Raw genomic sequence first — 230,686 nt, 5'->3', positions numbered from 1 at the left:
CCTTCTGCCTCATCGACCACCAGAGCCAGAGCAGCATGCAGCCTTTTGATCCGCTCAAGCACCGCGAGCGGATCCTCGACCTTGCGACGGATTTCTCCTGAGGATGGAAACGCACCAATGCGCTCAATCAGCAATGCTGGCTGCTCTTTATTGCGAGAATAGCCATCCTCCGAAGCGTACAGCCATGACATCAAACCGCTACCGCCATATCCAGAAGCTTGGGGCTCATTACCGAGGGCTAATGTGCCTGGCTTGAACCTGGCGGCATTCGCGTGAACAGCGCGGCAAACTCTCCCTTTCGTCAGTTCAGCACCTGACCGATTCTGGGCCAGATCTACCTTAAACTCCGGATTACTCATCCTGGCCTCGCCCATACAGAAAAACAGTCCCGGTACTGCTTCGGTCAGCGCATTCGGATAGCGCTTTCTTGCAACATCTTTGGGTACGCATTATCAAAGCCCGGCGTAATGGAGGAGCCGCTTGTTTACCGTTGATAGTGCTTCCCTGAGCATGACCTTAGTGGATGGCGAGAAGTCGGCACCATAACCAACAGCTGGAAAAAGGAATGGGGAAATCACGAAAGCTTGTCCTTTAAAAACATGTGACACTTATAATCAATGAGCGAACGCTAGAGAAGCCATCACGCAAGGAAACATCCTTCACTCCCGGCATGAAACTAAACACCTCCGTTAATTAACACACTCCCTACTCGACAGCACAAGAAAAGTCGAAAACGTTATATTTCGTCTGAGAAAAATCAAAAATGTTATTTTATATCTGGCTTTATACGTGGATAAATTTTTCGCGGCGTGGCAGCCAGTAAGTGCGCGATATTTAATGGTTGATGTTGTCATGGATTCGCAGTTATGATTTTTAGCATAGCAACTGTTAAGCAGGCTCACCGTCCGGATTCCAGCGGGCCGCCAGAGCCTTCACAATGGAAAGGCTCATTCAGCACGGTAATGCCTCACGGAAAGAATAGGCACACGCCAAAATAGCTGCAAGCAGTCAAAGAAGTGCCGTTGAGTTGAAGAGCGCCGTTGAAACAAAGTTTCAGGCTTTCCAATTGCACCATCATCACAAATGTGGCATGTCCAAGGAGGTTGCCTTGTTTAAGAAGATTTTAATCGTTTGTATTGGCAACATTTGCCGAAGTCCCACTGCAGAAAATTTGTTGCGAGAAGCACTGGACCGGACCGACATCGAAGTCAGCTCCGCAGGTCTTGGTGCGCTTGAAGACCACCCTATCGAACCCACCGCCCGGATCGTACTGGAAGAGCATGGCCATCTGCCAAAAGAGCACAAAGCCAATCAACTGACCCCGGCGGCCATCAGCGAATCGGATCTGATCCTGGTGATGGAGCAGCAGCACATAGAACGTGTTCTCAAGATTGCGCCTGAAGCGCGCGGAAAGGTCTTCTTGCTGGGCAAGTGGCAGAACGACCGCGAAATCAGCGACCCCTACCGTCAAGGCAAACCTGCTTTTGTGCATACATACGCATTGATTGAAGAAGCAGTAAACGCTTGGGCCAGGCGTCTCGCACGCTAAACCATTCCTCGAATACCTGTTAAAAAAGAACCCACTTATGCAGCAAACTCCAGCATTAACCTCACATGACGATGATGATGATGAAATCGACTTCATGGGCCTACTCGGGACACTGGTCGATCATAAATGGTTGATTGCCGGGGTCACCGCTGCCTCTATGGCCGTTGGAGCGGCCTATGCGGTGTTAGCCCCCCCTGTTTACCAGGCGACTGCCTTGATACAGGTTGAGGCAAAAAAAAATGACATGCTCGGTTTCTCCGATATCGGCAGCATGCTGGGTAAAGAGTCGCCTTCCGCCACAGAAATTGAATTAATCAAGTCGCGCGCAATCATCGGCAAGGTTGTCGACAATCTAGGGCTCGATCTTACCGTCGAGCCGAACCGTTTTCCGGTGATCGGTGACTTTATTGCTCGTCGGTTCAAACCAGACGCTATGAATACGGTCGCGACGCCATGGCTTGGCATGAGCAGCTTTGCTTGGGGTGGCGAAACCCTGAAAGTATTTCAGCTCGAGCTCCCACAACAGCTCATGAGTAAACAACTCACTTTGGTCAGCGGTGAAAGCGGCCACTTCACTTTGCTGGATGAAGACGACAATGTCTTGGTCCAGAGCCAAGTGGGCCAAGCCTATGACCAGGATGGCATCAAACTGCAGGTCGAAGTGTTGCAGGCTAATCCCGGCACAAGGTTCAACATTGTGCGCGACCCACGCATGACCAGTATCTTGCAGTACCAAAAGGTGCTCGATGTAACAGAACGTGGTAAAGAATCCGGCATGATTGGGCTTGCTCTTGAGAGCACGGTCCCGGCTGAAGCCATTCAAATCCTGAATGAAATCGCCAAGCTCTATGTACGGCAAAATGTTGAGCGGACGTCGGCCGAAGCCGCTCAAAGCCTGGAGTTTCTCAAAGATCAGCTGCCTCAGGTCCGTAAAGACCTGGAAAAAGCCGAAAACGCCCTGAACAAGTATCAAATTCGTAGTAAATCCATCGATATCAGCCTGGAAGCCAAAGCCATTCTCGATCAGATTGTGGCGCTTGATACCAGCATCTCCGCACTGAAAATGCAGCAAGCGGAAATGGATCGCAAGTTTACCCCTCAGCATCCGGCCTATCGGGCCTTGCTCAGCCAATTAGCCGAGCTGACAGGCAAGCAGAATGGCTTGGCCAAAAAAGTCGAGGGCCTGCCTTCAACGCAGCAAGAACTCCTTAGCCTCACCCGCGATGTAAAAGTCAGCACCGAAATTTATACCCAGCTCCTGAACAAATCCCAGGAACTGGATGTGATGCGTGCCGGCACCGTGGGCAACGTACGCCTGATCGATACCGCCGATGTAGATCTGCGCAAGCCCGTTAAACCCAAGAAAGCCCTGATTGTACTCATCGCCACCCTACTCGGGACTTTCCTGGCGATTGCAGTGGTGCTTTTTCGCAAAGCCCTTAACCGCGGCGTGGAAAACCCGGATCAAATTGAAAAGTTGGGATTGCCGGTGTATGCATCCATTCCTTTCAGCACACTGCAGAAAGGTGAAGAAAGCAAACTCCCCCGTAGCCGGGGCCACGCCAACAAGGTCGCCCCCATACTGGCCAGCAGTCACCCCACCGATCTGGCCATAGAAGGATTGCGCAGCCTGCGCACCAGCCTGCACTTCGCCATGCTCGAAGCCAGCAATAATCGCCTGATGATCTCCGGCCCGAGCCCCAAGGTAGGTAAAACGTTCATTTCCGCCAACCTCGCCGCAGTCGTCGCTCAAACCGGCCAGCGTGTATTGCTTATCGACGTGGATATGCGCAAAGGGTATCTGCATAAAGTATTCGGAGTCCCCGCTGAAAACGGGCTTTCTGATTTGCTGATTAAGCGTTGCGACCTCGCAACCGCGATTAATAGAACTGAATTCGAGAACCTTGACGTTATCGGCCGCGGCCAAATACCGCCCAATCCGTCAGAACTGCTAATGCACGCAAACTTCAGTGCCTTTCTGGAACAAGTCAGCGCCCAGTACGACCTGGTGATTCTCGATACCCCGCCGTTGCTGGCGGTAACGGATGCGGCCATTGTCGGCCGTCAGTCGGGCACCAGCTTGATTGTGACGCGTTTTGCACTTAACCCGGTTCGTGAAATCGAATTGACCATGCGACGCTTTGCTCAAAATGGCATTGATTTGAAAGGCGCCATTTTCAATGGTGTTGAAAAACGCGCCTCGGCCAAATATGGCTATGCCGATTATGGTTATTACAACTACGAATATAAGTCAGAGAGCGTTTAAGCTACACCGCAGCCCTGATGATAGTCGCGTACATTTACTCACAGCACCCATAGCACCGCATTTTCTGCATCTGTAACATACGATGCAGAATCATTGATAATTCAAGCCGCTCTCAGGGACTAGCGTCTAATCCTGGGGCGGTAGCGTGTCAAAACCATAGTTCTTGCTGCTACCGATTGATTGTCGAAAAACGCCCGATGGCTAGCCTTATAAATTCCGTTAAGCCTGGCCATAGCGCCCCGCTCGCCAATTATAAAAGACACCACAACCAATGCCGAAACAAAGCCTCATACGCTTTATTAATATCGCACTGCGCGGCATAACACTCGCCAGTAAGTTCCTGTTGATTTTTTTCCTTGCGAAGTTTCTCGATCCAGCGGCACTAGGTCTGTACGGCTTGCTCACTGCCACTATCGGCTACGCACTTTATCTGCTGGGGTTCGACTTCTACACGTTCACCACACGGGAAATCCTCAAACGGGAACGCCACGAATGGGGTGGGCTGCTGAAGGACCAAGGCGCACTTTCGCTGGTACTTTACGTCGTTGTGCTACCGCTACTGAGTTTGATTTTTTTAGAGGGGCTCCTGCCTTGGAGTGTCGCAGGCTGGTTCTTTATATTGCTGGTATTAGAGCATTTGACGCAGGAGTTGGGCCGCCTGCTGATAGCGATCTCGGAGCAATTGCTCGCTAGCGTGGTGTTGTTTCTCCGCTCTGGTATTTGGGCCGTGATCGTTACGTCAGTCATGTTTGTTCGGACTGATACTCGCGATCTAAACGTTGTGCTTGGCGGCTGGACGCTCGGCAGCTTTGCAGCGCTCTTGCTGGGTATTTATCGCTTAAAGCAGTTAAATATTTCCGGTTGGCATAAGCAGGTTGATTGGCATTGGATTGGCAAAGGCCTGAAAGTCGCCATTCCCTTGTTGGTCGCCACTCTGGCTATCCGCGGCGTGTTTACAGTGGATCGCTACTGGTTTGCGAACCTGATGAACCTGGAAACCCTAGGCGCTTATGTGCTGTTTATGGGAATCAGCAGTGCGCTTCTGTCATTTCTCGACGCAGGCGTATTTGCCTTTATCTACCCTGGCCTGATCAGTGCGCATCACAACAAGGACGCTGCTTTTTTTCGTCTTAAGCTGCGTGCATTGCTGTTCCAGACACTGATGTTTTCAGGTGCGTTTGCGATAATTGCGCTATTGATCATTGATCCACTTTTGATCTGGCTTAATAAGCCGTTATACCTTGAAAACCAAAGTTTGTTTCCTTGGACCTTGCTAATCACGCTGCTCTATTCGCTGGGCATGGTTCCGCATTATGCGCTGTATGCACAAGGGCTCGACCGGCCGATCATTCATAGCCATATAGCAAGCCTGCTGATCTTCATTCCAACAACCTGGCTCTTTTCCCACTACTGGCCCTTACAGGCGGTGCCATTGGGGCTGTGTGTGGCGTTCTTCCTGATCCTGTTGTGGAAGTGCGTGGCGTTTATCCGTTTGACCCCGGCGCAGTACCGATCAATTTCATCTAAACCTATACCGTTTCTCAAAGGAACCCGTTGAATGCTCACTAACAAAACTATTCTTGTCACTGGCGGCACTGGCTCTTTCGGCAACACGTTCGTGCCCATGACACTGGAAAAATACAACCCGAAAAAAATAATCATCTTCTCCCGTGACGAGATGAAACAGTGGGACATGGCCAAGAAGTTCGAAGGCGATTCGCGGGTGCGTTTTTTCATCGGCGATGTGCGTGATAAGGACCGCCTGTACCGTGCACTGGACGGTGTCGACTATGTTGTGCATGCCGCCGCGACCAAAATTGTACCGACTGCCGAATACAACCCGTTTGAATGTGTGAAAACCAACATCAATGGGGCGATGAACCTCATCGACGCGTGCATTGATAAAGGCGTCCGTCGCACTGTTGCCCTGTCCACCGATAAAGCCAGCAGCCCAATCAATTTGTACGGCGCGACCAAACTGGCGTCAGACAAAATGTTTGTCGCAGGTAACTCCTATTCGGGCGCTCATGACTCACGCTTCGCCGTGGTCCGCTATGGCAACGTCATGGGGTCGCGTGGTTCGGTAATCCCGTTCTTCATGTCGATCAAAAACAAAGGCGTACTGCCAATTACTGACGAGCGCATGACGCGCTTCATGATCTCTCTCGAGGAAGCAGTAAAACTGGTCTGGCACGCCTTTGAAGACATGGAAGGCGGCGAGATTTATGTCAAAAAAATCCCTTCCATGAAAGTGACAGATCTCGCTCGAGTGGTTGCCCCAGAGGCAGAGCAGCAAGTCGTTGGTATCCGTCCCGGTGAGAAACTGCACGAGCAAATGATCAGCGCCGAAGACGCCTATTACACCTACGAATACCCTCAGCATTTCAAGATTCTGCCGACGATCAATGGCTGGGCCACCTGTGCCAAGCGCATCAAGGATGGTACTCGAGTGCCCGAAAACTTCGTCTACGCCAGCGATAACAACAGCGAGTGGATGAGCGACGCCGATCTGGAAAACTGGATCGACATCAACCGCGAAAAGATTGGGAGCATCTGATACATGATTCCCTACGGCCGCCAAGAAATCACCCAAACCGATATCGATGCGGTCGTGGGTGTACTGCAATCCGATTTCCTGACCCAAGGACCGATGGTTCCTCGCTTCGAGCAAAATGTCGCGCAGCACGTCGGTGCCAGCCATGCGTTGGCAGTGAACAGTGCCACCTCGGCATTGCACATTGCCTGCCTGGCCCTTGGGCTTGGCCCGGGCGATCGGTTGTGGACAACACCAGTCACCTTCGTAGCCTCGGCCAACTGTGCGTTGTACTGCGGCGCCGAGGTCGATTTTGTCGATATCGACCCGCGTACCTACAACCTCTGCCCGCAAGCGCTCGCGCTCAAGCTTGAACAGGCCGCACTCGAGGGCACGCTACCCAAAGTGCTGGTGCCGGTGCATTTGTGTGGCCAGCCGTGCGACATGCAGGCCATTCATGCACTGTCCCAACGCTATGGCTTCAAGATCATCGAAGATGCCTCCCACGCCATTGGTGGCAAGTACCAAGGCGAGTTCATCGGCAACTGCCGTTACAGCGATATCACCGTATTCAGTTTCCATCCCGTGAAGATCATTACCACCGCCGAAGGCGGCATGGCACTGACCAACGATGGCGAACTGGCGAACAAAATGGCCCTGCTGCGCAGCCACGGCATCACTCGTGATCCGGCGCAGATGACTCATGAGGCCGATGGTCCCTGGTATTACCAGCAGATTGATCTGGGCTTCAACTACCGCATGACCGAACTGCAGGCTGCATTGGGGGTTACCCAGATGGAGCGCCTGGATCAGTATGTGGCTCGCCGCCACCAACTGGCCCGTCGCTACGACGACCTGCTGGCCAGCCTGCCGGTCACCACACCCTGGCAGCACCCGGACAGCTATTCCGGCCTGCACCTATACGTTATCCGCCTGCAACTGGATCAAATCCAGAAGACTCACCGCCAGGTCTTTGAATCTCTGCGTGAGCTGGGTATCGGCGTCAATCTTCACTACATCCCGGTGCACACCCAGCCTTACTATGAACGCATGGGCTTCCAGCCTGATGACTTCCCGCAGGCGCAAATCTACTACCGGGAAGCCATCAGCATCCCGATGTTCCAGACCATGAGTGATGCTCAGCAAGATGAAGTGTTCCAGGCGCTTAAATACTCTTTAGAGGCATAAGATGATCATTTCGCCATCGCTCAAAGTCCTGGACAGATTGATCCGACATCAGATTCATAATTTGTTTCTACTAGATGAAGCCGAGGACGAGTCTCTATCTAGATGTCTAGCCGAAACCCTGAGCAAAACTGAGAAGTGTTTTAGTCAGTCCTCAAACAAATACTACATGAAAGACGGAAGGGTTTTTTTTTCCCTCTATCATTCCGGACAATACTGTATTTTCTTGTACTTCCTCTCCCGCCAGGTATTTTTGGACAATCCAGAGAACCCTGTGCTGGCCGACAAGATTTATTATTTAAACAAAACCCTTAATGGGTTGGACCTGTTTTATGAGGTCTTGATGCCGGAAGCTTTCCATTTAGACCACCCGGTGGGTAGTGTGATGGGGCGGGCAAGCTATGGAAATAACTTCACTTTCGCTCAGCTGTGTACGGTGGGCAACAACCAAGGAGTGTTCCCGGAGATCGGCAAAAATGTCCAAATGCTTTCGGGATCGAAAATTTTGGGGAAATGCTTGATCGGCGACAATGTCGTGGTCTCCGCCAATACTTATATAAAAGATACCGACATACCCTCAAACTCCTTGGTCTTCGGAAGTTCACCCAATCTCGTCATCAAGCCGAGGAACAATAATTGACCACGAAAATTGCAATAGTTCCTGCTCGAGGCGGCAGTAAGCGTATCCCTCGCAAGAACATAAAGAACTTCTGTGGCAAGCCAATGATTGCCTGGTCCATTGAGGCGGCACTGCAAAGCGAATGCTTTGATCAGGTGATTGTTTCCACCGACGATGTAGAGATAGCCGAGGTGGCTCGTCACTACGGGGCTACTGTGCCCTTTATGCGCCCCGCGGAACTGTCCGACGACCATACCGGCACCATTCCGGTCATTCAACACGCCATTGAATGGTTCAATGCCCAAGGTCAACCCGTCGAGCACGCTTGCTGCCTGTATGCCACCGCCCCTTTCGTCAGTCCTGAAGATATCCGCCGCGGTTTTGGCACCCTCAAGGACGCCGGCTGCGATTACGCCTTTTCGGTAACCAGCTACGCCTTCCCGATCCAGCGAGCGATTCGCCTCAACGCTGAGGGCCGGGTCGAAATGTTCAATCCGGAGCATTTCAACACCCGCTCCCAGGACCTTGAGGAGGCCTGGCACGACGCAGGGCAGTTCTACTGGGGCCAAGCCGATGCCTGGCTGCAAGGCCGGATGATCTTTAGCCCGGGCTCGATGCCCGTGGCGCTGTCGCGGCACCGCGTACAGGACATCGATACGCCGGAAGACTGGGTGCGAGCCGAGTGGTTGTTCAAGGCCATGCAGGCTGAAACGCAGTGAAGATGCAGCCAATAAAGGTCGCCTTCCGTGTCGACGCCTCACTGCAAATGGGCACGGGGCACGTCATGCGTTGCCTGACCCTGGCCGATGCGCTCACGTTCCAAGGCAGCGAATGCCAGTTTATTTGCCGCGAACATCCCGGCAACTTGATCGAGCATATCCGCAGCAAAGGCTTCCAGGTCCATGTCTTGCCTCTCTCGGACTCGCTAGAGGCGAACTTGATCGCCGTCAATGTGCCGACCACTGAGCTGCAACTGGCACATGCCACCTGGCTTGGCTCCACTCAGGAAAAAGACGCCGCCGAATGCACCGCCATTCTCAGTGAGCTGATACCTGACTGGCTGATCGTCGACCACTATGCGCTCGATGCTCGTTGGGAAACTGCGCTAAAGCCGCATTACCGCAAACTGATGGTGATCGACGATCTAGCTGACCGCACACATCAGTGCAATCTCCTGCTGGATCAGACCTTCGGTCGCGATGCCGAGGACTACGCACCTTGGCTCCCTGACGCTTGCACCCTGCTCTGCGGCTCGCAGTATTCCCTGCTACGACCTGAGTTCGCGGCCTTACGCGCCTACAGCCTGGAGCGTCGGAAAAAACCGCAACTCAAGCACCTGCTCATCACCATGGGCGGCGTCGACCAGCTCAACGCCACTGGACAACTGCTGCAGGCTCTCAAATCCACTGAGCTTCCAGCCAATTGCCAGATTACCGTGGTCATGGGGACAACTGCTCCCTGGCTTGCCGAAGTTCGCCAACTGGCCGAGCAGATGCCGTGGCCCACAACGGTCAGGGTAGGCATCAGCGATATGGCGCAACTGATGGCCGACAGCGACTTGGCAATCGGCGCTGCAGGGGCAACCTCTTGGGAACGCTGCTGCCTGGGTCTGCCGACCGCGTTGGTCGTTCTAGCGGATAACCAGAAGATGGCCGCAGAAATTCTGGACAAAGCACAGGCAGTCATAACACTAAGTCTTGGAAAGGATCTGATAGCAGAGTTGGCACAGATAATCGGTGTACTTCGGCATGACAAGCATCGCATGAAGAACATCACCGAGCACGCCAAGAACATTACAGACGGCACAGGCTGTCAATTTGTCGCAAGCACGCTCAACAAGCTGAATATTGAAAAATGGAGCAGGTAATGCAGCTACTTGGAAAACTGCGCGGTATTAAACAGCAAGAGCTTGAGCTAATGCTCGGCTGGCGTAATGCTCCCAACGTGCGGGCCAATATGTATACCCGCCACGAAATCAGTATGGACGAACACCTTGCTTGGTGGGCACGAACTCAGCAGCGCGACGACCAGCGATATTTCATGTACGAGGCAGATGAGATTCCGCTCGGTATTGTCGGTTTTAACGGGATCGACAGAACCGGCGAAAACTCATCCTGGGCGTTCTATGCGTCTCCCGAGGCACCGAAAGGCACCGGCAGTAAAATGGAATTTCTTGCTCTGGACTGTGCGTTTAATGAGCTTGGCCTTCATAAACTTCATTGTGAAGTGCTCGCCTTCAATGCCCCGGTCATCAAATTGCACCAAAAATTTGGCTTCAGCGTAGAAGGCATACTTCGCGAACACCACAAAATCAATGAAGACTTTGTCGATATATACCGGCTGGGCCTGCTTGCATCTGAGTGGACTGAGAAGCGTGCCGACATGTTGGATAAATTAGTAAAACTCTCCGGGAGAAGCGCATGAATCCGAACATTTCAATCGCAGGGCGCAAAATTGGCCCCGATTACGCTCCTTACATCATCGCCGAGCTTTCCGCTAATCATAACGGCAAGCTTGAAACCGCGCTAAAGATCATCGAAGAAGCGAAGAAAGCCGGTGCTGATGCGATCAAGCTCCAGACCTATACTGCCGACACTATCACCCTTGATTGCGACTCTGAAGACTTCCAGATCCACGGTGGCCTATGGGATGGCAAGACGCTCTATCAGCTTTACAAGGAAGCCCAGATGCCTTGGGACTGGCATGCGATTCTGTTCGAGCATGCTCGCAAGCTGGGGATCACCATTTTCAGTTCCCCCTTCGACAATACTGCTGTCGACCTGCTGGAAAGCCTCAACGCACCGGCCTACAAAATCGCTTCCTTTGAGGCAGTTGACCTGCCCTTGATCAAGTACGTTGCCAGTACTGGCAAGCCGATGATTATCTCCACTGGTATGGCCGATGCCGAAGAAATCCAGGAAGCCATCGACGCCGCTCACGAAGGTGGCTGTAAGGAACTGGCCATTCTTCACTGCGTAAGTGGTTACCCCGCGCCTGCCGCTGATTACAACCTGCGTACCATTCCCGACATGATGCGCCGCTTCGGCTTGGTCACAGGCTTGTCCGACCACACGCTGGACAACACTACCGCCATCGCCAGTGTAGTGATGGGCGCGTCCATCATTGAAAAACACTTCACTCTCAACCGCAGTGGCGGTGGTCCGGATGACAGCTTCTCGCTCGAACCGGCGGAGTTGGCGGCTCTTTGCCGCGATAGCAAAACCGCTTGGGCGGCCTTGGGTGAAGTCGATTACGGGCGCAAATCCAGCGAACTGGGAAATGTGAAGTTCCGACGGTCACTGTATTTCGTGAAGGATTTGAAACCTGGGGATGTGATTACTCCGGAGGCAGTGCGAAGCGTTCGTCCAGGCTTTGGTGCTTCGCCAAAGCAAATAGAAAATGTGCTTGGGAAGCGGGTAAATGTAGCAGTTAGCATAAATTCACCAGTACGTCTGGAGGACGTAGAGTAATACGCGCCCAAGCTGTCGTGTTCGTAATGGGGAGATTGATTTAATATTTTTTTCCGCAGTAAATTAAATAGATATCCCCTCTTGTATCGCCGCTTGGCACTGTACCTATTCTGCATTCCCAACAACGAACTCGGACAACAGACAAAAAAGGCTGATCACGGACAATGAAATTCGCCTTCATCGAAAATCGCTACAAAACAGTATTTTGGATCGCGCTGGCTCATGAACTACGCTCGCTTGGGCACAGTGTCGTTTGGCTGGTACAAAACCCAGTATTTACGCCTCCCGGAGATTCCACACTCACAATACCCTTTCCTCGCCGTACCGACTTGAGCGATGGTGGACAGATAAATGGTTTAGATCGGGTCCGGCGCGCCGATCGCTATATCAACTACTTTGGCGGCGACGACAGGCACTATCGTTACTACAAGACAGTCATTGATCAATGGCTTGATCACGAGCGACCGGAGGTGGTGATCGGTGAGAGCACTCTATTTCATGAGTTGATTGTTATTGACGCGTGTCGCCGCCAAAATATTCTTTATTTTCATCCCTGCATGCTAGGCTATCCAAGTGGTCGTTACTCAGTCTACTCCTATGACAGTAAAGTACCGCTTGAGCATAACAATGAATTGCCCAGCGAAGCCGATTGTCTTGTACTTGCTGAGGCCATTCGTAAGCGCGAACGCGTGCCCGATTACATGATTCCACCTTCCGGTCTAGAACCTGAACGGACTCACCCCTTGCCTCGTTCAGCGAGAGATCGTTTGACTATATTGCGTGGCTATCTGTCTGGCGAGCGTTTCAATACACCGGCCCCATGGCGAAAATGGGCGCTTGACCGGCAGATACAGCAACGATTAAAAACCTGGCAGCAGATTGCTACCGCCAAGTCGAAGGAGAGCAAGGGACAACGTCTTGCACTCTATCCCTTGCAAATGCAGCCAGAAGCGAACATCGACGTCTGGGGACAAGAATTCCGTGATCAAACCAAACTCATTGCTCAGCTTGCAGACGCTTTGCCCATCGGCTGGCACCTATGGGTAAAGGTCAATCCTAAGGCCAAATACGAACTCAGTGACGAGTTGCTCGAAGTACTGCGCACCCATCCCCAAATATCGCCAATCCCCCTTCATGAGACCATGGCAGTTGTATTCGATAAAGTGGACCTCATATGCACCGTCACAGGTACTGTTGCTGTGGAGTGTGTGTTATCCGGAAAACCACTAGTCCAAATTGGTCCCAGCATTGTAGAAGAAGGGCCGGGTTGTGCACGGATCGGCACACCCTCAGAAATCACCGAAGTAGTTCGGCGAATCGAAATGAATCAATTTACTATTGCCAATGATGAAGAGCGTGTGCGATTGATCCAGCGACTTTATGCGACGAGCTTCCCGGGCATGATATCGGACCCATTAAACATGCCTGCAGTTATGGCGGCAGATAACGTCCGCTCAGTTGCAAATACCCTCTTGGAGGCAGCTAAAATATGCGTATAAATTTAAGATGCGCAGACTCTATCAATGCTATTGACAATACCGCGAAAGCAAAATAACAAAATACTACACTTGTTGGCTTGAGATGTGGCGCCGCAGACACGTTGCAACAACAATGTCTGAGTAGAAATTCCACACCAACAATAATCGCCCCGTCTCCAGCCCGACATTTTTCTCCAGTTTTCAACCTCGAGAAGCCTGACTATTGTGTGCCTAAAAAGAAAACAGCAGATCGCGTAAATCCTTAAGTCATTCCAAGCGAAAAAAACATGAACGATTTTCCGGCAAAACTCAGAATTATTCATCCATTAAAGATCTACTTCATAGGTCTATCAACTTATCTATTTCTTTGGATTGTCGCCCCAATTGATTTTAATTTTCAAGGGGATGATCAATCAATAATTATTTTCCTGCTATACAACGCATTATTTATACTCGGCTTAATAGTTGGATATAGAAAGAAAAGCGAGTCTTTTTGTTATATCTCGATCGACAAAAACAACATGCACAGCCTGGTCAAAACAATTTCCGCTCTAGGTATTTTTGGATTATTGGTGCGGTGCTTTGAGAGAGTTTTTATTCGATCCGGTGGAGCAATTAGTACAGACTTCATGGCTAATAGGGAGGCGATCTCATCTGGTGGTGGTTCAGGCAGTGTGGCACTAATCGGCGCATTATTATCTTCATTTCTTTTTTTCTTACCATTTTTTATTTTTTTGTCCCGTTCAGCGGGACTTCGTCACCGCATCCACTTTCCGCTGATATTCATCTCCCTACTCTATCCGTTATTTGACGTCGCCTTCCAAGGGTCGAGAAGTAGCTTAGTGATGTATCTGAGCATATTTACGATATCAATAATAACAACCGGAACGCTAAATATTAACTTAAAGAAAATAATAGTAGGCGTCGTGCTTTCAGTAGCATTGGTTTGGTTTGGCGGGTCTATATTTTGGGAAAGAACAATTCAAATTGGACTTGATCCCGTCCAGTCAATGAAAACATCAGGTTACGCTATGTTCGCGCCAGCAAGCGACTCAGTAGTGAACTACCTAACCAACAAAGACACAGACATACTGTCAGGCCTTTTATTTTCAGCTGTTAACTTCTGCCAATACATACTGCATGGATCATACGAGTTTTTTTATCTAGCAGCACGCACGGATACTATGACAACATTTGGACTTCAAACTCTATATATACCCGCCAAAATAATCTCAACCATATTTGGAGGAGCTGATATTGAATCAATGAATATGCAATCCGTACTGAGATCCGGCGTATATACAACATTTTTCGGGCCGATACTGTATGATTTTGGACCATCGGGCGGCGCGTTAGCAAGTTTGTTTTTCGGAGGACTCACAGGTCTTCTGCATCGACTAGTTCATAGAAATAAAATAATGTGGATACCGCTCTACCTTATCTTTAGTGCCTTCCTTCCGTTTGTATTTGTCGTAAACCTATTCACCACTGGCGGTGGGCAATACGCAATAATTTCAGCTCTGCCATTAGCTTTTTTGATAAAAACAAAACGTATAAATAAAAAAGCCATAATAGCCCAGCATTAAATCAGGCTTGCTTCTATCGCGGAATACTAAAAATGAAAATTGCAATTATTCACTATTGGTGGCTTAGCAATCGTGGCGGTGAAGCAGTATGCTCTGCGCTAGCTGAGTTATACCCAAAAGCCGACTTTTTTTTGCACGTTTGCAATGAAGATGTTGTTCGGAAAGCATTGCCTTCAGCCTTCGAAGGGCAAATTAAAACCTCTTTCATTTCGCGCCTCCCGGGTGCGAAGAAGCACTATCAGAAATACCTCCCGCTCATGCCTCTCGCGCTAGAGCAACTAGATCTTACAGAATATGACCTGATCATCAGCAGCGAATCCGGACCAGCCAAAGGTGTAATCACGCGCCCCGATGCTGTACATATTTGTTACTGCCATTCTCCAATGCGCTATGTATGGGACATGTACCACGAGTACCGTGCCACGGCCGGGCGCTTTGTAAGAACTATTTTCCCGCTTGTCGCGCATTGGCTCCGTATATGGGACCGTCTTTCTGCAGACCGTGTCGACCACTTTATCGCGAACTCTAGCTTTATCGCCTCGCGGATCAGGAAATTCTATCGCCGCGACTCTGAGGTAATCTTTCCGCCTGTTAACACAAGCGAGTTTTCCCAAGAGCAAGAGCGCGGAGACTTCTACCTTTGTCTCGGCCAGCTGGTTTCCTATAAAAAAGCCGACCTGGCTGTCGATGCTTTCAATAAATTAGGACTTCCCTTGGTAGTCGTTGGCGAGGGCGAGTTATATGAAGCTTTGAAAGCACGCGCAGGCACCAACGTAACCTTGATGGGACGACAGCCATTTCCTGTGATCAAGGACTTGCTGGAGCGCTGCCGCGGTCTGATTTTCCCCGGTGTCGAGGACTTCGGCATCGTTCCTGTCGAAGCCATGGCTGCTGGTGCCCCTGTCATTGCCTTCGCCAAGGGCGGCGCACTGGAAACGGTGATACATGGCCGTACAGGCATTCATTTCCATGAGCAGTCTGTTGATGCCTTGATCACCGCGGTTCAACAACTTGAATCTGGCGAGTTTGTTTTTTCACCGTCGGAACTGCACGAACATGCAGCAGGTTTCGACAAATCTGTTTTCAAGCAGAAAATCAAAGCGTTTGTCGATCAGGCCTTGGCTCAAGCTTGATCCTTCTTCTCCTGACACCTTCGCAAGCAAACAGCCAGTACCTACTGGTTTCTGAATAAAGGGATGATCCAGATGATTTTTCCAGTAATCATTGCTGGCGGCAACGGCTCGCGCCTATGGCCACTGTCTCGCCAGCTCAATCCAAAGCAGTTCCTGCCTCTGGCCGATACCGAGCTGTCCATGCTGCAGGCCACCATCCTACGCCTGCGCGGCCTGGATGCGGCCTTGCCGCGACTGATCTGCAACGAGCAGCACCGCTTCCTCGCCGCTGAGCAACTGCGCCAGCTGGACATGGAACAGGCCAGCATCCTGCTGGAGCCGGTCGGTCGCAATACCGCACCGGCGATTGCCTTGGCAGCGCTGCAAGCCTGCAGCGAGGCGCAAGACCCGATCCTGCTGGTACTGGCCGCCGACCATCTGATCCAGGATGTACCCGCGTTCCATGCCAGCATCCAGGCCGCCCGTCCCCTCGCTGCAGATGGCAAACTGGTGACCTTCGGCATCGTCCCCAACGGTCCGGAAACCGGATACGGCTATATCGAAAAAGGTGAGGCAGTCGGTACCGGCGGCTTCGCCGTCAATCGCTTCGTCGAGAAGCCCGATCTGGCTACCGCCCGCGACTATCTGGCCAGCGGCAATTTCTTCTGGAACAGCGGCATGTTCATGTTCCGCGCCAGCCGCTATCTGCAAGAATTGGAGCGCTTCCAGCCGAAAATTCTCGCGGCATGCCGCGCAGCACTGGAAGGTGGGGCGCAGGACATGCATTTCACCCGGGTCGACCATAATGCCTTCGCCGCGTGCCCTGAAGACTCCATCGACTATGCGGTGATGGAAAAAACCGCCGACGCAGTGATGGTGCCGCTGGATGCGGGCTGGAGCGATATCGGTTCCTGGTCGGCACTGTGGGATGTCAGCCCCAAGGATGCGGAAGGTAACGTGTTCAAGGGCGATGTGCTTAGCCAGGCTACCCGCAACTCTTATGTGCATGCGGACAGCCGCCTGGTGACCACCGTGGGCGTCGAGGATCTGGTGATCGTCGAAACCAAGGACGCCATTCTGGTAGCGCACAAGGACAGGGTTCAGGACGTGAAGAAGCTCGTCGAGCAGATCAAAGGCGACGGCCGTCACGAACACATCAATCACCGCGAGGTGTACCGCCCCTGGGGGATGTACGACTCTATCGACAATGGCCACCGCTACCAGGTCAAGCGCATTACGGTACGTCCCGGCGCCAAGCTTTCGGTACAGATGCACCACCACCGTGCCGAACACTGGATCGTGGTCAGCGGTACTGCCCAGGTTACCAATGGTGAGCGGACCTATCTTGTCAGCGAGAACGAGTCCACCTATATCCCGATTGGCCAGATCCATGCTCTGGAAAATCCAGGTGTCATTCCGCTGGAGCTGATCGAGGTGCAGTCCGGCTCCTATCTGGGCGAAGACGATATTGTGCGCTTTGAGGACAAGTACGGGCGGGCGTGAGCTGCGGACCTATAACGGTTCTATTTTGGCCACTGATGACTGAACTCGAGTCGAAAGACTCCATTTACTGTTGAAGGATTCACATGAGCAGCGCTGTCATTTTTGGAGGTTCCGGCTTCATTGGCGTCTTCTTTGCCAAACAATTACTCACTTCAGGTAACTTTGAAAAAATCTACCTGTACGACAAAGAGCACGTTGCCGATAAACCCTTCCCCTATCGCACTAAACTGGTTCGAGAAGATGCCAGGATCGTTGAGCTCAAGGGCGATGTTCGCCAGGAGATCACCTGGCAGCCGCAGGATAAGGTCACGCTGATCGTCAACTTTGCAGCGATCCACCGCGAGCCTGGGCATGAGGATTTCGAGTACTACGAAACCAACTTGCTCGGTGCCGAAAATATCTGCGCCTGGGCCGAGCGTGTGGGCTGCAACGAGATCGTTTTCACCAGTTCCATATCCCCCTATGGACCAAGCGAACAGCAGAAGAAGGAGCTATCCCTGCCGGTACCTTTGACGGCCTACGGCGGCTCCAAGCTGGTCGCAGAAAAGATCCACCAGATCTGGCTGGCCGCCGATGAGGCTCAGCGTCATCTGGTTATCGTTCGCCCTGGGGTTGTCTTCGGTCCTGGCGAAGGCGGCAATGTTTCTCGTCTGATCAAGGCGGTGATCAAGCGGTACTTCTTCTACATGGGCAATCGCGACACCCGCAAGGCTGGCACCTATGTGAAGGAGCTGTGCGGCGCCATTTGGTGGGTACTGCAGCGGCAGAAGGAGCAAGGCGAACATTTCACGTTGTTCAACATGTCCATGAACCCTGGCCCTTCGATTCAGGAGTATGTGGAAACGGTCTGCAAGGTGGCAGGTATTCAGCGCAAAGTACCGGCCATTCCGTACCCTATGATTCTGAGCGTCGCCTATGTCATCGAGCTAATTGCTCGCCCGTTCGGTATCAAGCATCCCTTCAGCCCGGTACGGATTCGCAAGCTGGTACGATCGAACAATATTCATCCAGGCTTCCTGGTGGAAAACGGCTATTCGTATCGATACACCCTGGAGTCGGCATTCGCTGATTGGAAAGTTGACAGTCCCGAAGAGTGGCGTTGACCCCATCTTTGTACTTGGTATGGAGATGCAAACTTCATCGGCAGTAATTCGGGCCGTCGAGCAGGCCGGAAATGATGGCTAATACCTGGCGCGAACCACGACATCTGCACCGCATGCCCGATAACAAACGTTAGAATCCGCGAGCACGTTAAAAAACGTCAGACTTGTTAGGTGCCCCGCGCAGGTATTCTAAAGGTGATATTGCAAAGATGAATGCAGGTGAAGAAGTCATTCGAGTGCCACGCTCGTAGCGCCCTGCTCCACCACGATGCTTCAAACATGCCGAATGCTCAACGTTCGTAACCTTGCACTTACGTGCCCAAGTTTTACCGCCAATACAGACGATCTATCAAAAGGAATTTCCCATGACCAAATTATTTGTTTCTGCGCTAATGCTTGCCTTAAGTGCCTCTGCCTTGGCCGCTGAGCCTCCCGCAGCATCTTCTGCTTCGAGCACACCGGCAAAGCCCGCATCAAGCACTTCTTTGACCGATTCCACCGCTGTCTTGGGCAGCGTAAACACAACGGATGTCGTCGCCATTGGCCTCGCCGTTGTAGGCGGGGCCGCTGCGCTGTCATCCAGTGGTGGTAGCGGAAACAACAATGGCGGCGGCACTACTGGCACTACCGGGACCACCGGTACCACCCGCTAAGCCCATAGTCAGGTCGACCGCCCTCAACCCCCCTGAGCAATCCGGGGGGGTTGGTTTTGATGTGTTTCCTCCACAAGTGCCCCCATTATGATTCGTAGTTTGTCGCTCGCTGTGCTTGTAGGCGTTGCCCTGCAAGGCTGTATGTTCGCACCCGGTCAACACCTGGATACCAGTAAGATCGGTCGCGATGGCTCACCAGAAAGCAGTCGGGTCGAGTTGATTCCGATAACGCCCAAACTGATTGCCCAGAACGCGGCGACAAAAGTGCAAGCCTCGGTGCCGACCGAGTTGTTGGCGTTCAAACCGGATGCTTATCGGATTGGTGCCAACGATGTGTTGTATATCACCGTGTGGGACCATCCGGAGTTGACCGCGCCGTCGGGTGCACAACAGCAAATTGATGCCAACGGCCGTCTGGTACGCCCGGACGGCACTCTGTTTTACCCTTATGTCGGCAATGTTCAAGCAGCGGGTAAAACCATCGAAGAGCTGCGCGCTTTTATTGCTGAGCGCCTGACACAATTTATCGACAGCCCTCAGGTTGACTTGAGTGTTTTACGGTTTGCCAGTCAAAAAATAGTTATTTCCGGTGCTGTTTTAAAAGCGGGCCCACACCCCATTACTACTTCGCCGCTCAGTGTCGTTGAAGCTATCAGCACCGCCGATGTCGACCCATTGAATGCCGACCTTGCCGGCCTGACGCTGAACCGGGACGGACGTGAATATCGGCTGGACCTGGATACGCTTAACAGCAAAGGCTCGCAGTTGCAAAACGTCTATTTGAAAGACGGCGATCAGTTGTACCTTCCCTACAATGACCGGAAGAAGATCTACGTCATGGGTGAGGTCAACCAGCCGCGGGCGCTCACGTTTAAAATCAATCGGATGAATCTGGCTGATGTAATCGGATCGGTCGGTGGACTGAACCAGACCACGTCCAATGGCAATGCGCTTTATGTCATTCGGGGAGCCGAGAACCTTGAAACCGAACCGGCAAAAGTCTTTCAGCTGGACGCCGAATCACCGATCGCCTTCGCCCTCGCAAGCCGCTTCGATCTGCAACCCCAGGATATCGTCTATGTCGGCCCGGCAGAGGTGACCCGCTGGAACCGCTTGATCAGTCAGTTGGTACCCTCGGCCACTATCCTGAGTGCCGGAGCATCAGCTCAAAACGATATCAGTTCATCTAAGTAGCCGATAAGGTTTGAGACGTTTTGAAAACTTTGCGTAACAGCTCATGCCTGGCGGTGAGTTTACTGCTCTGTGGCTGCAACCCCTTGATGCAGGCGTCCCTTGATACGTTTAAAGCCTCCGCGTTGGGCGTCCAGCCACTGGCAGTGACTCCGGCGCAAGTGGCGGCAGTGCCCTATGCGCAGATCAAGGTCACCACGAACGCCAGCGAAGGTGTGATGGCAAAGCTTCGCCAGCAGGGCGACCTGGAGTTCTGGGTCGCCTCCGGCAAGCAAGTGTTGTTGATGCGCGACGGTTTGGCTGTGCGCAGCGTCGGCCTGGGCGTCAATCTCGATGGCACGCGCTTCGACGGTGAGTCGCCGTTCAAGCTTGGCTTGCAACGATTGCCCGACGGTTACACCAGTACCCGCTGGATAGATCTCTATAAGGGCCCTCGGGTCGGACTGGCTGTCAACAGTCGTTTCAGTCGACAGGCCATCGAAACCGTCACCATCCTGGACAAAGACTATGCGCTGCAGCGCATAGACGAACGCATCGACATACCCGAGCTGGGATTCCACGCTACCAACCGTTTCTGGGTCAGGCCTGACGATGGCTTGATCCTGCAGAGCGAACAACATCTCACGCCGGAGCTTTTCTTGAAGATTGTGCAATTGCGCCCCGACTGGGAGACGGCCCGTTGAGGTATTCGAAAACGCTGTCGGCTTGCCTGTTGCTGGCAAGTTCTGCGATGAGTCAGGCCGCGGTCACGGTGACTGGCGATGTACTAAACGCCGGATCCTTCACGATTGAGCCGGGCGCGCACTTGCTCGATGTCGTCAGCCAGGCACGCCCGAACGCGGAAAGTTACTGGCTGGCCGCCGCCTGGTTACACCAGCCGATGGTCGAGCAGCAAAGGCGCCTTAAAGCCGGCGTGCTGTTCGATTTGAAAATGGTGCAACGTGGCGCCTTGCTGGAAGAAAAAAGCAGCCTTGCAGCCTTGGCTGCGCGCCTGTTTGAAGAGGTCAGCCGACTGCCCGTCACCGGCCGAAAAGTCGCAGTGCTCGACCCCGTGGCGCTGGAGGTAGCGTTCGCCCGCAATTACCCGCTCAATGACGGCGACCAGCTGATTTACCCCCTACGCCCGACTACGGTCACTGTACTGGGCGCGGTGGAAAAGCCCTGCACGCTGCCTTATCACGCCCTGCAGCCAGCCCATGAATACCTCGACAGCTGTCTGCCTGTGGCCGACGCAGATGCCGATTACCTTTGGCTGATTCATCCCGATGGCCAGGTCAAGCGGGTCGGCATCGCCGGCTGGAACCGTGAGGATGGGGTGCTTGCCGCCGCAGGCAGCACGATTCTGGTGCCCGTACGAAACGACGATATTGATCTACCCACACCCGATTTGAACGAGCAGCTGGCCCAGTTTCTCGCCACCCAACCGTTGCCCGAGGTGGCCCCTTGAAGTTACGTTTTGCCGCCGTAGTGTTATTGCCCTACAGCTTGGCCCATGGTGACCCGCGTTTTACCCAGAATGATTTCGGTGGTGTGGGTTTGTTGCAAACCCCTACCGCACGGATGGCACCAGCCGGCGAATTCAGCTTAAACGCCAACCGCACAGACCCTTATTCTCGCTATAGCATTTCATTACAGCCTCTTGATTGGCTGGAAGGTAGTTTCCGTTATACCTCCATCAGCAACCGTAAATACGGGGCTGAGTCACTCAGTGGCGACCAGAGCTATAAAGACAAGGCGGTCGATGCCAAAGCCCGCCTCTGGCAAGAAAGTCATTGGTTGCCCGAGGTCGCGCTCGGTTTTCGCGATATCGGTGGTACCGGCCTGTTTTCCAGCGAATACTTTGTGGCGAACAAGCGTTACTACAATCTGGATTTCAGCCTGGGTATTGCCTGGGGTTACATTGGTAACCGGGGGGACTTCGAAAACCCGTTGGGGTACCTCGATGAGCGCTTTGATACACGCCCGGTCAGCACGACCGCGGGAGACATCAATACCAACTCGTATTTTCGAGGCTCGCCCGCGTTGTTTGGCGGTGTGGCCTATCAGACGCCTTGGTCGCCCTTGAGCTTGAAACTCGAGTTCGACGGTAACGACTACAAGCATGAACCGAAAAACAATAACCAGGAGCAGGACTCGCCCATTAACCTAGGGGCGGTCTACAAGCTCAGTGACTCTGTCGATTTGACCGCAGGTTGGGAGCGCGGCAATACCGCGTTGTTCGGTATCACTGTTCATACCAATTTCGCCAGCCGCAAGGCGCCGGTCAAGCGCTACGACCCCGCTGTCGAAGCGCTTCCGGCACACGCACCCACTACGCCGCTCAATCAGGTCGACTGGGCCAACGTTTCCAAACGATTGGAAAACAACGCCGGATATAAGGTCGAACGCATTGCTCAGCGTGATTCCGAGCTGATTGTGTATGGCGAGCAGTCGCGCTATTTCTACTCCGCCAAAGGCGTAGGCCGGGCCAGCCGGATTCTGGACAACAGCGCGAATGACGAAATCGACTGGTTCACCGTGGTGAACAAGCGTTACGACATGCCGGTGGAAGAAACCAGTGTGCCGCGCGAAACCTTCCGGGCCGTGGCGAACAACCAACAAGACCTTACAGACCTGCACCGTACCACCGAATTAAACCGGGCCACCCCACACACTGAAAACACTCTGTACACCCAGGCACCAGAGCGGTTTACCTATGGTTTGGGCTTGGGTTACAAGCAAAACGTTGGTGGTCCTGACGGCTTGCTGTACCAGCTGAGCGCCGATGTGGACGCAGAATACCGCTTTACCCGCAACACGTGGACAAGCGGGGTCATCAGCACCAATCTCATAAACAACTTCGATAAGTTCAAGTACGACGCACCGAGCAACCTGCCCCGAGTGCGGAGTGATTTGCGCAAATACATCACGACCTCTGATGTAACGATGCCGACATTTCAGCTCAACCATGCCAAGCAACTGGATCAAGACTTGTATGGCATGGTGTATGGCGGTTATCTGGAGTCAATGTTCGCCGGAGTCGGTGGTGAATTGCTGTACCGCCCCATGGGCGAGCGCTGGTCCTTGGGTGGTGATTTGAACTATGTACGCCAGCGTGAGTTTGACCAAGGCTTTGGCCTGCGCGGATACAAGACCGTGACCGGTCACATCACCGCTTATACCGAGCTGCCGTTCGATTTGCAGGCGGCGGTCAGTGTCGGGCGTTACCTGGCACGCGATTGGGGTACCACGATCGATCTGTCGCGTGAGTTCAGTAACGGCGTGAAGTTCGGTGGCTGGGTCACCCGTACCACGGCGTCGGCAGCAGAATACGGCGAGGGTAGCTTCGACAAAGGCATCTATATCTCGGTCCCTTTCGACGAGTTGATGAGCGTTTCCACGATGCGTCGCGCCAATTTGGTCTGGGCTCCGCTGACCCGCGATGGTGGCGCGCGTCTTAACCGCCAGTACTCACTGCACACCATGACCGATGGCCGCAACATCGATGCGTTCTATAAAAACTTTGAGAAAATCACCGAATGAGTCCGTTGTTCCTGCGTGCTACACAACTTCCGCTCTGGGTACGCGCTCTGTTTTTCATCGGCATTGGTGTGGTCTTGCTGACAGCCGGGTTGCGAGCGCAACCCATTCCCGAAGCCTTTGCCCAGGAAGACAAGCTGCATCATTTGGTTGGTTTTCTCGCGTTGTCTTTTAGTTGCCGGCTGGCCTTCCTACGGGTCAAGCTGCGCTGGATCGCCTTGGGTTGTCTACTGACAGGGATCCTGATCGAATATGCACAAGGGCTGATGCCACTGCGCACGGCATCACCTTACGATGCCTTGGCAAATGGTTTCGGTGTGTTGATCGGTTTGATGATTGCATGGCGCTGGATGCGCCATTAATCGTACACCTATATGGTTCACCATCGAATCAAGCCTGGAATAACTGGACTTGTTCAGATAAGCGGTTGCCGGTTTAGAGTTATATTGGCGGCAGCCGAAAAGCCGAATGAACTTGCCCTATAAAACCGCCCCCCTCCCCGTTAAATTGATGCCTCTGCCAATCGCTTAAACTCCGTTGGCATACGGTATTTCAGTGCACTGCGGGGATAGTGTTCGTTGTGATACGGTCTTCGTGGCGAGATCGCACTGATGCAGATGAAAACTGCAGAGCTGCTGGATCAGATTAATGAGAAGCCTGTAAGTGAGCCCTGGTGCCGTCACTTCACCAGGACTCCCAATCAAGCCAACCTCTATAATCGCAACGATTCGCCAGAAGTGCGCCAGTGAGGCTGCCTAAAAGCCTTTTCTGCGCCCGAAAGAGACACCGCGAAAGTGTTCAATAACCCCTCAGCGGTATATTTCGGAATGCTCGCACACAACATGATAACCACAAGCCCTAGAGCCACGGCCGGCAGGGGGATTTTGCCGATTTCCTTGTTTTCCAACCTGTAAAGGAACACACAGGCCGCCGCAGATCCCACAAGCGCCCCGGCAATGGCTTCTGACAGAGGATGGATAGTGGTTCCGACATAATGGACGCTGAACCACCAGGTCGACAGCAGCCCTGCGCCCAGCGCGAGCCATCGGAGGCGGTGGTCTATCTGTCGGAACAGTAAGCTCATCACCACGGTCGACACCAGGCAAGCGTTCATCGCATGGCCGCTGATAACTGCGATATCCAGGCTTTCCAGGCCGATTCCCCAGCCCTTGAACAGCACTTTGCTCAGGCCCACGACGAAATAGGCGACGAGCAACACGCCTAGCCATAAAAAGGCGACTTTTTTTGAGGCTGTGCTCCACAACCAACCAGCGACGACCAGGGCTGCCGGGAGCATGACGGTGATGCCGGCGTATTGCGCGATGTACAGTTTTGAATCCAATCTACCTCCTCGAATACGCCTTGCTGCGCAGCAAGGTAAATATAGCCTTCAGCGATCCAATAAGCACTTCAAACGGCCCTCTACAATCGCCGTCGAATAATTCGCCACATCCATCGCCAGCTCTGCCTCCACCAGCGCCTCCAGCAAGGCAGCTTGGGCCTCGAAGCGCAGGCCGCGCTTAAGCTTTCGCGCAGCGTGCATCTGATCAAGTAACACATGGGTCACTTGATAAGGCGTACTGATTTTCAGGCGCCGTAGCCAGACGGGAAGTTTCTTTACGATTTTACCTTGCCTGACACCCTCGATACCCGTCGTATTATCCGAAAAAGTACTTTTTGAAACCGCCACTATTTCTTCAAATACATCGGTCAACTTCTTTAATACATAGCCCAGCATCAAATCATCGAAGGCGTCCAACACTCACACTCCATCGCGTCGGAAAATTATTTCTCCCGATAAATACACCCATTACTGATGATCACATTACACCTCATTTGATAGTCACTATTTGACGCATTCTAACATTCGCACTTTCTACGAATAACATAATGCCTTGATAAGGCTCGGTTGAACGCTAACAACTATTACCGACCTTTTATAACAATCGTTGACACCCAGACGCAGACGCCGGAAATTAGTACCACTCTGCCAACGCCAAGACGACGCACGAACGTTGTTAAGTTAATGGAATGCTGAGTTTCCGAGTTAGTTCATTCCTGGTACAGCGTATGAAATATGTAGACGATATTACGAAACTCTTTACACGTTTTGGCGCCAATGCGGAAAGCTACCAGGAAATACAACCGAACTATAAAGATTTCAAAGATGACCCGGTGACACCTGCGGTACCCGTGACTGAGCCAGAGCAGTTGGTGGAGTTGTCTCCCCCAGCACCCACTCCCCCTGTGTTTCTACTGGACGAACCACAGCCTCCTTTATTGATTGGCGCGCCGGTCGAGCCTGCGAAGCACGTTGTCCTCTCGCTACCTTTGCCGAACTCCCTCCTCCCGACCAAGCCACCTGCGGGTGCTGCAACGGGTGACCGTCAGCGATTGAGCGACCTGTTGCATGAACTCAATCAGGTTCGTAGAGACGGCCTGCCTGAAATTGCTCGCAAGCTGACCAAGGCGAAGGTCATCGCTATCGTTTCGGCGAACGGTGGGGTGGGTAAAAGCACCATGGTCGCCGGCCTTGCGAAAACACTTCGGCGCCCTGGCGGGCGAACCATCGCGATTGATCTGGACCCGCAGAACGCCCTGTCCAGCCACTTGGGCCTCACCCAACAGGTTCCTGGGCTGATCCAGTTGAAACCGCAGGACGCAGACTGGGTTGCCCATTGCCTACCGGGCTATGGCGGCAGTGAGTGCCTGCCTTTCGGCGCGGGTGATGTGAACGCTAGCCGATCGCTCAAGCAGCTGATGTTCGAAGATTCTGGCTGGTTGAATCAGCACCTTGCGTCGATGAACCTCGGCGAAAACGATACCGTGATCCTGGACACCCCTTCGGGCGCGACCGTTTTTTCGCAACAGGCACTCGACGCCGCCGATCTTGTGCTGGTGATAACGGTAGCCGACGCGGCTTCCTACCTGGCACTGGAGACCATGACACAGTGGCTGGATACCAGCCGACGACGCGCGCAACGGCACCGGTATGTACTCAACCAACAGGATGAGTCACGGTCGTTCAGCAGGGATATGGCCGTGCTGTTTCAGCGGCGGCTCGGTGCTGACCTGATCAGGACGATTCACCTCGATCACCAGCTCAACGAATCGCTGGCCTATGGTCGGGACCCACTGCAGTACTCACCTGACAGCATTGGCTGTCTGGACATTCTTTCGTTGTCACGCGTGGTCCATGACCTGCTTTTCCCGCAGGCCGCCGGCCAGCAGGTTATGCCTTGACCGCCCAGCAGAGTGAGGCATCTGCGAAGACCTGGTGGTTGGAGGGGCTACTGGATGCTGCCCAGGCTCGCGTCAGTCGATGGCCCCTGCCTTGGCGCCAAGGCCTGAAGATCTCAGCCGGGCTGATCGCAGCGTTGTTGGTGCTGGGTATCCTCACCGCGCCGCTGAATCTGTATTCCCAGGCAGTGTTCGCCACCGTCTGTTTCGCCACCAGCCTGATCATCCGCAGGCGAGCCGGGCGTCTGGCGATCCTGACGCTGATCACCCTCTCGCTGGTCGCTTCGTTGCGCTACATGTACTGGCGCCTGTCCGACACCCTGGACTTCGACAACTGGCAGGATGCTGTATTTGGCTACGGGTTAGTGCTGGCCGAGCTTTATGCCTTGCTCGTCCTTGTGTTCGGCTACGTACAGACCGCCTGGCCGCTGCACCGCCAACCACTGTTTCTGCAACAGCCGCTCGCTGAATGGCCGACGGTAGACGTCTTCATTCCCACCTATAACGAATCGCTGGGTATCGTCAAACTGGTGGTGCTCGCCGCTCAGGCCATCGACTGGCCCGAGGGCAAACTGCGTGTGCACATGCTCGATGACGGAAGTCGGGAGGAATTCAAGGATTTCTGCCAGCAGATTGGTGTCAACTACATCACCCGCGACAACAATCAGCATGCCAAGGCCGGCAACCTCAACGAGGCGCTCAAAGTCACCGATGGCGAGTTCATCGCCATATTCGACGCCGACCACGTGCCCACCCGCTCCTTCCTGCAGATCACCATGGGCTGGTTTTTAAAGGACCCTAACCTGGCGTTGCTGCAAACGCCGCACTTCTTCTACTCACCCGATCCGTTCGAAAAAAACCTCGATACCTTTCGCTCGGTACCCAATGAAGGTGAGCTGTTCTACGGCCTGGTGCAGGACGGCAACGACCTGTGGAACGCGACATTCTTCTGTGGCTCTTGCGCGGTCATCCGGCGGACTCACTTGCTGGAAGTCGGCGGCATCGCCACCGAAACCGTGACGGAGGATGCGCACACGGCACTCAAGCTCAATCGCCGTGGTTACAACACCGCCTACCTCGCCATTCCACAGGCGGCGGGACTGGCCACCGAAAGTCTTTCCCGTCACATCAGTCAGCGCATACGCTGGGCGCGGGGCATGGCGCAGATTTTTCGGACCGACAATCCGCTGTTTGGCAAAGGACTGAATCTGGGGCAGCGCATCTGCTACCTCAACGCCATGATGCACTTTTTCTACAGCCTGCCTCGCCTGGTGTTCTTGACCGCGCCCTTGGCCTACCTGATTTTCGATGCGCAGATTTTTCACGCCTCGGCGTTGATGGTCACGGTCTATGTTCTGCCGCACATCTTCCATTCCAGCCTGACCAACTCCAGCATCCAGGGCCGTTTCCGCCATTCCTTCTGGAACGAAGTGTATGAGTCGGTTTTGGCCTGGTACATCATGCGGCCGGTACTGTTCGCCCTGATCAGCCCTTCGCTGGGAAAATTCAACGTGACCGACAAGGGCGGCACCATTGAAGATGACTATTTCGACTGGAAGCTCGCGCGGCCCTACATCGTCCTGCTGACCTTGAACATGATCGGTCTGGTGACCGGCGTGGTGAAATTGATAGGGAGTGATTCAGCCGAGGCTACTACCCTGCTGATCAACCTGGCCTGGACTGTGTACAACATCATCATCGTCAGCACCGCCGTGGCGGTGGCCAGTGAATCCTCTCAGGTGCGCACCGAACCCAGGGTGCCCGCGGATCTGCCTGTGCGCGTCTTTCGCGAGGACGGCAGCTCGTTTGAATGCAAAACCCAGGACTTCTCACAGAACGGCGTGGGCCTGGCACTGCCACCGCAGGTTCAGCTCAGCGTCAATGAGAAGCTGCGGTTCTGCATTCTGCGCTCGCCCCCTTCAAGCCTCTTTACCGCAACAACGATCTTCAGCAACGACAACGTGGCGGGCGTGCAATTCGAGGGTTTGACCCTGCGTCAGCAAAGTGAACTAGTGCGACTGACATTTTCACGGGCCGACACCTGGGCCAACACCTGGGGTAACGGTCGCCTCGACGCCCCTATGTCGGCGTTGCGGGAGGTCAGCAGCATTGGCTTACGCGCCATCCTGCACTTGTTCGTTGCAACCCTAAGGGACGGCCGGGCGCTGCTGCGCAAACGCTCGGACGCTCCATCACCTATCGACTCCACCGCGGACACGCAACGATCTTGAAGTCTTCCTCTCGCCCGACCTTTCTTCCTCGTCGCTCACTCCTGCTGATCGCCTGCTCTCTGCTGAGCTGGAGCGGCTGGGCCTTGAGTGCTGCCGCCCAAATCAGCGCCACAGACCCGGCGGTGATGCCGGTCGCCCCCTTGCCCGGGACCGATGCCCCGAGCAACAGCTATACCCGCACCCTCAAGGAGTTGGGCAAAAGCTACTCGATGAACCTCAAGGGCGTGGAGGCTACCGACAGTGTGAATTTCGATGTGCGCGCCGATGAAGTCGTCACGGCGGCGCACGTCACGCTGCAGTACAGCTACTCACCGGCACTGCTGGCCGATCTTTCGCAAATCAACGTGCTGATCAACGATCAAGTGGCCGCCAGCCTGCCCCTGCCGAAGGAAGAGGCCGGTAAATTGCAGACCCGGACCGTGCAGATTCCGCCGCAGACCATCACCGAATTCAACCGGCTCAGCCTGCAGTTCATCGGTCACTACACGATGCAATGTGAAGACCCTTTGCACTCCAGCCTTTGGGCCAGGATCGGCAACGAGAGCCAGCTGAGCCTCCAGGTGTCCTCGATTAGACAACCCAACGATCTGTCCGCTCTGCCGCTGCCCTTGTTCGATCCTCGAGACGCCTTGCCCCTGAAGCTGCCCTTCGTGTTCGCCTCTCGCCCCGACGGTTCCGGGCTTGAGGCCGCCGGCATCCTGTCATCCTGGTTTGGCGCCCTGGCCAGCTACCGCGGCGCAACCTTCCCCGCCAGCCTCACCAGCCTGCCGGCCAAAGGCAACGCCGTGGTGTTTGTCAGCGGTAGCGAATCAACAACGTTGAGTGGCTTACCGATCAAAGAGGCCACGGGGCCGACACTGACACTCGTGAGCAACCCGAATGATCCTCAGGGCAAACTGTTGATCGTCTCCGGGCGCGATGGCGCCGATCTCAAAATCGCCGCGACAGCGCTGGCGCTCGGCGGCTCGGCCTTTTCCGGGCAGAGCGTGGTGATCGACCGGATCGACTCGCTCAAGCCACGCCAGCCGTACGACGCGCCAAACTGGCTGCCCTCCGATCGCCCGGTTCGTCTGGGTGAACTGGCGAAGCCTGTGGAACTCAATGTGTCGGGTTATAACCCAGGACAAATGACGGTTGCGCTGCGCTTGCCACCCGACCTGTTCAACTGGCGTGAGCCCGGCGCGCAACTTGACCTGAAATACCGCTATACGCCCCAACCGGTCTCCACCAATTCCTCGTTGCTGATCAGCTTCAACGACACCTTTATCAAGTCGATCGACCTGCCTTCGATCGAGAAACTCGGCAACAGCGACAGCCTGCTGGCGATGCTCAAAACCGACGACAGCCTGGCCCGCACATCGCGCATGCTGTTGCCGCTCAATTCAGTCGCGCTGCAATCGCGCCTGCAATTTCGTTTCATGTATGACTACATCAAACAGGGCGAATGCCGCGACGTCATCATCGACAACATGCGCGGTGTGATCGACCCGGACTCGACCCTGGACCTCAGCCAATACGACCACTTTATGGCCATGCCCAACCTCGGGGTGTTCAAGGACAGTGGCTTCCCCTTTACCCGCATGGCCGACCTGTCTGAAACATCGGTGATCCTGCCCAATGATCCAGGCGCGGCCGATCTGAGCGCCTATCTGACCCTGCTGGGCCGCTTCGGCGACTCCACCGGCTATCCAGCCACCGGCGTGAAGGTGGTCAACGCCGACCAGGTCGCCGCGCAACGCGACAGGGATTTGCTGGTGCTCTCCTCGGGCAACAATCAGCCTCTGCTGGAGCAATGGCAAAGCCTTCTGCCGGCCAAGGGCGAAGACGCTGCGCAGTACTTTGAACTGTCTGACCTGCCCTTGCGTCTGCGCAACTGGATCAGCCCGGATGCGAAAACCAATCTGCGTGAAGCGCGCAACAGCTTCAGGTTTTCCGCTGAGGACGGCGGTGCTTATCTGACCGGATTCGAATCGCCACTCAAGAGTGGCCGCAGTGTGGTGTTTATCGCCAGCGCAAGGCCCAGTGGCCTGGCCGACGTGACCAACGCCCTGCTCAGCAGCGAAGAAAACGCCCACGAGTTGCAAGGCAGTCTGGTGGTGGTCAGGGGCAAGCATGTTGAATCGCTGGTTGCCGAGCAGGATTACTACGTCGGGCACTTGGGCCCATTGCGCTATCTGCAGTGGTACCTCTCGCAAAACGTAGTGGCGCTGATGCTGTTCACCCTCCTCGGGGTCCTGCTGCTTGCCTCGATGGCCTACCTGGCCCTGCGCTTACGGGCCAAACGTCGTCTTGGCCAATGAACCGCGGCGGTGCCCCTGCTCAAACGGCTGGTCACTACAACTTCATGCTCAGCCTGTTCGCGCTCGGCTGGGCAGATAAACATTATCGATTCCGGGAAGACGGAACGCTGAAACTCTCCTGGGAGATCGCATGCACGCGCACCACCGCACGCTAGCCCTCGCCGTCATGAGCGCCTGGACGGCCGCTGCTGCCCACGCTCAAAGTCCGACGCCACAGACCTTACTCGTCGAGCAAGGGCAGTACTGGCAGTTGCACAACAACCCGCAACGCGCTGCGGAAGTCTGGCTGAAAGTCCTGCTGCTGGACCCGGCCCAGGTTGATGCACTGTATGGCCTGGGCTTGATTGGCGTGCAACAGGGCAAGCCACAACAGGCGCAGCAATACCTCGACCGTTTGCAGGCCATCCAGCCACCGCCTCGACAGGCACTGCAATTGGCGCAGGACATCGGCGTGGCCCAACCGCAGAACCAGCAGCGTCTGGAAGAGGCTCGGCGCCTCGTCGATGCCGGTGAGCGCGACAAAGCGACCGCCGTGTTTCGCTCACTGTTCGATGGCCGTCCACCTCAAGGCACGATTGGCCGTGAGTATTACAACAACCTTGCCTTCAATCAGGCTGACTGGGCTGAAGCACGCAGCGGGCTTCAGCGCTTGCAACGTGAGATGCCCAACGACTCGATCGTCGCGCTGTTTTACGCCAAGCATCTGGTCCGCCATGAAGACAGCCGTGCCGAGGGCATCCGCGCCCTGGCCGCGCTGACCCAGCGTACCGACATTGCCGGTGATGCCGACGAAAGCTGGCGCCTGGCGTTGACCTGGATCGGCCCGCCCAATCCCGCACAAGTGCCGTTGTTCGAGGCGTACCTCAAGACACATCCGGATGATGCCGAGATCCGGGCGCAGATGAACAAGGGCAAGCAACAGGTGGCAACGACGGCCAGCAAGGAATGGCAACCGCCCGCCGACGTCGCACGCGGCCTGAAGGCGCTGAAAGAAGGCGATCAGGCCACCGCCGAACAGGCGTTTCAAGCGCGCTTGAAGACCCAGCCCGATGATGCTGACGCATTGGGTGGCCTCGGCGTTATTCGCCAGCAGCAACACCGACTGGCCGAAGCGGAAAAGCTCCTGGTTCAGGCCACACGACAACGTGACGGCAGCCACTGGCAAGCCGCGCTGAACGAAGTGCGCTACTGGTCTGCCTTGCAGCAAGCCCGCGACGCCCAGGCCAAAGGCCAGACAGCCCAGGCACAGGCCTTGGTAAACCAGGCGCTGCGTCTGACCCCAAACGGGGTCGACGCTCGCCTCGCCCTGGCCGATATTCAGGCCAGCGGCGGCCAGCTCGATGACGCCCAGCGCAACTATCGCCAGGTGCTGAGCCTGCGCCGTGACGACCCTCAAGCCCAGGAAGGGCTGGTCAACGTGCTGCTCAAGAGCGGCAAGAACGATGAAGCCCTGCAACTGATCAACACCCTGCCAGCCGCCGGCCAGGCAAAGATCGGCCAATCCGCACGCCTGCAAGCCTTGCGTGCGACGCAACTGGCCGCCCTTGCCGAACAACGCAACGACCTGCCCGCTGCGCGCAACGCCTTGCAAGACGCGCTGCGCTTTGAGCCGGACAACATCTGGACACGTTTCGCCCTGGCCCGCCTGAACCTGGCGATGGGCGAACCGCAAAAGGCTCGGGACCTGATCAACGCCATGCTCCAGGCCCATCCCGATAATGCCGATGCGCTTTACGTCAGCGCCTTGCTGTCGGTGCAGATGGGCGAGTGGAAAGCCGCCCAGGCAACCTTGGGACGCTTGCGCCCCGACCAGCGCACCCCGGACATGGAAGCGCTGGCCGCTGATGTCAATCTCAACCTGCAACTCAGCCAGGCGATCGAGTTGGGCAAGCGCGGACAGCGCCAGGAAGCCCTGACCTTGCTCGAGCGCATTCAGCCGTTGGCCAACAACAGTCCAGACCGCACGGCGAGCCTGGCCGCAGCCTATGTCGACATCGGCGACCCGACCCGTGCACTGGCCCTCATGCGCGGCCAGTTGCAACACACCACGGCGCCCTCGGCGGACTTCATCCTGCAATACGCCGCGGTCCTGCTTAAAACCGGAGACGACGCACAGGTCAACGAGATTCTGCGCGACCTTCAGGGCAGGCCCTTGAACGCGCCGGCTCGCAAGCGTTTCGACGATCTGCTCTATCTCTATCGCATCCGTCAGGCTGACCAGCTGCGTGAACGCGGCGACCTGGCCAGCGCCTATGACACGCTGGCGCCCGCACTCGCGCAACGTCCCGGTGACAGCGCTGCCGTCGCGGCCCTGGCGCGGATGTACTCGGCCAACGGCGACACGGCAAAAGCCTTCGAACTCTACAAACCGCTGTTACAGCGCCAGCCAAACGACCCACAACTGCTGCTGGGTGCTGCCGACGCGGCGGTGTTGGCACATGACCCTGCATTTGCCGAACAGGCACTGCAACAGCTGCTCAAGACTGAATCCGGTAACCCTCAAACGCTGACGGAGGCCGCACGCCTCTACCAGAACATGGGCAAGACCGGCACAGCGGCCGATCTGCTGCGCAAAGCCGTGGCCATCGAACAGAGCGAAAAACGCAGAAACCAGAGCGGCCAACTGGCTGGTTCGACAGTGGCGCCCAACCCTTTTGCCGGGGTGACAGGTCAACGTGGCGAGGTCAGTCGCGACACCTTGCTGGCAGCGATCCCGCCACCGGCTCAGGAGATGCCGGGCCCTGGGAAGTCTCACACACCCTTTGGCATCGATGCCCCGCCAAGGCCGCAGCAGGCGAGCAATCCATTCGAGGCGCAGCTGCCGCGCGCAGCACTGTTGAGCGAGGACATCAGCCCCGCGCAACTGGCGCTGAATAAAATCCTCCAGGAGCGCAGTGCCTACGTCACCCAGGGCGTGAGCATTCGCAGCAACAACAGTGAGTCGGGACTGAGCAAACTGACCGATATTGAAACACCGCTGGAGATCAATATTCCGCTGGATGAGAGCCGCATCGCCCTGCGCGTGACGCCGGTCTCGCTGAACGCCGGCAGTGCCAGCGGCGAGGCGCTGTCGCGTTTTGGCAACGGTGCGCAGAGCGGCAGCGCCGGTTCGCAAAAAGCCGAGGGTGTCGGCCTTTCCGTCGCCATTCAACGGCCCGCGGATGGGCTCAAAGCCGATCTCGGCACCACCCCGCTCGGCTTCAAATACACCACCGCCACCGGGGGCATCAGCGTTGATCGCCCCGTGAGCGACACCTCTAATGTCCGTTACGGCGTGAGCGTTTCCCGGCGTCCGGTGACTGACAGCGTCACCTCGTTTGCCGGCACCACGGACAAACGCAGTGGGCAGTCCTGGGGCGGTGTGACCGCCAACGGTGGGCGTGGCCAGTTGAGCTTTGACGACAACGAAGTCGGCGCCTATGGCTACGCCTCCTGGCACCAGCTATTGGGCAATCATGTCGAGTCCAACAGCCGCAGTGAACTGGGCAGCGGCGTGTACTGGTACCTACAAAATACAACGGACAGCAAGCTGACCGCCGGCCTGAGCATGACCGGCATGAGCTACGCCAATAACCAGGACTATTTCACCTACGGCCACGGCGGCTATTTCAGCCCACAGACGTTCTTCGCCCTGGGCGTGCCGGTGATCTGGGCACAACGCTCCGGACGCTTGAGCTATCAAGTCAAGGGCTCAGTCGGCGTGCAGCATTTCGAGCAAGACAGCGTCGACTATTTCCCGACCGACAAAGCCCTGCAGGCGGCCTCGGGCCTGCGCTACGCCGGGCAAAACAAAACCGGGATTGGCTACAGCGTCGGTGCGGCGGCTGAATACAAGGTCGCTTCGAACTTCCTGCTGGGCGCCAATCTGGGCCTGGACAACGCCCACGACTACCAACAACTCAGCGGTGCCCTGTCTTTGCGCTACCAGTTCGAGGAGATCAGCGGCCCCCTAAGCCTGCCGGTCAGCCCGTACACCTCGCCTTATTCCAACTGATCATTCTGGAGCTTTCGATGCCCACTTCTGCCCTTGCCGGTCTGACTCTCCTTGTACTTGGGGAGAGCCACATGAGCCTCGCGGACCATTTGCTGGAGCCGCTGCACGACAACCTAACGCGCCAAGGCGCCCAGGTTCACTCCATTGGTGCCTGCGGCGCCAGCGCCGGCGACTGGCTGATCAGCAAAAAGGTCGACTGCGGTGCCGAGCGCAAAGGCAACGACAAGATCGTGATCAAGGGGCGCGAGGCAACCACCACGCCGATCCAGGACCTGATCGCCGCCGACAAGCCCGACCTGGTGGTACTGGTCATCGGCGACACCATGGCGTCCTATGACAAGCCGGTGTTTCCAAAGGCCTGGGCATGGCAAAGCGTCACCAGCCTGACCAAGGCCATCGCCGCCACCGGGACCCGTTGCGCCTGGGTAGGCCCGGCCTGGGGCAAAGCCGGTGGCATGTACCAGAAGAATGATGCCCGCACCCAGTTGATGTCGCAGTTTCTGGCCGCGAACGTGGCGCCTTGTACCTACATCGATTCGCTGACGCTCTCCAAACCCGGGCAGTGGATCACCACTGATGGGCAGCACTTCACCGTCGCCGGTTATCAAGCATGGGGCGCAGCGATCGGTGGTGCATTGGCCAAACTGCCCGCCGACAGCCTCAGCAGCACAGGCGCCGCCAAATGAGCCGATCAGCACGTGGCTGGGCGCTGTTCGCGCCCTTGATGCTGTGCCTGCACGCCCAGGCCGCCGACATTGCCCTGTACCCGACGGGCCCGGATCAGGACTCAGCCTTCCTGCGCTTTATCAACGCCGCTGACCAACCGTTGCAACTGCTGGCCGAAGGCTCTCGGGCAAGCCTCAAACTCGAAGGCTCGAATGCCGTGTCCGACTACCTGCCAGTGCCCGCCAACCAGCCGATCAAGGGCACCCTGGAACGCAACGGCAAAAGCCAGCCGCTGGACATCCAGGTGGCGGCAGGTGAATTCGCCAGCGTGATCGCATTACCAGACAGCGCTCAAGGTATCCGCCAAGTCGTCATCCGTGAGCAACCCGACGACTTCAATAGCCTGAGGGCCTCGCTGGCGTTTATCAGCGCCGATCCAGCGTGCACCCAGGCCGGTTTGCGCGCTGCGGGGAAAAACGCCGACCTGTTCAAGGAGGTGGCCGACGGCAGCGTGCAACGCCGAGCGATCAACCCGGTCAGCCTGTCGGTTCAATTGGTCTGCGCCCAAACCAACGTCGGTGCCCCGCTGGACCTGGGCCAACTCAAAGCCGGTGAACGCTACAGCGTTGTGCTGCTGCCCGGCGCAAATGGCCCTTACCTGCTGCTCGCGACTGACGTCCTGGCCCACTGATCGGATCGTGCCACCACCATGGTTTTTGCCTCTCTCGAGTTTCTGACGTTGTTCCTGCCGCTGTTCCTGGGTGCCTATGCAGTGTGCCCAGCCGCCCGGCGCAACGTCACGTTACTGACCGGCAGCTGGCTGTTCTATGGCTGGTTGAGCCCACGGTTCCTCGCTGTGCATGTGGGGCTGACGATCACGGCGTGGGTTGGCGGCTTGCTGATTGACGCCTTACGGGAAGATAGGGGCCGCGTGCGGATACTCGCGACGCTGATCGTGCTCAACACGGCGGTGCTGTGCTGGTACAAGTACGCCAACATCGTTGCCGGCACGTTGATCGATACCATCACCGGGTACGGCGTCATGCCCCTGGACTGGCAGCGGGTCATCATGCCGGCCGGGCTGTCGTTTATCGTGTTGCAGGCGATTTCCTATCTGGTGGATGTGCATCGCCGCACCGTGCCGGTCGAACGCAGCTTCATCAACTACGCCACCTATATTTCGATGTTCGGCCATTCGGTCGCAGGCCCCATCATTCGCTATGACTGGGTTCGGCGTGAGCTGAATCAGCGTTACTTCAACCTGCAGAATTTCTCGCTGGGCGCACGCCGGTTTATGGTCGGGATGAGCATGAAGGTCTTGGTGGCCGACACCCTGTCGCCGGTGGTCGACGTGGCGTTCAATGTGCAGAACCCCAGTTTCTCTGACGCCTGGATCGGCTGCCTTGCCTACTCCTTGCAACTGTTCTTCGACTTCGCCGGCTACAGCGCCATGGCCATTGGTCTGGGACTGATGCTGGGCTTCCACTTTCCCGAGAACTTCAACCGTCCTTATCTTGCCAACAGCATCCAGGACTTCTGGCGCCGCTGGCATCTGTCGCTGTCCAGCTGGTTACGTGACTATCTGTATGTTCCGCTGGGCGGCAATCGCCACGGCACCTGGAAAACCTACCGCAACCTGTTCCTGATCATGGCCATCGCCGGCCTCTGGCACGGTGGCGACAGCTGGAATTATCTGCTGTGGGGCTGTGCCCATGGCCTCGCGTTATGCGTTGATCGTGCCTGGAACCGTTCTACCCTGCCGGCTGTACCGCCGGTGCTGTCCCATGGCCTTACATTGCTGTTTGTCTGCCTGGCCTGGACTCTGTTCCGCGCCCCCGACTTTCATAGCGCATTGAGTCTGTATGCCGGGCAGTTCGGCCTGCAGGGCATCGCCCTCGGTGACGAGCTGTCCGCGACCCTGCGCCCGATACATGGCCTTGCGGGCTTGCTGGGTGTGTTCGGTGTCATCGCACCGCTGCTGCACCCTTACTGTGAGAAACGACTGGGCAGCCTAGCGCTCTACCCCGCCGCCCTTTGGCCCATCGCCGGTTTCATGCTGTCGTTCGCACTGATCGCCAGTCGCGAAACCGTACCCTTCCTGTACTTCCAATTCTGATGACGACCCCAAAGCAGACCTCGCCCCCCACTCCGCCAGATGATCTGGCGACACGCAGCAGTCGGTTGGCAGGCGTGGCGCTGCTGATATTCCTGTTCGCCGGGCTGCTGTCCTCTGGCCGTCTGATCGGCTCAGGGCAGATCGAGCTGTTACCCGATACAGTGCTGACCGCGCAGATGCTTGACGGCGATATCACCCATCGGATCGCCAAGGAACTGTCGAAAGCTCACTTCCCCACCACCTTCGCCGAGCTGGAGCGCGGCGCCAGTTGGCTGCTCCTCGGCGACACGGGGCCGAGGGTTCGCTCGGGCTGTCCTGACTGGCTGTTTTTGGCCGATGAACTCAAGGTCAATCATCAAGCGCAACGCAATGCCGATGCCAAAATCCAGGCCGTGATTGATCTGAAACAGCAACTCTCCCAACGTGGCATCAGCCTGCTGGTGGTCATCGTTCCAGACAAGAGCCGCATCGCTTCTGAGCAACGTTGCTCACTGCACCGCCCAGCCGTTCTCGAAGGGCGCATCCGGGCCTGGACCTCGAAGCTGGATATGGGAGGTGTATCGAATCTGGACCTGACGGTTGCGCTGTCACCACTGGGGGCCAGTGCCTATTTGCGCACCGATACGCACTGGAGCGAATCCGGCGCGAAGACTGCGGCCGATGCCATCGCGCAGCGCCTGAAGACCCTGGGCATCAGCGCAACGCCACGCAGGTCGTTCAACGAAAGTCATGCCGCGCTCGCGGTACGGCCTGGCGATCTGGTCCATCTGGCGGGCATCGACTGGCTCCCGCTCAAATGGCAACCCGCACCCGAAAGTGTCGCCCAAACCAGCACCCACGAACTTCCCGTTGCGTCAGCCGACAGCCCTGACACTGAGGCAGACCTCTTTGGCGATGCCGACCTGCCCAACACCGCGCTCATCGGCACCTCATTCTCGCGCAACTCCAACTTCGCGGGGTTTCTGCAGCAGGCACTGGGCGCCCCCGTGGGTAACTTCGCCAAAGACGGCGGAGCGTTCTCTGGCGCCGCAAACAGCTACCTCAACAAGCCGGCCTTCAAAGAAACGCCGCCAACACACATCATCTGGGAGATCCCGGAACGGGACCTGCAGTCGGCTTACAGCGACCCTATTGCCTATCGCTCATTGCGATAGGCCATTTGCATCCGGTCGAACCGCCGTCTGGAGCGAGAAGCCCAGCACAGATGCGGGGGCAAGCACGACATTCAGTTATCCCGTCGCCCAACCCCCTCTCCCTTCAACACCGGCAACACCACCCTCACCTCCAACCCTCCAAGTTTGCGATTGCTCACGGTCAATGCCCCCCCTTGCTCCAACACGATCGCTCTTGCCGCCGACAACCCCAACCCCACACCGCCGGTGCTTTTATTGCGCGACCTTTCCAGCCGGAAGAACGGTGCAAACACCTGCTCATGGCTTTCGACGGGGATCCCCGGCCCGCGGTCAAGTACGAGAATGGTCACCTGTTCATCGTCCCCGCGCAGTTCGACGGCCGGGTCGCAGGCGTATTTGATGGCGTTGTCCAGCAGGTTGGTGATGACGCGCTTGAGGCCCAGCGGGCGACCAAAGTAGACCAGGTGGGGGGGGCCGCTGAAGGTGATGTCGATGGACTGGTCGCGGTAGTCGTCGATGATGGTTTGCAGCAGTTCTGCCAGGTCGAACCGTGTGGTCTGTTCCAGTCGGGCATCGTCGCGAAAGAATTCCAGGCTGGAGTTAATCATGGCCTGCATCTCGTCGACGTCGCGAAACAGCCGTTGCTGTTGCTCAGGGTCTTCGATAAATTCGCCGCGCAGGCGCATGCGGGTCAGGGGCGTGCGTAGGTCGTGGGAGATGGCGGCGAGCATCTGGGTGCGGTCTTTGATGAAGTGTTGCAATTGGGCCTGCATGGCGTTGAACGCGAGGATCGCCTGGCGGATTTCCTGGGGGCCGAGCGGTTCGATGGGCGGGGCGCGGAAGTCGACACCAAAACGTCGGGCGCCCTGGGCGAATTGTTGCAGGGGCCTGGCCAAGCGGCGGGTGGCAATCAGTGCGACGAGGCCGGTGGACAACAGCACCAGAACGATCAAAATCAGGTTGCGCTGCCACTGCCCCAGTCCCCAACTGCGCGAGGAGATGCTGAACATGAGCCAGGAGCCATCGATCAGTTGCACCAGCAAGGTGTAGTGGCCGTTTTGCTGTGGCCAGTCGCTGGGTTGATAGGCTTCGAGCCGGCGCTGAGGGTCGTTGAACAGACGCTGCACTTGAGGTATGGCCGTGCGACGAGTCGCGTCGGGGACCGTCGGCAAATCCAGCTCTTCACGGCTGGCGTGCCAGCTAATGTTCCAGGTGCTGTCACTGACTGCGGCGCACAGACGTTCGCGCTGTGCGACTTGTGACGCCTCGATCAGCTTGCTCAGCAGGGAAACCTTCTCCAGCAACCCGGTCTCGGTCAACGGCGGATACGCCCAGACGCCCGCCAGCTGGGTGAACAGTGCGTTGAAGCCCAGCGAAGTGAGCATGGCGACAATGGTGGTCAGAGCGATCCAGCGGGCTATTGTATCGCGCGAGCGCAGACGCCAGCCTGCCTTGCCACCCTTCACTGGCGAGTCACACTGGGAGTGAACAGGTAACCGACGTTGCGCACAGTGCGAATCATCTCCACTCGCTTGCTGTCGAGATCCAACTTGCGCCGCAAGCGGCTGACCTGAACGTCGATGCTGCGATCGAATGCTTCATGGCTGCGACCTCGCGCCAGGTCCAGCAACAGTTCCCGGGTTAGAATGCGCTGCGGGTGCTCGACAAAGACCAGCAGCAAGTCAAACTCCCCGGCCGACAACGGAATCATCACCTGATCCGGCGAGCGTAGCTCTCGTCGGGTAAGGTCCAACTGCCAGTCGGCGAACTTGATCAGCGGGCGCTGCACCTGCCCGGTCAATGGTCGGTTCTCCCCGGCCCGGCGCAACACTGCGCGCACCCGAGCCAACAGCTCGCGGGCGTCGAAGGGTTTCCCGAGGTAATCGTCGGCCCCCATCTCCAGCCCCACCACCCGATCACTCAGCTCACTCATGGCGGTCAGCATGATCACAGGCGTGGGGTATTGCTGACGCAGACGCTGGCACAGCGTCAGCCCGTTCTCCCCCGGCAGCATCAGGTCGAGAATGATCAGATCCGGTGCCTGACGCTCCATGGCCGACCACAGTGAGGCACCATCGGTAGCCACCTCCACCGAATAGCCGTGCTGCACAAAAAATTTCTTCAGCAGAGCAAGGACTTCAAGGTCGTCGTCTACGATCAAAATACTGCTCACCGGTGCGTATCACTTATGTTCTGTAAGAACTCATATCTAAAACCATTCGATGCGATCCGTCATATATTTCAACTCGGTAACAAAGTGTCGGCACGGTAAAAAAGCAGACATTCTCAAGCAAGGACCGAATGCCAGTATCTGATTCCTTTCCTGCCAAGACTGTTTGCCATGCCTTCGCCCAAGCGCGCCCCTGCTCTCGTTCGTCAAGCGACCCTTCTAGTGAAGAGGCCACAACCCATGCCGTCTAACAATCAGCCACTGATACTGGAGCACCGGGTAGCGAAACACGCCAACGCCGTACTGCACGTTCGCGAAACCAGCCTGCAGCTGTCGGACGACCAGCGTGAGGTGATCCTCAGCCGCTATATCGAGCATTACAGCCATGACGGCGTGCAATGGGTGGAACGCAGCCACCGGGTGTCGGTGTCCGACATGCTGAACTGGCTGATCGCCCATGGCGAGCCGCAAACCCAAGTACAGGGTAACGATGCATCGCGCACCGATTGATGGGCCGGACAGCAGCACAGCAGCGGCACACCATGGCATTCGCCCGCCCGGAAATGCTGCATGCGTACCACTTGAAAGGCCTCCCTATCGAACAACTAAACGCAAAAGTGAGAAACACATGAACGTGGTCCATAAACTCTTATTAGGTGTCGCATTGGGTAGCTTGATGCTAGGTGGTTGCACCTCAAAAATCGCCAAGAAAGAGCAGTACTCCGGCTTCTTGCCCGACTACAACAACCTGCAAGAAGTCACCGCCACCAGCGGCCAGAAGGCGATGCGTTGGGCCACCCCGTCGTGGAACTCGAACGCCTACGACACGGTCGTTTTCAAGCAATTGGAACTCTACCCGGCACCTCGGCCTGACGATAGGGTCAACCTCAAGACCCTCGAAGAGCTGCAGGCGTACATGACCAGTAGCGCTAAAAACGTCCTCGGCCAGAGATACCTGATCGTATCGAACGCCCAATCTGCGCCTGCCGGTTCGCGCACGCTGATCATGCGCGCCGCCATCACAGGCGTTACGGCGTCGAACGAAGGCATGCACTGGTATGAAGTCGTCCCGGTCGCTGCCCTCGTCGGCAGCGTGACTGCTGCCACCGGCCACCGCGACCAGGACACCGAGCTTTATATCGAAGCCGAACTGATCGATGCGAGCAACGGCCAAACGGTGGCCAAAGTGGTGCGCAAAGTCTTCGGTGAAACCCTGAAAAATGCCAGCCAACCCGTTACCACCAATGACTTCAAAGTGGCGATCAAAACAGTAAGCAGCGATTTGCGGGCGTTTATCCGCTAACGCCAAACACCCCGCCCGGCCTTGGCTGTCGGGTGGAGTCCCAAGACCCTCCTCTCTCTCGCCTTGGGCGCTATTTACGACTTTTGGTTATTGCTGCTTATTCACAACAATTCACCGGTACTAAGTAACACCGTGTTGTAAGCACCCCATCCATGAGCATGAAGCCTTGTTGTATTGGTTCAGCCTCTGCTGCAACCAAATGCCCGGCATTGGGGCTTGCCCGCGAATCAGCGAGGATCCGTTCAACGGGAAAATGTCGTGGATATCAAGGTTAGGTTTAGGGCTGGCCAACGGAATGCCGGCAGCACTCAGAGGGTGCAGGTTTGTCGAGGATATTGGCTAAATGACCCTTGCCGCTATCCATGATCAGCATCCACTATCCTGCGCAGGAGCACTCAATGGTCATTGACTGGATCCATTTCACTCCCTGGAATTCATTGGCCGGAGGGTCTTTGATTGGCTTGGCTGCCGGGCTCTTTGTTGTACTCAACGGGAGAGTGGCCGGGATCAGCGGTTTACTGGGTAGCTTACTCAGTCGAGAGAGTGAAGGCCGTTTGGAAAAGGCTGCATTTCTACTCGGGTTGTTCATTGCCCCTCTGATTTGGCTGCTTTTCACCCCCCTCCCCATCATCGAGTTTCAGAATGGCTGGATCAGCCTGGTGCCGGCAGGGTTATTGGTAGGGCTCGGTGCCCGTTATGGATCAGGTTGTACCAGCGGACATGGCGTGTGCGGCATCTCCAGACTGTCGTTACGCTCCATGGTCGCGACACTGAGTTTCATGACGGCCGGACTCGTCACCGTTTTCGTCGTTCGCCATCTATTGGAGGGCTGACGATGCGTGTGCTGATTGCGTTGCTTGCAGGATTGATTTTCGGACTGGGCTTATTGCTCGCGGGTATGGCAAATCCTGCCAAGGTATTGGGATTTCTCGATCTGACCGGGACCTGGGATCCATCACTGGCTCTGGTGATGGTCAGCGCCATTGCCGTAGCGGTCTTGCCATTCGGTTGGGCAAAACGGCGGAAGCATTCTCTGCTGGGCGAAGCAATGCAACTGCCTCAGAAGCGAGCACTCGATCGACGCTTGATCGGAGGAAGCCTGACGTTCGGCACCGGATGGGGCATCGCCGGCATCTGCCCAGGACCGGCAATCGTTGGACTGGGTGCCGGATTCTGGCAAGCCGGTGTGTTTTTTGGAGCCATGTTGGCGGGGATGATCCTCTTCGATTTGCTTGAGCGCTTTACCGGGAAGGTAGGCTTGGGCAATGCAACCCCATAAGGATCCGCCGCCTCAATGTGACTTCATACAGCGTCGGCATGCCTGCAATAGAAATCAACGCAGCAATAGGTAAGGCAGCGATTGATTCGAGAGAAGCCATCATTAGCTGCCCCCTTCACTACCCGTCTATTTATCCGTTCTATTACCCATTCCTGGTAGGGAGGTCATCACCCTCGTACCACAGTGCATCCAGCTAGCACTAACGAACCTAATCGGTGACAAACAAAGCCACCGCCATTACAATTTGATTATCATCGATCGATTTAGGGTACCGGTAATACTATGGAAAACAAGACTGCACGACTGACTGTGCTCATAGATCCCGTCAAGAAAAAAGCCCTTGAGGAGCTCTGTGCGTCCCAGGACCTAACCCCTTCACAGGTCGTCCGTCAGCTTATTCGAGACTACTTGGATACGCATGGCGTGACCTACTCGACCTCAACCAAAAGCAGAATTGCGGCCAATGGTAAGTGATGCAATCGCCAATGAGCTGACACGATGGGAGTCAGCTAGCCTGGCAAGTTGTCGGTCCTGACATAACTGCCCAGTGCAGAACTGAAGTCAGCATGATAATGCTCTGAACCGAGTGCCTGGAGAATCCCCGCCTTACCGAGCTTGCCAAGGACTTTCTCGTTGGCCTCACACAGCTTTACGACAATGCTGCGCTTACGTAACTGCTCAATGACTTCGAGCAGTGTTTGTAAGCCCGTTATATCCATGAACGGAACTCGCTTCAGACGAATAATCAATGTACCTGGATCCGTGTGCGTTTGAGCCAGAACGCGCTCAAAGGTTTCTGCTGCGCCAAAGAAGAGCGGCCCCTCAATGGTATAAACCAAAACGCCAGGCGGCAGACGAACATGCCCATTGATCCGCAACTCAACCTCAAGCTCTTTATCGACCATCCGCTGCACCTCGACAGAAGAGGCCATCCGACGCATGAATTGCAGCATGGCGAGAATGACACCAATGTTCACCGCGATCGCTAAATCGCTGAAAATGGTCAGGCTGAAGGTGATTAGAAGTATGGCGACGTCAGCGTTGGGGGCTCGCTTGACCATGCGCTTGAAGTGCTTCAACTCGCTCATGTTATAAGCCACCACAAACAAGATCGCAGCCAACGCACACAGTGGAATATCCGAGGCTAACGGCGCCAGGAAAAAGATCAACAGGATCAATGTGAACGCGTGTGCAAGACCCGCGATCGGACCAGTCCCACCATTGCGGATATTGGTAGCTGTCCGAGCAATGGCGCCTGTCGCAGCAAAGCCACCAAACAAGGGAGTGACCAGGTTGGCGATGCCTTGGCCAATTAACTCCTGATTGGAGTCATGTTTGGTACCCGCCATACCATCGGCGACAACCGCAGACAGTAATGACTCGATGGCCCCCAGCATCGCGATCGCGAACGCCGGACCAATCAACTCAATCACCTGCGGCATTGTTATGTCAGGAAGGCCAATCGCAGGCAGTCCTTGAGGTATCCCCCCAAAAGCACTCCCAATCGTCGCAACGCCGCCGAACTGAAAATAAGACTGTATGGCCGTCACAACGGCCATGGCGATCAAGGGGCCTGGCACGCGTTTTACGCCAGGTATTTTGGGGGCCGTGATTACCAGCACCAGACTCAACAGCGCTAATAGTGTCGTCGGGACATGAAAACCGGGGAGCGCCTGGACCAAATGCCAAAGTCGCTGATGGAAATGTTCACCACTGATTTTCGGCAAGCCGAAAAAGTCTTTCCATTGCCCCACCCAAATGATCACACCAATACCGGCAGTGAAGCCGACAATCACGGGGTCGGGAATGAACTTGATGATGGCCCCAAGCTTAGTGATACCGAGCAACAACAAAATTGTCCCAGCCATCATCGTCGCTATCTGCAAGCCATCAACGCCGTATTTAGCGGTCACACCCGACAAAATGACGATGAATGCCCCTGTCGGGCCAGCTATCTGAAGACGGCTCCCTCCGAAGAGCGAAACCAAAAGACCACCGACAATGGCGGTGTAAATTCCTTGCTCAGGTTTGACGCCTGATGCGATCGCGAACGCCATGGCCAAGGGCAGTGCCACAACGCCCACAATGACCCCAGAGACGAGATTCCGAAGCCAGTGCTCGCGCCCTAACAGGCCCGCTTTCCAAGCTTCTCGTATCGCAATCATGACTAGCCTCTCTCTGGTGGCATGTGCATAATATTCACATGGAGTGATAATAGTAAAGCAAATGGCCTACCCTCGGTAAGGCATCGGGAACGCTGTAGATCCGGTGCTGTAAGAGCTAAAAAACACGCTCGGAGACCCGCATGAAACGCGAAGACGTCAAAACCAAACACGGTGAAGGCATTCACTTCGACACCCATGTGATAGCCAACCCGGCCAACACGAACGAGTGGATTATCCTTTTCAAAAAGGAGGCGGGAAGAAGTTACTTTCTGGTCAATGACAACGAGGAAATTGAGTCATTTGGGCATTTGGATGACTTGATCCATGAGCTTCGGATTATTGGCATCAAGTCTGCTGAAGTTCACTTCTGATTGTTCCTGCCATGGAGTTTGATCATGTCCGTAAAGGTTGAGTATCTGACCAGCCAAAGCGAGGAGCTTTGGTCTGTTTGTTTCGGTAGCCGGCGAGTGGAGTTTCGCAACGAACGAGGCGCCAGGGACTACGCAGCCACGCTTAAGGAAAGAATCGAAGCGCCGCATGTCTACCCACCCATACACCCCACCACTTCCAACCCAAGTCACTGATTCGCTCGTAGCTATGTTGCACTGCTGTACAGCGTCTGGTTGGAACTGTCGATAGTTCACTGGGTCAACGACGGCCTGATGACGCTCCCCCCGCCCCCACACCCATGATTTCGAACGCGCAAAAAAAATGGCCACACAAGGTGGCCTAAGACGGGTTCAAGCATAGGAGGTGTTCTATTGACCAAGAAAAACAGGCCCGCCCTGACGTCTCAGGGTCAATAGAGCTGGATGGCTAGCTGACAAACCCCTTCGTCAGTAGTGGTTCAAGCAAACAACTCGGAACCTGCCCTGGAGTTCAGGAGCCGGTTGCACCGCATTATAATAGTGTTAGCATATCATTGTAATCAATGTCTAATTAATGGGGATCGCATGACTACCGACTTCAAGCAGGCTGCACTGGATTACCACGAATTCCCGACACCCGGAAAAATCGGCATTGCGCTGACCAAGCCAGCCGACACTGCCGCTCAACTCGCACTGGCCTACAGCCCTGGAGTAGCCGAACCTGTCCGCGAGATTGCGAAAAATCCAGAGAGCGTTTATCGCTTCACCGGTAAGGGCAATCTTGTCGCGGTGATCACCAATGGCACCGCCATCCTGGGTCTGGGCAATCTGGGCCCGTTAGCCAGTAAGCCGGTCATGGAAGGCAAGGCGCTTTTGTTCAAGCGTTTCGCGGGTGTCGACTCGATCGATATCGAAGTCAACGCCGAGAGCTCACAAGCCTTTATCGATACGGTCGTGCGTATTGCCGACACCTTTGGTGGCATCAACCTGGAAGACATCAAAGCCCCCGAGTGCTTCGAAATCGAAGAAGCACTGATCAAGCAATGCAGCATCCCGGTCTTCCATGACGACCAGCACGGTACCGCCATCGTCACGGCCGCCGGCATGCTGAATGCGCTGGAGATTCAGGGCAAAACCCTTGGGAGCGCGAGGATTGTTTGCCTCGGTGCCGGTGCCGCAGCGACCGCATGCATGCGCTTGCTGCTCAGTCTCGGCGCTCAAAAAAGCAATCTGTATATGGTCGACCGCGTCGGTGTGATCCACTCCGCCCGAGAAGACCTTAATCAATACAAAGTACAGTTTGCTAACGACGGTGGCCCTCGCACACTGATGGACGCCATGCGCGGTGCCGATGTGTTTGTCGGTTTGTCTGGAGCCAATCTCCTGTCGGCGGAAGCACTGGCAGTAATGGCCCCTAATCCAATCGTGTTTGCCTGCTCAAACCCAGATCCTGAAATCAGCTACGAACTAGCCATGGCGACACGCGATGACCTGATCATGGCGACCGGTCGCTCCGACTATCCAAACCAGGTCAATAACGTTTTAGGCTTTCCGTTCATTTTCCGCGGGACCCTGGATGTCCGGGCAACACAGATCAATGAAGCGATGAAAATCGCAGCGGTGGAGGCTCTACGCCAATTGGCCAAAGAGCCGACTCCCGTGGAAGTCTTGCAAGCGTTCAATGTTGATAAGCTTGAGTTCGGGCGCGACTACATCCTCCCCAAAGCCCTCGATGCTCGCCTGCTCGGAGCAATAGCCGACGCAGTGGCCAAGGCAGCTATAGACACGGGCGTTGCACAATTGCCCTACCCGAAACACTACCCGCTTTAAGCTGACGCAGATCAAGCTGAGGTTGTTGATAATCGGGTCGAATCGCTTCGCGATGCTCGCCCAACATTGCATAGGTGCCGCAGCTGCATGACCTCTTTCGAGGTTTGCAGCTAACGCACTTGCAGACCTCCAGGTGTTGGCGCCGACGCCGATTGACCTAGTTGCCGAGATGTCACTGACCCAGTCTGATTCCTCGCAAACCATTGCCTGTTCTAGAGACGGCACCGCTGAGGTTTTATCCTATTTGTTAGATGCCCGATTCTGGCTCCGTATCTGGCTATTCGTTCTGCCTTATGCCATCCCCGCCTATTCGACCTGCTACTCTTTCACCCAATAGCAACTCAAGGGCTCGCGCCGTGAAAGGCATTCCCCTTCTTTGTGACCCACGCAGCTATTCGCGTGCTAAGGAGCCGGAAATGAAGCATGCGTTTTTTGCAATGATGACCCTATTCTTTTGCTCATCGACTATTGCCTCCTCCCCAGATGGGGAGGCGCTTTACCAAGAGAACTGTATCGTCTGCCATGGGCCTCAAGGCATTGGGGGGTCAGCACCTAAATTGGCTGGAGATGCCAGCGAGTGGAAGTCAAAGGTATTTGAGCGGGCCGTATTGAACGGTATTGATGACCATGGAAAGCCTCTAAAGGCGCCAATGCCGCACTGGAAGGGTGCCAGCTTCAAATCTGACAACAGTGCGACGCCAAACAAGCTTGAGGTTGATGCAATACAGCAATACCTGCATAAGCAGAAGTAGCGTATCCGTTTCGGCCAGACGATTAATCAGAGCCTGACTTTTTCATTCTGGCGCCTGCCAGAACCTCCAATATTGAAAAGTGCCGTTTGCGTTATGAATCCTTAAGTGGATCTCACCAGTGTCCATTAAGCTAGTCGTCATTCTTCTGATCTAAATCAATTCCCGGCAGGTCATTCACGTAGAAATTGAGAATCAGTGTTCGCTCCACCGCATTCGCGCCCTACCCTGCCCTGCCCAAACCCCGTATTCAGGATCAAACCCATGACGAGCTCCACGCCCATCAACGATCTGGAACGAATACATAACCGCTCCTTCGAGGAGATCGTCATCGGCGAGTCGGCCTCTCTGAAACGCACCCTGACGGCTCAGGACATTCAGCTGTTTGCGCTGGTCTCCGGCGATGTCAACCCGCTGTACGTCGATCCGGAGTTCGCCGCCACCACACACTTCAACACTGTTTTCGCCCATGGCATGTGGGGGGGCACGTTGATTTCGGCGTTGATCGGCACGCAGCTACCGGGGCCCGGTTCGGTGTCCCTGGGGCAAACCCTCAAGTTCCTCGCCCCGGTACGAATCGGCGACACCCTGACGGTCTCGGTGATTGTCACCGCTCGCGACGAAGCACGGCATCTGCTCACGTTGGCCTGCACCGGCACCAATCAGGAAGGTGTGGTGGTGCTGGAAGGTGAATCCCTGGTACACGCTGCCAGCGAACATATCGATGTGCATCGGGTCAGCCTGCCGGGCATAGAACTGCGCCACACCGCCGACGGTTTGAATCGCTTGTTGCAAGCCTGCCAGACGCTGGAACCGATCCGCGTTGCGGTGGTGCACCCTTGCGACGAAGTGAGTTTCGAGGCTGCCCTCGATGCCCGCGATGCAAGGTTGATCGATCCGATCCTGATTGGTCCAAGAGCCAAACTCGAAGCGTTGGCGGCCAAGGGCAATCACGACCTTTGCGGTCTCACCATCGAAGATGTGCCCCACAGCCACGCCGCCGCCCTGCGCGGCGCACAAATGGCTCGTGATGGTCTGGTCGAAGCCTTGATGAAAGGCAGCCTGCACACCGACGAATTGATGTCCGCCGTAGTGCCGACGGCGGCGCAACTGCGCACCAAGCGGCGGATCACCCACTGCTTCGTGATGCAGACGCCTTTTTATCCCCGCCCTTTCATCATCACCGATGCAGCGATCAACATCGTGCCGGCCCTGGTCGACAAAGTGGACATCGTGCGCAACGCCATCGATCTGGCGCATATCCTCGGCGTGAGCAATCCTCATGTGGCGATCCTCGCTGCAGTGGAAACGGTGAACGCCAACATGCCCGCCACCCTCGATGCAGCAGCGCTGTGCAAGATGGCCGATCGCGGCCAAATTACTGGCGCGGTGCTTGACGGGCCGCTGGCGTTCGACAATGCCATCTCCCTGGCAGCGGCGCGTATCAAGGGCATTCACTCACCGGTGTCTGGAAACGCCGATATTCTCGTCGTGCCCGATCTGGAAAGCGGCAATATGCTCGTCAAGCAACTGGAATACCTGGGCGGTGCCTCCAGCGCCGGTATCGTGCTCGGCGCCAGGGTGCCGATTGTCCTGACCAGCCGCGCCGACTCCCGGGAAGCGCGCATCGCGTCCTGTGCCATCGCCGCGCTGGTCGCCCATCACTATCGAGTAACACCGCCATGAACGACACGGATAACGGTGAAGTGATTCTGGTCCTCAATGCGGGGTCGTCGAGCATCAAGTTCGCCCTGTTCAATGCGACCTGCAGCCCTTTGGCTCGCACACCACTGTGGCGCGGCAAGGTCGACGGCATCACGGGGCCAAACCCGGTGGTCAGCGAAAACGGCGGCGACGATCAGCCACTGGCCCTCGATGAAAAGCAGCCCTATCACGATGCCCTTGGGCATATTCGTGAGCGGCTGCGAACTCAGCTGGGCGGCCACTCGATCAGGGCCATCGCCCACCGCGTCGTGCATGGAGGGATGAAATATTCAAAACCGATGTTGATCGACGCGCAGGTGCTGGCCGACCTTAAAAGCTACATACCCCTAGCCCCGCTGCATCAGCCCTTCGCCCTGGAAGCCATCGAAACCCTGCTACAAACCCGTCCCGACCTGCCACAAGTGGTGTGTTTTGATACCGCATTCCACCAGACCCTGCCGGACGTGGAGAAAATCCTGCCGCTGCCCTGGTCGGCCTGGGAAAACGGCCTGCGTCGTTATGGGTTTCACGGACTTTCCTATTGCTACCAATCCATTGCCCTGGCAGAACGTTATGGCGATCAGGCTCGTGGCCGGACACTGGTCGCGCACCTGGGCAGCGGCGCCAGCCTGTGCGGCATGCGGGATTTGAAAAGCGCCGCCACCACCATGGGTTTCTCAGCGCTGGATGGCTTGATGATGGGCACCCGCTGCGGGGCGATGGACCCTGGCGCGGTGATTTTCCTGATGGAAATCTGGAAACTGAGCCTGGAGCAGGTCAGCCGCATCCTGTATCACGAGTCAGGGCTGCTTGGGGTTTCCGGCATTTCCAGTGACCCGCGCGTATTGCTCGAAGTCGAAGCAGCCGAGCCGCGTGCGGCCATGGCCCTTGCGTTGTACCTGCGCCGCTTCATCCACGAAGCCGGTGCCCTTGTCGCGGCCCTGGGTGGCCTGGACATGCTGGTGTTCACGGCAGGTATTGGCGAACACAACGCGGCGATTCGCTCCAGAATGTGCTCGGGCCTGCAGTATCTGGGCATCGAACTAGACGAAACCGCCAACCAGGCCAATGCCACCGTGATCTCGACCCCGGCCAGCCGAGTCAAGGTGGTGGTCGAGCCCACCAACGAAGAATGGGTTACAGCGCTCGATGCCCACAAACTGACCGAGTAAGGATGAATTCGTTCGTATTCTATCTAGCGCTTGACCCGGTACAGCACGCTGCCTTTGCCGTGTGCTGGTCTCCTTAAGTAGATCAAATAGCGCATTTGAACACTCACTTGATATTTCAAATTTATCCAAGGGTGGCAAATTTCTTGGAGCGAGAATTTTGCGCCCGACTATACTAAAAAGTTAAATACGCGCTAGTGAGTGCTTTTAGGTGGAAGTATTAGAAGTTATGGGAATTGATAGGTGTGGCTATTCTTAATAGGTGGGTGGTTAATAATAGTTTTTCTGTGATGATTTGATGTAGTAGTGAGGATTTTATATGAACGTCTTGTTGAAAGAACTGCTCGCCTATCATCATGAGGTGGCTATCAAAATTACTCAGATCAAAGGATTGCTGGGGAAGGTGAGGCATGAATCCGCTGGTGCCGATGACTGCAAGCTGTTGTTTAAGGTGCTGGAAGCCTTGCATGGTGATGCAGAGCGACACCACCATGAAAATGAAGAGCTTATTCGGCGGGCCTTGCTAGCGACTGAGGCACCGATCCACCAACGGGTCAAGGATATCGAGCGAGATCATCAGGCATTTGAGCGCATTGCTGGACAGCTCAAGATGTTGAAGGACTCAACTCAGGAGACGAGAGTAATCGCTGACGCCATCGATGATTTCATCAAGAAATACTACGATCATATGGATGCTGAGGAGAACATTTTCTTTCCGGTGGCAAATAAGTGGCTGTCAGACATCCAGTGGCAGGAAATAAAGCGTCAGTGGCATTAATCGGAGATCTCACCGTCTTCCTTCAAGGTTGGGCTGCTACTTAATACTCGAGCACACAAAGTAATTGCGTGGATGCCGAGTGAATCATGGCGATGGGCCCGTTTGATATACATCAAACGGATCGATTGGCAGCACATCTAAAAACTTAATTAGTACCCAGGTGCCGGGCCCAGTTTGCTCAAGGCGGCCGAACGACTCTGCATATCACTGCAACGAATCGTTGTTCACCTGAATCGTTCACTCTCGAGCCCAGACCATAAAGAAGAGCGATCAATGCGGGCACTCATGTCCCTCAACCGGCAACCGCCGGGCCACGGCTGATGATTACTCAGCAATAGCGATGTTGGCCGATGAAGACGGCAAGATTGGTAACGGATCCTGGAGCGGTGTAGCAGTGAACTTCATGGCGCAATCCCGACTCAGTGGACGTCATAAAAACGCATTGCCTATCCCATCACCTTGTCGTTGATGTAGATCATAAAGACCGGTACACGCAACGTACTGTCGGGCTCATGACTGGCGCCATAGCGTCTATTGTTTAGGCAACCTGGCTACGCGGCCCATGCTGGCAGCGCGCGCCGGCCCCGCCACAATAGTTCCTGGACGTTCGAGGCGCCCTATGCTTTCGATTACGTTAATCAATACGCTGGTGGTGGTGATCGCGGTGATCATTCATTACGAATGCTTGATGCGCCTGAATGAATGGCTGCCCAAGCTGAAAGCCTGGAGCCGATTCAGAATGGTTGTGGGGGTATTCGGGGCACTGGTGGCCCATGCAGTCGAAGTCTGGTGTTTTGCGCTGGCCTATTACCTAATGATCCGCGCTGGCCAGTGGGGCAGTTTGCAGGGCAGCTTCGATGGCTCATTCATGGACTGCGTGTACTTTTCCTTTACCACCTATACGACCATCGGTTTCGGCGATATCTCGCCCATTGGCGACCTCAAGTACCTGACCGGACTGCAAGCGCTGACAGGTCTGGTGCTGATCTCCTGGACCGCGTCATTTCTATTCGTCGAAATGCAGAAGTACTGGAAAATCAAATAACATCTTTACTGATGGACGCTCAGGCAAGCTGGCGCGCTTTCCCGGTTTTGAATGTCACCGCGATCTCGGCAATGCAACCCAAGTCATTTACCGCCTCCAGCTTTGAGTGCCCGACGGTAAAAGCCCGCGTTTCAAAGGGCCTGAGTTAGGCCCTTTGCCTGCATCCATGCCGGCATTTAGCTGGCTACAAGTTGCTTGAATTCGGAGGCGGTTAGCTTGGCTTTGATAGCGGCAACGACCATTCACACCTTCTTTGCCTAAATAGAACAAGGCAGAAAGGGCTAGACCTACCTTCGTACCGGCATGCTGTAGTTTTTCGGGGGAGACGTGCAGCAAGCGAACAGTTGATTGACCAGTCTTCACCTCGCGGCTGGAACCGCTTGTGTAAAAAACTGGCTTGGTCTGCACTTGAGTACGCAAACTGAATGACCTAACGGCCTCTGCACCATGTACCTGGATAGTCTCGCGATTATGTTTGGCGATAACTCGGACAACTGATGCAGCGCTTGGCCGTACACGACCGGCGAATTGGCTAACCTTTGCGGACCTTAAGTAAGGACGCGCACCCAACCGGCATGACTTTTCACTAAGATTTAAATTTTGTTCACTTGAGTCTGAAATGGAGGGCTAAGGTCCGCACCTAGTTCACCTCGGATACCTACCAGCCTCAACCATTAACCAGCGCATTCAGCTGGCTATAAAGCTGTTTGGCCACCACGTAACCATTATTCTGATGTTGCGCACGACAGAATGTTTCGCTGCACCACCACCCCTCGTATCCAGTAGCTTTCACTGCCTGCGTCCATGCCTTCAGATCAAGTATTCCGCACCCAGTGATCACGTCACGTAGCGCTGTTTCATCAGGTACTCCTCCGGTAAATGGCAACGAATCGCATACATGAACCCCGTAAATATGGCGTTTGTCGATTTTGGCGAGGTCATCTGGGTTGGCACCGCTCGTGTAACAGTGCCAGTAATCGATCACAATTTTGAGGTTGTCTCGATCGGCCCGATCCAGAGTTCGGACCTGTTGCTCAAGTGTCGACACTGGGGTCCAGGACAAGGCTTCCACGTAAACGATGAGACCAGCCTCTTGAGCTCGAACCGCCAGGCGCTGCAAATTGATTGCAGTCTGTGCGATCTGCTCCTCATCGGTGCAGCCTAACAAGCCGCTGTAACGTGAAGTGCGACCATCACGTCGATACTCAACCACGGCGCGGTAATCTAAAGGGCCCGTGACTAACTGCACGCCTTTTGCGCCAACTGTGGACGCGAGCTCGTACAATTTTTCGGCTTGGTCCATCATTTCTCGCCCCTGCGCCCCCGTGCGCTCGATGTCAAATAGCGCTCCTATACCCTGAACGTGCAAACCATCCAACGACTCCTTGAGCTCCCTTTGGCTGTACCCGGCTTCCAGGTAAGCCCGTACCGGTCCACTGGTCAATTCGACCGAGTTAAATCCTGCACTGCGCGCAGTGTCCATCTGCATGATGAAGTTGCAGTGCTTGGCGGCTGTCGTATTGAAGGTCAGCATATTTTTTTGCGGCGCCATGGAGTTACGCCCTGATCAAAGTGGATGGAATTCTATCGCCAGCCAGATCGCATCCGAGTCGGACCAATAGCGGTGCCAGGGGTAGGTCGGATTGCCATCTTGATCAACATGAGTAAACGGATCGTGGGTGTAGCCGGGCGAGATATGGATCTGCTTGTAAAGCGTAGTGTCGTCACGGGCAGCAAAAAGCCCACCGAAGTGGGCCTTGCTGTGGGAACCGATTGAACGAAAACGCCGTTATGCGCAGCCGCTTAAGTGTGTTCCGGAACACTGGCCGGCTTCCCAAGACGTGCGTTGCACACGACAGGCACGTGGACGACGGATAGCGTCATAGACCTCGAGCACCGCTTGCGGCCGGCTCGCCAAAACCTGTGGATCGGCCAACAGTCGGGCCAAAAGCCAGGCGTCTTCCAGCCCCTGCCCTGCGCCAGCGCCCTGGTGCGGCAACATGGCGTGGGCCGCATCTCCGATCAGCCCTACGCGGCCGTGCACGTAGCCCGGCAACTCTTCGAGTTCATGCAATGCCCGAAGGGTCGGTGACGGAATGCAATCGAGCAGCACCCGCGCGGCATCGCCCCAGTCGGCGAAGGCGGCAAGCATTTCTTCCTGGCTGGCATTACGAACCCATGGGAATCGCTCGGCCAGGATGGATCAGGGCGACTGCGATCGGAAATAAAGGCCACTACGTTGATCAGCCGGCCTTGCTTAACCGGGAATGTGAGGATGTGTGCATCGAGCCCCAGATACATCTGCGGGACGTCGACAAGGTGTTCATCGACACCCCGAGCACGGTAGGCAGCGCGCAACTGTTGGCTGTCGATCATCCCGCGGTAAGCGCAAGTACCGCTGAAGCGCGGCGCCGCAAGGGGCTGGCCTCGGCATCCTGTACCACGCTAACTGCACGCTTGCCGAATTGGGCGATTCCCTCTGGCAACTGGCTGGCCAGAGCGTCGAAAAAATCCGCACGGTGCACCGAAGACTGCCCTACCCCTTCGGCCAGGCTTGCGCCGAGGTAGCCGGCATCCTCGCCGCGGCGCCATTCGAACCAAATATCCTGCCAGGGATCAAGCATGCGGTCGGCGATCTGCCGGTAGGGTTCGGCAATACCCAGACCGGCGATGGCACGAACGGCGTTGGCACCGTAGGAGACACCGGCACCCACTTCGCCAAAGGCTGACGCCGCTTCGAACAACTGAACGCTGAGATGGGAGTGACGGCACAGATCCAGGGCCAACGCCACCGGAGCCATGAGAACACCTTGCATGCTCATCATTTTATTAATGACGATTCCTCGCCATCATGCCCATCAAAACACCGCCTTTCAAATTGTCTAATAGCACTGGAGGCGCGGTGTACGTTGGAAACGGTTCCAGCGCAGTTAAGAAGTAATGAGATGCCTTAGTTAAAACGACATGATCCTAATCATAGGGCAGATCACTCTGCCCCCGAGTACCGCCTAATTCAGCATTCGATAATGTTCACCGCCAGACCGCCTCGCGCGGTTTCCTTGTACTTGCTTTTCATGTCCGCTCCCGTTTGACGCATGGTGCGGATCACCTTGTCGAGCGAGACGAAATGTTGCCCATCACCACGCAAAGCAAGGCGCGCGGCGTTGATGGCCTTCACCGAACCCATGGCATTTCGCTCAATGCAGGGCACCTGAACGAGGCCACCGATGGGATCGCAGGTCAGGCCGAGGTTGTGCTCCATGCCAATTTCAGCCGCATTCTCTACCTGTTGCACCGTTCCGCCGAGGACCTCACACAGCGCTCCAGCCGCCATCGAACAGGCCACCCCCACTTCACCTTGGCAACCGACTTCTGCGCCAGAGATCGACGCGTTTTCCTTGTAAAGAATTCCGATTGCAGCGGCGGTGAGCAGGAAACGCTGCACCCCTTCCTCATCCGCCCCGGGTACAAACCTGCGGTAATAGTGAAGAACCGCCGGGACGATACCGGCAGCGCCGTTGGTGGGTGCCGTCACTACACGGCCCCCACTGGCGTTTTCTTCATTAACCGCCAGGGCGTAAAGGTTGACCCAGTCGAGTACTGAAAGGCTGTCCCTTAAGTTGGCCTCAGGACTGCCACTGAGCTGACGGTACAACGCCGCGGCACGACGTTTAACCTTCAGCCCGCCAGGCATGATGCCTTCGTTGCGGCAACCAGCAAGCACGCAATCCTGCATCACTTGCCAAATATGCAGCAGACCTTCACGGGTTTGCTCCGGACTACGCCACGCCTTCTCGTTCTCGGCCATCAACTGGCTGACCGAGAGACCATTACGTGAGCACTGCTCAAGCAGCTCCCGTCCAGTCAAGAAAGGATAACGAAGTGGCGTTCGATCTTCGACAATACGATCAAGCCCTATCGCTTCTTCATCCACCACAAACCCGCCGCCCACCGAGTAGTACTCACGGCTACAAATCTGTAAGCCAGCGCTGTCGAATGCACGCAGGATCATTCCGTTGGGATGATAGGGCAAAGGCTTGCGGATCATCGCCAAGTGCTCTTTCTCGACAAAGCGAATGGACTTCCCCCCCAAAAGCTTCAAGGTTCCGGAACCGCGAATCACCGCCAACCTTGCTTCTACTGCCGTGGTATCGACTGTATCCGGGTACTCCCCTTCCAGCCCCAGCAGTATGGCTTTGTCGCTTCCGTGCCCTTTTCCTGTGGCGCCGAGAGAACCGTACAGTTCTGCCCGAACACTCTCCACTTGCTCCAGCAAGCCTTGGTCCCTCAGCCCCTCAGCGAAGCGCACGGCTGCGCGCATCGGCCCGACGGTGTGCGAACTGGAAGGACCGATGCCAACCTTGAACAGATCAAAAACACTCAGCGACATACTCAACTCCGCAGCGAATGCTGGTGGATGATCAGGCTTTGTAGACCGGGAAACGCTCGCACAATTCTGAAACCCGCGCAGCGATACGGGTCTCTACTTCGGCGTCACCGAGTTTGTCGAGGATGTCGCAGATCCAGCTGGCAAGGGCGCTGCACTCCGGCTCCTGGAATCCACGTGTAGTCACCGCAGGTGTTCCGATGCGCAGGCCGGAGGTCACGAACGGCGATTGTGGGTCGTTCGGCACGGCATTTTTGTTGACCGTGATGTGTGCCCGGCCCAAAGCGGCGTCGGCATCCTTACCCGTCAGGCGTTGGCGGATCAGGCTCACCAGAAACAGATGGTTGTCGGTCCCACCCGAGACCACGTCATAACCGCGCTGGATAAACACGCTCGCCATCGCCTTGGCGTTTTTGATCACCTGCTGTTGGTACGTTTTGAATCCAGGCTCCAACGCTTCCTTGAAGCAGACGGCCTTCGCGGCGATCACATGCATCAACGGGCCACCCTGTCCGCCTGGAAAGACCGCTGCGTTGAGTTTTCTCTCAAGGTCTTCGTTAGCTTTGGCGAGAATCAAACCACCACGGGGACCACGTAGCGTCTTGTGAGTGGTGGTCGTGACCACATGCGCATAGGGAAGCGGATTTGGATACAGACCTGCCGCAACCAATCCGGCCACGTGGGCCATATCGACGAACAGGTAAGCGCCGATCTTGTCAGCGATGGCGCGAAAGCGCGGGAAATCCAGGGTTTTCGAGTAAGCGGAAAAACCGGCGATGATCATCTCCGGCTGATGCTCCACCGCCAGCCGCTCGACTTCGTCGTAATCGATCAACCCCGTCACGGTATCGATCCCGTACTGCACCGAGTTGTAGAGCTTTCCGGAAAAACTGACTTTGGCACCATGGGTCAAATGCCCACCGTGGGCCAGGCTCATCCCCAGTACGGTGTCACCCGCCTGTAGCAGTGCAAGGTAAACAGCGGCGTTAGCCTGGCTGCCGGAGTGCGGTTGAACGTTGGCATAATCAGCGCCAAAGAGTTCTTTAGCCCTGTCGATCGCCAACTGCTCGACCTTATCGACGTGCTCGCAGCCGCCGTAGTAACGCTTGCCTGGATAACCTTCATCATACTTGTTGGTCAGCCCACTGCCTTGGGCTTCCATCACCCGCTGACTGGTGTAGTTTTCCGAGGCTATCAGCTCGATATGCTGCTCCTGACGGAGTTCCTCAGCGTCGATCGCATTCAGCAGTTCGTCGTCGTAGCCCTGGATTTTGTCTTGCTGGCTGAACATCGTTTATCTCTCCTTCAACTTTTACTTTTGTTTGGTTCAGGAAATCAAGCGCGAAGAAACGCTTCCAACAGCGAACGTCAACGCGCCGGATGAAAAACTTGGGAATCTTTAATGCAATCAGTTGAGGTAAGCCGCAAACGCATTAACGCCGGCTTGCGCCACAATCTCATCTTGATCGGGAGTACCTGAGCTGCACCCTACGCCGCCAACGATGAACTCCTGCATGAAGAGCGGCAGCCCCCCAGCGACAATGGAAAAGCGCCCCTGGTTGCTGGTGTTGATGCCGAAAGCCGGTTTACCCGGCACACTGATTTCGCCATAGGCTCGCGTTGATTTGCGGGCGGCAGAGGCGGTGAAGGACTTACTGATGGCGATATCGATACTGGTGATACGCGCGTTGTCCATACGCTGGAACATGATCAGATGACCGGCATCATCTGTAATGGCGATATCCATATCAACGGCAAGTTCTTTGGCTTTGGCAAGGCAAGCTTGCATGATGTGCTGAGCATCAGCCATTGTCAGTCGGGGTACCATTTTCATTGTCTCGACCTCAGAATTAATGAATACAAACCACTCATTACCTATTGGTTTAGAACTCCAGGACTCTCTTCTCGCGGTTAACTTCTGCACCTCCTCGCTCAATCTCTGCAAAAAACTCAGGCAATGACGTCGATAGCGCGGACAGGATCTTGTCGAGCGTATTAACCCCAGGGCTTGCTTGATTTTTCTCAATCACCGATATGGAGCTATGAGTCACTCGGGCTTTTTCGGCGAGTTTGCGCTGTGTAAGACCTTGTCGAAGACGCAGCGATTTAAGCGTTTGCGCCATCACAAAATCATCCGTCCAAGCCGTTTTCGCCACCTTGTGTGTGATCAGCCCGTCGCTGGCAACAAGGACCGGTTTTTCCTCGGCAGGCATATACCGCTCGAACTCAAGCCAAGTCGTTTTATAGGTTTTACCGGTGACGGGATGCACTCCCTCCGGAGCGAGCACAGCAAGCGGCATCATCACGTAAGGTCTATCGATGAGATCCGACCTTGGCAGCACCCTATGCGCGTAAGCCCCCACGAAATCTCCGTACAGCAAAATATCGATATCCACCGGCAAGACGATTCGAGGAGCCAGCACGCGCGCGTACCTGGCCTCAAAACGCTTTAGAACATCACTCAACTGGCCCAGTGATAGATCAGTGCGCCCGGACAAAACCACGTTAAAAAAATCGTCGCCCACGCAGCCGGCAGCCGCGGAGGAATAGACCGGGGAGCACTGAACATCCACTAGCAATGCGGCCAGGAACTCCAACGCCAGCCCCAAATGATGATCTCGGTCCTGGTTACTCCCTAGCCCGAGGTAAATCAAAGTCGACATGGCGCTGGACTCCTGAGAAGGCTGTAAAGGCAAAGGTTTACTTTGTCAGCCAGGCATTGAAGCGTTCATTGAGTTCGTCGGCATGGTCACCCCACCACTCGGCATTCATTTGTAATGCTGTCTTGAAGTTTTCCGGGGAGGTCGGCAGATGCGGTTTCATCTCCTCGCTGACCAGGGCTTGCGACGATTTACGCGTCGGGCCATAGGCGATGTATTTGCTTTGCTCAGCCAGCACTGGGGTGCTCGTGGCGAACTTGAGGAACTCCATGGCCCGCGCTTTGTTCTTGCTGCCGGCCGGCACAGCCCACACATCCATGTCGTACAGCTGACCGTCCCAGATAATCTTGAACGGTTGCTTCTCTTGGGTCTGGGCCGTCCAGATACGTCCATTCCATGCCGAGGTCATTACGACCTGGCCGTCCGCAAGCAATTGCGGCGGCTGGGCACCCGCTTCCCACCAGATCACCTGACTCTTGATCGAGTCGAGTTTGGCGAAAGCCCGCTCGATACCCGCCTCAGTTTCCAGAGTGGAATACACTTCATTACGAGGCACCCCATCGGCCAGCAGTGCCCACTCCAACGTGCCCTGAGGCGCCTTACGCAACCCACGCTTGCCAGGGAATTTGTTCAGGTCGAAGAAATCCTTCAGCGTTGCGGGCTGCTCACCTTTGAACGCGTTGACGTTGTAAGCGACCGCCGTCGACCAAATGATGTTTGCCACCGCGCAGTCGGTGACGGCGCCGGAGATGAAGTCCACGTCAACCGGGGCGCCGCCCGTTCCAGCTTCCAGGTCCTTGCTCGGGTTGATACGTTCGAACAGCCCCGCATTGCAAGCCCGAACGGCATCCGGTAATTCCATGTCGACGACGTCCCAGGTGACGTTTTTGGTATCGACTTGAGCCTTGAGCTGAGCGATGCCGCCGGAGTAATCCTCTAGCGTGGTTTTCACCCCGGTTTTCTCGCTGAATGGCTTTATCGCGGCCTTGGTCTGGGCAGCTGCCAATGAGCCACCGTACGTGACAATCGTCAGATTCTCTTGCGCCATCGCAGACACACACGCGAGGCTTGTTACCGCGCATATCAACATCTTTTTCATAACTGCTTCCCTAGATCTCAGATCAATTAGTGATTCCACGAACGCGGAGCGAACGACGGCGCAGGACTTCGATAGACAGCAACAGCAGGACAGACAAAATGATCAGCAACGTTGCAGCAGCAAGAATCGTGGGACTGATCTGCTCACGCATTCCGGACCACATCTGACGAGGGATGGTGCGCTGCTCGACCCCGCCCAAAAACTGAACGATCACGGCCTCATCGAACGAAGTGATGAATGCGAACAGCCCGCCTGAAATGATGCCGGGGCGAATGAGGGGAAACGTCACGTTGAAAAACGTGTAGGTCGCCGATGCCCCCATGCTTGCGGCTGCGCGGGTCAGTGAATGATCGAACCCCACGAGCGTTGCGGTGACGGTCAGAATCACGAAAGGCGTACCCAGCACAGCGTGCGATAGGATCAGCGCGAGCAGGCTCTGGCCAATCCCCAACTTGCTGTAAAAGAAGTACATGCCAGCGGCTGAAATAATCACTGGGACGATCATCGGCGAAATCAGAATGCCGGTGAGCAGGCGCTTGTAAGGCAAGTCAGAGCGGCTCAGCCCAATGGATGCAAGCGTACCGAGCGCGGTAGCGATCACAGTTGCACCACACGCCACCAAGAAACTGTTCTTGATTGACAGAACCCAAAGCGGGTCATTGATCAGTTGGTGATACCAGCGTAGGGAAAATGCCTCCGGCTTCAGATGAAGCATGTCCGACGTGAAGCTGAAATACGGCTCGACGTTAAAGGACAAAGGGATGATTACCAGAATCGGCACCACCAGAAACAGCAGCACGAGCAGGGCAAATCCGCGCACGGTGAAAAACCAGCAGCGTTCGAAAGGTCCGATGTAATTTGGAAGGCTCATGGCTCACCCCAACTTCATATTGGTAATGCCTACGAATCGGTCGTAGACCCAGTACATCAGCAGCACTACAACCAGAAGCAGGCTGGCGATCGCCGAAGCCAGCCCCCAGTTCAAGGACGTCTGCATGTGATAAGCGATGAAGTTGCTGATCATCTGGCCGGTTCGGCCACCCACAAGTGCAGGCGTGATGTAGTAACCAACCGCGAGAATGAAGACCAGAATCCCCCCTGCACTGACGCCCGGCAGGGAAAGCGGAAAGTAGATCTTGAAAAAGGTACGCATGGAGCTGGCGCCCATGGAGTGCGCGGCACGGATGTAGGTCTGGTCGACACCGCGCATCACGCTATAAAGCGGCAGCACCATGAACGGCAGCAGAATATGCGTCATGGCGATGATCGTGCCGTACAGGTTGTACATCAGATCAAGCGGCTGATTGATGATGCCGAGACTGCGAAGGACATCGTTGAAAACGCCGTTTGACTGGAGAATCACGATCCAGGCGCTGGTCCGGACCAGCAGCGATGTCCAGAACGGCAGTAGCACGAGGATCATCAGCAAGTTGCTGAAGCGGTCCGGCAAGCTGGCCAGGAAGTACGCCAGCGGATAGCCCAGCAGAAAGCAGATGAAGGTGATCGCGACACTGACCGCCAGCGTCTTCAGCAGGTTGTCGACATAGATCTGCCGGCTTTCGGGCTGCTGGACGATGTCGCCGTTATCGTCGTATTGACGATCCAGCGCCGCCAGGTAATGCACCGCGGAAATCGAGGGCGCCATCACCTTGAGCTGCGACCACGTTGCGGTTTCACCCCAGCGTTTGTCGATGCTGATCATCAGCGGCTTGAATTCGGTGATCCCAACTTGACTCTGTTTTTCCAGGCCTCTCGCCGTCTTGTTCAACAGCAGCTTCATGCCGCTTTGCACGCGGTTCAAGTCAGTCCCGACCCGGTCCAGGTTCTGCGATTTGAGCAGCGCGAGAATATCGTTGCCGAGGACTGCAAACGTCTTCTCCTCAGGCAGCGACTGCCGCTCCCAGTGCTTCAACTCGACCGCACTGTTGGGCATGTAGTCGGCGAGCGTGCCGTTTTGCACGCTGCGCATCAGCATGTCGCCAATAGGCACGAGAAAAAAGACGGCGATAAACGCAAGCAGTGGCAACACCAGTAGCACGGACTTGAACTTGTTCCGACGCTCGGCCTTGTCCAGGCTTTCCTTTATTGACTGGCCAACCTTCGGCTGCACAAACAGCCGATCCGCAGGCCCTTCCGACATTACAGGGCGATTCATGGAGTGATCTCCGTGTGAGCGGTGACGAAAGTTAGATAACGGTGTTGAGCGCTCGACAGTCGTCAGCACGCCACCCTACGGTCACCAGGGCGCCGGGAGTCGGCGTCGACTGGTTGACGCCGTTCACCACTTTGACGATGAAGTCATCTTGGTCCGCGACGCTTAACCGCAGACGCAGGTGGTCCCCGTGATAGATCAGCTCTTGAATTTTTGCCGGTAGCCGGTTGTCACATTGACCGTCGGCCGGATCGAGGTAGACGCGCTCTGGGCGAATCGACAAGGTGATTTTCGTGCCACGGGCGGTACTCGCGGATTTCGCCGCAACGGCCTTCACTCGAAGGTTGCCGACTTGCACTTGGCAGTAATCCCCGTCGCGCTCGATGACCTCCCCCGTCAGCCGGTTGTTTTCACCAATGAAGCTGGCAACGAAGGCGGTCTCGGGTTTCTCGTACAGGTCGGACGGATTGGCCAGTTGCTGAACCACACCATCGTTGAACACCGCAATGCGATCAGACATGGTGAGGGCCTCGGTCTGATCGTGGGTCACGTAAACAACGGTAATGCCCAGCTGCTTGGAAAGGCGCTTGATTTCGTACTGCATTTGTTCACGCAGTTGTTTGTCGAGCGCGCCGAGCGGCTCGTCCATGAGCACCAGGCGAGGTTCAAAAATCAGCGCCCGAGCCAGGGCCACTCGTTGTTTCTGCCCGCCGGACAGTTGTGCCGGCATGCGATTGCCCAGCGGCCCCATGGCGACCATGTCCAGGGACTTCTTAACTTTGCCCTGGATGTCGCTTGAAGACAGGCCGCGGACCTTGAGCGGAAAGGCCAGGTTCTCGGCGATAGTCATGTGCGGGAACAATGCATAGTTTTGGAAGACCATGCCGATACCGCGCTTCTGTGGCGAAATATCGTTAACCGGCTGGCGGTCGATGGAGATTTCCCCGTGAGTGACGGTTTCAAAACCCGCCAACATCATCAGGCACGTTGTTTTTCCAGAGCCGGATGGCCCAAGCATGGTGATGAATTCGCCGCGCTGAATATCCAGATTGAAGTTTTTGACCACGAGGTTTTCGCCGTCGTAGCTCTTCTGCACATTGCGAAAACTCACAAAGGATTCTGTTTGCATGTGAACACCCTTCTGCAATTCTTTGATCAGCTAAGTGCGAAGCCGTCTTAAACGGCGCTCACACGGTTTCTCTTGTTCGCGTGGACACAGGACAGCCATCAATCAGGCGTACGAACGCCCGTGTCTGATGGTCGACGCGGCAAACTCAAGAGGAATCTTTCGGCAGAAAAGGCTCAGGGCGAGCCCGGAATCGATAAGGTGTGATGGAGCGGCACAAAGCTGCGCACCCGACGGGGTTGGCGACGACTTGGACCTGGCGATGCATTTTGCATTCATGGTTGTCTCCGGCGATTTTTGCGCCTGGCCCGGAGTCGAACCTCCGGGCACTGCGCGACTCAATCGACTTGTTGTTATGACGTTTCTATAACGTGCCTGACTGCCGCTAATACGGTTGGCCCAGGGGGGTCAGCACTTGATTTTGTTCATTTCAGGGTCATAGAACGCACGAAGGCTGGCCTCAACCTCATACCGTTTCGTCGCCACCTCAATCTCGTACTTGCCTTCTTTCACCCAGTCAGCCGTTGCACCTTCGGCGTTGCAGACATAGCCCATGGCGACGTTGCCGCCGATGTAGTGGCCGTACATCCCAGAGGTGGTGCGCCCGACGATTTCGCCGTTCCGATAGATCGGTTCTTCGTGATAGTTGGTAGCTTCCGGATCGAGGAACTTGAACAAGACCATGCGTTTTTTCACGCCTTCGGCTTTCTGCTTGAGCAAGGCCTCTTTGCCAATGAAACCGCCGGCCTTGTTGAAGTCCGAGGCAAACGACAGCCCGGCTTCCAGCGGGGTGTCCTCCTCCACCACGTCGTGGCCGAAGTGGCGATAGCCCTTCTCGATACGCAGGGAGTTCAGGGCGTGATAACCACACAACTTCAAGCCGTGCGGCTCACCCGCCGCGACGATTCGGTCGAATACGTCCGGCGCAAATTCAGTCGGGATGTACAGTTCCCAGCCCAACTCGCCCACGTAGGTAATTCGTGACGCTCGCACGCGGGCATAGCCGAGTTCGATCTCCCTGGACGTGGCAAACGGGAAGCCTTCGTTGGACAGGTCGTCGGTGGTCAGCGGTTGCAGCAAATTGCGGGCGTTAGGGCCCATCACGCTGATCACGGCCATCGACGAGGTGACATCGGTGTAGACAACATTCGCCTCGTCCGGCGTGTTGCGGCGCAGCCAGTTCAGCTCGCGAGTCTGCGTCCATGGACCGGTGACGATGAGGAACGACTCCTTCTCAAGTCGTGTCACGGTCAGGTCAGCCTCGATACCACCTCGCTCATTGAGCCACTGGGTGTAGACGATCTTGCCCGGCTCGACATCAATGTTGTTGCTGCAAATCCGGTTGAGCACCGACATCGCATCGCGGCCCTGGACCAGTATCTTGGCGAAGGAGCTTTGATCAAACAGGCCGACGGTTTTGCGCACCGCGTTGTGTTCGGCTGCCGACCACTCGAACCAGTTTTGCTTACCCCAGCTGTACCCGTATTCCGGCTTCTGACCCTGCGGTGCGAAGAAATTCGCGCGCTCCCAGCCGACCACTTCGCCGTAGCAGGCATTGGCGGCCACCAAACGGTCATGGAGGATACTTTTGCGTGCGTTGCGAGCGGACTCGAACTGACGGAATGGCCAGTGCATGGCATACAACAGGCCCAAACCTTCCGTGGTGCGGTCATACAGGTACTGAGAGTTACCCTGGAACGGCAAATTACGTTTGATGTCGACGTCCCACAGATCCATGGGGGCGTGACCTTTGGCAATCCATTCGGCCAGCACCTTGCCGGCGCCACCCGCTGACTGGATGCCTACCGAGTTGAAGCCTGCGGCGACAAAATAGTTACGCAGCTCAGGAGCCTCACCCAAGTGGTAGCGGTCATCGGGGGTAAAGCTTTCAGGACCGTTGAAGAACACTTGCAGCCCGGTCTTCTCCAGCGCAGGGATTCGGCGAATGGCCGCTTCCAGGTAGGGTTCCAAGTGATCGAAATCAGGTGGCAATTCATCAAAACTGAAGCTATCAGGAATGCCTTCATGCCCCCAAGGTTTGGCGTTGGGCTCAAAGGTGCCGATTAACAGTTTGCCGGCGTCGGTCTTGAAGTAGTTGTAGTAGTCCAGGTCACGCAGTGTCGGCAGCATGATGCCGTTGATTTCCGGCATCGGCTCCGTGACCACGTAGTAGTGTTCTGCGGCGTGGAGGGGAATGTTGACCCCAGCTTTCTTGCCGAAATTACGCGCCCACATACCGGCGCAGTTCACCACGAACTCAGCGTCGATATCGCCCTGAGCTGTGACTACGCCTGCGGCCTTGCCATCCTTGATCTTGATATCCAGGACTTGGGTGTTTTCAATGATTTTAGCGCCGCCCATTCGAGCGCCCTTGGCGAGTGCCTGGGTAACGTCAACCGGGTTGACCACACCGTCCAACGGCAAATACACGCCGCCGACGATGTCTTCGATGTTCAGCAGTGGCCACAGGTCAAGCGCTTGCTCAGGGTTGACCACTTCACATGGAAAGCCACAAAGCTTAGCCATCGACGCGCCGCGCTTGAGTTCGGTGAAACGTTCCTGGTGAGTCGCGACGCTCAAGGAACCGTTACGTACGAAGCCAGTGGCCTGACCGGTTTCTGCTTCGAGGCCCTCGTACAGACCAGCGCTGTACTTCGCCAGCATGCTCATGTTGTAAGTCGCGCGCAGGGTCGGCACCAAGCCGGCGGCATGCCAGGTCGTGCCGCAGGTCAGCGTCTTGCGCTCCAGCAGCACGACATCTTTGATGCCCAGTTTGGTCAGGTGGTATGCAACGCTGCACCCGATAACCCCACCACCGACGATGACGACACGAGCCGAACTCGGAACGGTATTGCTCATATTAAACTCCAGGGCCAGCACCCCAGGCAGGGCAACTGGCTCGACGATTGGGGGTGCTTAGAACACGATGGTTTTATTGCCGTACACGAGCACGCGATCTTCGAGATGGTTTCGAAGCCCACGGGCCAATACGGTTTTTTCGACGTCTTTGCCTAACCGCACAAGATCATCAACAGACTGTTCGTGGCTGACGCGCGCGACGTCCTGCTCAATGATCGGCCCCTCGTCGAGGTCTTCGGTCACGTAGTGGCAGGTCGCACCGATCAGCTTTACCCCTCGACGGGATGCCTGGTGATACGGCTTTGCGCCGATGAACGAGGGCAGGAAGCTATGGTGGATGTTGATGACTTTATGGCGATATTTTTCACACAGGTTCTGCGGCAGGATCTGCATATAACGAGCAAGGACGATGCAGTCCGCGCGGTACTCATCGATCAGTTGTTCGGTTTTGGCAAACCCAGCAGCCTTGTTGTCTTTGTCGACCGGTACGTATTCGAATGGAATGCCGTACCACTCAACCAGACTGCGCAAATCCTCATGGTTGGAAATCACGCAGGCGATGTCACAGACCAGATCACCGGTTTTCCAACGGTCCAGCAAATCGGTCATGCAGTGCGAGCCTTTGCTGCACATCAACACCACACGCTTGCGCTGGTCACTGTCGACCAGACGCCAGTTCATCGACATCTCTTGTGCGAGCGGTTCGACTTTGCGCTTCAACACTTCGATGTCAAATGGCAGGGTCTCCGCGCGAACAACCATGCGACTGAAGAAGCGATTGCTCTCTTCGTCAGAGAACTGCGAGGCCTCCTCAACCCAACCGCCATGACTGGCGAAAAGACCCGCCGTGCGGGTGATGATTCCCACCCGGTCTGGACAATCGAAAGCGAATGTATAGGTACGCTTGGCGCTCATTTCAGACTCCTTAGGACAGGGCAGCTTCAAGAGCCGGAACGGCTTCGAACAAATCGGCAACCAGGCCGTAGTCAGCAACACGGAAAATTGGCGCCTCCTCGTCCTTGTTGATCGCGACGATGATTTTGGAATCTTTCATGCCGGCCAAATGTTGAATGGCACCCGAGATACCGACAGCGATGTAAAGGTCAGGCGCCACGATCTTGCCTGTCTGGCCAACCTGCATATCGTTGGAGACGAAACCTGCATCGACGGCTGCGCGAGAGGCACCCACCGCGGCACCCAACTTGTCGGCGACTTTTTCCAGCAGGGCGAAATTTTCGCCACTGCCCATGCCGCGACCGCCGGAAATGACGACTTTGGCCGAGGTCAATTCGATGCGGTCAGAGACGCTGAAATCGGCACTCAGGAATTTGGAAAGACCGGTGTCGTGAGAGACGGAAATGGCCTTGATGGGCGCCAATTCCCCCGTCCTTTCGGCAGCTGCAAACGCTGTGGTGCGAACGGTCAGCACCTTGACTGCGTCAGAGCTTTCAACGGTCGCCAGGGCATTACCGGCGTAGTACGGCCGAACGAATGTGTTCGGGGAAACGATTTCCACAACGTCACTGACCTGGGCGACATCCAGCAATGCAGCCACACGAGGAAGCAAATTTTTGCCGTACGCCGTAGAGGCGGCAATGACATGACCATAGGTCGAGGTCTTCACCAACTCGGTAACCAGAGCGGCCACATTCTCGACACCTTGATCGGCATACTCAGGCGCATCTGAAATCAGTACGCAACTCACACCTGCAAACGCAGCCAACGCCTCCGCGACACTGCCCGCTTGCTGACCGGCTACCAAAACGTCGACGTCGGCCCCAAGGCTCGCAGCCGCTGAAAGAGCGTTCAAGGTGCCCGACTTAAGAGCCCCCTCGTGGTGCTCAGCAATCAATAAAACAGCCATCAGATCACCCCCGCTTCGTTCTTCAGCTTCTCGACCAGTTCTTGAACGCTACTCACACGAATGCCTGCCTTACGCTCAGGCGGCGCCGAGACCTTGATGACTTTCAAACGAGGAGCGATATCGACACCGAGGTCGCTGGCATCAATGACCTCCAGTGGTTTTTTCTTCGCTTTCATGATGTTGGGAAGTGAGGCGTAGCGTGGCTCATTCAGGCGCAGGTCAGCGGTGATCACTGCGGGCAACCGCAAGCTTCTGGTTTCCAGTCCACCGTCGACCTCGCGAATGACATTGACCCACTCACCGACGACGTTGATTTGCGAAGCGAAGGTGCCTTGAGCACTGCCCATCAATGCGGAAAGCATTTGACCGGTCTGGTTGTTATCACCATCGATGGATTGCTTACCCAGGAGAACAATGCCGGGTTCTTCGCGCTGGGTAACGGTGTAGAGAAGCTTGGCAACCGCAAGAGGCTCCAGATCGCTACCCGTCTTGATCAGCACGGCTCTGTCTGCGCCCATTGCCAGTGCGGTTCGCAACTGCTCCTGACAAGCATCAGGGCCCACCGATACGGCGATGACTTCGCTGGCCTGCCCGCTTTCCTTCAACTGAAGTGCGGCCTCCACAGCAATCTCGCAGAAGGGGTTTATCGACATTTTTACGTTGCTTAACTCAACGTCAGATTCATCCGCTTTGACACGGACTTTGACGTTGGCGTCTACGACACGCTTCACCGCCACCAGCACCTTCATAGCAACCTCCGAATAAGTCAAAACCTCTGGAATCCGATGCTATAAGCCCCTATACCCTCTTACAAACGATCTATATTGGGTACATAGATAAGCTGCACTTATTCGTCGATACATCTTGCAGGTCAGCTTTTGTTTTGCGCTGAAACGAAAAAAACCCGACGCAAGCGTCGGGCAAAGTGCACCAAGCAGAGAGCAATTCCTTTGATCAGCTCGGCTAATAGCCGCTATCCATCACCGAATCTGGTACTTCGATGGCAGGCCCACCCACACGGCTTAACGGCTAAATTCAGAGGATTATTTTGCAAGCCAGGCATTGAAGCGTTCGTTCAGCTCGTCAGCATGATCACCCCACCACTGCGAATTAACCTGCAATGCCGTGGCAAAGTTAGCCGGGTCGGTCGGCATACTCGACTTCATATCGGCGTGAACCAGCGGCTGGGACGACTTGCGTGTAGGGCCGTAAGCGATGTACTGACTCTGGTCAGCCATAATTTGAGTCGAGGTTGCGAAACGCAGGAAATCCATGGCCTTGGCTTTATTGGGCGCACCCACCGGCACCGCCCACACATCGATGTCATACATCTGGCCGTCCCAGATGATTTTGAAGGGCTGTTTTTCTTTCGCCTGTGCGGCCCAGATCCGACCATTCCAGGCGGAAGTCATCGTGACCTGACCATCTGCCAGCAACTGCGGAGGTTGCGCGCCGGCTTCCCACCAGATGACCTGGCTCTTGATCGAGTCGAGCTTTTTGAAAGCACGCTGAAGCCCCTCATCTGTCTCCAGTGTTTCGTACACCTGATCACGAGGAACACCATCCGCTAACAGAGCCCACTCAAGGTTGGCCTGGGGCGCTTTGCGCAAGCCGCGCTTGCCGGGATATTTTTTGAGGTCGAAGAAATCAGCCAGTGTTGTGGGGGACTGCCCTTTGAAGGCATTGGTGTTGTAGGCCACCGCCGTGCTCCAGATGTAGGCACCGATCCCGCAATCGTTCAGCGACCCTGGCAGGAAATCCGTCGCCGTGGAGCCATCGGGCGCGGGGGCAAGATCTTTCGCCGGGTTGATACGCTCCAACAGGCCGGCATTACAGGCCCGCACGGCATCCGGCATTTCCATATCGATTACATCCCAAGCCACTTTTTTCGAGTCAACCTGAGCTTTGAGTTGGGCAATACCCCCTGAGTAATCTTCGGTGCGGATCTTGACGCCTGTTTTATCGGCATAGGGTTTGATCGAGGACTGTTGCTGAGCCGCTGCGACACTCCCGCCATATGTGACAACCGTGAGGTTTTCTTGCGCCATCACGGCGAAGGAGGTCAAGCCAGAGACGAGAACTAACGCTAATTTTTTCATGATGCTCCCGATAGATTTCTAGTAAGGAAGGCAGTGTGTTCATTGAGTTCGTTATTGTTTTGTTCCACGCATCGCACTAGTCACGCTTCGGTCGCTCAATCGCGTAGCGACTCTTTCTCCTCTACATGCTGGTGTAGTTGGGCCCCCCGCCTCCCTCGGGTGCACGCCAAATGATGTTTTGACTCGGGTCCTTGATGTCACAGGTTTTGCAATGCAGACAGTTCTGCGCATTGATCTGAAATCGGCTCACGGATGCATCTTCCACGACCTCGTACACACCGGCAGGACAGTACCGTTGCGCCGGTTCGGCATAGGTGGGCAGGTTGAACGCGATGGGTATCGAGGAGTCCCTGAGCGTCAGGTGGCAGGGCTGATCTTCTTCATGGTTCGTGTTCGACAAATAGACCGAGGAGGCCTTATCGAAACTCAGGACGTTGTCGGGTTTCGGGTAGTGAATGACCGAAGCACTATCGGCAGGATCCATGGTCGAGTAGTCGGGGCGTTTGTCGTGGAAAGTCCAAGGCAATTTCCCTTTCAACAGGTTCAGATCAACCCAGGCGCATGCGGCCCCGATCAGATTGCCGAACCTGTGCATGGCTGGACCGAAATTACGCTGCTGGTAAAGCTCGTCGTAAATGGACGACGCCCTGAATCTTCCCTCATATGCCGACAGATCCTGGCCTGCCGCCTCATTGACAGCAAACGCCTCAAAGATGGTTTCAGCCGCCAGCATTCCGGACTTCATAGCCGTGTGGGAGCCTTTGATCTTGGCAAAATTCAAGGTGCCGGCATCACACCCAATCAGCAGGCCACCTGGGAAGTGCATCTTCGGCAAAGACTGAAGCCCGCCTTTCGCAATGGCACGGGCGCCGTAGCTGATGCGCGAGCCACCGCGCAGATACTGCTCGTAAAGCGGGTGATGCTTGAGTTGTTGAAGCTCATCAAACGGCGACAGGTAAGGATTGCGATAGTTGAGATCCACGACCTGCCCAATCACCACCGTACCGTCCTCCAGGTGATACATGAAGGCGCCGCCCTGCGTGCCACTCTGGGTCAATGGCCATCCGGTGCTATGAATCACAAGCCCGGGAACATGTTGCTCAGCGGGGATTTCCCAGACTTCCTTGATGCCCAACCCGTAGTGCTGAGGATCAGAGTCTGCATCGAGCTGATACTTGCTGATCAGTTGTTTGCCCAAGTGCCCGCGACAGCCTTCAGCGAAGATGGTTTGCTTGCCGATCAGCTCGATACCAGGCGTAAAGCCGCCTTTCTGCTCTCCGGTTCGGCCGACGCCCATGTCGGCGGTCAAGACACCTCGGACCCTGCCCTCCTCGTCGTACAGAACGTCGGACGCAGGAAAGCCTGGAAACACATCGACCCCCAGGGCTTCCGCTTGCTGGCCCAGCCAACGACATACATTGCCTAGGCTGACGATGAAGTTGCCTTCGTTGTGCATCGTGCTGGGCGCGAAAACCCCAGGAACCCGGATTGAAAGGCGTGAAGACGACAGGTAGAAAATTTCGTCCGACTGCACCGGGGTGTTCAGTGGCGCACCCATGTTTCGCCAGTCAGGAAACAATTCATTCAGTGCGGTAGGTTCGAACACAGCACCGGACATGATGTGCGCACCGACCTCTGCGCCTTTTTCGACCAGACATACTGATAACTCCCGCCCTTCTACCATTGCCAATTGACGCAGGCGAATTGCAGCAGACAGCCCGGCAGGCCCTCCTCCTACTACGACGACATCGAATTCCATAGCCTCGCGTTGCATCAAAACCTCCACAGGCATCGAACATAGCCTCTGGAGCGAATCGTACGAGCGGTTTTATGCCTACAACAAACGATGTATCAGGTGCTTATTAATAAGCTGTACTGATTCGTCAGTTGCCACGTTGAGTACTCGACAATTCGTCAGCCGCTCATCGCGAGGGATTCGAGAAAGGTCTCCAACACCAAATGGGGACGGCGACCCTTTCGGGTGACAGAAGCCAGCGTCAGGTCGTAAAAACAGGAATAGGGCTTCAACGCTCTGAGCCTTCCTTCTGCAACCCAGCTCCGCGCGTAGTGATCAGGCAGGTACCCGATGTATTGGCCAGTAAGAATCAGGAATGCCATTCCCTCTCTGTCCGATGCACTGGCAGTGCAGTTCAGCGCTTGATAATGCTCCTGGATGGTTGCAGGTAAGCGGAATGTCGGGGCTATGGCGTCCTGCTCCTGGATACGCTGCTCACTTAAATCCAGATCCTTGACGAAAAATAAAGGATGGCCAACACCGCAATAGAGCTGAGAACGCTCGCTATACAGCGGCTGGTATTGAAGGCCTGAAAGCGCACCGACCTGAGGGATTACGCCTACGTGCAGACGGCCGTCCAGCACGCCTTGCTCCACTTCGCCAGGTGTACTCATTCGAATCTGGATCTGAACGTCAGGTCCTTTTTTCTTTAGAGAAGCCAATGCATCCGTGACGCGCATGTGAGGCATCGTTACCAGGTTATCCGTCAAGCCAATGATCAACTCGCCCCGGAGATGACTGTGCATCCCGTTGACCTCGCTTCGAAATCCCTCCATCGCCGACAACAAGCGTAAACACGCCTCATACACCTGCTGCCCATCCTCCGTCAGGGAGAACCCGGCACGTCCTCTCTGACATAACCGTAAACCTAATCGCTGCTCAAGCTCTGTCATTTGCTGACTGATTGCTGACCTGCCAACACCGAGAACGCTCTCTGCAACGGAGAATCCACCGCACTCCACGACACTGCGAAATATCTTGAGCATCCGAATATCAAAATCAGTGACTTGAGCAACTGGATTGGGACGGCGCGCTTTCATAGTTTAGGTAACCTGAAACTAAGGGTATCAAAAGGTGTGTTTTATCGAATCTAAGCCCGTGTCAGTTTCTAGGCAAGCCTTGAATTCCCTTTCAGAACGCTCAACAAGGCCAACTCTCCGATTGACCACGATGAGTATCTCTCCACGAGGACCACTGCTCATGAACACACACCAGGCTCACGAACTTCCCTTGGCCAGCCAGCTGAAACTGGATTCACACTGGATGCCGTTCTCTTCGAATCGCAACTTTCAGCGTGACCAACGGTTCATCGTTTCTGCGCAAGGCAGCTGGCTGACAGATTCTGAAGGCAGAAAGGTCTACGACAGTCTGTCAGGCCTGTGGACCTGCGGCGCAGGCCATTCGCGCAAGGAAATCCAGGAAGCCGCCGCCCGCCAGTTGGGCACGCTTGATTACTCGCCAGCGTTTCAATACGGCCATCCGTTGTCGTTCATCCTTTCGGAGCGAGTCGCTGACCTCATGCCCGGCGACCTCAACCATGTGTTCTATACCAACTCGGGCTCCGAGTGTGCGGACACGGCAGTGAAAATGGCTCGGGCGTACTGGCGACTGAAAGGTCAATCGACCAAGACCAAAATGATCGGCAGAGCACGTGGCTACCACGGTGTGAACATCGCGGGCACCAGCCTGGGCGGCATCGGGGGTAACCGTAAAATGTTCGGCCAACTGATGGATGTCGATCATCTGCCCCACACGTTGCAGCCGGGGTTGGCCTTCACCAAAGGCATGGCGGAAACCGGTGGTGTGGAACTGGCAAACGAGCTGCTGAAGCTAATCGAGCTTCATGACGCGACGAATATTGCTGCCGTTATTGTTGAACCGATGTCCGGGTCCGCTGGTGCCATCGTTCCTCCCAAAGGTTACTTGCAGCGCCTACGGGAGATCTGCAACCAGCACAACATCCTGCTGATCTTCGACGAAGTGATCACTGGATTCGGGCGTATGGGAACCTGGAGCGGCGCGGAGTACTTCGGCGTCAAACCGGACATCATGAACGTGGCCAAACAGATCACCAACGGCGCTATTCCAATGGGAGCGGTGATCGCATCCAGCGAGATCTACCAAACCTTCATGAATCAAACGAGCCCTGAATACGCGGTCGAATTCGGCCATGGCTACACCTACTCGGCGCACCCGGTTGCCTGCGCTGCGGCCCTCGCAACATTGGATCTGCTGGAGAAGGAAAACCTCATCCAGCAATCAGCTGATTTGGCGCCACATTTCGAACGCACATTGCAAGGCGTCAAGGGCGCAAAACACATCGTTGACATCAGGAACTGCGGCCTCGCAGGCGCTATTCAAATTGCACCCCGCGAAGGTGATGCAATTGTTCGCCCGTTCGAGGCGGGCATGGCGCTTTGGAAAGCGGGGTTCTACGTGCGCTTCGGTGGCGACACCCTTCAGTTCGGGCCGACCTTCAACGCTAAACCTGAAGATCTTGACCGCATGTTTGACGCCGTCGGGGAAGCCTTGAACCACATCGATTAACGCAACAACGTGCAGGTAAACCACCGATGCTGGCGGGTCAACTCCGCCAGCATCACTTCTATTTTCAATCTTGCAGGTCTTCATCCATGAGCATCATTCAACACCTGATCAACGGCGAACATATCGCCACCGCCGGCCGCACCGCGGACGTGTTCAACCCTTCCACTGGTGAGGTTATCCATCAGGTCTCACTCGCGGATCGCGCCACCGTTCAACACGCCATTGACGTCGCGACAGCCGCCTTTCCTGCATGGCGCAAGACTCCGGCCGCCAAGCGCGCTCAGGTCATGTTTCGTTTCAAGCAGTTGCTGGAGCAGAACGAAGCAAAAATCGCGCAGATGATCAGCGAAGAGCACGGCAAAACAATTGAAGATGCCACTGGAGAACTCAAACGTGGTATCGAGAACGTCGAGTTTGCGTGCGCAGCCCCTGAAATCCTGAAGGGTGAGTTCAGCCGCAACGCTGGCCCGAACATCGATGCCTGGAGCGACTTCCAACCTGTCGGCGTTGTGGCTGGTATTACGCCATTCAACTTTCCGGCGATGGTTCCACTCTGGATGTATCCGTTGGCCATCGTCTGCGGCAACTGCTTCATCCTCAAGCCTTCGGAGCGCGACCCAAGCTCTACCCTTTACATTGCAGAGTTGCTGATAGAAGCGGGTTTGCCTAAAGGGGTGATGAGCGTAGTTCACGGCGACAAAGAAGCTGTCGATGCGTTGATCGAGGCGCTGGAAGTGAAAGCATTGAGCTTCGTAGGGTCGACGCCTATCGCTGAATACATCTACGCCGAAGGCACCAAACGCGGCAAGCGTGTCCAGGCCTTGGGCGGCGCAAAAAACCATGCTGTGCTGATGCCGGACGCGGACCTGAACAATGCCGTTAGCGCCCTGATGGGGGCCGCTTACGGCTCCTGCGGCGAGCGCTGCATGGCGATCTCTGTCGCCGTCTGCGTGGGAGATCAAATCGCAGATGCGCTGATCCAAAAATTGGTGCCCCAAATCCAAGCACTGAAAATTGGAGCAGGTACTTCCTGCGGTCTCGATATGGGTCCATTGATCACCAGCGCTCACAGGGACAAAGTGAAAGGCTACGTTGATGATGGCGCTCAAGCCGGTGCAGAACTGGTCGTCGACGGTCGCGGACTTCAGGTTGCCAACAATGAAAATGGCTTCTTCCTGGGCGGATGCCTGTTCGACCGCGTTACACCAGAGATGCGGATCTACAAGGAAGAGATTTTTGGCCCCGTGCTGTGCATCGTGCGAGTCGAAAGCCTTGAGCAGGCCATGCAACTCATCAATGATCATGAGTATGGCAATGGCACCTGCATCTTCACTCGCGACGGAGAAGCTGCCCGCCTGTTCTGTGACGAAATTGAAGTGGGCATGGTGGGTGTGAACGTTCCGTTACCAGTACCAGTGGCGTACCACAGCTTCGGCGGCTGGAAGCGCTCACTGTTCGGCGATCTTCATGCGTATGGTCCGGATGGTGTTCGCTTCTACACTCGTCGCAAGGCGATCACACAGCGCTGGCCTCAGCGTGCCAGCCATGAGGCTGCGCAGTTCGCGTTTCCGAGCAACGGTTAACGATAAAAGGAGCTCGTCTCTGGCGGGCTCCTCACCTCAACCCCAACCGACAAAGTTAACGAAGCTCCGACTCCAGCCAGGTGCAAAAGGCTTGTGCTGCCCCTGATAGCGGCTTGTTATGCGGCTTCAGCAAGTAGAAGCCCGCAAGGCATTCGATGCTGTGGTCGAGCGGCGATACCAGCTGTCCACGCAGCCTGGATTTCTCCACGAGTTCCTCGTTAAGCAGACACACACCTGCGTTTTCAATCGCCATGCTCGCCGCGATTGCGTAGCTGTCGACGTAGAACCGCTGATAGTTTTCCGCCTCACCTTGCGGGTAAGTAGCCAACCAGTCGCTCCAGCCATTGGGTGTGCCCAACACATCGATCAAGGGCAGACTCAGCAATCCCCCGGCACTTCGAAGTTTGGCAGCAACGTCCAGCGAGCAATACGGTTTCAGCTCAGTCGAGAGCAGCTGCTGGATGTCGTACTGCTGCCAGTTACCAGCACCGTAGCGAATCTCCAGTTCTGCGCTGGAAGGTGGAGCATCCGCCTCCCAGTTAACGCCGTACATGCGAAGAGAAATTTGCGGATACAGCTCAGCAAACCGTTCCATGCGGGGGGCGAGCCACAACTGCGCAAAGGAGTTGTTTACGCTCAATTCAAGTACGCCTTGGGCGACCGAGCTGAAGATGTTGTTCATCCCTTGGTGCATATGCCAAAGGCCTTCCCGGACCACTGCCAAATACGCCCGCCCCGATACGGTCAGCTGGATCGAACGTGTTTGCCTCAAGAAAAGTGCCTTGCCAAGTTTGTGTTCGAGCAATTTTATTTGCTGGCTGACTGCCGACTGGCTCATGTTCAGTTCAATCGCCGCAGCCGAAAAGCTCAAATGTCGCCCTACTGATTCAAACGTCCGAAGCCAGTTGAGCTGAAGATTGGTCAACGACATCGCGGCACCCCGGCATAAGCCCTACTTATAAATGACACTGGTATACATCGTTTGTAGTGCCTTCTCAAGCGCCTTAGCATCAAATCCAGACGCCCGGAGCCCCGGCGAATCATGTATCCAATAGACCCGTCAAAGGATCCCCCCGAGATGAAATCGGAAGCCAAAGTTTTAGTGATTGGTGGTGGTATTACTGGTGTGAGCACGCTTTACCATCTGGCCAAATCCGGCTGGACGGATGTCATGCTGGTGGAGAAGCTTGAACTGACATCTGGATCAACCTGGCACGCCGCGGGCAACCTTCCTTCGTTCAGCACCAGCCTGAACATCATGAAGCTTCAGAAAAACAGCATCGAGCTGTATCAACAACTCGCGGAACAGACTGGTCAATCGGTCGGCCACCATCAAACAGGTTCGATCCGGCTTGCGCATACCAAGGAACGTCTGGATGAGTTCAAGCGGGTAGCAGGCCTGGCCACGCTCGCCGGTTTGACTGGCGTCGAAGTTGTCGACAATGAGCGCCTGAAGGAACTGCATCCCTTCCTGGACACCACCGGATTGCTGGGTGGGCTTTGGGACCCGTATGACGGTCATATAGATCCGACCAGCGTGACCAATGCCATGGCTCAATTGGCACGTGGTTACGGCGCTACCATTGTTCGGCACAATCCGGTTACCGCGATTACTCAACTCGCCGACAAAAAATGGGAAGTAACCACCGAACAAGGCGTCATTCACGCAGATATTATCGTGAACGCCGCAGGTTTCAGGGCTAATGAAGTGGCTGCGATGATCGGCCATCAGTTCCCTATCTGTTCCCTGGAACATCAGTATCTGGTCACCGACAATATTCCAGCCTTGGTGGACAGACCCCACCACCTTCCCCTGCTTCGCGATCCCGATATTTCCTACTACCTTCGCCAGGAGGGCAAGGGGCTGATCCTCGGCCCGTACGAGCGAGAGCCGATGGCTTGGGCAGTCGATGGGGTTCCAACGACGTTCGGTCAGGAACTGCTGCAACCGGAACTGAACCGTCTCGAAGAAATCATCGGTGCAGCGATGGAACAGGTGGGGATAATCGGTGACGGCGGGATCAAGACCGTGGTCAATGGCCCTATCGTGTACACCCCGGATGGCCTTCCCCTACTCGGGCCCGTGCACGGTTACGACAACTACTTCGCTTGCGCAGGGTTCAGTTTCGGGATCACTCAGGGTGGCGGCGCGGGCCGTTACCTTGCTCAGTGGATCATCGACGGCCACCCTGAGGTTGAACTTTGGGAGCTGGATTCCCGACGCTTTGGTAGCTACGCGAACCTTTCCTACACCGTCACCAAATCGCTTGAGCTGTACGCCAACGAATACCAACTAAGCTGCCCGAACGAATACGCGATGCGCCCGGCGTGTCGCGAAGTGAAGACCACGCCGATTTACGAAATACTCAAACACAAGAATGCCGTGTTCGGTGCTTATTACGGCTGGGAACGTGCCAGCTGGTTTGCACAATCTGCCAATGCCCCTGTCGAGAACTTCAGCTACAGCCGGGGCAATTGGGATGCAGCAGTCCGGTCGGAATGTGAAGCGGTGCAAAATCGCGTGGGTATCCTCGATCTGAGCGCCTTCACAAAATTCGAGATCTCTGGAAAGGATGCTCGTTCATTTCTGGATCGGATCAGCCCCAACCAGGTTCCTGCCAAATGCGGGGATGTGGCTCTCGCCCATGTGCTCACCACATCAGGAAGCGTGGCGTGGGAATTCTCCATGACGCTCCTGGAAAGCGGCGCGTTTTACCTGATGTGCCCGGCGGCTTGTGAGCTGCTGATTGAAGATTGGCTGCGGCAACGGGCAGCGAAATACGCGAATATCTCCATCGCGAATATCACCAGGGACTGGGGCACGCTCATCCTGGCTGGCCCTAAAGCAAGAGAGGTGCTGTCAAAACTCACCGACACCGATCTGAGTAATGAAGCATTCCCCTGGTTTACCGGCCAGGAGATCCAGGTAGTTGGCGCTCCCGTACGCGCGTTGCGGATGAACTTTGTCGGCGAATTGGGATGGGAACTCCACCACCCACTCCACCATCAGCAAGCTCTCTACGAAGCCCTCGTCTGGGCAGGAGAAGCACATGGGATCGTCGACTTCGGGCTCCGGGCGATGGACTCGATGCGCATCGAAAAGGGTTACCAAATTTGGGGACGCGAGCTGACAACCGAGTACTCGGCGCTGGCTGCCAACATGGGCTACTTCATCAAGACAGATAAAGGCGAGTTCGAAGGGCGTGCGGCGGTTCTGGCAGAAAAAGACAAGCCAAGTACCCACCGCCTCGTACTAATGGAAGTCCAAGCCGGCGCTGCTGACGCGTTGGGTAGCGAGCCCATTTTCCATCAAGGGAAACTGGTAGGGCTGACCACTTCGGGGTCCTACGGTTATCGCGTTCAAAAGAGTTTGGCCATGGGCTTTATCAAGCGCGAACTTGCGGCTCTGGATACTGAACTCACCATCACAATTCTGGGTGAAGAATGCTTCGCGAAAGTCATTCGTGGATGCCTTTACGACCCGAAAGGCGAACGCCTGAAATCTTGATCATGCAACTGCCTTCATGAACGTGGAGGCAGCTTATTGACTGCTAATGGGTAGGACGAAATGACCATGACACAACCTTTGAATAACGCGCCCAATGCGGAGGCCTCCATAATCGATGGGAAGGCGTTTGCCGAAATCTTGCGCAAGAATGTGGCCGTCGGTGCCAGGGCCTTCAGGGAGAAACGCGGCAGAGCACCAGGCCTGGCTGTCGTATTAGTCGGTAGCGATCCTGCCAGTCAGGTTTACGTGAAAACAAAAATGAAAAAGGCGCTTGAGTCCGGGATTGACTCCTTCCCTCACCTACTCGAAAGCGATACGTCCGAAACGGACCTGCTGAACCTAATCGATAAGCTGAACAATGACCGCTATGTGCATGGGATTTTGGTGCAGCTTCCGCTGCCCGCCCATATCGATGAATCGAAGGTTATTGCGGCAATTAACCCGGCCAAAGATGTCGACGGGTTCCATCCGATCAACGTGGGTCTGCTGGGCCAAGGGAAGGCCAAACTGATTCCCTGCACTCCTCTGGGATGCCTGATGATGTTGAAGGATCAGATCGGTGACCTTAGCGGCAAAAAAGCGGTGATTGTCGGCAGGTCCAACATTGTCGGAAAGCCAATGGCGAATTTGCTATTGCAGGAAAACTGTACGGTCACGATTGTGCATTCCCGAACGCAAGACCTCATCGCTGAATGTCGTCAGGCCGACATCCTGGTGGTAGCGATTGGACGGGCGGAATTTATTGATGCACGGGCGATCAAGCCAGGTGCAGTGGTCATTGACGTTGGCATCAATAGAGTCGAAAAAAACGGAGCATCGGTTCTGGTCGGTGACGTCGATTTCAATTCTGCCAAGGATGTCGCAGCGGCCATGACTCCAGTACCGGGCGGCGTTGGTCCTATGACCGTGGCGTGCTTGATGAGAAATACGCTGGCAGCGGCAGAGGCGATTGAAAGTAAAACTGCGGCTCGCTACTGATAGTGCGGAATGCTCAGACTTGATCTGACAGTTACCGGATCTCCAGTCGTGCCTGTCAGGTCGAGCTTTGCTTATCAATGCTGTGTGCAGTTCTGGGGGTAAGGATCGACTGCTCGGTATCAGCAAGCGTGGTGATGCGTATCTGCGAACGCTGATGATCCATGGTGCTCGATCGGCACTACGCACGGCCAAATCCAAAGACGACCGGCTCAGCCAGTGGGCCGTCCGTTTAGCCGAGCGATCACATCCCAATGTGGCCGCTATCGCGCTGGCCAACAAAACTGCACGCATGGCTTGGGCGATGCTGCGCAACGACACTGATTACCAACCGGACAAGGCCGCAGCCTGATCCACGAACCTATTATGCCAACGAGTAAAAAACTGCCTACCACGATTGCGAAGCAACCCGAACGATGGCAAACCGGTCGAACCGGCGTCGGCAAACCCCTCAAGTGTCCAGGTGCGCGAAGCACGTAGAAGCGATTGGGAGCCGGCGCGCGAATAGCCCATCATGGCCCTGCATCGAAACGATGCTGTATCCAGAGGCCGAATATACGTGTGCAGTCGGCACGGGCGCCAAAGCGAAGGAAGCTTGCAACGAGGAGGAGTCCATATACGGACACTCACAACGTCATAGCATCCTTGTACGAGGACCTGAGTTGGTACTTCCTAGACGAGGGAATAAGTCTCCGAGCGGCGAGCGGCGAGGCTCCGGTTGTTCGGATATGCCTCTCGAGACCATCGCAAGAGTCCTGGACCTACTCAGTCGCCGGTTCCTCTTCCTCTATTAAGTCCACGCTAGATACATGCCACGACCAGGTCAGCCATTTAACAGCTTCCGGACGCAAATATGGTCAGTTCACTGCGGGCTGAATGCCTGAAATCCTCTGACCACGGATGGTCGAACCGATACCATCTCGTACCAGCGGCGAAGGTTGGGCAAGCGATCCCACGGGATGTCTGTATCCACTGACGACATGATGCTGTAGGCCGCGATATCCGCGATGGAGAAACAGCTTCCCCCCATGTAAGCATCAGCACTGACGAACTGCTCAGCCATCTCAATTGACGAAAGCATACGCTCGACCAGACGCGCGGAGCCATCGGAGAGACCCTGGCCACGAAGGAAGAACGCAGAATGGCTAGGTGCGATTACATCAGTCAAAAAGAAGAAGAAGCGCTCATACACAGTAGCTCTGTGGTCAGCGGCAATGGGCAAGAGCCGTTCTGGAGCCTTTTCGGCAGCGTAGAAGATTATCGCGTTCGACTGAGTGAGCACAAAGAGAGTCTCATCGCCCTTTCGTTCGACCAATACCGGGACCTTTCCAGCCGGATTCAGGGACAAATGATCCGCCCCTTGATGCTGGCCTTTTGACAAATCTACCAGGCGGGCCGTGTACGCCAGCCCCGCCTCTTCAAGGGCGATTGCTGCCCGGATGCAATTGCCCGTGGGCGCACCGTGCAATTCCAATATGGAGTTCATGAAGTACTTCTTCCTCCTTGCTGGCTCAGTTCACAAGAAACGCATTGCTAACAACATGTCAATTCGTTGCAGTTCAGTCATCAGATAAACCGCCCGCTATATCGCCGACTCTCACACAAGCCAGATCCTGCCGCAGCGAGGTTACTTTTTCAGTGCCGTTCAATTGCTCAAACTGTCGTTGAGCCTCTTCCCAGAGAGGAGCAGCCCTTTCGAACAAGTTCCTGCCTTCCTCGGTTAGCGCTACAAGGCGACTTCTACCATCAGATGGCGAGGGGCTGACCGAGATCAATCCGCCGCGCTCCAAAAAGCCCGTCATTTTGCCCATCGCCGTCCGCTCGATATCGAGCCGCTCAGCAAGGGTATTGATTGCAGCACTCCCCAACTCATCGAGAGCTGCCAAGGTAAGGAACTGGGTTATTCGGAGCCCCGATGGCTCAAGGTGCGCATCGTAGAAGCGAGAGATCTGCCGGCTCGCCTTCCTTATTGCGGAACAATTGCACTGGTCGATCCCTAACGGTTGGTTAACCGGCAGCATCTCTATATTTCCTCTCTACTACTGATGATTACTTAAGCCTCGTGCGTACTGGTCACGCATTTTCAACACAATCGGTTGTTTTCTGTCCTTCGCGACAGGCAGAAATCGGCCGATTCTGTTGAAAAAGTCGGCTATGGTTTCCACGGCAGAAAAGTACGCGCTTGAGATTGAAATATTTACTTTGAGCAGAGGATTCCGGGCTCGGATTTCACGTAGCAGCGTGCAAAAAAGACGTTTTCACCAGTCAATGACCAGCTAGTTTGGGCAGACCGACTTTTTCAACAGAATCGGCCAAAAGCAGACGTTCAAATCGCCAAGCGAGTAGGCTAGGACAGGCCCGAGGGTTGCATCTGATTTAGCGCTACTAGTAGGGACTAATGGAACCTCTACGGGTAACAATGCGGACGATCAGCGCGAATGGCAGCCAATTTGCGATGGCCGCCAATGGCCGCAAAGATCAGATACGTTCGACGCCGGTCTTGCCAGATGCGACCAGGCGCTCCAGCAAATGTGCTGGCTCGAACCACATGGCTCCATAGGCACCCAGTACCTCTCGGTAATGACCGATTCGCTCCAGCAAATGTGCAAGCCCCAACCCTTCGGCGTAATGCATCGCCCACCGCGCCAGGCCGGGAAGCCGTAGCCATTGATCCAGACCAGATCGATGTCGCTGCTGCGCTGGGCGATGCCTTCGTCGAGCAACCGGATACCTTCATTGATCAGCATAAACAGGCAGCGATCGTGGATTTCCTGATCGCTGATCACTCGGCGCTGGATGCCCAACTCACCAGCGATTTTCTCGGCCAGTGCGACCACTTCCGTATCATCCTTGCGCTCGCGACCTTCATAGAGGTAATAGCCGCGATTTGTTTTCTGACCGAAACGGCCGAGAGCGTAGAGCGCATCGGCAAGTTTGCAGTAACCGGGATCATGAGCAATGACCTCACGGCGCGACTCGCGCACCAGGTAGCTGACATCGATGCCCGCCAGATCGTGCATGGCAAACACGCCCATCGCCATGCCAAGACTTGTGAGCACATTGTCAATCTGCGCAGGCGTGGCGCCTTCCAGCAGCAGACGGTGCGCCTCGCGGGAGTAAGGTTCGAGCATGCGGTTGCCGATGAAGCCGAAACACACCCCGGAAACCACCGGGATCTTGCCAATGCGCTTGGCCACTTTCAGCGTGGTGGCCAGGACATCGGCAGCCGTGGCCGCGCCGCGCACTACTTCAAGCAGGCGCATGACATTGGCCGGACTGAAGAAATGCAGACCGACGACGTCCTGTGGACGGCGCGTAACGACGGCAATGGCGTCGACATCCAGGGTGGAGGTATTGCTGGCGAGAATCGCGCCGACCTTGCACACCTCGTCCAGAGTACGAAACACCTGCTGCTTGATTGCCAGGTTCTCGAACACCGCCTCGATGACCAGATCAGCGTCGGCTATATCGGAATAATCCAGAGTGCCGTGGATCAGCGCCAGTCGCTGTTCCATCTGCTCGGCGGTGACCTTGCCGCGCTTGACGCTGGTTTCGTAGTTCTTGCGAATCAGCGCCAGACCACGCTCCAGGGCATCGGCCTTGAGTTCCAATAGCGTAACCGCCATGCCCGAGTTGGCGAAGTTCATGGCAATCCCTCCGCCCATGGTGCCGGCACCAATGACCGCGACCCGGTTGACCGGACGAATCGACGTGCCGGCGTCCAGCCCCGGCAACTTGTCGACTTCACGCTCGGCGAAGAACACATGGCGCAGGGCCTCGGACTCGGTGGAAGCCTCGGCCTCTTTGAACAACTCGCCCTCGCGGGCCAGGCCCTCGGCAAGCGGCAGATTACAGGCTGCTTCAATTGCCGCCACCACCCGCTGCGGCGCGCTCTGGCCTTTCCAGTGCGACTGATTCGCCGTGCGGTAGTCGGTGAAATAGTCCGGCAGCAAGGCTGCGCCCGGGTTTGGGTGCGGCCAGTTCGGGCGGCACGGGCGGCCCGGCGCCTGCCTGGGAATCAGTGCTGCGGCCAATGCCTTGGCCGTTTCGAGCAAGCTATCCGCGGAGGGTGCCACCCAATCGAGCAGCCCCAGCACCTGTGCTCGATGGGTGCCGATCGGTTCGCCGGACGCAATAAATTTCAGCGCCGCAGCGGCGCCAATCAGACGCGGTAAACGTTGCGTACCGCCAGCGCCGGGCAGCAAGCCAAGCTTGATTTCCGGCAGGCCCAGGCGCGCGCCGGCTTCAGCCACCCGGTAACCGCAGGCCATGGCGAGCTCAAGCCCACCGCCCAATGCCAGCCCACCGATGGCGGCGATTAACGGTTTGTCTAGTTCGGTCAGACGGATCAGCAGACTTGGCAGGTCCGGCTTGGCGGAGGACGCTGGGCTACCAAACTCTGATATGTCAGCGCCGGCGCTAAACACAGAACCTTCGCCGTGGAGAATAATCGCTTTTACGCTGGGGTCCGCGGCGGCGCGTTCACAGGCCTCCAGCAATTGTTCGCGCAAGGCCTGGCCGAGAGCGTTGACAGGAGCACTGGCGAGGCCGATCAAGGCCAGCGGACCTTCGCAGCGATAATTGATTAAGCTATTCATATGTGATCTCTCTGTCGGATGAAGCAAATAAGCTGTCTTCACCCAGTTGGTTCTTCCTGAAACTGATCATGTTCAGAACTGAGCGGCATCCAGCGAATAGAGGCTGTCACTACCAGCCTTGACCGAGGCGCTGAGCGAGTGGATACGTGGTAGCAAGCGAGCGAAATAGAAGCGTGCGGTGGCCAGTTTGCTCGTATAAAAATCGTCCTTGGAAGGTGGGCTCATGGCGGCATTGGCCATGCGCGCCCACATGTAGGCGTACGCGGTGTAGCCAAACACGTGCAGGTACTCGACCGAGGCCGCGCCGATTTCATTGGGGTTTTGCTGGGCGCGGTCGAGCAGCCACGCGGTCAACTCGTCGAGGGTGTCGACGGCGGCGTTCAATGGCTTGGTGAACTCGCCCAGATCAGCGCAGGCATTGGCGGTGAAGTTGCGGATTTCCGAGGCGAACAGGCGGTAGAGCGCCCCGCCGCTGCCGACGATCTTGCGCCCGGCCAGGTCCAGGGACTGGATGCCGTTGGTGCCTTCGTAGATCTGGGTGATACGCACGTCACGCACCAGTTGCTCCTGACCCCACTCGCGAATGAAGCCATGGCCACCAAAAACCATCTGCCCGTGCAGGGTGGTTTCCAGGCCCATGTCGGTGAGAAACGCCTTGGCCACCGGCGTCAGCAACGCCACCAGTTCCTGGGCGCGGGTGCGGGTGATGTCGTCTTCGCTGTACTTGGCGATGTCCAGTTGCAAAGCCACATAGCTGGAGAAGGCACGTCCACCTTCATTCAAGGCCTTCATGGTCAGCAACATACGGCGCACGTCCGGGTGCACGATGATCGGATCAGCGGATTTTTCACTCTCCTGTGGACCCGTCGGGGCACGGCTCTGAATACGCTCGCGGGCATACTCGACAGCGTTCTGATAGGAGCGCTCGCCTTGTGCCAGGCCCTGGATACCGACACCCAGACGCTCGTAGTTCATCATGGTGAACATCGCCGCCAGGCCCTTGTTCGGCGCGTCGACGATCCAGCCGGTGGCGCCGTCGAAGTTCATCACGCAGGTGGCCGAGGCCTTGATGCCCATCTTGTGTTCGATGGAGCCGCAGGACAGCGAGTTGCGTTCACCTAGCGAACCGTCGGCATTGACCAGCACTTTGGGCACCAGAAACAGCGAAATGCCTTTCGCCCCGGCGGGAGCACCTGGCAGTTTGGCCAGCACCAGGTGGATGATGTTTTCACTCAGATCATGTTCGCCGCCGCTGATGAAAATCTTGCTGCCGCGGATTGTGTAGCTGCCATCCGCCTGGCGCTCGGCCTTGGTGCGGATCAACCCCAGATCGGTGCCGGCGTGGGCCTCGGTCAGGCACATCGAACCGCTCCAGGTGCCGGCGTACATGTTTGGCAGATAGCGTTCCTTGAGCTCTTGGCTGGCGTGGGCCTTGAGTGCCAGGCAAGCACCCGCTGTCAGCATCGGGTACAGGCCGAACGACAGATTGGCCGAGTTGACCATTTCTTCAATCTGGGCGGAGATCGCCTTGGGCATGCCCATGCCGCCAAACTCCGGATCGCCACCGACGCCGCCCCAGCCACCTTCGGCAAAAGCCCGATAGGCTGCCGGAAAACCGTCCGGCGTGGTCACTGCACCGTCGTTCCAGGTGCAGCCTTGCTCGTCGCCACTGCGTAACAGCGGGGCGATGATATCTGTGCTGATCTTGCCGGCCTCTTCAAGGATCGCGGCTGCCGTCTCTTCGTCGATCACCTCGGCCAACCCGGGCAATTGAGTCCAGAGTCTGGACACTTCAAAGACTTCATTGAGAACGAAGCGCATGTCGCGCAGGGGGGCTTTGTAAACAGACATGATTGGCTCACTCGGACATTGTGAGGGCATGTGGCACGCCCGGTTTGTTGGAATTGTCGGTATCGCTGGTTTGCCTTCCCGGTTCAGCCGGCGCAGCTCGATGCTTCAGAGAGGGCCTACGCAGCAGGAAGTAAGACAAAGCCGGAATCAGGATCAGTGCACCGAGCATGTTCCACAGGAACATGAAGGTCAGCAGGATGCCCATGTCGGCCTGGAACTTGATCGGTGACCAGGCCCAGCTCACCACACCGGCAGCCAGCGTAATGCCCACCAGGCCGACCACCCGGCCGGTGAAGGCCACCGCGTTGCGGTAGGCTTCGGACAGCGGCATGCCGCTGCGCTGGAAGTGCAATTGCACGCTGAGCAGGTACAGCGCGTAGTCGACGCCAATGCCCACCCCGAGGGCGATCACCGGCAGGGTCGCGACTTTCACGCCGATGCCCATGGCGACCATCAAGGCCTCGCAGAGGATCGAGGTCAGTACCAGCGGCAGCAATGCCACCACCGTCGCGCGCCAGCTGCGGAAGGTGATCAGGCAGAACAGCGTCACCGCCAGGTACACGTACAGCAGCATGGTGTGGTTGGCTTCGCGCACCACGATATTGGTTGCCGCCTCGATGCCCGCAGTACCGGCGGCCAGCAGGAACTGGCGATCCGGGGTGCTGTTTTCCCTAGCGAACTTGTCGGCGATCGCCACCACCGCGTCCAGGGTTTCGGCCTTGTGGTCCTTGAGGTAGGCAATGACCGGCATCAGCGAGCAGTTGTTGTTGAACAGCTCCGGCGCATTGACCGAGGCCTGTTGCGCGCCGTAGTTCAACACGTCCTGGTTACGCTGGATGTTGTTGAGCTTGGGGTTGCCCTCGAAAGACCCGGCAGTGATCTGGCGCACCGCATTGACCAGCGATGAGGTCGCTTGCACACCCGGGTATTGCTGCAGTTCCCAGGCCAGGCGGTCGGCCAGGACCAGCGTCTGATAATTCAGGCAACCTTCGGCCGGGGTCTTGATCATGACCGCGAACAGGTCGCTGGACAGCGCGTAGTGACCGGTGATGTAGGCGTTGTCGCGGTTGTAGCGCGAGTCGGCACGCAGCTCCGGGGCACCACTGTCGAGGTCGCCGATCTTCAGATGCGTACTGACCGCGAAACCGGCTATACCCAGCACCAGGGCACCGAGCACAGTGCCAATAGCCCACTTGCGGGTGGTGAAGCGGTCGAGCATGTCCCACAACTTGCCGAAGCCACTATGCTCGGCAGCGCGGTTGTCGATCTTCAAGGCGCGCTCGGCGGCCTTCTTGCCAACGCCGACGTACGACAGCGCCACCGGCATCAGCAACAGTGAGGTGAAGATCAACACAGCCACACCGATACTGGCGGTAATGGCCAGGTCCTGGATCACCGGGATGTCAATCAGCATCAACACGGCGAAGCCCACCGCATCGGCCAACAGCGCAGTGACCCCGGCGATGAACAGACGGCGGAAGGTGTAGCGTGCCGCGATCAGTTTATGGGTGCCGCGGGCGATGTCCTGCATGATGCCGTTCATCTTCTGCGCGGCATGGGACACGCCGATGGCGAAGATCAGGAACGGTATCAGCACAGAGTACGGATCGATGGCGTAACCCAGCCAGGCGACGATGCCCAACTGCCAGACCACCGCCGTCAGCGAGCAGAAGATCACCAGCAGGGTGCTGCGGATACAACGGGTGTAGCAGTAGATGATGGCGAACGAGGTGACCACGGCCAGGCCGAAGAACATCATCACCTGGATCAGGCCGTCGATCAGGTCGCCGACCAACTTGGCGAAGCCGATCACGTGGACCTTGTACTTGCCGGAGCCCTCCTTGTCATGCATTTGCCTTTCAAGTTTCGTGGCGAACGTGTGGTAGTCGATGCTGTGACCGGTCGCCGAAGCGGTGTCGAGCAACGGCACGATCAACATGGTGGACTTGAAGTCGCTGGCCACCAGGCTGCCGACGATGCCGGCACGGTTGATGTTCTGGCGCAGATGTTCGATATCCGCAGGCGTGCCCTGATAGGTATCGGGCATCACCGGGCCACCCTGGAAACCTTCCTCGGTGACTTCGGTCCAGCGTACCGCCGGGCTCCACAATGACTTCATCCAGGCACGGTCGACGCCTTCGGTGAGGAACAGTTCGTCGTTGACCTGTTTGAGCACGTTCAGGTAGTCGGGGTCGAAGATGTCGCCCTCGGTGTTTTCGACCACCACCCGCACCGAGCTGCCCAGGCCGCGCAAGGACTTGCGGTTTTCCAGGAAGTTCTTGATGTACGGCTGGCTCTGCGGAATCATCTTCTCGAAGCTGGGACGCAGCTCCAGGCGGGTCGCCATCATGTAACCCAGCACCAGGGTGATCACTGCCATGAGCAACATGAACAGGGGACGGTGATTGAAGACCCACCTTTCCAGTGGGTTACCGGTGCTTCGATCGAAGTCTTGCAAATTGCAAATCACCGGCATCGTGTCTTGTTGGATATTGCCCATGTCTGGGTACCTCAAATTGATTCAGTTCTTATTCTTGTGAAAGCACGCGTGCACCACGGTTGCCGACCAACACCAGTGTGCCGTTGGCTGCCTGCACGGCGCCGGCAACCGGTGACGGGTTTTGCTGAGCCATCAATTTCAAGCCTTGCCCGCCATCCTGGCTGACCAACCGTTGCCCGGCCTGGGTAAACAGCTCGTAATGGCCGTCGGTGTCCAGGGTGGCGGCGGTGATGTTCACTTGCAGACCCGTATTGAGTGGGGTCCAGCTGGCGCCGCCATCGGTGCTGCGAAACACATGCCCGCGCAGGCCGTAGGCCAGGACTTCGCCAGGCTTGCCGACCACACCGAAAAAGCTGCCTTGATAAGGCGTTGGCAGGGACAGGAAACGCTGTTGCGCGGCATCGAATTTGAGCAGCAAGCCCTGTTCGCCGGCGATGTACAGCGCATCGCCGGCGGCGGCGATGGCATTGAGGTGCAGACCCTGCGGGTTATCGATACGGTCCTGGAACGGGGTCCAGTGCTTACCGCCGTCTTCAGTGCGCAGGATCAGATTGAACACGCCAACCACGTAACCGAGTTGGTCATTGGCGAACCAGACGTCGAGCAGCGGCTTGTCGGCGCCCTCTTTCGTCAACCGCTGGCCGTCTTCGACGAGCTGCGGCCATTGTTCATTGCCAGGTTCTGCTTGGGCCAGGGCGCCGTAGTGCTTGACCAGCAAGTCGCCGATCTGGCGGCCATCGAGTTGTTTGCTCCAGGTTGCGCCGGCATCGCTGCTGTGCAGCACGACGCCATCGCTACCCACGGACCAACCTTGTTGCGGCGTAGGAAAGGACACGGCATTGAAGTCGGCACTGACCGGCACGCTGGCCTGAAGCCAGTTCTTGCCGGAGTCGTCGGAGTAGAGAATGTGACCACGCTGCCCAACAGCGACCAGGCGATCACCCGCGCGGGCCGTGGCCAGCAAGGGGCTGCGCACTGCCAGGGCACTGAGCCTGGCTGGCTGGTCCAGAACGTCAACGAAGTTGGCGGACTGGGCGATTCCCTGTGACAGTACCAGTGAGGCGCCCAGCGCTAGCAACAGGCACTTTTTGTAAGAACCCATACTGCATCCTCTTGAGAAAACTGCGCCGGGGGCGCACGGCACACTCCGGCATTGGAGTCAGGCGCCCAGGTATGAGTGGATCACCTGGACGCTTTATCACAGAGTGCTTAGCGGATGCCTGCACCGGCCAGGGACTCAGGCGACCACTGTGCCTTGGAGAGCGGCTCGATGTACTTGATGCCGCCGTACGGGCCTACCACACCATTGATGTTGTAGGACCCGCCGACCAGGTCGTAGATCATGAACGGCGTAGAGTCCGGCACCTGTTTGTCATAGCTCTGGCTGAGGAAGGCGAAGGAACCACGGTAGAGCTGACCATGTGCGTCGTACTGGTCGGAAGCCAGAGCTGTCCAGCTGTCTTCATCCAGGTAGAAGCGACGCTTCTGGTAGATGTGACGAGCACCGGCCTTGAGGTTGCCTTCAACGACCCACACACGGTGTTTCTCCCAACGCACAAAGTCGGGTGACAGGTGGTTAGGGGTGGTCAGCGACTTTTGATCCGCAACGTAGGTCAGCTTGTAGGTGTTGTAAGGCAGGATCATTTCCTGCTTGCCCACCAGCGTCCAGTCGTAGCGGTCCAGCGCGCCGTTGAACACGAATCCGTCGTCGAAGGTACCAGCACCGGCGGTACCGGGGTTAGGCGTGTCATAGGCCAGGCTGGGAGCCAACTTGACTCGCCGCTGGCCCGGCAGGTACTGCCAGGCGCGGCGTGGTTGTTGCAACGGGTCGGCGGCGTCCTTGATCATCAGCGCCTCGCCGGCACGGCGGGCAGGGCCGGTGTAAGACACCTTTATCTGGTAGTACACGTCGGCGCTGCTGATCGGCTGCGACAGGTTCTCGTAGATCGGGTAGCTAATAAACGTCTGTGCGGTAGTGGCCAGGCTTGGCACGCCTGCCGAGTCAACGTTCCAGGAATCATACTTGGTGCTGATGTTGACGCCCTGGTAGCGCAGCAGGAAGTTCCACATCGCCTCGGCACCGTTATGCGGGACCGGGAATGGCACACCAGGTAGAACGTTGTCGATGGCCAGGCCACCTTGCAGGGACTTGGCGCCGCTGGCGTTCTTCACGCTGTTGTCCAGGACAGCCTGGGGCAACGCTACGGTGCGGTGAGTCGGGTAGACATCAACGCGAAACGTGGGAAAGCGCTTGACCAGCTCAGCCGTGGTGGCAGTGAGCATGCCCTTGTACTGGTCGACGTTTTTGCCATCGATCACCAGCAGCGGCTTTTCGCTGGCAAAGGGGTCCGGACGCAGGGTGTCACCCGATTTGAAGTTGGCCGGCGCGGTGGTCAGGCCACCGGCGTAGGCAGGAATTGATCCATCGGCATTGGCGGCCTTTTCGGCGCCCACCAGTGTCAGGCTGCTGCCGAGCCTGGCAGCTTCTTCGGCGGTTACGGCCGCCTGCGCATGTGCGCCCAACGTCATGGCGACGGTAGCGGCCAGCAGAGTTTTGACGAATTTCATTTATTGTTCTCCTGCTTAAGTGGCTTAAGCGGTGGGTGAATCAAAAGGTGGTTTTCAGCGTCAGGTAAACCGCACCCCGGTCCGCAGTGGTTGCACCGCCGCCCGAGAAGGCCGAATAGCCACCGGCGAAGCAGGCATAGTTTTCGTTGCCACTGAAGGCGTTGGGGGTCGAGCCGTCGCCACTGCCGGCGTTGGCGGCACCTGTGCTGTTGCCGCTGACGTTGCACTTGTCAGTTTTGCCAAAGGAGTCCACGTACTTCAGGTCGACAAAGTATTTGTTGTACACAACGGCACCGACGCCAAAGGCATAGTTGCCGGTGTCCTTGGCACCGCCACCGGAAACCGGCGAGACACCGGCCAGACCGGCATTGACCGACATCGGCGCGTTGAGATCGACACCGGGGAACACCTGGTACCAGGTCGGTGTGAAGTTGACGGCGATACCCCAGTTGTCGCGGGTCGGCGCATCGATACCGCGGTAAGTGCTCTTGCCCTTGTAGAGGGCCGAGTTCTTGTCATCGAGCTTGAGCAGGTTGCTGTAATACAGTTCTGCGAGCAGCACGGCCTGGTCGTACACCGGCGTCTTGGGCAGGGTCATCAAGCCGTTGAGCGTCCAGCGCAACGTTTCGCCGGTGGCGCTCATGCTGTCGCCGTTGTGCGGGGCGTCGTAGATGATGCCGGTGGCCGCAGTACGTGCCGGCAACAGGCCAAGACCTTGCCCGAAGCCCAGTGGGCTGGTGGTACTGACAATGGCCGGGATACTGGCCAGCGGCATGTTTTCGCGAATGTTCAGGTCGCTGCCGACACTGATGCCGCCGAAATCCTTGGACAGGCTCAAACCGTAGATATCGACGTCGTCGGAGTACGCCAGTTGATAGGTAGCGGTGCTCAACGAATTCAGCGTGTTGACAACAGCCGGCACCTGGCCCGCCGGACGCGTGCCATTGGGGTTGGCCGAGGTGACCCCGCGAGTGTCGAGCCAGGCCTGCGGCAGGATGTCCGAGGTCTTGCGGTAGTAGACGCCGAGGGTGCCGTCCAGCCACTCCGGTGACCACTTGGCCATTACGCCCCAGTCGCCTTGATTGCCAGGGGTCAGGTCGTGGCCACGACGCACGTTGGTCAGTGCGTTGCAGGGGGCGACACCGCAACCGAGCGGGCTGCCCGGCGTGATGGAGTTGGTGTTGCCCAGCAGGAACGACTGAGCACCGAAGCCCACCAGGTCGGAACCGCCATAGTAGGTGCCGGCCTCAGGCAGGCGGGCGGCATTCCAGTCCAGGAAATACTGGGCCCCTACGGTCAACTCGGGGTTGACGGTGAACGACATCGACAGCTGGTTACGCGGGACGAACAGCTCCTTGGCTTCAGTACCCGGCGATGCTGCGAGCTTGGCCAGGTCCAGGCCGGACTGGCCGTAGCTGATCGAATGCACCGGGTTGAGAATGGTCTCGCCCCAGAACACGTTGTGTTGACCGGCCTTGACACTTAACAGGGATTCTTCGCCGACTTCCGTGCTGTAGAACACGAAGGCATCGAGAATTTCACCCGACGGGCCGGTGTAATAGCGCTGGGCGTAGTTGCTCAGATGCGGGCTACCAGAGCCGACGTTGTCGTTGGTGACAGCGGCCAGGCGGGGGTCGTTGAGAATCAGGCCCGAGGTATCGCCATTGCCGTTAATGAAAGGATTGGCACTGGTGCCGGTATTCTCATAGGCCTTGTCGTACCAGCTGGCGGCGCTGACACGAAAGCCCATGTTCTGCTTGTAAACAACATCCATCTCGGTCAACAGGTCGACACGGTTGGTGATGTTGGTACCGGCGTGGCGGAAGTTGTAATCGCCGTCATTGTTGTTCGGCGAGTCGAGCATGCGATTGTCGGCGTTTTCTGTGCGTACGCCGTAGTTGTACTTGACGGTGTTGTCCAGGCGCACCGACCAATCCGGGCTTGCGGTATCGAACTCGAACGCATGGGCGACCGGCATGAATGCAACGAGAATAGGTGTTGTGGCCAGCAGACTGCGACGCAGGGTGAAGGGCTGACTGTGTTTCATATAGCTAGCTCCACTTTTTATTATTGTTAGGGATGCTTGGATCGACGAAATCCCGCCCACGGCCTGACAGACAGGAACTGACTGGTCGACACCAGAGATCGCTGTCGTTGAACCTGACACCTGTTACCGGCAAGCAGCAGAAAGGACGTAGTAACCTGACACCCGAGCAGTTAATTGAATCGCTCGGTCAAGATGAGCGGCCTCGACACCAGCTTCGTGGATAGCTATCGGTGTCGAGGGCCCGTTTTGGCTTAGTGGAAGGCCGTGAGATCCTGTGGTTCGATCCCGTTCGCCTCGCAGTAATCCAGGTAGCGCTGAAGTGAGGTTTTCCAGTTCTCGATGGCCATGACCTTGTCGTTTTCATCGACGAAGATGAGGTCTCCGCTCACGATCACCAGCGTCACCATGTATTCACCGCCTTCAGTGCTGACCACTTCCGGCTGGTGAGTGGATGCGGCGGTCTCATAGACAACGCTGCCCGGCCCGGCGATCCAGTCGTGCTCTTTGTACTTCCAATGGCCTTCCATGGTGTACACGATGACGGTGCCAGAGTGATGGTGCTTGGGCAGTACCATGTCGATGGGCGCCTTCATCATCACGATGATCTCGCCGCGAATAGGGTCGAGCTTGAAGTACTTCAGCAAGACGTTGTCTGCAAAAGGGGTGAAGGGAACCCAAGGCAACGATTCGCCGTGCATGACGGCAGTTTCAACTTGTTGAAAAAGCATGACTATCTCCGTTTCTATTGTTATTGCCAGAAGCTGACCGCTCGATTTGGCCGACGACGATGTAGGCGCTCGACTGACCCAGCACGAGGAGTAGACCCCCTGGAGATTGGGTGGATCAGTTAAGAGGGGTACCGGTCAATGTCGCGCGAAGCATCTTTCGCGGCGCATTGCCGTAATCGGCCACTGCGTAGTGCTGGCACAGCAGGTTGTCCCACATCGCGACGGTGTTGGGTCGCCACTTCAGGCGCACCTGGTATTCCGGAATCGCGGCCTGGGAGATCAGATAGTTCAACAGATTATTAGCTTCCGGCTTGAAGTCCTGGCCGCACCGGACGTCCCTGAAGGTGTAGAAGTTCGAGAAATGGGTGGTGAACGCCGAGTTGACGAACAACACTTTTTCGCCCGTCTCAGGATGGATAAGCACAACCGGATGCTCGGCGACAGGGTTCTTCGCGGCCATCGCGTGACGATCGGCGATCGGCATCTGGGCGAAAAAGGCGTGCTCGGCATCGTGCTTGGCGTACAAGCCATCGATGCGTTGCTTGATGGCGTCGGGCAGGTTTTCATAGGCCATCACCATGTTGGACCAAATGGTGTCGCCGCCGGCCTCCGGACCCAGTTCGCAGCGCAACACCGCGCCGCGAGGCGGTGCCTTCTTGAAGGTGACATCGGCATGCCAAAGGTTTTCGCGGCTGATCTTTTCGACCATGTTCTGCTTGTTGGGGTCGAGATTGCGGTACAGCATCAGCAACTTGTCCGCCTCCGGATGGCTAGGCGCAACGGGATGGGCTTCCAGTTCGGCGAATTGCGCCGCGAAATTCTGCTGCTCCATCGGAGTGATGTCCTGGTCGCGAAAGAACAGCACTTTGTGCTTGAGCCACAGAGCCCGGATCTCCGCGATCATTTCAGGGTCCTGGGCAGCGTCGGCCAGGCTGATGTTGCTGATCTCGGCGCCGATGTTCGGCGTGCAAAGCTCAACCTTGATCGAATGTTGAAGAGCCGAAGGACGGACAATCGCCGGTGATGGCGATGAACTGTTTTGGAAAGCTGTTTTTTTTATCATTGAAATCTCCAGTCTCTGGCGTACGCCGGCATGCAATCGCATGCCCGGCAAATCAGACAGGATCAAAGCGAGCCAGTGGCACCGATTCGGTTCCTTGGAGAGATGCTAGGGATTGCCGTCGCCGCAGCTTTTGCAAGACAGGACAACATATTGGCATTTTCGGACAACGAGGGCGGCTGGGTATCCGGCTTCGTCAATGCTTCCCGGGAGGGGACGGCGCCAGTTGGGTGGACCCAGCTGCCGCATGCGCACGATGCTGTATGGCCCATTCCGACGGGGATATGCCGAACTGGTGACGGAACCAGCGAGAGAAGTCGGCGCCTGATGAAAAACCCACCAAGCCCGCGATTTCGTAGAGCTTGCGCTTGCTGGTCAACAGGTACTCCTCGGCGAGTTCGACGCGCACCGCATTGACCACAGAAAGCCCACTCTCACCGACTTCCGCCAAGCGCCGATTGAGTGTGCGGCGATGCAACCCCAAGTGCTGGGCGACACGATCGACCGAACAGGTTCCGGTGGGCAGCAGTACCCTGATGACCTGGCGTGCCCGATCAAGAGGCTCATCACCCTGGTCCGCCAACTGCATGTCCAGCCAGCGCTTCACTTCTCGATTGAGCTTGGGTGTGGCTGCGGCAATGGGCAAGTCAACGTTGCGAGCCCGGCAGACAATGCCGTTGAACTCCTGCCCAAAGTCGATTGCCGTTCCGAGCACGCGGCGATGGACGTCCAGTCGGGCTGGTCGGTCATGGCTGAAACAGATGGCCACGGGTTTGAAAGCATCGTGCGCCAGTGCCCCATAGGACCGAGCAATAATGCCGGTTGAAATTTCGATCGCCTGGCGCAAAAGCCCTGGGTGTTTCTGCTGTATATCGACATGCAGAAGCACCAGGTCACCGGCGTCTTCAAGGCGCAATTGCACACCAGCGTTATGCAGCCGCATATAGCGCGCGGACGACTCCATCGCAGCGCGCAGGGTGGGTTCCTCGCGCATCATAAGGGCAAGCATGCCAAAGTCGGCCAGGTCTCGGCGTTCCGCCATGAGCAGGCCGAAGGCTTCCTGACCGGAAAGACGTGCCGACTCTTCCAGCAGCCAGCAGACCGAATAGCTGCTGATCAGCAGATTCGGATCTTCCAGCACGCGGGGTGGCAATTTGGCCAGCCGCAACATCCGGAACGGGTCCAGCCCGACTGCGTGGGCGATGGACGCATAGCCGGTCAAACTGGCACTGCGAATCAGGCTGGACATGCGGTCACCCCGTCCCGTTTTGATAAGTTGGTGTCCTGAATAGCCAAACTCAACCACCCCTATCTCGTCAAGCTCTTCCCATAAAACAACAATATGACGAGTACTGCGATGAATTTGGAACATCTCCAGAACCAGCCCCAGCGGGACGTAGACGCTCCGCATGCGTTCGCCCACAACTTCGTTGAGATCAACGGCATCCGGATGCACTACGTCGAGGAAGGCCAGGGCCCCCTGGTCATCCTCCTGCATGGATTCCCCTACCTCTGGTACATGTGGCGACGACAGATCCCGGCCTTGGCATCTGCTGGTTATCGGGTGGTCGCTCCTGACCTGCGAGGTTTCGGCATGTCCGACAGCCCAGCTGCGGTCGAGGCCTATGACATGAGCCAAGCGGTGGGTGACATCGTCTGCCTGATGGAGGCCCTGGGCGAAACCTCTGCGATCGTCGTCGGCCACGACCTCGGTGCCTGGGTAGCCCAGGCCTGCGCCATACTACGCCCCGAACTGTTTCGCGCACTGGTCATGCTGAACACCCCAGTGCCTCCGCGCGGCCGGACCAGGCCTACGGATGGGCTGCGGGCGATGGCCAAGGGCAAGGGCTACCACCACCTGTACTTCCAGCAGCTGGAAAAGCCCGACCGTGAACTGGCCGCCGACACGCGCAAGACCTTGCGCAGCATCTACTACTCGGTCTCGGGCGATGCAGTCGGTGCCGAGCGCTGGCGCCTATTCATCGAGCCGGATGAGCCCATCCTCAATGCGTTCACCGACCCTGCAACGTTCCCCGCCTGGTTGAGCCCGGAAGCGATTGACTACTACGTGGATGAGTACACCCGTGCCGGCTTCACCGGTCCCCTGAACTACTACCGCTGCCGCGACCGCAACTGGGAGATCTCCGCCTTTCTCGATGGCGCAGTGATAAGCCAGCCCAGCATGTTCATCGGTGGCGCCAACGACCCATCCCTCGAGCCGCCACAGATTCGCGGGCTGTATGAGCAACTCGACGCCTACCTGGTCGGGCTACGCAAGAAGGTACTGCTACCCGGCGTGGGCCATAGCGCGGCGGAAGAAAAGCCAGAGCAGATCAACGCGCTGCTTCTCGAGTTCCTCGAACAACTGGACGACAACTAAGTCGCTCCCTCGTTGGCTATGCGCCAAGGTATTTCACATGAACAACAATAAGAAGGTGTCCAACATGAATGGACTGATGCAGCAGCCGCCGCTGCTTATCTCGACGCTCCTCACCCATGCCGAGCGCCACCATGGCGACCAGGAGGTCGTCTCCCGACGCGTCGAAGGCGATATCCATCGACAAACCTATCGCGACCTCGGGCAGCGCGCGCGCCGCCTGGCCGATGCACTCGCCACACTCGGCGTCAGCTTTGGTGACCGCGTCGCTACGCTCGCCTGGAACGGCTACCGCCACATGGAGCTGTACTACGCCGTATCCGGCTCGGGTGCCGTGCTGCACACGCTGAATCCACGCTTGCATGCCGACCAGGTGCAGTGGATCGCCGACCACGCCGAGGACCGCGTCCTCTTCTTCGACCTGACCTTCCTGCCGCTGGTCGAATCCATCGCTTGCAAAGTCTCGACCATCACCCGTTTCGTGCTCATGACCGATCGAGCGCATATGCCGGCGATTACCTCGATCCCCGATCTGCTTTGCTACGAAGATTTGATCGAAACGCACGCCGATGACTTCGTATGGCCAACCTTCGATGAGAACAGCGCATCGTCGCTGTGCTACACCTCCGGTACCACTGGCAATCCCAAGGGCGTGCTCTACAGCCACCGCTCGACGCTTCTGCACACCTACGCCGCCGCCCTCCCCGACGCCTTGAACTGCTCGGCGCGCGACACCATCCTGCCGGTGGTGCCGATGTTCCATGTCAACGCCTGGGGTTTGCCGTACATAGCCTGCATGGTCGGCGCCAAGCTTGTATTCCCCGGGCCATTGCTCGACGGCGAATCGCTCTACGAGTTGTTCGAGGCGGAGAAAGTCACCCTGTCCGCCGGCGTGCCTACCGTCTGGCAAGGTCTGCTCGCCCATGTCGAGGCAACCGGCAAGACATTCTCGACCATGCGCCGGACGATAATCGGCGGCTCGGCCTGCCCTTCGACCATGATGGCGGCCTTCGAGGACCGCTATGACGTACAGGTGCTGCATGCCTGGGGCATGACCGAGCTGAGCCCGCTCGGGACCGTTTGCACCCCCAAGGCCAGGCATCTCGCCATGGACAGCGCCGAACGCCGCGCCCTGCAGGCCAAACAGGGCCGGGTCGTGTACGGCTTGGACATGAAGATCGTCGGCAAAGATGGCAAGGAACTCCCCCACGACGGCAAGACCTCGGGGGAGCTGATGGTGCGCGGCCCCTGGATCATCTCCTCTTACTTCAAGAGCGACGCTGGCGATCCGCTGGTAGATGGCTGGTTCCCGACAGGCGATGTCTCGACCATCGATGCCGAGGGTTTCATGCAGATCACCGACCGCAGCAAGGATGTCATCAAGTCAGGAGGTGAGTGGATCGGTTCCATTGATCTGGAAAACATCGCCATGGCCCACCCGGCGGTTGCGATGGCCGCGTGTATTGCGGCCCACCATCCGAAGTGGGATGAACGCCCGCTCCTGGTCGTGACCCGCAAGCCCGGCAGCGAACTTTCGCGCGACGAATTGCTTGGCTTCTATGAAGGCAAGATTGCCAGATGGTGGACCCCGGATGATGTGGTATTCGTCGACAGCATCCCGCTCGGCGCGACCGGCAAGATGCTGAAGAACAAGCTTCGCGAGATATTCCAGGACTACCGACTGCCCACCGCCTGAGGGCCGGCCTCTCTCAACGCGCTCGGGCGGGTAGTGACACGTTCCCATGCTTGCCCGACCCGCCAGCTGGCCAAGTCCCGGTTCACGAGTCCGATCAGGGCCGTGCAATAACAACAAGAAGCGCAGACTCAAGGAAACGCCATGAATGTTCACCACGCCCTTACTGACAATATCGAAACCTCGACCATCAACGCGCCCCGACTGTATGCCTGGTGCGTATTTGCACTCAGTTTCGGTCTGCTGATTTCAGACTACATGTCGCGACAAGTGCTCAATGCAATCTTTCCACTGCTCAAATCCGAGTGGGCACTGAGCGACTCCCAGCTCGGCCTGCTGAGCGGCATCGTCGGTCTGATGGTGGGCCTGTTGACCGTACCCATGTCAATAATGGCCGACCGCTGGGGACGGGTCCGCAGCCTGGTGCTGATGGCCGCGATTTGGAGCCTGGCTACACTGGGCTCCGGCTTTGCACAAAATTACCAACACATGCTCCTCGCCAGGTCGTTGGTCGGCATCGGCGAGGCAGCCTATGCCAGCGTCGGCGTAGCTGTGGTGCTTTCCGTCTTTCCCAAGCAGATGCGTGCGACCCTCATCAGCACCTTCATGGCTGGCGCCATGTTTGGCTCAGTACTGGGCATGGCGCTGGGTGGCATCATCGCCGAGCACTTGGGCTGGCGCTCTGCTTTCATCGTCATGGCGACATTCGGCCTGACGCTCGCCATCATCTATCCACTGGTAGTAAAAGAGCGGCGCCTTGGCAACTGCGACAAGGCCGCAGGCCAATCCGCCGAAGCAAACGGCAAGAGTCCGCTACGCTCGCTGTTTGCCAGTCGTTCGGTCATCAGCGCCTATATTGGCAGCGGCCTGCAGATGTTCATCGGCGCCTCGTTGATAGCCTGGTTGCCCAGCTACCTGAACCGTTACTACCACATGGGCACCGATCGGGCTGGCATGATCTCCGCCGCCCTGATCCTGGCGGGTGGCGCCGGCATGATCCTCTGCGGCATCCTCAGCGACCGCCTGTGCCGCAAAGCTCCCGAGCGCAAGATTTCCCTGGCCGTCGCCTACTGCCTGATCACTAGCCTATTGCTGTCAGCGGCCATGCTGTTGCCCCCCGGAGTGGCACAACTGGTAGTCATCGCTCTGGCCATGCTGGTGGTCACTGGCACGTTTGGCCCCGCCGGCGCCGCCATCGCCAACTTGACCCACCCTTCGGTGCACGGCACGGCCTTTGCCATTCTGGCCTTGTCCAATAACCTGCTTGGCCAAGGGCCCGGCCCCTATGTCACGGGCCTGCTGGCTGACGCCTTTGGCCTTGATCGTGCTTTCCAGTTGATCCCACTGATCAGCATCGCAGCAGCCCTCGTGTTCTGCTACGGCAAGCGCCACTACCAACGCGATATCCAGAAACTGATGCCGACAGTCGCTGGTAGCACACCATCTGGAAGAAATTCATGAGCGCCCACATCAAGCTGCCTGCGGCACAACCACTGCCTTTCACCCAGGAGAGACCTGCATGAGCTCCGCAGCCATTGCTTCGCTGGGGGTACGCAGCCAGTTGCTGATGCCCGGCTTTATCGTCAGCGCCATGGTCGCCGCTGCGGCCACGTTCCTCTCCGAGCACTACGGCGCGCCGGTAATGCTATTCGCACTGTTGCTGGGCATGGCGATGAATTTTCTTTCCGGTGACGGGGTGTGCAAGCCGGGTATCGAGTTCACGGCCCGCGAGATCCTCCGGGTCGGTGTTGCGTTGCTTGGCATCCGTATCACCCTGGAGCAGATCGTTGCCCTTGGCTGGCAGCCGGTTGTGATGGTGGTGACGCTGGTGGTGGTGACGATCCTAGTGTCCATCGTCGCGGCTCGCGCCATGGGTTTCAGCACCTTGTTCGGCCTCCTGACCGGCGGCGCCACCGCCATTTGTGGCGCTTCGGCGGCCCTCGCCCTAGCGGCAGCGCTGCCCAGCCACGAGAAGAAAGAGCGGGCGACGCTGTTCACGGTCATTGGCGTTTCAGCGCTGTCCACCTTGGCAATGATCCTTTACCCGATGATCGCCCAGTATTTCAACCTGACGCCGTTGCATGCCGGCTTTTTCCTCGGCGGAACCATTCACGATGTGGCCCAGGTAGTTGGCGCCGGCTACAGCATGTCCCGTGAGACCGGCGACAGCGCCACGGTGGTGAAACTGATGCGCGTGGCGATGCTACTGCCGGTGATTCTGTGCGCGGCCATGATCACCCGCGCCCGCGGGGTCGAACCAGGCAGCAAGCGACCACCGCTCCTGCCCTGGTTCGCGGTGGGATTCGTAATCCTTGCCGCAGCCAACAGCACCGGGTTCATTCCTCAGGTGGTTCAGGACGCCGGCAACAGTCTGTCACGCTGGTGCCTGGTGATCGCCATCAGCGCATTAGGTATGAAGACGCAGCTCAAGGAGCTGGCCTCGGTGGGAATCAAACCCATTCTATTGATGGTCGGAGAAACCGTATTTCTTGGCGCACTGGTGCTGGCAATGCTGCACTGGGCCATGTAAACCGACCCCCTACGGGGTTATCGACGCTCTCGTCAAACAGAGCTTTTTGCCGCGTCGGAGTTGTGTACCAGTTGCTCCGTTACGCGGCATTTTTTATATCGAAATTTGCTTGCTCCGGCTTTCCTGCCGTGAGGAAGAGTTATGGAGGCTTGAGTAGTTGCCTCGGTTACCACCTGCATAGAAACATGACGCCATAACGCTGTGTCAGAGGTGTTTTTCTCCAGACGCAGCATAGCCGTCTCGCCCTCTTACGAATGGGTCGACTTCTGCCGGTCACGACAGGCAGAAATCGGCCAAAAGCGGTCTGTCATCAGATCTGGTGTGGCGAAGTCTGCAGGAAATTATCTACCGCTCTGGCGCAAACCAGAGCCGACCACTCGGCCACGCATCGCCGCGATGTCTCGCTTGGGGGGCACCCCAAACAATCGGGCATATTCGCGACTGAACTGGGAAGGACTTTCATAGCCGACCTTGAACGCTGCACTGGATGCGTCCTGATGTTCATTCAGCATTAATCGCCGCGCCTCGTTTAACCGCAGCCATTTCTGGTATTGCAGTGGGCTCATGGCGGTAAGGTGCCGGAAGTGATGATGAAATGTAGGTGTGCTCATTTGGACACGAGTCGCGAGCTCATCAACCCGAAGTGGCAGCGCGTAATTCAACTTTAGCCAGTCAATTGCCTTTGCAATCCGATAGCCCTGTCCATCCACGGAAGTGATCTGCCGAAGCCTGGCAGATTGGTCACCCTGCAACAGGCGGAAGTGAATCTCTCGCATGATCAAGGGTGCGAGTACGGGAATCGCTTCAGGCTCATCCAGCAGTGCCAGCAGGCGCTCAAACGATGCCCATAGGGTTGGCGTCGCGCAACTGATTCCTACGCCCTTCACAACCGATCGATCACGTGTCGGCGGCAAACCACCTTGGGTTACTAATTCGGCAAGCACGCGCAGGTCGAGCTTCATCGTAAAGCCCAAGCACGGCTTCTCCGGGCTTGCCTTCAACACCTCTGAATTGGCCGGCAAATCCAATGAGGTGATCAGAAAGTTCGAGGTGTCGTACGGGTACCCTTCTGCGCCGACCCACAATTGTTTCTCACCTTGGGCTACGACAACGATGCTCGGCTCCACCATGCAGATGGTCGGTGGCGCGGGATGTTCGCGCCGAAAGAAGCCAAGGCCCGCGATAGGCGATCCGTAGTCACCAGCTTTCGGTATCTGTGCGCTAATGATCTGCGCGAGAGCTTCCTGCGGTGATGTGTTTTGACCTGCGTTATCGTGTTTGATCGTCATGATTGTCCTACATCTCGTTGCCGCACTCTAACTCTGCGGCCCGACCTTTTCCCAGCTAAAAAATTAAAGCTCATAGGATCAGGCAAGTAATCCAGCGAAATGGACTTCAGGAAGGAAGCAAGCACAGGGAAACTGGTTATCCGATGTATCTAATGACGGAGCTTCCCATGCTTGTGAAAGCCTACGGCGCCCATGCAGGCGATAAACCCCTTGAGCCGATGCAGATCAACCGCCGCGATCCGGCAGCCCATGATGTTCAGATCGATATCGCCTTCTGTGGCATCTGCCATTCGGATTTGCACCAAGTCCGCGCCGAGTGGGCAGGCACGCAGTTCCCCTGCGTCCCGGGTCACGAAATCGTTGGCCGTGTATCGGCGGTAGGTGCGCATGTCTCAGACTTCAACGTGGGAGATCTTGTGGGTATCGGCTGTATCGTCGACAGTTGTAAACACTGTGACGACTGTGACTCGGGCCTGGAAAACTACTGCGACGGCATGGTCGGCACCTACAACTTCCCGACCCAGGACGAGCCCGGCTGGACGCTGGGCGGTTACTCACAAAACATCGTGGTGCACGAGCGCTACGTGCTGCGCATCCGCCACCCCGAAGTACAACTGGCCGCAGTCGCACCGCTGCTGTGCGCGGGCATTACCACCTATTCTCCGCTGCGTCACTGGAACGCCGGGCCGGGCAAGAAGATCGGCGTAGTCGGTATCGGTGGCCTGGGCCACATGGGCATTAAGCTCGCCCATGCGATGGGCGCTCACGTCGTGGCGTTCACCACCTCTGAAAACAAGCGCGAGGCGGCAAAGGCGTTAGGCGCCGATGAGGTCGTCGTATCGCGAAACCCTGAAGAAATGGCGGCACATACCAAGAGTTTCGACTTCATTCTCAACACCGTCGCAGCCCCCCACGATCTCGACGCCTTCCTGGTACTCCTCAAGCGCGACGGGGCGATGACCCTGGTCGGTGCGCCCGCATCACCCCATCCATCGCCCAATGTGTTCAACCTGATCATGAAGCGCCGAACGATTGCCGGCTCGATGATCGGTGGAATCCCGGAAACGCAGGAGATGCTGGATTTCTGCGCCGATCACGGCATCGTCGCCGACATCGAACTGGTTCGAGCAGACCAGATAAATGAATCCTACGAGCGAATGCTCAAGGGCGACGTCAAGTATCGCTTCGTGATCGACAACGCCACCTTGGTGGGTTGAGCGTCCGGTTTCAACGATGCCAATGGACAACTATTCAACTGAAAGGAATATCCAGTGAAAAGAATTTTGCTTGCCCTGGGGCTGCTCATCGTCTCTTTTTCATCAATTGGAGCTGACATGTCGAAAGGCGCTGACAACTTCTACAAGAGCGACAAGGTGACCGTAGAAAAAGTCATCTTCAAGAATCAATACGGGATGAAGGTGGCGGGTAATCTGTTCACTCCGAAAGGCCTCGACCCTAACGCGAAAAGTGCCGCCATCATCGTGGGCCACCCGATGGGCGCGGTGAAGGAGCAAAGCTCTAATCTCTACGCGACCAAGATGGCCGAGCAGGGCTTTGTCACACTCTCTCTGGATCTGTCCTTCTGGGGGGAGAGTGAAGGCACGCCTCGCAATGCAGTATTGCCGGACATGTACGCGGAGGATTACAGCGCAGCAGTGGATTTTCTGGGCACCCGCCCTTTCGTTGATCGTGAGCGTATCGGCATCATTGGCATTTGCGGCAGCGGCGCCTTCGTCATCAGCGCGGCCAAGATCGACCCTCGCCTGAAGGCAATCGCGACAGTGAGCATGTACAACCATGGCGACTTGTACCGCAAAGGCCTGGGTAATTCACTGACCTCCGAACAGAAGAAGCAATTCCTCAAAACGGCGGCCGAGCAGCGCTATGTTGAGTTTTCAGGCGGGAAAACTGAATACACCGCTGGTGCCCCGCTAAAACTAACGGGCAACGCAATCGGGGACGAATTCGTGGACTTCTATCGAACCTCCCGTGGTGAAGTCACTCCTGCAGGCGCGTCGCCGCAGACGACCACCATGCCGACGCTGACCAGCAACGTGAAATTCATGAACTTCTACCCGTTCGACGACATTGAAACTATCTCGCCACGTCCTCTTCTGTTCATCGCTGGTTCCGAGGCGCACTCCCGTGGACTGGCGTATAACGCCATGCTCCGTGTTGCCTTCTGCTTCGCTTAACAGCATCGGCATCCCGGATTCCTGATTACGCGGCTCAATGGCTGGCCCATCGGTTTCCCCTGTCAACGCTTCACCCTGCACCTCACGGTGCAACATGCATGACTCGGGGTCTGGTTGATTCGCCATTTCTTACCAGTATCGAACTTTCATCGACTATCCTCCGCCAGCTTTAACTGGCGCACTAAGCATCCGGCAAAGCCACGGTAAGCACCTAGCGAGGACACCTCCCTGATGCGTCAGGGGCGGTGCCCTTTACGGCTTGTTAAATTATTCGAGGTGGTAATTCAACCAAATATGGTGCGTTCCATCGATGTCAATTGTGATCCCTCCTGACCCTGATATCCCTTTCAAACCATCCGTACCACTGCCTCCAACTATGCAGAAAAACTCATCTGCACGATCAATTCCGGTAGTGGAGGCGGAATGAATGAAGTTAAAGGAACCCTCTACCCCATTCACCGTACCCTTGAAGCTCTCCATCGCGATGTAGCTGCCCCTTCTTGACGCTTGGTCGAACGCCGCAGTAAAGGCTGTTGAAGAAATACCATCGATAGTTCCTGTATAGGACTTTTCCATGGAGCTGATCGACACTGGTAAGCCTGTTGTAATTTCGGGCGTGGGAGTCAGGTCAGTTGGTTTGAAATTCTTGGAGGAAAAAGTGGCTCGCGCTTCCATTCGGATCAGTCCTGTTCCATATGAGTTGAGCGGTCATTCTAATGCAAGAGCACCCTCACGTTGAGAACGTCAGGCCGAGACCCAATGCTGTGGCAGCAGTTGGTCGATCTTACTCGCTCGCTGCGTCGGCAGGCGCGTCAGCACATCTTTGAGATACGCATAAGGATCATGCCCATTCATGCGGGCCGACTGGATCAAGCTCATGATCGCAGCTGCCCGTTTACCGCTGCGTAGCGACCCGGCGAACAACCAGTTCGAGCGTCCAAGTGCCCACGGCCTTATCTGATTTTCGACCGCGTTATTATCTATGGGCACAGCCCCGTCCTCGAGATATCGAGTCAGTGCCGTCCAGCGCTTAAGGCTGTAATCCAGAGCTTTCGCGATAGCCGACCCTTCGGGCACAAGATCGCGCTGGGCCAACATCCAGGTATGCAGTGCGTCGATAATGGGGGCCGCTTTTTCCTGGCGTATTCGCCAGCGATTTTCGTCGGTCATTTCCCGCGCTTGCCGTTCAATTTCGTACAACCCGCCAATTGGCGTTTCGTCAGCGTGGATCACACCTTGAGCAAGCACTGTTTCGCGCAGCGCATCGACCAAGGGCTGGAGCTGCACACCGGTTTGGCCGACCCATCGCGCCAGGGTCGAGCGGGCGATAGCCAGGCCGGCGCGGCCAAAGATTTTCTCTTGCCGATACAGCGGCAATGGTCGGCGAATTTGGCCACCATCACGTGAGCCAGCAGCCCTGCGGTCGGGATGCCCTTGTCGATTAGCTGGGCCGGAACCGGTGCCTGAGTCAGTGTTTCGCACTCGCGGCAGACCCACTTCCCGCGCACATGTTGCTCGACGGTGAACACGCCCGGGATGTAATCCAGCTTCTCGCTGACGTCTTCGCCGATCCGCTGGAGCTGGCAGCCGCAGGCGCACTGGGTAGTGTCGGGTTCGTGATAAATCACGGTACGCGGAAACTGCGCTGGCAAGGAAACACGCTTTGGCTGCTTGCGTGGTTCGGCCGGCGCAGCCGGCGGATTCAACGCCTTCAGCTCGGCTTCGATGGCCGCGATGTCGGTGTCGAGCAGGTCGTCGAGCAGGCTGCCTTGGGCAGGGCTCAATTGCTCACTGCGCTTGGCAAACTTATTACGTTTGAACCAGGCGATTTCGTGGGTGAGCTGCTCGATGATGGTTTGGTCGCGGTCGTTCTTCTTGCCCATCCTGTCGACTTGCTGCCCGAGAGAATCAACCTGGGACAGCAACTGCGCCGCGAGGGCACGCAGTTGGTCGGGGGACATTTGGTCGAGGTTGGGTGAGGACGTCATGCCGCGAACTTTGCCAGAGCAGGCCGTTCGCGGCGATAGACCAATGGGCTAATGGCGGGTGTTAAAGCAGTGTGATTGCACCGCCAGCCCCAACGCGTTGCCAAGGTAGGCCGAGCACCAAGGCCTGAAGTTGCTCAGTATCCAGCTCCATCTCGCAGCCTTGTCGAATGCCTGGCCAGTGAAACTTGCCTTGATTCAACCTGCGAGCAGCCAGCCAGACGCCAATCCCGTCATGCACCAGCACTTTCATACGAGTGGCGCGGCGGTTGGCGAACAGATAAGCACAGTGCGGCTTCGCCGCACCGAACACCGCGATCACCCTGGCCAGAGCCGTTTCAGTGCCGGCACGCATGTCCATGGGCTCGGTGGCGAGCCAGATGGCGTCGATGCGAATCATTGAGTGAGTCCACGGACAAAGCGGGCGCAACCTTCAGGATCGGACGTTGGCCATTTCACTGTGATCGATTGCTCGCCAAGCGGCAACCATGGTCAAGTATGTTTTAGCAGCTGCAGCAAACCTTCCACATCAGCTAGCGCAGGAGCATGGGCTCCGGCATGGCGGCACGATATGGATGCGCAAGCTGCTGAAAATCGCAGGCGTTCTCTCAAGTCTACGATCCCCAGCAACTCCGCAGCCAGCCAACCAGCCATACAAGCGTCTCCTGCTCCAACCGTGTCTTCCACTTTCACGGCAATAGCCGGCTGATCGAGTTGGCTGTCCGGGGTGTGGAGAATCATCCCGTGTTCTCCTCGGGTAAAAAGGATCTGCGCCTGAGGATTAAGAGCGCGAAGCTCATCCATTGCCTGGTGTTCTGTCAGCCCTGGATAAATTTGCCGAAGGTCTTCGTCGGAAAGCTTAATCATGTCAGCAAGGGTGGTCATCGTAGGGAAGGTCTGCTCCCGATAATGGCTATCCATTAAATTGCGCCAGTTCGGATCATAGCTAATCCGTTTACCGGCTTCTTTGGCCTGCTGAGCAATTTTAACCAGCCTGTCTGCGAGTGGCTGTCGAGCCAAACTGATGCAGCTGAAATGACACAGCTCTGCTTGGTTGATCCATCCTTCGGGCATCAGATCTGGATCAAAAAACAGATCGGCATCTCCAGCAAAAAAGTATCTTGGAGGACGGCTCGATGGAACGATGGCGACCAAAGGATCTCGGTCTACCCGTTGGATAAACCTCATATCTAATGCTGCCGCTTCCGACTGCCAAACTATCTCGTCACCCAGTGAATCTATGCTCACCGACCCAGCAAAAGCGCTGCTAACACCCAAGCGACTTAGCGCTCGTGCAACGTTCCAAGGAGCACCACCTGGGTAACCCTTCCACTGTCCAGGAGTGCCTTGGACAAGATCGGTCAGGGCTTCGCCAAACACTACTGCGCGAGGCAATACCATCGTCATTTCCTTATTTTTTTGTCGTAGGGATAACTGCTGGTTGATCAGCTTTGACCGGTAATCAATTACTCAATACGCTTGGTGAAAAGCAGGGATCGATGAGCTGAAGGCGTGTTGACCGGACGCGTTCAAATATTAAAACCAGGTTTCCATTTGTATGCCGTATTGCCATACGCCTCCGGCGTGGAAGTCCGTCATGCCAAAGGAGTCTGTGGTACTGAATCTGTCCAGATCCGAAGACCAGTTCATGAAGCTTGCGAACACTCGCAATTCGGGACGTGTGAGAAGATCTCCAACGTCAAGTTTGAATGTCGGGGCGACAGTGAATTTCCAAAAGTTACCGTCGACCGCATTACGTTGTAGATAGCCCTTGGGGTCGAGGTTCATGGTTTGCCAGCTCATTTCGTAGGCCATCTCGAAGTTGCTGTTGATTTTGTTAGCCAATCGCACGTTCAGGGTCAGCCAGCGGTAGTCGTCACCCTTGACGTATCTATCCTTGCTCGCTTCGGCCAGCAAGCTGGGCCCGATGCGCCAGTCAGGCGCAAGGGGTGTTTCACCGTAAAGTGCCAGACGCAGAGCGCGGGCATCATCAATCAGTTCACCATCCGAGCCGACGTTCTTGACCTCTGCCCCCAGACCTTGCCCATAGAGCAGCGCCGTTTTGAAGAAGCCTTCTCTGCCGAAAAAGTTTTTCTGGTGATTGGCCAGCATGCTGTGCAAGCCGGAATCCGCAGGCGTAAAACCCGCTTTATTGGTGCGAGTACCGAAATCGTTTTTCTTTGCGCCGATGCCATTGAACATCCACTGCCACTGACCATCGTCGAAGAACTGGTTGGAGGTCAGGATGTAGCTTGCCACATCGGCATTAATACCCCCTTGACTGAAATCCCCATAGCTACGTCCAATCAAGGAGTAATTCGAGCGCCAATTCTTGTTCATCTGCACATCGTAGATTCCACCGCCGGTGCCGGCCAGGTAGACGACGTCCGAGTCCAGCCAGTGGATATCGAAATTATCTCTATCGAATCGCTTGCCTGCCCACAGGGTGGCGTTCTCGAACACTGAATTGCCCTTGAATGCAGCGACATGGTCGAGCGCTGTGAATACCTGGCGCACGTTCAGTTTGCTTTCGTCGGCCGTCCAGTCATTGGAGCTTTCCACGCCGTCGGCGATGGAGACCGTGAATTTGGAACGGGTGCCGTTTTGCGCATAGATTTCTTTCGACAGGTCTATACGCATGTAGGTGTCGTCTTCGTTACCGAGTCGCCCGACTGCACCACCAACCGAGCCGGCCGGAGTTGTATAAGGGCCGCCACGGCCACCACCAAGCCCCTCGTCGATCAGCAATCCAGAGCGGGCATAGCCGTTGAAGCTGAACCCATCAGTGAGGTGTCCGGTATTGCCCTCTTTCTCCAGGCTTTGCTGACGGGCTTCGAGTTTTGCCAGCCGGGTATCCAAAGCAGGCGCCGAAATTACTGCCGCAGTAGACGCGGCGGGCTGCAAGGGAGGAGTGGCGAGTTTGATCTGCTGCAATTCCCTGGCGAGTGCCTGGGTTTGCTGCTCGGCTGCGGCTGCACGCTTTTCCGCGGCGCTGGCACGGGCTTCAAACGCGGCCATGCGTTCTTCCAGAGTAGCGGCCTGAGAGGTCGCCGCCGAGGTGCTGAGCACGCCTGCGAGTAGCCATCTTGATGCTTTCTGCATGTGAATTTCCCTGTTTTGTTTTTATTGTTTTGTTCCAGCGGCAGACCTTTTTTCGTGAGTTGTGAATTGTCCAAATCGACAAAAAAAAGATGCCTCATCGCAAATACGCTGCTACATTGACGGTGTTAACGTTAACTTTTCTAAAAACAAAAATAAAGAGGGCTTTATGAAACAGCTGAAATCTCTCCTTCCAGCAGCGCTACTCACCCTCTGTGCCGGACTTCCGTCCGTCTCGAGCGCAGCCGATTTGACGATCTCGTGCGGTGCAGTGGGTGCCGAGTTACAACTCTGCAAGGAGGCTGTCGAGGCGTGGTCGAAACAGACCGGCAACAATGTCGAGGTGGTTTCCACGCCTAACTCGGCGACCGAGAGGTTGTCGTTCTACCAGCAGATCCTCAGTGCGCAGTCCACCGACATCGACATCATTCAAATCGATATGGTGTGGCCGGGGATGCTGGCCAAACATCTGATGGATCTGCGTGAGGTGCTTCCAGCCAACGCGACCCAAGGCTACTTCCAGGCACAGGTAGATAACGCCACGGTAAACGGACGGCTGGTGACGATGCCGTGGTTCACCGACTCGGGCCTGCTGTATTACCGCAAGGACTTGCTCGAGAAGTACAACAAGCAGGTTCCCCAGACGTGGGAGGAAATGACCGCTACCGCCAGGGATGTTCAACAGGCCGAACGCAACACCGGTAACCCCAATGTGTGGGGTTACATATTTCAGGGACGCGCCTACGAGGGCCTGACGTGTAATGCGCTGGAGTGGATCAGCAGCCAACCGGAAGGCGGACTGGTCAATCCACGAGGAGACATCGTGGTTAACAGTCAGGCCTCAAGAGCTGCTTTGACCCTGGCGAAAAGCTGGGTAGGAGATATCTCCCCGCGAGGCGTACTCAATTACACCGAGGAAGAAGGACGTGGCGTATTCCAGTCGGGAAATGCGCTGTTCATGCGTAACTGGCCTTATGTCTGGGCCCTGGTGCAAAGCCAGGACAGCGCCGTAAAAGACAAGGTTGGGGTCGCTCCCCTCCCCCGGGGTGGCGAGACCGGCAACCATGCATCCACCCTCGGTGGGTGGGGCTTGGCAGTATCGCGTTACAGCGCCCATCCGAAACTTGCCGCAGAGCTGGTGAGCTACCTGACCAGTGCCCAACAGCAAAAACATCGTGCTCTGATAGGCGCCTATAACCCGGTTATCGAGTCGCTGTATCAAGATCCCGAACTGCTCGCGGCAATGCCTTACTACAGTCAGCTCCACAGCATTCTCAACGACGGGGTCATGCGCCCCGCCTCAATAACCGCCGATCGCTATCCACGGGTCTCCAATGCGTTTTTCGATCGAGTGCATGGCGTGCTGGCGGGCGAGTTGCCTGTCGATCAGGCGCTGGCCGAACTGGAAAGCGAACTCACGCGCATCAAACGCCGGAACTGGTAAGCCACAAGGAAGGAAATCACCATGTCTGTCTCTTCTACCCATGCCTCCTGTGACGAGCTCCTGCTCACCAGGGAAACGCCTATACAGCGTCGCCGAGTACGTGCCGCCTGGCTGTTTCTGACACCGATGTTGCTGTGCCTGGCCCTGGTGGCGGCCTGGCCGCTACTGCGCACATTCTGGTTCAGCCTGACCGACGCCAACCTGGCGGACACCCGTGGCGGATCCTTCGTAGGCTTGAGCAATTATCTGTTCCACGACGGTTCCAACTGGTCGGGCATCCTGGTCGATCCACAATGGTGGAACGCTGTGCGCAACACGTTGCATTTCACCGTGGTGTCGGTGGGACTGGAAGTCGTCCTGGGGCTGCTGGTGGCGTTGCTGCTGAACATCAAGTTCACAGGCCGTTCCCTGGTGCGTGCGTTAATTCTGATTCCGTGGGCGATTCCTACCATTGTCTCAGCGAAGATCTGGTCATGGATGCTTAACGACCAGTTCGGCATCATCAATCACCTGATGCTGAGCCTCGGACTGATTGACGCTCCCCTGGCCTGGACGGCAGATGCGGATCTGTCGATGTGGGCGGTCATCATCGTCGACGTCTGGAAGACCGTACCTTTTGTCACGCTGCTGATGCTGGCTGCCTTGCAGATGTTGCCGAGCGATTGCTACGAAGCCGCCAGGGTCGATGGCATTCATCCGCTGAAGGTGTTCTGGCGTGTCACGCTTCCACTATTGATGCCTGCACTGCTGGTGGCAGCGATCTTCCGCATCCTCGATTCCCTGCGGGTATTCGACGTTATCTATGTGCTGACCTCGAACTCTTCGAGCACCATGAGTATGTCGGTCTATGCCCGCCAGCACCTGGTGGAGTTCCAGGACGTTGGCTATGGCAGCGCGGCCTCGACTCTGCTGTTTCTGGTCGTTGCGGTGATCGCCATGCTTTATCTCTACCTCGGACGTCGTCAACTGGAGGTTCGCTCATGAACCAGCGTCTACTCAAAAAAGCGCTGTTGCGCCTCGGGTTCTGGTGTCTGATCGGGATTTTGCTGCTGTATGCAGTCTTCCCTTTCTACTACGCCATCGTGACTTCGCTGAAGCCATCCAGCGCCTTGTTCGAGGTGAGCTATTGGATCGATAGTCCCGACTTCTCCAATTACGCGGCGGTACTCCACCAATCCTCATTCCTGAGAGCTATCGGTAACTCGCTGGTGGTTGCGCTTTGCGTGGTGACGCTGGCGCTGTTCCTCAGCCTGACCGCCGCCTATGCCTTGGGCAGGGTGAAGTTCCGTGGGCGTGGCACCGTATTGATGATGGTTCTTGGCGTCTCGATGTTTCCCCAGGTCGCTGTACTGTCAGGGCTGTTCGAGGTGATCCGCGCCTTGGGTCTGTACAACACGTCCTGGGCGTTGATCCTGAGCTACACGATTTTCACCCTGCCCTTCACCGTCTGGGTGCTGACCACGTTCATGGGGCAACTACCCCATGAACTGGAAGAAGCGGCAATCATGGATGGCGCTTCGCCCTGGGTCACGCTTACCCGTGTGCTGTTGCCGCTGCTCTGGCCCGCACTGGTCACTACGGGCTTATTGGCCTTTATCGCAGCGTGGAACGAGTTCCTGTTTGCCCTGACCTTCACCCTCACAGACACGCAACGCACGGTGCCGGTCGCCATCGCCTTGATTTCCGGCGGGAGTCCCCATGAGCTGCCTTGGGGGCTGTTGATGGCCGCATCGGTGCTGGTCACCGTCCCACTGGTGATTCTGGTGCTGATCTTCCAGCGCCGAATCGTTTCCGGTCTTACTGCCGGCGCGTTAAAGGGTTGATGCCCAACAAATACAAGGAACAGCATCGTGATCAAATTGAAGCTAGACAACGTGAACAAACAATTGGGCGGCGTGCGGATTCTTCGCGACGTCAGCCTGGAGATCGCTGCGGGTGAATTCGTGGTGTTCGTTGGCCCTTCGGGCTGCGGAAAGTCGACTCTGCTGCGACTGATCGCCGGACTGGATTCGATCTGCGCCGGCGACCTGCTGATCGACGGGCGGCGGGTCAACGACCTGGAGCCGCGCGAGCGTGGCGTCGGCATGGTGTTTCAGTCTTATGCGCTGTACCCGCACATGAGCGTCTACGACAACATCAGCTTTGGTCTCAAACTGGCCAAGACTGAAAAGAGCAGCTTGCGCGAGCGGGTGCTGAAAACTGCGCAGATCCTGCAATTGGACAAACTGCTGCAACGCAAGCCAAAGGAACTGTCTGGAGGGCAGCGTCAGCGTGTGGCCATGGGCAGAGCCATGGCGCGGGAACCGGACATTTTGTTGTTCGATGAGCCGCTTTCCAACCTGGATGCATCCTTGCGGGTGCAGATGCGCAACGAAATCGCCCGTCTGCATGCTCGACTGGGCTCGACCATGATCTACGTCACCCACGATCAGGTGGAAGCGATGACCCTGGCCGACAAAATTGTCGTGCTCAATGGCGGTCGCGTAGAACAGGTCGGTTCACCGCGCGAACTCTATGAACGCCCGGCCAGCCGCTTTGTCGCCGGTTTTCTGGGCTCGCCCAGAATGAACTTTCTGGCGGCGCGCCTGCATGCCCCGGGCGAAACCAGCCTGGTCGACACCCCCGTTTTGGGTATGACCTCCCTGCCCTTCGACAGCTCAAACCTGGCGGCGGACACGCAGCTGAGCCTCGGGGTTCGCCCGGAGCACGTATCGCTCAAAGCGGCGGATGGAACCGTCGGCGTCGTCGTGACCGGGGTCGAATACCTGGGTAGCGAAACCTATGTGCACCTCGATACCGGGCAGGACGAGCCACTGATCTGTCGTTGTGAGGTCAACGCCGGATGGCAGGTCGGCGATCGGGTCGAGCTGCGGCTGGACATCGGTAATCTGCACCTGTTCGACGCCGACGGCACGGCCTTGAGGCGCCCCCCACAAGCCATTGAAACCCTGCCGGATGACGTCTCTCTGCGCTCAGTACGAGCACGCGCCTTATGACCTTGTCTTTGAATACCATGAGCGACCCAATGTCTTCTTCCCTTGACCTTGCGCAGCGTGCACTGAGTGACGGCCTGTCTCGCGTCATCCACGATTATCGACCCGGTTATCATATTGCTCCCCCGGCAGGCTGGATGAACGACCCTAACGGGGTGGTGTACTTTCGTGGCGAATATCACGTTTTCTATCAACATTACCCCTTCGAGGCGAAATGGGGCCCGATGTATTGGGGGCATGCCAAGAGTGCCGATCTGGTTCATTGGCAGCATCTGCCCATTGCGCTGGCACCCGGCGATGACTTCGACCGTGACGGTTGTTTTTCCGGTAGCGCGGTGGTGTGTGGAGATACCCTGGCACTGATCTACACCGGGCACACCTGGCTGGGGGAAGCGGGTGACGAACGCTCGATCCGTCAAGTCCAGTGCCTGGCCACCAGTATCGACGGCATCCGCTTCGTCAAGCATGGCGCAGTCATCGAGACCGCGCCGCAAGACACTATCATGCACTTTCGTGACCCCAAGGTATGGAAGGAGGATGACTGTTGGTACCTGATTGCCGGCGCACGTCTGGGCGATATGCCGCTGCTCCCGTTGTACCGTTCCACGGATCTGCACGTCTGGGAGTTCCTTGACTATGTGTCCAGCGGCAACGAGGGCGATGGCTATATGTGGGAATGCCCGGATCTGTTTCGACTGAACGGACGCGATGTCCTGCTGTACTCCCCCCAAGGCATGCAACCCCACGGTTACGACCGGCTCAACAAGTACCAGACTGGTTATCGAGTGGGCCGACTCGACAGCGAATGGCACTTCACTGGCGGGCCTTTTATCGAGCTGGATAATGGCCACGATTTCTATGCAGCGCAAACGCTACTGGCCGCCGATGGTCGGCGACTTTTGTGGGCGTGGCTCGACATGTGGGAAAGCCCGATGCCGAGCAAGGCCCATCACTGGTGCGGCATGCTCGGTTTGCCGCGCGAACTTGAACTGCGCGCAGATCGCCTTTGCGTGTATCCGGCACGGGAGCTCACCGCTCTACGCAAGGCGCCATTGCCGAATACGCCCTGGTGGGATAAGTCGGGATCCCGGTGGGTGCCGGAAGTGAAAGGCGATATGCTCGAAATCCATGTGCATCTGGATCTGCTCGGCTGCACCGACGGCCACCTGGGAGTCGCCTTGCGTTGCAGCGACGATGGCCGTGAAGAAACCCTGCTCTACTACGATGCATCACTGCATCGCCTGGTGCTTGACCGCAGCCGCTCGGGTGCGCAAGCCACAGGTCAGCGCAGCGTGTCGATAGACCCGACACAAGAGCGACTCGAACTGCGCGTGTTTCTCGATCGCTCGTCCATTGAGGTGTTCGACGAAAACGGGCGCTTCAGCCTCAGCAGTCGCCTCTATCCGCGGCCCGACAGTCTGGGCGTGAAGCTTCTGGCAAGCGGGAGTGGCGGGCGTGTCTCGATTCCCAAGGCATGGCCTCTCGACTCGGGATGGCTATGAGCGGCGTCATTCGGGTCGCGAGAAGCCTGGGCCATGTGTCATGATTCTGCGTCAACCTGACCGGCCTCACTTCGCATGACTTCAGTGAAAGACGTTGCACAGCTGGCCGGCGTGTCCCTGATGACGGTTTCTCGAGCGCTCAACACTCCGGAAAAACTGAGCCCCGAAACCCTTCTGCGGGTGCGTCGTGCCATTGATGAACTGCAATTCGTACCGAGCCTGTCGGCGCGCAAGATGCGCGGCGACAACCTCCAGTCGCGAACCATCGGTGTGTTCGCGCTGGACACCGCGACCACACCATTCGCGGTCGAGCTGCTGCTGTCCATCGAGCAGACCGCGCAGCAAGCTGGCTGGAATGTATTTATCCTCAACCTGTTAAGCAACCCGCCCACCGACCAGAACATCGACCTGATGCTATCGCACCGTCCCGACGGCTTGATCTTCAGCGCCATGAGGTTTCGCCAGGTGTGCATTCCCGAGCGATTGAAGAGCAAACCCTTGGTGCTCGCCAATTGCCTGGCAGATGACAGCCGTCTCGTTAGCTATGTACCAGACGACGAAATGGGGCAGTATCGGGCCGTACACCACGCGTTGAACCTCGGCTATAAGCGCCCTCTGTGTATCAATCTGCCAAAACAGAGTCTGGCCTGGGGTCTGCGACAAAAAGGCATGCAGCGTGCCTGTCAGGCATTCGGACTGGCGCCTGACGCGCTCTTGCAATACGACCTTTCCGATCATGACGCCTATGGCGAAACCGCAGCCATCCTCGACCGGCACATCATTGATGGTCGCCCCCAATTCGACATTCTGATCTGTGGCAACGACCGCATTGCCTTCTGTGCCTATCAGCTGTTGTTGGGCCGTGGCCTGAAAATTCCCAACGATGTCGCCGTGCTCGGCTACGACAACATGATCGGTATTGCTGAGCTGTTTATCCCGCCGCTGACCACGGTGCAACTGCCGTACTACGAGATCGGTCGCAAGGCTGCACGGCACCTGGTCGAGACCCTCGACGTATCGGGAGCCCAGCCAGTTGATTGTCCATTGGTGGTTAGGGCATCGCTATAAGATTTAGTTAATTCGGTGATAGCGCGCCCGCTTGCTTTCGATTTGCCACTAGCCTGTCACCGACTGCTTATGGCCTAAAGTGTGCTGCATTCCCCCTCACTCCAATCCTACCCTTCCGCTGTTCCTCTGACTTTCGACGCACTACCTACAGTTCTATATGCACTCGCGGAATCGAACCTGTCAGCGAAGCCATGGAATATCCCTGTCAGACGTGCTCCTCACCGTTCGCTTAGTACTGACATCGCTGGCAGTGTTAGGAGGAATTGGGTTGGGGCTTAGCGAAAAGCGCTAACTGATCTCACGGATCCTAAATAACCACGGGTGGGACATTGCACAGTATCTGACGGCAGTGGACGAATTCTAGCGACCACCACGCACCGTGACTGATCCACCCTTGTCCTCCCTCAACCTGGAGGACAAGCCATGAACACTATTGCTTCATATCGCCATCAGCCTTGGAACAAGGGAAAGCTTGTCGGGCAGAAAGCCCCGCTCCGAGTTAGAGATATCTGGGCCATCCGGGTCAGACTCCAGCTCACGGAGAAGACACGGGATCTGTCTCTCTTCAACCTGGCCATCGACAGCAAACTGCGTGCCTGCGACTTAACCAAGCTGCGAGTACGAGACATGCATCAGACCCATCTTCGCAATGAGGACTTCCTGTTCCCGACCCGGTTGCACGGCTCAGATCATCTCTCGACCAGGCAATCGCGGTGCGTGCCGGCCAGCGGCCAGCCCTCGCCCGGAATGATCCACTCGATATCTTCGGCAGACAACGCCAGCAGACCTGGCTTATCGCCGCGGCCCATGACTGCAAAAAAATTCTTCACAGTCTGGACATTCTCTTGTGTATTCATCGAAATCTCTCCATTCCCTTTACCCAGGATCGTGTCCGATCTAACCGGACACGTTGTTGGCCTGCTGGTGAGGACGTGGTGTCGGTGATTCAGCCGATATCGACATTCATGGCGATGTCCCAGGTGCCGGCGCCGTTTTTAGCCAGGCCGATCATCATCAGACCGAGCCACTCGAGCGTCTGGGCCATCTGCAGGCCGCCGACATCCAACGGACGCAGCCCGAGACTCTCGAGGAAGGTCGAGACGCGCGCCTTGGCGTCCGCATCGTCCGCCGCGATGAACGCGTCGAGGCGTTCACCCTTCACAAGTACATGGCCGAAGAGGGTATTGAACGCCTTGACGACATGCGCGCTGGCCGGGGCGCCCTTGGCGATCTCCTGCGCACCGGAACTGCCGTGGGGGGTAACGAGGCCCGAGAGATCGGGAGCGACCGGGTTGGTGATATCGATGATCACCTTACCGTCGAGCGCTTTCCCAAAGTCGGCCAGTACCGCCAACGCACTGGTGTACGGCACGGCGAGAATGACGATGTCGCCCGCCGGAGTGACGCCGTAAGTCCCTGTGATCGCTCCGGATGCGAGCTTGTCGGCAAGCGCCTGCGCCTTGGCGGGATCGCGGCTGACCACCTCGACGGTGTGTCCGGCCTTGGCGATACGGTCGGCGACCGCCGTGGCCATGCCTCCCGAACCGATGATGCTGATAGTGCTCATGTGCAGTCTCCGTTCTGAAATCAGATATTTTCCAGCTTTTCTGGACGGGTTACGCCGTCGCGGCTTGGCCACCCGCCGGGCGCAGTGCGACCCGGCGGTGTGCCGTCACCTCGTCAGTCGGCCGGGAAGTAATGACCGCTATCAAGATCGGCGAAGAGTCCGGGCTGGGAAGGTTCCCAGCCAAGAACCCGGCGCGTGATGGCGTTCGATGTCGGGGTGTCCAGCGTGACCAGATTCGCAAGGAACCCGAAGTAGCCAGGCAGCATCAGCACGTCCGCGGGAATAGACACGGCCGGCAGATTTAACCGGCTGGCAATGGCTTCGGCGATCTGACGGTACGGGATAGCCACGTCGGCGATTGCATGCCAGCTTCTACCCGCCGCGCCTTTTTCCAGCGCCAGGCGAAACACGGTGGCGAGGTCACGGGCGTGCACGGCCCCCCAACGGTTGGCACCGTCTCCGGGGTAGCCGACGACACCCTTTTCCTTGGCCAGCCCGATCAACAGCGGAAGGAAGCCCGCGTTATCGGTGGAGCTGTGCATGATCTCAGGGATCCGCACGATAGAAGACCGTATGCCCTTTTCGGCGAGACCGATCACCGTGGTTTCCACGATGTTCCGAACCCGCAGGGTATTCTTGTACGGATCGCCGCCAGGAAGGGGCGGATCCTCCTCGGTGGCCGGCCGGCCCAAGCCCTCCCACCCGGGCGAGCCGACGCTTCCAGACACGACCAACGGCTTTCCGCTTCCGGCCAGTGCTTCGCCATAGGCGAGCATGATCTCAAGCTCCGCGGCCGCAACGGCGTTGATCCCGCCGGTTGGAATCAGGTCCTGCCGGTGCGCGAGGTGAATGACGCCGTCCGAGGCTGCGGCCGCTTCCTTTAGCCCGTCGAGATCCTCGAGATTGCCGCGACGTACCTTGGCGCCGAGCGCAGCAGCCTCCGCCGCGGCCGTGTCGGACCGAGCCAGAGCAGTGACCTCATGGCCGGCGGCGATAAGATCGGAGATGATGTACGGACCGGAATGGCCGGTGCCGCCAGTAACAAAAACATGCATATGCGTGTTCCTCGTGGGTGATGGGGTGCGGGAAAAGGTGCTAGGGGACTGTGCCGGGCGCATTAACGATCCAGCGCCCCGCCGTCAGCTCAAGTCAGTCGGCGGAAAGTAATGGCCGTTGTCGAGGTCCTCGATCAGACCGGGCTGAACGGGGTCCCAGCCAAGAGCCTGACGGGTGATGGCATTCGACGCGGGGAGGTCTAGCGTGGCCACTGCCGCCAGGAACCCAAAGTAGCCCGGCAGCATCAGTTCGTCCGCAGGGATGCTCACGGCGGGTATTCCCAGGCGAGCGGCTATAGCCTCGGCGATCTCGCGGAACGGGATTCCCTCGTCGCCGATCGCGTGCCAGGTTTTGCCTGCCGCCCCCTTCTCGAGCGCCAGGCGGAACAGAGAGGCAAGATCCCGGACGTGCACCGCGGGCCACCGGTTCTTACCGTCTCCCGGATAGCCGGCGAAACCCTTTGTTTTCGCGAGCATGATCAGCTGCAGGCGACCGGTCGCACTGTGTAAGAGAGTGGGAATCCGCACGACCGACGATCTAACACCTCGCTCGGCGAGGCCCAAGACAGCGGTTTCCACGATATTGCGTGCCAACAGAGTGCCTGAATTGATCGGGCCGCCAGGTAGAGCGGGATCATCCTCGGTCGCCGGGCGGCCCAGACTAACCGGTGCGCCGATAGACGCCGCCCTGCCCACGTTCATGGGCGTGCCGATACTGCCTGCAACGACCAGTGGCTTATCCGTGCCCGCCAGCGCCTCGCCGAACGCGAGGACGGTCGCGAGTTCCGATTCGACTAAGGCGGCGATCCCGCCGGACGGAAGCAGTTCGGCCCTGTATCCGAGGTGGATGACGCCGTCGGACTCGACCGCCGCCGCCTTGAGCCCTTCGAGGTCGGCAAGATCTCCACGACGCACCTTGGCGCCGAGCGCGGACGCCGCTGACGCGGACGCGTCTGACCTTGCCAGAGCGACGACCTCGTGGCCGGCTGCAATGAGGTCGGGGATGACGTACGAACCGACGTGGCCGGTGCCGCCAGTGACGAAAACGAACATGTTATTGGCCCTTCTGAGCAGAGTGATACGAGACGCGCTGGTGCGCGTGCGCTAAGCCGGGAAGGCTGACGCCGATCGCGAAATGGGTGCTTTTGACCGAGTGGGTCATGAGGCCCAGCGACAACAGGCAGACGTGCTCCAGCGTTCGAGCCATAAGCAGCGGCCCAGTGTCCATCGGGCGCAGTCCGAGGCTTTTGATGAACGCCGAGACGCGTACCTTCGCCTGCGCGCCGTCCCCGGCGATGAACACGTCCAGCAGGTGACCCTCGACAGGACCGGCGGCCAGGACGTGGGAGAAGTGGGTGTTGAACGCCTTGACGACTTCGGCGTCGGTAGGGGCGGCGTTGGCGATCTCCTGTGCACCGAAACTGTCCTGAGGGGTCACAAAGCTTGTGAAGTCGGGGGCGACGGGGTTGGTGATGTCGACAAGAAGCTTGCCGGCCAGTGCTTCCCCGTATTGCTTCACCACGTCGAGAACGGCGGAGTACGGAACCGCCAGGATGACAATATCCCCGGCGGGGGCTGCGCCGAACGTTCCTGTCGTCGCGCCGACTCCGAACTGCTCGGCCAGCGCCCGCGCCTTGGCGGCGTCACGACTCATCACCTCGACGGTGTGTCCGGCCTTGGCGGCAAGGCCGCCGATCGATGCGGCCATGTCACCTGAGCCGATAATGCTGATAGTGCTCATGCGCGGTTTCCTTGCAGGTATGGGGTAGATCATTCCAAGGCTGCTGGTGCGATCCGGCGAACTCATCCAACGTGAGATCCATGCTGGGCGCTTCACTTGCAAAAAGCAAGCGATCTACTGAGTTTTACTTGCGACATGCAAGCGATGCTAAGATCCAGCCATGAAGACAACTCTTAAAGAAGACTTTCGGTCCCATTGCGCGGTGAACTACGGCGTGGAGATTTTCGGCGACCGCTGGTCGCTCTTGATCATTCGCGACATCGTTTTTGTGGGAAAGAAGACGTATGGCGATTTCCTGAAATCGGAAGAGGGAATCGCGACCAATGTGCTTGCTTCGCGACTTGCCTTTCTTGAGAAGCAAGGCGTTCTCTCGAAGGCGCCAAGCCCCGACGATAGGCGCAAGGACTTTTACACGTTGACCGAGAAGGGTCTGGACCTCATTCCCATTGTGATCAACATTGTGCTCTGGAGCGCGAAGCATGATTCGAAGTCGTACGTGCGGCGCCGCGAGGAGTTTGTTGCTCGATTAAGTCAAAACCCGATGCAGGTGAGCGAGGAAGTGAAGGCGCTGGTCCGCAATGGCGGGTGCATCTTTCCTGAGAGCGGGGGATGAACAAGGCGGCAAACGCGCCCTGTCACGGCGCAATTGGCACTTATCCAATCGTATAAGTTGTGGGCCTGTCAGCGAGGACCTGAAGCCGGCGCCGCCCTCACTTCAATCAGACTGTGGCGGCCCTTTTCCACGAGGGAGATCGCATCAAAATTTGCGATTACGATCCATCAGTCGAACTTGACCAAGTCCTTAAAGATCAGCTGACCCCAGCTGTTTCCGCGCGCCTGCACAAGCAGTCCACCTTCCGAAAGCCCGCCCAGTTTGATCGGCGAGAAACCGAGATTTTCCGCAAGCGCACCAATCTCCGCTGCGGCGCCGTCATCGTCGCTCGCCAGGAACACGACTCTCCTGCCACCCTGTACGGCCGGGTCCTGGTCTAGAACGGCAGCAACCAAATGGTTGAAGCCCTTGACCAGTCTTGCACCCGTGAAGGCCTGCGCGACGACCTTGGAAGAAGGCTGCCCTCCCAGTTCCTCAGGGGGCACGCCGTAGGCATTGGTCACATCGATGACGGTCTTGCCCTTCCAGTTCTGCAGCGCCTTCGCGACTTCCCGGTGCGACTCAAAACGGACAGCCAAAAAGATGATGTCCGCCGTGAGCGCTTCCACCAGTTTTTTGGGGATGATCGAGGGTCCGATCGCGGCCGCATCGGCGGCAAAACTTTCCGGGTCGCGCGTGGTTGCAACGGATACTTCGATGCCTTTGCGGGCAAACGCCTTGGCAAGCGCCTGGCCGAGTTTGCCGAAGCCGATAATTGCGTAGCTCATAAAAATCTCCTTTGGTTTGCCACGCCCTGCGGGCTCCGAAGTTGGAATGGAGTGACCGCTCGGGCGTAGCGAATCAGATTTGCGCCAGACCGCCGTCGACGGCGACCTCACTGGCGGTCATGAAGCTGCTGTCCTGCGACGCGAGAAACGCGGCCGCTGCTCCGATTTCCGCCGGATCGGCCATGCGCTGGAGCGGATTCATCGCAGCGAAGACCTTCATGCCTTCTTCGCCTAGCGCTGCCTTCGCGAGTTCGGTCGCCGTCGGTCCGGGCGACAACACGTTGACCCGGATACCGGTGCCCTTCAGGTCCTGCGCCCAAGTCCGCGCGAGATTGCGCACGGCCGCCTTGCTTGCGCTGTAGACGCTGAATGCCGGGGCGCCCGTGGTGCCGGCGCTCGATCCGGTCAGGATGATCGAACCGCCCTGCCCCATCAGCGGCAGCGCCTTCTGGACCGTGAAGATCAAGCCCTTCACGTTGGTCTCGAAGGTTTCGTCAATGTGCTCGGGGGTGATCTTGCCGAGCGCAAGCGGGCTTCCCGCACCGGCATTGGCGAAGACGATGTCGAGGGTTCCGCGCTCGGCCTTCACCGCCGCGTAGAGTCGGTCGAGGTCGGCCAGATCGGAGACCGAGCCCTTCACCGCGCGGGCATTGGGCCCGAGCTCGGCCACAGCAGCGTCGAGCGCTTCCTGGCGGCGGCCGAAGATGAAGACGAAGGCACCCTCCTCGATGAAACGCTTTGCTGCGGCGAGGCCGATACCGGTAGCGCCGCCGGTGATCACGGCGGTCTTTCCATTCAGTCTGGTCATGACGTGCATCCTTCGTTGAAGTTGTACCCAAGCAGGAAATTGCTTGCTTGAGACGAGGATGCAGCGCTGATAACCTAAGGACAAGTATGCACCTTTTGGTAAGTATCAAAAAATGACGACGACATCTGAAATCTGCGACACCGGCTGCGGGCTCAACGCCACGCTGCGCATCATCTCGGGCAAGTGGAAACCGCTGGTCTTGTTTTTCCTGCGCGACGGTCCGAAACGCTATGGCGAGCTCAAGCGTTTGATCCCTGGCGTCAGCGACAAGGTGCTGATCCAGCAGTTGAAGGATCTGGAAGCCGATCAAGTGCTTGCACGGACCGACTACAAGGAAGTGCCCCCGCGCGTGGACTACACGCTGACCCCGCTCGGTCGCAGCCTGGCCGACGCGATCATCCCGCTGTGCACCTGGGGAACCGAGAACGCGGCGCAAATGGCAAGCATCTTCGCCAAGCGCGACGCGTTGGCCTAGCGAGATGCTGAAGAACCGCTGAGTCGGTCGATTTTGCGCAGGCGCGCGCGCCGTCTTTTCGCAGAGCGAACACCTGAGCCGCCACGCCAAGAACGAGCGCAAGGGCGATGAAACCCAGCGCAGCTTTGAGCGATGGCGAATTCGGGTCAGTGACGATGGGGTGGCCATCGGGGACTCGACGCAATGTCTCCGAGACGGTCGGGACCATCAGCAAGAAAGCCGTCAAGCTCAAAAGAATGGTTTCAAGGTAGGTACTCCGTTCTTTTCATAGATTCATCCTTCACCGAATAAGCTGTCGATTCTAGATGCTGGGCGGCAGCGGATGGCCGAAAGTTGTCAGGTGAACGGCGAGAGGACGGGTGCGTCCTCTCCTCTGGGTTCGCGTGCTACATGAGTTTCGCTGTTTCAGTTGACCCTTTATTGACAGGACGGATCTTGAACCAGATGGAGTACATCGCTGGCAAGAACACCAGCGTCATGATGGTGCCGACGAACGTGCCTCCGATCAGTGTGTAGGCCAGAGTCCCCCAGAAGACGGAGTGTGTCAGGGGGATGAACGCCAGGATGGCCGCCAGTGCCGTCAGCAGCACCGGACGGGCGCGTTGTACTGTGGCTTCGATTACCGCGTGGAACGGATCCAGCCCTTCTTGCGTGTTGTGATGGATCTGCCCGATCAGAATCAGCGTATTGCGCATCAGGATGCCCGACAGCGCGATCAGCCCGACCAGGGCGTTGATACCAAACGGCTGCTGGAAGATCAGCAGTGTCGGCACCACGCCAATCAATCCCAGCGGCGCGGTGAAGAACACCATGATCATCGCCGAGATCGAACGTACCTGCAGAATAATGATCAGCAGCGTCAAGGCAACCATGATCGGGAGCAGCGGCACTATCGCCTGACCGGCCTTGCCCGACTCCTCGATTGCACCGGATTGCTCGATCCGATACCCGTCAGGCAACTTGTCGACTACCGGCCGCAGCTCCTTCATGATCACGCTCGAGACGTCCGGTGGCTGCAAGCCTTCGGCAATGTCGCCGCGCACGGTGATGGTCGGCGTGCGATCGCGACGTCGAAGGATTGGATCCTCCATACGCACATCAACCTCCCCTACCTGGGACAGCGGAATCCGCTGACCCGCCGCGCCCACCAACGTAAAGCCTTCTATCTTGGCGGGATCAAGGCGGATATCACCGGCAGCACGACCGATCACCTGCACAGAACGAATATCCTCACGAACCGCCGTGATCGGTACCCCCGCGAGCAGGAACTGCAGTTGCTGCGCGACTGCATTTGACGTCAGGCCCACCGCCTGCAGGCGGTCCTGATCCAGGGTGAAATGCAACGTCGGCGTAAGCGGCCCCCAGTCGGTGTTGACGGTTCTCATCATCGGGCTCGCCTGCAACACGTCCTGTACCTGGCCCGCGATCTCACGCAATTTTGTCGGATCAGGTCCCATCACCCGGTAGGCAACAGGGAATGGCGAATACGGACCAAACACAAGCTGAGTCACCCTGACCCGCGCTTCTGGGGCAAGCCCTTCGGCAGCCGCCTCGCGAATACGGAACTTGAGGGTCTCACGCGCCTCCTGACTGTCCGTCAGCACTACAATCTTGGCGAACGATGGATCAGGGAGTTCCGGCGCCATCGCCAGATAGAAGCGCGGCGCGCCTTGCCCGATATAAGCCGTGACGATCTTTGCCTCATCCTGCTTTTGCAACCAGGCCTCAATCTTGGCGGTGGTGGCGCTGGTCTGCTCGATGGAGGTTCCATAGGGCATTTGCACTTCGATCAACACCTCAGGACGGTCCGAGGTCGGGAAGAACTGCTTCTTGACCAGGCTCATGCCGAGAATCGCCACAACAAACGTCGCGATCACAGTACCGGCCACCCACCATTTGCGGGCGATGACCCGTGTCAAAACCTGGCGGAAGCGGTTGTAATGGCGGGTGTTGTAGATGGCTGCGTGACCACCCTCGACCTTCTTGATGTTCGGCAACATCTTCACCCCCAGGTACGGGGTAAAGGCCACCGCCACCACCCAGGAGGCTATCAGGGCAATGCCCACGATCCAGAACATGTTGCTGGTGTATTCGCCGGCGGTCGATTGCGCGAAGCCGTTGGGCATAAAGCCGATAGCCGTCACCAGCGTACCGGAAAGCATCGGTGCGGCGGTATGGCTCCAGGCATACGCGGACGCTTTGATCCGGTCGTAGCCCTCTTCCATCTTCACCACCATCATTTCGATAGCAATGATGGCGTCGTCCACCAGCAGCCCGAGCGCCAGAATCAGCGACCCGAGAGTAATACGGTCAAAGTTCTTTCCCGTGGCCGCCATCACCACAAACACCACGGCCAACGTCAAGGGCACAGCCGCCGCGACCACAACACCGACACGCCAGCCCATGCTGAGAAAGCAGACAAGCATTACCACAAGCAGCGCGACGAAGAACTTGACCATAAACTCGCCGACGGCCGAATCGATATTCACCGATTGATCGGTGACCTTGGTGAGCGTCATGCCCAACGGCATGCCTTCATTTATTTTGACTGTCTCCGTGTCCAACGCCTTGCCGAGGTCAAGACCGTTCCACCCCTCACGCATCACGATCCCCAGCAACAAGGCCTCTTCACCGTTATTGCGCACGAGAAAGGTTGCGGGATCTTCATAACCACGTTCGATCGTCGCCACGTCAGAGAGTTTGAGCGTGCGCCCCTGAACCGCAATGGGTGTGTCACGAATCTTCTGCACCTTATCGAAGGCGCCATCCAGCCGGAGGAAGACCTGCGGCCCGTTGGTTTCGATCGAACCGGCGGGCGTGAGCACGTTTTGATTATTCAGCGCGGCAAAGATGTCCTGAGGAGAGATGCCCAAGGTGGCCAACCGATCATGCGAAAAGGAAACAAAGATACGTTCGGGCTGCTCCCCAATAATATTGACCTTCTTCACGCCCGGCACATGCAACAGTTGTTGGCGCAACGACTCTGCATCACGCACCAACAGTCGCTGCGGCTCGCCTTTGGCTTTCAGGGCGAAAAGTGCAAATGTCACGTCCGAAAACTCGTCGTTGACCATTGGCCCGATGACACCCGCCGGCAGCTTCCTGGCCTCATCGTCGAGCTTTTTGCGCGCCTGATAGAACTCCTCCTGCACTTGCGAGGGCGGCGTGCTATCGAGCAGTGACACCATCGTGAAAGCGAGGCCAGGACGGGTGTAGGTTTCCGTGCGGTCGTACCATTTCAGTTCTTGCAGGCGTTTTTCAAGTGGCTCTGCTACCTGATCCTGCATCTCCTGCGCCGTGGCGCCCGGCCACGCGGTAATGACCGTCAACTGCTTGACCGTAAACGGTGGATCTTCCGCACGCCCCAGCTGAAAGAACGACAAGATGCCCGCAACGGCAATCAGGAAGATCAGAAACACCGTGATAGAGCGCTCACGAACTGCGATCGCGGAAAGATTGAAGCGCCCCTCGCTCATGGACGACCCCCGGCAACTTTGGCGTCATCCTGTTGAGGCAATCTCACCTCTTCACCTTCGCGCAACAGATGTGCGCCTAACGCTACGATCTGCTCGCCGACTTTGAGGTCGCCCGCGACTCGCACTGTGTCATCGCTCAAGCCCAGGATTTGTACAGGTCGCCAGGCCACCTTCGCCGGTGTACCGGCGATGACCCACACACCAGTGCCTTGGCCTGGGTCATAAACGGCAGCGATCGGTACTTGCAGCCCCTGCCCTTGCGTGGTGCCTTCAGCGATCCGAAGCGTGACGGTCGAACCTATCGGTGCATTGGCCAGCGCGCCCTCAAGCACATACCGCGCCTCGAAGGTGCGTGTCATTCGGTCGGCCGAGTCAGAAAGCAGCCTCAGCTTCGCTGTAACAGCATCCGTGGTGTTGCCATAAAGCGTCGCCTGTGCGGTGGATCCTGCTACGGGGCGCAACGTCTCGGGCAGGTGCACGATGGCTTCGCGCTGACCTGCCCGCGCCAGTCGAACCACGGGCTGCCCCGGGCTGACGACTTGCCCTGGCTCGGCGAGCGTCTCCACCACAACGCCGTCGGAATCCGCAAACAGCACCGCATAACCAGAAGCATTGCGGGCTACATCAGCCTGCGCTTCAGCGGCACTAAGCTGTGCCTTTGCGGTATCCGCTGCGGCTTTGATCTGGTCGTAGGCCGATGCAGAAATAGCGCCTGCGGCGACCAGGTCGCGATATCGAGCCTCGTCATCCATTGTCTGCTTGGCTCGGGCCCGAGCGGCTATGACTGACTCTTGCTGTGCTCGCGCCTGTAACCCCAGGTCGATGGGGTCGAGGCGCATAAGCGGCTGACCACGTTTAACGGTCTGACCGGTGTCAACCAGACGCTCAAGTACCTTGCCTGATACCCGAAAACCCAGGTCGCCCTGGACGCGGGCAGCCACTACACCTGTGAAGGAACGCGAGACGTCGGACGAAGCCTGAACCGCAGAGCCCCTCACCAGTGGGGCAAGCGTACGCGGATCCTCAACGGTGGATGAGTCGCCACACGCCGTCAGGACGAGAGGCAACAAGCAAGCGGCAATGGGGAAAGGTCGAAGCCGGCGCATAGGTTCCCTTACTTAAAAATAGGACGAGCGCCACATTCTCAGCCTAGTGACTATAAGTGTCAATGGTCACGATCCATGAAGCTTCCAGCTTCTCCCTGCGACAATAGAAACCCCATATAGCACTGAAAATAGCCGGACAAAGCTCAAATTACGTCAATTGACAAGATGTGACCATTAAGTAATATAGTCACAAATACCCTCTTACTGAAGGAATCTCAATGCCTCCCCTCCGTCCAATTGCTCTTTTGGTCAGCGCCGGCTTGATGGCAGGTTGCGCGGTCGGTCCGGATTACCATCGTCCAGATGCTCCGCTGTCGGATCGTTACTTGGGCCAGCCTTCTGTCGAACAGCGGCCTGGCGCGACGCCGACCAGCCTTGTAGCTTGGTGGGAAGGCTTTGGTGATCCAGTGCTAACCGACTTCATCTCCAAGGCGCTTGAGCAGAATCTGGACCTGGCGCAGGCGTCGGCGCGAGTCACACAGGCGCGGGCCGGACTAGGTGCTGCAAATGCCGCTTTACTCCCCTCAGGGAACATCAGCGGACAGGCCGCACGCTCCTACCAGTCAATCGAGACGCCGCTCGGCCAGGTGCTGAACTCAACTCCTGGCTATGATCGGTACGGAAGCTCCTACGAGGCCAACCTCGATGCCAGCTGGGAGGTAGATGTCTTTGGCGGATTGCGCCGCGGACGCGAGGCTGCTCTGGCCGAGTACCAGGCTTCCCAGGCGGGCGTCGCTGCCACACGATTGGCCATCGCCGCGCAGACCGCTGATATCTACATCACTATCCGCGGACTGCAGACCCGGCTGGACATTGCGAATCGGCAAGTCAAAACGCAGCAGGAGTTGTTAGAGAAAGTCCAATTGCTCTACAGCAAGGGGCTCGCCGCCAACTATCAGGTTCGCCAGACCGAGGGGGAGCTATCGCAGGTCCAAGCGACAGTGCCGGTCCTGCAGACCGGTCTGGATGCTGCCATGAATGCGCTGGATGTAATGCTCGGCACGCCGCCAGGCACTCACCGCACGCAACTGGCAAGTGCGGGAAGCATTCCTGTAGCGCCGCAGTTAAAGGCGATGGGAACGCCGGCCGATTTGCTGCGCCGCAGGCCAGACCTCATTGTGGCTGAGCGCCGTCTTGCGGCCTCAAACGCACGCATCGGGGAGGCGATTGCTGAGTACTACCCGAAATTCTCCCTTAGCGCATTGCTGGGCAGTGCCACGGCTGTATCCGCAGGCAACCTTTTTACCGGCGGCGCCAGCCAGTCGGCGGGCGTATTGGGACTGCGCTGGAGACTCTTCGACTTCGGTCGCATAAACGCCCAAATCGACCAAGCCAAGGGACAGGAAGCCGAAACCCTGGCCGCTTACCGTCAGTCTGTGCTGCGCGCCACCGAGGATGTCGAGAACGCGTTCTCCTCACTGGTGAATCGGGAAGCTCAAGCAACCATCCTCACCGGGGGAGAGGCGTCTCTGACGCAGGCTCGCCAATCGTCGTTCATTGCCTATGAGAAAGGCACGGCCAGCCTGATCGATGTCCTGCACGCTGACGAGACGATGCTGCAGGCTTCCGATGCTCGGGCGCAAGCGCGAACGGAATCGGCACGAGCGGCGGTAGCGGCATTCAAATCGCTAGGTGGTGGCTGGCAACCTCCTGAAGCCCAGCCTGTTGCGACACGATGATTTAACCAGGCGACATAGCACTTGATGCACGCGCCTCCACGTCCTCTCTTCGCTACTACCCAACCGAGAGCGGGATTCGCTCATCGACTGACGACCAGTGGTCTCAGGCCATTCTGTTGCGACGCGCTCAGTAACCAATTGCTCAATAGAAACCAACCGGAGTACAGCGAAATGAAATCGAACGAGAATTCCTGGGTACTCATCACCGGAGCATCAAGCGGATTTGGCGAGGAGTTTGCCAGGCAATATGCAGCGCAGGGAAAATCGCTCGTTCTGGTAGCAAGAAGGCTGAGTAAGCTTGAAGCGCTATCGGCGCAGTTGCGCGAACGCTTCGGCGTTGATGTGATAGTCAAACAAGTAGACCTGTCCTCGATCCCGGCGATCATCGAACTGCATGAGCGACTCAGCGAACGCAATATAGTGATCGATGTGCTCATCAACAATGCGGGTCATGGATTGCAGGGGCCTTTCCTGGATCAACCTCTGGATGAGTCCCTGACCATGATTGATTTGGATATCGCCAGCCTGACAGCCCTGACACGCCTTTTCGCGGCCGACATGCGAGCCCGCAAACGTGGGCACATCCTGATGGTCGCAAGCTTGCTGTCCTTCCAGGGCGTGAAGAATTTCGCCGTTTACTCTGCCGCGAAAGCCTATGTTCTTCGCTTCTCTGATGCGCTTCATCGTGAACTGAAAAATGACGGTGTCGTCGTTACCGCACTTTGCCCTGGGATGTCAGATACCGGATTTGCAGAAAGCGCCAAACAACGGATCACGCCAGCCTTAAAAAGAGTGATGATGCAGCCTCAACCCGTCGTGCGTGCAGGAATCCGTGCACTGCAAGCCGGACGCATGAGTGTGGTGCCGGGTTTTGGCAACAAGGCCATCACTGTCTTGACGTGGGCCACGCCACGTCGGTTTCATCAGAGCCTTATGGCGCAGGTGATGGGAGTCTGAGGGGGTGACAAAGAGGCCTTTTACCTCAGGGGAAAGGCCCGAGATGTGTTCTTAAAGGTCGGGAGGCAACGCGTGCTCCCGACAGGACATTTATCGTGTAATAGCGCTCAATTAGAAGCGGTAACTAACAGACGTACCGAGCCCGCTCGCACTGTTCTTATATTTGGCACTGTATGCACCTCTGTTCGCAGAGGCGTCGTTGATCTGCACGCTCTCCTCCCATAAGTAGGAATAAGCAACATCGATCGTGACATTGTCCGCCGGAGTCCAGCCAGCACCGAAGCTGATGACCTTCCTGTCACCCGTCGGAATGCGCGGTCCACGATTGGTGTTATTGGTGGGTGACTGATCGACCGAAAAGCCTGCGCGAAGCACCCACTCGTCATTCAGCTTGTACGCCGTGCCGATAGCGTGAGCCCACGTGTCGTGCCAATTCTGTTCTTCGGTAATGGTGCCCAGCGAGCCGCTCAACGCAGGGGGTAAACCCGTGTTCTCGATGGTTAACGCTTTGAAGCGACTCCAGCGAGTCCAAGTGCTCCCCAAGTACAGGGTCCAGTCGTTATTAAGCTGATGAGTCACCGAGAAATCCACTGACTCCGGGGTATCCACATCCAGCGAAGCGTCATAACTCCGGCCGCTGACCCCCAACACGCTAAAGATGCCGTCAGTGACCTTGGTCTTGGCATCCAATTGATAACTGACCTTGGAGTGGTAGGTCATGCCCAAACGGGTTCGGTCTGTAGCCTGCACCAGGATACCGGCGTTGAAACCTAGGGCAGTGTCGTCGCCTGTGCTTTTGAGTTTTCCGTCATTGCGACCAGGGCTAAGTGGATTGGGCACCATACCGGACAGCTCACCGCTGATACGGTTGATGGTCGGACCGAACCCGATCGAAACTTTGTCGTTAAAGGCATAGCTGATGGTGGGCTGGAACGTAAGGGTCGTGACCTCGCTTTTGTTGGCGTAGTAACGCCCGGCAAAACCGCTGCCATAGTCAGTCATCAGACCGAAAGGTACATAAAACCCTACACCGAACGCCCAATGCTCATCGATCGGTTTGACGTAGTAACCCATAGGCACGGTGGTGGTTGGCACCATGTCGCCGTCTTCCTGGCCGCCGAATGTACTGCGGGTCTGGCTTATGTCGGACTTGGCGAAAAGAGTCGCCGCCCCCACGCTGACCTGCTCCCTTTTCAAGCGAGACATGCCCGCAGGGTTACCGAAGACCGTACTCGCATCTTCAGCGGCGGAAGAACGACCGGCAAACCCGGACCCCATCCCACTGATGCTTTGTTCATTGAGAGCGAAGCCGCTTGCAAAAACGTTTGAGGATGCAAGCACGACAGCAAGGCCAAATGGGGTCTTGAGCACTATTTTTTTCATTGTTTGAACTCTATGGGTATCACTGAGATGAAGCATTAGAAGCGATGGACAACCATATTTATTCATGTGACCATATCAGTCAATGGTCACAACACAGATAAATAAAATGCCCTTCGACGGATGGAAGAAGGGCAAAGTGAAAAGCCGTTTGGTGATCTGTCGCGTACCCCGGTACGCGGTAAACCTTTAGCCAAAGGTCAAGGCATGAGGCTACGCAAGATGAGATTGGAGGTAAGCGTGGGCGCCTCCTCGACGAAATCGAGGTTGTACTGCAGCAGCAAAGGGTTGACGAATGGCCGCAGCGCGAGATGTATCGCTTCTACTGTCTCGTCCAGCGGAGTCTTGCGTTCAAATTCGCCAATCTCTCGCCCCTCTCGCACGATTTGCAACACGAAGCGTTTGATCTGTGCGTCATAAGCCTGCGTACTGGACCAGCTTTCCGACGCCGCGAATGCTGCAATGTCATAGAGTTTTCGGTCGTTAAAGAACAGATTCACACCTGTGGCGATCACAGTTTTGACCAAACGTCGAAAGCGCTCCGTCGGCGACAGGCCTTCTACATTGATAGCCTGCTCCACAGTCGCGACGATTTCTGCCAGACAATTAGCGCAGATGGCTTCACCGATCGCCTGCTTGGAATCAAAAAATTTGTAGATGTAGGCCTTTGAAAACCCGATGGCCTTAGCCAGGTCGGAAACCGTGGTTTTGCCGTAGCCGTACTGACTGAAATGTTCATTGGCCGCCGCGACAATCTGGTCTCGAATGTCGTGATCGGCTGGGCCACGGGGGCTGGGCGAAGATGAAGATATTGATGGCTGATTCATGAGCACAGCTTACTCACCCTATCGAAGACTGACAACTTGTGACCGATTAGTTATATAGTCACAAATCGGCAATTTTGAACGACTTTTCCAAGCGTTCACAAGCTTCAGCCGATGAGGCGTCAAACGAGCTGACGTTTGAGTGATCGAACATGACGGATTAACGTAGCGCAAGTCCATCGTCACTAAGTAGTTTCCATGCGCCTGGCGTCGTGCAGGTGACGAAGCTCAGCCCAGTCTATAAGGGCTGTCATAGCCGGGCCGAGTGCATGACCAAGCGCCGTCAGCGCGTACTCCACTCGCGGCGGTACCTCTGGGTATACGGTGCGCTGAACTATGTCGTCTTGCTGGAGCCCTTTCAACTGCTGAATGAGCATCTTCTGCGTGACATCGGGAATGAGCTTTTCCAATTCGGAGAACCGAAGCGGTCGGCCTTTAGCGGCCATCAGCTCATTGATGATCACAATTTTCCACTTCCCCTCCAGAACGCGAAGCGTAGCGTTTATAGCGGCAGACCAGGCCTGCCGTCGTAAAGGGTTCTCACATTCCCACTCGCGCTCCATCGATACTTACCTTTTGGTGGGTTACAGACAAAAACGTCGGTTCTTGCGGATATTGCAGTATCGATAATAACGTATCCGGACTTTGAATCTCTGGAGGCATTATGAAAATTGCGATCGTTGGTGTTGGATCTATCGGCGGAACCCTTGCCCGCTGGCTTGTCACTGCTGGCCACGAAGTCAGTGTGGCCAACTCGCGGGGAAAAGAGGCGGTGAGCGCCTTTGCCAAGGAAGCAGGTGCCGTTCCTTGTGACTTGAAAGATGTCTTCGACAATGCCGATGCTGTGATTATTTCAATTCCCCAACCAGCTATGACAGCTATTCCTAAGAACCTGCTGGCCGCACTACCCTCCTCGGTTCCAGTGATCGAAACCAGTAACTATTACCCAGGTCTGAGAGACGAGCGCATCGCCGCGCTGGAAGATGGTCAAACAGAGAGCGTGTGGGTTAGCGAGCAGCTTGGCCGACCGGTGATCAAGGCCTTCAACAATATTCTGGCTTATTCGCTGGAGAATTTTGGTAAGCCAAAAGGCGCGGAAGGCCGTCTGGGAGTCGCCGTTGCCGGTGACGATGCAAATCACAAGCGTCTTGTGATGCAACTTGTCGATGAAGTTGGATTCGAGCCGGTCGACAGCGGCCGCCTCGAGGACTCTTGGCGCCAACAACCCTGCACTCCAGCGTACTGCTGCGATTACACCGCTGATGAGATGCGCCTGGCGCTGAATGCCGCAGTCAAGGGAGCTGCTGCGCAGAAGCGAGAGGCGTTCAATGCGCAACTCCCTGCACTATTCGCCAAAAATCCTTCTCATCGTGACGTCGTTGAATTTAATCGGAGCTTCAACGCGGCCAGTTGAACTCCTCGTCACCGATCCACTCGGAAGCTATGGTTGTTGGCGCGCACACGCTTCTGATTTATTGGACAACACTATTTGATAGTCCTTCAGCGGTGAGTGCAGCCGCTTTAGTTCGCCGATGCCGCCGCCTTCCTAGATGTATCCGCTAGGCAGCTATCGGCCCAGGCACCCTGGTTGACCTTCGCGGCGATCGCACTCTACGGCGCAGGTACTCTACTTGGGGGCAAGGTAGAAACTGGCGAAGCTATCGCTAGATGCTGCTCGAGAACTCCAAGAGGAAACCGGGCCAAGTTTTGATCAGCGTACTGAAAGTCCTACCCCTGCCCTCGCAACACCGAAATATCCCGTTTGGGGGGGACGCCAAACAGACGGCTGTATTCGCGGCTGAACTGGGATGGGCTTTCATATCCGACCTTGAATGCCGCAGTGGATACGTCCTGGTGTTCACTGAGCATCAATCGCCTTGCCTCATTCAGTCGCAGCCATTTTTGGTACTGCAAGGGGCTCATCGCGGTGAGTTGGCGGAAGTGGTGGTGAAAGGTCGGAGTGCTCATCTGCACTCGGGCCGCCAGTTCATCGACGCGAAGCGCCAAGGTGTAATTCAACTTCAGCCAATCGATGGCTTTCGCGATCCGATAGCCTTGGCCATCGACAGAGGTTATTTGTCGAAGCCGGCTCGCCTGATCACTCTGCAAGAGACGGTAGTGAATTTCGCGCTGGATCAACGGGGCAAGAACAGGGATGGACTCCGGCTCGTCGAGCAGCGCCAGTAAGCGTTCGAATGACGCTAGCATTGCAGGTGTCACTGAACCAATTCCTACCCCTTTCGCAACCGATCGTTCACGAGTTGGCGGCAGGTCACTTTGCGCTATCAGCTCAGCCAGCATGCGCAGATCGAGTTTCAAGGTCAGCCCTAAGCATGGCTGTTCCGGGCTTGCCGCTAGCACTTCTGAATTGGCAGGTAAGCCCAACGAGGTGATCAGAAATCGCGACGTGTCGTAGGGGTAGCCCTCGCCACCTACCCAGAGCTGTTTCTTACCTCGGGCGACAAGGATGATGCTTGGCTCGATCATGCAGACGATGGGCGGTGCTGGATGTTCGCGCCTGAAGAAGCCCAGACCTGTAATGGCCGTTCCGTAATCACCCGGTTTCGAGATCTGCGCGCCGATGATCTGCGCAAGCTTTTCTTGTGCCGATGTCTGTTGAGGAGCTGTGTCGGGGTTGTTCGTCATATTCGTCTTGTACCTCTTCACTGAACTCTAACGCGCCAGTTCACGACCATCCTGCAAAAAAACAGAGAGTCATAGAATCAGGCAAGTAATCCAGCGGAATGCACTACAGAGAGCCTTGGCAGACCGGGAAAATGTCCATCCGACAAATCCTTTGAGGTCTCTCCCATGCTTGTACAAGCCTATGGCGCTCATGCTGGCGATAAACCCCTTGAGCCGATGCAGATCAATCGCCGCACGCCTGCAGCCCATGATGTTCAGATCGATATCGCCTTCTGTGGTATCTGCCATTCGGATTTGCACCAAGTGCGCGCAGAGTGGGCAGGCACGCAATTTCCTTGTGTACCTGGGCACGAAATTGTCGGTCGCGTATCCGCGGTGGGCGCACATGTAGCGGATTTCAAAGTCGGCGATCTGGTCGGTGTCGGCTGCGTCGTCGACAGCTGCAAACACTGTGAGGACTGTGACACAGGTCTGGAAAACTACTGCGACGAGATGGTCGGCACCTACAACTTCCCGACACCGGATGCACCTGGCTGGACGTTGGGCGGCTACTCGCAAAACATCGTGGTGCATGAGCGCTACGTGTTACGCATCCGCCATCCCGAGGCGCAACTAGCTGCCGTCGCCCCGCTGCTGTGCGCGGGCATCACCACCTACTCTCCTCTGCGTCACTGGAACGCCGGCCCAGGCAAGAAAATAGGTGTGGTCGGCATCGGCGGTCTGGGTCACATGGGCATCAAGTTGGCCCACGCGATGGGCGCCCACGTCGTGGCGTTCACCACCTCTGAAAACAAGCGCGAGGCGGCAAAGGAGTTAGGCGCCGATGAGGTGGTCGTATCGCGCAACCCTGAAGAAATGGCTGCACATACCAAGAGTTTCGACTTCATTCTCAACACCGTCGCAGCCCCACACGATCTTGATGCTTTTTTGGTTCTGCTCAAGCGTGATGGTGCACTGACGCTAGTCGGCGCACCGGCCTCGCCGCATCCGTCACCCAACGTGTTCAACCTGATCATGAAGCGCCGAACGATTGCCGGTTCGATGATCGGAGGCATCCCGGAAACACAGGAGATGCTTGATTTCTGTGCCGAGCACAGCATCGTCGCCGACATCGAACTGGTTCGAGCAGACCAGATAAATGAATCCTACGAGCGAGTGCTCAAGGGTGACGTCAAGTATCGCTTCGTGATCGACAACTCCACATTGGTTGATTGAGCGCCTCAGATTCGGGGCTGCGACGCTTCGCGCAATACAGGATTCAAACAATGACTGATCACCTTCTACCAGTGCCCCATAAATCATGGGGCGCCGTATTCGCCATGTCGCTCGCCGCCTTCGTGCTGGTGGCATCGGAGTTCATGCCCGTCAGCCTGCTGACACCGATTGCCGCCGATCTGCATATCACCGAAGGACAAGCCGGTCAGGGCATTTCCGTTTCGGGGCTGTTCGCCTTGTTCACCAGCCTTCTTATCCCGCTGGCGGCGGCGCGGGTTAACCGTAAACCGCTGCTTCTTTCACTGACGCTGTTGATGATCCTTTCTGGAACAGTCGTCGCGTTCGCCCCGAACTACGGGGTGTTCATGATCGGCCGCGCGCTGATCGGTATTGCGATCGGTGGCTTCTGGTCATTGTCGGCGGCAACCGCCATGCGCTTGGTGCCTGATGACCAGATCACTCGCGCCATGGCAATCGTCAACGGCGGCAACGCTTTGGCGACGGTGATTGCAGCACCATTGGGCAGTTTTCTCGGCGCCTTGATTGGCTGGCGCAATGCATTCTTGTGCGTCATCCCAGTCGCGATAGTCGCCTGTGTCTGGCTGTTGTTAAGCCTTCCTGCAATGAAATCGCACAGCGGTTCAGGTACTGGAAACGTCTTCAGGTTGATGAAAAACGTACCGGTCGCGTTAGGCATGGTGGCGGTCAGTGTGTTTTTCATGGGCCAGTTCATGCTGTTTACCTATTTGCGCCCGTTTCTTGAAACGGTCACGCACGTCAGTGTCTCCATGCTGTCGTTGATGTTGCTCGTCCTGGGTCTTGCGGGCCTCGCGGGAACCTTCCTGATTGAAGCGTTCTTGAAAAATGGCCTGCATCGAACCCTCATCGTCATTCCGATCTTGATGGCGGTGATTGCACTGGCGCTTGTTTCATTCGGTAGCTCGGCGGCCACCACGACCGTCTTGCTTGGCCTATGGGGACTGGTTGCGACTGCTGCGCCCGTGGGATGGTGGACATGGCTGGCGAGAACGTTGCCAGACGCTGCTGAAGCGGGGGGCGGCTTAATGGTGGCGATCATCCAACTCGCTATTGCGTCTGGCGCAACCGTTGGCGGGCTGGTCTTTGACTCGAGCGGCTATCAAGCGACCTTCGAATTGAGCGCAACCTTGCTGGGCGTGGCGGCCGCTCTTGCCTTCCTGGCTGCACGCGCAACGCGGGAGTCTCCTGCAGTGGCGAACATCGCTTGAAAATAACCACAAGACCCGCCAAGGCATATCTTGTGGTTTCGGTTGAGCATGCGCTCGGAAGTGGGACGTGACAGTCAGCGTGCACTGTCGATGATTTGGCCACCGTCCGGTGTCAGGCTGTAACCCGTCAGAAATTGTGCATCCTTGCTGGAGAGGAACAGCACGACCGGCGCAATATCCTCTTCGGGCGACCCATAACGGCCAAGTGCGTTGGTGGGTGCGGGCGCATTGGCCGCCGCACCCCAAGTGTCTGCAACCGGCATGACATTGTTTACCGTGATTTTGTCTGCGCCCCACTCCCTTGCCGCCGAGCGGGTCAAGGCACGTACCGCCTCTTTCGCCATGTTGTAAGGGGCATACCCCTGCAAGCCGATGACACCGGCCAACGATGCAAAGTTGATGACTCTACCCTCCCCGCTGGCTTTAAGGTGTGGGTAGCAAGCTTGCATCGTCCGCAGATAGGCAATCGGCCCCATTTCCAAATTGCGTTGCAATTGCTCAGCCGACAGATCGAGAACCGATGAAAAGACGACTGAGGGGTCAAAGGCATTGTTCACAAGAATGTCTATCCGGCCATATTCAGCAACGACCTGTTCAACGGCGCCTTTGATCTGATCCGGATCGGCGATATCACAGACTACTCCGAGGGCGGTGCCGCCCGCTGCCTGGATCTCAGCGACGACACCCGCGACATTTTCAGCCGTCCGTGAAACAACGGCTACCTTCGCGCCTTCTTCCGCAAAAAGCTTGGCAGTAGCGCGGCCGATGCCACGGCCGGCTCCAGTGACGATGGCTACTTTTCCATTGAGTCGGGACATGTCGATCTCCAGTTATTCAGGGGTTACTAGATGTGCCGTTGTTACTTGCCCGTAGGGTGACTGCACTTCACGAGCAGCGTTTTGGGTGAGGAAAGAAGCGACCAGCAACACGAGGCAAATAGCCGCTGGTAAGGCACCACGAGGCTTGCGGACATTGATGTGCGCTAACGCCGAGAGCAGCAGGTGATAAAGCATGCCGGCGTAGGCGAGGTCGCTAAGCGGCACATTGATGCGCAACAGAATGGCGCCCACCGCCAGGATCTTCACTGCAATGAGAATCGGCATCAGATTGGCGGGGTAGCCGAGGTCGGCGAGTGCTTGACGAACCCATTCCCTTTTAACCAGGTACAGAGTCGCCGAGGCCAGATACAACAACGACAGCAGTGTCGTACTGATCCAATAAATGTAGATTTCAATCATGGGGCTTTCCTAAGCAAGCGCTAATGCGTCGAGTTAGGTCAAAGATGTCGCCTAATATGAAAAGCTACAAGTAGGATGAAAAAGTGGTGCTTAGTATGGAAAACCAGACTATTGATGGCGATCAGATCAACATGCACGAGGAAATGCGCCGTGCATTTGCGCTGCTTTCAGGCAAGTGGAAGCTGGAAATCATGTGGTTGTTGAATCAGCGAATCTATCGATTCGGAGAACTTCGTAAGGCGATCAGCGGCATCACCCAGCACATGTTGACGGCACAACTTCGTGAGCTCGAAAACGATGGCCTGGTGTCGCGAACAGTCTTCGCGGAAGTGCCGCCGCGCGTCGAATATGAGATGACGGCAAAGGCCCGTGCGCTCGGGCCAACGATGGAGGCACTCGCGTTATGGTGGAGCGAGTATGGGAAAAGCGTGCCGGTGAAGCCAAGCTCGCGCGGTCGTAAACCTAAAAGCAGTTAAGCATTAACTGGCTGTTTTCCCATGGAGATCACGTGAAGCTCCTTCCAGGGTTTTCCATAAGCTGCGCATCGTAGGGTTCTCATTGGTGATGGAGCAGTAGGAGCGTATCTCCAGTCGCGTGCTCCATTCATCACCACCCGCTTTCACCAACTGACCTCGCTGAAGCTCGTCAATGACAGCGCTTTGTGGCAACCATGCCACCCCATAACCCTCGACAGCCATCCGCATCAGTAGCATTGTCATATCCGCCTCATAGCACCGCTCCAACATGCATGCAGTCGGGCCATTCTTTATGACGATGTCGGCAACACGACCTAGAAAAGTCGTAGCTGTGTAAGCGAGGTGAGGAACTGTTTTGCTGGAGGTGCCCGGTAGGGGATACAGCGGATTCCCATCGCTGTTAGGTGCGCACACAGGAATAAACGCGTCATGACCCAAGGTCAAACTCCCGAACTTTTCCGAATCGAGAAGAATGGGCGCCAAGGGGTGATGATAGACAATCATCAGATCACAACTCCCCTCCTCCAGAGATATGACCGCGTCGTGGATGTTGGCGGCAACAACCCGCGCATTGAATTGCTCATTGTGCTGCTGAAATTGCTTCAGCCATTTCGGCAGGAATGTCATCGACAAACTGTGGCCGGCAGTGAGCTGGATGGATCGCCCTGGCATCCGCTCTACCTCGCGAAGGCTTGAGCGCAGCCTCATTAACCCTGCCAATGCCTCGCGGCTTTCTTCACAAAAAGTGCGGCCAGCAGAGGTCAGTTGGACAGGATAGGTGCCACGATCCACCAACTCCGCACCTACCCATTCTTCAAGTGACTTTATACGCCTCGACAAAGCCGACTGGGTCACACAGCGAACCTCTGCAGCCCGAGAAAAATTCTTCCACTCCGCGACTGCCAGAAGATCATCCAGCCATTTGATTTGCATACCGACACCTCATGCCCCGAATGAGCAGTTTACTGCGCCTCAGCCGGGATGAAGCAGCAGTTTCGAAAACTATTCCAAAAGCGCATGAGGCTATCGGGATTACTCATCACGCCCTTCCAAACCCGACCCTAGAATCGAAATTGTTGGAGCGAGGCCACAGAGCTTCGACCGAATGACACTTGTCTCCTGCCAAGTAAAAAAAGCAAAAAAACCACTTGAGGAAAGCTCCGTGAAGAAAAATAAACTTCCGCGTCGGATCGCAATTGGCATCGCCTTAGGCGTGCTTGTCGGTTGGGCGTGCCACCATTTCGCAGGGAGCGAACAAAGCGCCAAAGAGATCGCGTCATACTTCTCGATGGTCACCGACATTTTTTTACGCATGATCAAGATGATCATCGCGCCCCTGGTATTCGCGACGCTGGTCGGTGGCATTGCCAGCATGGGAAATTCCCGCTCCGTTGGACGCATTGGCCTGCGAGCCATGGCCTGGTTTCTCACCGCGTCGGTAATCTCGCTGGCAATCGGCATGGGCCTGGTCAACCTGTTCCAGCCCGGTGCGGGACTGAACATGGAGGTCGTCCAGCATGCGGCAAGCCCCGTGGTGAACACCGGGGATTTCAGCCTCAAGGTTTTCATCAGTCACGTGTTTCCCCGCAGCATTGCTGAAGCCATGGCCAACAACGAAATCCTGCAAATCGTAGTGTTCTCATTGTTCTTCGGGTTTGCCTTGGCGGGTGTGAAGCGAGCGGGTTACACAACGATTGTCGATGGCATCGAAGAGCTGGCCAAGGTGATGTTCAAGGTCACGGACTTCGTCATGACCTTTGCGCCAATCGGGGTTTTCGCAGCCATCGCATCGGCTATCACTACGCAAGGTCTTGGCTTGATAGTCGATTACGGAAAACTGATTGCCGAGTTCTACTTGGGCATTGTGATTCTGTGGTGCGTGTTGTTCGCTGCCGGCTACCTGTTCCTGGGGCGCTCAGTGTTTACTTTGGGCAAGCTCATCCGCGAACCTGTTCTGTTGGCATTTTCCACTGCCAGTAGCGAGTCCGCGTATCCGAAAACCATGGAGGCACTGGAGAAATTTGGTGCACCGAAACGCGTATCCAGCTTCGTTCTACCGTTGGGGTACTCCTTCAATCTTGATGGCTCGATGATGTATCAAGCGTTCGCCATCATGTTCATTGCTCAGGCCTACAACGTCGACTTGAGCTTCACACAGCAACTGCTCATCTTGCTGACGCTGATGATCACCAGCAAGGGTATGGCGGGTGTAGCCCGAGCATCGGTGGTTGTGGTGGCGGCTACGTTACCCATGTTCAATCTTCCCGAAGCCGGCATTTTGCTGATCCTTGGAATTGACCAATTCCTTGATATGGCCAGGACTGCCACCAACGTGGTTGGCAATAGCATCGCGACGGCCGTGGTTGCCAAATCAGAACCACATGAAGAAGCTGAAGACGCCCCCGGCACTGATTCTCCGCTCCCAATTCATTCTGCAGCCACCGCCTGAGAACCTAAACATGAAAGGTAAATCGAAGCCGTCCAGCGGGTCATCGTTTGCTCGCAAACTAGGTATCGTCGGCGGGCTTGGCTCACTGGCCGGCGGCGATCTTTTCTATAAGTTGGTGAAGTCCAGAGCTGTTCTGGAGGATCAAGGTCGCTATCACTTCCTGTTTGAGCAACACCCCTTCAAAGACGTCCTGATGCCCCTGGATCGGGGTGCCAATATGACCTCCAGGAAGTTCTATGTTTTCCAGGTTTGTCAGACATTCGAGGCCAGCGAAGTCAATGCAGTTTTACTGCCTTGCTTTGCCAGTCACACCTTTCGTGAGGAGATCCAGGAGGAAATTGGCATACCCGTTCTGGATATGATGGCGGCGTTACGCAAGCACGTGGATCATGTCGCTGAACGCGGCAGTACGTTGGGCATCATCGCGTCTGACTATGTTCGGCAGTCAGGACTGTTTGAGCGCTATTTCGGCAATGACTTCAAGCTCGTTTATCCAGATGACAACGAGCAGTCTGGGTTGATGGACGCGATGTATGGCGTTAATGGCATCAAAGATGGGTACCTTGACGGGGTGCCGCTGGAGTGTGTTTATCAAGCGTGCCTTTCGCTTCAGGATCAAGGGGCCACAATCATCCTGCCTGGCATGACTGAGCTCTCGTTGGTCTGCGGTGATCTTCAACGGCGTGGGTTGACCGTCATGGATATCAACGAGATTTATGCCACTTTCGCCACCGTGGAGAAAGGCCAGTCGACCCGCCCGCCATTCAAGCTTGGGATCGTGGGTGGAGTTGGGCCAGCGGCAACGGTCGACTTCATGGGTAAGGTTGTGGCGCACACACCGGCAGGTCGCGATCAAGAGCACATCAAAATGGTGGTGGAACAAAACCCCCAGATCCCTGATCGCACAGCCAACTTGCTGAATGACGAAACTGATCCGACGATGGCGATGTACGCAACGTGCAAGCGACTGGAAAGCGCCGGCGCCAATGCCATAGCGATTCCGTGCAATACGGCTCATGCATTTGTTGAGCGCATCCAGCCGCACCTGCGTGTACCTATTGTGAATATGCTGACAGAGACGGTAGAAGCTATCGTGCAGCGGTACGGTGCAGGCAAAACCGTCGGGCTGCTAGCGACTTCGGGCACGATAAAAAGTCAGGTGTATCACGAGGCAGCCCGGCGGGCAGGACTTCAAATCATCATCCCTGGCGCGGACTACCAAGCGTTGGTGATGGAGTCGATTTACGGAGACCACGGAATCAAGGCGGGTTTCACAGACGGAATCTGCAAAGACCAGCTACTGACCGCCGCAGAGCACCTGTGTGAACTGGGTGCTGATGTCCTCATCTTGGGGTGCACAGAGCTACCTCTGGTGCTCGAGCATAGCGAATCCTACATGATCAAAAATCATGAGGTCGCATTGGTCGACCCGACAACCATTTTGGCATTGAAGTGCATTGAGCTTGCCCGTGAGAATACGGACAAGCCTCAGTCACTGAGCACGCAACAGTGTGTCGGTTGATTACATCGGAGCTACGTCAAGGGAAGGCATCTGTATTCAACGGGACAGGCACCTCCATCCTAAAAACCTTCATCAAAGCGGAACGAGGCTCCGTATGCAGAATCCGGTAAATGGTTAGCGCCATCAGCCCGTAACCGCGAACGAAAAGTACCGCTCTGTGGTTGGGTACGATACAAGCCACGTTTTTGCAGTTCAGGAATGACAAGCTCAACGAAGTCCTCAAGGCTACCTGGACTAATCAGCGGGTTGAGCATGTAGCCGCTGGTGCCGGAAATACGGGCGTGCTCGTCAATGCGATCGGCCACTTGTTGCGGCGTTCCCACCAGAATCAGATCACTGCCACGGGTGACGTTGGCAAAGCGCTGTTTGACATCGCCGGCGGTCAAGGGCTTGCCACTGCCATCGGGACGCATCACATAGGAAGTCATGCCTTCGGTGTGAGTGGACAACGCGTCGCTGTCCGCGTAGCGGCTGATGTCGATACCGGTATCGCCGGCATAACTCACCAGTTGCGCCTGCAAGTGGTAGTTGCTTTGCAGTTCGTCATATTTGCGTTGGGCTTCGATCTCGGTCTTGGCCGTGACGATTCGAAGTACCGTCAGTGATTTTACATCCTCAGCGTGACGACCCCGTGCCCTGGCCTGTGCCCATATATCTTCCAATCCCTGGCGAATCTCCAGCGGGTTGGACTTGGCGATGAAAATCAGTTCTGCATGCTTGGCTGCAAACTCACGACCTCGGCCTGACCAACCGGCCTGGATCAACAAAGGTGTGCGTTGCGGAGATGGGGAAGTCAAATGCGGCCCGGCCACCCGGTAATGCTCGCCAATATGATTGATCGGTCGCACGCGATCGCCCTTGGCATAGACCTGGCGAGACTTGTCGGCAACCACAGCATCGCTTGCCCAACTGCCTTCCCAGAGCTTGTAAACAACATCGAGAAACTCTTCGGCGCGCTCATAACGATCATCGTGCTTGATCATCTGCTCAAGGCCGAAGTTGCGAGCGGCGCTGGTGAGGTAGGAGGTGACGATGTTCCACCCGACCCGGCCATTGGTCAGGTGATCCAGCGTGCTGAAGCGCCGGGCATGAGTGAAGGGATGTTCGTAGCTGGTGGTGACAGTGACGCCGAAGGCCAGGTTTTCCGTCACGGCAGCTAATGCGGGGATGATCATCAACGGATCGTTGGCCGGTGCTTCCACCGCCCACTTCATGGCCGCATCGGCATTACCGCCAAACACATCGTAGAAACCCAGCACATCACCAAAAAACAACATATCGAGGTGTGCTTGGTCGGCGACACGCGCCAGGTTAGACCAGTAGCTCAGAGAGTTGATTGTCAGTCGCTCGTCAGCCGGGTGCGTCCAGAGGCTCGGCGCTCCGCCACAACCGACACTGGCCTGTTCGTAAAGCGCAAACAGCAGAGGTTTGGGATCAGACATCGTGGTACCTGAAAAATAAATGACGGGGGTGGGTCACCGCTGCTTTTCAAACCCTTTGCCGTAGTGGCGTTCGAAGCGGTGCTGGATCAGTTCAAGGCCGATCGACATTAGCCAATAAATCACGGCTGCAGTGGTGAGCATCTCGATGTAGCGATAAGAAGACCGCCCATAGGACTGCGCCAGGAACATCACCTCCCAGACACCCATCACGGATATCAGCGACGAATCCTTGAGCATTGAAATGAACTGACTGGTTGTCGGGGGAATGATCGTGCGCATGGCTTGCGGCAGGACGATGTGCAAAAACGTCGCCGTCGGCCTTAGACCCAGTGCCATTGCTGCTTCCCGCTGCCCAGGTGCAACAGCCATGATGCCGGCACGAAAAATCTCGCTGAGATAGGCACCATAATTGAGCGAGAGCGCAATGATCCCGGCGCTGATGGCGCCAGGAACAACACCCAGCTGCGGTAGCCCCAGGTAGATCAGCAAAATTTGAATCAGCAGCGGGGTACCGCGAAAAAAAGACGCATAGAAACTGGCAATGCCAAAAGCTACTGCGCTCCGTGACAGACGCGCAAGTGCCGTCACGAAGCCAAGGAGCAATGAAAGCCAGATCGAACAGAAGCATAGAAACAACGTCAGTGCGGCGCCTTGCAAGAAACCGTTAGGCCCCAAATGCAGACCGACCAGATTCGGCCATTTCTCCAGAATGATCGAGAACTTCAGATCGAAGCTCATGAAAAACATGACGCACAATCCAAACAGCGCCGCCCATGTCAAATACAGGCGAGTACGAAAACCGAATAGCCGGCTAAAACGGTGCGGTACGGGCTCGGGTGCAACAGTCGCCTTTGCAGGGTGTGGATTGAGGGCTGTCATTGGCTGATGTCGGCACCGATCCACTTTTGCGAAATCTTGCTCAACGTGCCGTCAACCTTGAGTTGAGTGATGACCTCAGTGACTTTGTCATTCCATTGAGGGTCGCCCTTTTCGATCGCCACGACGTTCGGTTCGGCGTAGAGCGCATCACCGACAACTTTGAACCGAGGATCCTGCGCGATGCGTTCGCGAGCAGTGATGAGGTTGGTGACCATGGCATCCAGGCGCACGCCCGTGCCCAAAGCCAGATCCTGAAAGGCTACCGTTTCATTGTCGTAAGGCGCGACCTGGACGCTTTGGAACGGATAGCTCAACGGCCTGTCCTCGGCACCTTCAATGACCAGATCTTTGTTCAAATAGGCTTCATAGGTAGACGCACTGATCACTCCGACTTTTTTACCCGACAGATCCTTGCCCGTCACAATGTCCTTGTCTTTGGCATTCACCACGATCACGGCCGGTGACTGGTAATACTCGACCGGGAAGTCGAACACTTCGGCACGTGCCTTGCTCGGCGTCATCGAGCAGACGCAGATGTCATATCGGCCGCTCCAGCGACCAGCAGCGATGACATCCCAAGACGGTGTTTCCAGCTTCAGCTTCACGCCTAGCCGTTGCGCAACAGCCTTGGCCACATCGACATCAAATCCGTCCAGCTGGTTCTGCTCATTGAGAAAAGAGAATGGCGGATAGTTTTCCATCAGGACGCCGGTCAGTTCCCCTTTCTTCGTCACGCGATCCAAAGTGGGGCCAGCGAAAGCCGTTGAGCAAGTCGCCAGTAACAGCAAGCTAAAAGGTAGAAGCGCCGTAGTTTTCAAAGACAAGTACTCCAATCCATTCAAAAATATGAATAGATTAAAACGCACTATAAAAATCGTTTGTACTTGTTTTATGGAATAACAGGCTGATTTCAAGCTATATCGAACCAACGGATTCGAATGCCATCTTTTCGCTCTCCTGCCTGAAGGGGGCATTCGAAGTAAGAGCTATGACGTCCTGCAACCGTTAGGGCCTGAAGCGAACCTGAACAACTCTCCAGGGGCTTCCACTAGCAACGATCGTACAAGCTGACTCGAACACTCCAACGCTTGAATCAGCCTCGATGTTGACCGGAGAGCAGCAGGTCTTTCCTTTAATCCGTTTGAGGGATCCAACCTTTTCGTTACCCGACGTGTTCTACGAGAGAAACAACTCTTAACCACGATTGCAAAGCAACCTGAACGATGGCAAACCGGTCGAACCGGCGTCGGCAAAACCCTCTTAATGTCTAAGTGCGAAAAGCACGAAAAAGTAATCGAGAGCTGACGCGCGAATAGCCCATCATGGCCCTGCATCGAAACGATGCCGTATTTAGAGGCCGAATATACGTGTGCAGTCGGCACGGGAGCCAAAGCAAAGGGGCTTGCAATGAGGAGGAGTCGATATACGGACATTGGTCACCGCAATCAGAGCTAGGTCGAACGATATCGCATAGCTTGAAAACAAATCAGCGAACCTACGGACCCCTTACGGCCCCTTGCCAGAACTGACCTGTCAATTCCACACCAAGCCATGCGCAAGCAAATGCCGATGACATCACTGGCGCGGTGGCGAACAGACCGCCGGTTTTCAACGGCGGCCCGAGGGAGGATATCCGCGAATACTCAGGGTGTCTGTGCGGTGATCGAAGGTGCACCTTGGAACATGGCTGTGAAGGTATCTTTATGAGCTGCGTAATACTCTGCAACCACTTGGTCGGCTGACGACTCGCGCGCAGCTTTCATCATGTTTTCCAAGTCCTTCATCGGGATGGTGAAGTGGCCAAAAAAATACGCGACCTGCGGGAAGTCCTGACTGAAGCCCTTACGACCCACCGCGTGGATTTGCTCTGCCTTACCGTAGACTTCTTTCGGATCATCGAGGTATCGCAGCGACCAGGTGGAAAACATCCAGTGCGGACTCCACGCGTTGAGCAAGGCCCACTGGCCACGTTTGATGTTCCGATCAAACTCATTGAGCATGCCGGTCTCGGAGGACGCTACCAGTTTGTAGCCATCAAGCTTGTAATCTGCGATAGCACGTGTCGCCGTCTTATATTGGCCGTTTCCGACTTCCGATGTGAGTATCTTGCCGCCCAATTTCTCCCTGACCTCTGGCTTGTTCAAATCCTCGATACTTGAGACTTCGCTTTCCGGGATGCTCGCAGGAACTGCCAAGCCCAGGCGGCCCTCATAGAGAACCCCGAGATCCTCAAGCTTATCCTTGTACTTATCCCAGAATGGTTTGTGGCTATACGTCAGCCACGCCATGGGGATCATGTCGACTTTCCCGGTGGACAGGGCTTGGAACTGGATGCCGATGTCGGCCATTACCAGTTTCACAGGCTGCTGTATTTGATCCTGTAAGGCCAGTGTCGCGAGCTTTGTGGTGATCTCAGCGTCAGCCCAGTTGACCCAACCTACGACCACCGGTTTTTTATCGTCAGCCTGTGCCAGACTGGCGACTGTGGCGAGCGTGAGGCTGGCCACCCAATAGCTGACTTTGTGCATGTTGCTTTTCATAGCGATCATCGGGCATCTCCAATATTGGCGTTGTTAGGTTTGGCAGATTGATGATTAAATTTTTTCGAAGCGATTAGATTATTGAATCGTGCAGTATAAACTTTACCGCACCGTTATATTTCGTTCGTCTTAGACTCACGCTTACAAGTATTGATAGCGATTGATGATAGGCGAGTTAATCTCCCAGACACCCTCAACTCCTTTATAGATAGTTACATGGCTTCCTGGCGATATTGAAACAGGTGCATTGGTGGCGCTGTGGATGACTGCCTCCCCCCGCTGAACAACGAAATGCACATCTTGATTATAACTGTATTCAAAACGGTTGGTATTACCGCTCTCCCAGAGATCCCAGCGTTGGCATTGTTCTTTTTCTTCGGCATTGGCTTGACGATGAATAATCTGCGACATTCATTTACTACTCGTTAGGGTTATAGGGTAATCCGTTTACGCCGAGACCTTGTGCTCAGGAGGCAATGAAAACTGGCTGTAGTACGGTAAAGACTCAGGCTTGAGTGCCGGTTTCCCCAACAGAATGTCGCTGGCTTTTTCAGCGAGCATGATCGTCGCCGCATTGATATTCGCACTGGGTACCGACGGAAACACTGAAGCGTCAATCACACGCAAGTTTTCTATGCCAACCACCCGAAGTTGACTGTCGACTACCGTCAGAGAATCATCCGCGCTGCCCATCTTGCAGGTACCACATGGGTGATAGGCGCTGGCGGCATCCTCCCGAATGAACTCATCCATTGCCTTCCCACTGCGGATAGTTGCACCAGGGGTGTCTTCTCTGTAGCTGTAGCGTTTCAATGCGGGCTGGTTCGAAAACTCGATGCCCAAACGCATGGCTTCCCGCATTACCCGCCAATCTTCTTCCGTGGCCATGTAATTGGGGTCAATTCGCAACGGATCGGATACCTTGGCGCTGCGCAAACGTACGTTCCCTCTACTTGTTGGTCGCATGGGGCCTACGCCAATACGATAACCGTAGACGGTACTCAGAGGGATCCAGTCCTTGTTGAAGTACACCGGAAAAAAATGGAATTGAATGTCCGGATGTGGCGTGGCCGGGGAGCTATTCAAAAAGGCGCCCACATGGCACTGGTTGACCGATGCCACGCCTTTCTTGAGGCCAAACCATTGCATACCGGCCCATAGCATACGGTGGGGCTGTAGTTCTCGGTTTAACGAAATCGGCTCCTTGGTTTCGATCTGGATATGACACTCCAGATGATCCTGGAGGTTCTCGCCAACGCCCCGAAGGTTCACATGGCATGTGATGCCATGCTCGCGCAGGTGTTCCACAGGGCCAATGCCAGACAACATAAGCAACTGAGCCGAACCGAACACTCCACAACAAAGGATAGCCTCACGTCGTGCACGTACATCGATGGTCTTGTGCTTGTAGCGAACCTGAAATCCGATGGCCCGTTTTCCATCAAGGTTCACTTTTTGAACCTCGCAACCCAGCCAGATAGTCAGGTTGGGATGCTCACCTGAATGGATATATCCGTAGGCGGCGCTATTGCGGACTCCGTCTCGGACACTCATCTCGAACCGCGATACGCCTTCCTGGCGAAATCCATTCACATCATCAGTAAGGGAAAATCCAGCCTGCTGTCCCGCTTCAAGAAATGCGGCGTTGAGGGTACCCAGGTTCTCCTGGCGCTGCGCCCTGATAGGGCCAACATGACCGCGATAGGGGCCGGGGATGGTGCTGGACTCGATCTTCTTGAAATAAGGGGCGCATTCTGCCCAACTCCAGCCCGAGGCGCCTTCAGCCTGCCAGCGATCATAATCTTGGGGATGGCCACGCAACCAAGTCATACCATTGATCGAGGATGAACCTCCAAGAACCCGCCCACGCGGTTGCTGGATGCATCGATTATTGAGATGAGTCTGCTCTTGCGTGTAGTACCACCAATTGTATTTCGACGTGGGTTTGAATGCCGAGCGTAGCCCCGCAGGCATCCGTATGATCCAGGACATGTCCGAAGGGCCAACTTCCAGCAATAACACCTGGTGACCAGCATCGGAAAGCCTGCGCGCCAAAACACAACCCGCAGAACCGGCACCTGCGATGACATAATCAAACTCGGCTTTCATCTTATGTTCCTTGACCCTTCAAGACGTGTTCAGGCTGCTTGTTAAATGACAACAAACAACAAAGTTCTTGTGGTCAATCTAACCAACACTGTTCGGCGTGGATATTTAATAAAAAATATACCCCATGTAAAAAATAGTTAAGTGCGATGACGAAACACCTTGAACAGGCGTACCTAAGCTCGGTTTGACATCGACCTTTTATTGGCGATCTAATGCGGGCACTGGTGCCCAACATTACCCTGCCCATGTTCTGTTCACCCCTCTTGAGGACGGCTCTGTGCGTCACCTAGACCTCGCTCTATTGCACAGTTTCAAGACGATCGCCGAATGCAAAAGCCTGTCGCTGGCATCGCAGCGTCTTCACAAAACTCAGGCTGCCATCAGTATTCAATTGAAAAAGCTTGAAGAACTGCTTGGCAAGCGCTTGATAGATCGCGGTCATCAGACACAGACAGCTGAACTAACCAGTCACGGCGAGGTGCTGTTGCAGTACGCGCGAAAAATGCTGGCGATGAGCGATGAGGTTATGGATTTGTTTCTCAACGAAGAGGTTACCGGCACCGTCCGATTCGGCATTCCAGATGACTATGCCAGTGCTTTCCTGTCCCCAGTCCTCAAGCAGTTCACGGGACGTTACCCCAACGTCCGCGTGAAAATCCGCAACGATATTAGTCAGAACCTTTTCTCTGCGCTGGAAAATGGGGATCTGGATCTGGCGCTTGTCACTCAACGCAATGGCGACGCAAAGGGAGAAACCCTTCGGTGTGATCAGCTTCAGTGGGTGGCAGCTGCTGGCTTCCAACTCGAACCATCGGCCCCCATTCCACTGGCTCTGTACCCACACGGCTGCGGGTATAGGCGACAAATTCTTGCGGCGCTGAGCAGTAATCAAAAGGATTACGAAATTGCGTTTGAATGCACGGGTGTCACTGGCGTACAGCTCGCAGTTGACAGTGGATTGGCCATAGCCGCCACCACCTCACCGCTTATCCAGCCATCATGGCGCATCCTGGATGAAGAAACCTCGGCCCTCCCCCCCTTAGGAAATGTCATGATTGAGCTGAGGCTTAGCGTAGATGAGGCTTCACCCGCCATTTGTTACTTCGCGGATGAGCTACGCAAGCAGGTTCGGGCAAGATAACCCATTGGTACCGATGATTTTTATAACCCGTTTCAAGTTGTAGGCGAGCACATTCAAGCTCATCTCCGCACTCGCCCCGGCGAGCTTTCGGGTCAGGAAGTGCGTCGCACCCATCCATTGTTTGAGCGTCCCGAAGGGATGCTCAACCGTTCGTTTGCGGACTCGCATCATCTCTGGTGTTTTGCTCAGCCGAAGCTGCATCTCCTCCAATACGGCTTCTCGCTCCAAACGTCGGCTCGACTGGATGCGGTTGAGATGGCCGTAGATGTAGATCTTCAGCAAGATCGCGGGGTGGTAGGCAGGCCGGCCAGTATCGGCTGGAATGGCACCTTCAAAACCCAGATTGACCAGGTCCAGTTCGTCGACGAAGACGTCGACTACGCGCACCGGATTGGTATCGCTGACGTAGTCGTCGAGGCTCTCGGGAAGTAAGGTGCCTTGGCCTCGATGTTCACCTTGGATAAAGCGCTTCATGGGCGATCCTTGCGATGAAATCCTCAGAAATCATAGCAAGGGTTCGCGAAGGCGTTTTTACACACTCTGGGCCAATAGCAGACCTGGTAGAGCGCCCGAAAGCAAATGTGTATGGCTGCGCACGAGTACCCAGCGTGTGGTCTAGAGTTCTTCAGGCCCCCTTATTTTCCGGCACCTGAAGAGGCACGAGTGGCACGTACTGCTGTGGAGTCGATCAACCAGGCGCCGCCGAGTCCGCCGCAGCATAGGTACAGGAGCGAACGATATGTCCCCCCCTTCGACATTGTCCTATGAAGTACTCGTTACTGACGGGGTAACTCGGGCGAGCGATATACGCCTACCCAATGGCGATCGCATCGTTTCATCGCCGATTACCTCAATCCTGATCTTCGGGGAAACCGACGCTGTGTTGATCGATCCGCCAATGACCCGTGAGCAAACGCAGAAGGTCAGCGACTGGATTGCACAATCCGGTAAGCACTTGAAATACATCTACGTGACCCACAGACATGGCGATCACTGGTTCGGTACTGAACAGATCCTCGAAGGCGGCAACGGGGGGCTCCAAGCTTGGATCAAGGCGATCGACCAAGTAGAAGCTTTGAAACCGCGCATCGTTATTGCTGGGCACAAACAGAAAAATCGTGCCGATGATCCAGTCATTCTGGAGCAGACCCGCCAATACCTGTTGGATGCCATAGAACTACTCGCCGAGAAGCCGACCCCACGTGAGTTCTTCGACAAAATGATCGAACTCCACCCAGACCGCATCAATCAAGGACCGCTCTGGTACAGCGCTATCGGACTGCTCGGAGCGCCGACTGCATCTCCGGGCGATGCCCCCCAGCCCAAGAATTAAACCTTTACCCGTCTAGCTGAGGATCACCCCCCCGTGCCTACTTTTTTGACTCATATAGTACTTCTCGCAAGCCTGGTTACAGCTCCATATTTCGCGTCTGCGGCTGAAGAAAAAGTCACCTTCTCCGTTGAGGGAATGAACGTCGTCGGCACTCTGAACCTGCCCGACGGCGTTAAAAAGCCCCCAGTAATTCTGTTACTTCACAGTTTCGGGGGCAGTAGGGATGAGCACATCATTCCGGCCGTCAATGAAGGTATTTATGTCCGTGCCGCACGTCTTTGGGCCGAACAAGGCATTGCCAGCCTCCGTATTGATTACCGTTTTGATGGCGACAGTGATGGTGCCAAGACCGACGGCACACTCGATACGGATGTTGAGGATGGGCTGGCTGCGCTCGATTTTCTGGCCAAGTCCAGGCGCGTCGACGCCAGCCGCATGGCTCTTGTTGGATGGAGCATGGGCGGAGCAGTTGGTGCTGCTGTAGCAGGACGGACTCCGCATAAACTCGACGCGGTCGCACTCTGGAACCCCGCGACCAATATGGGGGCCGCTTTCCCGCTGCTGTGGGGCGCCGAGAAGATCAAGGAAGCGTTGCACAGCGGTGACACCCCCGTCGCACTGGCAATACCTGGCGGTGGCGAGGTCACGCTTAAATCCGCGTTCTTTGTCAGCTTGATGACCCTCGATGCCGCCGCCGAGATCACCCATTACAAGGGACCACTGCTCGTCGCCGTCGGTACTAACGACGACATCGTTTCTCCGCAACCAACGCTCGGGAAAAGCTTTATCAGCTATCACCCCGGAAAACATGAGTTGCTTGTCCGGCCCATGGATCACGCCTTCAACATGACCAAAGACGAGAAGCAGATCGACGAGTTGATTTCGATGACAGCTGCCTTCGTCAAGAAACACGCTCACTGATCCCGGTATCCATCACGTTCATACAGGAACATGACCATGCTAGCTGTTCAATACCAAGCCTATGGTGATTACCAGGAAAACCGGATTGTCGATCTGCCACGCCCTCAACCAGTCGACGGCGAGGTGCTAGTGGAGATGCATTCGTGTTGTGGTCGATGGCATCAGCGGCTCGCTCACCAAGGCGGCGCTCGGATCGCTCGCGTTCGGCGGCATGCGGGTTATCGCAGGCGCCGCTGAAGCTGTACGTTATCTAGTCGAAGATCGCCCCTTCGGCCGAGTAGTAATGAGTACGATTATTTGATGAAGCACCACGCTGCTCCTGAAGCAAGTGTCATCAAATATCCCCGACTATTTCAAGTTGTTTGAAACTGGTCCCTTGCCGTTGGCTAACGACTGGCAAGGGGCCTAGTCGCTGGACGCAGACGTTGACCAGAAAGGAACGTGCCATGTTTCAGTCGAAAGGTTCTCAGCGGCACGCTGGTTGGCCGTAAAGCCAGTAATGGTGCTGGCTGCGCCATCCAAGCCGGCATTGAGCCACTACCCGTGACGGGGTCTTGTCACTGCCGTTGGTCGGCAGAATTGATCAAAAAATGAACGGATTCGACTTTTGCCGTTCAGAATACGCAGCAGGTGACTCGGGCTCTGACCCTCACCTCCCCTCGGAAGCGGAAGTTAAACCTCATATGCACTCAGTGCGAATGGGGATTTTTATTCCCTGAAAATGGAGATAATCGGATGATTAAAAGTTCATTCGCGAAGCTCAGCTTTGCCTTGCTAAAGTAATACTGAACGATTAACTAATATACATTGCTGGATTTAATTGCGACGAGTCACTGCAAATTCCAGTCAAGTCATGCCGAGTCATGTATTGATTCAATATTAGAACAAAGAGGCAACCATGGAACTACTTACTTCGCTGTTAGCGCAAAAAACGACCGTGGAGTTTTTGCGCTTGGGAGTTGTATATTTCCACCTTATTGCCTGCTGTGTGGCCATTGGGCTTGTGTTGACCAGCGATATTGAAATGGTCAAGCAACTCCTTAAAGGCGATGCGTCCGGTCGGCATGATGACGCGCATATGGAAAGCCTTCAGAAAACCGTAGTGCTCGCTCTTATAATGCTTTGGATTACGGGTGTTGCTATCGTTGGAATAGATTACACCGGCACAGGGATGGAGTATTTCCTTAACCCAAAACTGCAAGCCAAGATCGGAATAGTTGTACTGCTGACCCTTAATGGCGTCGTGTTGCATAGCGCGGTATTGCCTGCGCTGAAAAAAGCCGGTTCGTTGCTCAAGCTCTCCTTCAGCCTACGCATGTTGGCGCTGTTCTCTGGAGCGCTATCCGGTGTGTCGTGGTTTTATGCCGCAATGCTGGGTGTTGGCCGCCCGTTGGCCTGGAAATACTCGTTGGTGGAGTTGCTGGCGGCTTATCCGGTCCTCATCGTCGGTGGATTCCTGACGATGGTGATGCTCACCCTCTGGGCCAAAAACAAGAGCACGGCAGAATCTACGGAGCAAAGCACCTGGGCAGTAAGAAACACCGCCCTGGCTGGGTGGTAAGGCCACGTTGAACAAGGACGTTCAGTCTTAGCACATAAATCCCGCTGTTAGCTGTTAACAAAATCTCACTTGAGGATACCCAAATGAAATCCATGAAAGCTCTCTTCGTAGTCGCCGCTCTGACCGTTTCCTCTCTGGCTATGGCCACAGGTGGCGGTGATCGGACCACCGCACGCATGGAGTCGGCCCGGAAAGTCTCGATGGAAGCCTACCAGGTTGCACAGAAACAGACTGAAGCCGCAGTAGCTGAAAGCAAAGCCAAGGCGGCCGATCACTCCAACTCCTGATCTGTCTGGCGCGTCCCCGATCTGACAGAGGTGCTGCTAGAAGTTTGAGGTCGTCATGTTTGCTTTTGGAGCGAGGCTGGCGATTACCAGAGGTTAGGCTTGGCTTACAGTAGTGTTCTGCGCTTGATCGTGTGCGTGTCCAGGATAGATCCAGGGATTTACCATAAACGCTGTTATCAGCAACCTCGTTCGCTTACCTTGACTCGGCTTCGCAGTCGGACAGCATCGGCTGCGGAATCGAATCAATGGGACATAAATCCCTTAATAAATCCCTTAGCTGTTCGCTGGGTGAATATCTGCCGGCTACGACCGGAAGGTATGGGTCGTTTTCAGCCGGTCGCCACAGGCAGGTTGCGGCCAGAAGTGGACACTCAAAAACTCAACCGTGCACCAAGTAGGCTCCTAACGGAACCCGATATCGAAGCTTCTTGCAGCTGCCGGGTGCGGGCTGATGGCCCGGCGGGCGATCAGGAAACCAGATTCGGCATTTACCCGGAGGCGGCCAATGGCCGCGGGGAATCTCAACCTCATCGTACGCGGGCTCTGGCTCGACGGAAGCCACTGGCAATTCTCCTTCGGGCCGAGGCCTGCCAGCCGTCGGTGAATCCGATACCCGCTCCGCCTCTGCGCGAGCGAAGGTGCCAGCTTGGCGCTCGGTGTCCGGAGCGGATTGCTCAGCAGCGGCCATTTCTGCTTCGCGGCGCCTTTGGGCCTCCTCTTCGAGCCCCTTCTGTACTGCGACCAGGTCCTCTTTGGCGTTGGGAGGGGTACTCGAAGCCTTGGCCTGCTGCGCCGCCTGGATCAATTGGAAGTTGCGGTTGCGTAACGCGACGTTGCGGCCAACCCGTATGTTCGAGCGCGCCGCCAACGTTTCAGACTGCTCGTACTGCCCCTGCTGAAGACGCAACACACCGAGGTAATGCAGCGTCGCGGGGTTGTTCGGCTGGATATGCAGGGCACGCTCCAGCGTGGCAGCGGCTTGGTCCAACTGGCCATTTCCATACTGCCGCGAGGCGGTTTCGATTAGGGTGGTTGATGCGCTGTTACTTTGCGAGGGCGCTCTTCGCTCGGCAGCAACCGAACAAAGCGACGCGACGGCGCAGAACACCAGGATGAGACCCGGCAGAAAACTCTTGGTTGGCATCAGGGGGCGGACTCGGCTGATCTCGGACGGCACTGCCGTAAAACAGGCCACAGCGCTGCTCGGCATCTCCGACACAGGGCCCCTATTGACCTGGCCAGTACCCTGAAGTTCCCGCTGCAACGGCCACCGCAACCCGTATCATTTTTACCACCCCATCAACTAAGCGTGATCAGTTGTTGCACTTCACGCAGGGGCAGAAAACGCCCAGAAACGGGTCTAGCAGACTGAACGCTTTCGGCCAAAAGTGGCCGGTGGTCGTTGTATTTCGCTTGTCACCGGCGTGTGGCTAAGCTTAATAAATCGGAGCGAATTGAAACTTGGGTGATAGCGGCCATCAGCGGACCTGGATTGGCATCAAGACGGTACTCTCAAAGGAGACGACTATGTATGCGGTTATAAGAACTTACTTGGGTGCTGGAGCAAAACAGCTTTTCGAGCGTTTAGAAGAGCGCAAAGACGACGTCGAAGCTACCCTGCGGACAGTGCCTGGCCTCGTAAGCTACACACTGCTGAATACGGGTGATGGTGGTACGTCGGTGACTGTTTGCACGGACAAGGCCGGCAGCGATGCGAGCTTGAAAGTCGCACGTGACTGGATTCAGAAAAATGCATCAAATATCCATGCGAACCCGCCGATCGTAACGGAAGGTCCGGTCATTGTGCAGATCATAGCGCGCCCTTCCGATTGATCTCACGACTCTATCGCTGTCGCAGGTTTTGTATGTTTGCTTCGCACAGATGTGATCGTCCGCAAACCATCAGATTGGGTTTGCTCGGTTCAGCGGCGGCGCGGCAGCGCCGTCCACTGCAACCGGTTGTTAGGCGTCATCGTGCCCTTGGCGCCGGAGTACAACATGGGTGGCCTTCTGCGACGCAACGAACTGAACGCATTCGTATCCTAGAGCGCGCACGTCAATCCCCTCGAACAGTCGCTCTCCCCCGCCCAGCAGGACCGGCGAGATAGCGATGTGCAGCTCATCGATGAGGCCCGCACGAAGATATTGCTGGATAGTGTTAGGTCCGCCGCCAATGCGCACATCCATTCCGTTGGCTGCGTCGCGCGCCCGGTCAAGCGCCTCGTGAATGCCGCCCGTGACGAAGTAGAATGTCGTTCCGCCTTCCATCTGGATGGGCGGGCGGGCGTGATGAGTCAAGATGAAAGTTGGAACGTGATAGGGTGGGTTGTCCCCCCACCAGCCTTTCCAGTTCATGTCGGGCCAGGAACCGCGAATCGGTCCGAACATGTTTCTTCCGAGAATCCAGGCGCCAACATTATTGAAACCCCGCGCAGCGAAGTCGTCATCGATCCCCGTTGTGCCACCGTCGGCGCCAAATAGGGTCCGTTGGAACGTGCGTGTTGGGACTAACCACTGGTGCAAATCTGTCCCGCTCACGCCGAGCGGATTACTCATGTCCTGATTCGGACCAGCTCCGTATCCGTCAAGCGAGATAGTAAAGCCCTCAACTCGGACGCGTGTCATTTTCATGCCTTCCTTTCGATTGACGCCTAACTCTCTATTTCGACAGCAATTCTGCTGTGTAACTCCGGCGCTTCTGTATAACAGTCCGCAGAAAAGTTCACGGAGAACGGCTCCCGGCTTGGTTTTGCATGAATCTCATGCCATTTTGCACCCTACTGAATTGGGATGAAAAGCAGCAGACGGTATGACTCACCCACATAGGTAATAAATCAGTTCAAGCACATAGGTAACAGTTTTTAACTGGCACGGGTCGATTCTGAGGATCTGACCAAGCCGTTCTTCGACAAGATCCAGACTATGTTACCGGTTGATGACTGGTCACGCAGTGGATGCCGCCGCCACCGGCAGAGATGGCGTCGATGTTGAGCTGAACCACCTCACGTTCAGGATAGAGTTCAGACAACAGGTCAAAGGCTCTGGTATCGGCCGCCTTGTCACCAAACTCGGGCGCAATGACCGCTCCGTTGATGACGAAGTAATTGATGTAGCCGGCAGCAAAATCCGGGGTGTTGCGGCTGAACTTGCTCTTTCGTGGATTGAGCGGTGGCGACATGGAATGCACCTGCACCTTGCGACCATCGGCATCCGTGGCATTTTTGAGAATATCCAAATGGGCACGCGTGACGTTGTAATCGTATGAGTCAGGGTCGTTGTCGAGGTTGACGATCACGACGCCTGGCTTGACGAAACGGGCGTAGAAATCAACATGGGCGTCAGTGATGTCCTTGCCTTTGATACCTGGCAGCCAGATGATTTTGCGCAAGCCCAGGCGGGCTTTCAGCTCTTGCTCGACCTCGGCCTTGCTCCAGTCGGGGTTGCGATTGGTATTGACCCAGCTGCTTTCGGTCATGATCCCCGTGCCGTGACCATCCACTTCGATACCACCGCCCTCACCCACTAACTCGCTGCGGATGTAAACGGCATCCACGGTGTCGACAACCAAAGCCGCCAACTGCGCATCCTTGTCATGCTGCTGTTTGTTGCCCCAGCCGTTGAAGTTGAAATCTACGGCGCCGAGCCTGCCTTCTCCATCGATGACAAAGTTGGCGCCGATATCGCGCATCCAGATATCGTCGAGTTCGGTGGTGACGTAGGCGATGTTAGCCGTACCGCAGAGTTCTTCAGCCAGACTCCGTTCGCTTTCGCGACAGAAAACGGTGACCGGCTCATAGCGGGCGATGGTGCGAGCGATCAGGCCGATGGCCGCTTGCACGTCGGGAGTGAAGTCCTCCCAGATGGCCTCTTGTGCGCCAAAAGCGATGAAGGCTCGCTGGTGTCTGTCGCCCTCATCCGGCATGCGCCAACGGACTTGGGTCGCTGCTTGCACGTGCAAGGGCGTCAGGCCAAGTCCGATGAATGCTGCTGCGCCCAAACCAGCCACTACCGATACCTGCTTGATGAACTCGCGACGCGTCGACATGTGTTGATCCCAGGAATATGTACTCATTTCGCGTTGGCCGTCTTGAACTTGGTCCAGGTTCGCATGCGCGCCCGCATGTCGGACTGGGGGATGTCCTTGCCGGGAATCAGCCGTTCATAAGTGGCATCGTTGAGGTAAATATCCGGATTGTTGCGCATGGTCGCATCGACGCTCGGACGGGCCTTGGCATTGGAGGTGGGGTAACCGGTGAAGTTACTGATGGCCGCCATGTTCTCCGGGCGCATGACGAAGTTGATGAACGCATAGGCGTACTCCGGATGTTTGGCGTCGACCGGAATCGCCATGGTGTCCATCCACACCGTGGTGCCTTCACGGGGAACACGGTATTGGAACGTGGTTTTCTTGCCTGCGGAATCCGACGTCCGTTGCGCTTGAGTCATGTCCCCGCTGTAACCGAGCGACAGGCACAGGTTGCCGTTCACCAGGTCGGTCACCGGCTGCGACTGGAACTTGCGGATGTAGGGCCGCAGTTTCAGCAGCAGCTCACTCGCCGCCCTCAGGTCTTCAGGCTTGGCGCTGCGTGGTTCTCGGCCCAGGTAGTTGAGTACCACCGCCAGCACTTCATCGGGCGAGTCGATCATCGAGATGCCGCAATCGGCGAACCGGGCAGCCAGTTCCGGCTTGAACAACATGTCGAGGCTGTTGACCGGGGCATCCGGCATGCGCTGTTTGATTTGCTCGGCATTGTAGGTCAGGCCGATGGTGCCCCAGGTGTAGGGAACGGTGGCCTGGCGCGAATACTCGTAATGCGTTCGCAGCGTCTGCAAGCCGGGTTCGATGTCATCCAGGGCCGTGAGTTTTGACCGGTCCAGCGGTTGCAGGCTGCCGGCGCGCATCAAGCGTTCGGCAACGGTGTCACCCGGGAAGATCAGGTCATAACCGCTGCCGCCGGCCAGCATTTTGGCTTCCAGCGTTTCACTGCCATCCATGACGTCATAGATCACTTTGATCCCGGTTTCGGCAGTGAACTTGCTGAGGGTGTCCTCGGCAAAATAGTCGGCCCAGTTGTACAGCCTGAGGGTTTTCTCTTCCGCGTGCAGCGCCGGCAAGGCACAGCCCAAAGCCAGGCCCAGGGCGCCGCTCAACAACTTGTTGATCGTGTGCATATCAAACCCCTTGAGTTTTCCAGCGCGCATTGAGGTCACGACCGTCCTGAGTCAACAGCGCGCCATACATGTCTGGACGGCGATCGCGGTAAATACCCCAGCTCAAACGCTCTTCGCCCATTGCCGCCAAGTCCAGGCCATGCACCAGCACACCGGTGCTGTCGCGGTCGGCCTCGGCGAGCAACTTACCCTTGTGGTTGCAGATAAAGGACGAGCCGTAGAAGCTCATTTGCAGGGCAGGATCGGTGGTGGCCACCTCGCGGCCGATGCGGTTGGCAGCCACCACTGGCAGCAGATTGGCGGCGGCGTGGCCGCGCATGGTCATCTGCCAGTGGTCACGGGAATCCAGCGTCGCGCAGCCAGGCTCAGAACCGATGGCGGTGGGAAACAGCAAGACTTCAGCGCCCATCAACGCCAGGCAGCGGGCGGTCTCGGGGAACCACTGATCCCAGCAGATCCCCACACCGAGGCGCCCAAAAGCTGTGTCCCAGACACGAAAACCGGTATCGCCGGGGCTGAAGTATTCCTTCTCCTGATAGCCAATGGCGTTGGGAATGTGTGTCTTGCGATACACCCCCAGTAGGCGCCCATCGGCATCGGCCACGCTCAACGAATTGAAGTAAGCATTACCAGCCCTCTCGAACCAGCTCAGCGGCAGCACCACACCCAACTCCCTGGCCAGCGCGGCAAAGCGCTTGAGTACATGGCTGTCTCGAAATTCTTCGGCCAGCGCCAGATGCTTATGGCTTTGCTCAATGCAAAAATACGGTGTGGCAAACAGCTCTTGCAGCAGGATGATCTGCGCACCCTTGGCCGCGGCTTCGCGCACCAGTTGCTCGGCCTGATCGAGGTTGTGTTGCAGGTCCCAGGTGCAGGACATCTGGGTTGTGGCGATTGTTAGAAGCGTCATGGCATCAGCCCTCCACCGGCCAGGCAGGCTGTTGCTGCGTGATGCAATGCACACCGCCACCGCCATGGGCCAGGTGATTGATCCGCACCGGCACCACTTCGCGCCAGGGGAACGCCTGCCCCAGCAAGGCGGCTGCAACGTTGTCGGCATCAATGCCATAGGCCGGCATGATGATGGCTTTGTTGGCGATGTAGAAATTGGTGTACGAGGCACAGAACACTTCAGCTTCGGTGTCCACCGCATCGGTGGCTTCATACAGCTCGATCAGCTCGAACTTTCGACCTTGGGCATCAGTGGCCAGCTCCAGAGCACGGCGATTTTCGCGAGCCACTTCGGCATACACCGATTGCTGATCATGGGTGGCGTCCACCAGCAAAACCCCGGGGCGCGCGAACGCGCACACGCCATCGACATGGCCGTCGGTCATGTCGCCGGTCACATAGTCCGGATCGCCCGGCAGCCAGATCGTCTTCTTCACACCCAGCAGACGCGTGAAGATTTCCTCCATCTGCGCCTTGTCCATGCCCGGGTTGCGATTGGGGTTGAGCAATACCGACTCGGTGGTGATCAGCGTGCCCTCGCCGTCCACATGGATGGCCCCGCCTTCGTTACTCAGCGCTGTACCAAAGCACTCCACGCCCAAGTGATTGAGTGCGCGACGAGCCAGGCTTTCGTCCAGATCATGGGCCGACTTGCCGCCCCACGCGTTGAAGCGCCAGCTCACACCGGCCAAGCCTTGTTGCGGGTGGCAGACGAAGCTCGGGCCGGAGTCCCGACACCAGCTGTCGTTCACCGCCAATTCGATCAGTTCGATGTTGGGTCCACATAACGCTTTGGCACTGGCGACAGCGCAAGGGTCGACGACCAGTTTCACCGGTTCGAAACGGGCAATGGCGTTGGCCACGCGAGCGAAGTCCTCTTGCACCAGCGGCAATGTCACGCCCCAACCGGACTCCCAGAGTGCTGTGTTGTGCGGCCAAACCATCCAGGTTGCGGCGTGCCTGACCCATTCTGCCGGCATCATCCAACCACTGTTTCGAATTTCATTCTGCTGCATGACATGCTGCATGATAAAAAGCCCTTTTAGTTAAGCCATTGTGTTCAACAAAACTGCCTTGGCGGTCTTGGCATGCATGCTACGGCTGTAAAAACGGGCAAACAAACGATGGATTTTGCAGAAAAGTGATTAGAGGAACTTATCAATATGCTCAAGCACTGGCCACCGCTCAGCACCCTTCGCGGGTTTGAAGCAGCCGCCCGACTGGGCAGTTTCCACAAGGCTGCCGCCGAGTTGCACCTCACCCAATCGGCCATCAGCCAGCAGATACGCAGCCTTGAAGCGTACCTTGAACAACCCTTGTTTTTTCGCAGTGGACGTAGCGTCAGCCTGACCGATGCGGGTCACGACCTGCTCAGCACCACCCAGGCGCTGCTGCAACAACTTGCCGTGGGCATTCGCCGCCTCGGGCAGTACCAAAAACCCAACCAACTGGTCCTCAACACCACCCCGGCGTTCGCCCGTCACTGGCTGCTGCCACGCTTGGGGGATTTTCGCCGCCAGCATCCGGAGGTCGATCTGTGGATTTTCAGTACGGATGAAGTTCCGGACATGGCCACCCAGACCATCGACCTCGCGGTGCGCGATGACATCAGTTCCCAAGCGCAGTGCAGCTTCAAGGTGCTGCACGCCGACCGCCTTTACCCTGCTTGTCACCCGAGCCTGTTGGCGCTGCCATGCGAACAGCGCACAACCCTTCACGGCGAGCGGGAAATGGACTGGAGTCACTGGGCGGTAGAGGCTGGCATCGATGTCGGCCAGCAAGATCAGGGGCTGAACTTCTCCGACCCCGGCCTGCTGCTGGACGCCGCCTGCGCGGGACTGGGTATCGCCCTGGTCAGCCAATTACTAAGTCAGCAGGCACGCGCCAACGGATTGTTGCAACCCTTGGTGGAGCAAACCATTCGCGGCCCGAACTGGGCCTTGCTGACCCATCGTGACAGTGAGAGCAATGCACGAAGCTTCAGCGAGTGGTTGCTAAGAAACCTGGAAGCAGCAAGCCCGACAACGTAACGATTCTGGACCGGGTCTTTCGGCCCTTGTTGGACACAGGGCAGGTTGATGTACCTGGATATGAAAGGCGGCTATGGGTGGAGGCAGCCCCTCGCGACAGACTGCAATCGGCCGATTGTGTTGAAAAAGTCGACCCGGCCTGGTGACCCATGCATTGAGCGGTGAAAGCGCCTTTTTTGCACGCCGCTACGTCAAATCTGAGTCCTGAACCTTCTGCGCTAAACACAGATTTCAATCTCAGACGCGCACTTTTCTGCCGTGGAAACCGAAGCCGACTTTTTCAACACAATCGGCCAAGAGCGGACGCTGGCAGCCATTCCCCACCCAGTGCTCCCAGACAGGAACCCGACCCGGTCATTTCAACGGGTCATACGTGACCAACGTCTTCGGCTCCAGATACGCGCTCATCCCCCACCTGCCCATTTCGCGCCCAAGGCCTGAATGCTTGAATCCACCGAAGGGGGCACGCGGTTCGTGGGCCAGGGTGTTGATGAGCACGCGTCCCGAATCGATCTGACGGGCGACGTTCATACAGCGTTCGGAACTCTTTCCCAGCACCAGGGCGCTCAGCCCATAGTCCGTATCGTTGGCAATGCTGATCGCATCAGCATCATCCTCGTAGGGGATGATAGTCAGCACGGGGCCGAAGATTTCCTCACGCGCGATGCGCATCCGGTTGTTGGCATCAGTGAAGATTGTGGGCTTCACGAACCATCCGGCGTGCAAGCCTTCCGGGCGACCTTCGCCACCCGCCAGCAACCTCGCGCCTTCTTCCTGGCCGATACGGATGTAGCGCTGCACCCGTTCCCATTGTTTCTGGCTCACCATTGGGCCGATGTCGGTGTCGGCGTTGCGCGGATCGCCCGATTGAATCTGTGAAACGCCCGCCTTCGCAACCCTCTCGAACTCTGCCAGCCGGCTGCGCGGCACAAGGATGCGAGTGCCCGCGATGCAAGCCTGGCCGCTGTTGAGAAATCCGGCTTGCAGCACCAACGGCATGACCGCCTGGAAATCCGCATCGTCGAGCACCACGGTGGGCGACTTGCCGCCGAGTTCGAGCGTCACGCGCTTCATGGTGTCGGCGCCGGTTCTTACCAGATGCTGACCGACAGCGGACGAACCCGTGAACGAGATCTTGGCAACGTCGGGATGGCGGGCGATTTCCTCGCCAACCACACCGCCCCGTCCGTTGACGATATTGAATACACCCGGTGGCAGCCCCGCTTCGTGCAACGCCCTGACCACGACCTGCGTCTGCAACGCGCTCATCTCGCTGGGCTTGATGACGGCGGTGCAGCCTGCCGCCAGCGCGGTGGCCAGCTTGTTACAGATGAAGCCCGCATTGCTGTTCCAGGGCGTGATCAGACCGGTAACGCCCACGGGCGTCAGAATGACCCTGGCCATGCCGACCTGTTCCTCGAAATCGAACGCCTCCAGTGCATCGATCGCTTGTGCAATCACATCCGCCGGATAAGTCGCCATCCAGCGCCCGCGAACCGCCGGCGCGCCGTATTCCAAAAGGATGGCTTCCAACAGCTCTTCCTCCCTTGCCGCCATGGCCCGGTGCATACGTTGCAGTGCCGCAATGCGTTCCTCCCGACGGGTACGAGACCAGGCCGGGAACGCAGCCTTGGCGGCTGCGATGGCACGCTGTGCGTCCAGTGCATCGCCCAACCGAACCTGACCGAAGACTTCCTCGGTGCTCGGGTTATGAAGGTCGAACCATTCCTGACCGTGGGGGATGACGAACTCGCCGTTGATGTAGATATGTTCAATGCGCTGCATGGCGACTCCTCGTTCAAAATGACTCGCCTGAATCGAGTCTCTGTGAAGCGAAGTCTAAGAAGGATTAATTGTTCCGATAAGCTACCCTTTGGCTTATGAAGCATCCGCATTTTCAGGACAATCCATGCACAGAACAGGAATGACCGAGCTGGAAGTGGTTCTAGCCGTTGCGCGCCGCAGCAGCTTTCGTGGCGCGGCACAGGAACTGGGCATGTCCACCACCGCCGTGAGCAGCGCGGTGGCCGGCCTGGAAGCGCGCCTGAAGGTGCGCCTGTTCAATCGCTCCACGCGTAGCGTTGCCCTCACCGACATCGGGCAACGCTATGTGGAGCGCATTGCCCCTGCCTTGGCGCAGATCAAAAGTGCCGACGAAGAGGCCAGCGTCGGCCCCGACGAACCCAGCGGCACACTGCGCATCAATGCACCGCATGGCGCGGCCTACCTGCTGCTGGAACCGTTGTTCAAGCAGTACGCTCAGCGCTATCCCGAGGTGTGCATCGACATCGTCAGCGAATCAAGCATGGTCGACATCGTCGCCGGGGGCTTCGACGCCGGGATTCGCCTGGCAGAGTCCGTACCGCAAGACATGATTGCCGTGGCGCTGTCAGGTGACATCCGGATGCTCGTGGTGGCAACGCCCGAGTATCTCGAGCGCCATGGCGTGCCCGAGCACCCACGAAACCTGCTCACCCACCAGAGCATCGGCATGCGCATGGCCCACGGTGGCCTCTACCATTGGGAACTGGAGCGCGACGGCCAGAAGTTGCAGATGGACCTGCCGGTGCGCTTCGCGCTCAACGAGTTGCTGGCCATCAAGCAGGCCGTGTTGTTGGGCCTTGGCATCGGTTTCATTTCCGAGTGGTTCATACAGGAAGAACTGGCAAGCGGCGCCCTGGTGCCGGTGCTGATGCCGTGGTGCCCGTCGTTTGGCGGGTTGAGGCTTTACTACTCGGGCCATCGCTTCGTGCCGGCGCGATTGCGCGCACTGATTGAACTGGTGCACGAGTTGCAGCCCACTGTGGTTTGATCATGTTTCGCCCCCTTTTATCGTCGAAATCGTATCTGGAATACCCCATGGAAACCCGCCACCTGCATCGCTTGCTCCAGGGAACAGCCGAGTGTGATTCCGCTGTCGAGTCACTCATCCTCAGAAGCCGTCATTCGCTCACATCCAGCGTCATCATCATTTGGCCCGGCTCAAGCATTTACAAGGTGTCACGTTAAGCCTGTGGCAATTGCGATCACTCAGCTATCGAAGTCTTTGCGCGGCAACCGTTCGACATTTCAAATACACAAGATTCTGGAAATTTAGAGATGGTGGCCGAGAATGCGTAGGAGATGTCCCAAAATCATCGCAGCTATCGCTTCAGTGAAAACCCATAACTCATAAAATTTACTCATCGGTAGTTAGAAAATTACTGGTCCTGCCGGGTACAGGTGCTGGCATAGAAGCCGTCGGCGAGATCGGCCTTGAACCCAACTATCTAATTTTCGGAGTAAAGCATGAGTGCATCACAAAGGGTTGTCGTCGTTACCGGCGCGTCGCAAGGCATAGGCGCTGAAGTCGTGAAGGCGTTTCGAAAGCTCGACTACCGCGTTGTTGCGACCTCTCGTACGATCAAGCCGTCCGACGACCCGAACATTCTGGCGGTAGCTGGTGATATCGGTGATCCGGCGACCGCCCAGCGTGTCATTTGCGAAGGTGTCGCGCGATTTGGCCGGATCGACACACTAGTGAACAACGCCGGCATCTACATCGGCAAGCCTTTCACCGCGTACACCATCGAAGACTACAACGCCGTCATGAACGTGAATATGGCTGGCTTCTATCACATCACCAAACTTGCCATCGCCGAAATGGAAAAGCATGCGAGCGGCCACGTGGTTACTGTCACCGCCAGCATCGACAACGGCATCAGCGGTGCGCATATGGCACTGGCGGCGATGACCAAAGGTGGTTTGAACGCCGCCACCAGAGCGCTGGCGATTGAATACGCCCAGCGAGGCATCCGCGTGAACGCCGTCGCGCCGGGCGTCACCAAGACGCCTATGCATCCTGTGGAACACCACGAAATGCTAGGCAGCTTCCATCCGCTGGGCCGCATGGGCGAAGCGAGCGAAGTCGCCAGCGCTGTCGTATTCCTGGATTCAGCAGAGTTCATCACGGGAGAAATCCTACACGTCGACGGCGGCCAGAGCGCCGGTCGGTAAGGGATGCCAACGGGGCCCTTTGCGGCAATCGCAAGGAGCCCCACATGACCCTTTGCGCAAGGACGAACTGCAATGTTCCGGGCCCAATTCAACAGCAGCAAAGACTAACTTTCCGCGCGCTCCCCCTTCCGCAAAAGGTCAGCTTGCGCAGCCGTTATCACTTGCAACCGTACGGCGAGATCAATTTGGTGGTGCCGCTCAATGATGGGGGCGCGCACGCGGGTCTGAACTGCCTGTGTGATGGCGGCCTCCCGGAAGTAAAGATGGCGCAGTCATCTCGCTGACTTTTCTGCCCACCGGACGGATTGCATTCGACGTCAAACCACCGCAACCGACCCCCCTTCCCTCAAACGCCGAAAAATGCATCGCCACCGACGCTGGTCTCCAATCAGGCCGTTCCGTTGCGATAGCAGGACGACGCTTTTGGGATTTAGGTCGGCATTTTTCAGCGTGTCTATAGGAAAAAAGATGCATATAACCTCAAACCCGGCGGCGCAGCAGAGGTCACTGGCAGTGCTGCTAGCCAGCAGCTTCGCCTTTATCATCGTCCAGCTGGACGTCACCATCGTCAATGTCGCGCTGCCCAAGATGGGCGCGGAGCTGGGCGCCGAGGTCAGCGCCCTGCAGTGGGTGATCGATGCCTACACGCTGGGATTCGCCACCTTTCTGCTGTCGGCCGGGGTGATGGCCGATAAATTTGGCTCCAAGCGCGTGTTCCTGAAGGGCTTCGCCCTGTTTACGCTGGCCTCCATCGCCTGCGCGCTGGCGCCTTCGGCGATGGCGCTGAACGTGGCGCGGGCCGCGCAAGGGGTAGGCGCGGCGCTGCTCGTACCCAGTTCGCTAGCCATCCTCAATGCCACCTATGCCCACGATAAAAACATGCTGGCCAAGGCGATCGGCTGGTGGACGGCGGCCGGCGGCGTGTCGATCGCGGCCGGCCCTGTGATCGGCGGCCTGCTGCTGTCGACGGCGGGCTGGCGCAGCATTTTCTGGGTCAATGTGCCGATCTGCGTGATCGGCTTCGCGCTGACGTATTACGTCGTGCCACGCATGGTGAGCAAGGAACCGTCGCGCCACTTCGATCTGCCGGGCCAACTGCTGTCGGTGCTCGCGCTGATCGGCTTTATTGGCGCGGTGATCGAGGTGCACGCACTGGGCTTTTCCAGCCTGGTGGTGCAAGGCGGCTTTGCGTTGGCCGTCGTCGCCGGCGGCGCCTTCCTGATGGTCGAGAGCCGCGTGCGGGCGCCGATGCTGCCGCTGACACTGTTCCACAGCATGCGTTTTTCGGGCGCAGTGCTGTTTGGCGTGCTAGCCAATTTCACTTATTACGGCTTGATTTTCGTGCTCAGCTTCTACCTGCAAAAAGTGCGCGGCTATACGGTGATGGAGACCGGCCTGACCTTCCTGCCGCTGACCGGAACGGCCTTCTTTTCCAACATCGCCGTCGGCCGCCTGTCGGCGCGCACCGGACTGCGCGCGCTCATGGTGGGTGGCGGCCTGATCGGTTGCTCCGGCTACGCGCTGCTCGGCACCTTCGGCATTTCGGACCATGCGACCTTCCTCGACATGCTCCCGGGCCTGGCGCTGATCCCAATCGGCATGGGCTTCGCGGTGCCGGCCATGACAACGTCGATCTTGTCCAGCGTCGAACGGCACCAGGCGGGGACGGCGTCGGCCGTGCTGAACACGGCGCGCCAGGTGGGCGGCGCAACCGGGGTCGCCATCTTCGGCGCCATCGTAGCGGGCGGCACCGGCGCGGCCGTCATGGGCGGCGTGCGGAGCGCATTGCTGATCTCGGCCGCGCTCTTGCTGGTGGCGGTTGCCATTGCGTTCTGGAGCCGCGCCGGCACGACGGCGCCAATCGGCCAAAAGCAGTCGGTGACGACTGGCAAAGCTGGGCCAACAACCGTCTCTTACCCTTGAATATCTATCAAAAGTAAACCTTCAGGAAGGCTTGCGAAAATGGGTGTCGTGTCGATTAGTACCGATAGGTTGCCTGCACTGAAATTCCATTCGCACTATTTTCGTAGTTGGCACTGTATTCAGGTTGAAGACCGGAGTTGTTTGACTGCTTTACTGAGACTTTGGAATCCCAGAGATAACCATAAGCAAAGTCTATCGTCAGATCGGGATTCGGCAAATAAGCGCCGCCCAAGGTCACGGCTTGGCGGTTACCAACCGGAATGCGCACGCTGCGATCGGCATTCCTGATTGGCGACGGATCATAGGCGTAGCCTGCGCGCAGCAGCCATTGTTGGTTCAATTGATAGGATGCGCCAACTGCGGTGGACCACGTGTCGCGCCAGTTCATTTCTTCGGTCACGGTTCCCAGGCCAGCCGCCTGGCCCAGGGGGGAAAGACCGCTGTTGACTGCCTCGACCTTCTGGATCCGGCTCCAACGTTTCCAGGTGGTCCCCAGGTATCCCGTCCAGCGACTATTGAAATGATGGGTGATGGACGTGTCCACTGATTCGGGCATAGTGATGTCTATCTTGTTGTCATACTTTCCGTCCAGCGGGACAACGCTCGGGGAGCCGGAAACCTCAGTATGCCCTTTGAGGTGATAATCCACTTTTGAGTGATAGTTAATCCCCCAACTCGTCGCATCACTCAAGTCAAACAAGATGCCGAGGTTGTAGCCCAATGCCGTGTCATCGCCTTTGATGGTGACCCGTGTGTCCTCGCCGTTGTTCAGGACGCCGGTGGCCAGGTAATTCTGAAGCTTTGCATTGAAACGGTTTATGGTCGGTCCGCCACCAATGGACACGTAATCATTGATCCGATAGGCAATGGTGGGCTGCAGGGTTATTTCCTTGGTCGTGCTATAGGAACCATGGTAGCGGCCCTGAAAACTGCTCTCGTAGTCATTGATCAGACCACTCGGAGCATAGAGGCCAAGACCAATCGAAAGACGATCATCAAGCGGCGTCGACATATAGGCGAAGGGCACGACCCCCAAAGGTACCGAGTTACCCTTATTCGTTCCTGAGGCACTGCTCTGCGCATCACTAATGTCGTCGCTCACCGAGACGATCGCGGCCCCGCCGGAAATCTCACTACGCTTCAACTTGGTCAAGCCTGCAGGATTTCCATAGAGGGTGCTGGCGTCCAGCGCGGATGACGACCTTCCCGCATACGCAGTTCCCGCACTGCTGGCACTTTGTTCGTTAAGGGCAATGCCATTGGCGCCCGCGGTTGTTGAGACGGTGAGTATTGCGATGGCGCCGGTAAACTTAATCCAGGCAGCACTTGCTCGCGGAGCGGAGAAATAAGGAATCGCACGGTTATTCAGTTTCATTTTCCACCTCTTTATTGTTTTTGTTGATTGCACGCAGGCAAGGCTTCGCCTTCCTGTGCACTTGTCAGTGCCAGCTGAAGTTGACCGAAGTTGTGTAAAGGCCCTGGCTGAACAGCACCAGGGCATGCTTGCCGGGCTTACGGAGGCAAATTCGGACTCATTTAAGCCACTCCACTTGAAAGCTGTAGCGACCTAGAAGGAGGGCCAGGTTTTCCTCATCGGCCCCGGCCCGGATGCATGCGACTAGCCCACGACGACCATCCTGTACCACCTCTACCGCAATATCCCGCAGACACAGGCGTTCCACTTCCTGATGGACCACTCTGGCAATCTCCCGCTGCTGCAAGGCAGGCTTGAATATCTTGCCCACAGCAGTCAGTGGCAGTGCTTCGAGGATTTCAATGCGCTTGGGAACTGCTGCCCGCTCGCTGATGTTGAGATGAGCGAACGCCTCAAGTTCTTCGGCGTTGCAGGCTTGCCCGGGTCGCAGTTGAACGTAGGCGACCGGCACCTCGCCCGAGTAGACGTCGGGGCTGCCGATTGCAGCGGCCAAGGCGACCGCGGGATGCGCTTGCAGAGCCTCCTCGATTTGCTTGGGATCGATGTTGTGGCCGCCGCGGATGATCAACTCCTTCTTGCGTCCGGTCAGCCAGAAGTAACCCTGCGCATCCTGGCGACCCAAATCGCCCGTATTCAGCCAGCGCTGACCGTCGATATCGATCCAAAGGCCCTGGTTATGACGCTCCTCCAGATAGCCATCGAAGAGGTTCGGACCACTGATCGTGATCAGGCCGATCTCATCCACGTCGGCATCGCGCAGGTACTCTCCAGAGTCATTGAGCAAGACTGCACGCATATTCTGGTAGGCAATCCGTATCCCAATGGAGCCGATACGGCGCTCACCATGGGGTGGATTGATTGAGGAAACGCAGGCGCCCTCAGTAAGACCGTAACCTTCAAGGATCTTTAGCCCCGTCCGGCGCTCGAATTCTCGGAGAAGCTCAGCCGGCATGGGGGCGGCGCCACACATTGCATAGCGAAGACTGGATAGGTCGCGACCCTGCCATTCATTTTGCAAAAGTGCCGCATAGACAGTGGGTACGCCGGAAAAGAAGTTGATACCGAAGTGCTCGACTATCTCCCAGAATCGCGGGATCACCCCCTCGCCACGATACCCCTGAGGCGTCCCAAGGATCACATGGTCGCCTTGAGTCCAAGGCATCAGTCCAGTCACCAGTTGTCCATTGACATGAAACAGCGGCAGGCCACAAAAGATAACCTGGCCACTACTGCGTGGCTGCATGTGAGCGGCCATGGCCCATGCATTGAATACTTCCGAGCCATGGGTTCGCGCGGCGATCTTTGGGAGCCCGGTGGTACCGCCCGTACAGATGTAGGAGGAGCGCTCATCCTGGCGGATTTGCCGACCGCTCTTCAGGTGTGTGTACGGCTGAGTATTCATCAGCGATTGCCAATCGTGGATCGCGATACCGTGGTGTAAGTCTCGTACTTTCAGTGCCGCTGCTTTCAGAGCGCCACGCACTGGTTCGGCGACATAGGGCTCCATGCTGACCCAAACGACAGACCTGACCGTGGGTAACTGATCCAGCTGCGAGGCCAATTTGGGCCACAGATCGCTGCCCGCAGTCGGCGCGAGCGTCACCACCACGGATGCCTTCGCGGCATTCAGCAAGCCAGCCATCTGCTTGGCCTCAAGCATTGGATTGATCGCCATGACGATGCCCGCCGCCTCCCCGCCCCATAGAGTGAAGTGGGTTTCCGGCAGGTTGGGCAGGATGAAGGCAAGCACCTCGCCCGGTTTTATGCCCAGGTCATGGAAGGCATTCGCCGCGCGAGTGATATCCGCGAAGAGCTCGGAATAGCTCCAGTCGTGGGTGCTTTTGAAGTCTGTGGCGTCGGCGAAGAAACTCAATGCGGGCGCGTCGGGAGTGCGCCCGGCGGCACATCTCAGCGCTTCATAAGTGCTGGAAGCCAGGCCACGCTCCGACAACGGGACTTGTTCGATATTTTCGATGTCGCTCAGGGTCTGCACCGTCATCAGGCTTCCCCCACGACTCGGTTGCGTTGCGCGCCAAGGTCGATCACACCATCGGCGCTGCGAATGCGCGCCTCGACCACGTCACCTGCCTTGAGATACTGCGTCCGGCCTTCCTGCGCCTTGAGGAAAAGTTTCCACTTGGTGGCTTCTGGCATCAGGGCCGCAATGCGCTGTTTGGCGGGTGAAGGTATTGTCAGAGCACAGCCCGCAGGAGTGCCGGTGGCGATCAGGTCTCCAACGGCGAGATCTTGCAGGGAGGAGAGCTCGGTCAGGGTTTCAGCGGGGCCGTAAACCAGGTTCGCCGTGCTGTCGTTCTGTCGCACCTGGTCGTTGACCGTCAGGCGCAGCTGCAGTGCTTTCAGGTAATGCATGTCCTTGGCATCCAACAGGCAGAGGTAGGGCCCGACCGGACCAAAAGTGCGGAAGCTCTTGCCCTTGTAGAACTGCATTTGCGGAATCTGAATGTCACGAGCCGAGTAGTCGTTCACGATGACGACGCCTGCGATGAACTCATGCAGATTGGCGTCGGTAACAGCAACGGCGCCGGTGATCGCGCGTTTCATCACCAGCCCCAGTTCGATCTCGTAGTCAAGGAAGCGCACGTTGCGCGGCTTGATCAGGTCGCTGTCAGCCGCCACCAGGCAACTCGTCGCCTTGGTGAAGATCATGTTGAATTTCTTCGCATCCGGGTCCATGCCCGACTCGATCATGTGCTGACGGTAGTTGGCGCCCTGGCAGACAAACTGCTGGTTACGGGTCACCGGCGACAGCAGTTTCACTTCGCCCTCCGCAAGCTCAGAGCCTTTCATTCGAGCGAGGTCGTCGATGCTGTTCTGGCGAATGAAGTCACCGGTGGTTTCAAAAACACCGGGGACAACCGTGATACGGCCTTGGCGTAGCACGCCCCAGTGGATACCGTTCTGAAACTCAAAGCGGACTACGTGTACAGCAGACATTGAAGGTACTCCTGGAGCAGTGTTTGTCCCGCGCGCGGCAGCACGAGAACTGTGGTGTTGTTCTGTGGAAGAGTTGGCGGATCTACCCGAACATCCGCATGAGTGTTATCAACTTGCGAATTGTCAGGTCCGGGCTGCGTCGCAGGTTACGGATCAGCACACGAATATTGGTCAAGCTCATCTTGGGTTTTGTAAAACTCTTGGGCATGCGCTGCCCCCACTGCGCCATTGCCTCGGGGCTCACGGGATGAATGCCCGTAGGCTGTATGGCCGTGAAGAGGTCCCCGTCGCAGTAATGCTCGTGCTTATCGCCCCAAGGGTCTTGCCAGTAATCGAAGATCTGACTGCCCAGAATGTGCCGGCCAATTCCCCACGAGTGCTCCCAACCCCGCTCCCGCAGGACGCGCTGCCCCATGCCCACCGCGTCTGCATCGACGACCTCATAGGCGCTATGGCTATAGGTAGCCATGAACCCTTGCGCTATCGCGAGCGTATGGTGAGCCGTTGGAATCTCACCCAGGTCAAGGCGCATGAAGGCGACGATAGGCGTGCCGTCGGGGAGTACCTGCACATCGCTGGGAATAAACCCGAAATGCTGCGCATACCAGGCACAGGTCGCCTGGTAGTCGGCCACTTCAATCACGATGTGGCCAAGTTTGAGTACTTCAGGCGGTGCAATCGGCGGGCGCTGCGTGGAGTTGATTCGCGGTTGCTCGTGCGCCAGATTCCAATGAAGTGGGGCTCTGTGTACCAGGGTTTTACTGGGAGCCTGGTCGCAAACTGCTTCCACGATGAACCCGGAAGGATCGGTCAGTCTGACGTAATGCCCGCCGCCAGGATGTGCCGATTTCTCGACCGGTGACGCGCCTGGAATTTGCGTCAGCTTTACCAGATCCTTGAGCGATTGGACTGCCAGTCCGAACCCGACAAAGCCCGCATTTTCTGCACGGTGGACACGGTAACAATAGGGAGCCGGTTCAGTGGCGCGCAGATAGAGCGTATCGGCGCTCTGATGACTGACTGTCAAGCCGAAGTCAGTCAGGAAACGCGCAGCCTCGTTCAAGTCCGGCCTTTGAAAGATCAGGTGAGTCAGACATAGGGCCTTCACCGTCGGTTGCGGATGCCGGGCCGGATGTTGTGTCGCCAACTGGGGCATTTGATTTTTGTTGTTCATTGTTCTTGTTTTCCGGTTTCTTAGGGCAAAGCGATCCCCGAACCCCTGAAAATGCCAGAGGTGTTTTTGTTGAGTCGGTTACCGCGCTCAGTCGAGAGGGGGAAGTGCCGGCAACTCTTTGGTCGCCAGCGCTCTAGCCTCCTCATGAGGCACACCCAATGCCCGCAGCACTAGCTCGGCCGTGTCAGATCCCGATTCGCGCCACGTTCTGTGCCCTTCCAGAACCAAAAAAATTGATCCGAGGACGCAGCTCGATATCAGCGTCAGTACTGAGAGCAATTGCTCCTGCGCAAACGTGTACCGCCCACTGGAAAGTCCGCTCAGAAGATCCGTAGTCGCTTGGCTGCTAAACATTTCGCGCAACGAAGAATTGCTCATGGCGAATTTATGAATGAATGCCCCCCACTGAGAGTCCTCGTGCGCTCGACGAATGAAGAATCGAATGCCATTGGCAAGGCGCTGAGCCGGATCGGAGAGGGAATTGAAGCTCTTGTTGACGCGCTCATGCATCTCCCTCGCGAGATGGCTGGCGACCGCCTCGAACAGGCTTTCCATGCTGTCGATGTTGCTATAAACCGTTCCGCGCGCCACGCCTGCCTCTTGCGCGAGGTCGAGGATGTTCACTTGTGAGGTGCCTCTTTCAGCGAACAGGCGGAAGGCGGCTTGATGAATGCGGCGCTGTGTTGGATTTAGGGATTCCACGGTTCTCTCTCCAGGATTACCTTATGGACCGATTGAACACTCGTGTTCATTTTTCGTCAACAATATTTTTAAGCGTGTAGGTTTTTCTGTCTGAAAACCCGCCTGAAACCTAATAATTCGGATGTTTTGATCGATGTCCCCGGACCAATGAAAGTCCTACACATTGACACAATTGAACACGCATGTTCAATTATGTCGTGTCTCAGGCTCGCCTTCTCGGCAGACCATCAAGCCGGCCCATCGATACAAACCAGGACCTCAACAACCTGAGCAAGCACTGTGCAGACGGAGCTCAAACGGTATGACCCTTAGCGATGGCTGGCCGACTTTTCATTAACTGAAGGACAGAACATGACCGGCTCAAAGCTCTTCGAACCGCTTCGATTGCCTAATGGCGTGGTGATTCCAAACCGAATCGCCAAGGCTGCCATGGAGGAGAACCTCGCCAATGAGGACCACGCTCCAGGGGAAGCGCTGGCCAGGCTCTATCGGCGTTGGGCGGACGGTGGGGCCGGTCTGATCATCACTGGCAACGTCATGGTTGATCGCCGCGCCTTGACCGGACCGGCCGGCGTGGTGCTTGAGGACGATCGGAACCTGGGCAAATTCAAGCTATGGGCCGATGCTTGCCGCAGTCGTGGAGCCCAGGCCTGGATGCAAATCAATCATCCCGGACGGCAGCTATTGGCTTCAATGGGGCAATCGGCACGGGGGCCCTCCGCGGTTGCCGTCGACATTCCCGGACTATCAAAGGCTTTTGTACCGCCCAGGGCCTTGAATGAGCAGGAGATCGAAGAACTGATTGAGCGCTATACCCATGCTGCAGCGCTGGCCGAGCGTGCCGGATTCACCGGCGTGGAGATTCATGCAGCGCATGGCTACCTGTTCAGCCAATTCCTTTCGCCCTTGACCAACCGGCGTAGCGACCGCTGGGGTGGCAGCCTGGAAAATCGTGCGCACATTCTCCTGCAAACCATCGATGCGATACGTCAGCGAGTGGCCGCGACCTTTTGCGTCGCGGTGAAGCTCAATTCCGCGGACTTTCAGCGAGGCGGTTTCGATGCCGAGGATGCGGCTCGCGTGGTGGAAATGCTCAACGCCAAGGCGGTCGACCTGGTCGAATTGTCAGGTGGCAGCTATGAAAGCCCGGCGATGCAGGGGCAGACCCGCGATGGCAGCCGCTTGGCCCGAGAAGCCTATTTTCTCGAGTTCGCGGAGAAAATAGGAGAAATAGCGCGCATGCCGCTGATGGTCACCGGCGGCGTGCGTAGAAAGGAGGTTGCGGAGCGAGTGGTGAGCGGCTCGGTGTCGATGGTGGGGCTTGCCACGGCGTTGGCCATCGAGCCGGACCTGCCAAGCCAGTGGATGGCAGGTCAGGACACTGAAGTGGAGCCCATCGTCGTCCGCTGGAAGAACAAGGCGCTGGCATCGCTTGCAGTGGCGTCGGTGGTCAAGAAGCAGCTCGGCTTGCTGAGCCAAGGCAAGCGGACAAAACCCGGGACGTCGCCACTCATGGCATTGATCGGCAATCAGCTGAAGTCTCGTCGCCAGGCGAAGAACTACCGGTTATGGATTGGCCAAGCCTAGCGGGTCGAGGATGACATCAAGGTAGCGGCTTACCGGCGATTCTCTTGGCTTTGGCGGGTGTTACGCCCAGAGCCTTGAGAATCATCTCGGCGACCCGCATATCGTGCTCCGCCACCGTGCGCCCCTCGACAACCGAGCGCATGGCTCCGGTTGTGCAGGATACGACCAAGTCCAGGGCGATCCCTTCGTCCTCGTAAGCGAAAGTGCCCGCGCGCAGACCTTCACGCAGGTCGCCAAGCACATGGTCAGCCAAGCGCGAGCGCATGGCCTGATCGGAATGGATGATGCGCAGCAGTGCGTTGGCCCATTGATGGTCGTAGGCGGCCCGGCATACGAACATGCGCACGCCAATCGAAAGCCGCTGTGCGCCGCAGTGCACGTCCGCGCTCAGGGCGGAAATGGCATCGGAGAACTCGGTCGCCATGGCGATGCCAACCGCCTCGAGTACTTCGTCGCGCGTTCGAAAATAGTTGTAGATGGTGCCGTTGGATACCGCCGCCTCCGCAGCGACCTCGAGCAGTGCAATCTCCCCCACCTCCTTACGTGCGACAAGACGCAATGCCGCGTCCACCAGGCCGCGACGGGTGCGTTCACGCTTCTTGTGGCCTCGAGTGAGAGGCTCTTGCGCAGTTGCTTCTGAAGGAAAAGTGGGGGAAGGCATCTTCAGGCTCTTAATCGAGGGGGCTCGTTAATGGTAATGGAAACGCTATCGGCAGTGGCGTCGGCGCTAGCCAACAGGCCCATGCAGTCTCGAATGAGACTGCCTGCATCTGCGCCTGGGGCGTGGTGCATGATGATACGGTCGGGGCGAACCGCGACCAGCGTGCCTTTAGCTGCCAGCGGCAGGATGTCATGGTTCAGGTCTTCGATGAAGTCGCAACTGCCACCGGAGCGCTGGCCGCATGTTCTGACCTGTAAGAAGTGGCCTCCCATTTTTTCCCAGGAAACGATCTGAGCAGGTGTCAGCACTGACAGCGGGTCAACACCGAATCCAACCAGGGTCAGGTTGTCTCCAAGAGCATCGTCGCTCAGTTTGATCTGCTTTTGCATGTTACGAACCCAGGCTTGGGGAAACAGACTGCCACGAACCAGCTTGTCACCACGACGATGCTGCATAAACAGACCGTGTTTGAAGATGTTCTTCGGCTTGATGTCCAACTGCTCAAAGTACCTTCTGGTAGCGGGAGTCAACGCCAGCGTGCGCATCAGGCCGTGGATGAAGAAAGCTGCGATCTTGTTTTTGGGCATCACCAGGCGGCCCATGAGTTTCGCTAGATTGATCATCGCCTGGGCATGGGGGCGGCGCTCTACGTCATAGGTATCGAGTACTGAAGGCGCGGCATAGCCGCGAAGTACCCAGGCCAGTTTCCAGGCAAGGTTGGCGCCATCTCGAAGTCCCGCTACGAGACCTTGCCCGACAAAGGGCGGGGTAATGTGGGCTGCGTCCCCGGCGAGGAAGATGCGTCCCTTGCTGAATTTGTTGCAGCAGCGCGCGTGGAATCGATACACCGCCTTGCGCTCGATTTCCAGCTCCTGCGGGTTGATCCAAGGGGCGATCAGCCGGGCTATGCTTTCCGGGCTTTCCAGCTCCTCCCGGGATTCGCCGGGTTGCAGCATGAATTCCCAGCGTTCCCTTCCACCGGGAGCGGGCATGTGCGGCGTGGGCCGCCGCGGATCACAGATAAACTCAATGTGATCAATCGCTGACTGATGTCGGTTCATGACATCGACAATCAGCCAATCCTCCGCATAGGTCTGTCCTTCGAACTCCTGGCCAATCAGTGCTCTGACCCTGGAGCTTGCGCCATCCGCACCGACCACGTACTGGGCGCGAACAGAATGCGATTGCCCATTCTGATCCCGTACGGTGGCGACCACGCAATCCGCTTCCTCGACCAGACTCTCCAGCTCGAAACCACCCAGGCTGGTCACTGATTTCAGTCGGGAAACCTGGCCACGCATCGCTCGTTCAAGGTCGGGTTGATAGAACGTCACAAGCTTGGGATGGCCATCAATACACCCTTCAGTATTGGCTCGACCGAATTGCCCGAGGACCGGAGAGTGCATCCTCACTTCAGGGATAACGATCTTCTCGAACGCGTCCTCCGACAATCCGGCGAGTTGCAGGATGCGCAGGGCCTCGTTGTCCAGAGCAATGGCACGAGGCATCAGTACGATTTCATGGAGCTTGTCCAGCACCAGTGTCTTTACCCCATAGCGGCCGAGCAGCGCCGCGATTGACGCACCTACCGGACCGTTACCGACGACCAGCACATCGACGGCGGTGGGAGGCAGTTCGGAAATTTTCTTGTTGTTGTTCATATCGAGCCCTTGTTGTGATTGAAGTCGTGGGACGCGCAGGTCTCATCGTCAGGCGATATGAAGGTATGCAAAAATGATGAATATTTCAATATTGATATTTTTGTCATTAATTTTTGAGATCATTACCGCACCAGGTCTTTGTCAGTTTCCGACCGGTGAGGCTTGGCTTCTGAGCCGATCAGCGTTGTCATTGGAGCTATGCTCCACAGCGCACAACTCTGTTTTAGTCTTTAGGAATCAAACGTGGCACGTCCGCAGCCCCAACCGAATCCAGTCCAGCTCCGCTTCGTCGAGTTCGAGCTCGACGAGGCCAACGCCTGCCTGCTACGTAACGGAGAAGCCGTGGCCTTGGCGCCAACGCCCTTCACACTGCTGTGCGCACTTGCACGCCAGCCGGGATCGCTGGTGACCAAGGATGCCTTGCTTGATGCAGTGTGGGGGCATCGGTTCGTCAGCGATTCGGTGCTGAAGACGGCCATCAGCGATCTGCGCAAGGTGCTGGGCGACGACCCCAAGCACCCCCGCTATATCGAGACTGTGTCGCGGCGCGGCTATCGCTTCATCGCCGCGCCCTCCCCTGCACCTTCGATGCCGCCTGTATCCGCGACGGTACCGGCGGCCGGCGCGCATCCGTCGCCGTCATTCATCGGTCGCGCCGACGAGGTCTCAAGACTGCAACGGGCGTGGGAGCGGGCGGATGGCGGACAGCGTGCCGTGGTCTGGCTCGCCGGAGAACCGGGGATTGGCAAGACCACGTTAATCGAACATTTCCTTGCCAGCCTTGGCGGCATCGCCTGCGCACGCGGCCATTGCGTAGAACACTACGGCACCGGCGAACCGTACCTGCCGGTGCTGGAGGCGTTGGCCGATCTATGCCGCAGTGACCCGACTCTGCCGGCGTTGTTGCGCGACGTGGCGCCGACCTGGCTGCTGCAACTGCCGTGGCTGAGCACTATGGAGGAGCGAGACGCATTGCGGCGCGAGCTTGCCGGCATCGGCCCGGACCGCATGCTCCGGGAAATGGGCGAACTGCTGGACCGCTACACGGAGCAGCGACCACTGTTGCTGGTGACCGAAGACCTGCACTGGAGCGATCGGGCGACGGTCCAGCTCATCGACTATATGGCGCGGCGACGTGGCCGCACGCGGCTTATGTGGCTGTCGAGCTTCCGTCTCGCCGAGGTGGTAGCGCTCGATCATCCGCTCAGCTCGTTGCGCCACGAACTGCGTCTGCAACGTCTGTGCGAGGAAGTGGTGCTCGATCCGTTCTCGGAAACCGAGGTCGCTGGCTATGTTGCGCTGCGTTCAGCCTCGCTGGCGCGCGATGAAACCTTCGTGCGTGCCTTGCACGAGCGCACTGACGGTGTGCCGTTGTTCGTGTCGTCAGTCATCAGTGAAGTGATGGACCCAGCGGACGACAACGCCACTATCGAGGCTCGGCTGGCGGGATTGGCGGTCCCCGAGAACCTTGCGGCCATCATTGATCACTACATCACCAAGCTCGGACAGGAGCAGCGTGCGCTGCTCTCGGCGGCAGCGGTGTGCGGAGTCGAATTCCGGGTCGAGACGGTTTCGCTGGCCCTCGAGCGCAACCTCGCTTCTGTGGCCGACACCTGCGAGGAACTGGTGCGCGAACAGGTATGGCTCACACGGTCGCAGGCCACCGACGTTGAAGAGACGGTAGAGCTACCCTACTCGTTCCGGCATGCCCTCTTCCGCCAGGTGCTGTACGACCGCACGCCGCGCTCATTGCGCACCCACCTCCATCGCCAGGTTGGCGCTGCCCTCGAACGCGAGCGCACGGCCGGCGTGCCGGTTGCTGCCTCGGAGCTGGCAATGCACTTCGACCGGGCTCGGCAACCGATGATCGCGCTGCGCTACTACGCCGAGGCCGCAGAAGCCGCGCTGCTGCACTTCAGCCCGGCCTTGTGCATCGGCCTCACTGAGCGCGCGTTTGTCCTGCTGACGCAGGCACCAGAAGGGACGGAGCGCGATGCGCTCGAAATTACCTTGGCCACGCTGCAGGGGGTGTCGGCTTTTCACACGTTCGGTGTCGGCAACGAAGCCAAGAACGCGTTCGAACGCGCATACACGCTGCTAGCGGGTGTACCCGAGCATCCAATGCGCGGTCGCCTGCTGCACGGATTCGGCTATCTGCTTGGTCTGCGCGGCGACTATGCGCTGGCGCTGGAGGTGGCGGAACGCGCCGAAGCCCTCTCGTCCGAGGCGAACGATCCAGCGCTCATGCTGGCGGCGTGCATCGTGCAGGGCGAGGTGCATCACCTCCAGGGTCGCACGCAGACGACCCGCAGTTGGCTAGAGCGCGCCCTCGCTATCGCCGAGCCGCTGGACATCGGGGCGAACGAGATCTTTGCGGCCGACCCTCAGGTCATGCTGCACGGCATGCTGGCCATCGAACTTGTGCGTTCTGGCCTGATTGAGCAAGGCCGAGCCCACATGCAGCGGGCGCGGACCCGCGCGCAGGCGCTTCGCCAACCTATGACCTGGCTGGTCGCCACCTGGCAGGAGGTGTTGATCGAGGTGCGGATGGGGAACCCTGTGCGTGTAGCAGCGCTGGCTGACAACATGCAGAAGCTGGTCGATGAGTATTCGCTCGCACTGGGGCGTACGGCTTGCCGCTGGTGGCGCGGCTGGGCCGACGCGCGCAACGGCGCGCCGCGCGACGGCTACCGTCGCATCCGCGAGGCCTACGAGGAACACACCGGGCTCGGCATGCGCTCCGGTGCCAGCGAGGTGCTCGGCTACGCCGCCGAGGCGCTGCTGCTGGCGGGTGATTGCGACGCCGCGCGAGTCGAGCTAGAGGAAGCACTACGAGTGGGGGAGGAACTGGGCGAGCGCGTATACCTGCCGCAACTGTTGCTACTGGAGGCAGCGATTGCGCGGATGCAGGGCCGGCTCGACGCCGGCAGCACTGCGGTGCGGCGTGCGGTTGAGGAGGCTCGCGCCCAGGAAGCGCCGTGGCTGGAGCTGCTCGCGCTGGTCGAGCTGTGCGAGCACCACAACGCCGCAGCCGAGGACCACCAGGCATTGGCGACGCTGGTTGACCAGTTACCTGAAACTGACGGAACCGAGCTGGTGAAACGTGCGCGCTCGCTGCTTCAGGCTGCCAAGTTGGCTTGAAGCGACACTATTTCTGTGCAGGGCGGGTGCTGTCCTGACCGAAGTCTGACCTTTCGCTTACGACTCGACCCTGGGAGCGGCCTACGCTGTCGTCGAACTTTCTTGATCCCCTGGTCTGCGATGAGCCTGAACCCTGAATCCAAGTACCCGAGCCGCCGCTCCTACGTAGTGAAGCTGCGTAGCGATGCCGCGCCGGGGGCCCTCGTGGGCCGCCTCGAAAACCTGGTCACCGGACGACAGCGCGAGTTTTCGTCCGCCGAAGAGTTGCTGGAGTCGATTGCCTCGGACCTCTCGTCAGCGGCCGGCGAGCACGCGGCAGATGCCGACGGCGAGTGACCTCTCCAACCTGAATGAGCGCTCGATATGGCGACCGAACGGCGACGCTTCGCTGACGACTTCGCACACACCGGGCCCTACGCTGATGCCATCTCGAATCTACACGAGTCCAATCCGATGCCGCGACTTCCAACCCCCCATCCACTGGTCCGATACGCCGGGCAAACGCCCCTGCAACATGCCGAACGCCTGCTCGGCGTCGTCGTTGGTGTGGCGCTCGTCGCGTCTTTCGCCCTCGCCCTGGCCGGTTGCTCCACGCCGGTCGTCAAGCCGTCGGTCGACCTGCCGAGCAACTTCGCCGCGAGCACGGCCTCCGAGATGGAACCCGAGGCGGCGTGGTGGGAGGTCTACCATGACCCGGCGCTGACGGATCTGGTGCGCCGAGCAGCGCGCGAGAACCGCGACGTCAAGATTGCCGCCGAGCGCCTGCGCGCCGCGCGTGCCGGCGAAACGGTCAGCCGTTCCTGGCTGCTCCCGAGCGTCGGCGCATCCGCCTCCGGCAGCGATCGCAGCAGCGGCTACAACTCGGCCACGAAACAGGCTTATCCGGATACCAAGACCACCAGTGTGGGCCTGGACGTCTCGTGGGAGCTCGACCTGAGCGGCCGCCTGCGCGCTGGCGCAGCGGCGGCCGACGCCGATGCACTGGCCGCAGAGGACAGCATGCGCGGCGTACGTCTGCTGGTGATGAGCGATGTCGTCAGCAACTACTTCACACTGGTCGGCGCGCAGCGCCAGGTCGCGACGCTGCGCGCCATCTCGGCGATGCAGGACGAGACCCTGCGTCTGGTCACCGCCCGCCAGCAGGTGGGGCTGGCATCCGCCTTCGACGTCGAGCGCGCGCAGACCGACGCCTTGTCGGCACGGGCGCAGATTCCGCCGCTGGAAACGCTGGCGGCTGTGTCGCGCCATCGCATCGCAGTGCTGATCGCCGACCAGTCCTTCAATACCGCGAGCATCCAGCCCTCCAGTGGCGATGTGGCGGCGGTGCCCGAGGCCAAGCCGGGCCAACCCGCCGCGCTGCTGCAACGCCGACCTGACGTGCTGGCGCTGATGGCGCAGGTCGACGCAGCCAATGCGCGCCGCCAGCAGGCCGCGGCCGAGTGGTTCCCGCGGCTTTTCCTCGGCGCGTCCTTCGGCCACCAGGGCCTGAACCTGAACGGCACCGATCTCGGCGTTGCACGCTTCACCAACGTGGCCGGTCTGCTCGCGATGCCGATCTTCAATGCCGGGCGCACGCAAGCGATCAACGAGGCGGCCGAAAGTGCTCAACAAGAGGCGCTGCTGCGCGCCGAAGACGGCATCGTACGGGCGCTTGAGGATGTGGAGAACGCCCTCGTCACGCTGTCGCAGGAACGCCGCCGCGCCGGGTCGCTGCAATTGGCCGCCGCGTCCGCGGAGTCTGCGCAGAGCCGCGCCCAGTCGCTCTACAACCGCGGGCAGATCGACCTGTTGCCGCTGCTGGATTCGCAGCGGGCGCGCCTGGCGGCACGCCTGAACGCCAACGAAAGCAACACCCGCCTGCTGCTCGATAGCGTGCAGCTCTACAAGGCACTGGGCGGGGGCTGGCAGGTGTTCGAACAACCCGCCAACCCCACTGCAGCCACCGCAGCCGACCGACCACCACTTTCCTAAGAACCTGTCGTTTTTCAAAGAGGAACCGCCTTGAAGAATTCCCTTACTGCGGCCGGCGCCTTGGCCGTAGCCGTCATGCTGTCCGCGTGTAGCCCGGACCAGCCCACCGTGCAGGCACCACGGCCGGTACGCACCGTTGAAATCAGCTACGACAATGCCCGCGAAGTCAGTCGCTACGTCGGCACCGTACAGTCGCGGCATGAAGTCGACCAGGCCTTCCGCGTGGGCGGCAAGGTAGCCCAGCGCAAGGTCGATGTCGGCCAGTTTGTGCGCGAGGGCGACATACTGGCTGTGCTGGACGACAGCGACTACCGCCTCGCTGAAGAAGCGTCACAACAGCAGTGGGCGGTTGCCGTCGAGCAGACGCGCCAGGCCGATTCGGACCGCCAGCGCCTGACCGCGCTGAAGGCTGACGGCTCGGTCAGTGCGGCCGACGACGAGCGTGCACATACAAAAGCCCAGACCGCGCATGCGACCGCCGAGGCCGAGGCGCGAAAGCTCGAGCTCGCACGCAACCGGCTCAAGTACACCGTGCTACGCGCCTCGCGTAGCGGCGTCGTCACGGCTGTGCGCGTTGAGGCCGGGCAAGTCGTGGCGGAGGGCCAACCGGTTGTCTCGGTTGCGAATCCGGATGAATCCGAGATCGTCGTCGATGTGCCCGAGGATCAGCTGTCCGTCTTCAAGGAGGCGCGTTTCAAGGCCTCGCTGGCCAGTGCGCCGAACCAGACCTTCAATGTCACGCTGCGCGAGCTGGCGCCCCAGGCCGCAACGCAGACGCGCACCTATCGTGCGCGGCTGAAGCCTGAGAACGCGCTGCCGCTGGGCGCCACCGCCACGGTAATGGCCGAGCGGGTGATGACCAGTATCTCGGCGGCGGCGGTGCCGGCTACGGCCCTGACGCAAAACGGCGGCCAGCCGGCGCTGTGGGTGGTCACGCCCACGGGCAAGGATTCGGTAGGCATCGTCGAACTGGAGCGTGTGGCGGTGTGGGGCTACCGCAATGATGAGGTACTCGTCTCCGGGCCGCAGGCCGGCGTATTGGTCGTCACCGCCGGGGTGCAGAAGATGGCGTCCGGACTGAAGGTCGCGCTTCCCGGCGCGGCGATTGTTGACGCGAACACCACGCAGCAGGCCACCCGATGAACAACTTCAACCTCACCGACTGGGCGCTGCGCCATCGCGCCATCGTCCTGTTCATGCTCATCCTCGTCGCGGTGGCCGGCGCCTTCAGCTTCACCAGGCTCGGTCAGCTCGAGGATCCGAACTTTTCCGTGCCCTCCATGACCGCCATGGTCATCTGGCCGGGCGCCACCGCCCAGCAGTTGCAGGACCAGGTCCTCAACCGCATGGAGAAGAAATTCGAGCAGATCGACAACTTCGAGAAAGTGGTCACCTACGCGCGCCAAGGCTACGCGGGCATGACGCTCACCGTTCGCGGCGGCACCTCCAAGGCTGACCAGCGCGAGGCCTGGTACCAGGCGCGCAAGAAACTCAACGACCTGAGCCTCGAGATGCCTGACGGCGTGATCGGCCCGATCCTGAACGACGAGTACGGCGACGTGTATGGCCTGATGTACGCCGTCAAGGGCGACGGCATCGGCCACGCCGACCTGTCGGACGCGGCCGAGGACATCAAGCGCCAGATGCTGAAGGTGCCGATGGTCAAGAAGATCGATCTCATCGGCAAGCAGGCCAAGCGTGTCTACGTCGAGTTCTCGCACGAGCGCCTGGCAGCGCTGGGCATTACACCGCTGGCCATCGCCGAAAGCCTCAAGAGCCAGAACGCCATGTTGCCCGCAGGCCAGATCGACACCCGTGGCGACCGCGTCATGGTGCGCGTGAGCGGCCAGTTCGCCAGCGAAGAGGCTATCCGCAACGTGCCTATCGCCGCGGGCGGCCGGCAGATCAAGCTCGGCGACATCGCGACCGTCACGCGCGGCTTCGAGGATCCGCCCACCTACACGGTACGCCACAACGGCCAGCCAGTGCTGATGCTCGGCATCACGATGACCAGCGACGGCAACATCGTGGACCTTGGCAAGGCGATGGACACGGCAGTTGCCAAGATCCAGTCGGAACTTGCGCACGGCGTGGAGCTGGAGCTCGTGGCCGACCAACCCACCACGGTGAAGGATGCTATCCACGACTTCGCGCACGCGCTGGCCGAGGCACTGATCATCGTGATCGCGGTGAGCCTGGCCAGCCTGGGCTGGCGTGCCGGCCTCGTGGTCGCGACCACAGTGCCGCTGGTGCTGGGCGGCGTGGCGCTGGTGATGCTGGCGATGGGCTGGAACCTGGAGCGTATCTCGCTCGGCTCGCTGATTATCGCGTTGGGACTGCTGGTGGATGACGCCATCATCGCCATCGAGATGATGGTGGCGAAGATGGAAACCGGCATGGACCGCGTGAAGGCGGCCGCCTTCTCCTATCAGTCCACCGCCATGCCGCGCCTGACCGGCGCACTCATCACTGTCGTGGGTTTCCTGCCGATCGGCCTCTCGAAGTCCACCACCGGTGAGTACGCGGGTGGCATTTTCTGGATCGTCGGTGCCGCAGTGCTGTTCTCGTGGATCTGCTCCGGCATCTTCACGCCGTATCTGGCGGTGAAGATGCTGCCCAACGACTTGGGCAAGCACCAGCATGGTGATATGTATGACACGAAGTTCTACCGCAGCCTGCGCTGCCTGATCGACGCCGCCATCGAACGCCGCTGGGTGGTCATCGGTGCGACGTTTGGCGCTCTGGCGCTTGCTCTGGCCTGTATCAAGCTAGTGCCGCAGCAATTCTTCCCCAACAGTTCGCGTCCTGAACTGGTCATTGACCTGCGCGTCAAGGAAGGCTCCTCGTTCGCCGCAACGACCGAGCAGGTCAAGCACATGGAGGAGATCCTGGCGAAGGACGAGGACGTGCGTTTCTATACCGCCTACACCGGCGCCGGCGCACCGCGCTTCTATCTCTCGCTCAACCCCGAGCTGCCGAATCCGGGATTTGCCCAGTTCGTTGTGATGACCAAGGACCTGGATGCACGCGAGCGGGTACGTGCGCGGCTGGTGACCTCGGCTGACCAACAATTCCCGCAGGCGTGGGTGCGCGTGACCCGCCTCGAGTTGGGGCCGCCTGTCGGCTACCCGGTGCAGTTCCGCGTCGTAGGCCCCGATACCCAGGTAGTGCGCAAGATCGCCCGCGACGTGGAGAAGGTGGTTGCGTCCAACTCGAAGGTGCGCGACCTCCAGCTCGACTGGAACGACCCGGTGCGCACGCTGAAAGTGGAGCTCGATCAGGACAAGGCGAGCGCGCTTGGCCTCACGCCGGCCGACGTGTCGCTGGCGACCCAGACCGTGCTGAACGGCGCAACCCTGTCGCAGCTGCGTGAGCACGAGGACCTGATCGACATCGTGGCCCGTGCCGTGCCTGAGGAGCGCTTGAGCCTCGACACACTCAAAGACATCAACCTCTACACGCGCCAGGGCACGGTAGTGCCGCTGTCACAAGTCGCACAGGTGCGCGCTGAACTGGAAGAGCCGGTGCTGTGGCGCCGCAACCGCGACATGGCGATCACGGTGCGTGCCGACGTGAAGGATGGCGAGCAAGGTGTGTCGGTGACGCAGGAGATCCAGCCGTTGCTTAAGGACATCGAAGCGAAGCTGCCAACCGGTTACCGCATAGATGTGGGCGGAGCGGTTGAGGAAAGTGACAAGGCCAACAAGGCGCTGCTGGCGGTGGCCCCGCTGATGATGATCACGATCCTTCTGCTGTTGATGCTGCAACTGCAGAACTTCTCCCGCATGTGGATGGTGGTGCTGACCGCGCCGCTGGGCCTGATCGGTGTGGTGCCGGCGCTGCTGGTGTTCCAGTCGCCGCTGGGCTTCGTCGCGATCCTGGGCATCATCGCACTGGGTGGCATGATCATGCGCAACTCGGTGATCCTGATCGATCAAGTACAAATCGAGATCGCTGAAGGGCGCGACCCGTGGAATGCTGTGCTGGATGCCGCCATTCATCGGGCCCGTCCGGTGATGCTGACGGCGCTAGCCACTGTGCTTGCAATGATCCCGCTAACGCGCAGTGTGTTCTGGGGGCCGATGGCAATTGCGATCATGGGCGGCCTTACCGTGGCGACGCTACTGACGATCTTCTTCGTTCCGGCGCTGTACGCCGCATGGTTCAAGGTGGGTCGCCAGACGGTCGCTGACACCCAACAGGTACGGGGGGGCGCCGCGCTCGCTTCTGAGTGATGAGTGCCGTGGCACTGTGCTCACGACCTCACCACTATTAGAAACTGTCAAACCCCTAACCCTGGCGGTGGGTAAGCCAGCCTGTGCGCATCGTTGCGCGACAGGCTGGCACGACAAGCGCTTGAGCCGGCATTTTCAGCCGCGTTACTCAACCTGCCGCGTGATACCGTGCCGCCCGCCAGAGGTTTTTCGATTCTTCTGTCAGATGGCGCAAGCCACTACGGTCCAGCATGCGTTCCGACTCCTCTTGCACCACGGCCAGCACAGCAGCCTCGTCGACGGCGCGTACGACGTAGTCTTCCATCAGGATCTTGCCATCAACGATGGTGGTACACACGTCCCCGCCGTTGGCGAAGCAAGTGACACGGTGGACCGGCATGTTCATCGGCATCAGGTGCGGTTTGAACAGGTCGATCAGAATGATGTCGGCTTTCTTGCCGACTTCCAGCGAGCCGATCTCATGTTCCATCGACAGTGCCTTGGCGGCGTCGATAGTGACCATTTCCAGCACTTTGCCCTGCGGCAGGATGTCCGGGTCGCGGAAATGGCGGCGGTGGTAATGCATGCACTGGAACATGTGGCGGAACATGTCGTAACCGCGGTCTGGGGCGGCGCCGTCGGAGCCGAGGGCGACGGTTACATTGGCCTCGATCAGTTCCGGTACCGGGCAGCGACCCAGGATCGACATGATGGCGCTCGGGTTGTGCACGATCTTGGTCTGTGTCTCGCGGCACAGGGCGATGTCTTCCGAGGTCAGGTCAATGCAGTGCGACATGAAGGATGTCGGGCCGAGCAGCCCCAGTTCGCGGTGGGCCAGCGCCAGCGTACCGGCGCGGTGGCCATCCTGGGTGAACGTAAGGCCATAGCGGTGGGCCAGAGCCAGGTAATCCTGTGCTTGCTGGCGGAACAGAGGTGCCAGCTCCCAATGGCTGGGCTCGTATTGTGGCGCGTACACCGGCAACGTGATGGCAATGCGCACCCGGCCGTCACCCATACCGTCGCAGCTCCTGGCGATTTCTTCGCAGACCTCGAACATGGTCTCGAAATTGACGTCGCGCCGAGTGGGCGGTTCGGTCGACCAGTCCAGGTAGGTGCGCGGCGCTGGCGGCCGCGACGGCCCAACGGCCACCACCGAGCGGGTACCGATTTCGGCGATAGCCTGGGCGTGGCGTTGCGCGTAAACCGGGTCGTCGACCCGCATGATCGAATCGCCTCCGCCCAATAGCGACACGCCGGTGGTGGTGCCGCATTTCAGCCGCTCCAGCGCCGACAACCTGGCATCGGCCTCCCAGAACTCGACTCCGGAGGCCGAGGTGTAGATGGTCTGACAAGCCTCCATCCAGGCATCGCCCTCCCCGCCGCCGATGGTTTTCAGCATGGCGTGGCCGGCATGGGCGTGGCTGTCGATCAAGCCTGGGAGCACCGCCTTGTTGCGTGCATCGATGATTTTTTCCGCAGTGAATCGAGCCCGCAGTTCATCCGTGCGCCCCACCGCTACGATGCGGTTGCCGAGCACGGCCACTGCGCCGTCCTTAATGACGCGCCGTTGGTCGTCCACGGTGATGACCACGCCGTGCTCGATCAGCAGGTCTACTGTGTTGAGGGGGGCGTTCACGTCGTAGTGATGTGTCATACAGGGCATCCGGTTCAGGCTGGGGCAATTGGAAAAACATCCGTGGGAGCGTGTTTTGAGTCACAAGCGGCTCTGGAGCAGCCTGCCATTTTTCGCCACGACGATTCCGCGGCTGATCACCGTCCGCGCTAGCGGACGAGCCACAACGGCTTCACTCAATGTCTGCGCAGGCAGCAACAATAAGTTGGCTGTTTGCCCCGTTGCCAATCCGTAATCACTTCGCCCAAGTGCCCGAGCCCCATTGCTGGCAGCGGCTTCGAACGCTGCGCAGATTTCAGGGTCCGTTCTCATGCCGCAGCGCAATGCGAGCAGCATCGCGCGTTCAAGCATGTCGCCATTGCCCATTGGGGTCCATGCGTCCCGAATGCCATCTGAACCGAGGCAGACGTTTACCCCGGACGAAAGCATTTCAGCAAAGGGCGGTATGGCAATATCAGCGGGCGCCGTGGTCATGAGTGAAATTCGATTGGCCGCCAACCGTTCAGCCAACGGGAGCACTTGAGCCCAGTTTTTCATGCCCAGGCAAAAGGCATGGCTGATCATGACTCGCCCCTGTCGCTGATAGCGCTCTGTGAAGTCAATGATGCGAGCAATCTGCCAGAGCCCCAGCTCCCCACCGTCATGCAGGTGGATATCGATACCGCGATCAAACGTGTCCGCGAGCTCGAACAGGATCGAGAGGTGCGCGATGGGATCATTGTCTATGCCGCAGGGGTCCAACCCCCCTACTACCTCAACCCCCAGCTCCAGGGCTTCTCGCATTAATGCCTCAACCCCAGGGCGGTTGACCAGGCCCACCTGAGGGAAGGTGACGAACTCAATATCAACCAGGTCGGCGTAGCGTTCGCGCAACTCCAACATGGCTTGCACATGCTTGATGCCCAACTCGGGATCGGCGTCTACATGGCAGCGAAACATCAGTGAGCCGCGTGCGATGCATTGCTCCAGCAGAGCACCCGCTCGCTCGGCAATCGGCGATGTGAGCTCACGCAGGACTTGACGCTCATTCGCTATGCGCGCTTTAAGGTTTGGGCCTGCGCTGTGCGGCCGCCAGGGTTGCCCCCACAGGGTCTTGTCCAGATGAATGTGGCTTTCTACCAGTGACGGAACGAGCAATTGACCTTGCCCGTCAAGGTCAGAGTCAGTGATTGGATTGCCACTGGCTGGCTGACGATCGCCGATACGACCCTCAACAACCTGTATGTCTTCAATTTCGCCGCCATAGGGGCGGACATTACGCAACCAGAACGATTTGAGCATTTGAACCTCATCACTGTTTGAGCGCGCCCCCGCCGCCAGATAGCCAACGGGGGCACTGTTTACGGTGTCACCAAAAGGGCTACTTCAAGTTGCCGGCAAGGAACTGCTTGAGGCGCTCACTCTTGGTGTGCTTGAACAGTTGCTCCGGGTTGCCTTCTTCCTCGATTTTGCCCTGGTGCAGGAAGATCACGTGGTTGGACACCTCGCGGGCAAAGGCCATCTCGTGCGTCACCACCACCATGGTCCGCCCCTCTTCGGCCAGGGCCTGCATTACCTTCAGCACCTCGCCGACCAGCTCGGGGTCGAGCGCCGAGGTCGGCTCGTCGAACAGCATCACTTGCGGCTCCATCGCCAAGGCCCGGGCGATCGCCACACGCTGCTGCTGGCCGCCGGACAGGTGCGACGGGTACTTTGCCTCCATGCTGGCCGGCAGGCCGACTTTGGCCAGGTACTTGCGTGCGCGGGCCACTGCCTCATCGCGGCTGAGGCCAAGCGCATGCATCGGCGCCTCGATAACGTTTTCCAGCACTGACATGTGCGCCCACAGATTGAAGTGCTGAAATACCATGGACAGCTTGGCGCGCATACTTTGCAGCTGCTTCTGGTTGGCCACGCGCAGCCCACCGTTCTTATCCTTCTCGGTGCGGATTTCCTCGGCGTTCACCGTAATTCGCCCGGCGCACGGCTGCTCGAGGAAGTTGATGCAACGCAAGAAGGTACTCTTGCCGGAACCTGAGGAGCCGATGATGCTGATCACATCGCCTGCCTTGGCCTTGATCGACACGCCCTTGAGCACCTCGTGGTTGCCATAGTTCTTGTACAGATCGTCTACGGTCAGTTTGTACATGGTTTTGTCCCTGCGTATGCGGCCTTCAGGCGGCCTGGGGTTTCAGGAAGGCCAGCCAGCGGGTTTCACCGCGACGAAATAGCCAGACAAGCGACAGCGCAATCACCGCGTACAACAGTGCGGCGATGAAGAAGGCCTCGAACGACGCATAGGTCGCCGAGTTGACGTCGCGGGCGACCTTCAGGAGGTCGGGAACCGTGGCGGTAAACGCCACCGAGGTTGAATGCAGCATCATGATCACCTCGTTGCTGTAGTACGGCAGCGCGCGACGCAGCGCCGAGGGCAGGATGATGCGGCGGTACAGGGTGAACTTCGACATGCCAAAGGCCCGGGCCGCCTCTACCTCGCCGTACGGCACCGACTTGATCGCGCCAGCGAAGACTTCCGTGGTGTAGGCGCAGGTATTGAGCGCGAACGCCAACACCGTGCAGTTGAAGCCTTCGCGAAAGAACATGTCGAGGAACTCGTGCTCGCGCACCACGCTCAAGCTGTAAACACCGGTGTAGATGATCAACAGTTGTATATAGAGCGGCGTGCCACGAAACACATAGGTGTAAAACCAGACTGGAATCCGGATAAACCGGTTTTTTGACACGCGCGCCACGGCCAGCGGCACCGACAGCACGAATCCGATCGCGATCGACAGCACCAGCAGCCACAAGGTTATTGCCAGACCGGAAAAGTTAGCACCGTCCGACCACAAATACGCTTGCCAATATTCCTGGATAATAGCGATCACAGTTCAGCCTCCCGAATGCCGACAGAGTAATGATGCTTAAGCCATATCAAGACGCCGTTCGAGACAGTGGTAATGAAGAGATAAATCAGTGCACCGATCACGGTGAAATAAAACAGCTGCATAGAGCTCTTTCCGGCATCCTGGGTGGCCCTGACGATATCGGACAGACCGATGATGGACACCAGTGCGGTCGCCTTGATCATGACCTGCCAGTTGTTGGCAATACCAGGCAAGGCAAAACGCATCATTTGCGGGAATAAAACACGATAGAACGCCTGCCATGGGCTGAGGCCATAGGCCATGGCCGCCTCTGTCTGACCGCGCGGGACCGCCTGGAAAGCACCGCGGAAGGTCTCGGTAAAATAAGCACCGTAGATAAACGCGAGCGTCGCTACACCCGCGAGGAAGGGATCAATATCAATTTGATCCATTCCAAGCCCTTCGGTGACCTGGTTGAGGAGTATCTGAATGCTGTAGAACAGCAACAGCATGGTCACCAGATCCGGAACACTGCGTATCAGCGTGGTATAGAGGGTGGCAATAGTGCGCAGCCACCGATTACCTGACAACTTGGAACTGGCGCCTGCCAAACCAATCAGTACTGAGGCCAGCAGCGATAATATGGCCAGTTTTAGTGTCATCCAGGTGCCACTCGCAATCAGCGGCCCATAGTCTACCAAGGACATTGCACTCTCCTTGAATACGATAGCGCAGCCGATGCTGCCTATCGTGTTCAATAGTATTTTTCTTGTTTTTGAATGCCGCAAAAGCCTGGAGTCGTAAACGACTTAAAATCTATTAGTTGTAAACATCAAAGGAGAAGTATTTATTGGAGATCGTCTGATAAGTTCCGTCCTTGATAATCTCGGCAAGCGCCCCATTGATCTGTTCGCGAAGTTCATTGTCTTCCTTGCGCAAACCAATCCCCGCACCCACACCGAGGGTTTTTGGATCGCGCAGTTCTGGGCCGGCAAAAGCAAAATCACGTCCGTTCTCGGTTTTCAAAAAACCTAAATCAGCCTGGACTGAAGATTGCAGCGCTGCATCCAGGCGGCCGGCCACCAAGTCCTGGTAAACCAGGTCCTGGTTCTGGTACGTCGTTATGGTGACGCCTTTCTGCGCCCAGTAAGTCCTGGCATAGGTTTCCTGCGTGGAGCCCTGCTCAATCCCTACACGCTTGCCTTGAAGGGATTCGGCTGTTGGCAGAAGAACGGAGCCTTTTTTCGCAATGAGACGGGGCAGGACATTACTGATCTTGTCGGAAAAGGCTATCTGCGCCTGACGTTTCTCGGTCACGCTCATGGAAGAAAGAATGCCGTCGAACTTCTTGGCTTTCAGCGCCGGGATGATGCCGTCGAAGGAGTTCTCGACCCATACACATTTGACCTTCAGCTTTTCGCAGATCGCGTTGCCAAGATCGATATCGAAGCCCACAAGCTTGCCATCGGGCGCCTTCGACTCGAACGGGGCGTAAGTGGGGTCAACGCCGAAGCGAATGACTTGCAAGTCTTTCGCGTATACGCCGCTGGCGGCCAAGGCCAGAACAACTGAAACTGCGAGCTTCTTCATATTATTCTCCGTAAGCACAATGGTACTGAGGTTTTAAAAGGGGCCGACCCTGTATTCGGCCATGTCGTTCTGTTTAACCAAGTTCACACTTCTCGCATGCTGTGTCGGTAGCTCGCCGGGGAGAACTTGATCGTCAGCACCGCCATCGCTGCGAGCACTCCAATGTGCAGCCACCAGCCGGTGATGAAGCTCCCTCCGGAGTCGCGCAACCAGCCGATCAACCAGGGAGCACTCGATGCGAGCAAGAAACCAATACCCTGAACGAAGGCCGCCAAGGTCCCGGCCGCTTGCGCGCCGGACAAGTGGTCGAGGCTGACAATCAGGCTGAGCGAAAAGAACCCGCCGAGGCCGAAACCGGCAAGTGCGACCCACAACCACGGCGCTGCGTTGGGGGCAAGCGCAAAGCCGGCGAAACCCGCGGCCTGCAACGCGATCGTCAGCCATAAGGCACCGCGCCGGTCAGCGCTGCGGCGGGCGAGCATCGGCATCGCGAACGCCGCCGTCGCCTGGAACATCGCCAACCACGCGAGCAAGTTGCCCGAGGCCTGCAGGCTCATGTTTTGTTGCTGGTAGAAGGACGGTAGCCAGGCCACCAGACTTGAGTAGCCGCTATTGGTGAGCCCAAAGTAAGCGGCCAACTGCCACGCACGCCGATTCTTGAAGAAGCTGCCGGTCAAGACCGGTGCAGGTCCGCCAACGGCTGTCGGCGGAGTGCGTGGCGCACACACCAGCCAAAGCAAGAGCACAGCAAGCGCTGGCAACGCCCACATGGAAAGCCCTAACCTCCAGCCGCCATACGCATTCAGCCACGTGCTTGCCAGCGAGCCAAGCGCCCCGCCGCCGACCAATGCCGCCGAGTAGAGCCCCATCACCATCGCTATCCGTTCAGGAAACCAACGTTTGGCGACACCCGGTATCAAGGCCTGGATCACAGCCACGCCGGTGCCGGCGATACCGGCGCTGGCGATCAACTGCGCTCCGTCCTTAACCACGGCGCGTGACGCGCATCCGAGCATCAAGAACAACAATGCGCCGGCCAGCGCCCGCCGCTCGCCGAAGCGACGTGCGACACCGATGCCAATGAAGGCAATCAGGCCCATCAGCACGAAGGGCAAGGTGGTCAGCATCGCGGCGGCGCGAAAATCGAGGCCAATGTCGGCGCGCACCAGATCGAGCACCGGCCCGACCGAAGTCAAGAATGGCCGCAAATTCAAGCCGAGTAGCACCAGGAGCACCAGTGCGGCCAGTGATACCTCACCCGCGCGCGACACGTCCGTGGCGATGCAAGCCGCTACGCGGTCAGTCATGGCGCGCACTTCTTTCCAACCGCTGCGGGTGCGGGCTCGGCAGCATCACCTGCATCAGCGTCACGTCACTTGTCATCACATTTACCTTGGGGATTCTGGTCAGCAGGCCGCATCAGCCGCTGTTCGGCAAGATTAAGAGCGGGTGCTATTATTCGGAAATGAAATGTTCGAATGACAACTAGTGGGAAACGTAATGACTTCGACGCTGATCGATCCGTTGCTGCTCAAGAGTTTCGTCGCGGTGGTAGAGAGCGGCAGCTTCACGCGCGCCGGTGAGCGCGTGCACCTGAGCCAGTCGACCATCAGCCAACAGTTGAAGCGACTTGAGGAACAACTCGGCTGCGAACTGCTCAATCGCAGCGGGCGCTATGTCGTCACCACCGAAGACGGCGAGCGCTTACTCGGCTATGCGCGCCGGATCCTGGGGCTGATGGAAGAAGTGGTGGAAGAGTTACGCAAGGGCCACGCACAGGGCGAGGTGCACATCGGCGTGCCAGAAGACTTCGCCTCAGACTTACTGACGCCGACGCTTGGCGCCTTCGCACGCGCGCACCCGTCGATAAGGCTTGAGATCAGCAGTGGGCTCAGCAACACGCTATGGCAACAGTTTTGTGCAGGTGACTACGACTTGGTGCTGGTCAAACAGCGCCCGGGACAGTTTGTGGGGCACGCCGCCTGGCCCGAACCGCTCGCCTGGTTCGACAGCCTCAGCGAGCCGACGTACGAGCGCGACCCGCTGCCACTGGTAGTGTTTCCGGTTGGCGGCTTGTATCGCGATGAAATGATCCACGCACTCGAGAGCGCCGGCCGACGCTGGAGCATCGGCTACAGCAGCGCGAGCCTCGCGAGCGTGCGCTCAGCAGTCGCCGATGGTCTGGGCGTCAGCGTGCTCCCCTCGCGACTTGCACTGCCCGGCCACCGACGGTTGGGCGTAGCCGAGTCGTTCCCCGAACTGGCGGCACTGGAAATCGCGCTACACCTGCGCCCCGACGCACCACGCCGCGTGATCGATCTGGCCGAACAGCTGACAAGGCTATGCGCCCGGGTGACCGGCCACGTCGGCTGACGTGGCCAAAAAACACATTGGGGTGCCTTTTTGAAATTGCCGACAACTTCTTGCTGACACTACCCAAATGAGTTCTAACAAATCAGTCCAGCGGAGCGCCTTCGGCGTCCGCTGAATTCAAACGTTAGCGTCCGCTTGGGTCGATAGCGGCCATGGCGCGTCAGGCCTGTAGTGTCGGAATCAGTCCCGCTTCCCGGTAGCTGAGGATCAGTTCGTCAAACAGGCCAATATCGAGCCGGGTCCGCGCAATCAATTGAGCCCCGGCAACGGCGGTGTAAATAGCGCGGGCACGTCGGCCACAGCTTTCTGCGCTGCCCATTCCGGCGTCTGCCAGCACCTTCGTTAGCCAGGCCACATTGGTGTCTGCAAACGCCTTGACCTCGCGCTGAACCTCCTCGGGCAAGTCTTCGTATTCCGCTGCCATGAAGCTGGACAGACAAAGCCTGTTGCCGTCTTCCAACGATGTTCGAAAGATTGACGGGTAGAGGTCCAGGCAACGAATCGGATCGGAGTTCGATTCGCGTATCGCTTCCAAAACGCTAGCGGTGTCCTGCCAGTAGCGTGCAGCGACTGCGGCACCGAGGTCGGCCTTGCTCGAAAAGTGGTAATAGATGCTCGCGTTCTTGATTCCCACCGCTTCACCGATGCTTCGAAAATTGATGCCGTTGTATCCGTGCCTCTGCGCTGCCGTTTTCGCAGCCGCCAAGATGGCTTCCCGCGCGTTTTCGCTCAAGCTCAATTCCTCAACTCATCCAGTCGATGAGGCGGATTCTACTCGCAGCTTCGCCAACCTGCCAACTGGAAGGTAGGTGTTGACATCACACAAAAATGCGCCCAACGTTTACCTACCAACTGACAGGCAGGTAAAAACCATGACCTCTTCAAAATCGCAGTTCGAAACATCCACGCTTCCTATGATGAAAATCCACGACTGGTTCGATGGCCCCTACCCCGCTCGTGTGCGCATCGCATTGGCGGAAAAAGGCCTGCTTTCTCGAATCGAATTTGTATCGGTCAACCTGTGGACAGGCGAGCACAAGAAACCCGAGTTTCTGGCCATCAACTACTCCGGAACGCTACCCGTGCTGGAGTTGAATGACGGCACGCTCATAGCGGAGTGCACGGCTATTACTCAGTACCTGGACGCATTGGATGGCAATCCCACCCTTAGCGGGCAAACGCCTGTAGAGAAAGGCCTCATCCACATGATGACCAAGCGTGCCGAAATCGAGTTTCTTGACGCGGTCAGCGCGTACTTTCATCACGCCACTCCGGGGCTTGGGCCGCAGGTCGAGCTTTATCAAAACCCCGAATGGGGCGGCCGCATGCGCGACAAGGCGGTCAGGGGCATGCGCTATTTCGACAGCGTTCTCAAAAATCAGCCGTTCGTTGCGGGTGACAAGTTCTCCATGGCCGATATCGCGGTCCTGGGCGGCATGATTTTCGCCTCGCTGGTCAAACTCCCCGTACCTGATGAATGTGAAGCGTTGCGGGTATGGCACGCAAGGATGCAAGAAAGGCCGAGCGTCCAGGAATGGCGAGCGATGGTGGAGCGTGGCGCGCCTCAAAGTTGAGGGAAACGTGCATCGGCCATCCCAGCTCCGGGATGGCGGATGCAGTTCCGCGAGACCGGCCCCGTGTGCTGCCCGTTAGCAGCCCCTCGCTGAGCGGGGCCGCCGGATAAGTCCGCGGACTCAGCCCTTGGCCGCCATAGCGGTAACTTCCACACGCATGCCTTCGACCGCCAGGGCGGCCACGCCAACGGCGGCGCGAACCGGCCAGGGCTTGGCGAAGAAGCGCTGGTAGACCTCGTTAAAGGCGGCGCGGTCGGCCATGTCGGTGAGGTAGATGGTCAGATGCAGAACCCGGTCCATGGAACTCCCGGCGCGCTCCAGCGCTACCTTGAGCGCCTGCAGGGTGCACTCGCTCTGCAAGGCGATGCCGCCCAGCTCCAGGCTGCCGTCGGCGCGGGTGGGGATCTGAGTGGAGACCAACAGGCCGCCGAAACCGGCGACGTCGGAGGAGATGGATTCCGGGTCGGGGTCGGGGAGGAAGGTGAGGTCGTGGTTTGCCATGGGGATCTCTTGCTTGAGGTGGTAAAGGGGCAGTCGTGTATGGGCGGTGGGCCCGACATCGTCAGCGGGCTCAGTCAGCCAAGCCCGCTGGGGCATTCAATGAGGCACGCCTTTTGCGCGGCCAGTTTACAGGCCCTTCGTCGGGCCGTTCGTGAATTAACTCAAAAACAGGGCCAGTAGCGGACGGTGGGCCGTGACCTCCGGCGTCAGATTCTCATCACAAATCGGCCATCTCGTACAGCGGCCGGATTTCGATCTCGCTCGGTCCCGGCATGGGATTGGGGCAGCGCTTCACCCAGGCGACCGCCTCGTCCATGTCCTTGACTTCCCAGAGCCAGAAGCCGGCGACCAGCTCGCGGGTTTCGGCGAAAGGTCCGTCGATGACCGTACGGCCGGGGCCATCGAACGCAATACGCTTGCCCTGCGAAGAGGGCTTGAGGCCGTCGGCGACGAGCATGATGCCGGCATTGACCAGCTCCTCGTTATATCTGCCCATCGCCTCGAACATCTCGGTCGTGGGCAGAATGCCCTTTTCGCTGTCGTCGGTAGCCTTCACGAACACAATCACACGCATCGTCTGTCTCCTTGTTTGAGCCGGCCTCATCGGCCTGGCATCGGAACGACGAATGGGGTTCCGGAAATCGATATCGTACTGCAAAATTTTTTCGACGGTTGAGGCGCAGGCGCGAATGGCCTGTTGCCGCTGATTCGGGTTTGACCCAGTAGGGACTCACCGGCCGACTAGCGACTGACCCAGCGTGCCGTCCATTCCTGATCAAATTTTGAGCGAAGCTATGGAGGACTAGCGGGAAGTCAGTGATCTGTCCTGAGGCAAATATTTATCGGCAGCGTGGGTCAGTTTTCAATCAGCGCCAACAGTTTTTACACAGTCTCGGCAAAAAGCAGCCAGTGGATGGAGCGATGGAAAATGAGAGCTATGCTTCCTTCTACTGTCGGGCTTATTGAGTAGTTTGGGCTTTCCGTCCATGGCGTATACCCCCCCTTCAGCGGTCACCAAGCTGTTACACATCCTGCCTGATCAGAGGGCAGGCGAGAGAACAGGGAATGCAACCCCGCGAAGGCGCTATCACTCCACTGCGGTCTATTTAGAGTTAGCCCTTCACAACAGCCTCGGAGGGGAGCCAATGAAACGCTTCGTAATGCTCATCGCGATCTCTTTGCTTACCACTGCTTGTCAGAGCACAAATGATAACGGCATCAGCCGACTTGACAATTGCGTCTGCTACAAATCGTCCGAGGGACAACAACTGCAAGCATCGCAAATAGCATGGAAAGAGCCCGAAAAGTTGCAGAAACAATTCTCACATTGCATTTGCCGAGCCTTAATTGACCTGAAGAAGGCCAATGATCCCAGCAAATATTTCGTGCCCGGAACCGAAATAAAATAAGTGTTGCGGGCTAACAGACGGTACAAGTCGCGTGCTTCACTCCCTTGGAACTGGCGGCTGGGTCCAGGCTGTGCGGGTTTTTTCGTATCTGCAGTTGCAAGACTGATGCACTTAATATCCCGGTTGAGGAACCAGCAGATATCGCCGCTAACAGTTGACGTCCATGACCAATCGATTTTCGACCCATCGCACCGGCACTGGCTCCAACTGCGCGCCTTTGCAGGGTCCGTCGATGCAATGCCCGTCTTCAAAACGAAACATTGCGCTATGGTGAGCGCACATCAGGATCTTGCCGCGATACGTGCAGAACGCCCGCGGACGATAGTCCAGCGGCACCGAGAAATGTGGGCATCGGTTGATGTAGACCCACACCTGCTCGCCTTGACGCACCGCAATCAGCCCGGCGGGATGTAGCTGCTGGTGTTCGGGCAGACCCAGGGCGCCGCCATCAATGATGTCATCCCGTTGGCACAAGGTGATGGTGGTCATGATCAGCCACGCAATTCCGGGTTGCCAAGGCTCCAGTGCCAAGGGCGGATCTGTATATTGGCAAACAGTCCGGCCTGAACATACGGATCGTCCTGGATGAACGCTTCCACCTCCGGCAAGCTGCCCGCCTCGATCACCAGCAACGTGCCATTCATGGCTGCGCCGGCTTCATCGAGAGTCGGGCCGCCGAACCTGACGATCACCCGATGTGTCTCGGTCGCTCGCAAGTGCGCTTGATGACTGGGTCGCAAGCGCTGACGCAATGCCAGAGAGCCCGGGTGGTCTGTAGCAAATACCGCAAAAAACTGGCCCATGGTTCACTCTGTTTCCATGACGAATTCGTAACACGCACGTTTGAACGGCAATTCAATACCCAGGTCGGCGGACAAGTCATCGTGCGTGACCCGGTCTTCATAGATCACCTGCAATGACTGTTTGACGCCAAACACGGCATCGGACTCCAGGTATGGATCATCGTGATTGAACAGGTGGGTGACCAGTTTGCGATAACCCGGGACATCGATCATGAAATGCAGGTGCGCTGGCCGCCACGGGTGACGGTTGGCGGCATTGAGCATGCGCCCGACCGGACCATCGGTGGGGATCGGATAGCACACCGGGACAATCGTGCGAATCGCAAAATAACCGTCGGCATCGGTGCGATAGCGACCGCGCAGATTGCCGAACGGCTGGTCGCTGTCCTGACCTGAATACATGCCGTTTTCGGCGGTCTGCCAGACGTCCAGCACCGCGCCGGCCAGCGGGTCGCCGTGGGTATCGACCACACGTCCGCGTACCAGCGCCGTTTCGCCAGGGGTGAAGGCCATGTTTTCGCCGAATTCACGCTCCGGCATGCCTTCGATGTAGAACGGCCCGAACACGGTGGTCTCGGTGGCGCTTGCACTGTGCCGATGGTTGATCGCATCGACCAGCATCGAGACGCCTAGGGTGTCCGACAGCAGGATGAATTCCTGGCGCACCAGACCATCGCACTTGTGGCCGGTCTCAGTGAGGAAGCGGATGCCTTCAAACCATTCCTGCTCAGTCAGTTCGACGTCGCTGACGAACGCGTGCAGGTGGCGAACCAGGCTCTGCATGATCTGTTTGTAACGCGCATTGGGAGCGCCGTTGAAACTGTTCACCGCCTGTTCGGAGATCAGGGCTTCTATGACTTTGTCTTGATTGGTCATTGTTGTTATTCCGACGTGGAAGGTCGTTGCTGTCAACGTATCAGGCTGGCGCCAGGCCTTTCATGGCGCGGGTCAACAGCGCTTCGATCGGGCCTTGTTCAAACGGCCGTGGGTTGTAGTAAGGACTGGCGCAGGCGATTTGCGCAGCGTCGGCCGGCCCGTTTTCAGGCAGGCCGATGTCAGCCAGAGCCAGTGGAATGCCCAGCTTCTGGTTCAGTGCATACAACAAGGCGCCCACCTCGCCCGCCTCGCTGCCACCCAAGGCGCGGGCGGCACGCTGTAGCGGTCCTGCGGCCGCCTCGCAGTTGTAATGGGCGGCGTGTGGCAGAACGATTGCGTGTGCCTGAGCGTGCGGCAGATTGAACGTACCGCCCAAGGTGTGGCAAAGCTTGTGGTGCAAGGCCATACAGACCGAACCCAGGCAAATGCCAGCCAGCCAGGCGCCGTACAACGCCTGGCTGCGAGCATCCGGATCATTGGGGTCATTGACCACGCCCGGCAAGGCCAAGGCCAGTGAGCGAATCGACTCTTCGGCCATGAAACCGATGATCGGATTGGCGTCCTGGGCATACAGCGCTTCAACCGCGTGCGCCATGGCATTCATCCCCGAGCAGGCAGAAATTTGCGCGGGCAGGGTCAGCGTCAATTGCGGATCGTAGATCACGGTCTTGGGCAAAACCCTGGAATCGCGTCCGGTTTTCTTCAGCCGGTTTTCGGTCAGCCCGTAGATCGGGGTCATTTCCGAACCGGCGTAAGTCGTCGGAATCGCCACGATCGGCAGCCCCGAATCCATGGCAATCGCTTTGCCCAGGCCGATGGTCGAACCACCGCCAATGGCCACACAGCAATCGGCATCGAGACGGGCCGCTTCGACGCGAGCCGCTTGCGCCACTTCCAGCGGCACATGCATCACCGCTTTGGGATAGACGCCCGCAGCGCGGTCACCGAGCAAGGTTGCGACTTGCTCGCCCAGTGCCTGTTGTTCAGGCGTGGTGAGAATCAGCGCGCGCCTGGCGCCCAGACGCTCGATCTCTTCAGCCAGCGCCGAGAGCTTGCCCCAGCCAAACACCACACGTGTCGGCAGGCTTTGGTACACAAAAGGATTCATGACAGGCCTCAGCGTTTGAAGTGCGGAGCGATTTTGGCGTCGACGTTGACCCAGACCGAGCGTGCTTCGGTGTAATCGTGGATCGCTTCAAAACCCATTTCACGGCCGTAGCCCGATTGACCGACGCCACCAAACGGACTGCCAGGACTGACGCGCTTGTAGCAGTTGACCCAACACATGCCGGCATGAATGGCGTCGGCCATTTTATGCGCGCGGCTCAGGTTCTGCGTCCAAAGGCCGCTGCCCAGCCCGTACTCGGTGCTATTGGCGATGGCCAGGGCTTCTTCGTCGGTGCTGAACCGCACCACCGTAACGAATGGGCCGAATACCTCTTCCTGGCACACACGATCCTCGGGCGAAGCCTCGACAATGGTCGGTTCGACATAAAAACCATTGGCCAATCTCAGGTCGTCTGGCGCTTTACCGCCGGCGAGGATTTTGCCGCCCTGTTCTATCGCGATATCGATATAGGCCAGCACGCGATCGCGGTGCAGCGCCGACGTCAGCGGACCCATTTCAGTCTCGGGATCCATCGGGTCGCCCAGTTGAATGGATTTGGCCAACGCGATAAAACGCTCAAGGAAGCGGTCAGCGATGTCTTTATGCAGAATCAAACGCGAACCGGCGATGCAGGCCTGGCCCTGGTTGTGAAAGATGGCCCAGGCAGCGCCATTGACGGCTGCTTCCAGGTTGGCATCTTCGAACACGATGTTGGCGCCCTTCCCGCCCAGCTCCAGTTGGATGCGCTTGAGGTTGCCTTTCGAAGCTTCAACAATCTGGCGACCCGTGGCAGTCGAACCGGTGAAGGCAATCTTGCCCACGTCGAGGTGTTCCGCCAGCGCCCGGCCGGCAGTATGACCGTAACCCGGCACGACGTTGACCACACCCGCAGGGAAGCCGACTTCAGTCATCAGTTCGACAATGCGCAAGGTCGACAGCGGTGTGATTTCCGATGGCTTGATGACGATGGTGTTACCCGCGGCCAGTGCCGGGCCCATTTTCCAGCTGGTGAACATCAGCGGAAAGTTCCAGGGCACGATCTGCCCGACCACACCGATCGGCTTGCGCTGTACGTAATTGAGAAACCCGGCTTCGACCGGAATCACCGAACCTTCGATCTTGTCGGCCATGCCGCCGAAGTAACGGAAACAGGCCGCCGTGCGCGGAACGTCGAGGCCGCGCGAATCACGAATCGGGTGTCCGGTGTTCAGGGATTCGAGCTGTGCCAGTTCTTCGCCACATTCTTCGATCTTGTCCGCCAGTTTGAGCAACAAGCGCCCGCGTTCGGCGGCGCCCAGGGCAGACCAGGCCGGGAAAGCACGTTTGGCGGCGGCGACAGCAAGCTCGATGTCAGCGGCTTCGGCGGCGGCGACTCGGGTGATCAACGAGCCGTCGTGGGGCGATATGACGTCGATGGTGCCACCGGCTACCGCGTTAACGAATTGGCCATCGATATAAAGCTGATTTTGCATAATATTTTCCTCGCACCGCGCCTGTGGCGCAGTGTCTGACGACTTGATTCTTGGGAGCATGCTCTGCTGAATAGCCCGGCGTGATGCCGGGCAAGACAAAGGTCTTAGAACTCGATCGGATACGGCTTGAGTTCACCGCTTTCGTAGCGTTGCGGCAGGTTCGGCGTGGCGTTTTCCCACACCAGCAGCATCGAGCGTTTGGTCGAATAACCTTGGTGACGAATGTCCGCCGGCATGGCGCAGATGTCGCCGGCACGCATGGTGATGCGGGCGCGCGGGTTGCCATCATCCTTGTCGCCGACGTCCCAGAGGATTTCATCGGACAACTGCAGGAACCACTCGACCCGGTCATTGCCATGGAACACCGGCAGGATGAATTCTTCAGTGGTCGGGCAGAACAGGCTGGCCTTACACACCGAGGTCACCGACGGGTTCCAGGTCACGTCGGAACGCGACAGGTACTTGAACAGGCTGAAGGCATGCAGCTCACCTTCAAAACCTTCTGCGGCATGAACTTCGGGCTCATCTTGAGAAACGTCGATGAACTGGCGATTGATCGGCAAATCGTTACGCAGCGGCGAGTCATCTTTCAGGCCTGGCATGCGCTTGGTGGCGATGCGGAAGCGTTCGATGGCTTCGATATTGTTGCCGTTCTTGCGACCGAACGCCGAACCGGTTTCTTCCGGCGCCGCGAACGGGTCAAACGTGGCGTTGGTCCAGTCCCGCAGGATGGCTTTGAAGGTCGCCATGATCAGCGGCGTTTCAAAATTTTCGGTGTAGTTGACGCCTGCAGCCTTGAGCGTGCCGTTGAAGGTACCGGCGTACAGGTCGACTTTGCCGTAGTAATTGCGGGTGCCGATGACGTGGTCGAAGTTGACCCAACCGTAGAAAAAGCCCCAGGCCACGTCGCGCATCATGGCGCGCAGAAAGGCATCGACCGGAATCAGGTGCGAACGGGTCTGACCTTTGGCGGGCCAGGTGATGCGGGCAAAATACTCGTCGCGCGACAGTTCGAAGGCGCCGAGTTTGAAGGAGCAATAGCCGGTGACGGCATGGGGGGCGCTAGCCTGGACTTCGTCGTCGGCAAAGGATGTGTTATCGGCAGCGTTTTCAAGCATGGCCATGACGGGATTCCTCTTGTTGGATGGGACGGCGGTGCTGAACAGGTCAGATCCGGCTGATCACTTGAAGCAGATGTCTGCCCACTTCTCGACCGACAACGGCCCCTTGATGGTCTGCTGCAGCATCACGCCGGGACGACTGGCTTCGAAGCGATACGCAGTACCGGTTGGTAGCAGGCACTGGTGACCGCGCTTGAGCAGCACGTAGCCCATCGGTTTGCCCCCCGGCACTTCACCAGCCACTTCACCGGCCAACCGAGTGCCCTCGCCGTCTTTCAAAGGCGCATCGAGCTTGAGGAAATCCACACGTACTTCACCGTCCATGACGATGACAAACTCGTCGTGCGCTGCCGTGTACCAAGGCGATTGACCTTCGGCGCGCAGGGTTTCAATGACGTAACCGAGATTGAGACCAACGACGACTTTTTCATAAGGGAGGGATTTTTCCGCCACTTCGAAAATGTTCGAAAAAGCGTAATGACTCGCCTGGCCGCTGATGATTTCAACCGACCCTTTGCTGTAGTTATCCAACGAGCCGAAGACCGTTTCGATTGCAGCACTACTCATGGTTTTCACCGCTTTGTTGTTGTAGTAACAGTGAGTCAACAGTACGTCGCACCTCCTTCGGGAACAATTAGAGAGCGGGCGACAACAGTGTTCGCGAAACGCAAACACTGGCGTGAGTAACTTGCCACTCAGCGTACCCAGCCACGCTCCAGCAAGGGCTTGTCCCAGCACGGTTCGTCACCGAAGTTCTCCACCAGGAAGTCGATCAGTGTGCGGACTTTCAATGCCCGGCGCTGGGTAGCGGGATACACCGCGGAAAAATTGAAGGACGACAACGCGTACTCGGGCAGTACGGGAATCAGCCGACCGCTGAGCAGGTCATCGCTGGCCACCAACGTCGGCAAACAAACAATGCAGATCCCGGTCGCCGCGTAGTCGCGCAACAAATGAACCGAGTTCGATCGCACCTGGCCCGGCAGGCTCAGCTCCACCTGCTCGTCATCGCGCGTGAAGATCCAGCGGTTGCGCGACGGATAGCCCTCGTACAAGGCAATCTTGTGTTGCAGCAGCTCCTGGGGGTGCTTGGGCACGCCGAACTCGGCGGCATAATCGGGTGACATGCAGAACAACCGGCGAACGCTGAACAACTTGCGCTCGATCAGGGTTTCCGCCATCGGCGGGAACATCTGGAACGCTACATCGAAGCCCTCTTCGATCGGGTCCACGACCCGGTCATTGACGATGACGTCGACCTCAATGTCCGGGTACAGCCGCGTGAATTCGGCGAGCATTCTGCCGAAGTGACCGATGGCAAAGCCGGGCAACATCTGCACCCGTAATTTGCCAGTGGGTTTGGCGCGCAACTCGCGCATGTGTTCGGTCAGCGAGTTGAAACTCGCGACCATGTCCGCGCATTCCTTGTAGTACGTCTCGCCTACCTCGGAGAGCCGCACGTGACGGGTACTGCGATGGAACAGCGGCGCATTGATAAACTGTTCCAGCTGTTGAATACGGTGGGTGATCACTGAGCGGGTCACGCCCAGTTGCTGAGCCGCCTTGGCGAAGTTACCGGTTTCGGCAACACGCACAAAGGCTTCGACACTGAGTAAACGATCCATGGGGCGGACTCTCTGGATGTTTTTGTTCTTATAGGAACAGCGAGGTTAGCCTCTCGGCACCCCGCACTCCACATCCCTGACAACGCGCTACTTGTGGCTCTGAATAGACAACCGCCGCTGCATGGGGAAAACCTGCCAGCCCAGGCGTTCACTGATCAGCCCCCACACCCCTTGCGGGGCCTTGAGCATCATCACCACCGCAACCACGCCAAGGATGATCATGTACACGGCGCCGTACTGCGCCAGACAGCCACGCAGCACAAAGTAAATCAGCGTGCCGATCAATGGCCCCTCCAGGGTGCCAATGCCGCCGATGATGACAATAAAGATCACCACCGCCGTCCAGTCCTGCAGGTTGAACGCCGCATCCGGGGAAATACGCAGTTTTTGCAAAAAGATCAGCGCCCCGACCACGCCCGTGCAACCGGCAGCCAGCACGTACACCATCAACTTGGTGCGGAAGGTATTGACCCCCAGGCTGCCAGACGCCGGCTCGGAATCGCGAATCGACGCCAGGGCCAGGCCCTGTCGCGAACGCAGCACAAAAAACACCACGGCCACGGCGCCAATGGCGATGGCCAGTGCGGTGAAGTAGATCAGCATCTCGCGCTCGTCCCGGTCATTGCCGATCTGCCGCACAATCGCCGCCGGCAGACTTTGCCCGGAACCACCGCCAAGGCTACTCATTTGTGCCAGCCCCAGGCGAAAGACTTCTGCCACAACCCACGTGCCGATGGCGAAATAAGCACCGCGCAGCCGAAACACGATCAAGGCCGTGGGAATCGCCAGCAACGCAACCAGAACCCCCGAGAGCAGGACCGCGAACAACGGCGGAATACCAAACCGGGTAGCCAGCATAAACAACAGGTACCCACCCAGACCGACAAACGCCTGCTGCCCGACCGAAACCATGCCCGCGTAACCCGCCAGCAGGTTCCACATTTGCGCCAGGGCCAGGTAATAGGCGAACTCCACCACCAGTCGCTGGCTTGAACGATCGGCCCAGAATGGCGCACTGATCAATACCAACACACAGAGGCCCAGCAATGACAGCCCGATCAGGCTGCTGGTGGTCGTGCGTTGTACGCGATAGGTGAGCGCAGGATTATTCAAGGCATTCATCAATCGACACTCCGGGGGAACAGGCCACGCGGGCGCACGACCAGGATCAACAGAAACACAAGATGACCGGCGAGGATTTGCCAGCCGGGATCGATTTTTGCGCCCAGCGTCTGGGCGACGCCGAGGATCACCCCACCGGCCAAAGTGCCCCACAGGCTGCCCAACCCGCCGATGATCACCGCCTCAAAACCGTACAACAGACGCGCCGGCCCCACTGTGGGATCGAAACTGGTGCGAATCGCCAGAAACACCCCGGCAATCGACACCACCGCCATGGCCAGCGCCATGGCCAGACCGAAAATATGCGCGTTGTTGACGCCCATCAGCCGCGCGGTTTGCTGGTCATCGGAGGTGGCACGAAACGCCCGGCCCACTGCGGTTTTGTAAAACAGCAATTGCAGGCCGCCGATGATCAGCAACGCACTGCAAAACACGATCAGCGGCATGACGCCAACGCTCAGACTGCCGAAACCGACACTGGCGACTTCAAGGTCGCCCTGGGACAGCTTTTGGCTGTCGGCGCTGAAAAACTCCAGCAGCACGTTCTGCACGATGATCGACAAACCAAAGGTCACCAGCAGTGGCGGCAGAATGTCCTGGCCAAGCGTTCGGTTGAGCAACAGCCGTTGCAGCAGATAGCCAAAACAGAACATCAACGGCACCACGATCAGCAAGCTCGCCAGCGGGCTGAAGCCCAGATGATTGACCACCATCAGTGCCAGGTACGACGCCAGTACGATGAAGTCGCCATGGGCGATATTGACCAGGCGCATGATGCCGAACATCAGCGACAGCCCCACCGCAAACATCGCGTAGAGGCCACCGAGCAACATGCCTTGAAGCAGAGTATTGAGCCATTCCATATCTAGATCCCGAAATACGCGGCTTTGATTTGCGCTTTGTCCGCGTCCCCAGCGCGGCCAGTCAGGGACACCCGCCCTTCCTGGAAGCAATAGAAACGGTCGCAGACACTCAACGCCTGATTGATGTCCTGCTCGACGAGAATCACCGTGGTGCCGTCAGCCTTGATCGAGGGCAGCGCGGCGTAGATGTCCTTGATCGTCGTCGGCGCCAGTCCCAGGCTGATCTCGTCACACAACAGCAACTGCGGGTTGGCCATCAAACCTCGGCCAATCGCGACCATTTGCTGCTGACCGCCGGACAGCGCTGTGCCGGGACGCTTGCGCAGTTTTTCCAGCACAGGAAACAGCTGATAGATCCGCGCAAGCGTCCACGGGCCAGGGCGTTTGCTGTAGGCCCCGATCAACAGGTTTTCTTCGACACTGAGCGAGGGAAACAGCTTTCTGCCTTCCGGCACCAAAGCAATGCCACGCTCGAGCACCTGATTCGCCGCCAGGTCACCCATCGCCTGGCCCTTGAAGGTGATGGCGCCGGGCTGGTTTTTGATCAGTCCGGCCAGAGAGCGCAGGAACGTCGATTTGCCCGCGCCGTTAGAGCCAATGATCGCCACGGTTTCGCCCGCCTCAAGGGTCAGGCTGATATCGAACAGCGCTTGAAAGTCGCCATAGCCGGCACAGAGTTTTTCGATGGACAGCAGGTTTTCATTCGTCGACATGCTTCAGCTCCCGATGCCCATGTAGATGTCCTGGACTCGTGGATCAGCCATCACGCTGCGCGGTTCGCCTTCGGCCAATTTGGCGCCGAAGTTGATCACCGTCAGGCGGCTGACCACCGCCAGCAACGCATGCACGATGTGTTCGATCCAGATGATGGCGACGCCCGCCTTGTGAATGCCTTGAATGGTTTCCACCAGCGCCAGGCATTCCGGTTCGGTCAGGCCACCGGCGATTTCATCCAGCAACAATAGCCGCGGCTGGGTCGACAAGGCGCGGGCCATCTCCAGCCGTTTGCGGTCCAGCAGTGTCAGCGAGCCGGCCAGCACGTTGGCCTTGCGCATCAGCCCCGTCAGTTCCAGGGTCTGTGCGCACCACTGACTGGCCTCTTTGTCGCGCAACCGCGCGCCGAAAGTTGCGCCCACCAGCAGGTTCTCGAACACGGTCATTTTCACGAACGGATGCGGGATCTGATGGGAGCGGCCAATGCCTTGCTGGCAACGCTTGAACACCGGTTCGCGGGTGACGTTGTGGCCTTCGAAATGGATCGTGCCGCTGTCGGCCGCCACGCCGCCGGCGATCAGGTTGAACAGCGTGCTTTTCCCCGCGCCGTTGGGACCGATGATGCCCAAGGCTTCACCCGGTTGCAGGGTCAGGCTCATCGCGTCCGTGACCTTCACCGAGCCGTAGCTTTTGTGCACATCGTTCATTTTCAGAAGTGGTTGTTGCATGGTGCACCCGTGTCTTTTCGAGCGATCAATACGTAATGGCCTGCATGTCGCCGCCCAGTGGAATCGCTGGTGCGGTGGCATTGCTGGTCACGATCAGGTCGTATTTGTTGTCATTGCCCAGCCGCCATTGGCCGCTGACAAGCGGTGTCTTCGCGACGTTCTTCACCGGTCCGTTGTTCCAGTTGATCGGACCGACCACGGTGTTGAGGTTGGTCTTGAGCAATGCGTCGCGGACTGCATGCGGGTTGCCGACTTCTTCAGTGCGCTTGAGGATGTCCACCGCCAGTTCGAACAGGGCATGAACGAACCCCAGCGGTTGAGTCCATTGCTTGCCGGTCGCCTGGGTAAAACCCTGGGCCAACTGCCCGGCACTGGCGCCGGTCAAAGACGAGCTGAACGGGTGCGTCGGGCTCCACCAGATTTCAGTCGACAGGTTGTTGCCGGCCTTGCCCAATGCCTCGACCGCCGTGGGAAACAGCAGCGCCTTGCCAACCGACACCGCTTTGGGCTTGAAGCCCTGCTGGCGGGCCTGGGTCCAGAAGGTGCTCAGGTCCGGTGGAATGACCACACCGGTGACGATCTCGACGTCGGCCTTTTTGAACGCCGCGATCTGTGCCGAGAAATCGTCGGTCAAGCTTTGAAAGCGACCGGGGTCGACCAGTTGGAAACCCTTTTGCGCCAACACCGGTGGGAAGCCGAGTTTCGGATCGCCCCAGGCATTGCCGTCGCCATCGTTGGGGAACAGACCGCCGACCACCTTGTTGGACGGCATGGCGCCCCACATGGCGCTGTAAGTACCGATCACATCCTCCAGGCCCCAGAAGAAGTGATAGGTCCATTCGAAACCCTGGTCAGGCTTGCCACCACGGGTAAAGAACCACGGCTGCCACGGCGCAACCGTGGAAATACACGGAATCTCGTTGATTTCGCATTGGTCGGAAACCGGGTTGGTGGTTTCCGGTGTCGACGACACCAGCATCAGGTCGACCTGATCGGACAGAATCAGCTCGCTCGCCACTTCCGACGCGCGGTTGGGGTTGGACTGGCTGTCCTTGACGATGATTTCCAGGCGGTAGGCTTTGCCGGCCACGTTGATCGAGTTACTCAACACCTGCTTCAGCGATTCGATGATGTAGTTGTCGGCCGCCGCAAAGGGCGCCAATGGACCGGTCTGCGGGCTGACATAGCCGAGTTTGATCACCCGCTCACTGCCCAGCGCAAAGTTGAACGGCAAACTCGCCAGCGCGACACCGCCGGCGGCAACGCCTGTGCTGCGCAGGAAATCACGGCGCGAGAAGTCGTGGCCAAACAGGTTTTTATCGTTGTTGTCTGTCATGTAGTACTCCAATGCGGCTGCGTGCCGCCAAAGCCCGGACGAACAAAGTCACAGCGTGTGGGCTGAGCCATCACGCAGGGTCAGGGGCAAACGAAAGAAGTCGGTTTAGAAGAAGAAACTGACGTCGAAGGAAGCGACCACCTGCGAATCCTTTTGCCCATCGGCGTAGGCATCGCGGCCGGGGCCGGAATGGATGTCGTAGCGCAGTTCCGGACGCAGGCGCACGTTGGGAGTCGGCGTCCAGGCCAGGTTGGTGGTCACGCCGTAGAAACTGCCCCAGGTCGGATCGGGAATGCCCGTGTTCGGGTCGATGTTGGCCATCAGCACGTGCACCGGTGCGTCGGTGTAGAACCACTCGGCGCGGCTGTTCCACATCACGTTTTCGGTGATTCGGTGATACCAGTTGACGTCGGTGCCGTACCAAGTGGCGTCGGTTTTATTGGCGAACCCGGCGAAAGCACCGTGCTCCTGCTTGCCGTAGTTCAACTCCAACGCCACGCGGTTACTCGGATCGATTACCTGGGACAGGGTCAGGTAAGACGCCAGACGCTTGTAGTTGTCATCCTTGGTACCGGCCGGCAGCGGCGAGCCACAACTGCACTCGGCGAAGCTGTCGCCGGCGCCGTTGCCGTAGATGTTTTCCCAGTCGATCCAGGTCCCGAAGTCCGCCGAGCGCCAGCGCACGTTGGCAATCGCATCAGGAGAGTGGTTGGGGTCTTGCAGGTTGTTCCAGCCCTGCACCACGCCCAGTTCGAAGCCCAGCATACTTTCGCCAGGCGCCGAAGGTAGTTTGAACGAGTACAGCGCACCGGCATGTTTAGCCGGGCCGTGCATGAACGAGTACGTGTGCGAGTAGAAGTCCGTCGGTGCGGGCGATAGCAAGGCGAAGCCGATTTCGTTTTCCAGCGGCGTGTGAAAAATCCCGATCATCAGGTCCGAACCGCCGAGCACCGGGAAGTAGAAGTCGACGTAGGCCTGAGCGATGGTGAACGCAGGGTCTTCGGCCTTGTTGTTGCGGTTGACGCTCAGGTCTTCGTCCCAGCCATACGTCTTGAAGAAGCGCGCATCCTTGCCATACAGCGCCGTGACATTGAAGCCCCAGTCAGCTTCCTGCGGCATGGGGCCGGGAAACGGTCCCACACGACCGACCACATTGCTCTTGGGTTTTTTTTCCACGGCCAGGGCGAACTGGTTGAGGTTCACGCCTTCGTCGGAGGTGAAGAAACTCTGTTTGCTGACGTCATCCGTGCCGTTGTTGTTGTAGCTGACACCCACCTGGCCCCAGCCATAGACCTTGATGCCATGCTCACGCTCAAGGCTATCGCCGAAAATCCCGCGGACCAGCGAGCCCATCGGATCGTCCGCCGCCGAAGCCATCGAGGGAAATAAAACACCGGAACCCAGAACGGGAGCGAACAGGGTTGCTGCACATGCCCATGCACGAATACTCATACCTGCCTTCCTTATTTTTATTAGGAGCCAAACCCCCGAAAGGGCAAAAGTCCGAAAACAAGGTATGACAAGAAGGTGTCTGTCTTGATGGGCCCTGGCTTGGGCTCCACTCGATCCTTGGCAGATCGTAGCGTTCGGCGTAATGCAGGCTACAAGCCCGTCACTACCCCAACAATTCCATTCTCAGCGACTTCAGTGTTTGCGAATCAAGAACAATCTCGCGCGTATTTACCGACAAAGGCCGGGTATCCGCGCATCACATGGGCGCCCACTTCCAGATTTCGTCAACTTTAGTGCGATGGATAACTCGCCTACCCTTCATGATCGGCAACTATCGGCCGATTGCTGCCTGTCGCGAAGGACTGCAATTGGCCGATGTTTGAAAAATCAGCGCTTTGTACCATCCTTGGAGTTTGCCTATTGACTTGCCAACGTTCAGCCCCGCTGACTGCGCGGCTGGAATTAAGGTATCAGACCTGATTCTGGAGAAGCAAAATGGTCAGCAAAAACACGATTTGCCTCTGGTACGACGGCACTGCGCAGGATGCTGCAGAGTTCTACGCCCAGACATTCCCGGACAGCGCGGTAGTTGCCGTCCATCACGCGCCTGGCAACTATCCGGCGGGCAAGCAAGGCGATGTAATAACGGTCGAGTTCACGGTGATGGGCATCCCTTGCCTCGGCTTGAACGGGGGGGCGGGGATCAAGCACAACGAAGCTTTTTCATTCCAGGTTGCGACCGACGACCAGGCCGAAACTGACCGTTTGTGGAACGCGATTGTCACAAACGGCGGCCAGGAAAGCGTCTGTGGCTGGTGCAAGGACAAGTGGGGCCTGTCGTGGCAGATCACGCCCCGTGTCCTGACCACCGCGATAATCGATCCCGATCCAGCAGCGGCCAAGCGCGCCTTCGACGCCATGATGACAATGACCAAGATCGACATCGCGGCAATCGAAGCGGCGCTCGCAGGTTAGCCTGCCGACATTCCGGCCGCTTGACTTCAGAGGGGACGCAGCATGGACCGATTCACCGGCGGTTGCCTGTGCGGCAACGTGTGACTTGTGGCAACGGGCCTGCCCTACCGGGTCGGCCTTTGGCCTATTTCTGCCTGTAGCCACCGTCAGCTTCAGGCCGACATCGAGATAGCAAACCTCAAAGGGGCCGAACGCTGAGGCCGTTGGCTATTTAAGCAGTGGCTCCCTAGAACTTTTCCCTATTTAGCGGTCTATGTGGATAAGCACATCCGCTCGGTAAGTGCGAACCCGCAGGTTTCCCGCAGCCAGATGGCCACACGTCCAATTGTCAATCAGAGGTTGTATTCGCTCATGAAATTCCATGACCCACGGATGGTGCTCTTCGGCCTGTTCGCGTTCGCGGCAGTGGGCTCGGCATCAGCCACACAGATGAATACCTCAACCCCTGTTTTCGCAACTGAAGTTGCAGCCGTTCAGGCTCCGGTCCAGGCTGCCGGCAACCCTTGGCCGACCTTGGCCAGTATGGCCGGCAAGCAGCCAGGGCCGTTGCTTGCCCATGACGACCGATACTGGCATGACGGCCGTTGGCATGATCGTAGAGACGATTGGCGCCGAGACGACTGGCGTAGAGAGCAAGCCCGCCGAGAAGCCGAACGCCATCGTGATTGGGAGCGCCACCATGATCGGGACATGCGGCACCGCTACGAGGACGATCACCGCTACTATCGTCGCTAGTGCGAAGCCACGGGATCAATCCGCCTGCAACACGGGCGCTGCTCCGCCAACCCACACAGCCTGGGTCGATTCCGGCCTGTCATGACTGACCGAAATCGACCCAAATCGAACGGGCGCGTCCGGCAGAGACCGGCCAAAAGCACTCAGTCACCGAAAAGACGCCATCGAGCGCGTCTGCCTATATCCCAACTCGCCGAATACCTTGATCCAAAGCACGACGGCTGGTGTAGCCTGTCTCACGCGCCAGTTTGCGCGGCGCGCGCTTTCGCCTGTCGCGAGAGCCCCATCTTGATGCCGACCAGCAAGGGAGCGGCGACGACAAACAGCAGGGCCACGGCGTAGAACGCGGTATCGAAAGCAATCACCGTGGCCTGACCCGACACAGCCTTGCCCAGCAGGCTGGTAGCTGCCCTGCCAGCGGCTGCTGGGTCCATCCCCTTCCCCACCAACATCGCCGTGGTGGTCGTCAGACGTTCGATGAGCGCGTTTCCCCCAGGGTTGACGTTGGCGCCGAGGGCCGCGACATTGATGACGATGTGATGGTCGATCAGGGTCTGGAGCCCGGCGACGCCCATTAAGCCACCCAATTGACGCCCCGTATTGAACAGGCCTATGCCGCAGGCGAGGTTGCGGCTGTTGAGGTCGCTGAAGGCGATCAGCGTGATGGACAGAAACAGGAAGCCAAGGCCCAGGCCGCGCAACAGGATGGCCGCCATCATGTCGTCGGTGCCGCTTTCGTTGGTCGAACCGGACAGCATCCACATCGCACCCATGATCAGCAGGATGCCAACGGGCACCGTCGCAACCGGTGGAACGCGGCGGACTTTGATGAGAAAGGCAGCGATGAGCAGCGAGCCGACAAAAAAACCGCCACTGGGCAGCAGGAGCAAGCCGGCATCGGTCGGCGTGAACGCAAGCACCGACAGGGCGAACGCCGGAATCAGAAACGCGCTGCCGAACAAGGCGGCGCCGGCGACAAAACTGACGATAAAGGCAAAGGTAAAATCGCTCGATTTGAACACCGTGAAATCGAGCAATCCCTGACCTTTGGCCAAGACTTGCTGGCCGAGGAAGGCCAGCAGCGCGGCGGCGCCGATCATCGTCAGCATCAGGATGCGAGGTTCCTCGAACCAATCCCATCGGCTGCCCTGACTGAAAACGTAGGTGAAACAGAACAGGGTGGCCGAGATCAAGGAGAAGCCGAGCCAGTCAAAGGGACGCTGCTGGACCCTGGCGGGCATCGGGTGGTCTGCGATGAGCAAAAGGCCGGTCGCCGCCAGGGCCAGCGGCACCACGCTGAAGAAAATCCAGGTCCAGGACTGGCTGTCGATCAACCACCCTTGAAGGGCCGGGGCAATAGTCGCCGGCGCGACCACGGAGCCCATGGCAAACAGGGCTTGAAGGATCGGCTGAAGGGCACGCGGCCAGGCACGAAAAATCATCGCCTGGCCCGCCACCAGCAGGGTGCCGCCGGCGAAGCCTTGAATGATGCGAAGCGCGATCAGCAGGTCCAGCCGAGCGGTGATGGCGGCCATGCAGCACGCCAGGCCCATGCCCAGGGTTGAACCGATGATCAGGTTACGCGCAGAAAAACGCTGCATCAGCCATGGGGCCATGATGAAGCCTATCAGCTTGAGCGCGGTGTAGCCGACGTCCAGCCAGGCGAATTCATCAGGTGTTGCATAGGTGTCGCCGATGATATCGCCGCGCCCGATCGATAGAACGGTGCCGGCGATCGCTTCCGTCAGCGTGGCCAGCACGATGCCCACGATGAGCAGGGCGCCAGTCGTAGCCTTGGCACTGCTCGGCGTGGCGCTGGTAAAGGTGTTCATGAGCCTTTCCCTTGCGTCACCTCCACCCGCGCGGACAAGCCAGGCACGATGCGCCCCGGCAGTGGATTGTCGGCCAGCCGGATCTTGACCGGAACCCGCTGCACGACACGGACAAAGTTTCCGGTTGCGTTGTCGGGCGGCAGCAAGCTGAACGCCGCCCCACTCCCCGGTGCAAAGCTGTCGACCACGCCTTCAAGTACCGCGTCAGGGTAGCCATCGACCGTGATGCGCACGCGCTGACCGGGACGGATATGTTCAAGCTGGGTTTCCTTGAAGTTCGCCACGACCCACACATCATTGACCGGCACGATATCGAGCAAGGAGACGCCCGGGGTCACGAACCGGCCGATGCGCACCTGGCGATTACCGATGACGCCATCCACAGGCGCGTGCACCACGGTGTGGTCGAGATCGATCCGGGCCAGATCGCGCGCGGCCTCTGCTTGCGTCACAGCTGCCACGGCTGCCTCTCGCTCGGCCACATACACGGCGATGTGTAGCTGTTGCGCCTCGACCGTTGCCGAAGCGGCCGATACCGACGCCTCGGCTCTGGAACGTGCCGTGCCGGTTTCATCGACCAAGGCTTGGCTCACCGCGTTGCTGACGATCAGTTTGCGGCTGCGATCGTGGGTCTTGGTCGCAAGATCCATGTCGGCGGTGGCCGAACGCCTTTGGGCTTCGGCCTGCCGAATCAATGCACGCTGAAGCTGGGTCTGCGCATCGACATGGGTCAGGCGCGCCCTTGCAGCGCTGACATTAGCCTCTGCTTGCGCAAGCTTTGCGCGATAGTCCCGGTCATCGATACGGAACAGGACGTCACCCGCCCGGACGGTTTGGTTGTCCTCTACCTCTATCGCTGTGACATAGCCGGCCACCTTTGCGGCGAGTGAGGTCACGTCACCACGAACATAAGCGTTATCGGTCAAGGTTGCGCCGCTCGAAACAGCCATGGCCCCCCAGGCAGCCACGACCACCACGGCGCCGACGCACAGCAATATGCCGATTATCTTGCGTTTGCTTCGCCGCGCCACTGCGACGGGGATCCCGACGTTTGCGCCGGTGGCAATGGCGGCCTTGTCCTGGAGCGAGTTCATTTTTTCATTTCCTGTTCAATGCCAAGCCCTGCAGCCGCCCCAAGGCGGCAGTGGCCTGCCGCCCTGCTGTCGAGCATTTATGAGCGCGTTGATCGGCTCACTTTTTGATCGGTGTGACGAGCGTCTTTTCGTCGGTGTTGAGGACGAACACGGCCAACAGGCGTGCAGGTTCGGTGTCGCTGGCGTTGGCGCTGACTTCGTGCACGGAACCCGGCTCCTCTACGAAGTTTTCGCCGGCGTGGTAGATCTTTTCCGGCTGGCCTTTGACTTTGATGCGAAACGCGCCCTCCAAGACCGTTGCATAGATGAAGGCCGTTTTCGGATGGGTGTGGGACGGCGACGCGGCGCCCGGCCCATACTCGACGACCACACCCTTCATGCTCTTGCCAGGGATGTTGGGAATGGGACGGTCAAACACGACTGTCACCTTGCCGGCGGGTGGCTCAGCGGCCGACGCTGAGCTGATCGACAGTGCTGCGAAAGCAGCGGCCAAGAGAAATCGGGTAACCATGGCAATACTCCTTCGTGGGTAGGCGTTATGACGGCGCGCCCCATTACCGGGGCGGCGCCTTCCTGAGTTGTCCCTGGAAGCCTCAGCGGCCCGCTTCGGCCATCGACTGGCGGAGCCAGTCTTCGAAACGGATCGTGCCCAGGCGCGGGTTCTTGCCGGGGGTCAGCGATTGATCGTCAAGCACGTCGCCGAAGTAGCGCGCGTGTACGTCTGGTACGACCTGGCGAGTGTCCTGGGTGGCCCGCAGAAAGCGCCTGACCAGTTCGTCGAGCGGCATGGCCTCGGGCCCCGCGACTTCGACCGTGCCATTGACCGGCGCTGCCAGCACGACGTCGGTGAGTGCCGCCACCACGTCGTCGGACGCCATCGGCTGGATCAGCGCCGGCGAAACGCAAAGCTCTTCGCCGACGGTAAACGATTGGGCAATGCCGCCGACAAATTCGAAGAACTGCGTGGCACGCAAAATGGAGTAAGGAATGCCGGATGCCTTGATCAGGTTTTCCTGCGCGACCTTGGCCCGGAAATAGCCGTTCTCGGGAAGCCGTTCGCTCCCGACAATCGACAGTGCAACGTGATGCCGAACCCCGGCGGCCGCCTCGGCGGCCAGCAGGTTACGGCTCGACGTTTCGAAAAACTCGAGGACGGCCTGGTCCTCCCACGACGGGGCGTTCGCCACGTCGACGACGATGTCTGCACCATCCATCGCCTGGGCCAGGCCCTCGCGGGTGATGCTGTTTACGCCCGTGCTGGGGCTGGCTGCGAGTGCGTCTAAGCCGCGCTCGCGGAGGTTCTTCACAAGTTTCGATCCAATGAGGCCGGAGCCTCCGATGACGACGATCTTCATGGGCTTTCTCCACGTGTCGACTGCAACCATTGCGTCGGTGTAAGAGGAGATTGCCTGTGCGCGTGAGCGAAGTCCTTGTGCCTGCTGTGGGTTTCCCTCCACGAAAGCTTGGTTTTACATCCAAAGAGGCCGCTGCCCGACGTCGTCACTGCTGCGCACGGTGCGGCGGGTTTAGCGCTGCCGTATCATCAATTTCAACTACTAATCGCCAATCGCCTGGGACACGGCGTTGAGGGCGCTTCGCCAGGGGAACCTCACTTTGCCATTCGTGTTTGAAGACTACATGCTCGATGAGGAGCGCCGGGAACTCACCTTGCGCGGGCAAGTCGTGGCCATCGGGCCGCAGGTTTTCGATCTATTGCTGCTGTTCGTCAACAACCCCGATCGCGTCGTCAGCAAAGACGACCTGCTCAAGGCGGTGTGGAACGGCCGGATCGTCTCGGAATCGACGATCGCCAGCCACATCAATGCGGTGCGCAAGGCCATCGGCGATACCGGCGAGGAACAGCGCCTGGTGCGCACCGTCGCCCGCAAGGGCTACCGCTTCGTCGGCCAGATCAAGGTCGGCGGGATCGGCGCAACGCAACCGTCTGACCGGCCTGACATCGACGAACGCGCGTCCACAGACCCGAAGGAGATGCCCTCCTCGCTCGTCCTCCCGGACAAACCCTCGATTACCGTCTTACCCTTCCAAAATTTGAGCGGCGATCCGGAGCAGGAATATTTCGCTGACGGCATCGTGGAAGACATCATCGCTGCCCTGTCGCGTATCCGCTGGCTGTTCGTCATCGCGCGCAATTCGAGCTTCACCTACAAGGGCCGGACGGTGGACGCCAAGGGCGTCAGCCAGGAGCTGGGCGTTCGCTACGTGCTGGAAGGCAGCGTGCGCAAGTGCGGGAACAAGGTACGCATCACCGGGCAGCTCATCGACGCGACGAGCGGGACGCATATCTGGGCGGAGCGCTTCGAAGGCACGCTCAACGACATCTTCGAGCTGCAGGATCAAATCGCCGAAAGCGTCGTCGGTGCCATCGCGCCGCAACTCGAACGGGCAGAAATCGAACGCGCCAAACGCAAACCGACGGAAAGCCTGGACGCCTACGACTACTATCTGCGCGCAATGGCAAAACTGCACAACGGCACCCGGGAAGCCCTCGACGAGGCGCTGCCGTTGTTCTACAAGGCCATCGAGCTCGATCCGGAATTTGCATCGGCCTATGGCATGGCAGCCTGGTGCCACTTCTGGCGCAAGCTCAATGGCTGGATGACCGATCGGACGAAAGAGATCGCTGAGGGCGTACGGCTTGCGCGTTTGGCGGTGACGCTCGGCCGGGATGATGCGGTTGCGCTGACACGAGGTGGGCATGCATTAAGCCATCTCGCCGGCGATGTTGACGGCGGCATTGCATTGCTCGACAGGGCACGTCTGCTCAATCCCAATCTCGCCCCCGCCTGGTACCTGGGCGGTATCCTGCGCGCGCTGCGCGGTGAAACAGACGCTGCCATCGAGCATCTGACCCATGCCGTTCGCTTGAGTCCGCTGGATCCGGAAATGTTCAGGATGCAGGTCGGAATGGCGCTCGCGCATTTCTTCGCCGGGCGTTTCGATCTCACGACGCAATGGGCGGAAAAGGCGCTGGGCAATCTGTCCAGTTTCCTGGCCCCGGTGGCCCTGGTGGCGGCCAGTCATGCCCTCAGCGGACGAATGGATAAAGCGAGGTTGGCGATGCAGCGTCTACGCGAACTGGATCCCTCTTTGCGCCTCTCCAACCTGAGAGACTGGCTGCCCATCCAACGGCCCGAGGATTTCGCGCGCTTCGTCGATGGACTGCGGTTGGCCGGGTTGCCCGAGTGACCGTGGAATGGTTCCATGAACTCAAAGTCCGTATACAAGGAAGAAGCACTATGGCGCTCACTAGCAAGATTTCCCTCTATGACAGTCGATGGCCCGCGCTCTTCCTTAGCGCCAAAGAGCAGATCGCGAAGGCGTTTGGCACTGAGCTTGTTGCCATCCACCATGTCGGAAGCACCGCCGTTCCCGGGCTCGCAGCCAAGCCAGAGATCGACCTCCTGGTCGAAGTTTCGGAGCATCGAAACGAATCCTCCCGAGACAATGTCATGCGTGGATTAGGGTACGCACGGGGAAGCGATCTGTCGGCAGGACACCATTTTTATCGTCGCGATGTTGATGGTGTGCGAACACATAAAGCCCACGTTTGTATCACCGGCCACGGTCAAATCGAAAGAATGCTCCGCTTTCGTGATTTGCTCAGGGGCGACCCTGTGATTCGCCAGCGGTATCAAGACTTGAAACTTGAACTGGCAGCAAGCAACACCAGCGGCATAGGTGAATACCTGGCACAGAAGGCCCCCTTTATCGACGGGCTTATGGGGTCGGTCTCGACATCAGGTAGCAGAGGTGCAGCCGGATGCAACATGGAAATTCGATCGACGCAAGCAAAAGACTGGATGCTTTTGAAGCAAGTCCGTCTTGCCGCGCTTTTGGACACGCCGACAGCATTTGGCGTGAGCTACCAAATTGCGGCTGATTACAGTGACGAGCAGTGGAAAGAACGAGCTTCGTCAGCGGCCGGATCGAAATTTTGGTTGGCCATCAATGAAGATAAAACGGTAGGAATGATAGGTAGCGCAGTCAGTCAAGCGAATCGCTATAACCTAATCGGAATGTGGGTTGAACCAGCTGCACGTGGCTCTGGCGTGGCAACTCAACTTGTTGAGGCGGTGAAATCTCACGCGATAGAGCACGGACATGATTGCGTGTTTTTGGACGTTTCTCCGGACAATGCAAGAGCCTCGTACTTCTATCTAAACCAGGGTTTCTCTTTCATGGATGAATGGGAACCTTTAGCAAGTCATCCGCCTATCATGGTTCAGACAATGCTCTGGACTATCCGGGACTGCAATCAAGCGGACGCCTAGCGGCGCCGCTTATTTCCAACGTTGTGCACCAACAGCGCGCCACAGGGATCTGGTTCAATATTTAAGCTGATATCATTCAAGAACTGACAAGCCGAGTAGAACATATGAATCGTCGTAAAAAAATAAAGCAGTTATTAAAGGCTCACGCCAAAAAGGCCAGTGCCAAATTGGCACCGCCAAGTAAGTCTAAATACATTAGTAAAGCTGACCGATTGAAACTGGCTGCTGAACCCAGTCACGACTCAATCATTTCCCCTGAGGGCTGATCTGGTGATGGCGGTGTCCACTGATTCGGGCATAGTGATGTCTATCTTGTTGTCATACTTTCCGTCCAGCGGGATAACGCTCGGGGAGCCGGAAACCTCAGTATGCCCTTCGAGTTCATAGCTCACCTTCGAGTGATAGTTAATCCCCCAATTGGTTGCCTCACTCAAGTCAACCAAGAGGCCGACGTTGTACCTGGCAACAACTTACTTCGTTGTATCGAGGACCAGCCTGCCTCGTAAATGACGGCCCATGCTTTTCTCGATCGCCACTTTCGCATCACTCAAAGGGTATGCCGCAACGTCGACCGTGAGATGGCCCTTGTCGAACAGTTCGGCAATGAGCGAGAGCTGCCGGCCATCCGAACGGGTGGCAAAGTTGGCGGGGGTCACGCCATAGTCGTTTGCCAGCGACATGTTCGGCAGGCTCACAGGCGATACCAGCACACCGTTTCTTTTCAGTACCGCAAACGAACGGGTTTGTGTTTCGCCGCCCACCAGATCCAGTACCACATCGACGTCAGACACCCACTCATCGAATGCCTGAGTCGTATAGTCGATGGTGTAATCAGCACCGAGGTCTTTCAGGTAGGCATGATTCTGTGCGCAGGCCGTTGCGTAGACTTCAGCGCCCAGGTATTTGGCAATCTGCACGGCCATGCTGCCTACGCCACCGGCCGCGGCATGGATCAACACCTTCTGCCGCCGTTGCACGCCCGCATGTTCAGTGAGTGCTTGCCACGCCGTCAACGCGGTTGCAGGCACAGCACCGGCCTGTAGCACACTGAGCGAGCGAGGCTTCAAAGCCAACTTGGAAACCGGAGCAATCGCTTTGGTCGCATAACCACCGACGATGTTGATGAAGCCGAACACTTCATCGCCGATGCTGAACTCAGTGACGCCCTTCCCCACCGTGACCACCGTACCGGCCACTTCAACGCCCGGTGTAAAAGGCAGCGGCAATGGGATGAACGCCTTCATGGCTCCGGACAGGATCTTCCAGTCAATCGGGTTGACCCCTGCTGCGGCGACATCGATCAGCACTTCACCAACACCGGGCACCGGGTCTGCAATTTCTTCCAGGCGTAAAACTTCAGGGCTGCCGTATTCGTACACGCGTATGGCTTTCATCGAGACCTCGACTATTGAAAAAGAAGTGAGACAAACATTGCGTTGCGAGGGACCGGCCTTCGCAGCGCGGGGGTATCAACGGCGGCGAGCGTCGAGGCTGAAGCGACCGGCGCCGAAGGCCACGACCTGCAACAGGCCACCGGCCATCGCAATGTTCTTGAAGAAGTGGATGAACTGGTTTTGATCGGCCAGTGCGCTATGGAAAGCCAGTGCAGTAAACACGCTGAACAACGCCAGGACTGCGGCTACGGTGCGGGTGCGGTAACCAGCTATCAGCGCCAGGCCACCACCGATTTCGACAATGATCGCCACCACCAACGCCAACTGCGGAAGCGGAAGGCCAACGGAGCTGATGTAGCCGACCATCATGGCGGGAGCGGCCAGTTTCGAAAAACCGGAAAGGATGAAGATTGCGCTGAGCAGAATGCGACCGATCAACGAGGCCGAGGCTTGGGTCACGTCGGACCGGTTCTGTTCAGAAGTGGCTGAATGAGCGATGTTGGCAGAAGTAGACATGGGGATATTTCCTTCAATTGGGTGCGATTCGACATGAACCGCCCTAGTGAGGAAATCTTGCGCCTCGCCAGCTCATCTGAATAGCCGGCTAATTTAGATCATTAGATTCGATAAAATAGACAAGCCAAGCCATCAACTGTGATATTCGCCACGAAAGGCACCAGTCCTCGACGCTCCAAGGTATTCACCTCAGGGCTTTTAGTAATACCCGGGTAACATTGACCGATACGTTCGAGGAAATAGGCATGATCTCTGACCCTGGCACACCGACACTGGACCAACTGCGCGTATTCCTGACGGTCGTCGAAGTCGGCAGTTTTGCAGCGGCCGCCAGAAAACTTCACCGAGCCACCTCGGTCATCAGTTATTCAATCGCCAACCTGGAAATGCAGCTCGGTGTGTCGTTGTTTGACCGTCAGACGACACGCAAACCCCAGCTCACCGATGCCGGCCGCACCGTGCTGGCCGAAGCCAGAACCATCGCCAACGGTATTCATGGATTACGCGCCAAGGTCAAAGGCCTGCTTCAGGGGCTCGAAGCCGAAGTTCACGTCGTGCTCGATGTCATGCTTCCCCCCGAGCGTGTCGTGGACGCACTCAAATCCTTTCGGGAAGAGTTTCCTACGGTTGCTTTGCACTTGCATATGGAGGCTCTCGGCGCCGTCACTGAACTGGTGATCAACCGCGGCGCAATCGTCGGCGTCAGCGGGCCTATGAACGAAGGAATTGACGGTATCGAAAGAATTGGCATCGGCAGTGTTGAGTTGATTCCGGTGGCAGCCCCGCATCATCCGCTGGCTTCAAGCGACTCGAATGTTCCGGGCGCCGGGCGAGAGTTCACTCAACTGGTGCTGTCCGATCGCTCACTCCTGACCAAGGACAAGGATTTCGCCGTTCTCAGTAACCGCACCTGGCGGCTGGCGGACTTGGGAGCCAAGCACATGTTGCTGCGTGAAGGCATTGGTTGGGGGAACATGCCAGCCCCGATGGTCCAGGAAGATCTGGATCGCGGCCGACTCGTGCAGCTGAACATACCGGAATACAAAAGCGGAAAATATTCCTTCGACGCCATCTACCGCACGGATTTACCACCGGGACCCGCCGCGAGATGGTTGATTGACCGCTTCGTTCAACAAAGCTCGGCGCAGGACGCAACCGTTTGAGGGTATTACTTGTCGATTTTCTAGAACCTGGACATCGAAATTAATCGGTTTTTTTCTGAACAGAGATCCATGGGGCATTCTTTCGACCAAGTCGATTCCTGCCCGTCGTGACTGGCAGAAATCGGCTATGAGCGGCCGATCCAAACGCTTTTCGATAGAGCATGGCAACGAAATCAGACGTCCTGCAGGATCAGATCGGCGCCCTTCTCCGCCACCATCAGTACCGCCGCGTGGGTATTACCGCTGGTGACGTTCGGAAAAATCGACGCATCGACGATGCGCAAACCGTCGAGACCGTGGACCTTCAGCCGCTTGTCCACC

The 230,686-nt window shown here is 57.5% G+C and carries 197 protein-coding genes and 10 pseudogenes (1 of these 207 cut by a window edge); 94 read left to right on the top strand and 113 right to left on the bottom strand.

Features of this window, described 5'->3' with window-relative positions:
- Positions 1–359, bottom strand: partial view of a hypothetical protein gene (locus ACN1C3_RS12025; RefSeq protein WP_419116024.1) — the 5' portion only. 169 nt of this gene lie to the left of the window's left edge; 359 of the gene's 528 nt are visible here — the first part of the coding sequence; it begins with the start codon at positions 357–359; its stop codon lies beyond the left edge, outside the window.
- 749 nt (positions 360–1,108) lie between these two features.
- On the opposite strand from ACN1C3_RS12025, the gene ACN1C3_RS12020 reads away from it, so the two are divergent.
- The 15 genes from ACN1C3_RS12020 to ACN1C3_RS11950 all read left to right on the top strand — a co-directional run bounded on the left by ACN1C3_RS12020 (position 1,109) and on the right by ACN1C3_RS11950 (position 18,404).
- Positions 1,109–1,549 carry a low molecular weight protein-tyrosine-phosphatase gene (locus ACN1C3_RS12020; protein ID WP_419116023.1) on the top strand — a complete coding sequence of 147 codons (441 nt, stop codon included), beginning with the start codon at positions 1,109–1,111 and terminating at the stop codon, positions 1,547–1,549.
- A gap of 37 nt (positions 1,550–1,586) precedes the next feature.
- Positions 1,587–3,815, top strand: coding sequence for a polysaccharide biosynthesis tyrosine autokinase (locus tag ACN1C3_RS12015; RefSeq protein WP_419116022.1), 2,229 nt, complete (start codon positions 1,587–1,589; stop codon positions 3,813–3,815).
- 271 nt (positions 3,816–4,086) lie between these two features.
- Positions 4,087–5,373, top strand: coding sequence for a lipopolysaccharide biosynthesis protein (locus ACN1C3_RS12010; RefSeq protein WP_419116021.1), 1,287 nt, complete (start codon positions 4,087–4,089; stop codon positions 5,371–5,373).
- Positions 5,374–6,372 carry a UDP-N-acetylglucosamine 4,6-dehydratase (inverting) gene (gene pseB / locus ACN1C3_RS12005; RefSeq protein ID WP_419116020.1) on the top strand — a complete coding sequence of 333 codons (999 nt, stop codon included), beginning with the start codon at positions 5,374–5,376 and terminating at the stop codon, positions 6,370–6,372. It begins immediately after the preceding gene.
- Between the two features lie 3 nt (positions 6,373–6,375).
- A complete protein-coding gene (gene pseC / locus ACN1C3_RS12000) occupies positions 6,376–7,536 on the top strand; it encodes a UDP-4-amino-4,6-dideoxy-N-acetyl-beta-L-altrosamine transaminase (RefSeq protein ID WP_419116019.1) in 1,161 nt (386 codons plus the stop codon).
- Positions 7,537–7,702: 166 nt separating this feature from the next.
- Positions 7,703–8,173 carry a hypothetical protein gene (locus ACN1C3_RS11995; RefSeq protein WP_419116018.1) on the top strand — a complete coding sequence of 157 codons (471 nt, stop codon included), beginning with the start codon at positions 7,703–7,705 and terminating at the stop codon, positions 8,171–8,173.
- Complete coding sequence (gene pseF, locus ACN1C3_RS11990) at positions 8,170–8,871, top strand: pseudaminic acid cytidylyltransferase (RefSeq protein WP_419116017.1); 702 nt, start codon at positions 8,170–8,172, stop codon at positions 8,869–8,871. The genes ACN1C3_RS11995 and pseF overlap by 4 nt, the downstream gene beginning before the upstream one ends.
- A gap of 2 nt (positions 8,872–8,873) precedes the next feature.
- Positions 8,874–10,019, top strand: coding sequence for a UDP-2,4-diacetamido-2,4,6-trideoxy-beta-L-altropyranose hydrolase (gene pseG, locus ACN1C3_RS11985; RefSeq protein WP_419116016.1), 1,146 nt, complete (start codon positions 8,874–8,876; stop codon positions 10,017–10,019).
- Complete coding sequence (gene pseH / locus ACN1C3_RS11980) at positions 10,019–10,576, top strand: UDP-4-amino-4,6-dideoxy-N-acetyl-beta-L-altrosamine N-acetyltransferase (RefSeq protein ID WP_419116015.1); 558 nt, start codon at positions 10,019–10,021, stop codon at positions 10,574–10,576. Before pseG ends, pseH begins: the two co-directional genes overlap by 1 nt.
- A complete protein-coding gene (gene pseI / locus ACN1C3_RS11975) occupies positions 10,573–11,622 on the top strand; it encodes a pseudaminic acid synthase (protein ID WP_419116014.1) in 1,050 nt (349 codons plus the stop codon). The genes pseH and pseI overlap by 4 nt, the downstream gene beginning before the upstream one ends.
- Before the next feature lie 164 nt (positions 11,623–11,786).
- A complete protein-coding gene (locus tag ACN1C3_RS11970) occupies positions 11,787–13,121 on the top strand; it encodes a hypothetical protein (RefSeq protein ID WP_419116013.1) in 1,335 nt (444 codons plus the stop codon).
- A 266-nt stretch (positions 13,122–13,387) separates the two neighbouring features.
- A complete protein-coding gene (locus tag ACN1C3_RS11965) occupies positions 13,388–14,686 on the top strand; it encodes a hypothetical protein (RefSeq protein ID WP_419116012.1) in 1,299 nt (432 codons plus the stop codon).
- Positions 14,687–14,718: 32 nt separating this feature from the next.
- Complete coding sequence (locus tag ACN1C3_RS11960) at positions 14,719–15,819, top strand: glycosyltransferase (protein WP_419116011.1); 1,101 nt, start codon at positions 14,719–14,721, stop codon at positions 15,817–15,819.
- Between the two features lie 72 nt (positions 15,820–15,891).
- Complete coding sequence (locus ACN1C3_RS11955) at positions 15,892–17,301, top strand: mannose-1-phosphate guanylyltransferase/mannose-6-phosphate isomerase (RefSeq protein ID WP_419116010.1); 1,410 nt, start codon at positions 15,892–15,894, stop codon at positions 17,299–17,301.
- A gap of 83 nt (positions 17,302–17,384) precedes the next feature.
- Positions 17,385–18,404 (top strand): NAD-dependent epimerase/dehydratase family protein, encoded by a 1,020-nt coding sequence (locus ACN1C3_RS11950; protein WP_419116009.1) that lies wholly within the window; start codon positions 17,385–17,387, stop codon positions 18,402–18,404.
- A gap of 349 nt (positions 18,405–18,753) precedes the next feature.
- Here the strand turns inward: ACN1C3_RS11950 and ACN1C3_RS11945 are convergent, their stop codons facing one another.
- Complete coding sequence (locus ACN1C3_RS11945) at positions 18,754–18,945, bottom strand: hypothetical protein (RefSeq protein WP_419116008.1); 192 nt, start codon at positions 18,943–18,945, stop codon at positions 18,754–18,756.
- A 199-nt stretch (positions 18,946–19,144) separates the two neighbouring features.
- Here ACN1C3_RS11945 and ACN1C3_RS11940 point away from each other — a divergent pair, with 199 nt between their 5' ends.
- The 5 genes from ACN1C3_RS11940 to ACN1C3_RS11920 are packed head-to-tail and all read left to right on the top strand — an operon-like array spanning position 19,145 to position 24,129.
- Complete coding sequence (locus ACN1C3_RS11940; RefSeq protein WP_419116007.1) at positions 19,145–20,251, top strand: polysaccharide biosynthesis/export family protein; 1,107 nt, start codon at positions 19,145–19,147, stop codon at positions 20,249–20,251.
- 20 nt (positions 20,252–20,271) lie between these two features.
- Positions 20,272–20,931, top strand: coding sequence for a YjbF family lipoprotein (locus ACN1C3_RS11935; RefSeq protein WP_419116006.1), 660 nt, complete (start codon positions 20,272–20,274; stop codon positions 20,929–20,931).
- Positions 20,928–21,695: a capsule biosynthesis GfcC family protein gene (locus ACN1C3_RS11930; protein WP_419116005.1), complete on the top strand. Its 768-nt coding sequence runs from the start codon at positions 20,928–20,930 to the stop codon at positions 21,693–21,695. Before ACN1C3_RS11935 ends, ACN1C3_RS11930 begins: the two co-directional genes overlap by 4 nt.
- On the top strand, positions 21,692–23,770 hold the full coding sequence (locus ACN1C3_RS11925; RefSeq protein ID WP_419116004.1) for a YjbH domain-containing protein: 2,079 nt from the start codon (positions 21,692–21,694) through the stop codon (positions 23,768–23,770). The genes ACN1C3_RS11930 and ACN1C3_RS11925 overlap by 4 nt, the downstream gene beginning before the upstream one ends.
- The gene (locus ACN1C3_RS11920) at positions 23,767–24,129 is read left to right on the top strand and encodes a VanZ family protein (protein WP_419116003.1); all 363 of its coding nucleotides are present in this window, start codon (positions 23,767–23,769) and stop codon (positions 24,127–24,129) included. Before ACN1C3_RS11925 ends, ACN1C3_RS11920 begins: the two co-directional genes overlap by 4 nt.
- Before the next feature lie 350 nt (positions 24,130–24,479).
- Here the strand turns inward: ACN1C3_RS11920 and ACN1C3_RS11915 are convergent, their stop codons facing one another.
- Both ACN1C3_RS11915 and ACN1C3_RS11910 read right to left on the bottom strand, forming a co-directional pair.
- Positions 24,480–25,109, bottom strand: coding sequence for a hypothetical protein (locus ACN1C3_RS11915; RefSeq protein WP_419116002.1), 630 nt, complete (start codon positions 25,107–25,109; stop codon positions 24,480–24,482).
- 48 nt (positions 25,110–25,157) lie between these two features.
- Entirely contained in the window at positions 25,158–25,529 is a 372-nt protein-coding gene (locus tag ACN1C3_RS11910; RefSeq protein ID WP_419116001.1) for a hypothetical protein, read from the bottom strand.
- A gap of 308 nt (positions 25,530–25,837) precedes the next feature.
- On the opposite strand from ACN1C3_RS11910, the gene bcsQ reads away from it, so the two are divergent.
- The 8 genes from bcsQ to ACN1C3_RS11870 all read left to right on the top strand — a co-directional run bounded on the left by bcsQ (position 25,838) and on the right by ACN1C3_RS11870 (position 39,468).
- A complete protein-coding gene (bcsQ, locus tag ACN1C3_RS11905) occupies positions 25,838–27,010 on the top strand; it encodes a cellulose biosynthesis protein BcsQ (RefSeq protein ID WP_419116000.1) in 1,173 nt (390 codons plus the stop codon).
- Positions 27,007–29,238, top strand: coding sequence for a UDP-forming cellulose synthase catalytic subunit (bcsA, locus tag ACN1C3_RS11900; RefSeq protein WP_419115999.1), 2,232 nt, complete (start codon positions 27,007–27,009; stop codon positions 29,236–29,238). The genes bcsQ and bcsA overlap by 4 nt, the downstream gene beginning before the upstream one ends.
- Positions 29,235–31,538, top strand: coding sequence for a cellulose biosynthesis cyclic di-GMP-binding regulatory protein BcsB (gene bcsB / locus ACN1C3_RS11895; RefSeq protein WP_419115998.1), 2,304 nt, complete (start codon positions 29,235–29,237; stop codon positions 31,536–31,538). Before bcsA ends, bcsB begins: the two co-directional genes overlap by 4 nt.
- A 130-nt stretch (positions 31,539–31,668) precedes the next feature.
- Complete coding sequence (locus ACN1C3_RS11890; RefSeq protein ID WP_419115997.1) at positions 31,669–35,532, top strand: cellulose synthase subunit BcsC-related outer membrane protein; 3,864 nt, start codon at positions 31,669–31,671, stop codon at positions 35,530–35,532.
- A 17-nt stretch (positions 35,533–35,549) separates the two neighbouring features.
- Positions 35,550–36,218, top strand: coding sequence for an SGNH/GDSL hydrolase family protein (locus ACN1C3_RS11885; RefSeq protein ID WP_419115996.1), 669 nt, complete (start codon positions 35,550–35,552; stop codon positions 36,216–36,218).
- Positions 36,215–36,889, top strand: coding sequence for an alginate O-acetyltransferase AlgF (locus tag ACN1C3_RS11880; protein WP_419115995.1), 675 nt, complete (start codon positions 36,215–36,217; stop codon positions 36,887–36,889). Before ACN1C3_RS11885 ends, ACN1C3_RS11880 begins: the two co-directional genes overlap by 4 nt.
- An 18-nt stretch (positions 36,890–36,907) precedes the next feature.
- A complete protein-coding gene (locus tag ACN1C3_RS11875; RefSeq protein ID WP_419115994.1) occupies positions 36,908–38,314 on the top strand; it encodes an MBOAT family O-acyltransferase in 1,407 nt (468 codons plus the stop codon).
- Positions 38,314–39,468, top strand: coding sequence for an alginate O-acetyltransferase AlgX-related protein (locus ACN1C3_RS11870; RefSeq protein WP_419115993.1), 1,155 nt, complete (start codon positions 38,314–38,316; stop codon positions 39,466–39,468). The genes ACN1C3_RS11875 and ACN1C3_RS11870 overlap by 1 nt, the downstream gene beginning before the upstream one ends.
- 71 nt (positions 39,469–39,539) lie before the next feature.
- Here ACN1C3_RS11870 and ACN1C3_RS11865 read toward each other — a convergent pair whose 3' ends face one another.
- Positions 39,540–40,913, bottom strand: a complete 1,374-nt coding sequence (locus ACN1C3_RS11865) for a sensor histidine kinase (protein WP_419115992.1) — start codon at positions 40,911–40,913, stop codon at positions 39,540–39,542.
- The gene (locus ACN1C3_RS11860; protein WP_419115991.1) at positions 40,910–41,620 is read right to left on the bottom strand and encodes a response regulator; all 711 of its coding nucleotides are present in this window, start codon (positions 41,618–41,620) and stop codon (positions 40,910–40,912) included. The genes ACN1C3_RS11865 and ACN1C3_RS11860 overlap by 4 nt, the downstream gene beginning before the upstream one ends.
- A 237-nt stretch (positions 41,621–41,857) precedes the next feature.
- Between ACN1C3_RS11860 and ACN1C3_RS11855 the strand changes: the two genes are divergently transcribed.
- The 5 genes from ACN1C3_RS11855 to ACN1C3_RS11835 all read left to right on the top strand — a co-directional run bounded on the left by ACN1C3_RS11855 (position 41,858) and on the right by ACN1C3_RS11835 (position 44,673).
- Complete coding sequence (locus ACN1C3_RS11855; protein ID WP_419115990.1) at positions 41,858–42,127, top strand: hypothetical protein; 270 nt, start codon at positions 41,858–41,860, stop codon at positions 42,125–42,127.
- A 118-nt stretch (positions 42,128–42,245) separates the two neighbouring features.
- Positions 42,246–42,920, top strand: coding sequence for a DUF3313 domain-containing protein (locus ACN1C3_RS11850; RefSeq protein ID WP_419115989.1), 675 nt, complete (start codon positions 42,246–42,248; stop codon positions 42,918–42,920).
- A gap of 398 nt (positions 42,921–43,318) precedes the next feature.
- Positions 43,319–43,753, top strand: coding sequence for a YeeE/YedE family protein (locus tag ACN1C3_RS11845; protein ID WP_419115988.1), 435 nt, complete (start codon positions 43,319–43,321; stop codon positions 43,751–43,753).
- Positions 43,754–43,755: 2 nt separating this feature from the next.
- Entirely contained in the window at positions 43,756–44,199 is a 444-nt protein-coding gene (locus ACN1C3_RS11840; protein ID WP_419115987.1) for a DUF6691 family protein, read from the top strand.
- Between the two features lie 282 nt (positions 44,200–44,481).
- Positions 44,482–44,673 carry a ribbon-helix-helix protein, CopG family gene (locus tag ACN1C3_RS11835; protein WP_419115986.1) on the top strand — a complete coding sequence of 64 codons (192 nt, stop codon included), beginning with the start codon at positions 44,482–44,484 and terminating at the stop codon, positions 44,671–44,673.
- Positions 44,674–44,708: 35 nt separating this feature from the next.
- Here the strand turns inward: ACN1C3_RS11835 and ACN1C3_RS11830 are convergent, their stop codons facing one another.
- Positions 44,709–46,364 (bottom strand): SulP family inorganic anion transporter, encoded by a 1,656-nt coding sequence (locus tag ACN1C3_RS11830; RefSeq protein WP_419115985.1) that lies wholly within the window; start codon positions 46,362–46,364, stop codon positions 44,709–44,711.
- A gap of 140 nt (positions 46,365–46,504) precedes the next feature.
- On the opposite strand from ACN1C3_RS11830, the gene ACN1C3_RS11825 reads away from it, so the two are divergent.
- The 7 genes from ACN1C3_RS11825 to ACN1C3_RS11795 all read left to right on the top strand — a co-directional run bounded on the left by ACN1C3_RS11825 (position 46,505) and on the right by ACN1C3_RS11795 (position 54,007).
- Positions 46,505–46,735, top strand: coding sequence for a hypothetical protein (locus ACN1C3_RS11825; RefSeq protein ID WP_419115984.1), 231 nt, complete (start codon positions 46,505–46,507; stop codon positions 46,733–46,735).
- Positions 46,736–47,317: 582 nt separating this feature from the next.
- Complete coding sequence (locus ACN1C3_RS11820; RefSeq protein ID WP_419115983.1) at positions 47,318–48,562, top strand: malic enzyme-like NAD(P)-binding protein; 1,245 nt, start codon at positions 47,318–47,320, stop codon at positions 48,560–48,562.
- 416 nt (positions 48,563–48,978) lie between these two features.
- Entirely contained in the window at positions 48,979–49,314 is a 336-nt protein-coding gene (locus tag ACN1C3_RS11815) for a c-type cytochrome (protein ID WP_419115982.1), read from the top strand.
- Between the two features lie 261 nt (positions 49,315–49,575).
- Complete coding sequence (locus ACN1C3_RS11810) at positions 49,576–50,997, top strand: bifunctional enoyl-CoA hydratase/phosphate acetyltransferase (protein WP_419115981.1); 1,422 nt, start codon at positions 49,576–49,578, stop codon at positions 50,995–50,997.
- Positions 50,994–52,187: an acetate/propionate family kinase gene (locus ACN1C3_RS11805; protein WP_419115980.1), complete on the top strand. Its 1,194-nt coding sequence runs from the start codon at positions 50,994–50,996 to the stop codon at positions 52,185–52,187. Before ACN1C3_RS11810 ends, ACN1C3_RS11805 begins: the two co-directional genes overlap by 4 nt.
- A gap of 316 nt (positions 52,188–52,503) precedes the next feature.
- A complete protein-coding gene (locus ACN1C3_RS11800; RefSeq protein WP_419115979.1) occupies positions 52,504–52,962 on the top strand; it encodes a hemerythrin domain-containing protein in 459 nt (152 codons plus the stop codon).
- Positions 52,963–53,581: 619 nt separating this feature from the next.
- On the top strand, positions 53,582–54,007 hold the full coding sequence (locus ACN1C3_RS11795) for a potassium channel family protein (protein WP_419115978.1): 426 nt from the start codon (positions 53,582–53,584) through the stop codon (positions 54,005–54,007).
- 87 nt (positions 54,008–54,094) lie between these two features.
- Here ACN1C3_RS11795 and ACN1C3_RS11790 read toward each other — a convergent pair whose 3' ends face one another.
- The 18 genes and pseudogenes from ACN1C3_RS11790 to ACN1C3_RS11705 all read right to left on the bottom strand — a co-directional run bounded on the left by ACN1C3_RS11790 (position 54,095) and on the right by ACN1C3_RS11705 (position 75,088).
- Positions 54,095–54,628 (bottom strand): DUF6088 family protein, encoded by a 534-nt coding sequence (locus tag ACN1C3_RS11790; protein ID WP_419116099.1) that lies wholly within the window; start codon positions 54,626–54,628, stop codon positions 54,095–54,097.
- Between the two features lie 46 nt (positions 54,629–54,674).
- Positions 54,675–55,559, bottom strand: coding sequence for a sugar phosphate isomerase/epimerase family protein (locus tag ACN1C3_RS11785; protein WP_419115977.1), 885 nt, complete (start codon positions 55,557–55,559; stop codon positions 54,675–54,677).
- A 270-nt stretch (positions 55,560–55,829) separates the two neighbouring features.
- Positions 55,830–56,832: pseudogene (locus tag ACN1C3_RS11780) on the bottom strand (FAD-dependent monooxygenase); the annotation flags it as partial.
- A 188-nt stretch (positions 56,833–57,020) separates the two neighbouring features.
- On the bottom strand, positions 57,021–58,397 hold the full coding sequence (locus ACN1C3_RS11775; RefSeq protein ID WP_419115976.1) for an L-serine ammonia-lyase: 1,377 nt from the start codon (positions 58,395–58,397) through the stop codon (positions 57,021–57,023).
- A 31-nt stretch (positions 58,398–58,428) separates the two neighbouring features.
- The gene (glyA, locus tag ACN1C3_RS11770; protein ID WP_419115975.1) at positions 58,429–59,685 is read right to left on the bottom strand and encodes a serine hydroxymethyltransferase; all 1,257 of its coding nucleotides are present in this window, start codon (positions 59,683–59,685) and stop codon (positions 58,429–58,431) included.
- A 117-nt stretch (positions 59,686–59,802) separates the two neighbouring features.
- Positions 59,803–60,204, bottom strand: a complete 402-nt coding sequence (locus ACN1C3_RS11765) for a GlcG/HbpS family heme-binding protein (RefSeq protein WP_419115974.1) — start codon at positions 60,202–60,204, stop codon at positions 59,803–59,805.
- Between the two features lie 73 nt (positions 60,205–60,277).
- Entirely contained in the window at positions 60,278–61,057 is a 780-nt protein-coding gene (folK, locus tag ACN1C3_RS11760; protein WP_419115973.1) for a 2-amino-4-hydroxy-6-hydroxymethyldihydropteridine diphosphokinase, read from the bottom strand.
- Between the two features lie 37 nt (positions 61,058–61,094).
- Positions 61,095–62,153, bottom strand: a complete 1,059-nt coding sequence (locus tag ACN1C3_RS11755) for an ABC transporter substrate-binding protein (protein ID WP_060614001.1) — start codon at positions 62,151–62,153, stop codon at positions 61,095–61,097.
- Between the two features lie 22 nt (positions 62,154–62,175).
- Positions 62,176–63,024: an ABC transporter permease gene (locus ACN1C3_RS11750; RefSeq protein WP_419115972.1), complete on the bottom strand. Its 849-nt coding sequence runs from the start codon at positions 63,022–63,024 to the stop codon at positions 62,176–62,178.
- 3 nt (positions 63,025–63,027) lie between these two features.
- Positions 63,028–64,308, bottom strand: a complete 1,281-nt coding sequence (locus ACN1C3_RS11745) for an ABC transporter permease (RefSeq protein WP_419115971.1) — start codon at positions 64,306–64,308, stop codon at positions 63,028–63,030.
- Positions 64,309–64,339: 31 nt separating this feature from the next.
- Positions 64,340–65,434, bottom strand: coding sequence for an ABC transporter ATP-binding protein (locus ACN1C3_RS11740; RefSeq protein ID WP_419115970.1), 1,095 nt, complete (start codon positions 65,432–65,434; stop codon positions 64,340–64,342).
- 405 nt (positions 65,435–65,839) lie between these two features.
- On the bottom strand, positions 65,840–68,290 hold the full coding sequence (locus tag ACN1C3_RS11735) for a GcvT family protein (protein ID WP_154976024.1): 2,451 nt from the start codon (positions 68,288–68,290) through the stop codon (positions 65,840–65,842).
- A 57-nt stretch (positions 68,291–68,347) separates the two neighbouring features.
- On the bottom strand, positions 68,348–69,205 hold the full coding sequence (gene purU, locus ACN1C3_RS11730; RefSeq protein ID WP_046035443.1) for a formyltetrahydrofolate deformylase: 858 nt from the start codon (positions 69,203–69,205) through the stop codon (positions 68,348–68,350).
- Positions 69,206–69,215: 10 nt separating this feature from the next.
- Positions 69,216–70,154 (bottom strand): electron transfer flavoprotein subunit alpha/FixB family protein, encoded by a 939-nt coding sequence (locus ACN1C3_RS11725; protein ID WP_419115969.1) that lies wholly within the window; start codon positions 70,152–70,154, stop codon positions 69,216–69,218.
- Positions 70,154–70,903 (bottom strand): electron transfer flavoprotein subunit beta/FixA family protein, encoded by a 750-nt coding sequence (locus ACN1C3_RS11720; protein ID WP_419115968.1) that lies wholly within the window; start codon positions 70,901–70,903, stop codon positions 70,154–70,156. Before ACN1C3_RS11720 ends, ACN1C3_RS11725 begins: the two co-directional genes overlap by 1 nt.
- A gap of 294 nt (positions 70,904–71,197) precedes the next feature.
- Positions 71,198–72,253 (bottom strand): ABC transporter substrate-binding protein, encoded by a 1,056-nt coding sequence (locus ACN1C3_RS11715; RefSeq protein WP_419115967.1) that lies wholly within the window; start codon positions 72,251–72,253, stop codon positions 71,198–71,200.
- Between the two features lie 121 nt (positions 72,254–72,374).
- A complete protein-coding gene (locus tag ACN1C3_RS11710; RefSeq protein WP_419115966.1) occupies positions 72,375–74,027 on the bottom strand; it encodes an electron transfer flavoprotein-ubiquinone oxidoreductase in 1,653 nt (550 codons plus the stop codon).
- A gap of 140 nt (positions 74,028–74,167) precedes the next feature.
- Positions 74,168–75,088 (bottom strand): LysR family transcriptional regulator, encoded by a 921-nt coding sequence (locus ACN1C3_RS11705; protein ID WP_419115965.1) that lies wholly within the window; start codon positions 75,086–75,088, stop codon positions 74,168–74,170.
- A gap of 160 nt (positions 75,089–75,248) precedes the next feature.
- Between ACN1C3_RS11705 and ACN1C3_RS11700 the strand changes: the two genes are divergently transcribed.
- Together ACN1C3_RS11700 and ACN1C3_RS11695 are read left to right on the top strand one after the other, a co-directional pair.
- On the top strand, positions 75,249–76,595 hold the full coding sequence (locus ACN1C3_RS11700) for an aspartate aminotransferase family protein (RefSeq protein ID WP_419116098.1): 1,347 nt from the start codon (positions 75,249–75,251) through the stop codon (positions 76,593–76,595).
- 86 nt (positions 76,596–76,681) lie between these two features.
- Complete coding sequence (locus ACN1C3_RS11695; RefSeq protein WP_419115963.1) at positions 76,682–78,178, top strand: CoA-acylating methylmalonate-semialdehyde dehydrogenase; 1,497 nt, start codon at positions 76,682–76,684, stop codon at positions 78,176–78,178.
- A gap of 55 nt (positions 78,179–78,233) precedes the next feature.
- On the opposite strand, the gene ACN1C3_RS11690 is transcribed toward ACN1C3_RS11695, so the two are convergent.
- Positions 78,234–79,109, bottom strand: coding sequence for a LysR family transcriptional regulator (locus tag ACN1C3_RS11690; RefSeq protein WP_223457188.1), 876 nt, complete (start codon positions 79,107–79,109; stop codon positions 78,234–78,236).
- Positions 79,110–79,256: 147 nt separating this feature from the next.
- On the opposite strand from ACN1C3_RS11690, the gene ACN1C3_RS11685 reads away from it, so the two are divergent.
- From ACN1C3_RS11685 to ACN1C3_RS11675, 3 genes and pseudogenes are all read left to right on the top strand, one after another.
- Entirely contained in the window at positions 79,257–81,686 is a 2,430-nt protein-coding gene (locus ACN1C3_RS11685) for an FAD-dependent oxidoreductase (protein WP_419115960.1), read from the top strand.
- A gap of 60 nt (positions 81,687–81,746) precedes the next feature.
- Positions 81,747–82,664, top strand: coding sequence for a bifunctional methylenetetrahydrofolate dehydrogenase/methenyltetrahydrofolate cyclohydrolase FolD (folD, locus tag ACN1C3_RS11680; RefSeq protein WP_419115959.1), 918 nt, complete (start codon positions 81,747–81,749; stop codon positions 82,662–82,664).
- 88 nt (positions 82,665–82,752) lie between these two features.
- Positions 82,753–83,013: pseudogene (locus tag ACN1C3_RS11675) on the top strand (transposase); the annotation flags it as partial.
- 510 nt (positions 83,014–83,523) lie between these two features.
- On the opposite strand, the gene ACN1C3_RS11670 reads toward ACN1C3_RS11675, so the two are convergent.
- The 11 genes and pseudogenes from ACN1C3_RS11670 to ACN1C3_RS11620 form a co-directional block, all read right to left on the bottom strand.
- Entirely contained in the window at positions 83,524–84,147 is a 624-nt protein-coding gene (locus ACN1C3_RS11670) for a glutathione S-transferase family protein (RefSeq protein ID WP_419115958.1), read from the bottom strand.
- 73 nt (positions 84,148–84,220) lie between these two features.
- A complete protein-coding gene (locus ACN1C3_RS11665; protein ID WP_419115957.1) occupies positions 84,221–84,682 on the bottom strand; it encodes a MarR family winged helix-turn-helix transcriptional regulator in 462 nt (153 codons plus the stop codon).
- 457 nt (positions 84,683–85,139) lie between these two features.
- Positions 85,140–87,259: pseudogene (locus ACN1C3_RS11660) on the bottom strand (3-hydroxyacyl-CoA dehydrogenase NAD-binding domain-containing protein).
- A gap of 72 nt (positions 87,260–87,331) precedes the next feature.
- Positions 87,332–89,110 carry an acyl-CoA dehydrogenase C-terminal domain-containing protein gene (locus ACN1C3_RS11655; protein WP_419115956.1) on the bottom strand — a complete coding sequence of 593 codons (1,779 nt, stop codon included), beginning with the start codon at positions 89,108–89,110 and terminating at the stop codon, positions 87,332–87,334.
- Positions 89,111–89,117: 7 nt separating this feature from the next.
- Entirely contained in the window at positions 89,118–91,610 is a 2,493-nt protein-coding gene (locus ACN1C3_RS11650; RefSeq protein ID WP_419115955.1) for an efflux RND transporter permease subunit, read from the bottom strand.
- Between the two features lie 28 nt (positions 91,611–91,638).
- Positions 91,639–92,712: a WD40/YVTN/BNR-like repeat-containing protein gene (locus tag ACN1C3_RS11645; protein WP_419115954.1), complete on the bottom strand. Its 1,074-nt coding sequence runs from the start codon at positions 92,710–92,712 to the stop codon at positions 91,639–91,641.
- 107 nt (positions 92,713–92,819) lie between these two features.
- Positions 92,820–94,178, bottom strand: coding sequence for a DUF1329 domain-containing protein (locus ACN1C3_RS11640; RefSeq protein WP_419115953.1), 1,359 nt, complete (start codon positions 94,176–94,178; stop codon positions 92,820–92,822).
- Positions 94,179–94,218: 40 nt separating this feature from the next.
- Positions 94,219–96,225 carry a DUF1302 domain-containing protein gene (locus ACN1C3_RS11635; protein WP_419115952.1) on the bottom strand — a complete coding sequence of 669 codons (2,007 nt, stop codon included), beginning with the start codon at positions 96,223–96,225 and terminating at the stop codon, positions 94,219–94,221.
- Between the two features lie 251 nt (positions 96,226–96,476).
- Entirely contained in the window at positions 96,477–96,953 is a 477-nt protein-coding gene (locus tag ACN1C3_RS11630; RefSeq protein ID WP_419115951.1) for a 2,4'-dihydroxyacetophenone dioxygenase family protein, read from the bottom strand.
- Between the two features lie 115 nt (positions 96,954–97,068).
- Positions 97,069–97,938, bottom strand: coding sequence for a TauD/TfdA dioxygenase family protein (locus ACN1C3_RS11625; protein WP_419116097.1), 870 nt, complete (start codon positions 97,936–97,938; stop codon positions 97,069–97,071).
- 271 nt (positions 97,939–98,209) lie between these two features.
- Complete coding sequence (locus ACN1C3_RS11620) at positions 98,210–99,511, bottom strand: AraC family transcriptional regulator (protein WP_419115950.1); 1,302 nt, start codon at positions 99,509–99,511, stop codon at positions 98,210–98,212.
- Between ACN1C3_RS11620 and ACN1C3_RS11615 the strand changes: the two genes are divergently transcribed.
- The 4 genes from ACN1C3_RS11615 (at position 99,464) to ACN1C3_RS11600 (ending at position 104,613) form a co-directional block, all read left to right on the top strand.
- Complete coding sequence (locus tag ACN1C3_RS11615; RefSeq protein ID WP_419115949.1) at positions 99,464–100,393, top strand: alpha/beta fold hydrolase; 930 nt, start codon at positions 99,464–99,466, stop codon at positions 100,391–100,393. The two genes, ACN1C3_RS11620 and ACN1C3_RS11615, sit on opposite strands and share 48 nt — an antisense overlap.
- A 37-nt stretch (positions 100,394–100,430) precedes the next feature.
- Positions 100,431–102,086 (top strand): 3-(methylthio)propionyl-CoA ligase, encoded by a 1,656-nt coding sequence (locus ACN1C3_RS11610; RefSeq protein WP_419115948.1) that lies wholly within the window; start codon positions 100,431–100,433, stop codon positions 102,084–102,086.
- A gap of 141 nt (positions 102,087–102,227) precedes the next feature.
- Positions 102,228–103,544: an MFS transporter gene (locus ACN1C3_RS11605; protein ID WP_419115947.1), complete on the top strand. Its 1,317-nt coding sequence runs from the start codon at positions 102,228–102,230 to the stop codon at positions 103,542–103,544.
- A gap of 58 nt (positions 103,545–103,602) precedes the next feature.
- Positions 103,603–104,613, top strand: a complete 1,011-nt coding sequence (locus ACN1C3_RS11600) for a YeiH family protein (RefSeq protein WP_419115946.1) — start codon at positions 103,603–103,605, stop codon at positions 104,611–104,613.
- Positions 104,614–104,954: 341 nt separating this feature from the next.
- Here the strand turns inward: ACN1C3_RS11600 and ACN1C3_RS11595 are convergent, their stop codons facing one another.
- Positions 104,955–105,902 (bottom strand): AraC family transcriptional regulator N-terminal domain-containing protein, encoded by a 948-nt coding sequence (locus tag ACN1C3_RS11595; RefSeq protein WP_419115945.1) that lies wholly within the window; start codon positions 105,900–105,902, stop codon positions 104,955–104,957.
- A 167-nt stretch (positions 105,903–106,069) separates the two neighbouring features.
- Between ACN1C3_RS11595 and ACN1C3_RS11590 the strand changes: the two genes are divergently transcribed.
- Together ACN1C3_RS11590 and ACN1C3_RS11585 are read left to right on the top strand one after the other, a co-directional pair.
- The gene (locus tag ACN1C3_RS11590) at positions 106,070–107,119 is read left to right on the top strand and encodes an NAD(P)-dependent alcohol dehydrogenase (protein WP_419115944.1); all 1,050 of its coding nucleotides are present in this window, start codon (positions 106,070–106,072) and stop codon (positions 107,117–107,119) included.
- A gap of 54 nt (positions 107,120–107,173) precedes the next feature.
- Positions 107,174–108,082 (top strand): annotated as a pseudogene (locus ACN1C3_RS11585) (alpha/beta hydrolase); the annotation flags it as partial.
- Positions 108,083–108,364: 282 nt separating this feature from the next.
- On the opposite strand, the gene ACN1C3_RS11580 reads toward ACN1C3_RS11585, so the two are convergent.
- The 5 genes and pseudogenes from ACN1C3_RS11580 to ACN1C3_RS11560 form a co-directional block, all read right to left on the bottom strand.
- Positions 108,365–108,772 (bottom strand): DUF3224 domain-containing protein, encoded by a 408-nt coding sequence (locus tag ACN1C3_RS11580; RefSeq protein WP_419115943.1) that lies wholly within the window; start codon positions 108,770–108,772, stop codon positions 108,365–108,367.
- Between the two features lie 69 nt (positions 108,773–108,841).
- A pseudogene (gene tnpC / locus ACN1C3_RS11575) lies at positions 108,842–110,085 on the bottom strand (IS66 family transposase).
- A gap of 61 nt (positions 110,086–110,146) precedes the next feature.
- Positions 110,147–110,482: an IS66 family insertion sequence element accessory protein TnpB gene (tnpB, locus tag ACN1C3_RS11570; RefSeq protein WP_274304532.1), complete on the bottom strand. Its 336-nt coding sequence runs from the start codon at positions 110,480–110,482 to the stop codon at positions 110,147–110,149.
- 92 nt (positions 110,483–110,574) lie between these two features.
- On the bottom strand, positions 110,575–111,483 hold the full coding sequence (locus ACN1C3_RS11565) for a carbohydrate kinase family protein (RefSeq protein ID WP_419115942.1): 909 nt from the start codon (positions 111,481–111,483) through the stop codon (positions 110,575–110,577).
- A 135-nt stretch (positions 111,484–111,618) separates the two neighbouring features.
- Positions 111,619–113,184 carry a carbohydrate porin gene (locus tag ACN1C3_RS11560; RefSeq protein ID WP_419115941.1) on the bottom strand — a complete coding sequence of 522 codons (1,566 nt, stop codon included), beginning with the start codon at positions 113,182–113,184 and terminating at the stop codon, positions 111,619–111,621.
- Positions 113,185–113,350: 166 nt separating this feature from the next.
- Here ACN1C3_RS11560 and ACN1C3_RS11555 point away from each other — a divergent pair, with 166 nt between their 5' ends.
- The 7 genes and pseudogenes from ACN1C3_RS11555 to ACN1C3_RS11525 form a co-directional block, all read left to right on the top strand.
- The gene (locus ACN1C3_RS11555; RefSeq protein WP_419115940.1) at positions 113,351–114,625 is read left to right on the top strand and encodes an ABC transporter substrate-binding protein; all 1,275 of its coding nucleotides are present in this window, start codon (positions 113,351–113,353) and stop codon (positions 114,623–114,625) included.
- Between the two features lie 21 nt (positions 114,626–114,646).
- Positions 114,647–115,609 (top strand): carbohydrate ABC transporter permease, encoded by a 963-nt coding sequence (locus ACN1C3_RS11550; RefSeq protein ID WP_419115939.1) that lies wholly within the window; start codon positions 114,647–114,649, stop codon positions 115,607–115,609.
- Positions 115,606–116,448, top strand: a complete 843-nt coding sequence (locus ACN1C3_RS11545; protein WP_419115938.1) for a carbohydrate ABC transporter permease — start codon at positions 115,606–115,608, stop codon at positions 116,446–116,448. Before ACN1C3_RS11550 ends, ACN1C3_RS11545 begins: the two co-directional genes overlap by 4 nt.
- A 27-nt stretch (positions 116,449–116,475) precedes the next feature.
- Positions 116,476–117,621 carry an ABC transporter ATP-binding protein gene (locus ACN1C3_RS11540; protein ID WP_419115937.1) on the top strand — a complete coding sequence of 382 codons (1,146 nt, stop codon included), beginning with the start codon at positions 116,476–116,478 and terminating at the stop codon, positions 117,619–117,621.
- Positions 117,618–119,120 carry a glycoside hydrolase family 32 protein gene (locus tag ACN1C3_RS11535; RefSeq protein ID WP_419115936.1) on the top strand — a complete coding sequence of 501 codons (1,503 nt, stop codon included), beginning with the start codon at positions 117,618–117,620 and terminating at the stop codon, positions 119,118–119,120. Before ACN1C3_RS11540 ends, ACN1C3_RS11535 begins: the two co-directional genes overlap by 4 nt.
- Positions 119,121–119,195: 75 nt before the next feature.
- Positions 119,196–120,188 carry a LacI family DNA-binding transcriptional regulator gene (locus tag ACN1C3_RS11530; RefSeq protein WP_419115935.1) on the top strand — a complete coding sequence of 331 codons (993 nt, stop codon included), beginning with the start codon at positions 119,196–119,198 and terminating at the stop codon, positions 120,186–120,188.
- Between the two features lie 423 nt (positions 120,189–120,611).
- Positions 120,612–120,896: pseudogene (locus ACN1C3_RS11525) on the top strand (integrase); the annotation flags it as partial.
- On the opposite strand, the gene ACN1C3_RS11520 reads toward ACN1C3_RS11525, so the two are convergent.
- From ACN1C3_RS11520 to ACN1C3_RS11500, 5 genes are all read right to left on the bottom strand, one after another.
- Entirely contained in the window at positions 120,878–121,045 is a 168-nt protein-coding gene (locus ACN1C3_RS11520) for a nuclear transport factor 2 family protein (protein ID WP_419116101.1), read from the bottom strand. The pseudogene ACN1C3_RS11525 and the gene ACN1C3_RS11520 overlap by 19 nt on opposite strands.
- Before the next feature lie 89 nt (positions 121,046–121,134).
- Entirely contained in the window at positions 121,135–121,755 is a 621-nt protein-coding gene (locus ACN1C3_RS11515; protein WP_419115934.1) for an NADPH-dependent F420 reductase, read from the bottom strand.
- Positions 121,756–121,868: 113 nt separating this feature from the next.
- Positions 121,869–122,810 carry an SDR family oxidoreductase gene (locus tag ACN1C3_RS11510; RefSeq protein ID WP_419115933.1) on the bottom strand — a complete coding sequence of 314 codons (942 nt, stop codon included), beginning with the start codon at positions 122,808–122,810 and terminating at the stop codon, positions 121,869–121,871.
- Between the two features lie 84 nt (positions 122,811–122,894).
- Entirely contained in the window at positions 122,895–123,863 is a 969-nt protein-coding gene (locus ACN1C3_RS11505) for an SDR family oxidoreductase (RefSeq protein WP_419115932.1), read from the bottom strand.
- Between the two features lies 1 nt (position 123,864).
- Positions 123,865–124,551, bottom strand: a complete 687-nt coding sequence (locus ACN1C3_RS11500; RefSeq protein WP_419115931.1) for an NADPH-dependent F420 reductase — start codon at positions 124,549–124,551, stop codon at positions 123,865–123,867.
- 160 nt (positions 124,552–124,711) lie between these two features.
- Here ACN1C3_RS11500 and ACN1C3_RS11495 point away from each other — a divergent pair, with 160 nt between their 5' ends.
- Positions 124,712–125,164 (top strand): winged helix-turn-helix transcriptional regulator, encoded by a 453-nt coding sequence (locus ACN1C3_RS11495; protein WP_056744510.1) that lies wholly within the window; start codon positions 124,712–124,714, stop codon positions 125,162–125,164.
- Positions 125,165–125,331: 167 nt separating this feature from the next.
- Here the strand turns inward: ACN1C3_RS11495 and ACN1C3_RS11490 are convergent, their stop codons facing one another.
- Together ACN1C3_RS11490 and ACN1C3_RS11485 are read right to left on the bottom strand one after the other, a co-directional pair.
- Positions 125,332–125,931: an NADPH-dependent F420 reductase gene (locus ACN1C3_RS11490; RefSeq protein ID WP_419115930.1), complete on the bottom strand. Its 600-nt coding sequence runs from the start codon at positions 125,929–125,931 to the stop codon at positions 125,332–125,334.
- A gap of 73 nt (positions 125,932–126,004) precedes the next feature.
- The gene (locus ACN1C3_RS11485; RefSeq protein WP_419115929.1) at positions 126,005–126,739 is read right to left on the bottom strand and encodes an SDR family NAD(P)-dependent oxidoreductase; all 735 of its coding nucleotides are present in this window, start codon (positions 126,737–126,739) and stop codon (positions 126,005–126,007) included.
- Between the two features lie 112 nt (positions 126,740–126,851).
- Here ACN1C3_RS11485 and ACN1C3_RS11480 point away from each other — a divergent pair, with 112 nt between their 5' ends.
- On the top strand, positions 126,852–127,214 hold the full coding sequence (locus ACN1C3_RS11480) for a winged helix-turn-helix transcriptional regulator (protein ID WP_056744504.1): 363 nt from the start codon (positions 126,852–126,854) through the stop codon (positions 127,212–127,214).
- Between the two features lie 386 nt (positions 127,215–127,600).
- Here ACN1C3_RS11480 and ACN1C3_RS11475 read toward each other — a convergent pair whose 3' ends face one another.
- Together ACN1C3_RS11475 and ACN1C3_RS11470 are read right to left on the bottom strand one after the other, a co-directional pair.
- On the bottom strand, positions 127,601–130,690 hold the full coding sequence (locus ACN1C3_RS11475) for an efflux RND transporter permease subunit (RefSeq protein WP_419115928.1): 3,090 nt from the start codon (positions 130,688–130,690) through the stop codon (positions 127,601–127,603).
- Positions 130,687–131,796, bottom strand: a complete 1,110-nt coding sequence (locus ACN1C3_RS11470; RefSeq protein ID WP_419115927.1) for an efflux RND transporter periplasmic adaptor subunit — start codon at positions 131,794–131,796, stop codon at positions 130,687–130,689. Before ACN1C3_RS11470 ends, ACN1C3_RS11475 begins: the two co-directional genes overlap by 4 nt.
- 218 nt (positions 131,797–132,014) lie before the next feature.
- Here ACN1C3_RS11470 and ACN1C3_RS11465 point away from each other — a divergent pair, with 218 nt between their 5' ends.
- Together ACN1C3_RS11465 and ACN1C3_RS11460 are read left to right on the top strand one after the other, a co-directional pair.
- Positions 132,015–133,475, top strand: a complete 1,461-nt coding sequence (locus ACN1C3_RS11465) for an efflux transporter outer membrane subunit (protein WP_419115926.1) — start codon at positions 132,015–132,017, stop codon at positions 133,473–133,475.
- 171 nt (positions 133,476–133,646) lie between these two features.
- Complete coding sequence (locus tag ACN1C3_RS11460) at positions 133,647–134,432, top strand: SDR family NAD(P)-dependent oxidoreductase (RefSeq protein ID WP_419115925.1); 786 nt, start codon at positions 133,647–133,649, stop codon at positions 134,430–134,432.
- 111 nt (positions 134,433–134,543) lie between these two features.
- Here ACN1C3_RS11460 and ACN1C3_RS11455 read toward each other — a convergent pair whose 3' ends face one another.
- From ACN1C3_RS11455 to ACN1C3_RS11445, 3 genes are all read right to left on the bottom strand, one after another.
- Positions 134,544–135,815 (bottom strand): OmpP1/FadL family transporter, encoded by a 1,272-nt coding sequence (locus ACN1C3_RS11455; protein WP_419115924.1) that lies wholly within the window; start codon positions 135,813–135,815, stop codon positions 134,544–134,546.
- A 197-nt stretch (positions 135,816–136,012) separates the two neighbouring features.
- Positions 136,013–136,639 (bottom strand): TetR/AcrR family transcriptional regulator, encoded by a 627-nt coding sequence (locus ACN1C3_RS11450; RefSeq protein ID WP_419115923.1) that lies wholly within the window; start codon positions 136,637–136,639, stop codon positions 136,013–136,015.
- Between the two features lie 182 nt (positions 136,640–136,821).
- Positions 136,822–137,199, bottom strand: a complete 378-nt coding sequence (locus ACN1C3_RS11445) for a winged helix-turn-helix transcriptional regulator (protein ID WP_419115922.1) — start codon at positions 137,197–137,199, stop codon at positions 136,822–136,824.
- Between the two features lie 101 nt (positions 137,200–137,300).
- On the opposite strand from ACN1C3_RS11445, the gene ACN1C3_RS11440 reads away from it, so the two are divergent.
- Positions 137,301–138,050 (top strand): NADPH-dependent F420 reductase, encoded by a 750-nt coding sequence (locus ACN1C3_RS11440; RefSeq protein WP_419115921.1) that lies wholly within the window; start codon positions 137,301–137,303, stop codon positions 138,048–138,050.
- A 314-nt stretch (positions 138,051–138,364) separates the two neighbouring features.
- Here the strand turns inward: ACN1C3_RS11440 and ACN1C3_RS11435 are convergent, their stop codons facing one another.
- Positions 138,365–139,282: an AraC family transcriptional regulator N-terminal domain-containing protein gene (locus tag ACN1C3_RS11435; RefSeq protein ID WP_419115920.1), complete on the bottom strand. Its 918-nt coding sequence runs from the start codon at positions 139,280–139,282 to the stop codon at positions 138,365–138,367.
- A 165-nt stretch (positions 139,283–139,447) separates the two neighbouring features.
- Here ACN1C3_RS11435 and ACN1C3_RS11430 point away from each other — a divergent pair, with 165 nt between their 5' ends.
- Entirely contained in the window at positions 139,448–140,497 is a 1,050-nt protein-coding gene (locus ACN1C3_RS11430) for an NAD(P)-dependent alcohol dehydrogenase (protein WP_419115919.1), read from the top strand.
- Between the two features lie 50 nt (positions 140,498–140,547).
- Positions 140,548–141,744, top strand: a complete 1,197-nt coding sequence (locus tag ACN1C3_RS11425; RefSeq protein ID WP_419115917.1) for an MFS transporter — start codon at positions 140,548–140,550, stop codon at positions 141,742–141,744.
- Positions 141,745–141,818: 74 nt separating this feature from the next.
- Here the strand turns inward: ACN1C3_RS11425 and ACN1C3_RS11420 are convergent, their stop codons facing one another.
- Together ACN1C3_RS11420 and ACN1C3_RS11415 are read right to left on the bottom strand one after the other, a co-directional pair.
- Positions 141,819–142,562, bottom strand: coding sequence for an SDR family NAD(P)-dependent oxidoreductase (locus ACN1C3_RS11420; RefSeq protein WP_419115916.1), 744 nt, complete (start codon positions 142,560–142,562; stop codon positions 141,819–141,821).
- 12 nt (positions 142,563–142,574) lie between these two features.
- Complete coding sequence (locus tag ACN1C3_RS11415) at positions 142,575–142,982, bottom strand: DoxX family protein (RefSeq protein WP_419115915.1); 408 nt, start codon at positions 142,980–142,982, stop codon at positions 142,575–142,577.
- Positions 142,983–143,077: 95 nt separating this feature from the next.
- Between ACN1C3_RS11415 and ACN1C3_RS11410 the strand changes: the two genes are divergently transcribed.
- On the top strand, positions 143,078–143,458 hold the full coding sequence (locus tag ACN1C3_RS11410) for a winged helix-turn-helix transcriptional regulator (protein ID WP_419115914.1): 381 nt from the start codon (positions 143,078–143,080) through the stop codon (positions 143,456–143,458).
- Between the two features lie 3 nt (positions 143,459–143,461).
- On the opposite strand, the gene ACN1C3_RS11405 is transcribed toward ACN1C3_RS11410, so the two are convergent.
- On the bottom strand, positions 143,462–144,391 hold the full coding sequence (locus tag ACN1C3_RS11405) for a LysR substrate-binding domain-containing protein (RefSeq protein WP_419115913.1): 930 nt from the start codon (positions 144,389–144,391) through the stop codon (positions 143,462–143,464).
- A gap of 229 nt (positions 144,392–144,620) precedes the next feature.
- Between ACN1C3_RS11405 and ACN1C3_RS11400 the strand changes: the two genes are divergently transcribed.
- Together ACN1C3_RS11400 and ACN1C3_RS11395 are read left to right on the top strand one after the other, a co-directional pair.
- On the top strand, positions 144,621–145,907 hold the full coding sequence (locus ACN1C3_RS11400) for a dicarboxylate/amino acid:cation symporter (RefSeq protein ID WP_419115912.1): 1,287 nt from the start codon (positions 144,621–144,623) through the stop codon (positions 145,905–145,907).
- 10 nt (positions 145,908–145,917) lie between these two features.
- Complete coding sequence (locus ACN1C3_RS11395; RefSeq protein WP_419116096.1) at positions 145,918–147,429, top strand: amino acid racemase; 1,512 nt, start codon at positions 145,918–145,920, stop codon at positions 147,427–147,429.
- A gap of 59 nt (positions 147,430–147,488) precedes the next feature.
- On the opposite strand, the gene ACN1C3_RS11390 is transcribed toward ACN1C3_RS11395, so the two are convergent.
- The 6 genes from ACN1C3_RS11390 to ACN1C3_RS11365 form a co-directional block, all read right to left on the bottom strand.
- Positions 147,489–148,871 (bottom strand): LLM class flavin-dependent oxidoreductase, encoded by a 1,383-nt coding sequence (locus tag ACN1C3_RS11390; RefSeq protein WP_419115911.1) that lies wholly within the window; start codon positions 148,869–148,871, stop codon positions 147,489–147,491.
- A 33-nt stretch (positions 148,872–148,904) separates the two neighbouring features.
- Positions 148,905–149,750, bottom strand: coding sequence for an amino acid ABC transporter permease (locus ACN1C3_RS11385; RefSeq protein ID WP_419115910.1), 846 nt, complete (start codon positions 149,748–149,750; stop codon positions 148,905–148,907).
- Positions 149,747–150,451, bottom strand: coding sequence for a transporter substrate-binding domain-containing protein (locus tag ACN1C3_RS11380; protein ID WP_419116095.1), 705 nt, complete (start codon positions 150,449–150,451; stop codon positions 149,747–149,749). The genes ACN1C3_RS11385 and ACN1C3_RS11380 overlap by 4 nt, the downstream gene beginning before the upstream one ends.
- Positions 150,452–151,393: 942 nt before the next feature.
- Positions 151,394–152,299, bottom strand: coding sequence for a glycine betaine ABC transporter substrate-binding protein (locus tag ACN1C3_RS11375; RefSeq protein ID WP_419115909.1), 906 nt, complete (start codon positions 152,297–152,299; stop codon positions 151,394–151,396).
- Positions 152,300–152,431: 132 nt separating this feature from the next.
- On the bottom strand, positions 152,432–152,701 hold the full coding sequence (locus ACN1C3_RS11370; protein WP_419115908.1) for a cupin domain-containing protein: 270 nt from the start codon (positions 152,699–152,701) through the stop codon (positions 152,432–152,434).
- A 36-nt stretch (positions 152,702–152,737) separates the two neighbouring features.
- The gene (locus ACN1C3_RS11365; RefSeq protein ID WP_419115907.1) at positions 152,738–154,399 is read right to left on the bottom strand and encodes a choline dehydrogenase; all 1,662 of its coding nucleotides are present in this window, start codon (positions 154,397–154,399) and stop codon (positions 152,738–152,740) included.
- Positions 154,400–154,676: 277 nt separating this feature from the next.
- Here ACN1C3_RS11365 and ACN1C3_RS11360 point away from each other — a divergent pair, with 277 nt between their 5' ends.
- Entirely contained in the window at positions 154,677–155,540 is an 864-nt protein-coding gene (locus tag ACN1C3_RS11360; RefSeq protein WP_419115906.1) for a LysR substrate-binding domain-containing protein, read from the top strand.
- On the opposite strand, the gene ACN1C3_RS11355 is transcribed toward ACN1C3_RS11360, so the two are convergent.
- Together ACN1C3_RS11355 and ACN1C3_RS11350 are read right to left on the bottom strand one after the other, a co-directional pair.
- Complete coding sequence (locus ACN1C3_RS11355) at positions 155,514–156,014, bottom strand: transposase (RefSeq protein WP_419115905.1); 501 nt, start codon at positions 156,012–156,014, stop codon at positions 155,514–155,516. The genes ACN1C3_RS11360 and ACN1C3_RS11355 overlap by 27 nt on opposite strands.
- Positions 156,015–156,141: 127 nt before the next feature.
- Positions 156,142–156,235 (bottom strand): annotated as a pseudogene (locus ACN1C3_RS11350) (IS5/IS1182 family transposase); the annotation flags it as partial.
- Between the two features lie 44 nt (positions 156,236–156,279).
- Here ACN1C3_RS11350 and ACN1C3_RS11345 point away from each other — a divergent pair.
- The 4 genes from ACN1C3_RS11345 to ACN1C3_RS11330 all read left to right on the top strand — a co-directional run bounded on the left by ACN1C3_RS11345 (position 156,280) and on the right by ACN1C3_RS11330 (position 159,642).
- On the top strand, positions 156,280–156,873 hold the full coding sequence (locus ACN1C3_RS11345; RefSeq protein ID WP_419115904.1) for an MBL fold metallo-hydrolase: 594 nt from the start codon (positions 156,280–156,282) through the stop codon (positions 156,871–156,873).
- A 33-nt stretch (positions 156,874–156,906) separates the two neighbouring features.
- Positions 156,907–157,794, top strand: a complete 888-nt coding sequence (locus tag ACN1C3_RS11340; protein ID WP_419115903.1) for an alpha/beta hydrolase family protein — start codon at positions 156,907–156,909, stop codon at positions 157,792–157,794.
- Between the two features lie 898 nt (positions 157,795–158,692).
- Positions 158,693–159,355 carry a hypothetical protein gene (locus ACN1C3_RS11335; RefSeq protein ID WP_419115902.1) on the top strand — a complete coding sequence of 221 codons (663 nt, stop codon included), beginning with the start codon at positions 158,693–158,695 and terminating at the stop codon, positions 159,353–159,355.
- 83 nt (positions 159,356–159,438) lie between these two features.
- The gene (locus ACN1C3_RS11330; RefSeq protein WP_419115901.1) at positions 159,439–159,642 is read left to right on the top strand and encodes a co-regulatory protein PtrA N-terminal domain-containing protein; all 204 of its coding nucleotides are present in this window, start codon (positions 159,439–159,441) and stop codon (positions 159,640–159,642) included.
- Between the two features lie 379 nt (positions 159,643–160,021).
- On the opposite strand, the gene ACN1C3_RS11325 is transcribed toward ACN1C3_RS11330, so the two are convergent.
- Entirely contained in the window at positions 160,022–160,786 is a 765-nt protein-coding gene (locus ACN1C3_RS11325) for a tetratricopeptide repeat protein (protein ID WP_419115900.1), read from the bottom strand.
- A gap of 383 nt (positions 160,787–161,169) precedes the next feature.
- Here ACN1C3_RS11325 and ACN1C3_RS11320 point away from each other — a divergent pair, with 383 nt between their 5' ends.
- The gene (locus ACN1C3_RS11320; protein WP_419115899.1) at positions 161,170–161,475 is read left to right on the top strand and encodes a hypothetical protein; all 306 of its coding nucleotides are present in this window, start codon (positions 161,170–161,172) and stop codon (positions 161,473–161,475) included.
- A gap of 129 nt (positions 161,476–161,604) precedes the next feature.
- On the opposite strand, the gene ACN1C3_RS11315 is transcribed toward ACN1C3_RS11320, so the two are convergent.
- From ACN1C3_RS11315 to ACN1C3_RS11295, 5 genes are all read right to left on the bottom strand, one after another.
- Positions 161,605–162,267 (bottom strand): dihydrofolate reductase family protein, encoded by a 663-nt coding sequence (locus tag ACN1C3_RS11315; RefSeq protein ID WP_419116094.1) that lies wholly within the window; start codon positions 162,265–162,267, stop codon positions 161,605–161,607.
- 295 nt (positions 162,268–162,562) lie between these two features.
- Positions 162,563–163,687 (bottom strand): agmatine deiminase family protein, encoded by a 1,125-nt coding sequence (locus tag ACN1C3_RS11310; RefSeq protein WP_419115898.1) that lies wholly within the window; start codon positions 163,685–163,687, stop codon positions 162,563–162,565.
- 23 nt (positions 163,688–163,710) lie between these two features.
- Positions 163,711–164,814, bottom strand: coding sequence for an extracellular solute-binding protein (locus tag ACN1C3_RS11305; RefSeq protein WP_419115897.1), 1,104 nt, complete (start codon positions 164,812–164,814; stop codon positions 163,711–163,713).
- Between the two features lies 1 nt (position 164,815).
- Entirely contained in the window at positions 164,816–165,724 is a 909-nt protein-coding gene (aguB, locus tag ACN1C3_RS11300; RefSeq protein ID WP_419115896.1) for an N-carbamoylputrescine amidase, read from the bottom strand.
- Between the two features lie 4 nt (positions 165,725–165,728).
- Entirely contained in the window at positions 165,729–166,781 is a 1,053-nt protein-coding gene (locus tag ACN1C3_RS11295; RefSeq protein WP_419115895.1) for an agmatine deiminase family protein, read from the bottom strand.
- 147 nt (positions 166,782–166,928) lie between these two features.
- On the opposite strand from ACN1C3_RS11295, the gene ACN1C3_RS11290 reads away from it, so the two are divergent.
- The gene (locus tag ACN1C3_RS11290; RefSeq protein WP_419115894.1) at positions 166,929–167,795 is read left to right on the top strand and encodes a LysR substrate-binding domain-containing protein; all 867 of its coding nucleotides are present in this window, start codon (positions 166,929–166,931) and stop codon (positions 167,793–167,795) included.
- Positions 167,796–168,149: 354 nt separating this feature from the next.
- On the opposite strand, the gene ACN1C3_RS11285 is transcribed toward ACN1C3_RS11290, so the two are convergent.
- On the bottom strand, positions 168,150–169,580 hold the full coding sequence (locus tag ACN1C3_RS11285) for an aldehyde dehydrogenase family protein (RefSeq protein ID WP_419115893.1): 1,431 nt from the start codon (positions 169,578–169,580) through the stop codon (positions 168,150–168,152).
- A gap of 124 nt (positions 169,581–169,704) precedes the next feature.
- On the opposite strand from ACN1C3_RS11285, the gene ACN1C3_RS11280 reads away from it, so the two are divergent.
- The 3 genes from ACN1C3_RS11280 to ACN1C3_RS11270 all read left to right on the top strand — a co-directional run bounded on the left by ACN1C3_RS11280 (position 169,705) and on the right by ACN1C3_RS11270 (position 173,714).
- A complete protein-coding gene (locus ACN1C3_RS11280; RefSeq protein WP_419115892.1) occupies positions 169,705–170,607 on the top strand; it encodes a LysR family transcriptional regulator in 903 nt (300 codons plus the stop codon).
- A 476-nt stretch (positions 170,608–171,083) separates the two neighbouring features.
- Positions 171,084–171,791, top strand: a complete 708-nt coding sequence (locus ACN1C3_RS11275) for an SDR family NAD(P)-dependent oxidoreductase (RefSeq protein ID WP_419115891.1) — start codon at positions 171,084–171,086, stop codon at positions 171,789–171,791.
- A 468-nt stretch (positions 171,792–172,259) separates the two neighbouring features.
- Positions 172,260–173,714, top strand: coding sequence for an MFS transporter (locus tag ACN1C3_RS11270; protein ID WP_419115890.1), 1,455 nt, complete (start codon positions 172,260–172,262; stop codon positions 173,712–173,714).
- Between the two features lie 55 nt (positions 173,715–173,769).
- Here the strand turns inward: ACN1C3_RS11270 and ACN1C3_RS11265 are convergent, their stop codons facing one another.
- From ACN1C3_RS11265 to ACN1C3_RS11245, 5 genes are all read right to left on the bottom strand, one after another.
- Positions 173,770–175,089: an outer membrane protein transport protein gene (locus tag ACN1C3_RS11265; protein ID WP_419115889.1), complete on the bottom strand. Its 1,320-nt coding sequence runs from the start codon at positions 175,087–175,089 to the stop codon at positions 173,770–173,772.
- A 157-nt stretch (positions 175,090–175,246) separates the two neighbouring features.
- Positions 175,247–177,148, bottom strand: coding sequence for an acyl-CoA synthetase (locus ACN1C3_RS11260; protein WP_419115888.1), 1,902 nt, complete (start codon positions 177,146–177,148; stop codon positions 175,247–175,249).
- Positions 177,148–178,104: a fumarylacetoacetate hydrolase family protein gene (locus ACN1C3_RS11255; protein WP_419115887.1), complete on the bottom strand. Its 957-nt coding sequence runs from the start codon at positions 178,102–178,104 to the stop codon at positions 177,148–177,150. Before ACN1C3_RS11255 ends, ACN1C3_RS11260 begins: the two co-directional genes overlap by 1 nt.
- A gap of 82 nt (positions 178,105–178,186) precedes the next feature.
- Positions 178,187–179,278 (bottom strand): VOC family protein, encoded by a 1,092-nt coding sequence (locus ACN1C3_RS11250; RefSeq protein WP_419115886.1) that lies wholly within the window; start codon positions 179,276–179,278, stop codon positions 178,187–178,189.
- An 87-nt stretch (positions 179,279–179,365) separates the two neighbouring features.
- Positions 179,366–179,980, bottom strand: coding sequence for a TetR/AcrR family transcriptional regulator (locus ACN1C3_RS11245; protein ID WP_419115885.1), 615 nt, complete (start codon positions 179,978–179,980; stop codon positions 179,366–179,368).
- A gap of 351 nt (positions 179,981–180,331) precedes the next feature.
- Here ACN1C3_RS11245 and ACN1C3_RS11240 point away from each other — a divergent pair, with 351 nt between their 5' ends.
- A complete protein-coding gene (locus tag ACN1C3_RS11240; RefSeq protein WP_419115884.1) occupies positions 180,332–181,567 on the top strand; it encodes an NADH:flavin oxidoreductase/NADH oxidase family protein in 1,236 nt (411 codons plus the stop codon).
- A 16-nt stretch (positions 181,568–181,583) separates the two neighbouring features.
- Here ACN1C3_RS11240 and ACN1C3_RS11235 read toward each other — a convergent pair whose 3' ends face one another.
- The gene (locus tag ACN1C3_RS11235) at positions 181,584–182,228 is read right to left on the bottom strand and encodes a TetR/AcrR family transcriptional regulator (RefSeq protein ID WP_419115883.1); all 645 of its coding nucleotides are present in this window, start codon (positions 182,226–182,228) and stop codon (positions 181,584–181,586) included.
- 2 nt (positions 182,229–182,230) lie between these two features.
- On the bottom strand, positions 182,231–183,889 hold the full coding sequence (locus ACN1C3_RS11230) for a bifunctional 3-(3-hydroxy-phenyl)propionate/3-hydroxycinnamic acid hydroxylase (protein ID WP_419115882.1): 1,659 nt from the start codon (positions 183,887–183,889) through the stop codon (positions 182,231–182,233).
- A 243-nt stretch (positions 183,890–184,132) separates the two neighbouring features.
- Between ACN1C3_RS11230 and ACN1C3_RS11225 the strand changes: the two genes are divergently transcribed.
- The 5 genes from ACN1C3_RS11225 to ACN1C3_RS11205 all read left to right on the top strand — a co-directional run bounded on the left by ACN1C3_RS11225 (position 184,133) and on the right by ACN1C3_RS11205 (position 193,236).
- Complete coding sequence (locus tag ACN1C3_RS11225; RefSeq protein ID WP_419115881.1) at positions 184,133–187,030, top strand: AAA family ATPase; 2,898 nt, start codon at positions 184,133–184,135, stop codon at positions 187,028–187,030.
- 120 nt (positions 187,031–187,150) lie between these two features.
- A complete protein-coding gene (locus ACN1C3_RS11220; protein ID WP_419115880.1) occupies positions 187,151–187,366 on the top strand; it encodes a hypothetical protein in 216 nt (71 codons plus the stop codon).
- A gap of 117 nt (positions 187,367–187,483) precedes the next feature.
- Positions 187,484–189,001 carry an efflux transporter outer membrane subunit gene (locus ACN1C3_RS11215; protein ID WP_419116093.1) on the top strand — a complete coding sequence of 506 codons (1,518 nt, stop codon included), beginning with the start codon at positions 187,484–187,486 and terminating at the stop codon, positions 188,999–189,001.
- A gap of 30 nt (positions 189,002–189,031) precedes the next feature.
- Positions 189,032–190,144 (top strand): efflux RND transporter periplasmic adaptor subunit, encoded by a 1,113-nt coding sequence (locus tag ACN1C3_RS11210; RefSeq protein WP_419115879.1) that lies wholly within the window; start codon positions 189,032–189,034, stop codon positions 190,142–190,144.
- Positions 190,141–193,236: an efflux RND transporter permease subunit gene (locus ACN1C3_RS11205; RefSeq protein WP_419115878.1), complete on the top strand. Its 3,096-nt coding sequence runs from the start codon at positions 190,141–190,143 to the stop codon at positions 193,234–193,236. Before ACN1C3_RS11210 ends, ACN1C3_RS11205 begins: the two co-directional genes overlap by 4 nt.
- Before the next feature lie 148 nt (positions 193,237–193,384).
- On the opposite strand, the gene ACN1C3_RS11200 is transcribed toward ACN1C3_RS11205, so the two are convergent.
- The 7 genes from ACN1C3_RS11200 to ACN1C3_RS11170 all read right to left on the bottom strand — a co-directional run bounded on the left by ACN1C3_RS11200 (position 193,385) and on the right by ACN1C3_RS11170 (position 200,591).
- Positions 193,385–194,869, bottom strand: coding sequence for an amidohydrolase family protein (locus tag ACN1C3_RS11200; RefSeq protein ID WP_419115877.1), 1,485 nt, complete (start codon positions 194,867–194,869; stop codon positions 193,385–193,387).
- Positions 194,870–194,929: 60 nt separating this feature from the next.
- Positions 194,930–196,129 carry an amidohydrolase family protein gene (locus ACN1C3_RS11195; protein ID WP_419115876.1) on the bottom strand — a complete coding sequence of 400 codons (1,200 nt, stop codon included), beginning with the start codon at positions 196,127–196,129 and terminating at the stop codon, positions 194,930–194,932.
- A gap of 79 nt (positions 196,130–196,208) precedes the next feature.
- A complete protein-coding gene (locus ACN1C3_RS11190; protein WP_419115875.1) occupies positions 196,209–196,976 on the bottom strand; it encodes an ABC transporter ATP-binding protein in 768 nt (255 codons plus the stop codon).
- Between the two features lie 25 nt (positions 196,977–197,001).
- Positions 197,002–197,715, bottom strand: coding sequence for an ABC transporter permease (locus ACN1C3_RS11185; protein WP_419115874.1), 714 nt, complete (start codon positions 197,713–197,715; stop codon positions 197,002–197,004).
- Positions 197,712–198,401, bottom strand: a complete 690-nt coding sequence (locus ACN1C3_RS11180; protein ID WP_419115873.1) for an ABC transporter permease — start codon at positions 198,399–198,401, stop codon at positions 197,712–197,714. Before ACN1C3_RS11180 ends, ACN1C3_RS11185 begins: the two co-directional genes overlap by 4 nt.
- Before the next feature lie 112 nt (positions 198,402–198,513).
- Entirely contained in the window at positions 198,514–199,284 is a 771-nt protein-coding gene (locus ACN1C3_RS11175) for an ABC transporter substrate-binding protein (RefSeq protein ID WP_419115872.1), read from the bottom strand.
- 83 nt (positions 199,285–199,367) lie between these two features.
- A complete protein-coding gene (locus ACN1C3_RS11170; RefSeq protein ID WP_419115871.1) occupies positions 199,368–200,591 on the bottom strand; it encodes a cyanate transporter in 1,224 nt (407 codons plus the stop codon).
- 193 nt (positions 200,592–200,784) lie between these two features.
- On the opposite strand from ACN1C3_RS11170, the gene ACN1C3_RS11165 reads away from it, so the two are divergent.
- The gene (locus ACN1C3_RS11165; RefSeq protein WP_419115870.1) at positions 200,785–201,657 is read left to right on the top strand and encodes a LysR substrate-binding domain-containing protein; all 873 of its coding nucleotides are present in this window, start codon (positions 200,785–200,787) and stop codon (positions 201,655–201,657) included.
- 160 nt (positions 201,658–201,817) lie between these two features.
- Here the strand turns inward: ACN1C3_RS11165 and ACN1C3_RS11160 are convergent, their stop codons facing one another.
- Positions 201,818–202,390 carry a TetR/AcrR family transcriptional regulator gene (locus tag ACN1C3_RS11160; protein ID WP_419115869.1) on the bottom strand — a complete coding sequence of 191 codons (573 nt, stop codon included), beginning with the start codon at positions 202,388–202,390 and terminating at the stop codon, positions 201,818–201,820.
- A 139-nt stretch (positions 202,391–202,529) separates the two neighbouring features.
- Between ACN1C3_RS11160 and ACN1C3_RS11155 the strand changes: the two genes are divergently transcribed.
- A complete protein-coding gene (locus ACN1C3_RS11155) occupies positions 202,530–203,231 on the top strand; it encodes a glutathione S-transferase (protein ID WP_419115868.1) in 702 nt (233 codons plus the stop codon).
- A gap of 120 nt (positions 203,232–203,351) precedes the next feature.
- On the opposite strand, the gene ACN1C3_RS11150 is transcribed toward ACN1C3_RS11155, so the two are convergent.
- The 16 genes from ACN1C3_RS11150 to ACN1C3_RS11075 form a co-directional block, all read right to left on the bottom strand.
- On the bottom strand, positions 203,352–203,732 hold the full coding sequence (locus ACN1C3_RS11150; RefSeq protein WP_419115867.1) for a RidA family protein: 381 nt from the start codon (positions 203,730–203,732) through the stop codon (positions 203,352–203,354).
- 217 nt (positions 203,733–203,949) lie between these two features.
- Positions 203,950–204,306 (bottom strand): YciI family protein, encoded by a 357-nt coding sequence (locus tag ACN1C3_RS11145; RefSeq protein WP_419115866.1) that lies wholly within the window; start codon positions 204,304–204,306, stop codon positions 203,950–203,952.
- 982 nt (positions 204,307–205,288) lie between these two features.
- Positions 205,289–205,630: a Rieske (2Fe-2S) protein gene (locus ACN1C3_RS11140; RefSeq protein WP_419115865.1), complete on the bottom strand. Its 342-nt coding sequence runs from the start codon at positions 205,628–205,630 to the stop codon at positions 205,289–205,291.
- A gap of 2 nt (positions 205,631–205,632) precedes the next feature.
- Positions 205,633–205,944 carry a YciI family protein gene (locus ACN1C3_RS11135; protein WP_419115864.1) on the bottom strand — a complete coding sequence of 104 codons (312 nt, stop codon included), beginning with the start codon at positions 205,942–205,944 and terminating at the stop codon, positions 205,633–205,635.
- 3 nt (positions 205,945–205,947) lie between these two features.
- Positions 205,948–206,820, bottom strand: a complete 873-nt coding sequence (locus ACN1C3_RS11130; protein ID WP_419115863.1) for a dioxygenase — start codon at positions 206,818–206,820, stop codon at positions 205,948–205,950.
- 40 nt (positions 206,821–206,860) lie between these two features.
- On the bottom strand, positions 206,861–207,928 hold the full coding sequence (locus ACN1C3_RS11125; RefSeq protein ID WP_419115862.1) for a maleylacetate reductase: 1,068 nt from the start codon (positions 207,926–207,928) through the stop codon (positions 206,861–206,863).
- Positions 207,929–207,936: 8 nt separating this feature from the next.
- Entirely contained in the window at positions 207,937–209,400 is a 1,464-nt protein-coding gene (locus ACN1C3_RS11120; protein ID WP_419115861.1) for an aldehyde dehydrogenase family protein, read from the bottom strand.
- Positions 209,401–209,504: 104 nt separating this feature from the next.
- A complete protein-coding gene (locus ACN1C3_RS11115; RefSeq protein WP_419115860.1) occupies positions 209,505–210,524 on the bottom strand; it encodes a hydroxyquinol 1,2-dioxygenase in 1,020 nt (339 codons plus the stop codon).
- A gap of 57 nt (positions 210,525–210,581) precedes the next feature.
- Positions 210,582–211,088: a hydroxyquinol 1,2-dioxygenase gene (locus tag ACN1C3_RS11110; protein WP_419115859.1), complete on the bottom strand. Its 507-nt coding sequence runs from the start codon at positions 211,086–211,088 to the stop codon at positions 210,582–210,584.
- A 128-nt stretch (positions 211,089–211,216) separates the two neighbouring features.
- Entirely contained in the window at positions 211,217–212,146 is a 930-nt protein-coding gene (locus ACN1C3_RS11105) for a LysR substrate-binding domain-containing protein (RefSeq protein WP_419115858.1), read from the bottom strand.
- 87 nt (positions 212,147–212,233) lie between these two features.
- Entirely contained in the window at positions 212,234–213,268 is a 1,035-nt protein-coding gene (locus ACN1C3_RS11100) for a branched-chain amino acid ABC transporter permease (RefSeq protein ID WP_419115857.1), read from the bottom strand.
- The gene (locus ACN1C3_RS11095; protein WP_419115856.1) at positions 213,268–214,131 is read right to left on the bottom strand and encodes a branched-chain amino acid ABC transporter permease; all 864 of its coding nucleotides are present in this window, start codon (positions 214,129–214,131) and stop codon (positions 213,268–213,270) included. The genes ACN1C3_RS11100 and ACN1C3_RS11095 overlap by 1 nt, the downstream gene beginning before the upstream one ends.
- Positions 214,132–214,133: 2 nt before the next feature.
- Complete coding sequence (locus ACN1C3_RS11090) at positions 214,134–214,826, bottom strand: ABC transporter ATP-binding protein (RefSeq protein ID WP_419116092.1); 693 nt, start codon at positions 214,824–214,826, stop codon at positions 214,134–214,136.
- 21 nt (positions 214,827–214,847) lie between these two features.
- A complete protein-coding gene (locus ACN1C3_RS11085; protein ID WP_419115855.1) occupies positions 214,848–215,573 on the bottom strand; it encodes an ABC transporter ATP-binding protein in 726 nt (241 codons plus the stop codon).
- A 25-nt stretch (positions 215,574–215,598) separates the two neighbouring features.
- A complete protein-coding gene (locus tag ACN1C3_RS11080) occupies positions 215,599–216,909 on the bottom strand; it encodes an ABC transporter substrate-binding protein (protein WP_419115854.1) in 1,311 nt (436 codons plus the stop codon).
- A 105-nt stretch (positions 216,910–217,014) separates the two neighbouring features.
- Positions 217,015–218,361 (bottom strand): outer membrane beta-barrel protein, encoded by a 1,347-nt coding sequence (locus ACN1C3_RS11075; protein ID WP_419115853.1) that lies wholly within the window; start codon positions 218,359–218,361, stop codon positions 217,015–217,017.
- Between the two features lie 495 nt (positions 218,362–218,856).
- On the opposite strand from ACN1C3_RS11075, the gene ACN1C3_RS11070 reads away from it, so the two are divergent.
- The 3 genes and pseudogenes from ACN1C3_RS11070 (at position 218,857) to ACN1C3_RS11060 (ending at position 220,071) form a co-directional block, all read left to right on the top strand.
- Positions 218,857–219,336, top strand: a complete 480-nt coding sequence (locus ACN1C3_RS11070; RefSeq protein WP_419115852.1) for a VOC family protein — start codon at positions 218,857–218,859, stop codon at positions 219,334–219,336.
- Between the two features lie 42 nt (positions 219,337–219,378).
- Positions 219,379–219,456: pseudogene (locus tag ACN1C3_RS11065) on the top strand (GFA family protein); the annotation flags it as partial.
- 231 nt (positions 219,457–219,687) lie between these two features.
- Entirely contained in the window at positions 219,688–220,071 is a 384-nt protein-coding gene (locus tag ACN1C3_RS11060) for a hypothetical protein (RefSeq protein ID WP_419115851.1), read from the top strand.
- Between the two features lie 236 nt (positions 220,072–220,307).
- Here the strand turns inward: ACN1C3_RS11060 and ACN1C3_RS11055 are convergent, their stop codons facing one another.
- The 4 genes from ACN1C3_RS11055 to ACN1C3_RS11040 form a co-directional block, all read right to left on the bottom strand.
- Positions 220,308–221,903, bottom strand: a complete 1,596-nt coding sequence (locus tag ACN1C3_RS11055; protein ID WP_419115850.1) for a DHA2 family efflux MFS transporter permease subunit — start codon at positions 221,901–221,903, stop codon at positions 220,308–220,310.
- Complete coding sequence (locus ACN1C3_RS11050; protein ID WP_419115849.1) at positions 221,900–222,997, bottom strand: HlyD family secretion protein; 1,098 nt, start codon at positions 222,995–222,997, stop codon at positions 221,900–221,902. Before ACN1C3_RS11050 ends, ACN1C3_RS11055 begins: the two co-directional genes overlap by 4 nt.
- Before the next feature lie 97 nt (positions 222,998–223,094).
- Positions 223,095–223,508 (bottom strand): cupin domain-containing protein, encoded by a 414-nt coding sequence (locus ACN1C3_RS11045; protein ID WP_419115848.1) that lies wholly within the window; start codon positions 223,506–223,508, stop codon positions 223,095–223,097.
- An 82-nt stretch (positions 223,509–223,590) separates the two neighbouring features.
- A complete protein-coding gene (locus ACN1C3_RS11040) occupies positions 223,591–224,352 on the bottom strand; it encodes an SDR family oxidoreductase (RefSeq protein WP_419115847.1) in 762 nt (253 codons plus the stop codon).
- Positions 224,353–224,611: 259 nt separating this feature from the next.
- Here ACN1C3_RS11040 and ACN1C3_RS11035 point away from each other — a divergent pair, with 259 nt between their 5' ends.
- The 4 genes and pseudogenes from ACN1C3_RS11035 to ACN1C3_RS11020 all read left to right on the top strand — a co-directional run bounded on the left by ACN1C3_RS11035 (position 224,612) and on the right by ACN1C3_RS11020 (position 227,558).
- Complete coding sequence (locus ACN1C3_RS11035; protein WP_419115846.1) at positions 224,612–226,207, top strand: winged helix-turn-helix domain-containing tetratricopeptide repeat protein; 1,596 nt, start codon at positions 224,612–224,614, stop codon at positions 226,205–226,207.
- A 50-nt stretch (positions 226,208–226,257) separates the two neighbouring features.
- Positions 226,258–226,731, top strand: a pseudogene (locus ACN1C3_RS11030) (GrpB family protein); the annotation flags it as partial.
- Between the two features lie 57 nt (positions 226,732–226,788).
- Complete coding sequence (locus ACN1C3_RS11025; RefSeq protein WP_419116091.1) at positions 226,789–227,292, top strand: GNAT family N-acetyltransferase; 504 nt, start codon at positions 226,789–226,791, stop codon at positions 227,290–227,292.
- 104 nt (positions 227,293–227,396) lie between these two features.
- A complete protein-coding gene (locus tag ACN1C3_RS11020) occupies positions 227,397–227,558 on the top strand; it encodes a DUF2986 domain-containing protein (RefSeq protein ID WP_419115845.1) in 162 nt (53 codons plus the stop codon).
- 3 nt (positions 227,559–227,561) lie between these two features.
- On the opposite strand, the pseudogene ACN1C3_RS11015 reads toward ACN1C3_RS11020, so the two are convergent.
- From ACN1C3_RS11015 to ACN1C3_RS11005, 3 genes and pseudogenes are all read right to left on the bottom strand, one after another.
- Positions 227,562–227,750: pseudogene (locus tag ACN1C3_RS11015) on the bottom strand (outer membrane protein transport protein); the annotation flags it as partial.
- 12 nt (positions 227,751–227,762) lie between these two features.
- Positions 227,763–228,686 (bottom strand): NADP-dependent oxidoreductase, encoded by a 924-nt coding sequence (locus ACN1C3_RS11010; protein ID WP_419115844.1) that lies wholly within the window; start codon positions 228,684–228,686, stop codon positions 227,763–227,765.
- A 75-nt stretch (positions 228,687–228,761) separates the two neighbouring features.
- The gene (locus ACN1C3_RS11005) at positions 228,762–229,202 is read right to left on the bottom strand and encodes a DoxX family protein (protein ID WP_419115843.1); all 441 of its coding nucleotides are present in this window, start codon (positions 229,200–229,202) and stop codon (positions 228,762–228,764) included.
- A gap of 245 nt (positions 229,203–229,447) precedes the next feature.
- On the opposite strand from ACN1C3_RS11005, the gene ACN1C3_RS11000 reads away from it, so the two are divergent.
- Positions 229,448–230,365 carry a LysR family transcriptional regulator gene (locus tag ACN1C3_RS11000; RefSeq protein ID WP_419115842.1) on the top strand — a complete coding sequence of 306 codons (918 nt, stop codon included), beginning with the start codon at positions 229,448–229,450 and terminating at the stop codon, positions 230,363–230,365.
- 173 nt (positions 230,366–230,538) lie between these two features.
- Here the strand turns inward: ACN1C3_RS11000 and ACN1C3_RS10995 are convergent.
- On the bottom strand, positions 230,539–230,686 hold a 148-nt coding region (locus ACN1C3_RS10995), incomplete at its 5' end, for a GMC oxidoreductase (RefSeq protein WP_419116090.1).

Source organism: Pseudomonas sp. H11T01, from assembly GCF_048515765.1.
GTDB lineage: Bacteria > Pseudomonadota > Gammaproteobacteria > Pseudomonadales > Pseudomonadaceae > Aquipseudomonas.
This window is presented reverse-complemented; position numbering and strand designations above follow the sequence as displayed.

Bases quoted from the DNA above. Each gene is read 5' to 3' on its own strand.
- ACN1C3_RS12015 (WP_419116022.1), top strand. From the start codon at position 1,587: ATGCAGCAAACTCCAGCATTAACCTCACATGACGATGATGATGATGAA.
- ACN1C3_RS12010 (WP_419116021.1), top strand. From the start codon at position 4,087: ATGCCGAAACAAAGCCTCATACGCTTTATTAATATCGCACTGCGCGGC.
- pseB (WP_419116020.1), top strand. From the start codon at position 5,374: ATGCTCACTAACAAAACTATTCTTGTCACTGGCGGCACTGGCTCTTTC.
- pseC (WP_419116019.1), top strand. From the start codon at position 6,376: ATGATTCCCTACGGCCGCCAAGAAATCACCCAAACCGATATCGATGCG.
- ACN1C3_RS11995 (WP_419116018.1), top strand. From the start codon at position 7,703: ATGAAAGACGGAAGGGTTTTTTTTTCCCTCTATCATTCCGGACAATAC.
- pseG (WP_419116016.1), top strand. From the start codon at position 8,874: ATGCAGCCAATAAAGGTCGCCTTCCGTGTCGACGCCTCACTGCAAATG.
- pseH (WP_419116015.1), top strand. From the start codon at position 10,019: ATGCAGCTACTTGGAAAACTGCGCGGTATTAAACAGCAAGAGCTTGAG.
- pseI (WP_419116014.1), top strand. From the start codon at position 10,573: ATGAATCCGAACATTTCAATCGCAGGGCGCAAAATTGGCCCCGATTAC.
- ACN1C3_RS11970 (WP_419116013.1), top strand. From the start codon at position 11,787: ATGAAATTCGCCTTCATCGAAAATCGCTACAAAACAGTATTTTGGATC.
- ACN1C3_RS11965 (WP_419116012.1), top strand. From the start codon at position 13,388: ATGAACGATTTTCCGGCAAAACTCAGAATTATTCATCCATTAAAGATC.
- ACN1C3_RS11960 (WP_419116011.1), top strand. From the start codon at position 14,719: ATGAAAATTGCAATTATTCACTATTGGTGGCTTAGCAATCGTGGCGGT.
- ACN1C3_RS11955 (WP_419116010.1), top strand. From the start codon at position 15,892: ATGATTTTTCCAGTAATCATTGCTGGCGGCAACGGCTCGCGCCTATGG.
- ACN1C3_RS11950 (WP_419116009.1), top strand. From the start codon at position 17,385: ATGAGCAGCGCTGTCATTTTTGGAGGTTCCGGCTTCATTGGCGTCTTC.
- ACN1C3_RS11945 (WP_419116008.1), bottom strand. From the start codon at position 18,945: ATGGCGACGACATCCGTTGTGTTTACGCTGCCCAAGACAGCGGTGGAA.
- ACN1C3_RS11940 (WP_419116007.1), top strand. From the start codon at position 19,145: ATGATTCGTAGTTTGTCGCTCGCTGTGCTTGTAGGCGTTGCCCTGCAA.
- ACN1C3_RS11920 (WP_419116003.1), top strand. From the start codon at position 23,767: ATGAGTCCGTTGTTCCTGCGTGCTACACAACTTCCGCTCTGGGTACGC.
- bcsQ (WP_419116000.1), top strand. From the start codon at position 25,838: ATGAAATATGTAGACGATATTACGAAACTCTTTACACGTTTTGGCGCC.
- ACN1C3_RS11890 (WP_419115997.1), top strand. From the start codon at position 31,669: ATGCACGCGCACCACCGCACGCTAGCCCTCGCCGTCATGAGCGCCTGG.
- ACN1C3_RS11885 (WP_419115996.1), top strand. From the start codon at position 35,550: ATGCCCACTTCTGCCCTTGCCGGTCTGACTCTCCTTGTACTTGGGGAG.
- ACN1C3_RS11880 (WP_419115995.1), top strand. From the start codon at position 36,215: ATGAGCCGATCAGCACGTGGCTGGGCGCTGTTCGCGCCCTTGATGCTG.
- ACN1C3_RS11875 (WP_419115994.1), top strand. From the start codon at position 36,908: ATGGTTTTTGCCTCTCTCGAGTTTCTGACGTTGTTCCTGCCGCTGTTC.
- ACN1C3_RS11870 (WP_419115993.1), top strand. From the start codon at position 38,314: ATGACGACCCCAAAGCAGACCTCGCCCCCCACTCCGCCAGATGATCTG.
- ACN1C3_RS11855 (WP_419115990.1), top strand. From the start codon at position 41,858: ATGCCGTCTAACAATCAGCCACTGATACTGGAGCACCGGGTAGCGAAA.
- ACN1C3_RS11850 (WP_419115989.1), top strand. From the start codon at position 42,246: ATGAACGTGGTCCATAAACTCTTATTAGGTGTCGCATTGGGTAGCTTG.
- ACN1C3_RS11845 (WP_419115988.1), top strand. From the start codon at position 43,319: ATGGTCATTGACTGGATCCATTTCACTCCCTGGAATTCATTGGCCGGA.
- ACN1C3_RS11840 (WP_419115987.1), top strand. From the start codon at position 43,756: ATGCGTGTGCTGATTGCGTTGCTTGCAGGATTGATTTTCGGACTGGGC.
- ACN1C3_RS11835 (WP_419115986.1), top strand. From the start codon at position 44,482: ATGGAAAACAAGACTGCACGACTGACTGTGCTCATAGATCCCGTCAAG.
- ACN1C3_RS11830 (WP_419115985.1), bottom strand. From the start codon at position 46,364: ATGATTGCGATACGAGAAGCTTGGAAAGCGGGCCTGTTAGGGCGCGAG.
- ACN1C3_RS11825 (WP_419115984.1), top strand. From the start codon at position 46,505: ATGAAACGCGAAGACGTCAAAACCAAACACGGTGAAGGCATTCACTTC.
- ACN1C3_RS11820 (WP_419115983.1), top strand. From the start codon at position 47,318: ATGACTACCGACTTCAAGCAGGCTGCACTGGATTACCACGAATTCCCG.
- ACN1C3_RS11815 (WP_419115982.1), top strand. From the start codon at position 48,979: ATGAAGCATGCGTTTTTTGCAATGATGACCCTATTCTTTTGCTCATCG.
- ACN1C3_RS11810 (WP_419115981.1), top strand. From the start codon at position 49,576: ATGACGAGCTCCACGCCCATCAACGATCTGGAACGAATACATAACCGC.
- ACN1C3_RS11805 (WP_419115980.1), top strand. From the start codon at position 50,994: ATGAACGACACGGATAACGGTGAAGTGATTCTGGTCCTCAATGCGGGG.
- ACN1C3_RS11800 (WP_419115979.1), top strand. From the start codon at position 52,504: ATGAACGTCTTGTTGAAAGAACTGCTCGCCTATCATCATGAGGTGGCT.
- ACN1C3_RS11795 (WP_419115978.1), top strand. From the start codon at position 53,582: ATGCTTTCGATTACGTTAATCAATACGCTGGTGGTGGTGATCGCGGTG.
- ACN1C3_RS11785 (WP_419115977.1), bottom strand. From the start codon at position 55,559: ATGGCGCCGCAAAAAAATATGCTGACCTTCAATACGACAGCCGCCAAG.
- ACN1C3_RS11775 (WP_419115976.1), bottom strand. From the start codon at position 58,397: ATGTCGCTGAGTGTTTTTGATCTGTTCAAGGTTGGCATCGGTCCTTCC.
- glyA (WP_419115975.1), bottom strand. From the start codon at position 59,685: ATGTTCAGCCAGCAAGACAAAATCCAGGGCTACGACGACGAACTGCTG.
- ACN1C3_RS11765 (WP_419115974.1), bottom strand. From the start codon at position 60,204: ATGGCTGATGCTCAGCACATCATGCAAGCTTGCCTTGCCAAAGCCAAA.
- folK (WP_419115973.1), bottom strand. From the start codon at position 61,057: ATGTCGACTTTGATTTACCTCGGGCTAGGGAGTAACCAGGACCGAGAT.
- ACN1C3_RS11755 (WP_060614001.1), bottom strand. From the start codon at position 62,153: ATGAAAAAGATGTTGATATGCGCGGTAACAAGCCTCGCGTGTGTGTCT.
- ACN1C3_RS11750 (WP_419115972.1), bottom strand. From the start codon at position 63,024: ATGAGCCTTCCAAATTACATCGGACCTTTCGAACGCTGCTGGTTTTTC.
- ACN1C3_RS11745 (WP_419115971.1), bottom strand. From the start codon at position 64,308: ATGAATCGCCCTGTAATGTCGGAAGGGCCTGCGGATCGGCTGTTTGTG.
- ACN1C3_RS11740 (WP_419115970.1), bottom strand. From the start codon at position 65,434: ATGCAAACAGAATCCTTTGTGAGTTTTCGCAATGTGCAGAAGAGCTAC.
- ACN1C3_RS11735 (WP_154976024.1), bottom strand. From the start codon at position 68,290: ATGAGCAATACCGTTCCGAGTTCGGCTCGTGTCGTCATCGTCGGTGGT.
- purU (WP_046035443.1), bottom strand. From the start codon at position 69,205: ATGAGCGCCAAGCGTACCTATACATTCGCTTTCGATTGTCCAGACCGG.
- ACN1C3_RS11725 (WP_419115969.1), bottom strand. From the start codon at position 70,154: ATGGCTGTTTTATTGATTGCTGAGCACCACGAGGGGGCTCTTAAGTCG.
- ACN1C3_RS11720 (WP_419115968.1), bottom strand. From the start codon at position 70,903: ATGAAGGTGCTGGTGGCGGTGAAGCGTGTCGTAGACGCCAACGTCAAA.
- ACN1C3_RS11715 (WP_419115967.1), bottom strand. From the start codon at position 72,253: ATGAAAAAATTAGCGTTAGTTCTCGTCTCTGGCTTGACCTCCTTCGCC.
- ACN1C3_RS11710 (WP_419115966.1), bottom strand. From the start codon at position 74,027: ATGCAACGCGAGGCTATGGAATTCGATGTCGTCGTAGTAGGAGGAGGG.
- ACN1C3_RS11705 (WP_419115965.1), bottom strand. From the start codon at position 75,088: ATGAAAGCGCGCCGTCCCAATCCAGTTGCTCAAGTCACTGATTTTGAT.
- ACN1C3_RS11700 (WP_419116098.1), top strand. From the start codon at position 75,249: ATGAACACACACCAGGCTCACGAACTTCCCTTGGCCAGCCAGCTGAAA.
- ACN1C3_RS11695 (WP_419115963.1), top strand. From the start codon at position 76,682: ATGAGCATCATTCAACACCTGATCAACGGCGAACATATCGCCACCGCC.
- ACN1C3_RS11690 (WP_223457188.1), bottom strand. From the start codon at position 79,109: ATGTCGTTGACCAATCTTCAGCTCAACTGGCTTCGGACGTTTGAATCA.
- ACN1C3_RS11685 (WP_419115960.1), top strand. From the start codon at position 79,257: ATGAAATCGGAAGCCAAAGTTTTAGTGATTGGTGGTGGTATTACTGGT.
- folD (WP_419115959.1), top strand. From the start codon at position 81,747: ATGACCATGACACAACCTTTGAATAACGCGCCCAATGCGGAGGCCTCC.
- ACN1C3_RS11670 (WP_419115958.1), bottom strand. From the start codon at position 84,147: ATGAACTCCATATTGGAATTGCACGGTGCGCCCACGGGCAATTGCATC.
- ACN1C3_RS11665 (WP_419115957.1), bottom strand. From the start codon at position 84,682: ATGCTGCCGGTTAACCAACCGTTAGGGATCGACCAGTGCAATTGTTCC.
- ACN1C3_RS11655 (WP_419115956.1), bottom strand. From the start codon at position 89,110: ATGTCTGTTTACAAAGCCCCCCTGCGCGACATGCGCTTCGTTCTCAAT.
- ACN1C3_RS11650 (WP_419115955.1), bottom strand. From the start codon at position 91,610: ATGGGCAATATCCAACAAGACACGATGCCGGTGATTTGCAATTTGCAA.
- ACN1C3_RS11645 (WP_419115954.1), bottom strand. From the start codon at position 92,712: ATGGGTTCTTACAAAAAGTGCCTGTTGCTAGCGCTGGGCGCCTCACTG.
- ACN1C3_RS11640 (WP_419115953.1), bottom strand. From the start codon at position 94,178: ATGAAATTCGTCAAAACTCTGCTGGCCGCTACCGTCGCCATGACGTTG.
- ACN1C3_RS11635 (WP_419115952.1), bottom strand. From the start codon at position 96,225: ATGAAACACAGTCAGCCCTTCACCCTGCGTCGCAGTCTGCTGGCCACA.
- ACN1C3_RS11630 (WP_419115951.1), bottom strand. From the start codon at position 96,953: ATGCTTTTTCAACAAGTTGAAACTGCCGTCATGCACGGCGAATCGTTG.
- ACN1C3_RS11615 (WP_419115949.1), top strand. From the start codon at position 99,464: ATGCACTACGTCGAGGAAGGCCAGGGCCCCCTGGTCATCCTCCTGCAT.
- ACN1C3_RS11620 (WP_419115950.1), bottom strand. From the start codon at position 99,511: ATGCAGGAGGATGACCAGGGGGCCCTGGCCTTCCTCGACGTAGTGCAT.
- ACN1C3_RS11610 (WP_419115948.1), top strand. From the start codon at position 100,431: ATGAACAACAATAAGAAGGTGTCCAACATGAATGGACTGATGCAGCAG.
- ACN1C3_RS11605 (WP_419115947.1), top strand. From the start codon at position 102,228: ATGAATGTTCACCACGCCCTTACTGACAATATCGAAACCTCGACCATC.
- ACN1C3_RS11600 (WP_419115946.1), top strand. From the start codon at position 103,603: ATGAGCTCCGCAGCCATTGCTTCGCTGGGGGTACGCAGCCAGTTGCTG.
- ACN1C3_RS11595 (WP_419115945.1), bottom strand. From the start codon at position 105,902: ATGACGATCAAACACGATAACGCAGGTCAAAACACATCACCGCAGGAA.
- ACN1C3_RS11590 (WP_419115944.1), top strand. From the start codon at position 106,070: ATGCTTGTGAAAGCCTACGGCGCCCATGCAGGCGATAAACCCCTTGAG.
- ACN1C3_RS11580 (WP_419115943.1), bottom strand. From the start codon at position 108,772: ATGGAAGCGCGAGCCACTTTTTCCTCCAAGAATTTCAAACCAACTGAC.
- tnpB (WP_274304532.1), bottom strand. From the start codon at position 110,482: ATGATTCGCATCGACGCCATCTGGCTCGCCACCGAGCCCATGGACATG.
- ACN1C3_RS11565 (WP_419115942.1), bottom strand. From the start codon at position 111,483: ATGGTATTGCCTCGCGCAGTAGTGTTTGGCGAAGCCCTGACCGATCTT.
- ACN1C3_RS11560 (WP_419115941.1), bottom strand. From the start codon at position 113,184: ATGCAGAAAGCATCAAGATGGCTACTCGCAGGCGTGCTCAGCACCTCG.
- ACN1C3_RS11555 (WP_419115940.1), top strand. From the start codon at position 113,351: ATGAAACAGCTGAAATCTCTCCTTCCAGCAGCGCTACTCACCCTCTGT.
- ACN1C3_RS11550 (WP_419115939.1), top strand. From the start codon at position 114,647: ATGTCTGTCTCTTCTACCCATGCCTCCTGTGACGAGCTCCTGCTCACC.
- ACN1C3_RS11545 (WP_419115938.1), top strand. From the start codon at position 115,606: ATGAACCAGCGTCTACTCAAAAAAGCGCTGTTGCGCCTCGGGTTCTGG.
- ACN1C3_RS11535 (WP_419115936.1), top strand. From the start codon at position 117,618: ATGACCTTGTCTTTGAATACCATGAGCGACCCAATGTCTTCTTCCCTT.
- ACN1C3_RS11530 (WP_419115935.1), top strand. From the start codon at position 119,196: ATGACTTCAGTGAAAGACGTTGCACAGCTGGCCGGCGTGTCCCTGATG.
- ACN1C3_RS11520 (WP_419116101.1), bottom strand. From the start codon at position 121,045: ATGAATACACAAGAGAATGTCCAGACTGTGAAGAATTTTTTTGCAGTC.
- ACN1C3_RS11515 (WP_419115934.1), bottom strand. From the start codon at position 121,755: ATGAGCACTATCAGCATCATCGGTTCGGGAGGCATGGCCACGGCGGTC.
- ACN1C3_RS11510 (WP_419115933.1), bottom strand. From the start codon at position 122,810: ATGCATGTTTTTGTTACTGGCGGCACCGGCCATTCCGGTCCGTACATC.
- ACN1C3_RS11505 (WP_419115932.1), bottom strand. From the start codon at position 123,863: ATGTTCGTTTTCGTCACTGGCGGCACCGGCCACGTCGGTTCGTACGTC.
- ACN1C3_RS11500 (WP_419115931.1), bottom strand. From the start codon at position 124,551: ATGAGCACTATCAGCATTATCGGCTCAGGTGACATGGCCGCATCGATC.
- ACN1C3_RS11495 (WP_056744510.1), top strand. From the start codon at position 124,712: ATGAAGACAACTCTTAAAGAAGACTTTCGGTCCCATTGCGCGGTGAAC.
- ACN1C3_RS11490 (WP_419115930.1), bottom strand. From the start codon at position 125,931: ATGAGCTACGCAATTATCGGCTTCGGCAAACTCGGCCAGGCGCTTGCC.
- ACN1C3_RS11485 (WP_419115929.1), bottom strand. From the start codon at position 126,739: ATGACCAGACTGAATGGAAAGACCGCCGTGATCACCGGCGGCGCTACC.
- ACN1C3_RS11480 (WP_056744504.1), top strand. From the start codon at position 126,852: ATGACGACGACATCTGAAATCTGCGACACCGGCTGCGGGCTCAACGCC.
- ACN1C3_RS11475 (WP_419115928.1), bottom strand. From the start codon at position 130,690: ATGAGCGAGGGGCGCTTCAATCTTTCCGCGATCGCAGTTCGTGAGCGC.
- ACN1C3_RS11470 (WP_419115927.1), bottom strand. From the start codon at position 131,796: ATGCGCCGGCTTCGACCTTTCCCCATTGCCGCTTGCTTGTTGCCTCTC.
- ACN1C3_RS11465 (WP_419115926.1), top strand. From the start codon at position 132,015: ATGCCTCCCCTCCGTCCAATTGCTCTTTTGGTCAGCGCCGGCTTGATG.
- ACN1C3_RS11460 (WP_419115925.1), top strand. From the start codon at position 133,647: ATGAAATCGAACGAGAATTCCTGGGTACTCATCACCGGAGCATCAAGC.
- ACN1C3_RS11455 (WP_419115924.1), bottom strand. From the start codon at position 135,815: ATGAAAAAAATAGTGCTCAAGACCCCATTTGGCCTTGCTGTCGTGCTT.
- ACN1C3_RS11450 (WP_419115923.1), bottom strand. From the start codon at position 136,639: ATGAATCAGCCATCAATATCTTCATCTTCGCCCAGCCCCCGTGGCCCA.
- ACN1C3_RS11445 (WP_419115922.1), bottom strand. From the start codon at position 137,199: ATGGAGCGCGAGTGGGAATGTGAGAACCCTTTACGACGGCAGGCCTGG.
- ACN1C3_RS11440 (WP_419115921.1), top strand. From the start codon at position 137,301: ATGAAAATTGCGATCGTTGGTGTTGGATCTATCGGCGGAACCCTTGCC.
- ACN1C3_RS11435 (WP_419115920.1), bottom strand. From the start codon at position 139,282: ATGACGAACAACCCCGACACAGCTCCTCAACAGACATCGGCACAAGAA.
- ACN1C3_RS11430 (WP_419115919.1), top strand. From the start codon at position 139,448: ATGCTTGTACAAGCCTATGGCGCTCATGCTGGCGATAAACCCCTTGAG.
- ACN1C3_RS11425 (WP_419115917.1), top strand. From the start codon at position 140,548: ATGACTGATCACCTTCTACCAGTGCCCCATAAATCATGGGGCGCCGTA.
- ACN1C3_RS11420 (WP_419115916.1), bottom strand. From the start codon at position 142,562: ATGTCCCGACTCAATGGAAAAGTAGCCATCGTCACTGGAGCCGGCCGT.
- ACN1C3_RS11415 (WP_419115915.1), bottom strand. From the start codon at position 142,982: ATGATTGAAATCTACATTTATTGGATCAGTACGACACTGCTGTCGTTG.
- ACN1C3_RS11410 (WP_419115914.1), top strand. From the start codon at position 143,078: ATGGAAAACCAGACTATTGATGGCGATCAGATCAACATGCACGAGGAA.
- ACN1C3_RS11405 (WP_419115913.1), bottom strand. From the start codon at position 144,391: ATGCAAATCAAATGGCTGGATGATCTTCTGGCAGTCGCGGAGTGGAAG.
- ACN1C3_RS11395 (WP_419116096.1), top strand. From the start codon at position 145,918: ATGAAAGGTAAATCGAAGCCGTCCAGCGGGTCATCGTTTGCTCGCAAA.
- ACN1C3_RS11390 (WP_419115911.1), bottom strand. From the start codon at position 148,871: ATGTCTGATCCCAAACCTCTGCTGTTTGCGCTTTACGAACAGGCCAGT.
- ACN1C3_RS11385 (WP_419115910.1), bottom strand. From the start codon at position 149,750: ATGACAGCCCTCAATCCACACCCTGCAAAGGCGACTGTTGCACCCGAG.
- ACN1C3_RS11380 (WP_419116095.1), bottom strand. From the start codon at position 150,451: ATGGAAAACTATCCGCCATTCTCTTTTCTCAATGAGCAGAACCAGCTG.
- ACN1C3_RS11375 (WP_419115909.1), bottom strand. From the start codon at position 152,299: ATGATCGCTATGAAAAGCAACATGCACAAAGTCAGCTATTGGGTGGCC.
- ACN1C3_RS11370 (WP_419115908.1), bottom strand. From the start codon at position 152,701: ATGTCGCAGATTATTCATCGTCAAGCCAATGCCGAAGAAAAAGAACAA.
- ACN1C3_RS11365 (WP_419115907.1), bottom strand. From the start codon at position 154,399: ATGAAAGCCGAGTTTGATTATGTCATCGCAGGTGCCGGTTCTGCGGGT.
- ACN1C3_RS11355 (WP_419115905.1), bottom strand. From the start codon at position 156,014: ATGAAGCGCTTTATCCAAGGTGAACATCGAGGCCAAGGCACCTTACTT.
- ACN1C3_RS11345 (WP_419115904.1), top strand. From the start codon at position 156,280: ATGTCCCCCCCTTCGACATTGTCCTATGAAGTACTCGTTACTGACGGG.
- ACN1C3_RS11335 (WP_419115902.1), top strand. From the start codon at position 158,693: ATGGAACTACTTACTTCGCTGTTAGCGCAAAAAACGACCGTGGAGTTT.
- ACN1C3_RS11330 (WP_419115901.1), top strand. From the start codon at position 159,439: ATGAAATCCATGAAAGCTCTCTTCGTAGTCGCCGCTCTGACCGTTTCC.
- ACN1C3_RS11325 (WP_419115900.1), bottom strand. From the start codon at position 160,786: ATGCCAACCAAGAGTTTTCTGCCGGGTCTCATCCTGGTGTTCTGCGCC.
- ACN1C3_RS11320 (WP_419115899.1), top strand. From the start codon at position 161,170: ATGTATGCGGTTATAAGAACTTACTTGGGTGCTGGAGCAAAACAGCTT.
- ACN1C3_RS11315 (WP_419116094.1), bottom strand. From the start codon at position 162,267: ATGACACGCGTCCGAGTTGAGGGCTTTACTATCTCGCTTGACGGATAC.
- ACN1C3_RS11310 (WP_419115898.1), bottom strand. From the start codon at position 163,687: ATGTCGACGCGTCGCGAGTTCATCAAGCAGGTATCGGTAGTGGCTGGT.
- ACN1C3_RS11305 (WP_419115897.1), bottom strand. From the start codon at position 164,814: ATGCACACGATCAACAAGTTGTTGAGCGGCGCCCTGGGCCTGGCTTTG.
- aguB (WP_419115896.1), bottom strand. From the start codon at position 165,724: ATGACGCTTCTAACAATCGCCACAACCCAGATGTCCTGCACCTGGGAC.
- ACN1C3_RS11295 (WP_419115895.1), bottom strand. From the start codon at position 166,781: ATGCAGCAGAATGAAATTCGAAACAGTGGTTGGATGATGCCGGCAGAA.
- ACN1C3_RS11290 (WP_419115894.1), top strand. From the start codon at position 166,929: ATGCTCAAGCACTGGCCACCGCTCAGCACCCTTCGCGGGTTTGAAGCA.
- ACN1C3_RS11285 (WP_419115893.1), bottom strand. From the start codon at position 169,580: ATGCAGCGCATTGAACATATCTACATCAACGGCGAGTTCGTCATCCCC.
- ACN1C3_RS11280 (WP_419115892.1), top strand. From the start codon at position 169,705: ATGCACAGAACAGGAATGACCGAGCTGGAAGTGGTTCTAGCCGTTGCG.
- ACN1C3_RS11275 (WP_419115891.1), top strand. From the start codon at position 171,084: ATGAGTGCATCACAAAGGGTTGTCGTCGTTACCGGCGCGTCGCAAGGC.
- ACN1C3_RS11270 (WP_419115890.1), top strand. From the start codon at position 172,260: ATGCATATAACCTCAAACCCGGCGGCGCAGCAGAGGTCACTGGCAGTG.
- ACN1C3_RS11265 (WP_419115889.1), bottom strand. From the start codon at position 175,089: ATGAAACTGAATAACCGTGCGATTCCTTATTTCTCCGCTCCGCGAGCA.
- ACN1C3_RS11260 (WP_419115888.1), bottom strand. From the start codon at position 177,148: ATGACGGTGCAGACCCTGAGCGACATCGAAAATATCGAACAAGTCCCG.
- ACN1C3_RS11255 (WP_419115887.1), bottom strand. From the start codon at position 178,104: ATGTCTGCTGTACACGTAGTCCGCTTTGAGTTTCAGAACGGTATCCAC.
- ACN1C3_RS11250 (WP_419115886.1), bottom strand. From the start codon at position 179,278: ATGAACAACAAAAATCAAATGCCCCAGTTGGCGACACAACATCCGGCC.
- ACN1C3_RS11240 (WP_419115884.1), top strand. From the start codon at position 180,332: ATGACCGGCTCAAAGCTCTTCGAACCGCTTCGATTGCCTAATGGCGTG.
- ACN1C3_RS11235 (WP_419115883.1), bottom strand. From the start codon at position 182,228: ATGCCTTCCCCCACTTTTCCTTCAGAAGCAACTGCGCAAGAGCCTCTC.
- ACN1C3_RS11230 (WP_419115882.1), bottom strand. From the start codon at position 183,889: ATGAACAACAACAAGAAAATTTCCGAACTGCCTCCCACCGCCGTCGAT.
- ACN1C3_RS11220 (WP_419115880.1), top strand. From the start codon at position 187,151: ATGAGCCTGAACCCTGAATCCAAGTACCCGAGCCGCCGCTCCTACGTA.
- ACN1C3_RS11215 (WP_419116093.1), top strand. From the start codon at position 187,484: ATGCCGCGACTTCCAACCCCCCATCCACTGGTCCGATACGCCGGGCAA.
- ACN1C3_RS11205 (WP_419115878.1), top strand. From the start codon at position 190,141: ATGAACAACTTCAACCTCACCGACTGGGCGCTGCGCCATCGCGCCATC.
- ACN1C3_RS11200 (WP_419115877.1), bottom strand. From the start codon at position 194,869: ATGACACATCACTACGACGTGAACGCCCCCCTCAACACAGTAGACCTG.
- ACN1C3_RS11195 (WP_419115876.1), bottom strand. From the start codon at position 196,129: ATGCTCAAATCGTTCTGGTTGCGTAATGTCCGCCCCTATGGCGGCGAA.
- ACN1C3_RS11190 (WP_419115875.1), bottom strand. From the start codon at position 196,976: ATGTACAAACTGACCGTAGACGATCTGTACAAGAACTATGGCAACCAC.
- ACN1C3_RS11180 (WP_419115873.1), bottom strand. From the start codon at position 198,401: ATGTCCTTGGTAGACTATGGGCCGCTGATTGCGAGTGGCACCTGGATG.
- ACN1C3_RS11175 (WP_419115872.1), bottom strand. From the start codon at position 199,284: ATGAAGAAGCTCGCAGTTTCAGTTGTTCTGGCCTTGGCCGCCAGCGGC.
- ACN1C3_RS11170 (WP_419115871.1), bottom strand. From the start codon at position 200,591: ATGACTGACCGCGTAGCGGCTTGCATCGCCACGGACGTGTCGCGCGCG.
- ACN1C3_RS11165 (WP_419115870.1), top strand. From the start codon at position 200,785: ATGACTTCGACGCTGATCGATCCGTTGCTGCTCAAGAGTTTCGTCGCG.
- ACN1C3_RS11155 (WP_419115868.1), top strand. From the start codon at position 202,530: ATGACCTCTTCAAAATCGCAGTTCGAAACATCCACGCTTCCTATGATG.
- ACN1C3_RS11150 (WP_419115867.1), bottom strand. From the start codon at position 203,732: ATGGCAAACCACGACCTCACCTTCCTCCCCGACCCCGACCCGGAATCC.
- ACN1C3_RS11145 (WP_419115866.1), bottom strand. From the start codon at position 204,306: ATGCGTGTGATTGTGTTCGTGAAGGCTACCGACGACAGCGAAAAGGGC.
- ACN1C3_RS11140 (WP_419115865.1), bottom strand. From the start codon at position 205,630: ATGACCACCATCACCTTGTGCCAACGGGATGACATCATTGATGGCGGC.
- ACN1C3_RS11135 (WP_419115864.1), bottom strand. From the start codon at position 205,944: ATGGGCCAGTTTTTTGCGGTATTTGCTACAGACCACCCGGGCTCTCTG.
- ACN1C3_RS11130 (WP_419115863.1), bottom strand. From the start codon at position 206,820: ATGACCAATCAAGACAAAGTCATAGAAGCCCTGATCTCCGAACAGGCG.
- ACN1C3_RS11125 (WP_419115862.1), bottom strand. From the start codon at position 207,928: ATGAATCCTTTTGTGTACCAAAGCCTGCCGACACGTGTGGTGTTTGGC.
- ACN1C3_RS11120 (WP_419115861.1), bottom strand. From the start codon at position 209,400: ATGCAAAATCAGCTTTATATCGATGGCCAATTCGTTAACGCGGTAGCC.
- ACN1C3_RS11115 (WP_419115860.1), bottom strand. From the start codon at position 210,524: ATGGCCATGCTTGAAAACGCTGCCGATAACACATCCTTTGCCGACGAC.
- ACN1C3_RS11110 (WP_419115859.1), bottom strand. From the start codon at position 211,088: ATGAGTAGTGCTGCAATCGAAACGGTCTTCGGCTCGTTGGATAACTAC.
- ACN1C3_RS11105 (WP_419115858.1), bottom strand. From the start codon at position 212,146: ATGGATCGTTTACTCAGTGTCGAAGCCTTTGTGCGTGTTGCCGAAACC.
- ACN1C3_RS11100 (WP_419115857.1), bottom strand. From the start codon at position 213,268: ATGAATGCCTTGAATAATCCTGCGCTCACCTATCGCGTACAACGCACG.
- ACN1C3_RS11095 (WP_419115856.1), bottom strand. From the start codon at position 214,131: ATGGAATGGCTCAATACTCTGCTTCAAGGCATGTTGCTCGGTGGCCTC.
- ACN1C3_RS11085 (WP_419115855.1), bottom strand. From the start codon at position 215,573: ATGCAACAACCACTTCTGAAAATGAACGATGTGCACAAAAGCTACGGC.
- ACN1C3_RS11080 (WP_419115854.1), bottom strand. From the start codon at position 216,909: ATGACAGACAACAACGATAAAAACCTGTTTGGCCACGACTTCTCGCGC.
- ACN1C3_RS11075 (WP_419115853.1), bottom strand. From the start codon at position 218,361: ATGAGTATTCGTGCATGGGCATGTGCAGCAACCCTGTTCGCTCCCGTT.
- ACN1C3_RS11070 (WP_419115852.1), top strand. From the start codon at position 218,857: ATGGTCAGCAAAAACACGATTTGCCTCTGGTACGACGGCACTGCGCAG.
- ACN1C3_RS11060 (WP_419115851.1), top strand. From the start codon at position 219,688: ATGAAATTCCATGACCCACGGATGGTGCTCTTCGGCCTGTTCGCGTTC.
- ACN1C3_RS11055 (WP_419115850.1), bottom strand. From the start codon at position 221,903: ATGAACACCTTTACCAGCGCCACGCCGAGCAGTGCCAAGGCTACGACT.
- ACN1C3_RS11050 (WP_419115849.1), bottom strand. From the start codon at position 222,997: ATGAACTCGCTCCAGGACAAGGCCGCCATTGCCACCGGCGCAAACGTC.
- ACN1C3_RS11045 (WP_419115848.1), bottom strand. From the start codon at position 223,508: ATGGTTACCCGATTTCTCTTGGCCGCTGCTTTCGCAGCACTGTCGATC.
- ACN1C3_RS11040 (WP_419115847.1), bottom strand. From the start codon at position 224,352: ATGAAGATCGTCGTCATCGGAGGCTCCGGCCTCATTGGATCGAAACTT.
- ACN1C3_RS11025 (WP_419116091.1), top strand. From the start codon at position 226,789: ATGGAAATTCGATCGACGCAAGCAAAAGACTGGATGCTTTTGAAGCAA.
- ACN1C3_RS11020 (WP_419115845.1), top strand. From the start codon at position 227,397: ATGAATCGTCGTAAAAAAATAAAGCAGTTATTAAAGGCTCACGCCAAA.
- ACN1C3_RS11010 (WP_419115844.1), bottom strand. From the start codon at position 228,686: ATGAAAGCCATACGCGTGTACGAATACGGCAGCCCTGAAGTTTTACGC.
- ACN1C3_RS11005 (WP_419115843.1), bottom strand. From the start codon at position 229,202: ATGTCTACTTCTGCCAACATCGCTCATTCAGCCACTTCTGAACAGAAC.
- ACN1C3_RS11000 (WP_419115842.1), top strand. From the start codon at position 229,448: ATGATCTCTGACCCTGGCACACCGACACTGGACCAACTGCGCGTATTC.